Source organism: Polaribacter sp. KT25b, from assembly GCF_900105145.1.
Lineage (GTDB): Bacteria > Bacteroidota > Bacteroidia > Flavobacteriales > Flavobacteriaceae > Polaribacter.
This window is the reverse complement of the sequence record NZ_LT629752.1, coordinates 519,044-749,729: the sequence shown is the minus strand read 5'-3', so window position 1 is coordinate 749,729 and position 230,686 is coordinate 519,044. Positions and strand designations below refer to the sequence as shown.

The following is a 230,686-nucleotide window of genomic DNA, read 5'->3' as shown; positions in this document are numbered from 1 at the left end:
GAATAATTCCTTCAAAATTTCTTTTTGATTTTTCATAGAAAATAAACCCTAAATAATCAGGTTGCAACTCTGCAACTTGCTGAATATTTTCTACATATTTCATTCCACAAACTTTCAGTTTCATAATATAATTTTATTGCTGTCACTTCGAGTGGTTTTTGACTTTAGGAGAAAACTGTATCGAGAAGTTATTTTGTTCTCGATACAAATTTTTCGTTCCTCAAAATTCACTCGAACTGACATAACTATCTAATTTGATTGATAAAGTCTAAACAAGCTTCTCCAGGATTTTCTGTTTTCATAAAGTTTTCTCCAATTAAGAAACCTTGAAAACCAAATTCTTTTAATCCTGTAATAATCTTTGGATCAGAAATTCCACTTTCTGAAACTTTTAAACAAGTATCAGGAATTTGACCCGCTAATTTAATTGAATGCTCTAAATCAACTTCAAAAGTCTTTAAATTACGATTATTAATTCCGATAATTTTATTATCTAAATCATTAATTTTATCTAAATCTTCTTGCGTATGTACTTCGTATAAAACCTCTAAACCTAAATCTGTTGCTAAGTTTCCGTAGTTTTTTAATTCTGTTGATGTTAAACAAGAAGCTATTAATAAAATTACATCTGCTCCAATTGCTTTTGCTTCTACAATCTGAAAACCATCAACAATAAAATCTTTTCTTAAGATTGGTTTTTGTTGATTGATGATTCTTGCTTCCATTAGATCTGCCATGGTTCCTCCAAAGAAAGAAGTATCTGTTAAAATAGATTGAGCAGCAACATTTGCATCTAAATATCCATTCGTAACATCAGCAATAGTTGCTGTATCGTTGATAATTCCTTTTGAAGGTGATTGACGCTTATATTCTGCAATAATTCCTGTAGAACCAACTTCTAACAAAGATTTTTTTAATGAAAAAGTTTCTCTTCCAAAACTTGGACTTTTAACTAAATTTTGAACAGGAACTTCTGCTTTTATCTTTGCAATTTCCTTCTTTTTAAATGCGATTATTTTATCTAAAATTGTCATATAAATAATTATGAATTCGAAATTATTAATTACGAATTAGTGCTTCTTACTGTTTTTTGAATACTTCCGATAATTTTTAAAATTTCTTCAATATCTGTAATTAAAGATTCTGATTCTTTCTCTGATAAATAATCAGTATCTTTTAATAAACGAATCCAATAATGAGATTCTCTTGCTTCCTTATAAGCGATTGTTAATTTAGCAAAGAAGTCTTTTCTACTTTGTCCTCCAATTGCTTCTTCAACATTTGCCCCAATTGATGTTCCTGAGCGCAACAATTGTTTACTCAATACAAACTCTTTCTTTTCTTGAGATAAATGTTTGTATAGTTTAACAACTCGAACTGCGAAATTATAGCTTTTGATTTGAATTATATTATCCTTTTTCATAAGTCGTAATTTCTAATTCGTAATTGTTAATTATTTAACTTTTTGTTCCTATACTTAAGAAAAAAATAAATTATAACTCCTACAACCAAACCAATTAAAGTCTGTTTAATAACACCTTTTGTTTGCAAACCTATAGCTGCTCCCATTATTAGAAAAGCAGGAATAATCAAAATTATATTCTTTTTCTTTTTTGTCATTATTACTATTTATTAAAACATCTCGATACAAATTTGTTCATTCTTCTCAAATTCACTCGATGTGACAATAAGTATGTCAGTTCGAGTGATTTTCGATTTTTTTTTGAGAAAATTGTATCGAGAACTTTTTCATTTTATAGACTTACTAATTTATCTAATGTTTGTTTTGCTTTCAATCCAAAAAGTGAATCTTTTGCTTCTGCAAAAGCAGTTTGAAAAGTCTTATTTTCATCAACAATTGTCAATGCAAAAGCAGCATTTGTTAAAACCACATTATTTTGTGCTTCAGTTCCTTTTCCGTCTAAAATAGATTTAAAAATTTTGGCTGCATCAGCAACAGAAGTTCCTCCAAAAATTTCTGATTGTTGAATTCTCTTTTGCCCTAAATCTTCTGGGTTTATAATTTGTTCACCGTTTTTTGTAAACAACTTAAATCCGCTTGTTAGCGAAATTTCATCATAACCATCTAAAGCATGAATAATTCCGTAATTAATATTTTCTTCTTGTAATATGTAATTGTACAAACGTGCAATTTCCATATTAAAAGTCCCTAACATGTGGTTTTTTGGTGAACTTGGGTTTACCAAAGGGCCTAACATATTAAAGAATGTTTTTAACGCCAACGCTTTTCTCGTTGGTCCAACAGCTTTCATAGCTGGATGAAATTTTGGCGCATGTAAAAAGCAAATATTTGCTTTTTCTAAATGCTCTTTTAAAACATTTTCATCATTAGTAAAATTGTAGCCAAAACTCTCTAACATATCTGAAGAACCAGATTGAGAAGACACAGAATAATTACCGTGTTTTGCTACTTTTTGTCCTGTTCCTGCAACAATAAATGATGTTAAGGTTGATATATTGAATGTATCTTTTCCATCACCACCAGTTCCAACAATATCAATGGTATTATAATCTGATAAATCTACTTTTATTGATAATTCTTTTAATGCATTTCTAAAACCAGAAAGTTCATCTGCCGTAATTGGGCGCATCATAAAAACAGTCATAAAAGAAGCTAAATGTGCATCATTATATTTTTCTGCAGCAATATCTTTTAAGATTTGTGTAGCCTCTGATTTAGACAATCTTTCGTGATTATAAAGTCTATTTAAAATTTGTTTCATTAAAGCCCCTTTTAATTTCCCCCAAGGGGAAAAATACTCTTGTGTTAATTTTACTCTTTATTTTTTCTTTTGCACAAACTTGCTAGTTCCTTCCCTTTGGGAAGGTTAGGATGGGCAACTATTTATAAAATTAGTAACCAATTGCTCACCAACATCTGTTAAAATAGATTCTGGATGAAACTGAACTGCAGAAATTGGAAATTCTTTATGCTCAATTGCCTGAATTAATCCATCTTTATCTCTTGCTGTTACCTGAATTGATTCTGGAAAACCTTCATCTGTTGCTGCCCAAGAATGATAACGTGCTGCTAAAAATGTTTCTGAAACATCTTTAAAAATAGTCGCATTTTTATCTGTTACTTTCATTTCTGTAGCAACTCCGTGAAAAACCTCATCTAAATTGATAATTGTTCCTCCAAAAACTTCTGTAATTGCTTGTAAACCTAAACAAACTCCAAAAATTGGTTTTATTCCTGCGTAGGTTTTAATTACCTCTTTTAAGATTCCTGCTTCATCTGGAATTCCTGGTCCTGGAGATAACATTATTATATCGTAGTTGCCTACATCTGCAATACTGATTTCATCGTTTCTAAAAACTGCAGGAAAATTTCCTGTAATTTTTTCTACCATATGAACTAAGTTATAGGTAAACGAATCGTAATTATCTAATATTAATATTTTCATTTTTCTATCTAATTGTCATTGCGAAACAAATTTTTAATTTGCTGTGGCAATCTGTTTATTAATTAAGAGATTACTTCGTTGGAAAAACTCCTCGTAATGACTTAAAACTCAATTTGCGTTAGGGATTGAAACGGCATCCTTTTTATTTTCTTTTTAAAATAAAAAGATATAGTGGAAAGCCTGTTAAAACGCCCTAAATATTTTCTGCCAAAATCAACGCTTTTTTTAACGCTGCTAATTTATTATTTACTTCTTGTAATTCTTTTTCTTCATCGGAATGAATTACGATTCCTGCTCCTGCTTGGTAATATAAAACGTTGTTTTTACTTACAAAAGAACGAATTGCAATTGCCAAATTTACAGAACCGTCTAAACCAATAATACCTACTGCTCCTCCATAAAACCCACGAGATTGGTTCTCATAAGTATCTATTAATTGCATTGCCTTGTATTTTGGTGCTCCACTTAAAGTTCCTGCAGGAAAAGTGTCTCCAACAATTTCTATTGGGTTTCCTTTTAACTGACCAGAAACTGTAGAAACCAAGTGAATTACGTGACTAAAATATTGCACTTCTTTAAATACCTCAACTTCTACATTATCTGCATGTTTACTTAAATCATTACGAGCTAAATCTACCAACATTACATGTTCTGCAGTTTCTTTTTTATCTGCAGATAATTTTTTTCCTAACAAAATATCTTTTGCCATATCACCAGTTCTTCTAAAAGTACCTGCAATTGGATTAATAGTTGCTTTACCCGCAGAAATTTTAATTTGTGCTTCTGGTGAAGATCCCATTAATTTAAAAGAACCATAATCGAAATAAAATAAATATGGTGATGGATTTATAGAACGTAATGCTCTATACACATTAAATTCATCTCCTTTAAATTTTTGTTGAAATTGGCGTGATAAAACAAGTTGAAAAACGTCTCCTCTTTTACAATGAGATTTTGCTTTCTTTACATATTCTATAAATTCTTCTCCTTTTATATTTGAAGTTTCTTCTCCATCAATTTCGAAATTCTGCGTATTAAATGTCTGAGCATCTATAATTGATTGAATTTCTTTTATGCGCGATTCAGTTCCTTCTTCAATATTTTCTATCAATGTCATTTCATCATTAAAATGATTGATAGCAATAATAAATCTGTAAAAACTGTACTGCATTAAAGGAATTGCAGATGGAGCTTCTTTTACATTTAAATCAATATTTTCGAAATACTGAACAGAATCATAGGTTGTATAACCATACAAACCGTTAAATGATTTTAATTCTGCAGGACAATCTAAATCTATTGTTTGACTGTAACTTTCGAAAATTGCGTTAAAATCTCTTCCTATTTCTTTATTTTCTAACTCAACTCCTTTATGAGAAAAACTTAAATGATGATTTTCTGCTTTTATAGAAACCACAGGATCTATTGCTATAAAAGAAAAACTTTCGTCTTTACTATGATAGTCTGAGCTTTCTAACAACAAAGTGTTAGCGTATTTATCTCTAAAACGTAAATACAAACCTACAGGTGTAACTGTGTCTGCCATTTTTGTTTTAGAAATTGTTTTAAATTGTATTTTTTTCATTCTTCTATTATGTGTCATTGCGAAGCAAAAATTTAATTTGCTGTGGCAATCTGTTTATTTATAAAGAGATTACTTTGTTGTAAACTCCTCGTAATGACGCTTAATAAAAAGCGAAAAGGCTTATCGTGAGATAAGCCTTTTTATTATATTTTTACATATAGTATACTTCTCACTTATTTAATAAGAGAGTTCCACCACCATGTATTTTTTGTATTGTTTTTCATTGAGGTACAAATGTAGAAAGCAATTTCTATTTGAACAAATTTTATTTTAAGTTTTTTTTCATAATTTATGATTATAAATTAAAATATAAAAAAAAATTAATTTTCATTACAAATAACAACAAATAATACAGATAAAGTATCAATTTAAAACCATATACAAATATTAACTTTTCAAGTAGAATGAAAAAAGATATATTTGTACCTCCAAACATATGTTTGATTTGAATTTACTGAATTAATTAACGCACCAATGATTTACTACTTAAATTGTTGGTGTGTTTTATTTATATAATACTTTAATCAGAGTTAAAACTTTTGTAGTTTTGCCGCCTTAAGTTTATATATAAACTAAAACAAAAAAAGAAATGAGTAAAATTATGACTGTAGACATTTTGTCTAGTATTAAAGGAGCGCAGCCATCTGAGTCTGTGAATAAATTATTCGAATCCATAAAAAATGCCAATTCAATAAATAATAATTCTTTTAATAATAATCATAATAATGCCGTTTCTTTAGATGATTTAAGAAGTGATGTTGTTATTGATAGTCCTAATGCCGAAAAGCAAATCATTATTGAAAACTTTCCGAAAGAAAAAAATGGCTATTTAGTAGTTGCAAAAGTGATAGAAGAATAGTTATGAAATCGCAAATACACGAGATTCATCAGCAATTGATGAACAAAGAAATAACTTGTACAAAATTAGTGCAAGACAGATTAGATTTATTAAAATCGAACACTCACAATACCGTAAATGCTCTTTTAGATACATTAGCTTTAGAATTAGCGACTAAAGTAGATGCTAAAATTGAAAACGGACAAGAAATTGGTTTACTAGAAGGAATTCCTTTTGGAATTAAAGATGTTTATATGTTGCAAGGCACTTTAGCTACTGCAAGTTCAGATTTATTAAAAAACTACAAATCTTCATATACAGCAACTGCAATTCAAAAATTGTTAGACGCTGGAGCAATACCTTTAGTAAAAGAAAATTGCGATAGTTTTGGTCATGGTTCTTCATCAGAAAACACCATTTTCGGAGCTGTAAAAAATGCTCTAAACACCAATTTAGTTTCTGGTGGTTCTAGTGGTGGTTCTGCCGTAAATGTTGCAAAAGACTTTACTGTTTTTTCAATTGGTGGAGATACTGGTGGTTCAATTCGTCAACCAGCAGGTTATAATAAAATCTTCGGATTAAAACCTTCTTATGGAAGAATTTCAAGGTTTGGATTAATGGCATATGCATCGTCAACAGATTGTGTGGGGCCAATTGCAAAATCTATAGAAGATATTAGAATTGTTTTAAATGTGATGAGTGGAAAGGATATAAAAGATCAGACAACTTATCAATCAGAAACAATTTTAGAAGACAATATTTTAAATGCTGATGAAATAAAAACAGTTGGCTATTTTAAGAATTTTATAGAAAGCGATGCAATTGATGCGCAAGTAAAAGCTGATTTTTTAGCATCCATAGAAAAAATAAAAGCAAAAGGAATTGAAGTTAAAGAACTAGATTTCTTTGAAGCTGACACTTTAGTTTCTACCTATTATACGTTAGCAATGGCAGAAACGGCTTCTAATTTATCAAGATTAGATGGCACAAATTACGGCGCAAGAATTGAAGGTGATAATTTAAAAGACACGTATTCTATAACACGTTCAGAAAACTTTTCTGAAGAAACAAAACGTAGAATTGTTGGTGGAAATCAAGTGTTGTCTCAAGGTTTTTCTGATGAAATCTATTTAAAAGGATTGAATTTAAGAGATCAAATTGCTGATAATTTTGAAAAAGATTTTAAAGAAGTTGATATTATTTTATCGCCAGTAACACCAAATTCGCCACCAAAAATTGGCGATAGTTTAAAAGATCCTTTAGCAATGTATTTATCGGATGCTTACACAGTTGGCTTTAGTTTAGGACAATTACCAACTTTAACAATACCTCAAGGAACAGCAACTGGCTTACAGATTACTGCTGCAAAAAATAATGACGAACTCGTTTTGAAGTTTGCTAACTTCTTAAAAGATACGATATAATGGAACTGGAACAATTAAATAAGCTATTAAAAAAGCACGATTTAGAGTTAGTAATCGGTCTTGAAACACACGTTCGTTTAAACACAAAATCGAAGTTATTCTGTTCTTGCGCAAATCAAGAAATAGAACAACCAAACACCAATATATGTTCTGTTTGCACAGGACAAATGGGCGTTTTACCATCCATCAATAAAGAAGCAATTAAAAAAGCTATTTATTTTGGAAAAGCAGTAAAATCTACTTTTAGAAATGAAGTTATTTCTTGGGATAGAAAGCACTATGAGTATCCAGATAATCCAAAGAACATTCAAATTACGCAGTTTCATAATCCTGTAATTCCAGACGGTCAAGTTTCTTGTTATAGAAATGATGGATCTCAATTTACAGTGACTTTAACCCAAGTTCATATTGAGGAAGATGCTGCAAAATTGATGCATGAAAAGAAAGTTTCTTTAGTCGATTTTAATAAAGCTGGAGTTCCTTTAATAGAAATTGTAACCGATCCTTGTATTCGCCATATCGAAGATGCATCGACCTACGCACAATATATTCAGAGAATTGTTCAGAATTTAAAAATATCAGAAGCAAATCTTGAAAAAGGTGAGTTTAAATCTGATGTTTCTGTATCACTTAGAAAAAAACATACGTATCATTTAAATCCAAGAACAGAAATTAAAAACTTGAATTCGTTTAAGTTTATGGTGGATGCTTTGAAGGAAGAAATTGAGAAACAACTTAACTATTTTATAGAACATAAAGAGTTTAGACCAGAACAAACTACAGTTTTATGGGATGCCGATTTAAAGCAAACCAAAACAATGCGTACAAAGGAATTTGAAGCAGATTATCGTTTTATTTCTGAACCAGATTTACCTTTTGTAAATATTAAGCAAGTTGTAGAGAGTATAGATGTAGATGTAAGTTCTTTACCTTTTGCTGTAGAATCTATTCTGATAAAAGGTGGCGTTTTACCGCAAGATGCTAAGTTTTTTACTGCGGATTCTTTACGTTCAGAAACTTTTATTGCGATTAATAATGTAATTAAAGATCCATCTTTTGTTGCAAAAACATTGGTAAATAATATTGGCGCAGATGAATATGCAAATATTCATAGTATTGCACACTTAACTGAAATTTTCCAATTATTTAAAGAAGATAAAATTACTTCTGTTTTAGTTCAAAACGGAATAACTTCATACTTAAAAGACAGAACTTTTGATTATAAAAAGTATTTTGATGACAATACGATATCAGAAGACAAAATAAAAGATGCCGTTATAAAAGTAATTGCAGACAATGAAGCAATCGCCAACGATATTAAAGCAGGAAACCAAGGTAAAGCAGGAATTCTTGTTGGTAAAGTAATTGCAATTATCGGTAAAGGAGCATCAGGTAAAGTTATTAGAACTGAAATTCTAAAAGCACTTAGCCATTCGCCTTTAGCTACTGGTTCTCATCCAACAGCTAAAACCCAACAATTAAAAGCGGATAAAGAAGGTCAAAAAGGAAACTTAGAAGAAATTTTACCTCAAATTCCTCTAATAATAAAAGAAGAGTATAGAACTCATAAAATTTCTCAATTATCAGAAACTTCTATTAATGAAGAAGTTACTTTAGCTGGTTGGGTTGCAAGTGTTCGAGATCATGGTGAATTAATTTTTATTGATTTACGCGATTCAAGCAATCAAATTTTTCAAGTACGTTTAAGTAGAGAAACGTTTCCTAATTTAGATGAACTTGTAAAATTAAAACCAGAAACAGTAATTATGGTTACTGGTGTTGTAGTTCAAAGAAAAGAAGATGATTACAATGCAGGTTTAAGAACAGGTAAAATTGAGCTTGAAACAGCTGTTTTAGAAATCTTAAACTTATCTAAAACGCTTCCTTTTGAAATTAAGAAAGCTACAAAATCGAATGAAAATGTTCGTTTTCAATACAAGTTTTTAGATCATAGAAATGATGATGTTCGTAAAGCAATTGTAAATCGCCATAAAGTAATTAAGTTATTACGTGATGTTTTAGACGAAGAAGAATTCTTAGAAATTGAAACACCAATTTTAACTGCAGGAACAGATGAAGGTGCAAGAGAATTTATTGTTCCAACAAGAAAACAAGCAGGTTCTTTCTATACTTTACCACAAGCGCCACAGCAGTTTAAACAAATGTTAATGGTTGGTGGATTTGAAAAATATTTTCAAATTGCACGTTGTTTTAGAGATGAAGATTCTCGTGGAGATCGTCAACCTGAATTTACACAACTAGATATTGAGATGGCATACGCAAGTATGCAACAGATTATCGATTTAAACACCAAAATGTTTAACGAAGTTGTTAAAAAAATCTATGGTAAAAAATGGATTTTACATCCATTTGAAATAATTACCTACAAAGATGCGATGGATAAATATGGTTGTGATAGACCAGATTTACGTTATGGTTTGCAAATGCAAGACATTACAGACATTGTAAAAGACACCACATTTCAAGTTTTTAGCAAACCTATTGATGATGGCGGAATTGTAAAATGTATTAAGGTTTCTGCAGAAGAGCAAGGAAACAAACGTATGTCTAAAGGTCAAATTGAAAACTTAACAGCCATTGCACAACAAAATGGTTTAGGTGGTTTAGCGTATATTATTGTAAATGAAAATGATTTACAATCGCCAATTATTAAGTTTTTAGGCGAAGAAATTGCAGCTAATATTATAAAAGCTACAGATGCTCAAGTAGGAGATATCGTATTTTTCTCTGCAGCAGATTATGCAACAGCAAATAAAGCATTAGATGCTGTTCGTCAAGAAATGGGAAGAATCTTAAAATTGATAAACCCTAAAGAATTAAGACCAGCTTGGGTGGTAGATTTCCCGATGTTTGAGAAAACAGACGAAGGACGTTGGACGTTTACACACAATCCGTTTTCTATGCCAGCCATCTACGATTTAGAAAAACACATGAACAATACTGATGATGAAATTGGAACCATTATCGCGCAACAATACGATTTAATCTTAAACGGTTATGAAATTGGTGGAGGTTCTGTTCGTGCACATAAAGCAGAAATTTTAGAAGCAACCTATAAAAATATGGGTTACAATAAAGAGGAAATGATGAAAAGCGTTGGCACGATGTACAAAGCGTTTCAATATGGAGCGCCACCACACGGAGGAATTGCTTGGGGAATTGATCGTTTAATGATGATTTTAGAAAAGAAAGCTTCTATTAGAGAAGTCATGGCTTTCCCAAAAACAGGAACTTCAGAAGATTTATTATTTAATGCTCCTTCTCCTTTATCTGATAAAAAAGTAGAAGAAATGAATGTGAGAATTATAAGATAAAATTATTTTACTGAATTATAATTACAAAAAAAATCCTGCTTTATGCAGGATTTTTTTTGTAAATATTTTAATATAATTCTTCATCAATAAAATATAATTGATTTATTTTCTTAACGGAATTGCAATATTTGGGTAATCTGTAATAATTCCGTCAACACCCATTTTAAGTAAATTAATCATGTCGTCCTTTTTATTAACGGTCCAAGGAATAACTTTCATGTTTTTATTTTGAATCGTTTTTACTTCCTCTTTATTCAGTAAAATAAAATAAGGACTATAAATTTCTGGCACAAAACTTAACATTTTTAAATTCGTTTCAAAATCATTTTGATAGGTTAAAAACGCCAAAGTAAATGCTGGATACGTTTTATGAATGTACTCTAAAACTCTAGGATCAAAACTTTGTACCGTTATTTTTTCTAATGGTAATTTTGCGTTTTTTAATTGAGCTATAACAAGATCAGAAAATTCAGCAACAGAAGGTTGGAATCCGTTTTTTTCATCTGTTGGCGTACTTTTAATCTCAACATTATAACGAATTTGATCATTTTTAGCCTCAGAAAAAGTAATCACTTCAGACAATAATGGTTTGTAAGCTTTCTCTTTTTTCTGCTCTAAAAACTTCGGATTTCCAATAGAACCAACATCATAACTCTTTATCTTTTTATATTTATTTTTATAAATATTAAAAGCTTTAGCATCTTCTTTTGTGATGTTTTTTCCTTTTGAATCTAAGGTAACTTCATCATTTAACCAAGGTTCGTGAGAAACAACTACTTTATTGTCTTTACTAATTACCACGTCTAATTCTAATGTATTTACACCCAATTCTAATGCTTTGTCAAAAGCTTGAATTGTATTTTCTGGTGATAAACCTCTTGCTCCTCTATGACCTTGTAAATCGAAACTGTATTGTTTTTCTTTCTCTAGAATTACTTCATCTATAAAAGAAACTGTTTCATTGTATACACTTTTCCAATCTTTAGATCTTAAATCGCAACCGATAACATGATTCCCTGTTTTTGGAAAAGCTTTTTTTACTTTTTTATTTTCAGGAGTCCCTAAACCATCAAACATTTTTAAAATGGCAGGTACAGAAACTACTTGATCTTGTTCTTTTTCATTCTTATAGTAATACCCAACAAATGCAGGGATTTTAACTTTAGAGAAAGTTTCTGGAGTCATGTTCTTTACAATCATTTTAATTAAAGATTCATAACCATCAATATGATAAATTGTAGACCAATATTTTGATTCTTCTTTTGGTCTTTCTTGTTTCATTATTTTACTCCCTTTATTCATTTTTATAAATCCAGCTTTTCCTTCTGGAGTAGTAATCATTTTAAAAGCAGGGTTTTTAAGATCTATAAAAGGCGAGTACATTATTAAACCTGCAATAGAATTATCTTCTGAAGCTAATTTTAAACTTAAAGAACCTCCGGTAGAAGTACTAACTAAAATTATTTTTTTACCAATTAATTTACCAATAGACAAAGCTTCTTTTGCCGTTTCTATATAATTGTCTGGTGTTAATTTACTAAAACTATCCTCTCTACTAATTCCGTGTTCTTTTAAACGAGACATATACACATTGGCATTGTATTTTTTAGAAAGCTGACTCATAATTGGTTCACCTTCTCTACTACTAGCTCCAAAACCATGCAAATACACAAACGCAATTGGAGATTGTTTTTCTTTATAACTTTCTGACCAAATAATTTTTGCTTGATTGTTTGGCTTGATGTTTTTATTGCTAATTTCTTTATCGTGTATAATGCTTTCTATATTTTTTATTGATTGTACTTCTTGTGCTTTAATAGCAAACCCAAAGGCTATTAATATAAAAGTCAAAAATGTTTTTTGCATAATAATTGAATTTAAAAAGCTATCTAATAAGTTTTATTAAATAGCTTTTAATTTTATTAATATAGTTATTAAAACTCCGCTTTCACTTGTACTCCAAAAAATCTAGGAGCTCCTGCAATAAAAGTTGGTATCCCAAATGCACCACCTGTATTACCTGCATCAACAATAAATTCTTTGTCCAAAACATTGGTCATATAAAAATTGATTTCATAATTTTTGTTAACAACAAGCCCAGTTCTAAAGTTTAACAAACCATAACCATCTTGAGAAATTTCTGGTAAGTTTGTTTCTTCAAAAAACACTTTAGATTTATAAGTATAAGTAGGTCTAAAAAAGTAACTTAAATTTTTATTTACATCTAAATTGATATTAAAACCTGCTGAAAATGAATTTTCAGGTGTTAATCTGAATGTATTTCCTGCTAATTCTTGTGCATTTCCATCTGAATCTACATCATCAAAAGAAGCATCTATATAACCATAATTAGCAAAAAAGCTTGACGTTTTAGAAAAAGCGTATTGTAATGCAACTTCAAAACCAAAAGAACTTGCATTACCACTGTCTTCTGTTGTAGCTGTTAAAACTCCGTTTTCTAATTTAGCAACTGATGTTTGAAAGTTAGAATAATTATATACATAAGCATTTACATCAAATTGTAAGCTGTTATTTAAGAATAATGATTTTGCACCTACTTCATAAGACCAAACAATTTCATCTGACAAAATATTTGTTTCGGTTGCTGCTACATTGATAACATTAGGTCTTCTTCCTCTAGAAGTTGTTCCAAATAACGTAACTTCTTCATTTACTGCATAATTTACTGCAAAACGACCTACTGCTGATAAAAAGCTTTCACTCGCTTCTATTTTTTCTCCATTAGTTGATGCAAATAATGTATTTGGATAATTACCTGACAAATACCCTAAAACAGACGGTACTTCGGTATCTGTAACCTCATAAGCTGCATTAATATTTTCTAGAGTTGCTCTTAAACCTAAGGTAAATGATAATTTATCCGTAACATCATAAGAAGCATCCGCAAAAATATCTCCAGAATAATTTTCTCCAAAATTTGTATAGGTTTCTTTATTAAATGAATTTAATGGAGCGCCTGCAATTGCGCCAAATGTACTTGGATCGTTTGGTATAGAAGGTGCTAAAACTGCCACTCCATTAGATACAAGAAAAGTAGGATTTAAAAGTAACATCGCTACACTTCTTTCGTCATATTCCCAAGGCACACTTTGCGAACCATCTTCGTAGAAGAAATTAGCTCCAAAAAAACCTCTAAATTTATCATCATTATCAAAGTTGATTCTAAATTCTTGACTGAATTGTTTACCTATTGATATTTCATTGAAGAATAAAGCTGGAGCAACTGTTCCGTCTGCATCAAAAGCTTCATTAGAATCGAATTCTCTGTATGCAGTTGTTGATGTTAAATCCCATACATCATTAAAGCTATGTTTTAAGATTGCTGTTACACCCCAAACCGTTCTATCTAATCCTAATTCTTCTCCTCTTTCTAAATCTGCAAAAGTATTTGGGTTTGTATCTCCTCCTAAAGGCGCATAAGTTCCACTTTTAAAAGAAGTTCCTGGAGGTGTGTCTTGTTGCCAATTTGCAATAACATCTAAACTTGTATTGTCATTTAATAAGTATTTAAAAGAAGTTCTAAAGGCTACTGTTTCTTTTCCGTTTAAATCTCCACCAGAAATATTTTCAATAAAACCATCTCTTTTATTATAGATTGCAGCAGCTCTAAAAAATAATTTATCATCTACCAAAGGAGCATTATAATGTCCGGTTGCTAAAAACTGATTAAAATTACCGTATCCTAATTTTGCAGAACCAGATGTTTCATTTTTTGCTTTATTTTGAATAATGTGCATTGCTCCTATTTGAGCGCCTCTACCAAACAATGTTCCTTGCGGACCTTTTAAAACTTCTACACGTTCTATATCATATAATTCCACAACAGAACCTCTAGATTTACTAATTGAAACTCCGTCTTGAAAAATAGAAACTCTTGGTTCTACTCTAGAATCTCCACTATCACTTGTAATCCCTCTAATTACAATACCAGGATTATTAACACTTTGAATTTGAACCTGAAGACCTGGCACATAATCTGATAAAGCATCATATTCGAAAGTTCCTTGATTCTCTATAAAATCTGTTCCGTAAGAAGTAATCGCAATTGGTACATCTTTATTTTTTTGCTCTCTTTTTTGAGATGTAACTACAACTCCTTCTAACATATAAGAACTTTCTTTTAAAGTAAAGTTCTGAATAGTTTCTAATTTTGAAATTACTACTTGTTTTGTAATTGTATTGTATCCTATATATGATACTTGAATTACATAAGTATTATTGGGCATTTTTTCAAAGGAAAATGCTCCGTCAATATCAGAAGTTGTTCCCATAGACAAACCTTTTACAAAGATACTAGCGCCCATAATTGGCTCTCCTTGTTCGGTTGTAACTGTACCTTTTAATGCGCCTGTATTTTGGGCATTAATATTGAGTATACTAAAAAGTATAGATAATGTAAATAAAAATTTAAAGTGCATTATTTTTGAATTTAAAGAATTGTTAAAAATTCAAATTTATGCCTGTGACATTATAATCCTGTTACCTTAATGTAATTGTAGCGTTACTTATTTAAGTAAATATTGATGTTATTGATAAAAATTTCACATATTAGTAATAGTTTATTTAACATCACTTAACTAGGAGTTGTTAATTTAAATTCCTTTTTCATTTATCAGATAAAAAATTAAAAATCAGATGACTTAACAGATTTTTCATCAATTATTTTTAAACCTTACGAGAGTGAGTTTTATTTTATTTAAGTTTTAATTTTCTGATGACACTTTTCAATACATCACAACACTATGGAGAATTATTATTTACAGAAATATCTAGCATACATTTTTCTGAATAGAATGATTTTCTATTTTCAAAGGATTATTTCCATCCATCACTAAACTTATTTTTTGTAAAACTTACACTTCCTTTTAATTTAAAACCTTCTTAATTTTAATTTCTAAATCAGCCAAAAAAAGAATAAATTAAGAGTTTTATAAGGAAAACATAATTGCAAAATTTTGAATTAGAGCAATTTTTTTGATTCATCAAACTTCAAGTATACTTAAAATTTTAAAAATCAGAAATAAAACCATTTTTAAGCTATTTAAGACACTTATTTATTTTTAATAAAAATTGAAGATTTTAAAACAAAATCAATAAAAAGCCTTAAAATGAATCTTTAAAATTGTAAATTTGGGTTTAATAAATCATGTTTTTCATGACGGATTTTATCAACCTAAAAATTAATAATTCACTTTTATAATGAGCGAAGAAAAAAAACATAGTTATGATGCCTCGAGTATTCAGGCATTAGAAGGAATGGAGCATGTAAGAATGCGTCCATCCATGTATATTGGAGATGTTGGTGTTAGAGGTTTGCATCACTTAGTTTATGAAGTTGTAGATAACTCTATTGATGAAGCAATGGGTGGTTATTGTGATACTATTAATGTTACAATAAACGAGGATAATTCTATTACGACAAAAGATAATGGACGTGGAATTCCTGTAGGAATTCACCAAAAAGAAGGCGTTTCTGCACTACAAGTTGTAATGACTAAAATTGGTGCTGGAGGTAAATTTGATAAAGATTCATATAAAGTTTCTGGTGGTTTACACGGTGTTGGAGTTTCTTGTGTTAACGCTTTATCAGACCATTTAACCGCAACAGTTCATAAAGAAGGTAAAATTTGGCAGCAAGAATATGCTAAAGGAAAAACTTTATATCCTGTAAAAACTATTGGAGACACAGATTTTACTGGAACTATTGTAACTTTTTTACCAGACAAATCAATTTTTGCACAAACTACTGAGTATAACTACGAAACACTAGCAACTCGTATGCGAGAGCTAGCTTACCTAAATAAAGGAATTACAATTTCTTTAACCGACAGAAGAGAAACTGATGATGAAGGAAACTTTATTTCAGAAACTTTTCATTCTGATGAAGGTTTACCAGAGTTTATTAAGTACTTAGACTCTACAAGAGAGCAATTAACAGCTTCTGTAATTTCTATGGAAGGCGAAAAAAACGGAATTCCTGTTGAAGTTGCCATGGTTTACAACACTTCTTATGCAGAAAATTTACATTCTTATGTAAACAACATTAATACGCATGAAGGAGGAACACATTTATCTGGTTTTAGACGTGGATTAACAAGTACATTAAAAAAATATGCCGATGAATCTGGTTTATTAAAAAATGTAAAATTTGAAATTGCTGGTGATGATTTTCGAGAAGGATTAACAGCAATTGTATCTGTAAAAGTTGCAGAACCTCAATTTGAAGGACAAACAAAAACTAAATTAGGAAACAGAGAAGTTACTTCTGCAGTTTCTCAAGCAGTTTCAGAAATGTTAGCTGATTATTTAGAAGAAAATCCTAATGATGCTAAAATAATAGTTCAAAAAGTAATTTTAGCAGCAACAGCACGTCATGCAGCACGTAAAGCCAGAGAAATGGTACAACGTAAAACTGTAATGAGTATTGGCGGTTTACCTGGTAAATTATCTGACTGCTCAGAAACCGACCCTGAACAATGTGAAATTTTCTTAGTTGAGGGAGATTCTGCAGGTGGAACAGCAAAACAAGGTAGAGATAGAAACTTTCAAGCAATTTTACCACTACGTGGAAAAATCCTGAACGTAGAAAAAGCAATGCAACACAAAGTTTTTGAAAACGAAGAAATCAAGAACATGTTTACAGCTTTAGGTGTTTCTATTGGTACAGAAGAAGACCCTAGAGCTTTAAATTTATCAAAAGTTCGTTATCATAAAGTAGTTATTATGTGTGATGCCGATGTAGATGGATCACATATTGCTACCTTAATATTAACTTTCTTCTTTAGATACATGAGAGAAATGGTTGAACAAGGTTATATTTATATTGCAACACCTCCTTTATATTTAGTTAAAAAAGGACAAAAAAGAGAATACGCTTGGGATGATAATCAACGTGATTTAATTGCTCAAAAATTAGGTGGTAATGTAGCTATTCAAAGATATAAAGGTCTTGGAGAGATGAATGCAGAACAACTTTGGGACACAACAATGAACCCAGAATTTAGAACATTACGTAAAGTTGTAATCGATAGCGGAACTGAAGCTGATAGAGTTTTCTCTATGTTAATGGGAGATGAAGTTCCACCTCGTAGAGATTTTATTGAAAGAAATGCAAAATACGCTAATATAGATGTATAATTCAAAAATTTAAATACTGATAAAAACACATTCTTAAAAAAGAATGTGTTTTTTTTTATATATTAGCTAACAACCCTCATTATTAACAATAACTAAACTCAATAAAAATGAAAAAATCTATTTTAATTTTCATGAGCATTTTTGCTCTATCTTTTAACACAAAAGCTCAAGATGGTTTCGAAGCCATCCTTTTAGCTGATGTTGCAGATTCTCAAAAGCTTTTACAAACCTATTTTGCCCCAGGAATGGAAGGATTTCTAAATAGCATGAATAGTGGATGGTATCACACAGCAAAAGTTCACAAAAAATTTGGTTTCGATTTATCTGTTGGATTAAGCGCTTCTGCAATTCCATCAGAAAAAGAACTCTTTAATATAAGTGCTTTGGCATTAACTTCTGTTACATCTACATCCGCTACAGCTTCTACTTTTGGAGGTCCTAGCAACACAACACCAATGACAGTAAACACCACCATAGATGGAAATAATGTAACAGCTAATTTCGATGCTCCTGGAGGAATAAAAGAAGATTTACCCTTAAACTCTGTACCAGCACCAATTGCCCAACTAAATGTTGGATTACCCTGGAAAATAGACGCCATGATTAGAATGGTACCTGAAGTTAATTTTGGTGAAGATGATGGCTCTGTAAAGATGTTAGGAGTAGGTATTAAAAAAGAAATTACAGATTGGTTTGGTCCAATTGGTAAAACACCTTTACATATTTCGCTACTAGCAGCATATACAACTATGGATGTAGATTATGGAATTCCTGATCAAGATTTCCCATCAAACAACCAAGCTGGTATAGAAATTAAAAATGCCTTAACAGAGTTTAGCTTAGAAGCCTTTACCGTTCAAGCAATTGCTTCATTAAATTTTCCAATTATAAACGTTTATGGAGGTATTGGCTACAACAACGGTTCATCTAATTACAAAATGGAAGGCACATTTAAAGGAAGGTATGAAACTGGCAACCCTATACAACCAACAATAGACAAAACATTATCTGTACCAAGCAATTTAGACTTTGAATCTAATGGCTTTAGAACTACATTAGGTGCTAGATTAAGCTTAGGGTTCTTTAAAATATTTGGAAGTTATACTTTACAAGAATACAACTCTATATCTGCAGGTATAGCATTTAGCATTAGATAAAATAAAAACTAATAAAAAAAGATATTATAATTAATAAGATCTCTTTTTTTATGACATATATCACATTAAAATATTTCTAAAATTAGTATTTTTGTGAAACGAAATTTATCAACATAATTAAAAATTAAATATATGAAAGTTACAGTTGTTGGTGCAGGTGCAGTAGGTGCAAGTTGTGCAGAATACATTGCTATTAAAGATTTTGCTTCAGAAGTAGTAATCCTTGATATAAAAGAAGGTTTTGCTGAAGGTAAAGCTATGGATTTAATGCAAACCGCATCTTTAAATAGTTTTGATACTAAGATTACAGGTAGTACAAACGATTATGCAAAGACTGCAAATTCTGATGTCTGTGTAATTACTTCTGGTATTCCAAGAAAACCAGGTATGACTCGTGAAGAATTAATTGGTATTAATGCAGGAATTGTAAAAACAGTTTCTTCTAGCTTAATTGAACACTCTCCAAACACTATTATCATTGTGGTTTCAAATCCTATGGATACAATGACGTATTTAGTTCATAAAACTACAGGTTTACCAAAAAATAGAATTATTGGAATGGGTGGAGCATTAGATTCTGCACGTTTTAAATACAGATTAGCAGAAGCTTTAGGTGCGCCTATTTCTGATGTTGATGGTATGGTAATTGGTGGTCATTCTGACACAGGAATGGTGCCTTTAACTCGTTTAGCTACAAGAAATTCTGTTCCAGTATCTGAATTTATTTCAGATGAAAGATTAGCGCAAGTTCTACAAGACACTAAAGTTGGTGGAGCAACATTAACTGGATTATTAGGTACTTCTGCTTGGTATGCTCCTGGAGCTGCAGTTAGTGCATTAGTACAAGCAATTGCTTGTGATCAAAAGAAAATTTTCCCTTGTTCTACTTTATTAGAAGGTGAATATGGTTTAAATGATTTATGTATTGGAGTTCCTGTTGTTTTAGGTAAAAACGGAATTGAAAGCATTGTAGAAATCAACTTAAACGATGCAGAGAAAGCGCATATGCAAGAATCTGCTGCAGGTGTTTCTAAAACTAACGGTTTATTAGAACTATAACAAACTACTTTTATTTTATATAAAACACAGTTTTACACTTAAAAGCCTCTTAGATTTTCTTTGAGGCTTTTTTTATTTTCTACACGTACTTTACTTTTAAAGTTACTCAATGTAATTCTAACTATTTTTACTAAAAGTAATTATTCTTTTTTTCGATTTACTTTAAATCTATTTTCTAAACATTAACAATTAAATCTTTATAATACTAATAAAATAAGAGTAACAATCAATTTGTCTTAAAATAGATAAAGTACGTATGTTTGTAACTTAATTGCTAAGAATGAAGAAGCAAACACATACTATTTTAAAAAATGTATTTGGTTATGATAACTTCAGACCATTACAAGAAGAAATTATCAACAGAACTTTAGAAGGAAAAGACAGTTTTGTATTGATGCCAACTGGTGGTGGTAAATCTATCTGTTTTCAAATACCTGCATTGGTTTTTGACGGAATTACAATTGTAATTTCGCCACTTATTTCATTAATGAAAGACCAAGTACAAGCTCTAAAATCAAACGGAATAAAAGCAGATTTTTTTAATAGTTCTATTTCTCCCCAAGAAGAAAACGAGGTTATAAACAAAGCAATGAACGGAGAATTACAATTATTGTATTTATCTCCAGAAAAATTAATATCCGTAAGTAATACTTGGTTAAAAGAGCTAAATATAAAACTTGTTGCTATAGACGAAGCACATTGTGTAAGTATGTGGGGTCATGATTTTAGACCAGAATATACGCAACTAAAAATATTTAGAAACTCAATTCCAGATGTGCCTTTTATGGCATTAACCGCTACTGCGGATAAATCTGCTAGAATAGATATCCAGGAACAATTAGGCTTATCAAATTCTAAACTATTTATTTCTTCTTTTGATAGAAAAAATTTAAGTATAGATGTAAGAGGTCAAGTTCAAAAAAAGAAAAAACTTCAAGAAATTATCAATTTTATAAAACGTAGAAAAAACGAAAGCGGTATTATTTATTGTTTAAGTAGAAAAAACACAGAAGAAGTTGCTAGTTATTTAAAAGAAGAAGGACATTCTGTTGCGTTTTATCATGCAGGAATGAATCATGAAGAAAGAGAAAATACACAAACCGATTTTATAAATGATGACACAAAAATAATTGTTGCCACGATTGCTTTCGGAATGGGAATTGATAAATCGAATGTTCGTTTTGTAATTCATTATAACTTACCCAAAAACCTTGAAGGTTATTACCAAGAAATCGGAAGAGCAGGAAGGGATGGATTACCATCAGAAACTATACTCTATTATAACATGAGGGATTTTGTATTGTATAGTCAATTTGCTAATGATGGTGCAAATAGTGGAATGCAAAAAGAAAAGCTAAATAGAATGCTTCAATTTACAGAAGCAAAATCGTGTAGAAGAAAAATATTATTATCCTATTTTGGAGAACATCTTACAGAAAATTGTGGCAATTGTGATGTTTGCGAAAATCCTCCAAAAGATTTTGAAGGCACTATTTTAACTCAAAAAGCACTTTCTGGAATTGCAAGAATGAAAGAGCAAGACGGAATAACCATGTTAATAAATGTACTAAGAGGAAGTAATAATGCAGATATTCATGAAAAACAGTATTTTAATCTAAAAACATACGGAATAGGAAAAGATGTTTCTTTTTTTGATTGGCGAGATTACATCATTCAAATGGCAAATCAAGGTTTGATAGAAATAATGTATAGCGAAAATTCTGCTTTAAAAATTTCCCCAATTGGATGGCAAGTTTTAAAAGGAGAAAAAAAAATACGATTAACAACACCTATAAGCGCTAAAGATAAAAAGAAAACTCAAAAAGTTGCGAAAACAACAACTATAGACGAAGCTGATAAAGACTTATTTACAGAACTAAAAAAAATAAGATTATCTATAGCAAAAGAAGAAAGCATGCCAGCTTATATCATTTTTAATGACAAAACATTAAAATTAATGGCAAGCGAACTTCCTACAACCGAAAATGAATTTCTAGCTATTTCAGGAGTTGGAATGAACAAAATGGAAAAGTATGGCGAAGAATTTATGAACGTAATTCGTAAATTTAAAAACATAGCAAAACCAAGAAAAATTACTACAACTCAAAAAACTTATAACCTGTATAAGGAAGGATTAAATCCAACAGAAATTGCAGAAGAAAGGAATCTATCAATTACCACTATTTACTCCCATTTATCTCAGCTATACTTGGAAGGAAAAGAAGTTTATTTAGAAAAATTGGTAACTAAAAAAGTTCTAGACAATGTAAGAATTGCTTTTAATGAATTAGAAAGAAAAGTAGAATTGAAACCTATTTACGAAAAACTAAACGAAGAAGTTTCTTATGGAGAAATAAGGCTTAGTGTTACTCTAATTTTAAAAAATGAATAATATTGTTTGATAAAAATTGTTAGAAAAACTTTCTTTAACTCGTTGTGCATTTTGGACTAAAAATATCCAAAACTGTCAGTTCGAATGATTTTGAGGAACGAAAAATTGTATCGAGAACTATTTAAAAGCTAAAACTCTTATTCTCGATACAAACTTTACTCATTTCAATCGTAAAATTCACTCGAACTGACAGAATTTCATCAAAATGCACAACAGGTTTTCTTTAGATTATTTAAACACCTATTTGGCGAAAGCAAGTAATATCTAATTTTATAATTGAACACACAAACTAATGCCTGTGCTATTTTACCCCATAAATTAAACATTTAAAAATAAATAGACCATGGATTTATCCACAGATATTAAAATTATGTATGTTATAAATGGCTTTAGCTAAATGTATATTTTTTTAAGACAATCCAGAAATTACGCTATTATTATCAATGGTCATATTTTCTGATGCAGGATGCTCTGGTAAACCTGGCATTCGCATCATTTTTCCTAAAATTGGAATAATAAATTCTGCGCCTGCTGCAATTTCAATTTCTCTAACGGTTACTGTAAATCCTTCTGGTCTTCCAATTAAGGATTCATCATCCGAAAAAGACTTTTGAGTTTTCGCCATACAAATCGCAAAATCGTTAAACCCTAATCTATTAATTCTTCTTAAATTTAGTTGCGCTAATTTACTATATTCAACATTTTTCGCCCCGTAAATTTCTTTAGCAATAGTTTCTATTTTATCTGTTACAGGAGATTTCCAATTGTACAAAGGTTTATATTGACTTGCTTTGTTTTCAACAACATTTACAACTACTTTTGCCAAATCTATCATTCCTACTCCACCTTTTGCCCAACCTTCAGATAAAACAGCTTCAACACCTAAGTTTGCACATTTTTCTATTACAAAAGCAACTTCTTCATCAGTATCAGAAATAAAAGAATTAATAGCAACAACAGGTTCAACATTAAATTTTCTAATGTTTTCTATATGCCTTTCAAGATTCTTGAATCCGTCTATAACTTTATCTAAATTAGGAATATTATACTCTTCTTTTTTTGCTCCTCCATGATGACGCAAAGCTCTTATTGTCATAACCAAAACAACACATTTAGGATTTAAATTAGCAAACTTAGATTTAATATTTAAGAATTTTTCTGCACCTAAATCAGCACCAAAACCTGCTTCTGTAATCACATAATTAGACAAAGACAAACCCATTTTAGTTGCAATTATAGTATTTGTACCTTGGGCAATATTTGCAAATGGTCCGCCATGAATAATTGCAGGATTTTTTTCTAAAGTTTGCACTAAATTTGGTTTTATGGCATCTTTTAATAAAATTGCCATCGCATTTTCTGCTTTTAAATCTCTTGCAAAAACAGGTTTATTATCAAAAGTAAAACCAATAAAAATATTTCCTAAACGTTTTTTTAAATTCTCTAAATCAGAAGCCATACACAAAATAGCCATCACTTCAGAAGCAGGAGTAATATTAAATCCATCTTGCCTGGGAATTCCATTAAACCTACCTCCTAAGCCAATTGTTACATCACGTAAAGCTCTATCATTCAAATCAATTACACGTTTCCACAGAACTGTTCTTGGATCGATATTTAAATTATTAGTTTTACTTTGAATATTATTATCAATTAAAGCTGATAAAAAATTATTCGCTTTTTCAACAGCATTAAAATCACCTGTAAAATGCAAATTAATATCTTCCATTGGTACAACTTGCGAATATCCACCACCAGCTGCGCCACCTTTCATTCCAAAAACAGGTCCCAAAGAAGGCTCTCTTAAAACAACAATAGCTTGTTTTCCTATTTTATTTAAACCTTCTGTTAAACCAATAGAAACTGTAGTTTTACCTTCGCCTGCTGGTGTTGGTGTTAAAGCTGTTACTAAAACTAAATTATTTTTCTGAACTTTTTTTTCATCAATCAAATACAACGGAAGCTTAGCTTTAAACTTTCCATACATTTCTAAATCATCTTCATCAACTTGTAGTTTTTTAGCAATATTTTTAATATGTTGAAGCTTTTTAGATTGTGCAATTGAAATATCTGATAAATGTGCCATATTTATACTTTATAAGTGATTTTTTCATCGATTTTAATGAATAAATATAGTCAATTTTAAGACTTAATAAAATTTCAAAATTGAGTTCTTAAAAATTCATCAAAAAAACAACAATATAAATGTGTAAAATAATTGCTTCGGGTACTTTGAAATACTATATTTGCACGTTTTAAAAAAAAGAAAGTCGACATAAAATAAATAACATGCAAAACAAAGGACTTATTAAATTATTCGCAATCCTTTTTGGGTTAGTGAGTTTATATCAATTATCATTTACATTTTTGGCTACAAAAGTTGAAGATGATGCAGTTGCTTATGCAGCAACTAAAGGTAATGATAGTGACGCAAGACAAAAAGCTACTTTTGAAAGAAAGTACTTAGACAGTGTTGCAAATGATAACATTATAGATTTAGGCGTTACTAAATTTACCTATAATGATGTAAAAGACAAAGAGATGAATCTTGGTCTTGATTTAAGAGGTGGTGTTAACGCTATTTTACAAGTTTCTGTAAAGGAAGTTTTAAAAAGTTTAGCAAATGATTCTAAAAATGAAGTTTTTAACAAAGCTTTAGATGCTGCAGACGAAAGACAAAAAAGCAGTAACTCTACATATTTAGATCTATTCTTTGAAGAATTTGAAAAAATTGCTGGAACTACAAAATTAAGCGATCCTTCTATTTTTGGAACAAAAGCATTAAGCGAAAAAATTTCTTTTGACGAAGAAAATTCAACTGTAAAAACAACGTTACAAGAAGAAATAAATAGCTCTATTGGTACTGCTTTTGAGGTATTAAGAAGTAGAATAGATAAATTTGGTGTTACGCAACCAAATATTCAAAGAATTGGAAATTCTGGAAGAATTCAAATTGAATTACCAGGAGCAAAAGATATTGAGCGTGTTACAAAACTAATTACAAGTAAAGCTGAATTACAGTTTTGGGAAGTTCAAACAAATGCAGAAGTACAAAACTTTTTCTTTGCAGCAAATGACAAAGTTGCAGAATTATTAAAAGATGATTCTGTTTTAGAGACTGAAAAAGACTCTATTAAAAAAGATGATATTGACGCTTTACTTGGTGAATCTACAGATTCTACTAAAGTTCAAAAAAATCTATTTACCTACTTATTTCCTAACGTAGCACAATCTCAACAACAATTAAGTTCTGTTGTAGCATATGCAAGCGTTTTAGACACTGCAACTGTAAATAATTTATTAGCTAAAAAAGAAATTAGAACTTTATTGCCTACAGAGTTAAGATATACTAAGTTTTTATGGGATTATAAATCTACTAAAGGAACTGATGGTACAGAGTTAATTAATTTATATGCAATTAAAGGAAATAGAAATGACAGACCAACAATTGAAGGTGATGTTATTTTAGATGCTTCTCAAATGTTTGATCAATTGAACAAGCCAGAAGTAAGCATGACAATGAACAGCTCTGGAACTAAACAATGGGCTAAAATGACTGGTGATAATATTGGTAACTTTGTTGCTGTAGTATTAGACGATTATGTATACACTGCACCTTCTGTAAATCAAGCTATTACTGGTGGTAGAACTTCTATTTCTGGTGGAAGCATGACGATTGAAGAAGCAGAAGATATTGCTACAGTTTTAAAAGCTGGTAAATTACCTGCGGCGGCAAGAATAATTCAAATTGAAGTAGTTGGACCATCTTTAGGGCAAGAAGCAATTGATGCAAGTTTTATATCATTTGGTATAGCTATTTTCTTAGTTTTAATTTGGATGATTTTATATTATGGAAAAGCTGGTATTTATGCCGATATAGCTTTAACTGTAAACATCTTATTTATTTTTGGAATTTTAGCATCTTTTAATGCGGTATTAACATTACCAGGAATTGCAGGTATCATTTTAACAATTGGTATGTCTGTAGATGCAAACGTAATTATATTTGAAAGAATCAAGGAAGGCTTATCATCTAAAAAAGGATTAAAACAAGCTGTTGAAGAAGGTTTCTCTATTAAAGGAGCATTATCTGCAATTATTGATGCGAATATTACTACCTTACTAACAGGTATTATATTATATGTTTTTGGTACAGGACCAATAAAAGGTTTTGCTTTAACATTAATGATAGGTATTGCAACCTCTTTATTTACTGCTGTATTTATTACACGTATTTTAATGGACAGAGCAATTGATAAAGGAAACAAATTAACATTAAACACTTCTTTTTCTAAAGGATGGTTTGAAAATATTAATATTCAGTATATCAAAAAACGTAAAATTGCGTACATGATTTCTGGAACTATTATTATTGCTGGCTTAATTTCTATTTTCTCTATCGGATTAAAACAAGGAGTTGACTTTAAAGGAGGTCGTTCTTATGTTGTTCGTTTTGATCAATCTATGAGTGCTACAGAAGTTGCTTCAACTTTAAAAGATGCTTTTGGTACTGCTCCAGAAGTTAAAACTTATGGAAATGATAATCAATTAAAAATAACAACAGTTTATAAAATTGATGAAGAAGGTCAAGAAGTTGATGAACAAGTTCAAAACACTTTATTTACAGGATTAAAACCATATTTAGGAAATACAACCTACGAAAACTTTAAACCAGGTTTTGAAAAAACTGGAAGCGGAGTAATGAGCTACATTAAAGTAGAACCAACTATTGCAGATGATATTAAAACATCAGCTTTATATGCTGTATTAGGTTCTTTATTAGTAGTTTTCTTATACATTTTATTAAGATTTAGAAAAGTATCTTATAGTATTGGTGCAGTTGCAGCAGTATTTCATGATGTATTAATAGTATTAGGTGTATTCTCTATTGCATATAACATTATGCCTTTTGATATGGAAATAGATCAATCTTTTATTGCGGCAATATTAACCGTTGTTGGTTACTCACTAAATGATACAGTTATTATTTTTGATAGAATTAGAGAGTTTACAAACGAACGTAGAGGAAAACATAATGTATTAATTAATGATGCAATTAATAAAACTTTAGGTAGAACAATAAATACTTCTTTAACTACATTATTAGTAATGTTATCAATCTTCTTATTTGGAGGAGATTCTATTAAAGGATTTATGTTTGCATTAATTGTTGGTATTATAGTAGGTACTTATTCTTCAATATTTGTAGCAACTCCAATAATGTACGATACTACTAAAAAAGAAGACAAAGACAACTAATTTAATTATAAAATAAATTATACCGTTTTCTTTTGTGACACAGAAATATGTTCAACAAAAGAAAACGGTTTTTTCATTAAAAAACAGCTATTAACTTTACACACCATGAAAATTATTAAACTTCACGATTTATACTTTAAACCTTTTATAAATAAAGAAGAAATTTCTGAAATAGTAAAAACATTAGCACTACATGTAAAAGCAGATTTACCTAAAGATGAAGTACCAATTTTTGTTGGTATTTTAAATGGGTGTTTCCTTTTTGCAGCAGACTTTATAAGAGAGTTTAAAGGAAATTGCGAAGTTTCTTTTGTAAAACTAGCGTCTTATGAAGGTACTTCTTCTACCGAAAACATTAAACATTTAGTTGGTATTAATGAAGATTTAACAGGTAGAACGGTAATTATTTTAGAAGATATTATAGACACTGGTAATACTTTACAAGAAATATATAATATCTTTAGAAACAAAAATGTAAAACAACTTAAAATTGCTACATTATTCTTTAAACCAGATGTCTTTAAAAAAGAACTACCAATAAATTACATAGGAAAAGAAATTGAAGATAAATTTATTGTAGGTTACGGATTAGATTATAATAATTTAGGAAGAAATTACCCAGAAATATATCAACTAACAACACAACCTAAAATGAAAAACATTGTATTATTTGGTCCTCCAGGAGCAGGAAAAGGAACACAAGCAACCTTACTAAAAAAGAAATATGATTTATTGCATATTTCTACTGGAGACGTTTTTAGATTTAATATTAAAAATGAAACAGAATTAGGAAAACTTGCTAAAAGCTTTATGGATCAAGGAGATTTAGTACCTGATGAAGTAACCATAAATATGCTAAAAGCAGAGGTAGAAAAAAATGCTGATGCAAATGGTTTTATTTTTGATGGTTTTCCAAGAACCGAATCTCAAGCTATTGCATTAGATGAATTTTTAGCCGAAAAAGGTGAACAAATAAACGGAATGGTTGCCTTAGAAGTGCCAGAAGATTTATTAGTTACTCGTTTGTTAGAAAGAGGTAAAACAAGCGGAAGAACAGATGACACAGACGAAAGTAAAATTAGAAACCGTTTTAATGAATACAATACTAAAACAGCTATTTTAAAAGACTTTTATCAAGAACAAGGAAACTACTACGGCATAGACGGCGTTGGTACAATTGATGACATAACTGCTCGTTTATCTGAAGTTTTTGATACCTTATAAGAATATCTAATTGTGTAACTTTACAAATGTTTACTAGTTAATACTAGAAACACAATTACTATATTAAACAATTACACAAATAAACAGAAATAATGACTGAAGGAAATTTTGTTGACTACATAAAAATATACGCTTCTTCTGGAAAAGGCGGGCAAGGTTCTGTGCATCTTCACCGAGAAAAATATATTACTAAAGGTGGTCCAGATGGTGGAGATGGTGGTCGTGGTGGTCATATTATTTTACGTGGAGACAAAAATATGTGGACACTTTTTCACCTAAAATTTAAACGTCATTTTAGAGCTGAAAACGGTGGAGCAGGTAGTAAAAGTAGAAGTAGCGGTCATGATGCAGAAGATATTTATATTGATGTTCCTTTAGGAACCATAATAAAAGATGCAGATACAGATGAAGTTATTGTAGAAATAACAGAAGATAAAAAAGAAGTTGTTTTATTAGAAGGTGGAAAAGGCGGACTTGGAAACTGGAATTTTAGATCATCAACAAATCAAACACCAAGATATGCACAACCTGGTATTGACGGTATTGATGGCTGGTTTAGAATAGAATTAAAATTATTAGCAGATGTTGGTTTAGTTGGTTTTCCTAATGCAGGTAAATCAACTTTATTATCTGTTTTAACATCTGCAAAACCTAAAATTGCAGATTATGCTTTTACAACTTTAAAACCAAATTTAGGTATCGTTGAACACAGAAATCATCAAACATTTGTAATTGCAGATATTCCTGGAATTATAGAAGGTGCTGCAGAAGGAAAAGGTTTAGGGCATCGTTTTTTAAGACACATAGAACGTAATTCGGCTTTATTATTTTTAATTCCTGCGGATAGCGATGACATCAACAAAGAATATGACATCTTGTTGAATGAACTTAAAAAACACAATCCGGAGTTATTAGATAAAGATAGATTATTAGCTATTTCTAAAACGGATATGTTAGACGGTGAATTAAAAGCAGAAATAAAAGCAACATTACCTAAAGGAGTTGATGCAATATTTATTTCATCGGTTGCAGAAACAGGATTACAAGAGTTAAAAGATAAACTTTGGAAAATGTTAAATTAGGCCGGTAGTGTAAAGTAAAAAGTAGTACCTATATTTACTTCGCTTTTTAAATAAATTTCACCTTTATTTCGATTAATTATTTTTTTAACGAGAGATAATCCAATACCTACATTCTCCATAGTCTTGACGTCCAATCTTTGAAATAATTTAAATATTTTTTCATGGTATTTCTCTTCAATTCCTATACCATTATCTTTTACTGAAAAAATATAGAAATTATTTTCTAGTGTGTAATCAATCTCTATTTTACAAATTTCTTTATCGTTATATTTAATTCCGTTTTGAATTAAATTTTGAAAAACTTGAAGAATCTGTGATTTATTTATCTTTATTACGGGCAATTTCTTTTTGATTGTAATTAAACATTTATCAGTCTTATTTACAGCTATTAAATCTTTAACAAGTAAATCTAAATTTATTTTTTCATCATTACTTGAAACCTCGTTCTGTAAAGAATAATTTAATACACCTTGAATAATTAAATCCATTTGAGTTATTTGTTTTTCTATTAACTCTAGGTTCGTATTTATAGCTACTTTATCGTTATTTTCTGCACTTTCTTTTAACCAAGAAGATAAAGCTGTAATGTTTCTTAGTGGAGTTTTTAAATCATGAGAAACTACAAAAGCAAATTCTTCTAAATCTAAATTTTTTTCTTCTAAATCTTTTGCTTTTTTTTCTAAATCTAATGTTTTTGCTTTTGCCTTTTTATGTAAAGCTTTATTAAGTTTTGCTATTCGTGTTCTAAATAAGGTTGAACCACTTAATATAATGAAAGAAAAGACAAAACAGATACTAAAAGAGCTTACAACTGCATTAAACACCATAACTTCAATATTCGAAATCATCAATTTTTGCAAAAGATGAATAAATATGGTAACTAAAAAAATATTTATAAACACTCTATTGTTAAAAAGCAAAACAGCTCCAAAATTAAAAACATAAAATCCTAATAAAAACTGAATGCTAAATTTATTAATGTAGAGTAAAACTATTACGTAATGAGAAAAAAGTAGCATTAATAAAAAGACAATCCATCCAAAGAAAAATTTTATCTTTTTTTTAAAAATAAACGGTAAACAACTTGCTATAAAAAAAAGGAAAGCAAAAAACTCTCTAGCGCCTTCTATTCTTACGTTTTCATCTCCATAATTATTTATAAAGTAAGAATAAATAAAAAGGCTTGGCCCTATTAAAAAAAATATTATGCTACTATTTTTTACTTCAAAATCTTCAACTCTTCCAAGTTTAAGTATTCTTTTTTGTATGTTCTTCATCTGCAATACACCAATATGTATTGATGCTATTTTATTGGGGGTTATAAAAAGACGAATGTAAATATATTCTTTTTTATGCAGATTCTAGATTAATCCATCAACAAAATTCTTATGGGTAATCTATATTTTGTTGTTACAGGAATTCCTCTTTTAATTGCAGGATGTATTGCTGGTAATTTAGAAACAGATAATTTAAGTAAACTATCTAGTTGTGGCAATTGCTTTTTTATATTTTCTGATGTTGAAGTTTCATCAAAAATAATTTCTCCTTTTGAGTTGATTACAACATCAACATAAATAATTTCGTTAATAGAATCTTTTATAGTTAATTGCTGTTTTTGCAACTCCTCTCCTATTTTTTGATGCATTGTATTTCTAAAACAAATAGCAACCTCTTCTTTATCAATAATAGAATCACAAATTTTAAAAGAAGGCGAAAAATCTACCGATGTAAAATCTACGATAGTATCCATAATTTGTAAATCTTTGTTTTTTGAGAAAGAAAATTTATCGCACGAGGTGCAAAAAATAAAAAATATCAAAAAAGTAAAAACACGTGCAAACATAATTCAATTGAAAGTGTGAATTTACTAAATTTTGTTGGTTTTAATCTTCCAAATTTTCGCCTTTCATAAAATATTCTTGTTTAATATCGTTTATTCTACCTTTTACAAAATTTGCCATGCCTTCATCTCTATTATTATGATATTTATAATACTTTAAATATAGTTTATAAGCCATTTTTTTATCTTTATAATAATCATCTGTTAGCTTTGCTAATTGAAATAATGCTCTGTAATTTTTTGTGTTTTCAGAATATGCTTTTTCAAAATTTTTGATTGCTAAAAGTGGCTCTTTTTTTTCATAATAAACAGAAGCTAAACCATAATATTCTTCATCTCTTTTTTGTTTTCCTATAAAAGTTGCCTTCATATAATTAAAAGATGCAGCTCTAAAATCTTTTTCTTTAAACGCAATATGACCTAAATAAGTTATTGCCTTAAAATCTTCTCGATCCATTCTTGCAACTCCTTTAAAATACTCTTTTGCCTTTGCTAAACTGTCTAAATTATAATATGTTCTACCTAACATAGATTTGCTATAAGTATCTTTTTTATCTATAGAATCTAAATTTAATAAAAACGGAATAACTTCATTATATTTCTCTTCTCTGTATAATTGATTAATTTTTAATCGATTTAAATTGATATGATTTTTATCTATAGCCAATCCTTTTTCTACAAATAATTGAGTAGAATCTAAATCATTTAACTTTTTAAAACTTGATGCCAAATTTGCAATTGCTTTTATATGAAGTGTATCTTTTTTAAAAGTATCAATAAAACTATTTATCATTCTATTTCTATCTTTTTTAATTGCATAAGCCAACGCTAAATAATAAGAATAATTTGCGTTTGTTATATCGTTATCTATTAATTCTTTAAAAATTATTACTGCTTTATCTGCTACTTTAGTATTTAAATACAATTTTCCTAATTGGTATTTTAAAACCAGATTTAAAGAATCTTTTACTAAAATTTCTTCATATATTTTTATAGATTTACCTAATATTTGTAATCGCTGATAATTTTTAGCTAATTTTAGTTTTGTATTATCATCATCTTTAAAACCTATAGCTTTTTCTAAAAATTCGGCAGCTTTTTTAAAATTATCTATAGATTCATAAATAACTGCTTTTTTATAGTTTGATAAAAATGACGGGGTATTTTTATCTAATTCTTGTAAAGCCAATTTGTATCTTCCTTTTGCAAACAAACTATCTGAAACAGTAAAAATCGAAGTTTGCGCTTCGACTTTTACAATAGCAAATAATAATAAAATTAAAATTTTATTTTTCATAGACATTTTTTTATTCTATTAAAAGTGTAAAGGGAATAGAATATTTTACTGCAACTGCTTTCCCTTCATGCTCTCCAGCAACAACTTTAGGCAACAAACTCATAACTCTTATAACTTCTTCTTCTATTTTATCATGTGGAGCTCTAGCTTTTATGTCTACAATATTACCTTCTTTATCAATTTTAAAACTGATAAAAACTCTTTTTCTGCCTGACTTTAAATTTAAAGTTTTTAGCAAACCTGAATTAAATTTTCTAGCAAAATGCTTTTGAATATTTTTAGAAAAGCAATCTTTATCTCCAGAATCACAACCAGGAAAAGTGGGTGCTTTTTCTATTTTTAGAAATGAAACTTCTTCGGTTTCTGTTATTGCATTAGGATCTGTAATAACTTCTAATTCTTTGGTTTTCTTTTTATCATAAGTATAACTAAATTCGGTAACCAATTTACCATCCTCAAAATACAAATCTACCACGCTTTCTGGCAACAAACTTAAAATATCAACTTCTTGTCCTTTACTATTTACACCAATAGTTTTGCCTAATTCATTTTGCTTAATAAAATAATATTCATCTTGAATTTTTATTTTACCTTGATATTCGCTAGTGGTAATAATTTCTGATGAATCGATTTCTGATTCTGTACATGCAACATAAAAAAGCATACTTGCTAATACAGGAATCAACACCAAATATTTTAGCTGATTCATTTTTTTTGATTGTGTTTTTGTCATCATAATAATTCTTTTTTTAATTAAACTTTGTTTATAAAATTGATTGATAAATGCGATATTTTCTACCTGAAAGAAGTTGGATAATAAATTGTTTATATAGCTTTCTTTCGTTTCTGATTTTGCTACAATTGCATCAGAAATATATTCGTGCACTAAGGTAATTCGCTGCTGATAGAAATAAATCATAGGATTAAACCACATTACAATTTTTAGAAATTCAAATAGTAATAAATCTAAAGAATGCTTTTGTTTACTGTGAACTAACTCATGCTGTATGATTTTTTCTCTTTTGTTTTCTTCTACATTTTTTCCTAAAAAAACATAATTAAAAAAAGAAAATGCATTAGTTTGATTCGTAATTAATATCAACGTAAAACCTTGCTGTTTTACAACTTCGTATTTTTTAATTAGTTTAATAATCTTCACTAATTTCATCAAAAATAAAACTGAAAAAAATGCAACTCCAATCCAAAATAAAACAGGAATATAATTTACAGAATCATAAAAAGTAGTTTCTAATATTGTTTTCTGAATTACTTTTTCTGGCGATAAAAAAATCTCTGGCAAATTCACAATGAAATCTTGTGGAACCGCTTTTTGAAACCTTGGTATTTTTATAAACGGAATTAAAAAAGACAAAATTGGCGTGCTTAATAAATACCATCTATTCTTGATAAAAAAAGTTTCTTTGCTTAAAAAGAAATCATAAATAGCTAAGAATAATACTTGAAATAAAACGACTTGTAGAATATAATTTATCATAGAATTTTATTTTTAATCAATATTGTTGAAAACAGAAACTGCAACCGAAAACTATTTCACCTTATTCACTTCTTTTAAAATAGACTCAAGTTCTGCTACATCCATTTTATTTTCTTTCACAAAAAAGGAAACCAAACTTTTAAAAGAACCATCAAAATAACCATTCATTAATTTATGTAAACTTTGGTTGCTATACGTTTCTTTATCAATAATTGGGTAATATAAATACCCTCTTCCTACTTGTTTGTGTCCAACAAACTCTTTGGTTTCTAAAATTCTAATAATAGTAGAAACTGTATTATATGCCGGTTTTGGTTCTGGTAATTTATCAATTACATCTTTAACAGATGTTTCTTGCAAATCCCATAAAACTTGCATAATTTGCTCTTCTGCTTTTGTTAATTGTGTTTTCATTTTGTTATGTTTTTTTAATCTTTATGCAACCAGAACAATACATTTCTAATAAATTCTATATTGTTTGGAGCTTGTTCTGAGTGAAACCCGAATTTAAAAGTACCTGAATTATTTGTAATTGTTTGCGCTGTAAACATAGCAGCTTCTCCAAAAACAGCTATTTTACCTTTGCCAAAATTTAAAATTGCACCTTGATAACTGTTCACTAAATCTATACTTGGTGTATCATCATTAAATTGCCAAGCAATTTGTGGAGTTAAGCAATAATCACCTTTCAAGAACTTTAAAATTCCAATAGCTCTTTTGGGAATTGTAAAAGATGAACCAGTAAAAGTGGTCACATTATCAAATTGTGAACCCAAAGTTCCATCAGAAATAACAGAGTTTAAAAGACGTTTATTGTTCATAGAAAAAACATCTGGAGCGTTTCTATTTTCTTTATTTATGTAAGCAAAACCATCACAAAAATCGAATCCAAAAGCATTTGCTAACTCATTTGCAGCTCCAGAAAAAGGCATATGATCTGCAATTAATAATAACTTCCCTCCTTTTTTAACCCATTTTTTTAGGTAAATAATTTCATCCGAAGAAAAGGCATTGTATATAGGTTGGCGCCAATTACCAATATTTTTCTCATTAATAGGATTTGAAATTACTAAAATATCATTTGTCTTTAATTCTTGTAAATTGATAATACTATCAAGTTGATATCCATCAGAAATCATTAAATCAGAAAACGGTTTAAAACGACCACTCATTTGATGGAAATTATGATGACTTTGATCAATTACAATTCTTGATCCTTTAAAATTATCAAACCTTGGATTTACAATTTTTGTTTCTATTTTAGTATCAGCATTTTGTTGAGCATTCAAAGAAAACAGTATAAAAAAGGTCACTAAATTTAGTAGTCTAAAGACAATATTATGCCTTTTTTGCTCTTCTACTTTTGATAATCGTTTGCTCATAACTTCAACTAATTATTTAGTTCAACATGACAAATATAACTATTTTTTTAGTTTAAACTAATTTCTTAGTTAAAAAAATGTAACAAATTCTATTTTAGTTCGTCTAACAGTTAAATTATTCTATGGATATTTTCTTGCTAATTTTGGGTTTTGTCTTTGTTATTCTAGGAATTATTGGTTCTTTTTTACCAATATTACCAGGACCTTTAACAAGTTGGGTAGGTTTATTATTGTTGTATTTTACTAAAATAATTCCTGTAGATTACACCTTTTTAGGAATCACTTTGGCAATTGCTTTACTAATTTTTGTGTTAGATTACTTTATTCCTGCATTTGGCACAAAGCGTTTTGGAGGCACAAAATATGGCGTTTACGGTACCACAATTGGTTTAATTATTGGTTTGCTTTCTCCTATACCTTTTGGCATGTTGCTAGGTGCATTTTTCGGCGCATTTATTGGCGAATTGCTCTACGACAAAAAAGACACCAACAGAGCTTTGAAAGCTTCATTTGGTGCCTTTTTTGGTTTCTTGGCATCTGCAACTATTAAGTTTTCGATAGCTGCAATTTACCTTGTATTATTCTTAATTAAATTCTGGGAATTTAGAAATGACTTCTTTTAAAGTTACTCTTTTTCAGTCATTTTTTTAACGTAATCTGTAATAATTACAATCTGAGTTGGGCCAACTTTACCTTCAATATATTTTGCATTTTCATGATCTAAAGAAATTCTACGAACAGCAGTTCCTTGTTTTGCAACCATGCTAGAACCTTTTACTTTTAAATCTTTTATTAAAACTACAGAATCTCCAGCTTCTAAAACAACACCATTTACATCTCTATGAATAATTTTTTCGCTTTCAGATAAATGATCTCCAGTTTCTTTTGCAAAACGTAATTCTTCGTCTTCCATGTACATCATACCTAATAAATCTACAGGCCAACCTTCTTTTTTTAAACGATGTAACATTCTCCAAGCAACCACTTTTACAGCTCTAAATTCGCTCCACATAGAATCGTTTAAACAACGCCAGTGATTAGCATCAACTTCATCTGGATTATCAATTTGAGTAACGCAAGTTTCACAAGCCAATAAACTACCATCAACGCCACCGCCACCAGTAATACTTGGTTTTACATCATAAACAGACAAATTAGTTGTTGATGCACATAATTCGCATTTATTTCCACTTCTATTTCCTAAATCTTGCTCTAAACTCATAATATATTTTTAACGCTGCAAATGTACATTTTTAAATGAAAAATGCTAATTAATAACTAAAGAAGTATACTATAAAATAAGAATTTGATAAAATTTTAACTAGAAGCTATTTCCTGCTTTCACTACTCGCTTTTTTTGAAAAAACAAAAAAGAGCTCAAACAGACCGTTCAATCAGGGCTAAGTTTATTTATTTGCTTATTGCTTTCTCTAAAGCTAATCTACTTCTAAAGATGTAAATTGAAAACTATTTCCATCAAACAACCCTTTATCAGACAACTTTAAAGACGGAATTACCAATAAAGCCATAAATGACAAACTCATATAAGGAGCTCGTAATTTGCTTCCCATATTTTTAGACATTTTGTCTAATTCTGCATAAGATTTTCCTATTTCTTTTGCAGGTAAATCACTCATAATTCCTGCAACTGGTAAAGAAACTATTTTTTCTTCAGATTCATTTACAGCACAAACTCCTCCTCTATTTTCTATAATTAAATTTACAGCTTTACAAATCATTTCATCAGACACACCAACAGCAATTATGTTATGAGAATCATGCCCTACAGAACTTGCAATTGCGCCTTCTTTTAAACCAAAGTTTTTAATAAATGCAATTGCTGGTTCGTCATTTTTATAACGATTTACAACGGTCATTTTTAAAACATCAGTTGCTGTATTAGAAACTAAATTTCCATCAATAATTAAAGAATTTTCTTCAATTTGATTGGTCACTAACTCACCATCTAGCGCTTCAATCACTCTAATCTTTTCTGAAGACGAATCAAATCTAAAATCAGAAATGTTCTTTTTATCAGTATTAAAATTGTTTAAGATTTCAAAATCTACAGATTTCACAAAACTTTCTCCGTTTTTAGCAACGATTTCACCATTAATATACGTTTCTAAAACGTTGAACTTCTCTAAATTATCAACCACAATAAAATCTGCAAAATCATCTTTTTGCAACAAACCAACCTTTAAATCATAATGTTTTACAGGATTTATACAAGCTGCTTGTAATACTTTAAAGACATCAACTCCCTTAGCAACAGCTCTTTCACAAAGCTGATTTATATGACCTAACAATAAATCATCTGGATGTTTATCATCCGAACAAAACATCATTTTCTCGTAGTTTTCTGGCAACAAATCAATTAAAGCTTCAAAGTTTTTTGCAGCAGAACCTTCTCTAATAATCACTTTCATACCTTTTTCTAGTTTCTCTTTTGCTTCCTCAAAAGAAAAACATTCGTGATCTGTAGAAATTCCTGCAGAAATATATTTAGTAACATCATCGCCTCTTAAACCTGGCGCATGACCATCAATAGGTTTGTTGTTATTTTTTGCATGTTGAATCTTTTTTAAAACTTCATCATCATCAAACAAAACACCTGGATAATTCATCATTTCTGCTAAATATAAAATATCAGGATTTTCCATCATCAATTGTATATCATCAGAATTTATAATTGCTCCCGCACTTTCAAAAGAAGTTGCCGGCACACAACTTGGCGCACCAAAATTAAATTTTAACGGAACTTTTTTTCCGTTTTCAATCATAAAATCAACACCTTTTACACCTAAAACATTTGCAATTTCATGCGGATCAGAAACAGTTGCAACTGTGCCATGAAGTACAGCGATTTTTGCAAATTCAGACGGAACTAACATAGAACTTTCTATATGAATATGCGCATCTACAAAACCAGGTAAAATATAGTTTTCTTGATTGTGATTAGCCTCTCGAATTTCTTTTATTTTTCCGTTTTCAACTTCTACTTCTCCTTTATAAATTCGCTTATCTTGTATATCTACGATATTTCCTTGTACAATCATTTTATAATGTTTTACACAAAACTACAAATAATAAAAAAGGAATTCTAAAATGTAAATAGAAAATTCTATTTTTGATTATGGATGAAAACAAAATGTATTCAAATTTCGAAAATTGGTGTAAGAACAAGCAATTTTCTTTAACCGATTTATTTCCAACAATTCGTAAAAAAAATATTTTTCATATCGATTTAAGTACAAAAAATACCCTTGTAAAAACGGAAGCAGAATTTAATAATCTTCTTTTTTTGATAAAAAATTAGCTAAAATTCAACTCGAAAATCCTACTAAAATAATTGCTGGCGGATATATAGAAAAACGAGCTTTATATACTTCTGATATGTATAACGCAAAAAATTCATCAGAAAAAAGGAATATACATTTAGGAGTTGATTTTTGGTTGCCAGAAAATACTGCTATTCATGCCATTTTTAATAGTGAAGTAGTTTGTGCTATTTATCAGGATTCACACAAAGGCTATGGTGGTTTTATCATTCTAAAACATACTTTTTACGAAACTGAGTTTTACACTTTATACGGACATCTTTCTAAGAAAAGTATTTTAAAATTTTCAGTTCATGATAAAATAAAGAAAGGTGAACAAATTGGAGTTTTAGGAAACATTGAAGAAAATGGAGATTGGGTTCCGCATTTACATTTTCAAATAATGTTATCCTTATTAGACTTTAAAGATGATTTCCCTGGCGTCGCTTTAGAAAGTGAAATTCCCTTTTGGAAATTAATCTGTCCAAATCCCAACTATTTATTTAAACTTGAAGCTTTTCAATAAAATAAATTTACATAATTTCTGTATCAAAAAAACGTAAACTATAAGTTTTATATTTATGTCCTATAAATTTTAATCAACCAAAAAAAGAACAGCGACAACAAATTTTGTAAGCTGCAAGAGAATTAGGTGTAAATGTAGTTCCTGAAGGTGGTTCTAGTTTCTATGCAAATATGAGCATAATTTTTGACGGACATATAGGAATTGAACACAATATACCTGTAAACCCTGTTTATAAAAACGTTTTATAACTTTGGAAAAACAGCGAAAATGGCTACACACCAACTCTTATTGTAAATTATGAAGCTCTTCTTTTAATTTTTTCGTTAATCCACTCACCACCAAACTATAAGAATGATTGATAAGTTCTTTAACTAAATCATCAGAAACATCCGAAGAGTTTATAATTACAGTATTCCAATGTTTTTTACTCATGTGAAAACCAGGAATTATGCCTTCAAATTTATCACGTAATTCCTCTGCTTTTTCAGGATTACATTTTAGGTTTATTTTTTGTTCGCCTTTTTCCCATCTTTCTAAACCGATAAGCGCAAACATTTTATCCATCACTTTAAAAACCAATGTTACATTATCAAAAGGAAAATGTTCTGTTACTCCTTTTTTAGCAATACAAAAATCTCTTAGTTCTTCAATATTCATTACTTTCTTTTTATTAAAATTTAAAAAGTATCTTTATCAATCAAATTTACAATTCTTTTTTAGATGGAAAATACGTTTTTAGACAAAACAACAATCATACAATATTCTGATAAAAATTATAAGAAATCTAATTTTTCATCTCTTTCTGATATAAAATTATCAGATAATGTAAGTGAAACAAAATGGATAAACACGTATGGTTTTGATTTTCATAATGAGTTTAAAACCGTTATTTTAGAAAATAATTTAGATGATTTTTTGATTAAATTATTAATGGAAAACGAACATGACACCAAAGTAATTTTATTAGAGAATCTTCTATTTGTTACCATAAACGTTTTAAAAACAGAAGGAAAACATTTAGATCAAGAAAAAATGATTTTTATTGTTGCTCCTAATTTTTTATGGAGTATTCAAGAAAAACCAGGAGATTATTTTAGTTGGATTCGTAAACGTTTAGAAGAGCAAAAAGGAATTGTTAGAAAGAAAAAAAACGATTATTTATTGTATTTAATAATAGAATCGATTATTGATAATTACCAAGAAACCTATCAAAAACACGCAGAACTTAGATCTTACGAACTAAATTCTACATATATAAAACCTACTCCAGAATTTACATCGTTAGTAGAAAAAAGAAAACAAGAATTGTTTACTTTTAAAAAGGCTGCTATAAGTTTAAAAAACACCATAGTAAAACTAGAAAAAGTAGAAGTTAAAGGTTTAAATAATAAATATTTTAGTGAGGTTAAAGAACAAACCATTAACCTAATTTCTGATATCGATTTTGAACTACAAGAGTTAGAAAGTAAGATTAATTTAATTTTTAGTATACAAGGTCATCGTTTAAATGAAGTAATGAAAACCTTAACTATTTTGTCTGTAATATTTATTCCGTTAACTTTTTTAGCTGGAATTTACGGTATGAATTTCGAGAATATTCCTGAGTTAAAAGCAAAAAATGGATATTATATTTTGCTGGTAGTTATGGTTATTATTACAATAATATCTGTTTGGTATTTTAAACGAAAAAAGTGGTTTTAGTATTTTAAAACAACTGTTTTTATTAATTTAAAATTAAAAAAAGTGCTTAAAAACACCTTTTTCTTTATCAATTAATTCATTATTTTATACAAAATTGGCTTGCTTGGTGTAGCATCATTTTCAAAAGGCGCAATCATTAAATTTAATAAATACTCGCCATCTTCTATAGTATTTGGCACGTAAATAAACTCGGTAATCGTTGCATCCATTCTTACTTTTCCTGCGGTTCCCCAAAATGCATTATGCACTAATAATTTACCATCATCTTTTTCTTTATCAACAGAAGGTAAATCTACCAATAAATGTTTTATCCCTTTTTCTACCAAATAAAAAGCTGCTTCTTCAGATAAATAAGCAGGGTTTGTATTAAAATATCTTGTTTCTTTTTTGTCTGATAAATTTGGTAATGTTCTAATTACAATTGCATCTCTTTTTTTATTTCTTAAAGCAGTTTTTAATTGTTTTTCTGAAATTACAAAATCGCCATCAATTTTTTCTGGTGCTACAGTTACTAACTCTGCTAAAAACAAATAATGTTTTAAATTTTGATTTACAGAATGTACTTTTTCTGTAATATGACCAACACATTCTGTATGAGTAATGTGAGAATGCGGATTAAATTGAATGCTATTAAAATTTACAACCGCTCCATTAGCAACACTTACTTCGTAACCATCAAAACTTTCAACTTCAATTTTAGGATCATCAATTCCCCAAGCATTAATTTTACCTTTACTCATATCAATAGATATGGAAATATCTAAAGGTTCTGAAACGTTTATTACTATTTTTCTGGAGTTGTATTCTATGGTTGCTTTCATGCTGAACTTTTCAGTATCTTTTAAGTTAAACTTGGTTACAATAATATTGTATTGTAAACCCAAATATAAGCCTTTAAAACAAGCCTATCAATAAGAAATTAGAAAACTGATAAATACCTTTAAAACTAATTTAATATAAATAAGTCTGAGGCAATTCCGTCTGATAAAAATTTGCCTTTTTTAGTAGTTCTTAAAATTCGATTTTCAAGAACCAATAATTCTTGTTCAATATATTTTTTAGATTGATTTTCTAAATATTCTATATATTTTTCGCCAAAATCAACTTTAATTTTATCAAAAGAAACTCCCCAAACAGTTCGCAAGCCTGTCATAATATATTCATTATAACAATCTGTTTTTGATAACGTTTCTCTTTCTATCGGTAATTGGTTTTCGGCAATTGAATTTATATATTTCGAGTTATTTCTTACATTCCAACTACGTTGATTTCCGTCAAAAGAATGTGCAGAAGGTCCAATTCCTAAATACGGTTTCCCTAACCAATATGAAGAATTATTTTGACTAAAAAAGCCTTGTTTTCCAAAGTTAGAAGTTTCATAATGCACAAAATTTGAGTTCTCTAATTCCTCAATTAAAATATTGAATTGCTCTTGTGCTTTTTCATCATCAACATTTTTAATTTTTCCTTTTGTAATTAAAGTATGTAAAGCTGTTTTTGGTTCTACAGTTAATGCATAACTAGAAATATGTGGCACGTCGAAACTTAAAGCTGTTTGTATATTTTGTTGCCATTCTTCATTAGTACAATCTGGAATTCCGTAAATTAAATCCACAGAAATATTATCAAAATATTTAGTTGCAACAGAGAGGCAGTTTTTTGCTTCGGATGAATCATGAGCGCGATTCATCAATTTTAAATCCTTCTCAAAGAAAGACTGAATTCCGATACTTAATCTGTTTATGGGTGTTTTAGAAAGTTCAATTATTTTTTCTTCTGATAAATCATCCGGGTTTGCTTCTAAAGTAATTTCTGGATTTTCAATTACTTTATGATTTCTATAAACAGTATCAATTAACAACTTAATTTCATCAACATTTAAAACTGATGGAGTTCCTCCGCCAAAATAAATAGTTTCAATAATGCTGTTATTAATTTCATCTTTTCTGATTTCAATTTCTTTTATAAGTGCAGAAATCATATCTTCTTTCTTTTTTAAAGAAGTAGAGAAATGAAAGTCGCAATAAAAACATGCTTGTTTGCAAAACGGGATATGGATATAGATGCCTGCCAAAATTAATTATCAGTGTTCAATTATCAGTTATTGATAATTATTATTGTTTATTTATTCATGTAGCCTTTAAAATAGAGAATAAAATTCTACCTATTTCATCTACCTTTTCAAAAGAATATTAAAATTTTCTATATCTAAATCTTCACTATCTTTTAACAAGTGTACCAATATTTAGTTTCTAAACATTCTTTATATGCAATAGACATTTTTGCTAAAAAATCTACCTTAGAAATAGGTCCATTAGCCTCAACAATATTAGCTCCTACAGAAGTGTCACTTCTTAAAATTTGTTTTGATAAAATATACTCTTTATTTTCTTTTATTAACTTTTTACTCAACTTTACAATTAATAAAGCCAAATCATACGATTTATTTTGTAACGGATTATTTTTTAACTTCATAATAGCGATAATTGATTTCTGGTAAATGATAGTTCAAAAAAAATTAAATAATTTTTTTTGGGTTCTGTTTCACAAAACTAGCCCAGCCTGTATAGTTCTTTCCTCCAACTACTTTTCCTGAATTGTAAAAATGACAAACTGCAGCAGCTAAACCGTCTGTTGCATCCAAATTTTTTGGTAAGGTTTTTAGATTTAGCAAAGACTTTAACATCAAAGCAACTTGTTCTTTACTGGCATTTCCGTTTCCGGTAATTGCCATTTTAATCTTTTTTGGCAAATATTCTGTAATAGGTATTTCTCTTGACAAACCAGCTGCCATTGCAACTCCTTGTGCTCTACCCAATTTTAACATCGATTGTACATTTTTACCAAAAAAAGGCGCTTCGATAGCAATTTCATCAGGATTATAAGTGTCTATTAATTCTATGGTGCGTTCAAAAATGAGTTTTAGTTTTAGGTAATGATCATCATATTTTTGAAGTAATAATTCATTCATTTGAATAAATTCCATCTTTTTACCAACTACTTTTATCAATCCGAAACCCATAATTGTTGTTCCTGGGTCGATGCCTAAAATAATTTTTTCTATTGCCAAATTTTTAGATTGATTTTATAAATGCTCTTAAAACAAAGAACTTAGTAAAGATTCTGCTTTAAACCAAAGAAATAAAACAATTACTAATAATATGATTAGGAACAATCCTTTTGCTGGCTTTTTCTCTTTTTGTTTCCCAAATTTTCTTTTGAATTCCATTGATTTTATTTGGATTAATATTTTTGTGTAATATTATATTGTGTAAATTTAATAAAAGTTCTTGACACAAATTTGCTAAAAACAAAAATCAGAAGAACTCATAAACTGAAAACTGTAATAGCCAACTGCCTACTTTTTAGTAGCTCTCAACATTTCTCTTTTTCCTGGAGGACCTTCTAATCTTTCAACAGTAAAACCAACGGTTTGCATTGCTCTTCTTACACTTCCTTTTGCTGAGTAAGTTACTAAAACTCCATTTGTTTTTAATGCATTATACATTTTTAAGAAAATAGTTTCAGTCCATAATTCTGGTTGATTTGTTGCGCCAAAAGCATCAAAATAAATTAAATTATGATTGTTTTCGTCTTCTATTTCTTCAAAGAATTGTTTTCTTTTAGTTAGCTTAAAATTATCAGAAATAAGCTGTTTTTCATCCCAAGAAACTGCGTGCATCTTATCAAAAATTAATTGATGCTTTTCGGCATTTAATTCTGAAACATAATTTAGTTTTTGAACTTCACTTTCAATAACAGGATACGCTTCTACACCAACATAATCTATTTTTTTGTGATGTTTTATGCCTTCTAAAAAGGTGATAAATGCATTTAATCCTGTACCGAAACCTATTTCTAAAATAGAAATAGATCCTTGTATTTTTTCATCAGAATTACAAAAAAGTTCAAATCCACTTTTAATAAAAACATGATAAGCCTCTTGTATTGCGCCATGTTTAGAATGATATTGTTCATTCCAATCTGGTAAATGAATGGTTGTAGAACCATCGGAAGTAATCAGGATTTCTCTTTTCACAATTATTGAATCAACAGTTTTTTTATTTTAGGAATTGGGCCAATACAAGTTGTTTTATGACACGCAATACAAGTATAAATTGTATTGTTATGTTTTGCTTTTAAAGAATCTTTTTCAGTTTTAAAATCTTGCTGAAAAGTATTTAAATACATTTCTGAAAACACTTTAAAAGAAGCATTTCTATCCGAAGGATCTGTAAGTTTAGCCGTATGAATATTTATAAATTCTTCTGGAAAAGCATTTGGCGTTTTCCCTTCTAAAATTAGACTTTTATTCTCTAAATTAGCCTGATACATTTTAAGCATTAAAGCAGCCATTTCTGACTGCTTATACACTTTACTTTCTGTAATAATTACTTTTGGTTCTTTTTTTGAGAACAACCAAAAATGAATAAAAGCAAGAATATTTTTAAAAAAAACTTCATTATTTTTTCATTAAAACTCCATTAGCTTCAAAAGCAAATTCCTTTTTAGGAGCTGTAATTTTAGCTATTTCTTCTTTAGATTTTCCTGCATCTTCTGCATAATGTTGTAATTCTGCAACAGATGTTTCTTTTACAAAAGCTTTACCTTCTATAATAACTTCTCTATCTTTAGAATCTAAAGGCATAAAAAAACCATAATCTTTAAAAGTAACCATAGCTTCTTCTGTATCATTTAAAGGTAATTTCATCCAACATCCTTTTTTTGAACAAACTTCTTTTATTGTAGATGCAAATTTTACATTTAGTGTATCTCCAACTTTTAAGTTATTGAATTTTGCCAACATCTCGTTTGATGTTATTGCAGCATCATTTGTTATTTTATCTCCAAAAGAATCAAATGCAATAATTTCTTCTTTAACTGTTTGATCGTTTTCTTTGTTTGCAGTTTCTTTTTTACAACTTGCAAATACTAATAGTGCAATTGCACAAAATTTAATTATATTTTTCATCCTATAAATATTTTTAGCGTTTGCTACAAATGTAATAAAATTGAACTTGCTCGTACCTATCAGATAAATAAATTATGTACATTTGTGTTATAAAACAATCATAAAATAATGAAGTCTCATATAGAAATTCAACGAATAGAAAAATCGAAGATAGACTCTGTAGATTTTAATAATTTGCCTTTTGGAAGTGTGTTTTCTGATCATATGTTAGAATGTGATTATAAAGATGGCGCTTGGCAAACACCAGTTATCAAACCTTATTCTCCAATATCTTTAGATCCTTCTGCTAAGATTTTTCATTACGGACAATCTATTTTTGAAGGGATGAAAGCTTACAAAGACGCTAAAGATAAAACAATGTTGTTTAGACCTTTAGACAACTGTAAACGTTTAAACAAATCTGCAGAACGTTTGGTAATTCCTCAAATTCCTGAGGATATTTTCATGGATGGATTAAAAAAATTATTAGAAGTTGATAATGCTTGGATTCCTACAAACGAAGGTAGTTCTTTATATATAAGACCTTTTATGTTTGCATCTGGTAATGGTTTTCATGCTTCACCTGCAGATGGTTATAAATTTATAATTTGTACTGCTCCGTCTGGGGCTTATTTTGCTGGAAAAGTAAAAGTTTTAATTGAAGAAAAATATGCACGTGCTGCAAATGGTGGTGTTGGTTTTGCTAAAGCTGGTGGTAATTATGCTGCACAATTTTACCCAACTCAATTAGCCATAGAAAAAGGATATAATCAAGTAATTTGGACAGATGACAACTCGCATCAATTTATTGAAGAAGCGGGTGCAATGAATATTTTTGTACGCATTAATGACACTTTAATTACGAGTCCTACAAGTGACAGAATTTTAGACGGAATTACGCGTAAAAGTATTTTACAAATTGCAGAAGACGCAGGTATTAAAACCGAAGTTAGAAAAATTTCTGTTGGCGAAGTTGTAGAAGCTGCTAAAAATGGAGAATTAAAAGAAATGTTTGGTGCAGGAACTGCTGCAGTAATATCGCCAATTGCTGGTTTTGGATATCAAGAAAATGATTACGATTTACCAGAATTAGAGAATCCTTTTGCAGCTCAATTAAAGAAAAAAATTACAGACATTCAAACGAATAAGACTGAAGATCCTTATGGATGGAGAGTAATTTTATAAGTTTATTCTAATTTAGAAACTCACATTAAAATATATTAAAAAATGCATCAATTTAAAAGTTGATGCATTTTTTTTGCGCTTTAGAGTACGCATCAGAATGCAGTAATTTTTTTAAAAAAATATTTTATTACTGATGTAAAACATGACTAAAATTAGTATAATTTTGTTATAATCTAAAACAGTTTTTAATATCAAAAATGAACAAATATGTTGTTGTAAATCAAATAGAAAAATGGAATTTTTCTATAGAAAATATTAATATTATCTCTTCTCAAGAGTATTTAACAGATCCAAAATACTCACTACTTAAAAAGGCAAGAATTTTTAATCTATGTAAAGATTACTCCTACCAATCTAAAGGTTATTACGTTTCTCTTTTAGCAGAAGCAAGAGGTCATTTGGCAATACCAACCATCAAAAATATTGTGGATTTAAAAGCGTTAGAATTAGTGCGAATTGTATCCGAAGAATTTGATGACAGCATACAAAATAGCTTAAAGAATATTAAGTCTAGAGAATTTACTTTAAGTATTTACTTTGGTCAAAATGTAGCCCAAAAATATAAAGAATTAAGTGCTTTGTTTTATAAACATTTTCAGGTTCCTTTTTTACGTGTAAAATTTAATCACACCACAAAATGGGAAATTCAAAGTATTAAAGCAATCGCAGAATCAGAAATTCCTGCAGATCATTTTGATAGTGTTCATGAATTTGCAAATCAGTATTTTTCTAAAAAAAGATACGACACACCAAAACTTACAAAATCAGATTTTGATTTAGCAATTTTAGTAAATCCGAATGACCCTGCGCCACCGAGTAATCCGAAGGCTTTAAAAAAGTTTATTGAGATTGCAGAGAAAATGAATATTTATGCAGAAATTATAGAGCCGCAAGATTTAAGTAGATTAAATTCTTTTGATGCGTTATTTATTAGACAAAGTACCGAAGTTAATAATGAAGCCTATGCTTTTGCTCGTAAAGCGCAGCAAGACGGCATTGCCATTATAGATTACCCAGATGCAATTTTAAAATGCTGCAATAAAGTGTATATGGCAGAGGCTTTAAATAATGCAAATATTGCCACGCCAAAAACCATTATTGTACATAAAGACAATAGAAACGACGTGTTAGCAAACACAGGTTTGCCGTGTGTTTTAAAAGCGCCAGATTCTACGTTTTCATTCGGAGTTAAAAAAGCAAAAACGGTAGAAGAATATGATGAGTTGGTAACAAATATGCTTAAAGAATCTGACTTAATAATTGCTCAAGAATTTTGCCCTTCTGATTATGATTGGAGAATTGGTATTTTAGATGATGTCCCTTTCTTTGCGTGTAAGTATTATATGGCAAAAGGACATTGGCAAATTTACAATTGGAACGCTAAAAAGAAAGATGATCAAGATGGAGATGCAGATTGTTTACCAATTGAAAAAGTATCTAAAAAGGTTTTGAAAATGGCTTTAAAATCAGCAAAACTAATGGGCAAAGGTTTATACGGAATAGATATTAAAGTGGTGAATGAAGTGCCAATGGTTATAGAAATTAACGACAACCCAAATATTGATTTTGGTGTGGAAGATGCTTTTTATGGAGACAGTGTTTATACTCAAATATTAACTGCTTTAAAAAATAGATTAGACTAATTATGGGCAAAAAATATCATTTATTTGAAGTGTTTGGCATTGAGTTAGAATACATGTTAGTTTCTACCGATACTTTTAAAGTAACACCTATTGTTGATCTTTTATTAACCAAAAAAAATGGTTCTTTAACTTCGGATATCGAGAACGGAAAAATTGCTTGGAGCAATGAATTGGTTGCACATGTTTTAGAATTGAAAACAAATGGACCAACGAATGATGTAAATAATTTATCAGCAAATTTTCATGAAAATGTTTTGGAAATCAATGAACTTTTAAAAGAGTTTAAGGTACAATTAATGCCAACTGCTTCACATCCGTTAATGAATCCTGATACAGATACGCAACTTTGGAAACATAGTTATAGCGAAGTCTATGCGTTATATAATCGAATTTTTAATTGCAAAGGTCATGGTTGGAGTAATGTGCAAAGTACGCACATCAATTTGCCTTTTTTTAACGATGAAGAGTTCGAAAAGTTACATGCTGCAGTTCGTGTTATTTTACCATTAATTCCGGGTTTATGCGCAAGTTCGCCAATTTTAGAAGGTAAAAATACAGGCTTTAAAGACACTCGATTAGAGTATTATAAAACCAATCAAAAGGAAATACCAGAAATGACTGGTAAAGTAATTCCGGAAAATGTTTTTACAAAAAAAGACTATCATCATACAATATTTGAACCAATTCAAAAAGCAATAAAACCTTTTGATACAGAAAATATTTTAGATCATCATTTTTTAAATTCTAGAGGGGCAATTTCTCGTTTTGATAGAAATGCGATCGAAATACGATTAGTAGATATTCAAGAATGCCCGAAAGCAGATATTGCTATTTGTGTTTTAATTATTGAAGTTTTAAAATTACTCGTAAGTGAAAGTTTAGTTTCTCTAGAAAATCAGAAAAAACGGGATAAAGAAGCGCTTTTTGATATTTTAAATGATGCTATTAAAAATGGTGAAAACTCGGTAATTACAAATATTGACTATCTTAATTTATTCGGATTGAAGGAAGTTACAACTCAGCAAAATGTTTGGAAACATCTTTATAATTTGGTAAAAGATGCTATTGATGAAAGTCATTTAGAAACTTTGAATACTATTTTAACAAAAGGAACTTTATCAACAAGAATTTTAAAAGCGATTAATTCTGATTTTTCTGAAACTAACATTAAAAAAATATATACTGATTTAGCAATTTGTTTACAAAAAAACGAAGTTTTTAATCCATGAAAATCGTATTAACTTGTGAACATGGAGGGAATGAAATTCCTGAAAATCAGCACTATTTATTTTCAACAGATCAACAAGTTTTACATACACACAAAGGTCTAGACTTAGGTGCTCTAGACCTTTTTAATCAGCTAAAACCATTAGCTGATTTCTCACTTTTTAGCACTAAAAGTCGTTTGTTAATTGAACTAAACAGGTCTTTACATCATAAAAATTTGTATTCAGCATTTTCTAAAACCCTTTCTACATCAGAAAAAAAAGCATTGATTGATTCCTATTATTTAGTGTATCGAAATAAAGTAGAGAATAATATCAGAAATTATATCAAAGAAGGAAACAAAGTGCTACATATTTCTGTGCATTCTTTTACGCCAGTTTTAAATGCTGTTGAACGAAATTGTGATATTGGTTTGTTGTATGATTCATCACATAAAAATGAGAAAAAATTTTCTCATCAATTTAAAAAGGAACTTTTACAACAAAACGGGAATTTAAATGTTCGTTATAATTATCCTTATTTGGGCAAAATGGATGGATTTACAACCTATTTACGTAAACAATTTCCATTAAATTACATAGGAATTGAGATTGAGGTCAATCAAAAATATGCAAAAGAAAACAAGATGAATTCTGCAATTTGTGAAGCAATTTTCAACTCTTTAAAGAAAATTACTTCTCTAAAATCTCTGTAATATTTGGCTTAAAATAGTTTGGTCCTTTTAAAACCTTACCATCTTCTCTGTAAATTGGCTCTCCATTTTCATCCAATTTACTCATATTACTTCTCTGAATTTCATTAAAAACTTCCTCAATTTTATCTTGCATTCCGTGTTCTATAATTGTGCCACATAAAATATACAACATATCTCCTAAAGCATCTGCAACCTCAACCAAATCGTTATTATTAGCTGCTTCTAAATATTCTTCATTTTCTTCTTTCATCAAATTAAAACGAAGTAAATTTCTGTCATCACCAATATTTGCAATTGGTTTGTTGTTCATATTTAATTTAAAAGCGGTGTGAAATTTAGTTACTGCTGCTATTTTGTTTTTCATATTTACTTATTGTTAATTTCCTAATATCAGAAGTTGATCCAAAAAAGATGGTTTTCTTCATTTAATTTGTAATTTTGCAGCAGACAATATATAGAAACTTTATGAAAAATTGAAACTTCATAAAATCTAATAATTCAAAACTTATAAAGATTAAAAACTATGTTTTTAGGCGCTTATTTTACTACTGGTAGAATTATTTTTATTATTTTCTTTGTACTTGCTTTTGGCGCATTAATAATTTGGAGCTATAAAAAAGATGGTAAAAGTCATGAACGTTATTATAAAAACACTGGTAAAAAAGTGGCTATTTATGGTGGATTAATTATTGCTGTTTTTATAGCAATCCGAATTATATTTGGGAATTAAAAATCTAAATCTTTTGTGCTTAATTAGGGTATTTAAAACAATCTGTTGTATGATCATTTACCATTCCTACAGCTTGCATGTACGCATACATTACGGTTGAACCCACAAATTTAAATCCGCGTTTTTTTAAATCTTTCGAAATTTTATCAGAAATACTGGTTGTAGCAGGCACTTCTTCTCTTTTAGCAAAATTATTAATGATGGGTTTATCATCTACATAACTCCAAATAAAATTAGAAAAAGAACCAAATTCTTGTTGAATTTCTATAAATAATTGTGCGTTTGTAATAGCACTTTTTATCTTTAATTTATTTCTGATGATGCCTCTATCTAACAATAAAGATTCATATTTACTTTCTGGATAAGTTGCAATTTTTTTATAATCGAAATTATCAAAAGCCATTCTAAAATTTTCTCTTTTGTTTAAAATAGTTATCCAACTTAAACCTGCCTGAAAAGTTTCTAAAATTAAAAATTCAAACAAAATTGCGTCATCAAAAACGGGTTGTCCCCATTCATTATCATGATAATCTTTATATAATTTACTGTCTGTTACCCAAAAACACCTGTGTTTCATTCTTATTATTTTAAAGTATCAAATTAATGTTAAAAGATTTAAAAAACAATGGATTCTGGAATAATTTTTGCAACTTTACTTTTCATAAAACTACTGATTATGAAACTCTTAAAACAAACACTTTTTCTATTTGTTACTGCAATCTTTTTTTGGGCTTGTGGTTCATCAAATATTAATAACAAAACTAAAGAAAAAGAAAAGCCTGTTGTTATTGCAAATGATAGTTTAGAGTATGAAGTAATAATTATTGATCCAGGATTTACATTTTTTTTAAATTCTAGGGCGCAACCAGAAGGTTTTTATTCTCAAAATTATTTAGAAGCTAGAAATAGAGTTTGGGTTTTAGAATGGAATAACAGAGCCAGAAATCCAAGACTATTTAACCCTAATATTTATGAGAATATTGTTGATTATCAATCTACAATAGATTATGGTTATGAAGTAAATTATAAACTTTTTAATTACTTTTTGTTTGCACAACAAAAATATAAAATGAATTTAGGTGGTAATTTTAGAACCAATAGGATTAATTAATTTTTCTATAACTTACAAAACTATAATCAAAATTATTTTTTTTATCTGCTTTAAAATCTTCCCTAGACACTTCTTTCCAAATTTTGGTATCTATTTCTGGAAAAAAAGCATCCGCTTCAAACTCATGATGCACTAAAGTTATGTCTAAAGCATCTACCAAATTATTTTCGATTGCATATTTATAAATTTCTGCACCACCAATTACATAAATTTCAGCATCATTTTTCGCTAATTCAATTGCATCTTCTAAACTATTAGCTATTAAACATCCATCTTTAAAATAATTTTTATTTCTGGTAACAATAATAGTTGTTCTATTTGGCAAAGGTTTACCAATAGATTCAAAAGTATTTCTACCCATTAAAATATGATGACCTGTAGTAACTTTTTTAAAACGCTTTAAATCTGCAGGTAAATGCCAAATTAAATCATTGTCTTTACCTAAAGCATTATTTTTTGCGATTGCTGCAATTATTGTAATCATTTTTATTAGTTGAATTTATGCAAAATTACAGCAAATGTTTTGAGAATTGACATTTTTAAGCCTTTTTAGTCTAAAAATTGAGTATTACGAATACGTTTGCGATGAAAATATCTGTAAATCAAGCAAGAAGAAACTTATCTGATTTTAGCTATACAATAATTAAAAATCTATTTTTTTTAGAAAATAGAAGATTTGCTCATACAAAATTGATAATGTAATAATTCTTTATCATTAATGCTGAATATTATTTGTCAACTTTAAATTGTTGTATATTTTTACCAATGAATTTATAATTAATAAATTATGGCAATTAAAAAACAATTTTTGAAAAGCAAACCAGTTTGTAAAGTAACATTTTCTTTAGCTCCAGAAGAGGCTAAAAATGTTGCAGTAGTAGGAAGCTTTAATGAATGGAATGAAAAAGCAACACCTCTTAAAAAATTAAAAAATGGAACTTTTAAAGGAACTGTTGATTTAGAATCTGGAAATTCTTATGAATTTAGATATTTAGTTGATGGAGAATATGTAAATGAGCAAGAAGCAGACGGAGTAGTTTGGAGCGATTTTGCCGGTGCAGATAACAGTCTATTAAGTTTATAAAATAATAAAAAAGAGCTTTAAAATTTAAATTTTAAAGCTCTTTTTTATTATACAGCAACTGCTCCTTTTATATGAGGATGCGGATTATAATTTAACAGCTCAAAATCTTCGAATTTAAAATCTTCGATATCTTTTATTGCTGGATTTATTTTCATTTTTGGTAGCGCTCTTAAATCTCTAGACAATTGTAATTCTAATTGTTCTTGATGATTATTATAAATATGCGCATCACCAAAAGTGTGTATAAAATCACCTACTTCATAACCACAAACTTGTGCAATCATCATTGTAAATAAAGCATAAGAAGCAATATTAAAAGGGACTCCTAAAAATATATCTGCACTTCTTTGATACAACTGACAAGATAGCTTTCCATCAGAAACATAAAACTGAAAAAATGCATGACAAGGAGGCAAAGCTGCCTTATTATTTGCTACATTTTCTGAAAAAGAAACACTTGTATCTGGCAAAACTGATGGATTCCATGCAGAGACCAACATTCTTCTAGAATTAGGATTTGTCTTTAAAGTATCAATTACTTCTTTTATTTGATCTACTTCATCACTATTCCAGTTACGCCATTGATGCCCGTAAACTGGTCCTAAATCTCCATTTTCATCAGCCCAAGAATTCCAGATTTTTACACCATTTTCTTGTAAATATTTAATATTTGTATCCCCTTTTATAAACCAAAGCAATTCGTAAATTATTGATTTTAAATGTAACTTTTTAGTAGTTACCATTGGGAAACCTTCACTTAAATCGAAACGCATTTGATATCCAAAAACACTTTTTGTACCTGTTCCTGTTCTATCTCCTTTTACATTTCCGTTTTCTAAAACGTGTTTTACTAAATCGTGATATTGCTTCATTCTGATGTGTAATTGTTAAATTGTTTATTCGTTTAACTATTTTAAACAAAGTGGTGTAAAAATAAAAAAAAGCTTCAACGTTTTTTGTTGAAGCTTTTTAATAATATATAAAAGTTATTAACGATTTAAAATAACTTTTTAGTCATTAAATCTCTAACCAATAATCATCCCAGCAATAGTTGCAGACATTAAAGAAGCTATTGTTCCTCCAATAAGTGCTTTCATTCCAAATTCTGATAATGTTTTTCTTTGCCCAGGAGCTAAAGAACCAATTCCACCAATTTGAATTCCTATAGATGCAAAATTTGCAAATCCGCATAACATATAAGTAGCCATTATAATTGATTTTTCATACGTTAAATGAATTCCGTTTGTTACATCTTTAAGCTCTGCTAATTGTATATAACCTATAAACTCGCTTGCTGCTAATTTAATACCTAATAATTGTCCCATTAAAGCCATATCAACAGCAGGAACACCAATTAACCACATTAAAGGTGCAAAAATATATCCTAAAATTGCTTCTAAAGAAAAACTAGTATACGAAGTATTTGCAGCCATCCAAGTATTTAAAGTAGTAATTTCTCCTACCCAACCTAGAATTCCATTTACCATCGCAATAAAAGCTACAAACACTAATAACATAGCACCAACATTTACTGCCAAACGTAAACCTTCTGTTGTTCCGTTTGCAATTGCATCTAAAATATTTGATCCAATTTTTTCTTGAGAAACACTAACGTCTGTATTTATTTCTTCTGTTTGAGGATATAAAATTTTTGAAATTACAATTGCTCCAGGAGCTGCCATTACAGAAGCTGCTAGCAAATGTTTAGCAAATTGTAACCTTAAAACAGGATCATCACCACCAAGAAAACCAATATATGCTGCTAAAACTGCTCCAGCAACTGTTGCCATTCCACCAATCATCACCAAAAGCATTTCAGATTTATTCATCTTTTCTAAATATGCTTTAATTAATAAAGGCGCTTCTGTTTGTCCTAAGAAAATATTACCTGCAACAGATAAACTTTCCGCTCCAGAAATTTTTAAAACTTTGGTTAATAACAATGCTAATACTTTTACAACTTTTTGAATTAAACCTAAATAAAATAATAAAGACGTTAAAGCTGAGAAGAAAATAATTGTTGGTAAAACTTGAAATGCAAAAATGAATCCAAATTTATCCATATCGACCACTAAGCCTTCAAACAAGAATTTACTTCCTGCCCTCGTATAATCTAAAACACTTACAAACAAACCACCTACCCACTCAAAAGTTTTTTGGATAAAACCAACTTTTAAAACTCCAATAGCTATTAATAGTTGAAATACAATTCCCAAAAGAACAGTTTTCCATTCTATTGCTTTTTTGTTTGAACTAAATAGAAATGCAATTATTATTAAAGAAAGCATTCCTATCATACCACGCCACAAAGTATCAATAGAAAACCCTTTACTTGGTAAAATTATATCCTCTTTTTCTTCGGATGTTGCAATATCATCAGCAATTAAAACTGCATCATCTTGAGTAATTTCTATGTTTGCTTCAGTTTTAGAAGATAAATTATAGATTACATCATTTTCAGAAAGCACTAAACTAGCCTTATCAAAAGAAACAATATTAAAATATCTAACAGTATCTTTAGGTTCTTTAAAGTTAAAAATTAATAAATTATTCTGATGAATATAGTTTCCTGAAGCTTGTAAATTATCATTTCCTTTTAAAGAGTAGATAAATTTTCCATTCTTTAGATTAAAAATATCTGTAGAATCTGTTTTAATTAATTCTTTTCCATCATTTTTTTTGATGGATGAAAAGCTCCAATTTTGTTCAATTTCTTGAGAATATAAAGTCAATGAAACTATTGAAAATAGAAATATAAAAAGTTTTTTCATAAGGGTAAGTAGTTAAGAACGATTGCTAATTTCGTCTCTAATTTTTGCAGCAAGCTCATAATTTTCATCTGTAACTGCATCATTTAATTGATTATTTAATTCTTTTAAAGTTAAGCTAGAAAAACTATTTTTATCCTTTTCTGGCGCTTTCTCAAATTCTATAGAAATTTCTGTGGACTCATCTTTATTTTCAAAATCCATTTCTTCGTCCACTTTTAAATAAATACCCGCTTTATCTAAAATATTTTCATACGTATAAATTGGCGCATTAAAACGAACGGCAATAGCAATAGCATCAGAAGTTCTGGTATCTATTACCTCTTCTTTACCGTCTCTTTCACAAATTAAGCTAGAAAAGAAAACGCCATCTACTAATTTATGAATAATTATTTCTTTAATATGGATATCAAAAGTATCTGCGAATGTTTTAAATAAATCGTGTGTTAATGGTCTAGGAGGTCTAATTTCTGTTTCTAAAGCTATTGCTATAGATTGTGCTTCAAAAGCTCCAATAATGATAGGTAAGGTTCTTGTTCCTTCAATTTCACTCAAAACTAATGCATAAGCACCACTTTGAGTTTGACTGTAAGAAATTCCTTTTATGGTAAGTAGTATTAAACTCATATATCTTTCTGCAAAAAAAAGTATGAATATCTAAAATTTAATAACATCATAATAGCTAAATTGAAGTAATCTTTAAACTAAAAATTTCTTCATTATTAGAAATAACAAAAATTATAAATTTTGATATTCTTAATCAAGGGCACAATTTAATAAAAATAATAGATTGAAAACTGATTTCTACTGTTTTTATTAAAAGTAAAAACCTACAAAGGTTAAACTAAGTAGGTTTTCGAAACATTGTTTGAATATTTGAATTAAGCTTGCTTAAAAGCTTTTAGCTTCTCTATTAATTTTGGAACCACCTCAAAAGCATCACCAACAATACCATAATCTGCAGCTTTAAAGAAAGGCGCTTCTGGATCTGTATTAATAACTACCTTTACTTTTGATGCATTAATTCCTGCTAAATGTTGAATTGCTCCAGAAATTCCGATAGCAATATACAAATTTGAAGCAACTGGTTTTCCTGTTTGCCCAACATGCTCGCCATGAGGACGCCAACCTAAATCTGAAACTGGTTTAGAACAAGCAGTTGCAGCGCCTAAAACATCTGCCAACTCCTCAATAATTCCCCAATTTTCTGGGCCTTTTAAACCTCTACCTGCAGAAACAACAATATCTGCATCTGCAATGGTTACTTTACCAGAAACTTTTTCAATTTTTTCTGATTTCACTTTTAAATCTGCATCAGAAATTGAAGCATCAAAACTTTCTATTGTTCCAGTTACAAGATTTTCGTGAATTCCGTATGCATTTTTAGCAACGCCAATTACTTTTTTATCCGAAGAAATTACAGTATTTGAAAATGCTTTACTAGAAAACGCTTTTCTTTTTACAGTAAAAGGGCTTGTACTACTTGGCAATGCAACAACATTAGAAGCATAACCTGCATTTAAAGTAACTGCTAACATTGGAGCAATAAATAAACCATCAATACTAGAATCTAAAATTACTACGGATGAATTTTGTGCGTCTGCAACTTGTTTTATTATTGATGAATATGCTTTGGCATTAAAAACCGCTAAAGAATCGTTAGAAACTGAAACTACTTTTTCTGCTCCGTAAGCGTATAAATCTTCATTTTTCTGAGCATTAATTGTTAAAACAACTAAATTACTTTCTAATTGTTCAGCAACTTTTTTTCCATAAGAAACTACTTCAAAAGCGCTCTTTTTGAATTTCCCTTCTGCTGAATCTGCAAAGACTAAAACTGACATATTTTTTATTTTGTTTAATTGTTTATTTGTTTAATCGTGTAATTGTTGAAAATAACTTTAACAGTTACACAATTCAACGCTTAAACATTTTCACATTTTTATTTTATTTAGACTGAAACAAGTTCAGCATAATTTAATTTTTGGTAAAAATTAAATTACTTTAGCTTCGTTATGTAATAAGCTAATTAACTCATCTATATTATCTGCATCTACTAATTTTACAGCTCCTTTAGCTGCTGGTTTTTCAAATGATACAATTGATGTTGCACTTTCTGCATCAACAGGTTCTACCACATTTAAAGGTTTTTTACGAGCCATCATAATTCCACGCATATTTGGTATGCGTAAATCTTTTTCTTCTACAATACCTTTTTGTCCAGCAACAACTAATGGCAAAAAAGTACTTAAATCTTCTGTTCCTCCATCAATTTCTCTAGATAATTTAACTGATTCCCCTTCAACTTCAATACCTATACAACCATTTACAAAGTTGTAATCTAATAAAGCTGCTAACATTCCAGGAACCATACCTCCATTATAATCTATAGATTCTCTACCTGCTAAAACTAAATCATAACCTCCGTTTTTTACAACTTCTGCTAATTGTTTAGCAACAGCTAAACCATCTGTAGGCTCTATATTTACACGAATTGCGTCATCTGCTCCTATTGCTAAAGCTTTACGTAAAGTAGGTTCTGTAGTAGAGTTACCAACATTAACAACAGTTACAGTTGCTCCTTGTTTTTCTTTAAACCACATTGCTCTTGTAAGGCTAAATTCGTCATAAGGATTAATTACAAACTGAACTCCATTTGTATCAAACTTAGTATCGTTATCTGTAAAATTAATTTTTGAAGTAGTATCTGGAACGTGACTAATACAAACTAATATTTTCATAAATTGATTATTATAAACTTATTTTCTTGTTACAAAACTACTAATTTTTTTCTAATTTATTATGCATGCATAATAAATTTTTCAAAAAAAATAAAAACCCTACACATTTGCAGAGTTTTTTTTTGATCTTTATTTACTTAATTTCGATGCTAATATTAAATTAATATAGAAATTGAAACTTACTATAACTTACTTTGGTTTTTGGTCCATCAACCTGAGTGTAAGCACCAGCTTTAAAATAGAATTCGCCATCCATTTCTTGCCACAACTTACTTACATTATAAGATTTTTGTTCACTTTTACCAGTTGTATTATTCTTTATAATTACAGTAACATTGTTATCAGCTTCATTAATTTCTATTTTACAATCTAGTTGATCTTTTTCTTTAAAAGAAGTAAAAAAATTATTTTCAGTTTTACCTTCTCCTTTAAGATAGCTGCTAGTAACGATAACTCTAACTTCATTTCCGCCAGCAATTTCTACTCTTAACAAGGGTCTTTTAACTCCTTTTGTATCATTATGAATTTGCCCAATTGTAACTCCTTTTTTTGAGTTTGATGAAGGTACGTTTTCATAAATAGCAGAAAAATCCATAGCACTGTATTGATTTAAGCTTAGGTTTTTATCTTGTCTTATTTCTGTTCTATCATTCTTTTTTCCTGTAGAAATTAATACCAATAAATTATTACAAGTAGTAAAATAGTTAACATCACAAACTTCTTCTGCCTTTTTTAAATCTAATTTTGTTGTTCCTCCATTAGTATAATAATGCACTTTAGAATCTGTTAACGCTGCTTTAAAATTATCTAATTGACCTGGTAATACATCACAGTTTACACATTCATTTTCTTGTGAAATACAAAAAGGTGTAAATAAAATATTTAAGACAAAAAAACAATATAAAAATTTGTTTTTCATTGGTATAAGGTTTTAAAACTTTATTAAATTAAAATAATTTATGATAACTAAACTAATGCAAATATAACCAAAGTTTGTATTTTAAAAGAGTATCAAAATATATACCAAGTTTAATTTATAAATTAATTATACTAATCTAATTTAGAGCTTTTTTTATTTATCTGATTAATAAATCAAAATAATTAGATTTAAGACGTAAAGTTGTGTTTTGTTTACATCAAATTTTATTACTTTTGTTATTTATCATAAACAACTATTTAAAACAAATGAAAACAGTTCAATTCAGAGAGGCTATTTGCGAAGCAATGAGCGAAGAAATGCGTAGAGACGAAAGCATTTATTTAATGGGTGAAGAAGTTGCCGAATACAATGGTGCTTACAAAGCTAGTAAAGGAATGTTAGATGAGTTTGGTGAAAAAAGGGTAATTGACACTCCTATTGCCGAGCTAGGTTTTGCAGGTATTGCAATTGGTTCTGCTATGAATGGTAATAGACCTATTGTAGAATACATGACTTTTAACTTCTCTTTAGTTGGTATTGATCAAATTATAAATAACGCTGCCAAAATTAGACAAATGTCTGGTGGTCAATTTAATTGCCCTATTGTTTTTAGAGGACCAACAGGTTCTGCAGGTCAATTAGGTGCAACTCATTCACAAGCTTTTGAAAACTGGTTTGCAAATACACCAGGTTTAAAAGTTATAGTACCATCTAATCCTTATGATGCAAAAGGTTTATTAAAAGCTGCTATTAGAGATGATGATCCTGTCATTTTTATGGAATCTGAGCAAATGTATGGTGATAAAATGGAAATTCCAGAAGGAGAATATATTATTCCTATTGGAGTTGCAGAAACTAAAAGAGAAGGTACAGATGTTACTTTAGTATCTTTTGGAAAAATTATTAAAGAAGCATATATAGCGGCAGAGGAATTAGCTAAAGAAAATATTTCTGTAGAAGTTATCGATTTAAGAACTGTAAGACCTATGGATCATGCAGCAATTATTAAATCTGTAAAGAAAACAAATAGATTAGTAGTTTTAGAAGAAGCATGGCCTTTTGGAAGTGTTGCTACTGAAATTACTTACAGAATTCAAGAAGAAGCATTCGACTTTTTAGATGCTCCTGTTAAAAGAATTACAACTGCAGATACTCCTGCACCATATTCTCCTGTTTTATTAGAAAACTGGATTCCTAATTCTAAAGATGTAATTAAGGCGGTTAAAGAAGTGATGTATGTAAAGTAGAACACTTGCTTTTATAACAAAAAGAAAAGACTATTAAATTCTATTTATTAGTCTTTTTTTTGCTTAAATCATCTTAAAACTCTTTCTATTTCTCTAAAAATCAAGGATATTATTTTTTGATAATTCTTTTGTAAAATATTATTTGAAAACGTAAGTAAATAAATAATACTCGACAAAAGACTAACTAAATAACTAATGCGTTATTTAAATAAATAAGTATTACAATTAATCATGAAAATCAAATTTCCCCTAATTTTTATATTATTTTTTTCTATCTCTTTGTTTTCTCAAACTAAAGTTAGCGGAATTATAATTGATCAAAACAATGAACCAATTCCTTATTGTAGTATTCAATTTAAAAACTCTACTGAAGGTGTTGTTGCTAATGAAGATGGTAAATTTTATATAGAATCTGATAAAACATGGAATGAAATAGAAATTGCATCTATAGGTTATAAAACCTTACTATTTAAATTAGAAAAAAAGGTTAGTTATAACCTTAAATTTGTTTTAGAAGAACAACAAGAATCTTTAAACTCAATATATATTGTAACGGGTAAACAACCTAAAAAAAACAACCCTGCAATTGATCTTCTTAGAAAAATTTGGGCACAGAAACGTAAAAATGGGCTAAGTCATTTTAAGCAATATAAATATAAAAAGTATCAAAAAATAGAATTTGATTTAAATACAATAGATGAAGAGTTAAAAAGCAAAAAAATATTTAATGGATTAGAATTTATTTTTAAAGATATTGATACTTCTAATTTAACAGGTAAAACATATTTACCTGTTTTCTTAAACGAAACGCTTTCTGAAGTGTATGGAGATAACATCAAACAAAAAAAGAAAGAAATTATAATTGCCAACCAAAATACAGGTTTTAAAAATAATCAAGAATTAACAGATTATATAGAAAACCTTTATCCAGATTATAACATTTACGACAATTACTTAAACTTTTTTAATAAAAGTTTTGTGAGTCCGTTATCAAAAACAGGAATAAATAATTATAATTATGTTTTGGCAGATAGTGCTTTTATTGGTAAAAAATGGTGTTATAACATTATTTACTACCCAAGAAGAAGTAACGAATTAACTTTTAAAGGTAATTTCTGGGTAAATGACAGCACTTTTGCGGTAAAGGAAATAAATATGCAAGTTCCTAAAAACGCAAATATTAACTGGGTAAAAGACATTTATATTGAACAAGAATTTAATTTATTAAACGATTCTATTTTTGTTTTAGAAAGAGATTATTTTTTATCTGATTTTGCTTTAAATAAAAAAGAAAAATCTAAAGGAGTTTATGGTAAAAGAACAACTATTTATAAAAATTATGAATTTAATAAACCTGTAACTCAAGAAAAATTTTACGAGAAAAGAAATTACACGGCTTTTTCTGATACAATTTATAACAGATCTAAAGAATATTGGAACACAAATAGATTAGAAGACTTAAATGAAGATGAAAAAGCTGTCTACAAATTATTAGACACCCTCAAAACCGTTAAAAAATTTAAAAATTTATCTAAAACAGTAGCTACACTTTCTTCTGGTTATTTTGAGATTGATAAATTAAATTTAGATTATGGTCCTATTTTTTCAACTTTTGGTTTTAATGATGTAGAAGGGTTAAGAGTGCGTGTTGGTGGTAGAACATTTAAAACTATTAACGACTTATTTAGATTAGAAGCTTATACAGCTTATGGTTTTAAAGACGAAGAATTTAAATATGGATATCAAGCAAAATGGTTAATCAATAAAAAAAACAGATTCATTTTATCTGGTGGTAACCGAAAGGATATTGAGCAAATAGGAGCTTCGCTTACAGCTTCTACAGATGTTTTAGGTAGAAGCAATGGTTCGTCTTCTTTAATTAGTACTGGCACAAACGATAAACTTACAGACATCAATTTAACAAACTTTACTGCAGAAATAGAACCTTTTTCAAATTTCGAACTAAAACTTGCTGCTAATTATAAAACCTTAAGTTCTGCTTCTGAAACCTTTAGTTTAGATTATAATGATCCAGAATCATCAAACGGAATTTCTTCTAAAATTAACCAGTTTGAATCATTATTTTCTGTTGGATATTATCCTAAAAGAAAATTGACTGGTTTTGGTGTTAAACGAGAAATATCTAATTATTACTACACAAAATATTTTATGCAAGTAACAAAAGGTTTTAAAGGTTTTTTAGATAGTGATTTTGATTATACAAAAGTGCAATTTTCATTTTATAATTTATGGAAAATTGGCGCTTTAGGTAGATTAACAACTTCTTTAGAAACAGGTAAAACTTTTGGCGAAGTCCCGCTAGCATTATTACATATTGCACCAGGAAATCAAACCTATTTTATCTTTGACAACACATTTAATTTATTAGATTTTTATGAGTTTACAACAGACACTTATACTTCTTTGCATTTAGAGCATAATTTTAACGGTAGAATATTTTCTAGAATTCCTCTATTAAGAAAAACTAAATTAAGAACTATTATTGGTTTTAAAGCTTTTTGGGGACAATTATCCGAAGAAAACAGAGAATTAAGTACTACAGGAAATAGTGCAGAAATACCACTTATTGCACCATCGTCTAAACCTTATTACGAGTATAGTGTAGGTGTTGGAAATATCTTTAAAATACTTAGAGTCGATTTAAATTATAGAGGAAACTATTTAGAGAACGCAAATGCACGAAAATTTGGTATAACAGCTGGCTTAAGATTTAGTTTTTAAGTATCAAAATTAAGAATAACATCTTTACTTTTAAAATACAAAAAGTCCTTTTTAATGAATTTTAAAAAGGACTTTTCTTTTCATTTTTTTGATGTAATTACATGCAACCGAAAACCATTGCGTAAATTTAAAACTACAATTTCTTCTTAAAAACTTATGTATTTACTATTTTTGTTTTAATTCAAAAAAAAATTCAAATAATTATGAGCGACAAAAAAAAGCACACTTTTGATGTTTTAATAGAAATACCTAAAGGAAGTAGAAATAAATACGAATACGATTTCGATTTACATAAAATTCGTTTCGACAGAATGTTATTTTCTTCTATGATGTATCCTGGAGATTATGGTTTTGTACCAGAAACACTAGCACAAGATGATGATCCATTAGACGTATTAGTTTTAGGACATGAACCTACTTTCCCGATGTGTGTTTGTGAAGTAAAAGCAATTGGTGTTTTTCATATGACTGATGAAAAAGGACCAGATGAAAAAATTATTTGTGTACCCGTTTCAGATCCTATCTGGAGTAACAATAATGATATTTCTGATCTAAACCCTCATAGATTAAAAGAAATAGAACACTTTTTTAAAGTTTATAAAGATTTAGAAAAGAAAAAAGTTGATGTTGGCGGTTGGGGTAATGCAGAAGAAGCAACTCAAATTTTTCATGAGTCTGTAAAGAGATATAATGAAAGTGACTATAAAAAGACTGATAAATTTAAAATTTAATAATTTATCGCCTTTATTTTATCAACCTCTTAAAATTAAACTTTTAAGAGGTTTTTTATTCCCCCCTAATTCCTTACTTTTACTACCGTTTTAAACTAATCAATTTTAAATATTATTTATGGAATCAATGATGATTTACATGCCAATTGCAATGGCAATTTTAGGCTTAATCTACATGTGGATTAAGAAATCTTGGGTACTAAAACAAGATGCAGGAAATGGTAAAATGAAAGAAATTTCTGACCATATTTATGAAGGAGCTTTAGCGTTTTTAAATGCAGAGTACAAATTATTAGCAATCTTTGTTATTATAGTTAGTATTGCTCTAGCTGCTGTTTCTTTTATTGTACCTACAACTCATATTTTAATAGTTGTAGCTTTTATTTTTGGAGCAGTTTTTTCTGCCTTTGCAGGAAACATAGGAATGAAAATTGCTACCAAAACAAATGTTAGAACCACACAAGCTGCAACAACCAGTTTGCCAAATGCCTTAAAAATATCCTTTGGCGGTGGAACAGTTATGGGACTTGGAGTTGCAGGTTTAGCTGTTTTAGGTTTAACTTTCTTTTTTATTATTTTTTACAACTACTTTATGGATGGTGCTATAGGCACTTTTTCTGTTGATAAAATGACCGTTGTTTTAGAAACTTTAGCTGGTTTTTCTTTAGGAGCAGAATCTATTGCTTTATTTGCTAGAGTTGGTGGAGGAATCTACACAAAAGCTGCAGATGTTGGTGCAGATTTAGTAGGTAAAGTAGAAGCTGGTATCCCAGAAGATGATCCAAGAAATCCTGCTACAATTGCAGATAATGTTGGTGATAACGTTGGTGATGTTGCTGGTATGGGAGCAGACTTATTTGGATCTTATGTTGCAACTGTATTAGCTGCAATGGTTTTAGGAAACTATGTAATTAAAGATATGGGAGGAAGTATTTCTGATGCTTTTGGCGGGATTGGTCCAATATTATTACCAATGTCTATTGCTGGTATCGGAATTATTATATCTATTATAGGTACAATGCTTGTTAAAATAAATAGTAACGACGCAAAAGAATCAAAAGTAATGGGCGCATTAAATCTTGGTAACTGGGTTTCTATTGCGTTAGTAGCAATTGCTTGTTTTATATTATGTAAATGGATGTTACCAGAAACCATGAAAATGGAATTTTTTGGCGAAGGTTTACAAGAAATCTCTTCTATGAGAGTATTTTATGCAACTTTAGTAGGCTTAGTAGTTGGTGCTGTAATTTCATCAGTTACAGAATATTATACAGGACTAGGTAAATCTCCAATCTTAAAAATTGTTCAACAATCTTCTACAGGAGCAGGTACAAATATTATTGCTGGTTTGGCAACAGGTATGATTTCTACGTTTCCATCAGTATTATTATTTGCTGGTGCAATTTGGGCTTCTTACGCTTTTGCTGGTTTTTATGGTGTTGCTTTAGCTGCTTCTGCAATGATGGCAACTACTGCTATGCAATTAGCTATTGATGCTTTTGGACCAATTTCTGATAATGCTGGTGGTATTGCAGAAATGAGCGAACAAGAACCAATTGTTAGAGAAAGAACAGATATTTTAGATTCTGTTGGTAATACTACTGCTGCAACTGGTAAAGGTTTTGCCATAGCTTCTGCAGCTTTAACTTCATTAGCCCTTTTTGCTGCTTATGTAACTTTTACAGGAATTGACGGAATTAATATTTTTAAAGCTCCTGTTTTAGCAATGCTTTTTGTTGGTGGAATGGTACCTGTTGTATTTTCTGCTTTAGCAATGAATGCCGTTGGTAAAGCAGCAATGGAAATGGTACATGAAGTTCGTCGTCAATTTAAAGATATTCCTGGAATTATGGAAGGAACAGGTAAACCAGAATATGATAAATGTGTAGCAATTTCTACTAAAGCTTCTTTAAAAGAAATGATGTTACCTGGTTTGTTAACTATTGGTTTTCCTTTAATTATAGCTTTTGTTCCTTTATTATTTGGAATGGAAAAATTAGCGATAGCAGAAATGTTAGGTGGTTATATGGCGGGTGTAACAGTTTCTGGTGTACTTTGGGCAATATTTCAAAATAATGCTGGTGGAGCTTGGGATAACGCTAAAAAATCTTTTGAAGCCGGTGTTATGATTAATGGAGAAATGACATATAAAGGTTCTGAAGCACATAAAGCTGCTGTAACAGGAGATACTGTTGGAGATCCTTTTAAAGATACTTCTGGCCCATCAATGAATATTTTAATTAAACTTACTTGTTTAATAGGTTTAGTCATTGCACCTATTTTAGGTGGTCATTCTGTTGATTTAAATCATGCAAATAAAGAAGAAATCAAAAAAGAAGTTCGTTTAGAAATTAAAGGAGATAATTCAGAAATGGCTGCAGCAACAATTACAACCACAACAACTGTTAATGGAAAAACAACTACTGATATACAACAAATTGATGGTAGTGTTGAAGAAATAGAAAAGAAAGCGAATGAAGCTGGAAAAATTGTTTCTGTAAATGTTATAAAATCAGAAAAAAAGATTGAAGCTCATATTCAATAATTTTACTCTCAAAAAAAATATAATGTAAAAAAGCATCCAAAATTTGGATGCTTTTTTTATTTGTAAACTTTCTAAAATATTATCTTATTTTTAAAATTAGAAGCTAAATAGTTTATTTATTTTTTGAGTGATTTTATACTTTTTTTCTTCCGGTAATTAGAGATAAAATGAAAAGAATAATAAAAATAACAAAAATTATTTTAGCAATTCCAGCTGCAGCTCCTGAAATTCCTCCAAAGCCTAAAATCCCTGCTATTAATGCAATTATTATAAAAGTGATTGTCCAACGTAACATAGTTATAAGTTTTTAATGGTTAATAATTAAATAGTTATACTAACTATTTCCTACACTACAAATTTAATAGGTTTACAGATATTACATTAACTCTTATAAATTACTTTTTAACTCATACAAAGATTATAAGCTAATAATACACAAAAAAAAAGGCTATCTTTTCAGACAACCTTTAAACTAATCAACCAACAAAAAACCTTTATTTTATATCCTCTAAAGACTTAATATTATATAATCCGTTTTCAATTTTATTTTTTTGTGCTTTTAATAAAAATTTTGTGCTTGAAGGCAAAGTTGTTTCTTGTAATACTTCTTCATATTCTTTTACAGCAGTTTTTTCTCCTCTTATAGCTTCTTCTAACATAGACTCTTCATCATCCAAAGCAAAAAGTGCTTTAATATCCATCCAAGCTCTGTGAGCAGAACCTGCTATACTTCCACCTTTATCAATATCTTGATTAAATAATTTAATTTCTGTTTTTAATTCATTTCCAAAAGCATTTCTTTCTTGAGATTTTGCTCTAAAATAATTTTTAAGTGCTACATTCTCTATATTTTCTGCAGCTTTTGTAAATCCTTTTTCTGCATCAAAAGTTTTTTCCAAAATTCCATTTAGTTTTTCTCCTACTTCTTCTGTGTAAGTCATAATTATAGTGTTTTAAATGAACGTTTGCTTATTTTTAAAGATGTCAAACGCTTTACATCTTTATAATTAATTTGCAATTAAATTTAATTAACCGCTTTCTGTTATACAAAAATAGAGATGTTTTAGGTTACTAATTAATGCATATAATGTAATTCTTGACTCATATAAAATTTGGTTTTATTCAATTTTTAAACAGAATATTTCATCTAACTTTTATTATGATATTCTAATTTTAAAAAAATTAACTTTTGTAAGAATATTTAAGCTACTTTTATTTTTTTTTAGAATATTAATTAATAGTATATTAAATACTTTTCTTCTATGATTGAGATTGAAATAATTGCTGATAGCCCAAAAGATACTATTGAGCAAATTAAGGAAGCTATTGGAGGCAAAATTGAAGAACATTGGAGCGAGTTTACATTAATTATTGATAATGAAAACGCCGTTGGAAAAATAAAATATACTCCTTTTGATTGGGGCGTAAATTTATTAGATTTTGATATTACTTTTCGTAAAAAACTAATTTTAAAAATAAAAGCACACGATCAATTTAATCCTATTCGTTTTATTTACCCTTCAATCGGTTCTTTAAAACATCGATTTGGTTTTCAAAATGAAGAAAAGAATGTTGATCAATTTCAATCATTAATATTTACAAATAAAACTGGCGGATATAATTACATTAATTTTCCTAAAAATGAAGCTCTAGAAATAAATGTTATCCAAATAGTTAGAAAACATTTTTTAAAGAAAAGAACCACAAAAGTATCTACGCTTAATGATAAACTCTATGAAGTTTTTGTAGACACAGATCATAATAATAGGTTTTCTCATTTTGGTACTTTAAACCTTAAAATGGCAGATCATATTAAAAGGTTAAAAAAAATAAGAGGAAAAGGAATGTTACGCGTTCTTAAAATTGAAGCTCTAGTTTATGAAATTTTGTCTTTACACATTCAACAACATAATAGACTTTTAGAAGGTGTGCCTTTACCAACTTCTTTAGCAAAAGAAGAGTTAAAAATAGTACGTAAATTTGCAAGTAGAATTGTAAAAAATCCTGCTAAAAATTATACTTTAGAGGATCTTTCTTTAGATTCTGGATTAACGCAAGCAAAATTACAAGACGGATTTAAGTTTTTATACAACAGAACTGTCACCGAATATATTAGACATATTCGCTTAGAATCTGCAAGAGATATGTTAAAAAATACTGATTTAAATATATCTCAAATAGTTTATAGTATTGGTTTTAGCAGTAGAAGTTATTTCTCTAAAATTTTTAGAGAAAAATATGGAATTACGCCAAACGGATTTAAGAAAAAATTATTAAGTGTTGTTTAAACACCGTAAAAAGTTTAGGTCCCTTATCAACAAATAATTATTTAATAATTTTCTTTATAAACATTAAAGTGCCAAACTTACCTATTGCTGTAAGAACATTTCTTGCAATACTTAAAGGTTTTAAACTTTCTTCAAAATCATTTTTCACCATTTTAAGTTCTTCTAAAGCTATTTGTCTTTCGAGCGACAATTGCTTTAAATCTCTATTTATTTCTTCGAAACTTTTATATGCTTTCATTTTATACTTTTTAAAGTTATTTTTTATTAATCAAAAAATATTTTTGACACATTAGTAATTACTTTTTTATCAAAATACTTTCTAAAAAAATAAAGAAATAAAGAAATAATCAAGAAAAATAACCCTACAAATAAATATCCAAAAGCAATATTATCAAAGTATTCTCCTAATGCTATTGCAGAAGAAACTGCTAGAAATATAAACCCTAAAACTGCCAAACTTCCAATAATAAAAAGTTTGACAATTATACTTAGAGTTAATGCTGTTACTTGAAAAGCCTTAAGCTTTGTATGCTCGAAAGTTTTAGTAACAAATTGCTTACTTGCATCTGTTCCTTTATCCGCAGAATCTTTTAAATTATCAAATATGCTCATATACTATTATGATTTTTGTAATTTTTTATTTTTCTCTTTAAGCTCTTTTAATTTCTTCTCTAAAGTTGAAATAACATCTTCTGCTTTATGACTTACATTAGAAACTACTTCTTCTAATTGATCATCTAATGTTTCTTTTTTATCAGAAACAGTTGAAGAAACTTTCTCTTTTAAATCTGTTGCAGTTTCTACTAACTTATCTTTAACGCTTAAAGCTTCATCAGAAATTTTTTGTCTTGTTTTTACTCCTTTATCTGGTGCAAATAAAATTCCTAAAGTTGCTCCTATTACTGTTCCTGCTAATAATCCTACTACTGTATTGCTACTCTTGCTCATGTTTTATATATTTTAAAGTTAAACTAAATAAGTGTTTTTCACTTACACAAAGTTAGGCTATTAATAACGCTAAGCTTAACTCTATAAATGTTATTATTAACTCAAATACAAAAGAAGATCAAAATTAGAATTTTTACCTAAAAAGAAAATTGCTCTAAAATACAGAAAGATAAAACCCTTCTAATCTTCTTATTTCTTCTGATTAATTTTCTACTAAACTTGATGAAAAAATTATTTAATAACTTCTTTTTCTGATAATATTAAAAGCTCTTTTTTCAACAATATTCTTACTGATTTTTGCGATTCCTACAAAAACTGATTTAAACCTAGCAACCTTTAAAGCAAACTCACTAAATCTTAGTAATTTTCCAAATTCTTTATCTAAATCTTTTTTATAGGATGACATAAACGAATCAGAAAAATTATTTTCTTTTAAGCAAGATGCAATCTTTTTAGCACAAATAATGCCAGACATCATTCCTGTCCCCACTCCTTCTTTATAAAAAGAATTTGCTAAACCAGCTGCATCACCAACCAATAGAAATCTACTCCCACAAACCTTTTGTCTTTCAAAGTGATAAGGAATTCCCCAACCTCGCCAAGAACTTATTTGTTTTCCATCAATAAATTTTGGTGCAACTTTTGAATGATTTTTAATAACTGATTCAATTTCTACTTTCAAATTGATATTATTATCTAAAATTTTTTGTGTATTACCACCTAAAGTTACATTTACTTCATTATTTGGCAACGGAAAAACATAGAAAAACAAAGGCATTTTATTATAATGCAAACGTATTTCAGCTTCATTATTTGATGGCATTTTAACATTACTAAAATAAGCACTAATAAATGTAGACATCTTCTTTTTATCAGAACTAAAACCTGCTAATTTCTTAGAAACTATTGATTGTATTCCATCTGCTCCAACAACAATTTTTGCAATAATTTGTTTTCCGTTTTTAAGTGTTACAATAATTCCTTCGGATGTTTCTTCTAGATTTTTAACGCCACTTCCAAACTCACAAGTTGCATATTCTTTCGATAATTCATTGACTAAAAAACAATCAAAATCAATACGTTTTCCATAAGAAATAACCATATTTCTATCTTCACTTTCTTTAAATTGAAGCTTTAGATTATTTTTTATGTGTAGATTAATCTTTTTACTATGAATAAACTTTGGATGCGCCACAAACTTATCTAACAAACCTAGCGCTAGTAATGATTTATAAGCATACAAAATTAACCCATCTCCACAAGTTTTATCACGCGGAAAAGTTGCTTTATCAACTATATAATGTTTAATTTTAAGTTTAGACAGCATTATAGAAGTACTCGTTCCTGAAGGACCAGCGCCAATAATACAAACATCAGTCTTTATCATAACTTACTTCTTAAATGAATGTAATTTTAAGACTTAATTATAGTAAATTAAAATTTTTATGGATTTATTTTACATTCCTTAATCAGTATAAAACAAAATCATTGAATTTAATATTTAAGTTTAAAAAGTCTTATCAAAATAAATTGTTCTTATTTCATAAAAAAAGCATCCAAATTTGGATGCTTTTCTTCAACTAAATATTTATCTATAATGCATAACGTTGTGGACCTCCTCTACGAATTTCTTCGTTTGCAAATTCTTCAAATTGTTTAAAATTCACTCTAAATGCATTCGATAATTGAAATGCTGTTTTATAATAAGCTTCATCGTTATTCCAAGTAGATCTCGGACTTAATAATTCCGTTGGAACTCCAGGACAAGTTCTTGGTTGCGCAACTCCAAATACAGAGTGAATATGATAATCTTCGTACGTATAATCGCCTAAACTACCATTTAAAACTGCTGTAATCATTGCTCGTGTATATCTTAAAGGCATTCTTCTACCAACGCCATATTTACCACCAGACCAACCTGTATTTACTAGCCAAACATTTACACCAGCATCTTTCATTTTTTTACTTAACATTTCTGCGTATCTCGTTGGATGCAAAGGCATAAAAGGCGCGCCAAAACATGCCGAAAAACTTGGCACAGGTTCTGTAACTCCGGCTTCTGTTCCTGCAACTTTTGCTGTATAACCAGATATAAAATGATAGGCTGCTTGTGCTGGAGTTAACTTAGAAATTGGTGGTAAAACGCCAAATGCATCCGCAGTTAAAAAGAAAATATTTTTTGGATTTTTACCTATTGATGGCACTTGAATATTATCTATATGATAAATTGGATAACTTACTCTTGTGTTTGGCGTAATTGAAGTATCTGCAAAATCTACAACGCCATTTTTATCCATCACAACATTTTCTAAGATGGCTCCTTTTTTAATTGCTGCATAAATTTCTGGTTCTTGTTCTGCTGATAAATTAATCACTTTTGCATAACAACCACCTTCAAAATTAAAAACGGTATTTTCTGCAGTCCAACCATGTTCATCATCGCCAATTAAACTTCTGTTTGGATCTGTAGACAACGTGGTTTTTCCTGTTCCTGATAATCCAAAGAAAATAGCAGTATCGCCTTCTTTACCAACGTTTGCAGAACAATGCATTGGCATTGTATTTTTAAACATTGGAAGTATAAAGTTTAATGCAGAAAAAATTCCTTTTTTGATTTCTCCGGTATAACCTGTTCCGCCAATTAAGGCTATTTTTTTAGTAAAATTTAAGATTGCAAAATTATGCTGGCGTGTTCCATCTATTGCAGCATCCGCCATAAAACCTGGCGCATTAATTACAGTCCATTCAGGCGAAAAATCTTTTAATTCTTCTTCTGTTGGCCTTAAAAACATGTTATAGGCAAACATATTACTCCAAGGAAATTCATTTACAACTCTAATATTTAGTTTGTATTTTTCATCGGCACAAGCATAAGAATCTCTAACAAATATCTCTTTTTCTGATAAATAATTAACTACTTTATCATAGAGTTTATCAAATTTATCTTCTTTAAAAGGTAAATTTATCTTGCTCCACCAAACTTCATCTTTTGTAATTTCATCTTTTACAATAAAACGATCTAAAGGCGAGCGCCCAGTAAACTCACCTGTATTAACAGCAATTGCTCCTAAAGAAGACAAAACTCCTTGTTTCTTTTTAATAGTTTCTTCATGTAATTCGTTTGATGATAACTGATAACGAATTGTTGCATTTTTAATTCCTAGATTATTTAACGAAATCGATTTCGTACTTGTACCTAACATATCAATTTATTTAGTAGTTATTAATCAGACAAAACTAAACAATAATTTAAAATAGACGTATATTTTAGTGAAAATTATTATTATTTTACCTATTCTCTAATTTTATTTACGAATATCACAATCATTGACAGCCATCCTACTATAAAAAATAAACCTCCTAAAGGTGTTATAAACCAAATTGATTTTGCTGTAATAGCAGTAAGTTGAATGAGGTAAATTGATCCGGAGAAAAACAAAATTCCTAAGAAGAAAATATAACTAATTCTATTTTTTTGTTTGATTGAAAACCCGTCAAAAGTATTTACAAATAACAATACAATTACGTGATACATTTGATAACGCACAGCAGTTTCAAAGCTTAATAATTGATCTGAAGTTAGTATTTCTTTTAAGGCATGCGCACCAAAAGCTCCTAAAATTATGGCTAACATTCCTAAAAAACAGGTAACAATTAAATTTTTAAACATTTATATTGATTTTTGTTAAATTTCAAACAATTAAAGTATCTTCGTAATTATACAAAAATACATCTTTATTTTATGAAAAACATATTGATAATTGGCGCAGGAAAATCGAGTTCTTCTTTAATTAAATATTTATTAGACACATCTGATAAAGAAAACTTACAAGTAACAATTGCTGATATTTCTACAGAAAACGCTTTAAAATTAATCAATAATCATAAAAATGGAAAAGCAATTACTTTAGATATTTTTGATGCACAACAACGTGAAAATGAAATTAAAAATTCTGATGTCGTAATTTCTATGTTACCAGCTCGTTTTCATATAGAAGTTGCCAAAGATTGTATCAAATTTGAAAAGCATTTGGTTACAGCTTCCTATATATCCGAAGAAATGAAAAAATTGGATAAAGCTGCCAAAGAAAAAGGATTAATTTTTATGAATGAAATTGGTTTAGATCCTGGTTTAGATCACATGAGTGCCATGCAAATTATTGATAGAATTAGAGAAAAAAAGGCAAAAATGTTATTATTTGAATCGTTTTGTGGTGGTTTAGTTGCGCCAGAAAGTGACACTAATTTATGGAATTATAAATTTACTTGGAACCCAAGAAATGTAGTTTTGGCGGGTCAAGGTGGCGCTGCAATGTTTAAACAAGAAGGCACGTATAAATATATTCCGTATCATAAATTATTTAGAAGAACTGAGTTTTTAAACGTTCATGGAACTGGTAAATTTGAAGCCTATGCAAACAGAGATTCTTTAAAATACAGAAGTGTTTATGGACTAGACAACATACCAACAATGTACAGAGGTACGATTAGAAAAGTTGGTTTTTCTAGAGCTTGGAATATTTTTGTTCAATTAGGAATGACGGACGATTCCTATACAATTGAAGATTCTAAAAACATGAGTTATCGTGATTTTGTGAACTTATTTTTAGCATATTCTCCTTCGGATTCTGTTGAGTTAAAACTTCGTTCTTATTTAAAAATTGATCAAGACGATATTATGTGGGAAAAATTAGTTGAACTCGATATTTTTAATCCGAAGAAAAAAATTGGACTTACAAATGCAACTCCGGCTAAAATGCTTCAAAAGGTTTTAGAAGATTCTTGGACTTTACAAGAAAACGATAAAGACATGATTGTAATGCAACATTTATTTGGCTATGAACTTAATGGAGAAAAATATCAAATTGAGAGTAGTTTGGTCGTTTTAGGCGAAAATCAAACGTATACAGCGATGGCAAAAACAGTGGGTTTACCTGTTGCAATTGCAGCTTTAAAAATCTTAAAAGGAGAAATTAAAAAACCAGGAGTTCAGTTGCCAATATCCAAAGAAGTATATGAACCAATTTTGAAAGAATTAGAAAACCACGGAGTTAAATTTACAGAAAGGAATGTGGAATATTTAGGTTATAATCCTAATAATGTAGTTGGGTAAAGCTTATTTTTAGGCAGATTTGAACAAGAAAATTACATTTTTAAATAAAAATCCTTGGTTAAATTTATATATTCTTTTGTGTATTGATGACGTTCAATTTCAATAATTAAATGTTCTTTTTTTATTTCTGATGGATGAAAAGAAAATTCCATTAAACTTCTTTTTATTTCTGATGTAGGATTGCCTTGAACATGACAAACTCTATTAAAAAATAACCCTTTCGACTTTGCTAAATTTACAAAATTTTCTTCTTCCTTAAAAGGGATGATTACTGCGAATTTACCATCCGAAGAAAGAATTTTCACAACTCCAGCAAGTAATTCTTCAAAAGACAATGCAGAAGTAAACCTGGCCTTATTTCTAGCTCTATTATCAGATTCAAAGTCATCAGTATAAAATGGAGGATTCGAAATAATTAAATCGTATATTTCTTCTTCATCTGCAATTTCATCAGCAAATTCTTGAAAATTAGCATTGTAACAATACAATCGATCTGCCCAGTCAGATTGCTCAAAATTTTCTACCGTTTGTTCATACGCATTTTCATCAACCTCAACAGCATCAATCGTCATAGCATCAGAACGTTGTGCTAACATTAAAGAGATAATTCCTGTACCTGCACCAATATCTAAAATCGTATCTAAATAATCATCAACAGAGCTCCAAGCACCTAATAAAACTCCATCTGTACCAATTTTCATAGCCGTTTTATCTTGATGAACAGAAAACTCTTTAAATTTAAATGGTTTCATAACATGTTTATTTGTAATCGAATGGGTATTTTTGTTAGATAATTCTTTAAGGAATTCTAATTTCACTAACTTTGTATAAATAGTTTTTGACAAATATAATGTTATGAAAAAAATAATAACCATACTTATCATATTAGTTACTATTTCTTGTACTACAACAAGTACAACTGAGACAGAAACTACCCCAATTGTTCCTAAAAATGTAGAAATTATTCTATCTACTGATAGACCCGAATTTGATGAAATAGTAGTTTCATATCACGATTTTGAGACGAATACAGATTTATACGGACCTAGACAATTTACGTATGACAGCAGTGGAAATCAAGAACCAATAATTATTTCACTTCCAGATTACAGTTACTCAGAAATTCAAGGAAATGCATATAGAAATAATGGTTTACCTTATAGTTTAAATGCTCAAATTTATATTAATGATGAATTAAAATTCGAAATAGAAGATATTGGTAGCGCCGAAGCTTATGCTACCATATTTTTTGATTATACTATTATAGAAGATTAAATAGTATTTAATTTAATAGTAAGAGTTTCATTGTTAACATTATTACCCTTTTTGTTTCTTTGATTTCAACAAAAAAACAAAAAAGGTTTTTTTTAAGTGTTAGAACTATAAAGCTTCTTTTCTTCTCACTTTTATTTTCATGGCACCTTCAATAGGTTTATCTGAAACTAAAATTAAGTATCCTGCTCCTCCAGCTCCTGCTAATTTCCAAGCAAGTGCTTTTTCTTTATACTTTTCAATCTCTTTAAGAATTCTATCGTTAACCATTGCTGGAAACATTTTTACTTGCGCATTAAAAGACTTTAAAAATGCTTCAGAAAACTTTTCTAAATCTTTGTTTTGTATTGCTTCCCAAACCTCCTCAGAAGCATTGGCTAAAGATTTTACATTTTCTTCATTAATATAAGTTTCACCTAATAAATCTAAACCTTGTTCTCTAGGCCATAAAAGTACCATTTGAATATGTTCTTCTAACCAACCAAGAATAGATTCATCATGTACAGATTCGAATTTTGTTGGCCAATAACCATCGCTATAATAATGCCTAACAAGCCCAGGCATACAAATACCTATTGCATCTTGAGCGCCAGAAACCATCTCAGAACCTGGAGTGTTTTCAAACTTAAAAAGTATTTCTGCTAATTTTTGTGGTTTATCTAATGGTAAAAAATGAGGCCATATTTTTTTTGCTGCATTTCTTGTTGAAGTAGACATTCCACAACGTTCATTATATTCTACAATTGGTTCTAAAGAAAGTGTTATTGCCCAACCTGGATGATATTTAGAAACGTAAGGTTGATCTACCCAAGTACCACCCAAATCTATTCTGTAAGGCAAACTACAAATTCCACCTGTTCTTAATGATGTTGTTGATCTTTCTGGTAAACCTGCATCTGGAATTCTTTTCAAGTTTTTTAACTCGATATTTAGTTCGTCACATAATTCTACTTTTGCAGGAGAAAAACCATCTTCATTTACAATAAAATAATCTGGTTTTAAGTTTTCTAGATCTTCTTTAAAATCTAACATTCCAGAACCAGAGTTTACAAAAGCATTTTTCACATACTTAATTGCATTAATCATATAAATTCTTTCTTGTTCAGAATTTATAGTATGACGCCCTTTTAATTCGTGCACAGTGGCATCAGAACCTATACCTACATATAAATCTCCATAAGTAGAAGCTTCTTTAAAAAATGCGATATGACCACTATGTAACATATCAAAACAACCAGACACAAATACTTTCTTTTTCATTTATTGTAATTTTTTAACTTTATTTAATAGTTCTAAACAAAAATGAGGTTTTTTTTTTATTGAATCAAATTTTAGAAACATTTAATTTTAAATTTTAATCTGATAACTAAACTATTACTCTCAATTATTAGTAGTATTTTAAATTTTATTTACATTATAAGTGAAACATTTTCTACTTTTTTGAAGCCTGAAAATTTGTTTTTTTAGTCTTAAAATTTTATTTAAAAAATTTTACCTCACATTTAAATAATCAAATTACAAACTAATTTATCAGATATGACAAATATGATACTAAATTTACTTTTGGCATATTTTCAAAAAACAACTGTTGTTTTTTACTATTAATTTTAGAAAATTTCATCAGTAATTATACCTATTTGACTTTATTTAAATGAACTAATATGATAAACCCGTGCAAGTGAAAGGTAATTTCAAGGAAGAATTAACTTGATTATGTGTGTAATTTTATAAAAATAATATAAACTTTAAACTTAACTAATTATGAAAAAAATTTACTTTACATTATTAATATCATTTTTGTTTGTTGCTTCAATAAGCGCACAAACTACAATTTATAATTCAACGTTTGATGAGGCGTCTTATGATGATGCAGGAGTTGTTGCAGATTTAAATGCACATGCAGATTGGTTAGCAGGTCATTTTAATAATGCAAGTACTTGGGTAAGTAATGCTGATGCTGATTTAATTAGTACTGGTGCAAATTTCGCTTACTCATTATTAAGTAGTACTCCTATTACTGGTGCTTCTGGTGATGTAATAACTATTAGAACCGTTTATAGAGTTGGTAATGATGACCAACCTTTTAATACTGATGAAACATTTGGAACTGCTGCCGGTGATGTTAATATGTTTGTATCTGGATTATCTCCTAACAATGCTCCTGCAAGTTCTGATTTAGGACAATTAAGAGATGGTGTTTTATTTAAATCTGTACAAACTGGTTCTGTTGAGTTGACTAGTTCTGGAGGATCTAGTTTTGCAACTAATCCTAGTATATCTACTGCTGATAAAGCAGCTTATGAAATTATTTTTGAATATACTTTAGGCGATGATGCTGCTTCTACTACAAAATCTGCAAGATTAACAAATATAGGTTCTAGTGTTGCTTCTACTACAGAAACAAGTACTGGTATTAAACAAGAAATTTATGATGCTTTAACTGGTAGTGGCGCTTATTTTTTTAATTGGGCATTAGGTTTTTATACAAAAGGAAATAGCACAATTAATGCACTTTATCAAAATAGTTTAACAATAACTAAAAATGGTGCTGTATTATCTACAAAAGGTTTTAATAATTTTCATTTTTCTATGTCTCCAAATCCAGTAAATGATGTTTTAACTATTAATACTAAAGAAACTCTTAAAAAAGTTGAAATATTTAACTTATTAGGTAAAAGAGTTTTATCATCTACTAAAAATTCAGTTGATGTTTCTTCTTTAAGTACATCTGTTTATTTAGTTAAAATATCTTCTGACAAAGGTGTTTCTACTAAAAAATTAATTAAGAATTAAAAAAATAAATATCCCTAAAAAATACTTACTGAAAAAGCTAGCAAATTAAAATTTGTTAGCTTTTTTTTACTTAAAATTTAACGATTACTAATTTTAGCTTAATGCTATTTTTACAGGTTAAATACATTTAGTATTAACCTAATTCTTTGACCTAAATTTATTATCATCCATTAAGATGTATGACAATCAAGAAGATTATCATCTTATTCTTATTAATTCAGGCTAGTTACAGAAAAGGATATTATAAACAATAAAAAAACCTATAAACATGCTGCTTATAGGTTTTTAAAATTAGTTATATAATAGTTAAACTATTTCTTTTAATTGTGTTGTAATTTCTTTAAAAGTATTCATTACTAAACCAACATCTACAGCATAAGAAATATATTGAACTCCAATATCTTTCCACATTTTTGCTTTTTCTGGAGTTTCTGTAAACGTACCTACAAACTTACCATACTTCTTAGCAGTTTCTACAGCACCTTTCATAGCATCAACTACCATAGGATTATTAACATCACCAGGAACTCCACACGATTGAGACAAATCATAAGGACCTAAAAAGATCACATCAATACCATCAACTCGTACAATTTCTTCTAAATTATTAATACCTTCCATACCTTCTATATGAATAATAGTAGTAATATCATTATTGGCTTTACCAAAATGATCCACTGCATTAATATTTGTATATTCTGCAGCTCTTACATAACGACACATTCCTCTTTCTCCTTTCGGATAAAACTTAGTAGATTTTACTAATCTATCTGCATCTGCTTTTGTACATATTTGAGGAACTTGAATGCATTTTGCTCCAACATCTAAAGTTCTAAGAATTAAAGTTTCAGAATTTTCTGTAACTCTAACAACAGGCGTAATTCCTCTAGCTTCTGCAGCTCTAATCATATTTTGCAAAGATTCTATACTATAAGGGCCATGTTCCATATCAATAATAACAAAATCGAAACCACTTAAGGCAGCAATTTCTACAATTGCTGGATCTTGTATTTTACAAAAAGGGCCATATAAAGTTTCACCTTCTTTTAAACTATTTTTTAATAGGTTTTTTGCCATAATTTATAATGCTGAAGTAACACGTTTTTTAACTAAATAATCTTCTAGTGCTAAATGAGAACAATCATGCCCTATTCCACTATTTTTAAATCCACCATGTGGTAAATAAATAGCATATTTTACACCATTTATCTGTATTTCTCCAAATTCTAAATCCTCTGTAAAACGTTCTATTCTCTTATTATTATTTGTAAAAAGATAAGAAGCTAAACCAAACTCTGTATCATTTGCTAATTCTAAAACCTCATCATCAGTATCAAAAGGCATTACAGCTGCAACTGGGCCAAAAGTTTCTTCTCTAAATAATTTCATATCTGTTTTTATCCCAGATACAATTGTTGGTTGAAACCAGTTTCCTCCTTCAGGTAAACCTTCTGGAATTTTGCCTCCATATTCTAATTTTGCTCCTTTACTAACTGCATCTTCAATTAATTCAAACATTCTATCTCTAGCATCTCTAGAAGCCAGAGGCCCCATAAAAACGTCTTGATTTTCTTTTGTTCCAAAACCAATTTTTAATTCTGATGCTCTTTTTACATAAGCTTTTAAGAATTTATCATAAATATTTTTATGAACAAAAATTCTGTTTGCGGCAACACAAATTTGACCTGTATTACCAAATTTTAAACCAATAGCAAGGTCTAAAGCTGTATCAAAATCTGCATCTTCAAAAACAATAAAAGGTGCATTTCCACCTAATTCCATTCCTAATTTTTTGATAGATGTTGTACTATCAGCAATAATTCTTTGACCTGTTTGAGTAGAACCAATCATTGTAATTACAGCCGGTATTTTACTTGTAGTCATTGGTGTTGCCACTTCTCTACTAGAACCCGCTAAAATAGTAACAACTCCTGCAGGAAAATTAATGCTTTCTAAAATTTCGCCAACCATATATGTTGATAAAGGCGACAAAGTTGAAGGCTTAATAATTAAAGAACAACCAGACGCTAATGCTGGACCAATTTTATAACCAACATTTAACAACGGAAAATTCCATGCTAAATAAGCAATTGCAACACCTGCTGGTTTAGAAATCATTTTATGAGTGTGAGTTCCTTCATAATCTGGAATTTGCTCTTCTCTTAAGTTTTTCATTGCATTAGGATACCATTCTAAAGCTTCTGTAAGTCTTAAAATATCTTCCTCAGATCCTGCATAGGTTTTACCCATTTCATGAATCATTGCACTTCTTAACTCATCTTCTTTTTCTAAAATAGCATCACGAAGTTTAAGCATCCATTCTGTTCTTTCTGATAAAGAAAGTTTAGACCAATATTTAAACCCTTTTTGAGAAGAAAGTAATGCTTTTTCTGCATCTGCTTTACCAGCTTTTGCAATTTGAGCAATTACTTCTCCAGTTGCAGGACAAATAATATCTTCTCTTTCTCCACTTTCTGCATCAACCAACTGACCGTCGATGTATAATTTTTTATATCCGAAGTTTTTAGTCTTCATTAGTTTTTATTTTAATATTTTTTCAATTATATCTTGTTTTGTCTGCTCATAAACCACATACTTACGCAACACTTCTTCATCTACATCAATCCCTAAACCAGGTCTGTTTGGCACGTCTAACATTCCATCTTTCATTGCTAATTTAGGAAATGTTAAATTGTCTCTAAGACCATTTTCTGTTTGATCAAATTCCATTAAAAAGTCTGGTTGATACATTCTTCCAGGAACAGATTCTATATTTGATATAAAATGTAAAGCAACATGTAAGCTAATTGATGTGCCCCAAGTATGAGGTATTAAATCTACACCATTTGTACTCGCCAAAGCTGCAATTCTTTTTGCTTCTGTCAAACCACCACATGCGCAAATATCTGGTTGTAAAATATCTACAGATTTATTTTTTATTAATTCATTAAACCCAAATCGTAAATATTCACATTCTCCACCAGCAATAGGGATTGTTGTTTTTGTTCTTAACTCTTTATATTGTTCATAAAACTCTGGTGAGATTGGCTCTTCGAACCAACCAATATCATATTTTTCTATTTTATTAGAAAGTTCTACAGCTTCTCTAAAAGTATAAGCATGATTAGAGTCTACCATTAAAGCTATATCTGGACCAATGGTTTCTCTAATTAATTTTACATTAGCAACATCTGCTTTAATACCTAAACCAACTTTCATTTTCATGGCTTTAAAACCCTGAGAAACATACAACTTAGCTTCTTCTACAAAACCATCAGAAAAATTATCATGATTAGTAAAGTATAAACCTGTTGCATATGGTTTTATTTTTTTTCTATGAGCTCCACCTAATAATGTTGATACTGGTAAACCTAAAATTTTCCCTTTTAAATCCCAAAGCGCAATATCTATTGCACTTACAGAAGCCATATAAACGCCACGTCTAGAAAAATCTAATGTTTTTCTATACATTTTGTTCCAAATTACTTCATTTTCTAAAGGATTTTCTCCAAGAACTGTGGTCTCTAATAATTTAATACCAGCTTGAACCATTGAAGCAGGACCATAAGCTTCTCCCCAACCATGTTGACCATTTGAAGCTGTAACTTTTACAAGACAAATACATCTTTCTGAATATTCCCATTGTGAAAAGAAGAAACTATTAGATAGTTTATCTTTTAATACAAATGCTTCTATTTTATCAATTGTCATAGTACTTTTCTTTAATATTTAATTTTGTAAGTTATCTATTTAATGACACCTATCTATAGTTGATAAAATTACTAATTTAGGGTCCTTTTATTTCGTCTTATATTATCTTAAATACATCAAATATTACCTATATATGGTTTTAAAAACCATTTTTTATTGATAATAAACTACAATAAATGATTATAAGATAACTTTTATAAAAAACTAAAAAGAGATTACATATTCATATAATCCCTTTTAGTTCATCAGAATCTAAGACTAATTATACACTTGGTCTTCAGAAACTTTAATTATATATGAGTTAGTAGATGTTTCAGCATCTTGATAAGTAGACAAAACAACCATAGTTCCATCTCCTGTTATTTTGGAAGCATTTACAGTGTATTTAGCCGTATAAGGTTCTATCGTCTCTTCGTCATCAACAGTAACAGTTCTTTCTTTTATTACTGTAGCTTCTATAATATAATCATCAGAAGTTGAATTATCTACATAGCCAGAAGGTATGTAACTAATTAATTTATCTACAGTAGAGTATTCTGTAAGTAAATCTATTTCTTTGTAAAAATTAATTTTAAAAGCTGCATTTGTTCCTGTTATGTCTGTAATACTATAAACAGGGGTTAAAGCAATTTCTGATTCTTTAAAATTACTTTCTTCTTCGCAAGAAGTCAATGCAAAAATCATTGCGAACACAGCTATAAATTTTATTATTTTTTTCATTGTATGTTTTATTTTTACTGTTAAGGTCTTTCTTCAATTTCTATTAAAGAAAAATCATCTATATACATTTTTTGTGCTCCTGTTACTCCAACATTTAGTTGAGGATGTACTCTAAACGCCCATCTAGAATTGGTTTCTGTAACATCATCTGGTAAAACAAGTGTGTTAGTAATTAACTGCCAGCTACCTCTTGGTGTATTTTCTATATCCCAAACTTGTTGTAAAAAATTAGGTTTATTAATTTCTGTTCTAATAGCTTTAAGTGTATTACCTTCTTCTAACCAAACTCTGTAAGACATTTTGTAAGTTCCTGCTTTTATTGGATCTGGTTTAGAGAAAGCAAATCCCCAAAGATTAATACTTGGTAGTGGATTTGCATCTGTAGATTCAAATTTCATAGATGCATCACCTAAGTAAGATTTACTTGTATCTCTCATATAATAGCCTTCAGTATCACTTCCATCTATTTTATTTACATTTCCAATAAAATAATCTTGTGCAAATGCATTGTTAATAGCTCCATTTGGAGTTTCAAAACTTGCCCAACCGTTTCCTGGTAAAACATTATTTCCAAAATGAGGTACTACCGTTATTGGTGCTGTAAAATCTGCCAAAATTCTTTCATCTGTAGATTGAATAGAACCACCTGAATAATTAACTGTTATTACATCTGAATTATATATTGACTCACTTAGTTTTAGTTCTATATAGGTTCCGTCAGAATCGCTTCTTTTAGCTTGACTTACTGCTATGTTTTGATCAAAACCTTCATTTTTTACATTTACTGTAAAGAAACTTTCTTGACCTGTAAAATCTTCAATTTCTCCTGTAACTTGAAAACTTAAAACCTCATCTTCTGCTTCTTTAATTTGCCCATTAATTTCAAAAGGTAAATCTGATTGTATTACTTTAACTTTTAAAGGAATAATTTTTTCTGCGGATGCAGTAGGAAATGAACCAAATCTATTAGAGGTAATTGTACCTGCATTATAAGTTCCTAATCTAAAGAATTTAATTATAGCAGATTCTCCATTACTAGTTGCTGGAGTTCCGTCTGGAATATTCCATTTTCTTGAATTTGGTCTACCTTCTACCGTTAAATCTTCGTAAGTTAATGAGGTTGCCGCCTTAACTTCTACAACAGGCCATTCTGCTTCATTATCTAAACTAGGCATGTCTTCGGCAGAAACTTCTAACTTAACAACACCGTCTTGTAAAATTCTAAATGCTGGTTCTATGTAACCAAAAACATCAAAAGTAAAAGTAGTATCTACTACATAAAGGTCTCCAACTTTTTTTGATGTATAGGTTCCTAAACTAGTTTCTCTAGTTACTGGACTAGAAAAAGTATTGTAAAGTCTAACTGTGTTTAATCCTTTTTTTCTAAAAAACACATGGGCTTTCTCATCCGAAGTAGTAATTTCATCATTTTTTATAAATAATGGTAAAGAATCATTTTTAGTAAACCCTTCTTCTAAAAACTTATTACCTTCTTCTATTTGCCATTCATGATCTATATAACCTTGAGATAAATCTAAAAAAGAAATATAGGTATCAATATTAATCAAATAGGCATTTTCTGCTGATTTATTTTGATCAAAACCAATAATCCAAGAGGTATCATTAATTTCTCCCGGTGCTGTATAATCTGCATATTTTTCATTACAACCTACTAAAACCAATAAACTTAGTAGAAGCGTTTTTATTATATATTTTTTCATTGTTGTTGTTTTAGAATAATTTTTTGATTTTTTAATCAATTTTATTATTAGATTCTACTTCTCTAGAAGGAATTGGGTAATAACCATGTTTATCTTCACTATAATTACTAGCAGATAAATCATATTCATAATCTACAGTAACCACTGCGTTAGAGCTATCTTCTGATACTGAAGGTGCATTTCCTTTCGTTTTTATTGCTCCGTTCTCATCAATATAATCGTAATTAACTCCGTAAAGTGTTAATGCCTCTAACTCTTTTAAACGGTCACCAAAACCATAATTATCAGATTTTTTCCATCTTTGAAAATCTAACCATCTAGCTGCATGACCTTCTGCTCCCATTTCTAATGGTTTTTCAACTCTCATAAAACGTTGCATCAATTCATCTGCTGTATACTCTGCATCTGTATCCTCTTTATCATACGTATAAGCTGTATCACCATTAGGCTTTCCTAATAAAACTAATCCCCATCTTTTTCTAATACTATTTATTAGTGTTAAAGCCCCATCAACATCACCTGTTTTAATTTTACATTCTGCTAAGTTTAATAGTACTCCTGACAATCTTAGTAAAGTTACATTTTTTGCAGAATATGCAGCACCATTTGGTATATCTGATTCTAAAGCCACAATATCATGATTGGAATATTTTTTCCACCATCCAAAGCCACCCCATTTTACTCCATTAAATGGAGGTGCAGTAACTAGGTGAGTTGGAACTTGATAATATGTAGTTTGCACATCTTCAACTACAGCTAACATAGAAGAAGCTCTTAGAGATACATTTCTTATTTTTTTAGTATTATCAAGTGGATCTATATAATAGTTTCTTTGATCTAAAGGATCTTTTTCTTCTGTTTTGTATGCATAAGCAACCCAAACTGGACTAGATGCGGTTTTTTGAGTATTACCTCTAGTATATAATGCATACGTATTTGTACCAGTTTCTCCATCCCAAGGACCATAACTTAAATCTACATTATCTGCTGTAAAATTAATCTCAAAAATAGATTCACTATTAAACTCACCAGCAGTAGTAAACATTTTCTCTAAATCTGTTTCTAATTGATAACCATGATTGTTTACTACATCATTATAATAAGTCATTGCACTAGTGTAATCTAGTTCGTTTAAATAAGAATCGCCTAATAATGCTCCTGCTGCACCAGCTGTTACTTTAGAGATATCACCATCTGGATATTCTCCATTTTTATATAAATTTTGATAAGCAAACTCTAAGTCTTCTCTAATAAACTTTAAAACATCTTCTGCATTTGATAAAGGCATACTGTATTCATCAAGACTTGTTGGCACTTTATCTCTTATAATAATGGCTCCTTTATTGTAAGTTGTGTATAAATTATAATGAAAAAGCCCTCTAAAAAACCTTGCCTGTGCCATTTGTGATGTCCAATCAGCTACATCTTCTTCTGTAATCTCTCCTTCAGATTCTAGACTCTCTAATGCTTCAATAACCTGGTTTGCTCTAAATATACCTGTATAATTAGTTTGCCACTTATCGTTTACTTCATCTGTTGTAGATGTATAAGTATGAATATAAAAGGTATTTGGTGATGCTGGTAAAGGTCTATCTAAACTAGGATACCCAAGATCTGACCTTAGCATTTCTTCTATAATATTAAATGTACTAGGGTTATATAACATTTTATAGGTTGCATGAAGCCCTGCCTGAGTTTCTTCTAAATTTCTCCAATAATTAGTTACATCAACTTCATTAGGATTGCTTTGATCTAAAAACTCATCACTACAAGAGGTTATAACACCTACTGTAAGAATTACTATTACTATTTTTAAAAATATATTTTTCATAATTATTTTGATATTAAAAATTGAAATTAATTCCTGCTAAATACTGAACAGAAACTGGCCCAGTTCCTTTATCTAAACCTCTTGAAGACACATTTCCACCAACTTCTGGGTTATATCCAGAGTAGTTAGTAAATGTTAATGGGTTTTGACTACTAAGGTAAATCCTCAATTTATCGATACCCAATTTTTTGGTTACCTCATCTGGTAAACTATATCCTAAAGTTACTTGCTTTAATCTTAAGTAAGACCCATTTTCTAACCATAAATCACTATATCCAATAAAGTTTCGATGATTTCTAATATCATCTCTATAAGCTGGTATGTTTGTTTCTGGGTTTGCTTCAGACCATTGGTAAATTAAATCTTTATGCCTTCCAAAGCCGTAAGCCCATGCATTAAACCCATTCATAATTTCGTGTCCAATAGCTGCGTACCAGTTCATTGAAAAATCAAAATTTTTGTATGTTGAAGCAAAATTATATCCTATTTCGAATTTAGGTAAACCACTTCCACTATATACTCTATCATCATCATCTAATTCATTATCACCATTTTGATCTATAAAAATAACATCTCCCATTTTAGCATTACTATCTATTTTTTGATATTCTGCTAATTTTTCTTCAGTATTTACTATACCGTTTGTTCTCCATAAATAAAATGCACCAGCTTCTCTTCCTACTTTATGGTAGGTTACTCTAGATTGATTTTGAGCTCTACCTACTAAACCTATATCATTTGTAGGATAAGAATCTGTATCTCCATTAATTTTTGTAATTTCATTTCTATTAGTAGCAAATGTACTTGACATTTGAAACCAAAGTTTACCTATTCGATGTCTATACCTTGCTGCCAATTCAACTCCATCATTTGTCATATTTCCAACATTTGCATAAATTCGAGCATTGTTACCTCCTCCAACAGAAGTAGGTAAAAAGATAGGAAATATCATATCTTCTTTATTTGTTGTATAGTACTCTGCACTTAAGGTAAGTTTGTTTTTAAAGAAACCTGCGTCTACACCTAAATTAAATTGTTTACTTGTTTCCCATTTAAGTAATGGATTTACAAAAGAGGTTTGTGTAGCACCATTTAAAAGTACTTCGCTACCTGTATCACCTACATAGTTAATATTAGATGTTACTGTACCAAGATAAGAATAAGGAGTAGCACGGTCATTACCAACAGTACCACGAGAAAGTCTTAATTTTAAACTATTAACAGTTCTTTTTAGTGGTTTCCAAAAGTTTTCATCAGAAATATTCCATGCAAAAGCAATTGAAGGAAAAACACCTAAGTTTAAATCTTCATCAAAAATAGAACTTTGATCTACACGAATACTAGTACTTAAATTATACTTACCTTTATAGCTATACTGTAAACGACCAATTTGACTTAACCTTGTTGTAGTATAATCAAAACCAGAACTTACCAACTGTTCACCAGTAGCACTATCTAAAACATTAAAATCAGGATTTGTATTTTCTGTTCTTCTAGCAGAAAATTGTTCAAAAGTTGTTTTTTCAGCAGTTAAAAACACCCCAAGATTTAAAGAATGATCTTGAATTTCTTTTTTAAAGTTTGCACCAACTTCACTATAAATATTAACTCTTTCATTACTACTATCTTCAATATAACTATTTGTAGGTTGAGTAAGAGCGTTTCCTGTTGAAGAATTTATAACTTCTTGATAAGGCACATCTATTTTACCTCTTGCAGTTGTATACGTTATTCCGACATTACCACTTAAACTAAAATTTTTATTTATATCATAATTAAGATTAAGAGAAGCGTTACCTCTTAAGGTTTTTAAATATTCTTTTGTCTTTAAACTCTCTACGACCCAAGTTAATCTCGTAGCATCATCACCATCATCTCCTAAGGTTGATGAATCGTCTAAGTCTAAACCATTTTGTAATGGACTATAAACAATAGCTTGAGATAACAGATTTGATCTTGGAATATCTCTTCTATCTAAAGACAAACCTACACTTGTTTGAGCTCTAAACTTCTCTTTATTATAAGTTGTATTAGATCTTACATTAAAGCGCTCATAAGCAGAATTCAACTGTAAACCATCTTGCTTAAACATTCCCATAGTAACATTATATGCAACTTCTTCTGTTCCTCCAGAAATACTTGTATTATAGTTATGTGTTTGTGCAAAATCATTAAAAATAATATCATTTAAATCTGTGTTATTTTGCAATAAATATGGGTTTCGCAATGTAGACGAACTATAATCTTCATCTAAAGTAGTTGTAGTATTTCTTTGAGTTACTATTTCTCTATATAATTGCTCTGTAGAATTCATTAATGGAACCGCAGCATTTCTTACTTGCACAGCAGAAGTACCATTAATTCTAATTTTAAGTGTACCAGCTTTACCTTTTTTTGTTGTAATTAAAATTACACCTGTAGCACCACGTGCACCATAAATAGCTGCAGAAGCTGCATCTTTTAAAACATTTATAGTTTCTATTTCACTTGGTGGTATTCCAGGATCTCCATCTTGTATAATTCCATCAACTACATATAGAGGTGTATTATCGTCTCCTACAGAAGTAATACCACGTATTAATATTTCTGCACTTCCACCTGGTGTAGATGAAGAAACAATATTTACTCCAGATATTTGCCCTTGTAAAGCAGCTCCTAAATCTGAGGTAACAATTTTTTCTAGCGCCTCGGCATCAACTCTTGCTACAGCACCAGTTAACTCTTTCTTTTTAACAGTTCCATAACCAATTACTACAATTTCTTCTAAACTTTGTACATCTGCTACCATAGACACATTTAAAGTAGGTCCTTTAATTTTAATAGCTTTCTCCTTCATACCTAAATAACTAAAAATAAGTATATCTCCAGATTTAGCTTTGATCGAATAGTTTCCATCAAAATCTGTAGAAACACCATTTTGTGTTCCCTTTACAACCACAGAAACACCAGGAATCGGCATTTTATCTTCAATATCGCTAACTGTACCTTTTACTGTTATCGTCTGTGCAAATGTTGTGAAACTGAGCATTAATAGAAGTAACAACAACAAGCCATTAACCTTCTGTTTTTTTAATAATAAATTTAAAATTTTCATTTAATTACCTTTAATTTTTAAATTAATATTTTCTAGATCTTAATAGTTTAATAGTTTTTTAACAGATTTTGAACCATTAAAATCGATATGTAAATTAACAAAATCTTAAGATTTCAATTTTTGTTATAATTATCTCATACTTGCAGTATTTTATCTTAATTATTTAGCCTATTGATATTTTTAAGCTAAAAATCGCTTATTTTTACTTTAAAGCATTTGCAAGACACTTTTTTAAATTTATATTTGTATTTATTAACCTATTATTTTTAATCACTTTTTAGCACTGGTTATATGTAAACTCATTACTATTTATTTCTTTTTTTTTTCTGATTTTTTTTTAATAAAAACAAAATCTAAAATGCTTTTTTAAAAATTATCACATTAGTACAACTACTTATTTATTAATACAAACTGTAGTATATTAGTCCAATTATAAGTCTTAAAAAAACCTAATGATAAGAAAGTTTAATATATTGTTTCTGCTTTTACACCTAAGCATACACACTATTTATGCTCAAGAATCTAAACTAACATTTGCAAAAAAAATAACAATATCAAATGGTTTAGCTCATAATGGTGTTTCTTCTGTTTTTGAAGATTCTAACGGGTTTTTATGGATTGGAACATATGAAGGTCTTAACAAATATGACGGCATAAAACTAACTACTTATAAAAATGCTATTGACTTAGACATTTTAACAAGCAATAGAGTAAGATCTATTTCTGAAGATAAAAACAAAAACCTACTAATTGGCACAGACGAAGGTTTAACAATTTATAACACCGAACGAGAAACTTTTTTTAAAGCATACACTAATAAGGACTCAAATGACGAAGAAAATGGCCCAATTATTAGAAAAATCCTTATTAGTAAAAAAAACAGTTTAATTTATTGTCTTACAGAAGGAAATGGTGTTTTAGTTTTTGATGCAACTTATAAATTAGTAAAAAAAATATTTACTTCAACCAAGTATTCTAGCAATCTAATGTTTTACAAAGCATTAGAATTAGAAAATGGAAACATTATTTTTTCAAGCTCAGAAGGTCTTTTTCTTTACAAAGTTTCTTCGGATAATAAAATTGAAAAAATTCTCTCGTCAGAAATCACAGCTTCTAATTTTATTGTAAAAATCGATGCTACAAATTTTCTATCAACTCTTAATAATGGTCTTGCTGTTTTTTCTTTAAATAAAAACAATGAGTTTATATTAAAGAAAAAAATCTTTATCAATGATAATTTTAATAGCATAAAATTAGATTCTAAAGGAAATTTATGGCTAGGAACATTAAATGATGGAATTCTTCAAATAGAAAACTTTACATCTGCTTTAAAGAATGATTTTAAAGAACCTTTTAAAGAGAAAAGATTTACCGATAATTTAAATAGATTAAGAATTAGCCGCATTATTTCTTCATCTAATAATAATATTTGGGTGGGTACTTTTGATGAAGGTCTATATCAATTCAACATCAAAGAAAACCCTTTTAAAACATATAAAAACAATGAAAAAAACATAAATAAAGTTTTAACCACTGGAGTTAATTTTATGTCTAAATATGATAAAAACAGAGTTTTTATCGTTACTATATCTGGAAATCTAAATTTATTTAATACAAAAACAAATACATTTGATACTTTACCTTTTAAACTACCAAAAAACTTTAAAATTGGAGGAGTTTTTGTTGATAGTAAAAAAAATATATGGTTAAAAGTTAATGAAATTGATGGCTTATATATTGTTAGAAATAAAAATAACACCCTCGAAAAAATAACACATAAAAGTTTAGAAAATTCTGACGGATTCTTATTTAGATCTTTTTCTGAAGACAAAGAAGGAAATATTTGGATAGGTACAAGTAATAATGTCTATAAAATTACAGTTGATAAAAACACTATTATTAAAAATATTGAGTCTTTAAATTCTAATCCTTTTTTTAAAAAAAATAAATTAAAAACTATTAGATATATTTATGCAGATCATCTAAAAGAGTATATTTGGATTGGTTCTGGTCATGGTTTTTTTAGATTAGAAAACAAAAAAAATGTTGCTTTAAAAAATCAAATTGCAGAAAAATACACTACTAATAAAGAAAAGAAAAACTCGATTTCTAGCAATTTTGTAACATCAATAATTCGTTTACCAAATGAAGAACTTTGGATTTCTACCGAAAACGGCGGAATTTGTAGAGTTCTAGAAAACGGAACTTCCTTAGAATTTATTCCTTATACAGAAAAAGAAGGTTTATCTAATAACGCAGCAAAAAATATTTTATACGATAATGAACATGGCCTTTGGATTCCTACCAACATCGGACTTAATAAATTTGATTTAAAAAGTAAGCAATTTAGAAAATTTAATTTAGCAGATGGTTTACCTTTTGAAGACTTTTGGTTTACATCAGAAAAATTAGAAAATGGGGTTTTATTATTTTCTGGCCTAAATACATTTAGCTATTTTAATCCGCAAGAAATTAGTAAAAGTGAAGAATTGCCAAATACCTATTTAAGCAATTTTAAAGTTTTTAATAAACTTATAAAATCTGGTGACACTTTAAACAATAGAGTGTTACTTAATGAAAACATTTCTAAACAAGAAAGAATAGTTTTAAATTATGATGAAAATGTTTTTTCTTTTGAGCTGATTAGTCTTCATTTTTCAAACCCCAAAAACCATACAATTAAATACAAATTATCTAAAGTAAATAAAGATTGGATTATATTACCATCTAACGAAAACATTATTAGATATAGTGGTTTACAACCAGATAAATATGAGTTTACGTATATGGCTTCTAACTCTTTAAATGAATGGTCTGCGCCTAAAAAGTTATTTATTACAATTACGCCTCCTTTCTGGAAAACCTATTGGGCATATTTTGGGTATTTTGTTTTACTTGTTTTATTTATTTATGCTATTGTGTTTTCAATTACTAAAATTCAATCTTTACATCATAAAGTAACTATAGAAAAGCTAGAATTAGATAGTATAAAAGAATTAAATGAGTCTAAACTACGCTATTTTTCTAATATTTCGCATGAAATAAAAACTCCAATAACACTCATAACTAATCCAATTGAGACGCTTACCGAAAGATATAAAAATAATTTAGATGTTTCTGAAAAACTTGGATTAGTAAAAAGACAATTAAAAAAAATTAAGCAATTAGTAGATCAAGTTCAAGATTTTAGAAGAGCAGATGCTAATATGCTTAAAATGCATTATTCTAGATTTAACTTTAATAAATTTATAGATCAACTCGTTAAAGATTTTGACTTTTTAGCTAAAAAAGATCAAAAAACATTTAGTTATTCATCAAAAGAGAAAAACATAATTGTATCTGCTGATAAAGATAAAATTGAGAAAATTATAAACAACTTAATTAGTAATGCTTTTAAATACACCAGAGCAAACGATACAATAAACATTGATTTTAGAAGCAATGAAAAAGATTTAACGATTACTGTTTCAGATTCTGGAATGGGAATTGACGAAGAAGATTTAGAACATGTTTTCGAACGCTTTTATCAATCGCAATCTATACAAAAAGAACATATTTCTGGTTCAGGAATTGGTTTGGCTTTTACTAAAAAGTTAGTAGAAATGCATTATGGCTACATAAAAGCAGAAAGTAAAATTAATAAAGGTACAACCATTACAATTCAATTACCAATTGTAAAAATACAAATTGAAGAAGATGAAATTATCGATGAAGTAATTGAACTTCCAGAAGAAAAAGAGATTAAAATTGATAAACAATTTATTAAACAAGAAATATTATCAGACATAAAAGTAAGTGGTGATTTTTCTGATACACTAATTTTTTATGCAGAAGATAATCTAGAAATGAGAAATTACGTCTCAGATATTTTATCAAAATACTTTAAAATTAAAGTTTTTAGAAATGGCCAAGAATGTTTAGATGCACTTGAAGATGAGTGGCCAGATATTGTTATTAGTGATGTTCAAATGCCAGTTTTAAACGGTTTAGATTTATGCATTAGTATTAAATCTAACTTAAAAACTAGCCATATTCCTGTTATTCTTTTAACCGCTTTATCTAATATAGAAGATCATGTTAGAGGTATAAGAGACGGTGCAGATGCTTACATTAAAAAGCCTTTTAATGTGCAACGTTTAGTAACAAATGTCGAAGCTTTGTTAATTAATAGAAAACAATTAAGAGAACGGTTTCAAGTTGGTATTCCTTTAACAAAAGAGAATAATAAAAATAACAGAAACGATAATGCTTTCTTAGAAAAGTTATACAGTATTATAGAAGAAAACTTAGACAATCAAGATTTTGATATCAATAGCCTTTCAAGAGAATTGTATTTAAACAGAACACATTTTTATCAAAAAGTAAAAGAATTAACCAATCAAACACCTTTTGAAATTTTAAAAACTTATCGTTTAAAAAAAGCTGCACAATTATTAGCACAAGAAAAATTACCTGTAAATGAAGTTTTTTTAATGACAGGGTTTAAAAACAGACATCATTTTTCTAAAACTTTTAAAAAAATGTATAATGTTTCGCCAAGTAAATTTGCAGAAGAAAAAAGTGAAGAACATACTTCTTAATTTACTGTTATAAACAATATTTACAGATAGACACACCAAATTTACCCTAAGTACCTTCTTTTAGTGCATATAATTTTTACTTTGAATATAAATAAATTTATAAACTTTTAAAGATGAGAAAAGAAATACTTAAAAAAGGATTGCTACTAACCATTGCTTTATTTGCTTTTCAAATAAATGCTCAAAAATTTACGTTTAGTACTGGATTAGAAGGTTGGAGTACAAATTATGGAAATAACGGAACCGTAGAACATGCACCTACAGAAGGTACGGCAAATGATGGTGCATTAAAATTAATAAGAGCTACAGATAATGCCAACTTTGGTATAAAACCAACACCTGGTGTAGATGCTTCTGTTAAAAAATATATTAAAATAAAATATAAAAACTCTACTACTGCTACAGTCTTAAGAATTGGTGGTAAAAATGATGAAACTACTCCAATAAAAACAAACTCTGGTGGTACAATAGACATTAATATTTCTCCTAGTTTAGATGAATATGTTATTACTTATATTGATATGAGTATTTACGATCTTTGGAAAGGAGAATTAACAGATTTTAGTATAGCTGTTAGAAAAAATGTTGCTAATGAAGCGTCTGGATCTGCTTTTTACTTAGATGAAATAGAGTTTCTAGAAACTGCACCTGCAGTAACTTATTCAGAGTTTATACAAAACCCTAGTTTTGATGGACCTTCTGGAATTACTCATATAAGTGGAGTAAAAGATTTTGCATCAAGAGTAATTACATCAACAGAAAAACACGATGGAGACCAAAGTTTGAAAACAACATTCTCTACGGATGCAAGTGCTCCTTACTGGGCTTTTAGCGACTATGTAAAAACATACACAACAAAGTATCCTGTAGATTCTGATATTCAAATAAAAATGTGGGCAAAAACGAATAGAACTAATCCTATTACGATATCTGCTAGAGTAAAACTTTTTGATGGTGGTGAAGAAACTGCAACCAAACCAATTGCAAATGTAACTACAACTAATACTAATGGAGAATGGGAAGAATTAACTTTTGATATTAAAAACGTTGAAGAGTTTGATGGAATTGTATTTTGGTTTGGAATAAATTATGTAGAAGGTGAAGCTACAAATTTATTAGCAGGAGACATTGTTTATTTAGACCAAATGACTGCAAATATAACAGAAGCTACACTAAAATTAGATAACAATATTTTAGATAGAGTTAGCATTTATCCAAACCCTGTTGTTTATGGGAAACTAAATATTAATACTGTAAATGGTGGTGAAATTTCTTTATTTAATATTTTAGGAGCAAAAGTATTAACAAGTAAAGCAGTTACTAAAAATCATTCTTTAGATACTTCAAATTTAAAATCTGGCGTTTATTTATTAAACGTTGTTTCGAATGGAAAGTCTTACACACAAAAAATAATTATCAAGTAATATATTTTTAACCAAATCACTAAAAAACTCTTAAAGCTAATGTTTTAAGAGTTTTTTTTGTTGAAAGTTTCTCTTTTTATACACAAAATTACTAAAAAGCACATTATATGTATCTCTAAGCACTTACATTTATTAGAATGTAGATATTTTCGATTTAAATTAATACAACTCAAAAAAAACTTTTTATTTAATGAAAACTACTAAAATGTGTTTTACGTTTCTTTTGATCATGAATTCATTGCAATTGTTTTCTCAAATAGATAATGAATCTAATTTTTACACTTCAATTAGTAACGCTAACTACAATAAAGATTTAGTAGAAGACTTTGCGGTAGATAATAGTTTTTCTACAGATGATAGTTCAATTTTACAAAATGCCATAGATGTTATAGCTGCAAACGGTGGTGGAATTTTAACTATTCCGGCTGGAAATTATTCATTTGGCAATATTAATTTAAAATCTAATGTTCATTTAGATATTCATAAAAATGTTTTTATTAGGTCTTTTTATGAAATTCCTTTTGATGAAAAACTTAAAAACTATGCAATTTTTAAACTAGGAGACTCAACAAATCCTATCCAAAACGTAACAATTTCAAGCTCTTCTGGAGGTAACTTTACAGTCGATTTAACACATAATAACAACCCAAATGTTGCAGTAGTAAATTGCGGTAAAGTTTCAAATTTTATTATAGCTAATTTTAATATTTTAGATACATACACTAAATTTTCGGCAGTAATTTTTGGTGGAGATGAGTATAATGGAGAATATATATTTCCAAAAAATGGAATCGTTAAAAACATCGACATAAAAAATGCTCATTATGGTTATGGAACTGTACAAACCCAATCTGCAGAAAATATTTTATTCAAAAATTTATCAGGAACTGGTGGCGCAACTTTAAGGTTAGAAACAGGTTTTACTGGTTTAAACAATCTACAAGGATCAAATTTACCTACAGGTGTAAAACGAATTGGCGGAATTGATAAAATAGTTGCTAGAAATATTTATAACACTAATGGCAATTCTGCATTAATGATTTCTCCACATGCATTACATAATGGTACAGTAGATGCAGAAGAAATTCATAGTGTTAGTTCTGGTTTTGCAGTTAGAATAGAAGCTGGTTTTGTTTCGGACAAATACGATCAAGATATTAGTTTATCAGATGGTACTTTTGAACATGTAAAGGTAAAAAGCGTTACTGCCACTTATGGAGAAAATGCAGAAATAAAAGCAAAACATTTTAATCATTATCCATCAGAAATTACTCCTCCAACAAAATTAGCTAATTATCTTATTGAAGATGAAACTAAGATTTATGTTGGTGCTTCTATAGCAACTGTGTTAGCAGAAACAAATTATAATTGTAAAAATAATGTAAAAATAGTTCTTGTAGAAGCACCTATTGAAGGAACTGGTTTTTTATATCAAGAAAACATAATTCCTGCAGAATTTTTAACTACAGATTGCACTGCTTTATCTACTGATGAACAACATTTAAATGAAAATTTAGTTGAAATTTCCCCAAATCCTGCTTCAAATTCAATTTTTATAAATCACCTTAAAAAAAATAAAAACATAAATATTTACTCACTTTCTGGACAACTTATTAAATCGATAAAAACAAGCTACAATTCATCTTTAAAACTAGATGTTTCAAATTTAATATCAGGAATATACTTTATAAAAATCGTATCAGAAAATAATTCTATAACAAAGAAAATAATAATTAAATGAGAAAAATCAAACTACTTATTTTAGTTACTTTAATAGCAATTTCCTTTGCTAATTGCTCTAAAAAGCAAGAAGAAACAGCTAAAAAAATAAACAATACAAACAAACCCAACATTATTTTATTTGTTGCTGATGATCATGGTTTAGACGCCATTGGTGCTTACGGAAACCCGATTATTAAAACACCGAATTTAGACCAATTAGCATCCGAAGGTGTAAAGTTTACAAATGCTTATTGTACAAGCGCAAGTTGTGCCGCAAGTAGATCTGTAATTCTTTCCGGTAAATTCGGACACGCAACAGGTTCTTATGGTCACGTTCATGATTATCATCATTTTAGTACGTATGAAACAGAAACTTCATTGCCAATAATTATGGCAGAATCTGGGTATGAAACGGCACGAATTGGTAAATATCATGTAGCTCCAGAAAAAGTCTATCATTTTAATCAGGTATTAGAAGCAGACCCAAGAAACACCGTAGAAATGGCAGAAAATTGTGCAGATATTTTAAAGTCTGACAAACCATTTTTCTTATATTTCTGTACAGATGACCCACATAGAGGACATCCTTTTGAACCAGAAGAATGGGATATTCCAAACAATTTTGGAAATAAAAAAGAAGGCTATAAAGGTGTAGAAACAATAACATATAATCCAGAAGATGTTTTGGTTCCGTCGTTTTTACCAGACACAAAACAAACAAGAGAAGAAATTGCAGAATACTACCAAAGTGTTTCTAGAATTGATCAAGGTTTTGGAAAATTAATGAAAATGCTTAATGATACTGGTAAAGACAAAAACACAATTGTTATTTATATCTCTGATAACGGAATGGCTTTTCCTGGCGCAAAAACTACGGTTCATGAACCAGGCATTAAATTACCTTGTATTATAAAAGACCCTACAAAAAATATAAAAAATGCTACTAATACAGCAATGATTTCTTGGGTAGATTTAACACCTACAATTTTAGATATGGCAAAAATTGAGTATCAAAAAGAAAACTTTCATGGTACATCTTTTAATTCTATTTTAGATAAAAGCAAAGTTACTGGTTGGGATGAAATTTATGCTTCTCATACTTTTCACGAAATTACAATGTATTACCCAATGCGAGTTGTAAGAAGTAAAAACTATAAACTTATTTGGAATATTGCTTGGCGATTAGAATACCCTTTTGCATCAGATTTATGGGCTTCTTCTACGTGGCAAAGTATTTACAAAAACGATATTGAATATTTTGGTCCTAAAAAAGTACAAAATTTTCTTTTTAGACCAGAATTTGAATTATATGATTTAGAACAAGATAAAAATGAATTAAATAATCTCGCATATAAATCAGAATTTCACAAGGTTTTAGAAGATATGAAAACCAAAATGAAAGATTTTCAAACAAAAACTCAAGATCCTTGGAAAATAATGTGGAATCATGATGCAACTTTACAAGGAAGTGGTGTTCATTTATAAAAAAAACAAATTATGATTTTAAAAAATAAACTACAGTTTTTAGTATTCGCTTTTTTGCTGCAAATACTGCATATAAATGCAATAGAAGTAATTAACATAAAGCATACTAATAAAGATATTACACCAATAATTAGAGAAGCCATTAGTTGTGCAAAAGAAAAGGAAATTAAAATAATTTTCGAGAAAGGAATCTATACTTTTTTACCAGAATATGCACATACGCAGTTTTCATTTATAACTAACCATGGAAATGGATACAAAAGTATTGCGTTTCGTTTTCAAGATTTTAATGAGATAGAAATTGAAGGAAATGGTTCTGAATTTATTTTTAACGGAAGAATGGCGCCTTTTCAATTCGAAAACTGTAATAATATTAAAGTACAAAATATTACTATAGATTGAAAAATTCCTTTCATTTTTGAAGCAGAAGTACTATCAACAAACAGAAAGGAAAATTATATAGACTTAAAACCTTTAGTTGATGGCTATTCGTGGAAGTTTAAGAATAATCAAATAACTTTCCCAAATATAGATGAATTTAAATTTCACGAATTAGGTCATACTCATTGTTTTGACCCTATAACAAAATCTACTTTCTACGGATCTTTTGGTTTGCACTTAAATCCAGATAAAGTAGAAAAATTAAAAAATGGTGTTTTTAGATTTTATCAAAAAATGAAAGAGTTCCCTCCTATTGGCGCTATAATTGCAGCTAAAGGAGACAAAGACTTAAATAGATATGCACCTGGTTTTCAGACTCAAAATTGTAAAAACGTAGTGTACGACAATATAATTATTCACCACGCATTAGGAATGGGATTTCTTTTTGAAAGAACAGAAAATATTAAAATTTTAAACTCGGGGGTTTACACAAGAGATGGATCTGATAGATATATTTCTAGCACTGCAGACGCTACACATTTTGCAAATTGTAAAGGTGATATTTTAATTGAAAACTGCAGAATTGAGAGTATGTTAGATGATGGCACAAACGTACACGGAACCTATGTAAAAATTGATGATATTGTTAATGAATATACTGTAAGAATTGCTTTACATCATTTTGAGCAAATGGGTTTTCAGTTTGCAGATAAAGGAGATGAAGTTTGGTTTATACAAAAACCAAGTCCTAAAAGAGGAGTTGTAAATGAAGTTGTAAAAGTAAAATTTATAAACGAAAAATACTCTGAATTAACTTTCAAAAATAAGATTCCTACAACGCTATCCAAAGAAGATATTTTAGAAAACAAAACTTGGAATCCTACTTTTACAATGCGAGGTTGTCAAGTTACCAAACACAGAGCTAGAAATGCTATGATTAAAACACCTTTAAAAATTGTAATAGAAGATAATTATTTTTCTTCGGATATGTCTTCGATTGGTTTGCGTGGAGAAACTTTTAAATGGTATGAATCTGGAGCAGTTGGCGAAGTTATTATCAAAAATAATCATTTTGTAGATTGTGCACATGGCGGCACAGATGATGCTGTTTTATGGGTTTCACCTAAACTAAATAAAGATTTTAATCAATCAGAAATTTACGATAGCAATATCATTTTTGAAAACAATGTAATTGAAAGTTTTAATAGTAGAATTGTTTGGATAGACCGTTTAGATGGTTTAATTTTTAGAAATAACACCATTAAACAAACAAAAACATCAAAAAGTCTATTTCCTAATGCACCTTTATTCGATATTTTTAATAGCAAAAATATTTCTATCAGTAACAACAAAGTAGAAGGTTTTGTAGAAAACACTAAAATTAATGCTGATAATGCTTCTAAAAAAACATTAAACACAAAAAATAATAAAGGTATTAACTAAAGATAAAAAGCATCTAAAAATGAAATTAATAAGTAGTCAAAATACTCTAAAATATTGTTTTTTATTAATTCTAGTAGTATTTTTTAGTTGTAAAACACAACAGAAAAACACATTAAAAAAAACAAAAACTAGACCAAACATTCTATTTTTTATTGCTGATGATGCTTCTATGAAAAGCTTTGGTGCTTATGGAGACACTTTTATAAATACACCAGCAATAGATAACCTTGCAAAAGAAGGATTGGTTTTTAACAACGCCTATAATTGTAACCCTAAATGTGCGCCCGCAAGAGCTTCTTTAGTAACAGGTATGTATAGTTGGCAATTAAAAGAAGCTGCAAATCACTGGCCAAACTTTCCGGCCGAATTTAAGTTTTACCCACATTTATTAATGGAAAAAGGCTACGATGTTGGTTTTACAGGCAAAGGTTGGGGACCAGGAGATTATGCTACAAAATACAATCCGGCAGGTCCAGAATTTAATCAAATTAAATTAACACCACCACATAAAGGAATTAGCAATGTAGATTACGCAGCAAATTTTGAAAAATTTTTAGCTGATAAAACTGATAAAACTGGTACTCCTTTTTGCTTTTGGTTTGGCACAAAAGAACCTCACAGAGTTTACGAATTAGATTCTTGGAAAAAAGAAGGAAAAAATTTAGACAAGGCAGAAATTCCGCCTTTTTACCCAGATAACAAAACCATAAGAGGCGATGTTTTAGATTATGCGGTTGAAGTAGAATGGTTTGACACCCATGTTGGAAAAGCAATAAAATCCTTAGAAAAAAGAGGATTATTAGAAAATACTTTGGTATTTATTAGTTCAGATCACGGAATGCCTTTTCCTAGAGTAAAAGGACAATTGTACGAAGAAGGTTTTCATGTACCACTTATTGCTTATTGGAAAGGAAAAATATTAGCAGGCAGAACTGTAGATGATTTTGTAAACTTCCCAGATTTTGCGCCAACTTTTATGGAAATTGCTGGCGAAAAACCAGACAAGCAAATGACTGGTAAAAGTTTTATAGATATTATTTTTTCTGATAAATCTGGCCAAATTGATTCAAAAAGAGACCATGCATTATTAGGTAAAGAAAGACATGATCTTGGTCGAGCAAACGAAGATGGTGTAAACTTAGCATATCCTGTTCGTGCCATCAGAAATAGCAAATATTTATATGCTCATAATATTAAACCAGAACGTTGGCCTGTTGGAAATCCAGAATACGGATTTAGAAACGTAGACCCATCTCCTACTAAAGATTACTTGGTAAATTTAAAACCAGAAAATAATTTTTACGAAATGAGTTTTGGTAAAAGACCAGAAGAAGAGTTATACAATATTCTTACAGATCCGCATTGTTTAAAAAACTTAGCATTGTTACCAGAGTACAAGGATACTTGTAAAAAATTACGTACTCAAATGGAAGCTGAATTAATTAGTCAAGGCGACCCAAGAACTCTTGGCAATGGAGATGTTTTTGACAACTATCCTTATACTGGGAAAGCGTATGATTATATAAATAAAAGAGTCATTCAAAAACAGAAAAAATAAAATCAAAAATGATTAAAAAGAATATAATATTAATCTTTTGTCTGTTCTTATCTGGGTTTATATTTTCTCAAAATCCAATTGATAGAGTGCTACCTGCGGATAGTTATTTTTACAACCCAACAATTAACACAGCAAATCAATTATCTTTTCCTAATGGAGATAACTCAACATCAGCATTACAAAATATGATAAATAGTTTATCTGCTTCGGGTGGAGGAATTTTAACCATAAATGCAGGTACTTATACTTTGGGACAATTAGATATGAGAACAGGTGTTCATATTCGTGTAAACCCAAACGTAGTCTTTAAAACTACACCTCAAGGTGCTTTATTTCAAGCAGGTTTTGATAATAATTTTGCCAATGCAAACAATTGGAGCTTTCAGAGTACAAATGGAGAAAAATTTACTTTTGATTTCTCTGATTTTGAACCTAATACTAATATTAGAGCTTTTCAATTAGGAAATACGAACAATTTTAAATTAGCAGATTTTATTATTTTAGACAATTACACAAAATTTAATGCAATTTCGGCTGGTGCAGTTGGTGATGCTAGCGAACCTGCATTATTTACTAAATTCGGAATAATAGAAAACCTAGATACTAAAAATGCACATTACGGATATGGATTAATTCAATTTCAAGTAGGACAAGATATTTTGTTTAGAAATTTATCTGGCGAAGGTGGCGTAACCTTAAGATTAGAATCTGGATATAGTGGTTTAGCAGATTTATATGTAACCGATAAAACACCAATTATAAATAATGTTTACGGTCGTAATATTTCATGTACAAACGGTGCACATGCGGTTATGTTATCTCCACATACCATAACACAAGGAATCGTAGATGTTAGAGATATTACAGGTATAAGTTGTGAGGCCGCGGTTTCTATAAACTTTGGTTTTTTATCTGCTGATAAAGGTCAAACAACACCAGACCATAGCGAAGGAACTTTTTCTGAAGATTCTGTTATAGCAAATGTTTTTGCTACTTATGGCACAGATGCCCAAGTTAGATCTGCTCGTTTAAGACATATTCCTTGCGCACTTAGAAATTATATTAGTGCAGAAAAAAATTTAGATGATGAATCTTACAAAGCACCATCTTTAGCACCTGTCTATTATTTGGCACTTGAAGATTATGTAAGCAAAAATAGTCCTGCTGGAAGTTATAAAATTGTTTTAGAAAATGTAACTCATTCAGGTTTTTCAGATGAAGTTAGAGCAGATGGATTAATTACAGATGGAGGAGAAAATGATTTTGAAGGTTGTGATATTAATGAATCTCCAATTTGGATAAAAGGAGATGATAAAAACACACCCAATCCTTTGCAAACAACTTATACAGCATTGTCATTAAGTGTAACTAATTTTATTGACACAAATGATATTGTTATTTATCAAGAGGAAAACACTAAAGAATTAATTATAAAAAGTAATTTAAAAGCAAACATTAAAATCTATAATTTAATAGGACAATTACTTAAAAATGTATCAAAATTAGAAACTAAAATAAGTATAAATCTTTCTGACATCCCTAAAAACATCTATATAATTCACCTAGAGTCTGATAAAAAAATAATCACAAAAAAAATAATTATTAACTAATTTACATCATGAATTACTTCGTAAAAAATAGCATTATAGTTGTTTCAATTCTTTGTATTTGCACTTTATTTTCGTGCAAAATCAAAGATCAAAAAGAAAATAATCAAAAAACTAATAACAAAAAACCAAACATTGTATTATTATTTGTTGATGATTATGGTTGGGCAGATATTGGTTACAGAAACGCAACTTTTACAACACCAAACTTAGATCAATTTAAAAAAGAAAGTTTAGATTTTACAAGAGCCTACATTCCTACTCCTACTTGTAGCCCAAGCAGATTATCTATTTTAACAGGTAAAGAAGCAGTACGATTAGAAATGTCTAGACACATACCAGAAGAAAAAGATTTTATTAATGAAGATTATAATGTTTGGCCAACAGATCCTGTAAAAAGACCTTCTATAAATTATTTACCTTTAGAAGAAATTACATATGCAGAAACCTTAAAAGATCTTGGTTATTACAATATGTTTATTGGTAAATGGCATTTAGGAGAAGGCAAACACTATCCAGAATATCAAGGTTTCGATAAAACTTTTGGAACTACAGATAACGGACATCCAAAGAGTTATTATTATCCATTTTTTAAAGATGGAGATCCAAAAGAGTTTCAAAAAAATTATAAAACAGGCGATTATTTAACGAATGTTTTAACAGATAGCGCAGTAAATTTTATCAAAAACTATGATAAAGCACAACCATTTATGTTGTCTTTTTGGTATTATTCTGTTCACGGACCATCCGTTGGTAGAAAAGATCTACTTAAAAAACATCAAGATGCAGGTTTAGAAGGAAAATATGCACATCATGCAGCAATGGTAGAAGCTATGGATGAATCTGTAGGTCGTGTTAGAAATGCTTTAAAAGAAAAAGGAATTGATGATAATACCGTAATTATTGTTTTTTCTGATCAAGGTGGCGCGTATACAAATGCTCCTTTATCTGGAGGAAAAAAAGGAGGAAACACCTTAGGTGAAGGTGGCGCTAGAGTACCCCTTTTAATTTCGTATCCTGGAGTTACAAAGCCAAATACAGAAACTGCAATACCTGTGCAATCTATAGATATTTATCCAACTTTAGTAGAAATTGCTTCGGGTAAAAAGTACGAAAACAAAGAAATTCAAGGTGTTAGTTTATTACCAATTTTAAAAGGTAAAACCATTAAAAAAAGAAATTTATATTTTTTTAGAAGTTATGAAGACCAATATGCTGCAGTAATTTCTAATGATTGGAAACTAGTAAAATATCATTCAGGAAAATTCGAATTATTTAATGTTACAAAAGATATTAGTGAACAAAATAATTTAATTGGTAAAGGTTTAGATGTAGAAAATATCTTAAAAAAAGATATAGAAAATTGGGAAAAGGAAGCAGTACCAGCTTATTAAAAATAAAATTTTTTAGTTGAAATTAATAGGATCTAGGTAAATTGTTTTTGACATTTAATTAGATCCTATTTATATTTATAAAATTATTTCTTATGAACAAACTACATGCAATCATTGTCTTTTTATTTGTGATATTTTCCCAGATTTCTTTTTCTCAAAACGATTGGGAAAACGAATTGATGTTTGAGCAAAACAAATTAAGATCAAGAGTACCAAGTTATTCTTTTATCAATCATTCAGATGCTTTAGAAAGAAATAGAGACAAAGCCAGAATGCAATCTTTAAACGGAACATGGAAATTCAATTTTGTAGAAAAATCACAAAACAGACCAACAGATTTTATCAAAAAAGATTTTAATGATGCAAATTGGAATGATATTCTAGTTCCTTCAAACTGGGAATTGCAAGGTTTTGGACAACCGATTTACACAAACATAATTTATCCTTTTACTCCAAATATTAAAAACGGAGGAAAAAGGAACTTTAATTATATGGGACCAAATCCTCCTCAGTTTCCGTTTATAGAAAAATATAGAGACAATCCTGTTGGTAGTTATTATAGAGATTTTACAATTCCTACAGAATGGAAAAATCTATCTGTAATTTTACATTTTGGTGGTATTTCTTCGGCGTTTTATGTTTGGGTAAATGGCAAAAAAGTTGGCTACAGCCAAGGAAGTAGATTGGCAGCAGAATTTGATATTACAGAGTTTTTATCTAAAGGAAAAAATAGAATTGCAGTTCAGGTTTTTAGATGGAGTGATGGTAGCTATCTAGAAGACCAAGACATGTGGCGTTTAAGCGGTATTCATAGAGAAGTACTGCTTTTAGCACAACCAAAAATTGCCTTAAACGACTTTTTTGTGAGAACAAAATTCGATGATAAATTAGAAAATGCAAAAATAGAAGTTCGTCCGCATTTATGGATAAAAGCAAATGAAGATAACTTAAAAGGATATACTATTTCTGCAGATTTATATGATGCTGAAAATAAAAAAGTAGTAGATAAATCAATGTCTTGTGCTATTGAAGATGTATTTTTTGAAAGATGGCCACAAAGAGATATTACGAAATTTGCATTTTTAGAAACAATAATTAAAAATCCAATAAAATGGTCATCAGAAAACCCATATTTGTACACATTGGTTTTTGATGTAAAAGATCCTTCAGGAAAAATCTTGGAATCTAGAAGTCAGAAAGTTGGTTTTAGACAAGTTCGTTTTAGTAAAGAAAATGAGTTGCTTATTAATGGAAAAGTAACAAAAATAAAAGGGGTAAACAGACACGATCATCATCCAATTAGAGGAAAAGCCTTGACTAGAAAAGATTTAGAAGATGATGTAAAATTGTTAAAGAAATTTAATTTTAATGCAGTAAGAACATCACATTATCCTAATGATCCTTATTTCTATGATTTATGTGATACATACGGAATTTATGTAATGGATGAAGCTAATGTAGAAACACATCATTTAGGAAGTTACGCACCACAACAACCAAGTTTGGCAATTCCTATTTTAAGTAGAGTAATGAGAATGATTGATAGAGATAAAAACCACGCATCTATAATTTCTTGGTCTATGGGTAATGAAGCAGGAACAGGACCTGCTTTTGCAGCAGCAGCAAGTTGGGCAAAAGATTATGATTCATCAAGATTTATACATTATGAAGGAGCGCAAGGAGACCCAACTCATCCAGCATATAAAGAAGGTGATGAAGGACAAAAAATGTTTAGAGGACCAGCTCATGCAAACCCAACAGACCCAAAGTATGTAGATGTATTAAGTAGAATGTATCCAGAGATTTATCAGCTAAAAGCAATGTCTGAAAGCAAATATATAAACAGACCAATAATTATGTGTGAATATGCACATGCCATGGGAAATTCTATTGGAGGATTAGGCGAATATTGGGATTTAATCAATTCTAAAAAGAATTTAATTGGTGGTTTTATTTGGGATATTAAAGATCAAGGTTTGGTTAAAAAAGATAAAAACGGGAAAGACTTTTTTGCTTATGGAGGCGATTTTGGTGATTATCCGAATGCAGGAAATTTCTGTATAAATGGTGTTTTTTCTGCAGATGGAAAGCCAAACCCACATGCTTGGGAAGTAAAATATATTCATCAACCTTTTAATTTTAAAGCTGTTGATATTAAAAACGGAGAAGTTTTAGCTATCAATCATTTAAATAAAACCAATTTAAATGAATACGATGTAAGATGGACATTGTCTGAAAATGGAAAGGAAATTCAATCTGGATTTTTACAAAATATTGATGTAAGGGCAAGTTCATCATCAGCATTAAATATTCCGTTTAAAAAAGTGCGTTTTAAAGATGAAAACGAATATTGGTTAAAAATATCTGTGCAAGAAAAACAAGCTACTTTTTGGGCGGCAAAAGGATATGAAGTAGCTAAAGAACAGTTGTTAGTTAGAGAAAAATTATCTGAGAACAACTATAGTTCGACATCTAAATCTAAACTTCAAGTAATTGAAAACACTGCTGATGTAGTTATTAAAACTAGAAAATACAGAGCTAAAGTTTCTAAAAAATCAGGAGAATTAACTTCATTTATTAAAAACGGAAAAGAACAAATTTTATCTCCATTAAAGCCTAACTTTTTTAGACCACCAATAGATAATGATTTGCGTGGCGCAAGTAGTAAAGATTTTAAAAAGTCTAGAGGCTATTGGGAGTTTTTAAATGAACAGTTAGAAATAAAATCGGTAAAAGTAATTACAGACAAAACCAACGAGACCAGAGTTATTGTTAAGAAAAATTATAAAGATGAGGTAAAACTTAATTTGGTTTATACTTTTTTAAGCGATGGTAGAATTGTTGTAAAAATGGATTTAGATGCAGAAGAAAGTTTACCAGGTTTGGTAAAATTTGGAGTTACTTTAGGAGTTTCTAAAGACTATAATACAACTACTTTCTATGGCAAAGGACCTAATGAAAATTACATTGACAGAAAAAGAGGTACAGAGGTAGATGAATTTACTTTTAAAACGGATGACTTATTTACAAACTATGTTTTTCCGCAAGAAAACGGAAATAGGTCTGATGTACGTTGGTTGCAATTATCAGAGAATAGAAATAATAATTTAAGAATTGAAGGAGCTTCTACTTTTGGGTTTTCTATTTGGCCATATTCGGCAGAAAACATTCAAAAAGCAAAACATCCCTTCGATTTAAAAAAGCAAGATTTTTATACACTGAATTTACATTTAATTCAAATGAGTGTAAATGGAACTTTATCAGAAACATTACCTCAATTTGTAATTCCTTCTGGCAAATATGAGTTTGAATTTATTTTGAACTAATAAAAAAAAATAACCCCGATAAAAATAATCTAATAAAAAACAGAAACTGTACTTTTTTCATTTAGAATAAATAAAAAGAATACGCCATAGAAAAAATTTTAATGAAACATCCTTTTGCATATAACATTATTAAAAATAGATTGCCGAAAAATTTAAAATCTCTGTATATCCAACAAATATTATTATTGACAAAAACGGAATTTATCAATTTGTAAAAACAGGATATAAACCTGACACAATAGAAGCTATGACATTTAAAAATTAATCAATCTTTATACTTTATTTTTTACTGAATTTATTAAAAGACACATTAAAATTACTTAAAAAACCTTTTTAATTAGAAATAACGCGCAATTTTATAATCATAAACTCACTTTGATAAAACAAGCATATTTTATGAAATTATTTAAAACATTATTTATTGCATTATTTTTAATGAGCTTTTGTACAATCGCTCAAAAAAACAAACAAAAAAATAGTATCCAAAAAAGACCAAATATCGTTTTTTTATTAGCTGATGATATGGGCTATGGAGAATTAGGTACTTACGGGCAAAAAGAAATTAAAACGCCGTTTTTAGATTCTTTAGCTACAGTTGGTATTCGTTTTAAAGATTTTTATTCTGGTACATCTGTTTGCTCTCCTTCAAGAGCAGTTTTAATGACAGGTTTACACACGGGTCATGTAAATATTCGTGGAAATAAAGGTGAAATAAATGGTAAATGGGATAGAGTTCCTTTAAAAAAATCTGAAAAAACATTGGGAGAAATGTTACAAAATGCAGGTTACCAAACCGCAATGATTGGTAAATGGCATTTAGGTTTGCCAGAAGACACTTCTACTTGGGCTAAAGGGCGTGGTTTTGATTATGCTGTACAAGAACAATGGGGAAAAGATGTAAATGGTAAAGAAATAGACGAACGCGTACATTGGGTTAACAATAATCAAGATTCTATTTTTTACAATTATAATAAACACAAATGTTTAGACGAATTTAGAACTAATTTTGCTTTAGATTATTTAGATAAAAAAGCGGATGATAAACCGTTCTTTTTATACATGTCTTACAGAACACCTCATGCACATGAATATTTTTTAAGTAAAACAGATTTATATATTGATAAATTGCAAGAATGGCCAGAAATAGAAAGACGCCATGCAGCAAGAATTACTATGTTAGATGCTCAAATTAAAAGATTATTTAAAAAATTAAAAAAATCGGGAGAGTTAGAAAATACTTTAATTATTTTTACTAGTGATAATGGCCCAACAAACGAAAATTATCATAGTTATAAGTTTTTTAATAGCTCTGGAGATTTAAAAGGTTTTAAAAGAGATGTTTATGAAGGTGGAGTTAGAGTACCAATGTTTGCATATTGGAAAGGTAAAATTAAAGAAGGTAGAACTACAAATCATCAGGCTGCTTTTTATGACATAATGCCAACTTTAGCCGAAGTTGCTACAACAAATTCACCAAATAAAACAGATGGAATTTCTATTCTACCAGAATTATTAGGAAAAGAAAATCAGCAAAAACATAAATTTCTATATTTCGAAATTCAAGAAGGAAAAGGTGTAAAAGGCTTTAAACAAGCAATACGCTTTGGAAACTGGAAAGCTGTAAGAATGTATGATAATTATCACACAGAATTATATGATTTATCTACAGATCTATATGAAAAAAATGATATTTCTAACCAACATCCAGAATTGGTAAAAAAAGCAAATAAAATATTAAAAAGAGAGAGTGTAAAAAACCCACATTTCCCATATTCTGGAGGAGTTTTTAAATAAAATAATTTATCTCTAACAGTTTTATTATACCAAATAATTAAATAAAATATTAACATATGAAATCAATAAAAAAGGTAGTTTTTAGTTTGTGCATTATTTTTACAATAACATCATGTAAAAAATCATCAGAAGCAGCTGCTCAAAAACAAGTAAAAAATGAGCGTCCGAATATTATTTGGATTATGGCAGAAGATATGAGTACTGATTTAGAAACCTATGGAATGCCAGATGTTAAAACTCCTTTTCTAAATAAAATGGCAGATGAAGGAATTCGTTTTGACAATACGTTTGTTACAAACCCAATTTGCTCACCAAGTAGATCTGCAATGATGGTTGGTACTCATCAAATTAAAACAAATTCTCACAACCATAGAAGCAACAGAGATGTGCCTTTAGACCCTCAATTTAAACCGTTTACAAAATTATTAAGAGATGCAGGTTACACTACTATTTTAGGAAACCATAGTGTAATGAAAAAAGGTAGAAAAACAGATGTTAATTTTAAAAGTAAACCTATTGGTAATTGGGATGGAAAAACAGAATTTGGTTTGTTTGATAAGTATGATACTTTTGAAAAAGAAGATCAACCATTTTTTGCACAAATCCAGTTAGTTGTTACTCATAGAGGCGATTGGTGGAACGAAGTAAGAGAAAAATCGAAACATCCAGTAAATCCTAAAACTGTAACGTTACCACCTTATTTAGCAGATAATCCTGCAATTCGTTTAGATTGGGCTAAATATTTAGATCAAATTGAATATATGGATAATGAAATAGGAATGATTTTTAAAGAATTAGAAGACAAAGGAATGGCAGATAATACAATCGTTATTTTTATTGGTGATAATGGTCGTAGTAATATTCGTGGAAAAGGTTATTTACAAGATACAGGATTAAGAATTCCGTTTATTATTTATTATCCTAAACAATTTAAAGGAGGTCAAGTTAGAAAAGACGTTGTAAGCTCAACAGATATTACAGCTTCTATTATAGATTTTGCCGGAATTGAAGTTCCTGACTACATGACAGGAAAACCAATTTTTAACAAAAATTTTAATAGAGAATTTGTGTATGGAGCAAGAGATTTATGGGATGAAATTACAGAAAAATCAAGAGCAATAACTTCTCGAGAATGGTCTTATATTAGAAATGACATGCCACAAGTTCCTTATGATGCACAACAAGCTTATTTAGAATTTTACAGACCTGCTGTACATATAATGAGACAATTATACAAAGAAGGAAAATTAAATGAAAATCAAAAACCATTTTTTGAGCCAACAAAACCTAAAGAAGAATTGTACAATTTAGCAGAAGATCCTAATCAACTACATAATTTAGCTTACAACTCTAACTACACGGACGTCTTAGAAAACTTACGTGCTAAAACGTTAGCTTTTGATAAAGAAATGGCACCTGTTAGCAACATTTATCACCCAACAAAAGTTCCTGGTCAACCATTTGTAAAATGGTTTAGAAACACACAACCAAAAGCTTATCAACAAATGAAAGAAGGTGTTGAGGTTGGTTATAAAAAATATTCTGTAATGTATAAAAAACAGTTAAAAAAATAATTCGAGAAAATTAACTTTATTAGTAATATTTTAATCTAACGCTGCATTCTTTACTCTTATTTTTTTTGATAAAGAATCTATTTAATATAAAAACCAAACCAATGAAAATAAAATTTAAAAATATAATTAAGTACACGTTTTTACTTTTAATTTCTTTTAATTTAATTTCTTGTTCAGTTACAAATTATGAGAAAAAAATAAATTTTAATCAAGATTGGAAGTTTACAAAACTAAATGAAACAACAATTTCTGATGAAACTTTTAGTAAACCAAATTTCGACATAACTTCTTGGGAATCTGTAAACTTACCTCACACAACGAACATAGAACCACAAATTGTTAACGACCAATGGCAAGGAGTTGCTTGGTACAGAAAAAATTTTGATGTTCCCGTAAATCCTGTAACAAAAAAAGTTTTTTTAGAACTAGAAGCTGCCATGAATTTTTCTAAAATTTGGATTAACGGAATGTTGGTTTCTGAGCATAACGGAGGTTATTTACCTATAAAAGTAGACATTACAAAATATGTTCATAAAGGAAACGATAATTTAATTGCTATTAGATTAGACAATACCGATAATAAGATTACGGGGCCAAAACCATTAAAAAGATTAGATTTTAATATGTATGGTGGTTTATACAGAAATGCTTGGTTAAGTTTTTCTGATAAAGTTTATATTTCTGATGCGGTATTAGCAAAAAAAGTTGCTGGAGGAGGAATTTTTATAACTTTTCCTAAAGTTTCTAAAGCTATTTCTAAAGTTGCTATAAAAACTCACATAATTAATGAAGAAAAAGAAGCTAAAGAAATTAAAGTAGTTTCTAGTATTTTTTATGATGGAAAATTGATACAAGAAAAAACATCAAACAAAAAAATAATAGCAGCATCTGATGTTGAAATTAACGAATTATTTACTATAAGTAATGCAAACCTATGGTCGCCAAAAAACCCTAATTTATATCATTTAGAAACAAAGGTTTTTATTAATGATACAGAAATTGATGCAAAAACTACAAGGTTCGGAATTAGAGAATTCACTTTTGATGCACAAAATCAATTATATATCAACGGAAAAAAAACATTTTTACGTGGTGTAAATCGTCATCAAGATTATCCTTTTATTGGTTACGCTTTATCTGATAATGCACAATATAGAGATGCCAAAAAAATTAAAGATGGTGGTTTTAATTATATCAGATTATCTCATTACCCACAATCTCCAGCTTTTTTAGATGCCTGTGACGAGTTAGGAATTGTAGTTATTGATGCAATTATGGGGTGGCAATTTTATAATGATACAGATGCATTTAGAGAATATTGTTACCGTTCTGCATCAGAATTAATTAGAAGAGATAGAAATAGACCTTCTGTTTTAGCTTGGGAAGTTTCTTTAAATGAGACCAAAATGCCAATCTTTTTTATGGAAGAATTAAACAAAATTGTACATGCAGAATATCCTGGAAAAAACGTTTATTCTTGTGGTTGGATGGATGATGTGTACGACATTTATCTACAAGCTCGTCAGCATAGAATTTTACATCCGCATGAATTAAAAGATAAACCATATTCAGTTTCAGAATATGGAGATTGGGAATATTATTCTAAAAACGCTGGTTTAAATCAAGATAATTTACCAAACGGATTAAGAGACGAACTAAGCAGTCGTCAATTAAGAGCTTTTGGAGAAAAAAGATTATTACAACAAGCTTTTAATTTACAAGAATCTCATAACGACAATTTAAATACAGTTGCTTATTCTGATAGTTATTGGGTAATGTACGATTACAACAGAGGTTATCACCCAGATATTGAATCTTCTGGTGTGATGGATATTTTTAGATTGCCAAAATTTGGATATTATTTTTACCAAAGTCAGAAAGATGTTAATGAAGAAAATGTTTTAAAAATTGCTACCTATTGGGATAAAAATTCGCCTTTAAATGTAAAAGTCTTCTCTAATGCAGAAGAAGTTAAATTGTTTTTAAATGATAAATTAATTGCCTCTCAAAAACCAGATGTAGGTAAGAATACTAACAAATTAAACCATCCGCCATTTACATTTAATATTTCTTCTTTTGAAGCCGGATCTTTAAAAGCTGTTGGTTTTATTAACGGAAAACAAGTTTCTGAAGAAGTTGTTAAAACACCAAAAACTGTAACAAAACTTAAAATTTGGATTGATGAAAGCGGTAAAAAACCACAAGCAGGAGTTAATGATGTACTTTTTTGTTATATAGCAGCTGTTGATGAAAATGGTACAGTAAATCCATATTTTACTGATGAAATAATAGTTACCATAAATGGTGATGCAAAAATTATGAATCCAGAAATTATAAAAGCAGAAGCTGGTATTGCAACTGCACTTATTAAGGTTGGTAAATCTACAGATATTTCTATTTCAGCGAAATCAGAAATGTTAAAATCTGATAATTTTAACATTAAATAAAAAATAAATTACATTTTTTTTCCCTTTAAATACCCAGTAATTACTGGGTATTTACTAATTGACACCTAAAATTTACCAATGCTATCTTAATATTAAGATAAAATAACAACATTTACAAAGCATAAATTAATATTGTAGAATACATGGAAAATTTTAGAACTAATTTCATTAAAACCTTAAGCTTAACACTCTTATTGTTATTTACTATTTCTTGTAAATCTCAAATAAAAAAAGGAGAAGTTGTTACTTTTAAAACTAACATAAAAGACGATGCTACTGCAACTGTTTTAAAAAGAATATTAGATGCTAATAAAAACCCAATATCAGAAATAAAATTTGAAAAAGGAACTTATCATTTTTATCCAGATAAAGGTCTTGAAAAATTTGCATATATCTCTAATCATTGCGATTTAATGGTAAATACGCCTTTCCCTTTAGAAAATTTTAAAAATTTAACGATTAATGGGCAAGGTTCTAACTTTATTTTTCACGGAGTTATGATTCCTTTTTTTATTGAAAATAGCGAAAATATTACTGTAAAAAATCTTTCTATAGATTGGAGTGAAACTTTTCATAGCGAAGGTTTAATCGTTGCAAATGATGAAAAAAACAAAACTTTCGATATGCAAATTTCTAATGAATATCCTTATGAAATTAGAGACGAGCAAATTTATTTTATCAAAGAATATTATGAGCATTCTTTAGGTCAATCCATTTTATATGATCCAATAAGAAAAGCTATTGCTTTTAACACAGAAAAATATACAAATATTACAAATGTTAAAAAAAACAAAGTAAGTAATGGCGTTAAAAAAATTAACTATAAATATACTTATGATGAAAGAGCGCCAGAATATAAAAACATTGGTAGAGAATCTAAAACTAGAGTTGAAGAATTAAAACCAGGTTTGGTAAGAATTAATGGTCACTCAAAAAAACTGCCTCCTATAGGAATGATTCTTACCATGAAAGGAGAACAAGGTTTTAACAGAGTTTCGCCAGCTTTTAGAGTTAATCACACAAAAGGATTTAATGGTACCAATGTTACTATTTTTCATGCTGGTGGAATGGGAATTATTGCTGAAAACTCTTCGGATTTAGTTTTAGATAATTTTAATATTACGCCATCAAAAGGCAGAATGGTTTCTACAACTGCAGATGCTACTCACTTTGTTGGTTGCAGCGGAAAAGTAATTTTAAAGAATTCTACTTTCGAAAACCAATTAGACGATGCTTTAAATGTACACGGAACTTATCAAAAAATTGAAGATATTTTAGGCAATGATAAAATTGGTGTTAGAATGATGCATCATCAGCAAAAAGGATTTGTAATTGGGCAGCCAAATGAAACTCTTGGTTTGGTAAGATTAGAAGATTCTTTTTTCTCGTATGCAAATTTAACAATCAAAAATATTGAGTATATAAATAGTAGATATCAAATAATTACTTTTAATGAAAAATTACCTTCTGCTTTAAAAATTGGCGATTTAATTGAAAACTTAGATGGTTATCCAGAATTGTTAGTTCAGAATTGTAAAATTCAAAATAACAGAGCTAGAGGTTTATTAATTTCTAATCCTAAAACTACTTTAATAGAAAACAACTTTTTTAGTACAGAAATGGAAGCAATTTTAATTCCTGTAGAAAGTGGTCATTGGTTTGAGTCTGGTAATGCAGCAAATGTAATTATTAGAAATAATGTTTTTCAAGACAATCAACATAGTGGTTTTAATAGAGGTGTAATTCGTTTTGCAACAGACGATGATAATAAAAATATTGCATTTAAAAATATAGAAATAAGCAATAATACTTTTAATCAGTTTGATAATTTAATTCTTCAAATAACAAATACAAATGGATTAAAATTTACTGGTAATACAATTACAAATTCAGGAACTTTTCCTCAATTATATCCAGAAAATTCAGCTATAACTATAAAAGCATCAAAAAACATCATTTTTAAAAATAATATTTATAAAGGAAAATCAACCAAAATAATAGAAACAGATAATGAAAAACAATCCACATTTAATTAAATAAGGAAAAAGAATAATCAATAAAAACGAATAAAAATTAACCCATGAAATTAAAAAAAAGAATTCTACATTATAGCATTTTAAGTTTCTTTGCTATTTTGTTTTGTAGTTTTAATGCACAAGCACAAAGAACTACAATAACAGGTATTGTTGTAGATAGTGCAGACAATACACCATTACCAGGCGTGTCTGTGCTTATAAAAGGAACAACAAGAGGATCTAGTACAGATTTTGATGGTAATTTTAGCATTAAGGCAAAAATTGGCGAAACTTTAGTTTTTGCATATTTAGGTATGCAAAACAAAGAGGTGAAAATTTCTAAAACACAATTAAATGTATCACTAGATTCGGACACAGAATCTTTAGAAGAAATAATTGTAGTAGGTTATGGAACCGTTAAGAAAAAAGAACTTACAGGAGCTGTAAATAGAGTTGTAACAGATGAAATTGAACAGTTTATAACACCAGATATTGGATCAGCTCTACAAGGACAGGTTGCAGGTGTAAATGTTACAGCTAGTTCTGGAGAACCTGGTGAAGCAGCAAGTATACAAATTAGAGGGGTTACTTCTTTAATAGGTTCTAATACTCCACTTTTTGTAGTAAATGGTATTCCTCAAATTGGAGATCCTGGTTTAAGCCCTAATGAAATTGAAAGTATAGATATTCTAAAAGATGCTGCTTCTACTGCTGTATATGGGGCAAGAGGTGCTGCAGGTGTTGTTTTAATAACCACAAAACAAGGTAAATCTGGGCAAATGAGTATAGATTTTAATTATACCTTTGGTTTGCAGGCTCTTGGAGACGAAGCAACTCCTTTAATGAATACAGAAAGTCAATTGTTTTATGAGGTAAATAGAAATGCATATACAAGTATTAATTTTGAACCATTAGTTGTACGTTTTCCAGAATGGATTAATAATGACAATAAATTTGATGACTATGTATTAAATAAATATGCAGAGGTAAAAAATTACAATTTTAGTGTTTCTGGTGGAGCAGAAAAAATAACCTATAATCTTGTAGGTAGTTTATATGATCAAGATGGTTCCATTATAAATTCAAATTTTAAAAGATATAATGGTAGAGCAACTACAAGTTATAATACAGAAAACTGGAAAATAGATGGTAGTTTAGCTTTTACTATAGAAAAAAGAGAAAGATCTAGTGATGGTTTAATTGTGCAAGCTGGTAGATATAGACCTTACTTCCCTGCAATAGATCCTAATGATGAATATGTAGATGGTAGTACTAATGGAGGTGTTAGGACTCCTTCTGAAGCTTTAAATCAGGCTCTTAGAAGACAAGATAAAGGAAATAAAGATCGTATAAACGCTAGTTTAAGTGTAAATAGAAAACTATCGGAGTCTTTTAATTTTGTTACAAGAATAGGAGTTTCTGTTACAAATGAAATAAGAAATATTTTTAAACCAAGTTTTACTTTATATGATCTAGAAAATGATGAAGATATAACAGATGAAACTAAAAGTGGTGTAATTGCTATTTCTTCTAGAACTAATAAATTTAGTTGGGATGGAAGTTTAAATTATAAAAAGAAATTTGGCAAACATACTGTTTCTGCAACCGCCGCATTAGCTTTAGAAGAAGATAGTTTCCAATCATTTGATGCTTCTATTCAAGGAATTTCTAATAATAACTTACTTGTTTTAGATGGTGGTACAGTTAATCAATTAGTAAATAGTGGCTATAATCCAGATATTAATGGAACTAGCGATAATTACAATAAAAAAACAGTTGGTACAATAGCTAGAGTACAATACAACTATAAAGGAAAATACTTATTATCAGCATTAGCAAGATACGATGGTTCTTCTAGATTTGGTTCTGAATATAGATGGGGTGTTTTTCCTTCTTTATCTGCTGCTTGGAATATTTCTGATGAGAATTTTTGGAAACCAATGAAAGCTACAATCAATAACTTTAAGTTAAGACTAAGTCACGGTACAGTTGGTAACGATAGTTTTGCTGATTATGAATATGCAAGTACTATTGCTCCTTTTGGAGATTATGTTTTTGATGAAAATGATAGTGGAGAATTATTTGGAACTTCAATATTATCTTATGCAAATGCAGATGTAAAATGGGAAACATCAATATCTAACAATATTGGGATAGATCTATCATTTTTAAGAAATAAAATTACAGTTACAGCAGATTATTATAATACTCAAAAAAGAGACATGTTATTTCCTGTAACACTACCTGGTTCTGCAGGTGCTTATTATGACAATCTTTTAACCTTAAATATTGGAGATATGGTTAATAAAGGGTTTGAGTTTGCTACTAACTATAGAGGTAATTTTGGTAAAAGTAAACTTAAATTAGGAGCTACATTTACTACAAATAGCAACGAAATTACAAAAATGCAAGATGGTGTAACCATTACACCAAATAATAATGTAAGGTTGGTAAATGAAACAACACAAGCAACAGTTTCATTTATAGCTGTAGGTCATGAAGCTGGGGCTTTCTTTTTGTATGAAACCAATGGCGTTGTACAAACTGATGAGCAACTTGATGCCTATAAATTACTTGAAGGACGAGAAGATGCAGAAAAAGGAGATTTAATTTATGTAGATACAAATAATGACGGAAAAATTAACAACGAAGACAGAGTTTATAAAGGTAGTGGTTTACCAGACTTTGAATATGGTTTTAATTTAAACTGGAGTCTTGCAGATTTTGATTTATCTATGAATTGGTACGGTACTGTGGGGGCAGAGGTTTTAAATGGTAATAAAGCTGCTTCTTATAATTATGAGCGTCATCAAGATTTAACGAATATGTGGACACCAAATAACCCAACCTCTCAAATACCAATTTTTAGAGGTGATGCAGGAGATCATTATAATTACTCTGGACTTACAGATTATTGGTTAGAAAACGGAGATTATTTAAGATTAAAACAAGTTTCTCTAGGGTATTCTTTACCAAAAGAAACTGCTACTAAACTAGGTTTAGATAAGTTTAGACTGTTTTTAACGGCACAAAATGCACTTACGTTTACAAAATATTCAGGATATGACCCAGAAGTGGGGTCAAACAATGTTGCCAGAAGAGGTATTGATAATTCAAGATATCCACTTGCAGCAATATATAGTTTCGGTTTAAATATTAATTTTTAAAAACACACAAAATGAAAACATATATAGCTAAAAAAATATTTTTGATGGTAATGTTTTTAACATTATTTTCATGCGACTCTTATTTAGAAGAAGTGAATCCTAATGAAATATCTACAGATATTTATTGGTCAACTTTAGATGAATCTGATACAAATTTAATATCGGTGTATGGTGCCATGTTAAACGAGTATATTGTAAATGCACGTGTAGAATCTTGGAGGTCAGATGAAGGTTTTCCAGGAAGTCGTTTTAATGACAGACTACCTAATGGACATGACGTATCTCTATTTGCGAAAAATTGGTACGAACAAAACATAGACGAAGATACCAATGAAGTACAATTAAGATGGGATGCTTTATATCAAGTAATATTTAGAGCTAATCAAGTAATTGAAGGACTAAACAGAATGACAGACGATTTAAAAAGTCAAGAAGCTTGGACATTACAAATGGGACAAGCACGTTTTTTTAGAGGTTTAGCACATTTTTATTTACACTCCACCTATAAACAAGGAAAAATTATTATTAGAGATGTAAATCCATTAAAGCCTTCAGACTTTTCTAAAGCGGCATCAGAATCATCAGAAGTTATAGCATTTTTTAGAGAAGATTTAGAATATGCTTACAACAATTTACCTGGTCAAATGGAACCTAAAACTAGAGTAGATGCAGGTGCTGCTGGTACTATTTTAGGAATGAGTTATTTGTATGAAGGAGATTATTTATTAGCCAAAGATTATTTTGATGATATTATTAATAATAAAAAGAAAGATTATGGGTATGCTTTAGTTCAAGATGCTAGTATTATGTTTACAAAAGCAGGTGATTTTAATTCAGAATCCATTTTAGAAATTAATTATAGTTTACATAAAGCAGAAGAAACTGCTTTTAATGAAGATGATTTTATTACAAGAAGTGCTAGATATTCAGCTCCAAGATCTGGTGGAGGTTCTAGTGTTTTAGAAACTTTTACAGCTTCGGCTTGGTTAATTCATGCTTTTTCTAGTGATGAAATGGATCCTAATGACTCAAGAAACACGGTAACAGACAGAGCAGGTACCGTTAGATTAAGAAAAGTTTCTTTAAGAAACTCTGCTATGCTTGCCGTTGTTAATGATGAAGACACTGAGTACTATGAGTCAGTTTCTGCTCCCGTTTTACATAATTTTAATTCTTTAGGTAAATATGGCTACTTTAAAAAGTATACCAATCATGATATCACAAACGATGAACAGACACTGGGTCTTAACAGTTGGCAATCTGGTAAAAATGTAATTTTAAATCGTTTGTCTGGCGTTTATTTAATGATGGCAGAATGTTTAAATGAAACAGATGATATAAATGGTGCATTATTTTATATAAATGCAATTCGTAAACGTTGGGGACTTAAAGTATTAGAAGGCGCAGATTACGATTCTAAAGAAGAAGTAAGAACTCGATTACAATTATTTGAATATCCGATGGAGTTATGTGTAGAAGGGTATTCTACACGAAATATAGATTTAAGAAGATGGGGAATTGCGAAAGCACGTTATACAGAATTAAGTCAAAGAAATTTTTATGCTACTGATTATGTGTATCTAAATGAAGATGCTACAGGTACAGCTACTAGAACAGCTAGTTTAGTTAGAGAAGGTATAAGTACAAATGCTACTGATTTTCAAATAGAGCCAGAATTTTTAAAGGCATCAGAAAATTACACCGATGGTTACTTGCCTTACCCTGCAAGCGAAACTATAAATAACCCAAAGATTTCTAACTAAAGATGAAAAAAATGAAAAAAATAGGAATTATATTAGTTTTAATAATCGCAGCGTTTGGTTGTAGCGAAAATGAATATGAAGCACCTTATGGAGACTTTAACAGTTTTTCTTGGTTAACAACTAAAAGTACTACAGATACTGATTATGTAGTTGCACTAAATGAATTTATTGGTTTGTATGATGTGTCTAATAATTCAATAAGTCACAATTGGTACTTACCAGAAGGTACAAGTTTATTAAATAAGGAATTTTCTTCGGATAATTTGGTGTATACAGAATTTATAGAAGCTGTGGGTCCAGTTAATTCTGATGAAAAACAAATAAACGTTCTTTTTAACACACCTGGTATTAAAGAAATTCAACTTAAAAATATTTTTAAAGACTCGGTAACAGAAGGAGTTAAGCAAGAAGACGGAAATTGGTTGGTAGAAAAAGTATTTACCGTAACCGTTTTTGATGATTTAAAACCAGTTTTTCAAGTACTTAAAGGTACAGAAGTTGTATTAAATATTACAGAAACAGATTTACCAAACATAGCAAATAGTGCATCTTGGAAAACAGTTAGTGTAGAAGCAGGGGAAAAGCTTACTTATGTTGATATGACAACTTCTGGAGAACCAGATTCTAGAAGTTGGACTTTTAGTGGGGGAGACAAAGAGACGAGTAGTGCAGAATCTGTAGATGTTTTATACAATAGTTTAGGGGATTTTGTTGCAGGAAGTATGAACTCTATCAGAAAAGATCCGAAGCCAAAAGCAGAAGTTTTAAAATTAATTCCTTTAAAAATTAAAGTTATTCCATCAACTCAACCTTTTGTAATTAATGGTGGTATAAAAGAAGATGCAACAGAAGTTATCTCATTTAATGTTACAGGAGAAATAGGTGTTTTAACGGCATCAGAAAAAGATAACTTTACTGTTCATGTAGAAAATACTTTAGCGGGTTTTAATCAAAATATTGTTGTAAAATCAGTTGCTATTAATAGTAGTGATGCTACTCAAATAGATATCACATTAGTTGCTCCAATTTATAATAGTGATATTGTTAAAATATCGTATACATCAGGAAACATACAATCTGTAGACACTAGAGTTTTAGAAAGCTTTGGTCCTAAAACGGTAGCAATGGATTTTCAAGGAGCAATGAATGTGGCTGGTTATACAGGATATGAAGACGAATGGGGAGGTTCTGGTAATCAATTTAAAAAAGCAAATACAGAAGGTTATTTTGCACAACATAATAGTAATAACGAAGGTGGTCCTTTATATTACTGGAGAGACGATTCTAAAGCATATCAAGGTAAAAGTTCTATGAAATTTGAAACTACAGCAGATGGTATTCCTGCTCTTGCAAGATTACAAGGTGGTAGCTTTAGTACTTTAAGTCCTGTTACAGCTGGTACTTATGTGCCTAGTGTATGGGTTTATCTTGATGGTTCAAACACAATGAATACTATTCAGTTTAATTTTAATGCAGACCCTACGGCAACTTTTAATTTTGATTTATCTACTACAGAAAAAGGTAAATGGGTAAGATTAACATTACCAGAAATTACTTTAGGCGATATTTCATCAGGAAGATTTGACTTAAATATTTCTAATACAGGTCAAGATGATGCTATAGTACAAAAATTATGGTTAGATAGTTTTGATTTGTTAATTGTTGAAGCTAGATAATAAAGTTTGGAGATTAAAATCATATTAGATTTTAATCTCCTTAAATTTATACATAAATTATAATTGATATACAATATGAGAATTTTTAAAATATTTTTTTTAGTTACTACAATAGCACTTTTCAATTGTAAGTCTGAAACTAAAAAAGAAGAAGTAAAAGTAGAAGAAGCAAAAAAACCAAACATCGTTGTTATTTATTTAGACGATTTAGGCTATGGAGATATCAGTTCTTACGGAGCTACAGAATTACAAACGCCAAATATAGATGCTTTGGCTTCTGGAGGAGTTAAATTTACAAATGGTTATGCTTCTTCCGCAACGTGTACACCAAGTAGATATGCTTTATTAACCGGTGTGTATCCTTGGCGAAATAAAGACGCTAAAATTTTACCAGGTACCGCTCCTTTGTTAATTAGTACAGAGCAACAAACCTTACCAAAAATGTTAAAAAAACAAGGCTACCAAACAGCTGTTGTGGGTAAATGGCATTTAGGTTTAGGAACCGGAATTGTAAACTGGAACGAACGAGTTTCACCGGGACCAAATGAAGTTGGTTTTGATGATGCTTATATTATGGCTGCTACACAAGATAGAGTTCCAACCGTATATATAAAAGATGGTAATGTTGTTGGTTTAGATAAAAATGATCCGATTGAAGTAAGTTATAAAGAAAATTTTAAAGGAGAACCAACCGCAATTACAAATCCAGAAATGACTACTATGAAATGGCATCATGGTCATAACAATAGTATCGTTAACGGAATTCCAAGAATTGGATTTATGAAAGGTGGGGATGCTGCAAAATGGACAGACACAGAAATGGCAGATCATTTTTTAGCAAAAGCACAGAATTATGTAAAAACACATAAAGAAAACCCTTTCTTTTTATACTATGCCATGCAACAACCACATGTGCCAAGAACTCCACATCCAAGATTTGTAGGTAAATCTGGTATGGGGCCAAGAGGAGATGTTATTTTAGAAGCAGATTATATGATTGGTGAGTTTATGAAAACACTAAAAGAAGAAGGAATTTTAGAAAACACCTTAATTGTTTTTTCTAGTGATAATGGTCCTGTATTAAATGATGGTTATTATGATGATGCTGTAGAAAAATTAGGGAAACACGACCCGAAAGGAGGATTAAGAGGAGGGAAATACAGTATTTTTGAAGCGGGTACAAGAGTCCCTTTTATTACGTATTGGAAAGGTAAAATACAACCAGCAGTTTCAGATGCTATTGTTTCTCAAATAGATTTATTAGCCTCTTTTGCTAATTTAACAGGTACTGCAGAAACAGCTACAGACAGTAAAGATATTTTAAAAACTTTTTTAGGTAAAAGTGATATTGGAAGAGATAATTTGGTGATTGAAGCTACAGGAAAAACAGCTCTAAGAAGTGGAGATTGGATATATATCCCGGCTTATAAAGGTAAAAACTTTAGAGAAAAAGTAGGAATTGAAGTAGGTAATTTTCCTCATGAACAATTATATAACGTAAAAGAAGATAAAAGTCAACAGAATAACTTAGCAGTTTCTAACCCTGAAAAACTTTCAGAAATGAAACAGATTTTTGGAAAACTAAGAGGAATAGATTATACAAGAGGTGTTAAAGAAGTTCAATTTAGATAAGCATTTAAAATGACTACAAAATATTTATTTATAATTTCATTATTTTCAACATTTATAATTTCTTGTACTCAAGAAAAAAAGGAAACTGTTTCTGTAAAAAAACAACCAAATATCATTTATATTTTAGCTGATGATATGGGAATTGGAGATTTAGGCGTTTATGGTCAAACAAAAATACATACACCTAATTTAGATCTCTTAGCTTCTAGAGGAATGAAATTTACGCAGCATTATAGTGGCGCAGCAGTTTGTGCTCCTTCTCGATCAACGTTAATGACTGGGCAACATACAGGTCATACTCCAATTAGAGGAAACAAACAATTAGTTGAAGATAAAGAAGGTCAAGTACCTTTACCTAAAAACTCGGTAACTATTGCAGAAATTTTAAAAGATGCAGGTTATACAACAGGAATGTTTGGTAAATGGGGATTAGGTTTTGGAGAAGGCGATCCAAACAATCAAGGTTTCGATGAGTTTTATGGTTATAATGATCAAAAATTAGCGCATCGTTATTATCCTCCATATTTAAATCATAATCAAAAATTAGATTCTTTAAAAGGAAATGATTGGACTCATAAAGTTACCTATTCTCCAGATAAAATTAGAGATCATAGACTTCAGTTTTTAGAAGATAATAAAGATAAACCTTTTTTTGCATACATCCCGTTAGTATTGCCACATGCAGAAATTATTTCTCCGAACGATTCTATTTTTAAAATGTATGATGGTAAATTTAAAGAAACACCGTTTACTGCAGATAATAAATATACCTCAGATTACGGACCAAATATTGTGCCTCATGAATATGCACCTTGTGATAAACCATTAGCAACGTATGCTTCTATGATTACAAGAATTGATGCATATGTTGGTGAGGTTATCGCTAAAATAGAAGAGTTAGGTCTTACTGAGAATACCATTATTATGTTTGCAAGTGATAATGGTCCTTCTCCTGAAGGAGGAACAAATCCAGATTTTTTTGACAGTAATAGTGAATTTAGAGGCTACAAAAGAGATTTATATGAAGGCGGAATTAGAGCACCATTTATAGCAGTTTGGCCAAATAAAATAAAAGAAGGAAGTGTTACCGATCACGTTTCTACTTTTTGGGATGTTTTACCAACTTTAACAGAAATAACAAATACAAAAAATCCCGATAATATTGATGGTATTTCTTTTTTACCAACATTATTAAACAAAGATACTCAAAAAACTCATGATCATTTATATTGGGAATTTAATATTAGAGGCGGAAGAAAAGCAATAAGAAAAGGAAACTGGAAAGGTGTCTGGAATAATATTAATTCTAAAGGTAATAAAAAAGGTTCTTTTGAATTATATGATTTGTCAAAAGATGTTGGAGAAACAAATAACATCGCTAAATCTAATCCATCTAAAGTAAAAGAATTAAAACAAATAATGACGGAAGCAAGAATTGATTCCAATGTATTTCCTTTTAAATAAAACTAATTAAAAAAACAGAATAGAGTAAATCATACAGTTTTATTGATTCACTCTATTTAAAAACAAGTTAACTAAACAAAAAAAACAATAATGAAAGCAGGATTTGAAATGTGGGACTATGTCGTCTTCGTTGGATATGCCATTTTAATTTTAGGTGTAGGACTTTGGGTTTCCAGAGATAAAAAGGGACATCAAAAAAATGCAGAAGATTATTTTTTAGCAAGTAAATCTTTGCCTTGGTGGGCTATTGGTACATCACTAATTGCAGCTAATATTTCTGCAGAACAATTTATTGGAATGTCTGGTTCTGGTTTTGCTCTTGGTATTGCAATTGCTTCTTATGAATGGATGGCTGCTTTAACTTTAATAATTGTTGGTAAATATTTCTTACCTATTTTTATTGAAAAAGGATTATACACAATTCCTGAATTTGTTGAAAAACGTTTTTCTACAAACCTTAAAACCATTTTAGCTGTTTTCTGGTTATCTCTTTATGTTTTTGTAAACCTTACTTCTGTACTGTTTTTAGGCGGATTAGCGATAGAAACTATTATGGGTGTAGATATGTTATATGCAATTATTGGCCTTGCTCTTTTTGCTGCTGCCTACTCTTTATATGGAGGTTTATCTGCAGTTGCTTGGACAGATGTTATACAAGTAGTATTCTTAGTTTTAGGTGGCTTAATAACTACTTATTTAGCTTTAAATACAGTTTCTGGCGGAGAAGGAATGTTAGCTGGGTTTTCTAAAATTTGGGAAGCTGCTCCAGAAAAATTCCATATGATTCTTGAAAAATCTAATGACAATTATATAAACTTACCTGGAATCTGGGTTTTAGTTGGTGGTTTATGGGTGGCCAACTTATATTATTGGGGTTTCAACCAATATATTATACAAAGAACTTTAGCGGCTAAATCTTTAAAAGAATCTCAAAAAGGTATTTTATTAGCGGCTTTTTTAAAGTTAATTATTCCTTTAATTGTAGTTGTGCCAGGTATTGCAGCATATGTAATGGTAAATGACCCATCAATTATGGCTAATTTAGGAGAAGCGGGAATGTTAAATGTTCCTTCTACTGAACAGGCGGATAAAGCCTATCCTTGGTTATTACAATTTTTACCTACTGGTCTTAAAGGTGTTGCTTTTGCTGCTTTAGCAGCTGCAATTGTTTCTTCTTTAGCTTCGATGTTAAACTCTACTTCTACTATTTTTACGATGGATATTTACAAACAATACATCAACAAAAATGCTACTGATAAAACAACTGTAAATGTGGGTAGAATTTCTGGTGCAATTGCTTTGATAATTGCAGTTATTATCGCGCCAATGTTAAATGGATTGGATCAAGTTTTTCAATACATACAAGAGTTTACAGGAATGTTAAGTCCGGGTATTTTAGCTATATTTTTACTAGGTTTATTCTGGAAAAAAACTACAAATAACGCTGCAATTTGGGGGGCTATTTTATCTTTCCCTATTGCATTGGCTTTAAAATTTATTCCGATTGCTGGTTTAGAACCTTGGATGCATCAAATGGGAATAACAACTCTTTTAACAATGCTTATAATCATGGTATTAAGTCATTTACAAAATAATGGTAAAGACGATCCGAAGGGAATTGAAATTACAAAAGATTTGTTTAAAACAACGCCTTTATTTAATATTGGTTCTATTGTAATTTGTATTTTACTTATTGTGCTTTATTGCTTATTCTGGTAAAAATAAAAAGGTTAATAGTTGAAATTATTTATGAAAGTAAAACTTCATAAGTAATTTAAGATTAGTATTTTATGTGTAAAAAACTCAAGTAAAAACTGCTAACTACAAAATTTAAAGGCTATTAGAATTTCGAATTTTGTAATTCTGATAAGCTTTTACTTTACTTACTAATAAAAAATTATTTAAAATTTAAAAAATGAAACACTATTTTCTAAGAGTTCATGTGTTACTTGTTACGTTATTCTTTTTTACAATTAGTTGTTCATCTGCTAAAACAGATCCTAAAAAATCAGATGAAGCAATTGTTAGTATTGAAACCGGATTTACAATTTTAAAAGTAAAAACTGCTCAAAAAAAGAAACAGTCATTTATTGTTGCAAGTAGCTATGAAGGTACTTTACTCGGTATTTCTTATGAAGGAAAAATTCTTTGGAAAAATACATTGTCTGGTTTTATGAATCATGATGTATACACTCGAGATTTGGATAATGATGGTAAAGATGAAATTATTGCAGCAAATGCCAATGGCACAGTATATTGTTTAAATTCTGATGGAAAATTATTATGGAAATTCAATAAAAATGAGGTTCCGATGTATGCTGTATCTGTTATAGAAAAAGACAACAAATCGTACATTGTTGCAGGTGGTTTTGATAAAAACATCTATTATATTTCATCTAAAGGCAAACTTATTAAAGAAATAAATACTGCTAAATTTTCTGTTGAAAAATCTGGAGGAAAAAGTGGAAAAAAATTGCCACCTAGCAAAGTAAGCACTGCTAATTTTATACGCACAATTACAAAGAAAAATGGACAAGAAATATTGGTTTTATTAGCAACTAATAATCAAATGAATATTCCTGGAAGTTTGTATTTTTTTAATCCATTAGAAGAAATTCCTTTTAAAATAAAAACAATTTCTGCGGATAAAAAGGCTAAAAAGAAATTAAGAATTAGACCTTTAGGATATATTAAAATTGAAGATGTAAATAATGATGGTGAATCAGAAATTATTTTAGGTTCATCTGCTCATGCAAATGATTTATTGGTAACAACTTACTTTTTAAATGAAGATAAATTTTCATTTCACAAAATTAATAAAGTAAAATTTGGATACGATATTGCGCATTCTACAATTATCAAAGAAAACGGTATTAATACATATTTAACAAGAGTTGGTAGCCAAATTCATTTATATAAACCAAATGCATCAGAAAAAGAGGTTGAAAAAATAGTTAGTACATACGCATATAATGATTTATGGAAAGATCCAACAAGTAACAAAATAATTTTAGCAAGTGCACAAAGTGGCGGAAGTCAAATTCATATTATTGACACTAATAATTCTAAATGGAAAAAAGAATTTGAAAACTTAGAACCTCAAGGAAAAATTGCTGAAATCATAAAAAACACTAAAACAATTAGAAAAAATTTAGAGAATTATACTAAATCCGAAGAAGAAAAAAAATCACAATCTGTATATTTTATGACAGAGATTGTACCGAATAACTTAGAGAGTTTAAAAAATAATTTAGAAGAAAAATATCAAAATCCTATTTTCTTAAATTCTTTACATATGAAAGAAGTAGAAAAATGGGACAGATCTAAAGTTACAAATGCCAAGTATAAATCTTCTAAAGATAGAAGAAAAAAATATACTCTTACAAGTAATGAAGCTGTAAATCAAATTACTAAAGAATTTAATAATGCACCAGGAATTGCATATTGGGCAGGTCATGGTAATGATCCTTACATGTTTAATATAAACACAACCAAAAAAGTTATTGAAAATGCAAAAGGTAAAAAAACAGTTTTAATTTATCCAGAATTAGAAGATCATTCAGAAAATTTACAATATTTAGTAGATGATTTAATTTATCCTTTAGCAGAATTTTCTAAAGATAAAAATGCAAATATTTTTTTACGCTCTAAACATATTTTTTGGTTAGGTACTAATTATATGAAGCCCTGGTCTCGTTTAATGTCTGGTGATTTTGCTGATGTTTTTGTTCCATCTGCAGAAGAAACTACAGATAAATCAATGGAGTTGAGTTTGGCAGGTAGAACAGGAATGTGGGCAAGTGGCGCTGTAAATTCTTGGGGAACAAGAGCCGTTCCAGACAATACTTCTTTTGATAGATCTCGACAATTAGGATATCAACGATTACCAAATCACTTTTTAAGAATGTTAATTTTTCATACTTCGTATGGTTCTCAATTCATAAATAATTTTGCTGTAGATCAAGATTATCTAAGTATTTATTGGGAGTTGATTGCAAAAGGTGCTTTATATGTACCAAAAAGAAACGAAATTTTAAGTTTTTCACCAATTCATATCAGTATGACATCACCAGATGAACATTTTATAAATGAAGGTTCTAACGTAAAATGGACTACTTTTTATGATGAAGAATTTGAAAAAAATAATCCTTTTGTAATGAGTAGATTAAACGGTTCTTGGCCAGGTGCAAAACTAACCAAATGGGATTTTTCTAGATATGCTGCTGGTGTAAAAGAAAGAAGATTAAACTTTTTAGCGCCTTATAAAAACGGATTGGTTTTAATAACGCCACCCCAAAACGGAGTTTTTGCACAAAAAAATGTGTCAAGAAAAAGATTAGAAGACAACCTCCACCCTATTTATAAAAACATCTTAAAAGAATACATAACAGATGGTCATAATTATTATTCTGCTGATGGAAAACAAACTTTTAAAGCTGATGAACATTACAAAGAAATAGAAAAAGAAATTATTGATAACGCAAAAAAATTACCAATAACCGTTTCTGGTGATGTTGCTTGGGTTGTTGCACAAGTTTCACCAAAGCATTTAAGGTTAACAATTATTGATAACGGATACATAAATCCGGAAGAAAGTACTGCAGTAGTTACTTTTAACACCAAAAAAGTAAAGAAAATTACAGACATTTTAAATAAAGAAGAGTTTAAAGAAACAAATGCATCAACAAAAATAAAAATACCTTTAGGTGGTTTTCGATTTATTGATATTGAATTAGAAGAAAAACTATAATTTTACTATTTAAAATAAATATATGCGAGCTAAAAATATTCTAATTTCTTTATTTTTTACATGCTTTCTAATAAATGGCCAAGTTTGTTTTGGGCAATTAGAACAAACTGCATTAAATAAAATATCAGAATTAAATACGCTTATAACTCAAGCAGAAAACAGCAATATAGATGTTTTAAAGGAAAAAATGACTGTAAGAACTGCAGAAGTTTTTTTAGAATATGCAAATTGGGATGAAAATAATATCGCAGAAAATACTGACTATTTTTTACTAGTAAATATTTACAAAGATACCGCAGCTCAAATGGCAACAGATTTACCAAACTATGAACGCAGTGAAATCAATTTAATGCTAGATGAAGCCATTGTAACTTTAAATAAATTATTAAAAGGCGAAATTTCACGTAAACCATCACCTAAAATAGATTGGACAAATATTACAATTGATGGAAATCAAGTAATACATAACGGTAAACCTGTTTTTTTATCAGATTATACTTGGAAACCTGCAATGTCTGAGTTAACTGAATATTTTGGTAATAAAGATGGTTTTTTTATCTCTCCAAGCCATGTTTTAGATGCAAGCGGTTCTTTAAATTCAAATATTATTAATGAATTGAAAAGTAAAGAAACAGGTAGTTTTGGAAGCATTTTTCTGAATCATAAAAATGTTAAAGATTGGGCAGAAACTACTTATGGACCTGATTTTATAATGCGAGAAGATACTTTTACTGGATATGATATTGATAATCCTGGCGCAAAAATTATGCAAGATTTTTTGTTGGGAGGAACAATTCCGTTTATGAAAAATAAAAAATATGCAGATTTAGGTTATATGCTTTGTAACGAACCTCATTTTTTTACCACAAAAGATGTTTGGGCAACTGGTCCGGTTTCTAATTATACAATTGATAAATTTAAAATTTGGCTATCAGAAAAACATCAAACTATAGCAAACTTAAATACAATTTGGAACACAAATTTTAGTAATTTTAATGATGTAACGATTAATATGCCTATTGAAGGTAATTTATTAGGAACTGCAATTTGGTATGATTGGAATCGTTTTAATATGCAAAGAGTAACAGATTGGTTTACTTTTTTACATGATAAAGTTCAAGAATATGACGCTGATGCAAAATCACACATTAAAATAATTCCGCATTTTTGGTCTAATAATGAAATAGATAGCGGCATCGATTTAGAAGAACTTACTGCTCTTACAGAAATTATTGGAAATGATGCTAAAAGCTACAATTCGCACATGTGGGGAGCTACAGAACCTTGGGAATCTCGTTATTCTTTTTATTGGAGAGACCTAAGTATGCCTTATGATTTTATGCGCTCTGTGAGTCCAAATAAAATAATTTACAATTCTGAAACTCATTTTTTATCCACCACAAAATTTAGAGATTTATACTTAAAACCTTCGTATGCAAGAGCAGTTTATTGGTTAGCAAATTTACAAGGCATGAATGTTTCTCAATCTTGGTTTTGGTCTAGAAGAGAAGATGGTTCTATTAGAAATGGTTCTGGTAAAGGTTATGCAGGCTCTAATAATCAGCAACCAAGAATTATAAATGAAGTAGAATCAACTTATATAGATTTAAATGCTTTTTCAGAAGATATTGCAGCAATGCAAGTTTTAAGAAAGCCTTTAAGAATTTATTATTCAAAAAATTCTGCTATTAATAAGTTGAACCACATGGATGCTGTTTTTGAATTGTATGAATCGCTTTATTTTGAAGGAATTCCTATAGGATTTGCTACTCAGAAAATTATTACAGAACAAGATAATAGTAATTGGGATGCAATATTGATATATAAAACAGAATTTACAACTACAAGCGAATTAGAAGTTTTACAAACTTATTTAGATAATGGTGGTACAATTATAAAAGATGCTATCAGTTTAACTAAAAATGAATATGGTGTTGCACATTCTTTTACTTTAAATGCTAGTAATGGTAAACTTTTAAATGGTACAACTTATCAAAATATAGCCAATCAAGGTTTGAGTATTGTTTCTGATAACAACGAACTACCTGTTGTTTCTTTATTCGAAGAAAATTCTTTAAATAAAAAAGGAGCTTATTACAGAGCCTATAAAAATAACGAAGACGAAAACATTATTTCTATTATTAATCTTGGTAAAGAAAACACAACTATAACGTTAAATTTAACTAGAAATAATAATCCTGTAAATATTACAAATTTACTTACAGGAGAAAGCCTTTCATCAACATTTTTAATGAAACCAGATGCTGTTTATTTATTAAAAGTGGAAGACGCTGTTCTTGCTACAGAAAATTTAAACAAGAGTAAACTTAAGTTTTACCCTAATCCAACTTCTAATATTGTGAATTTTAGTTCAGAAACAACTATTAAAAAAGCAACTATTTACAATACTTTAGGACAAGAAATTAAATCAATAAAAGGAATCTCAAATCAATTATATGTTGATTTAACTGAATTAAAAAAAGGAGTTTATTTTATTAAAATTGATAGTTTAATCGGCTCTAAAACCATATCAATCATCAAAAAATAAATATTTTTACAAGTCCTTTTTCAATTTAAAATTATTTAAAAGCACCTTTTTTGTACTGTGAACAACAAAAAACCTTACATATAACTCGATATTTATGGTAATAATTAACTTAAATTTTAAAAATGAAAATTTTAAAGGTAGTAGTAATCGTTTTCACAATGTTTATTGCAAATCAAGTTTCTAGTCAAGAAGTAAGCGCAAAAACTGTTAAGAAATTTGGTAGAATAGATTCTAATAAAGATGGTGCAATTGATAAAGAAGAAATGAAAGCTTTTTATTCTGAAAAGAAAAATAAAAAAGGCAGTCCTGTAGAATACGAACTGATGTTTTTAGGACTAGACTCTAATGATGATAACAAAATTTCTTTACAAGAATTAAATGCTAAAATAGACTGGAAAAGAGCTAAGCAAAAAATGAAGAAAACAAATAAATAATTTATAAATACCGAAATTAATTTTTCGGCATTTTTATATAGTAATTATTAAAAATAAAATATCTCTTAAATTTAATTATTTACATAAAATGAAAAAGCATTATTTCTTTAAATACAACTTTATTTTAGCTTTATGCATGTTGTTATCTGGTGTAATTTTTTCTCAAGATTTAGAAAAAGAAGCACATCAAAAAATTAAAACTTTAGAAAAATTAATAACTCAAGTCAATAAAAAAAATATTGATGTTTTAAAAGAAAAAACAACAATTAGAACAGCAGAAATCTTTTTAAGATTTGCCAATTGGGATGAAAAAAATGTAGATAAAAACACTAAATCTTTTAGCTTGGTTAATTCTTATAAAAAAGAAGCTATAAAAATGGCAGAAGATTTAGCAAATTTTGAAAGAAATGATGTAAATCTAATGTTAGATAAAGCGATTCTAGAATTACAAGCTATTGTAGATAAAAAAGCTTTTAGAAAAAACTCTCCAAATGTAGATTGGAGCAAAGTTACAGTAGATAATGATCAATTAACGTTTAATAATCGTCCCGTTTTTTTAGCTGATTATACTTGGAAACCAAATACAAAAGAATTAAACGAATTTCATGGAAATCAAGATGGATTTTTTTTAACACCTTCGTATGTGATAAAAGAAAACGGAACAATAAATCCCAGAAAACTAGATGAATTACAATCTAAACCAGATGGTTCTTTAGGTTTTATTTTTATGAATCATAAAGGTGTACCAAAATGGGCGAAAGAAAAATATGGACCTAATTTTAGCATGAGAGAGGATACGTATACTGCGTATGATATAGATAATCCTGGAGCAAGAGAAATTCAAACAAAATTGTTAGAAAAAGTGGTTCCAATAATGGCTGGAAAAAAATATAGCAAATTAGGTTATATGCTCGTAAACGAACCTCACTTTTATACATATACAGATGCTAAAAAGAAAAAATTACCTTGGGCTTCTGGTGGAGCATCTCAATTTACAATCGAAAAATTTAAAATTTGGTTATCAAAAAAACATCAAAATATTGCAACATTAAATAGTATTTGGAATTCAAATTTCAAAGATTTTAATGACGTAAAAATAGAGATTCCTATTGATATTAGTTTGCAAGGAACTCCTATTTGGTTTGATTGGAATTCTTTTAATATGGATAGAGTTACAGATTGGTATGGTTTCTTAAAATCAGAAATTACAAAGCATGATGCAACCGCAAAAGTACATTTAAAAATTATGCCAAACCTTTGGACTGATAACCAAAGAGCACACGGAATAGATTTAGAAGCGTTAACAGATTTAAGCGGAATTATTGGTAATGATTCTGGAGCAGATCACACATATACTTGGGGAAAACCTCATGAATGGCAGAAAAATTATGCTTTTGAATGGAGAGAATTATGTATGGGTTTCGATTTTATGAAATCTGTAAGTCCTAATAAAATCAACTTTAATTCTGAGTTACATTATTTATCAACAGTAAGATCTCGTAATTTATATTTAGATCCAAATTATGCAAGAGCATCTTTTTGGTTGGCACATTCTTATGGTATGACAGCAAGTCAAATTTGGTATTGGCCAAGAGAAGAAAATGGCGCTATTTCTAAAAAAGCTTTAAATGATAAAGGTTACGCAGGTTCTAATATTCAGCAACCAAGAGTTACAAATGAAGTTGCAATGACATTAATTGATTTAAATGCAAATGCAGAAGAAATTATGTCTATGCAAAGACAACGCAAACCGCTGCGTATTTTCTATTCAAAAACAACAGCAATCAATAAAGATGATCACATGGATCAACTATTTAAATTGTATGAAGTACTTAATTTTGAAGGAACTCCTTTAGGTTTTGTTACCAAAGATATTATCAAGAAACAAGACTCTAAAAACTGGGATGTTGTTTTAATTTACAACACTCCTTTTGTTACAAATGATGAAATAATAGAGCTTCAGAATTATTTAAATTCAGGTGGAAAAATCATTATTGATACTAAAAGTTTATTAAAAAACGAATACGGAAAAAGTATAGCGAATCTTACATCAGGAAAAGGAGAAATCATTAAATTGAACTCTACTGATGAGATTAAAAGCAAAGCAATTTCAATTTTAAAGGATAAAAAATTGTATCCAGAAATAGCAGTTTCAGAAACAAATTCTGTGGATAAAAAAGGATGTATTTGGCGAGTAGTAAAAAATGATGCAGGTAATAGTGTGTTATCAATTGTTAATGTTGGTAAAACGGATGCTACACTAAAAATCACTCTAAAAGGCAGCGAAAACATTACTTGTAAAGATATTATTAAAGGAATTAATGTTTCTACAACACCAACTTTAAAACCAAATGAGGTTTATTTCGTTGAAGTGATTTCTAAAAAATAATTCAAAACGGCTATATTATATAAGGTTTTTAGCTAAAAATTATTTAAACGCCCTATTTATGTACGTACAGAATCAAAAAAACAGCATTTGTGCTTTAATTTTGAAAGACTAATATTTAAATCCTAAATTATGGAAATTTTCAAAGTAGCCATTATCGTTTTGTCAATGTTTCTAGTTGGCCAAGTATCCGCTCAAGATGATGCAAAAAAAGAGAAGACAGCAAAAAATAAATTCAAAAAAATAAATACTGACAATAATGATTTTCTTTCTGAAACAGAATTCGAAGCATTTTACAAGGATAAAACCAATAAAAAAGGAAAGGCAATTAATAGTCAGTTTATATTTTTTGGTTTAGATCAAGATGGTGACAAAAAAATCACTTTAGACGAAATGTTAAAAGGAATTGATAAAGAATTAGCAAAATCTAAAATGAAAGCATTTAGAAAAGCGAATAAAAACTAAATTTATATTTAAAAATTATAATTTTAAATAAGCTGTCTAAAAGTATAGTTATCACAAAAATAGTAACAAATAAAATTACTTTTAAAGAGCTTTTTATACCAAAATACTTTTATGAAAAAGAACATCTTCTTGCTTTTTCTCTTGATGTTAGCATCTTGTAAATCATCAGAAATTACAGCTCAAAATGATGTAGATATTCAAGTAGTTTTATTAGCAGGTCAATCTAATATGGCTGGTGCTGGTAATTTTGATGAACTCGAAAGCAATATTATTAATCGAATTCAAAAGATTTCTGATAGAGTTTCTTTAGTTTTTAATGGTAAATTAATTAAGCCGTTATCATACTATGATAATAAACCATCAGAAAAATACAATTTTACAAAACGATTTGGTCCAGAGTTATTAATGGGTTTAACACTTGCAGAAAATAATCCTACAAAAAAATATTTGCTTATAAAAAGATCTCAAGGTGGCACAGCTTTATATGGCGCTTGGAACCCAAATTGGTCATCAGAAAAAGCACAAGCTATAGAAAAAGACAAAAAGCAAAAACTACAATTATTTTCTATGCATATAGAAGATATTCAGAAAAGTTTAGCGATTCTAAAATCCGAAGAAAAAACTTATAAAATTATTGGTTTAGCTTGGATGCAAGGAGAAAATGATGCCACTTTAATAGAAGCTGCAAGAAGTTATGCTTCTAATTTAAAAGCATTAATTTTAAAATACAGAACTATTTTTAAGGAAGAAAAAATGCCATTTGTTATAGGTGAAATAAACTCAAGATATGGTGTAAAAGATGGAGCAAAAATTGTTAGAAATCAAATGGAATCTTTTGTAAACAAAACCCATTTTACTGCTTTAATTAAAACATCTACAAACCAAAATTGGTTAGATTACCCTAAGCACAAAGATAATGTTCATTACAACACAGAAGGTCAGGTTAAATTAGGCACAGCTTTTGCCTTTGAATTAATGAAAATGATAAAATAGACTCATGAAAAAAGAAATACTCATTTTTTTGATTTGTACTTTAAGCTGTTTTAAATTATTTGCTCAAGAAGAAATACATATTGTTTTATTTGCTGGGCAATCTAATATGGCAGGACAAGGAATTGTTAGTAATTTATCTAAACAAGATATAAAAAGAATTGACAACATTTCTGATCGAGTTTTAATAAGTACTTCAACTAATTCAATAAAAAATGTAAAACCTTTATCTTTCTATGTTTCAAAAGGTGAAAATAAATTTGGCCCAGAACTTTTTGTAGGACTTACTTTAGCTGAAAAAAATCCAAATCAAAAATATTTATTTATAAAAAAAGCGGTAGGTGGCACATCATTATATGGTGCTTGGAATTCTAATTGGTCTAAAGAAAAAGCAGATTTAGCTGAAAAAAATCCAGAAAAAAAGAAAATGAAATTGTTTTCTGAACACATTAAAATTATCAATTCTAATTTAGAAGAACTAAAAGGAACAAACTATAAAATTCTCGGCTTACTCTGGATGCAAGGTGAAAGTGATACTAATAAAGAAATTACCGCAAGCAGTTATCAACAAAACTTAGAAGATTTAATTGCAGCGTATAGAAAAGAATTAGATTTAAAAAAATTGCCTTTTATAATTGGTCAAATAAATGTTTTACCTAGAAAATATAAAAAAGGGCCAGAACAAGTTAGAAATGCGATGGATTCTATAACGAGAGTAGATAAATTTGTAGAAATTGTTAAGACTTCTTTAGATCCTAAATGGTTAGATTACCCAAAACATTCAGATAATTTACACTACAATACAGAGGGGCAAAAAAAATTAGGAATCGAGTTTACAAAAAAACTAACAAGCCTTTTAAACTAAAAAACACAAATATTTACTAAGAGTTACATTATTGAAACTTAGAACTCCTTCAATTTAAATAATATTCAAGTATTTAGTACAAACAAACAGAACAATACAATCATTATGAAATTAAATATTAAAAGTATCATATTTCTTTTAAGCATTTTATGTACCCTAACTATTACATCTCAAAATAATACTGATAAACCTAATGTATTATTTATTATGGTTGATGATTTAAATGATTGGGTTGGTGCTTTTGGCGGAAATAAACAAGCCATAACACCAAATATTGATGCACTTGCAGCAAACAGTACTATTTTTAAAAATGCATATTGCGCTGCGCCATTGTGTAACCCATCTAGAACTAGTATATTAACTGGTTATAGACCTTCAACAACTGGAGTTTATGGAAATTCAGAAGTTTTTAGAGAAGAAAAAGGTTTTGAAAACACAATTACACTTCCACAATATTTTGAAAAAAATGGTTACAAAACTGCTGCTGCAGGAAAAATTTTTCATAGCCCAATGGGAAAAGCTTCTGCGCCAAAAGAAGGTAGCGATCCTGGATCTTTTCAACAAGAAAAAGAAGGCGGTTTAGGCGGAACTTTTCCTGACAAAAAAAACAAACTTAAACACGGTTTAGATTTAAAAAAATACGGAGTTAAAGGATCTTTTTTACGATCTTTTGACTGGTTTCCGGTTGATGTAACTTTAGAAAACAATAATGATTATAAATCTGCAGATTATGGAGTAAATTTTCTACAAGAAAGTCATGATAAACCTTTCTTTTTAGCTTGTGGAATTTTTAGACCCCATTTACCTTGGTACGCGCCAAAACAATTCTTTGACATGTATAAATTAGAAGATATTGAGCTACCTAAAACCATAAAATATGATTTAGATGATGTTGGTAAAATGGGTAATAATATGGCAAAAAAATCGGTTCATCAATCTATCGTAGATCATGGAAAATGGAAAGAAGCTGTTAGGGCATATTTGGCAAATGTATCTTTTGCTGATGCATGTGTTGGTCATTTATTAAACGGATTAAAAAACAGCAAATATGCTAATAATACTATTATTGTTTTAATGGGAGATCATGGTTGGCATTTGGGAGAAAAAGAACATTGGTCTAAAAATGTTTTGTGGGAACGCTCAGCAAAAACTCCTTTATTAATTTTTGACCCAAGAGATGGCAACGGAAAAGTAAGTTCATCAATTGTTTCTTTATTAGACGTCTACCCTACTCTTGTTGAAATGGCTAATCTACCTCAAAAAAATGATTTAGAAGGTAAAAGTATTTCTAGTATCGTAAAAAAACCTTCGAAAGAAATTCATGAATTTGTGCTTACCTCAAAAGATAAAGGCATTCATTCTTTAAGAAGTAAAAACTATAGATATACAATTTATAGTAACGGTTTTGAAGAATTATACGACCATAGAAACGACCCAAACGAATGGGCAAATATTGCTAGTAATTCTTCTAATAAAGAAATTATAGAAAAATTTAGAAAAGAACTTAAGAACACACTTAAATAAGAAACAATGAAAAGAAGAGATTTTTTTAAAAAAGGAACTCAAGGAGTTGTAGCAGCAAGTATATTTCCAATCATAGGAGACATTTCTGCTCAAACATCTAATAGCACAAATGTTTTATTTAAGGAAGAAAAAGCATTAAGAGAGACTTTAAAAAAAGATCCAATTCGTAGAAAAACTTTAGTTGTTGATGTTGCAGTAATTGGTGGAGGAATGTCTGGAATTTCTGCTGCAGTTTCAGCCGCTAGAAATGGCGCAAAAGTTGTTTTAGTACAAGACAGACCCGTTTTAGGTGGAAATGCATCTAGCGAAATGAGAGTAACCGTAAACGGTGTAAAAAATTTAGAAAACAAACATAAAGTAGAAAGAGAAACAGGAATTGTAGAAGAATTATTGATTGAAAACTGGCATTACAATCCGCAAGAATCATATCATGTTTGGGATCATGTTTTATACAATTATGTAATTCGTGAAAAGAATTTAACGCTACTATTAAATACAACTGCGTTGGATGTAAATATTGATGAAAATAAAATTAAATCGGTTGTTTGTCGACAATTAACCACTGAAACAGATTTTACCATAAATGCACCTGTTTTTGTAGATTGCTCTGGAGATGGTTTTGTGGCTGCAACAGCAGGAGCAGAATTTAAACAAGGACGAGAAGGCAAAGCAGAATTTAATGAAAAATATGCGCCAGATAAACCAGATGGTTGGGTTATGGGAGATTGTTTTATGATGATAACAAAAGACATGGGAAGACCAGTGCCTTTTTATGCGCCAGAATACGCTGTTCCTTTTGATGCTGAAAAAGCATTTAAAGATAAACATAGAAAAATAAAACATTTAAAAGAAGGGTTTTGGTGGGTAGAATTAGGAAGTGATGTAGATATTATTGGAGAAAGAGATGAAATCCGTCATAAATTAATGGCTAACTTCTATGGAGTTTGGAATCATATAAAAAATTCTGGAGATTTCCCTGAAGCAGCTAATATTGTTTTAGATTGGGTAGGCTCAATTCCTGGTAGAAGAGAATCTAGAAGATTTGTAGGAGATTATATTCTTTCTGAACCAGATATGTTGGGATTACGTCATTTTGATGATGCAATTGCTTTTGGCGGTTGGTCTTTAGATGAACATTGCCCTGGCGGAATTGAAAACCTTAACGAACCTGCAAGTTATTTTCATTCTAGGTTTAAAGAAGTGTATCAAATCCCTTTTAGATGCTTGTATTCTAAAAATATTGACAACTTATTATTTGCCGGCAGAAACGTGAGTGTTACACATATTGCACTTTCATCAACAAGAATTATTGGTACTTGTTCTATGATGGGGCAAGCAGCAGGAACAGCGGCAGCAATGTGTGCGAATAAAGGAGTTTCGCCAAGAAAATTATATCAAAATAATATAAATGATTTGCAAGAGCAATTGTTAAGAGACGATTCGTATTTTCCACATAGACCAGCAAAAGATCCTAAAGATAAAGCAAGAACAGCAGATTTAATTTTTGCTTCTTCAACTAGTTCTGGTGATGTAAAAAATCTATTAGATGGTGTAAGTAGAGATGAAATTAATAAAATTCATCACTGGCAATCAGAAGGATTAAATGCTGAATTACAATTAGAATGGAACAAACCTCAAAAATTTACAAGTGTAGAAATGAAGTTTGATACCAACTTGCAACGTTTAATGATGATGCATAAAGATCCTGCTAAAAATAAAGGGCAAGTTACTGCTGTTCCTCCAGAATTGATAAAAGATTTTACGGTAGAAGCACGTGTACAAGGAAACTGGAAAGAAGTTGGTAAAAAAGAGTACAATATTACACGTTTAGTAAAAATAAATTTTGATGAAGTTAAAGCAACTGCCATTCGTTTAAAATTGAAAAACACGCACGGAAAAGAAAATATTAGAATGTTTGAAGTTCGTTGTTATTAAATAATTATTTTCAATAATAAATAAAAATAATAAGTATGATTTACCCTGAAACACCTAGTCGTTTATTAATCCTATTTATTTTATGCTTTTCAATAAAGTTATCCGCACAAAAGAAAAAGACCCTAGTAGACTTTTTTCTACCAATGGAACCTCAAAAAGCTTTAATTTCAGAAGGAATTTGGGGAGATTCAAACGTAATTCCTAGAGATACCACAAATGGATTAGAAGATGCTACATTAAAAAAATGGTGTTATTGGGATGGGAAAATAATAAAAGATGATGAAGGCAAATATCATATGTATGCAAGTCGTTGGGATGAAAAATATTCTCATAGTAAAGGTTGGCATATAGGTTCTAAAGGAATGCATGCTGTGAGTAATAATATTATGGGACCTTATGTTGATAAAGGTTTATTATGGCCACAATGGAAAGAAGGAATAGGTCATAATGTTATTGGTTTAAGAATGCATGATGGACGCTTTGCAGCCGTTACTAGCGAACTTACTGATGGTGAAATATTTGTTTCTGAAAATCCAAATGGACCTTTTAAATTGTTAGGGAAAATTAAAGTTGACCCTAATGGATTTAGTATGGGATTGGCAAGATACCAGAATAAAACAAAACCACATTATGGGCATATGTCTAATGTAAAAATTTTATTGAGACCTGATGGAAGGTATATGTTAATTGGTAGGTCTACAGCGGTAATGATTAGTGATAATGGCATTTTAGGTCCTTATAAAATCATGAGCGATCGCATTTATAAAAAATACCCAGAGTTACCACAAACTAGAAACGAGGATCCTACCATTTGGTATAGCGGCGGAATGTATCACATTGTTTACAATCATTGGCCAACAAAAACATCACATCATTTTACTTCTGAAGATGGAATTGCAGACTGGAAATATAGAGGGATTGCCTTTAAAAAAGAAGAATTTAAAATATTTAAATATACAGACGGAACAATAAATGATTGGCAATTTGTAGAAAGACCAACAGCGTACGTTGAAAATGGTCATGTTACTCATTTTATGTTTTCTGTCATTGATGTAAAAAAAGGTCAAGATAGAGGAAGCGATAACCATGCAAGTAAAATTGTAGTGGTTCCTTTTGATGGAGTTGCTTTTGATAAGTATATGCAAAAATTAGTCAAAGAAGAAAAAAAATGAAACAGTTTAAAATTTTAGTTTTAATAGCAATCATGCTACAGGCTTGTGCTTCAAAAATAGAAGAGCCAAAGACTTTAATAGATTTTTTTAAACCAATGCCAATTCAAAAACCATTAGTTTCTGATGAAATTTGGGGTGCAAATAATGTTTTACCTAGAGATATAAGCAATGGATTGGAAGATCCTACAATGATAAACAGTTGTTATTGGGACGGGAAAATTGTAAAAAGTGATGATGGAAAATACCACATGTATGTTTGTCGCTGGAATCAATCTTTATCCCATACTGACGGTTGGCATTTGGGGTCAAAAGGAATTCATGCAGTAAGTGATAATATTATGGGGCCTTATATAGATAAAGGTTTACTATGGCCACAATGGAGAGAAGGTACAGGAGGTAATGTTATAGGTCTGCGTATGAAAGATGGACGTTATGCAGCAGTAACGAGCGAAATTACCGAAGGAGAGGTGTTTGTATCGAATTCGCCAGAAGGGCCTTTTAAACTTCTTGGTAAAATTCAAATAGATTCTAATGGTTTTAATATAGGATTGGCAAAATATCAAAATAAAAAGCAGCTTTTCTTCGGACATATGTCTAATGTAAAAATTTTATTGAGACCTGATGGAAGATATATGTTAATTGGTAGGTCTACAGCGGTAATGATTAGTGATAATGGCATTTTAGGTCCTTATAAAATTATGAGCGATCGCATTTATAAAAAATACCCAGAGTTACCACAAACTAGAAACGAGGATCCTACCATTTGGTATAGCGGCGGAATGTATCACATTGTTTACAATCATTGGCCAACAAAAACATCACATCATTTTACATCAACAGATGGAATTGCAGATTGGAAATATAGAGGGATTGCCTTTAAAAAAGAAGAATTTAAAATATTTAAATATACAGACGGAACAATAAATAATTGGCAATTTGTAGAAAGACCAACAGCGTATGTTGAAAATGGTCATGTAACTCATTTTATGTTTTCTGTTATTGATGTAAAAAAAGGTCAAGATAGAGGAAGCGATAACCATGCAAGTAAAATTGTAGTGGTTCCTTTTGATGGAGTTGCTTTTGATAAGTATATGCAAAAATTAGTCAAAGAAGAAAAAAAATGAAACAGTTTAAAATTTTAGTTTTAATAGCAATCATACTACAGGCTTGTGCTTCAAAAATAGAAGAGTCAAAGACTTTAATAGATTTTTTTAAACCAATGCCAATTCAAAAACCATTAGTTTCTGATGGAATTTGGGGAGCAAATAATGTATTGCCCAGAGATATTACCAACGGATTGGAAGATTCTAAAATGAAGAATTGGTGCTATTGGGATGGAAGTATTGTAAAAGATGATGAAGGAAAATATCATATATATGCAAGTCGATGGACGCAGGAAATGTCTCACGGAGAGGGTTGGCATATTGGAACAAAAGCCATGCATGGTGTTAGTGAAAATGTGATGGGACCTTATGTAGATAAAGGGTTAGTTTATCCTGATTGGAAAGAAGGTTTAGGACATAATATTGTGGCTTTAAAAACGCATGATGGAAAATATGCTGTCATATCAAGTGAAACAACTCGTGGTGAAATTTTTATTTCTGATAAGCCAGAAGGTCCGTTCAAATTATTAGGCGAAATTAAGGTAGAAGCGAATGGTTTTAATCATGGATTGGCACGTTATGATAGTAATAATAAAGGAGCAGTAAAAAATGATAAAGTTGGTTATATGTCTAATGTTCAAATTTTGTTAAAACCCAACGGAGACTATTTATTAATTCCTCGTTCTACAGCTCCTATGCTTAGTAAAAAAGGAATTTTAGGTCCTTATAAAATTATGGGAGATAAAATTTATAAAGGAATGGAAGGAATTCCTCAAGAAAAAATGGAAGACCCAACGGTTTGGTTTAGTGGAGGGATGTATCATATGATTGTAAATCAGCATGGAGTTGATACTTCTTATCACTTTACATCATCAGATGGAATTCATAATTGGAAAAGTAGAGGAATCGCTTTTAAAAAAGATGCAGATATTTTTAAATACACAAACGGAACTGTAAATGATTGGGCAATAGTTCAGCGAATGACAGTTTATGTTGAAAATGGGCATCCAACGCATTTTTTATTTTCAGTAATTGATGTGAATAAAGGAAAAGACAGACCAAATGATAACCATGGAAGTAAAATTGTAATTGTTCCTTTTGATGGAAAAGCTTTTGATAAGTATATGTTGCATAAAATAAAAGACGAATAAAAAAAAATAATACAGAAATAATTATGAACTCAAATTTTTTAAGAAGCATTCTATTAATCGTTTTAATAGGGTTTTCAAATTTAAAATTGAACGCTCAAAACACTAAAAAACCCAATGTTATTTGGATTATTACAGACGAACATAACTTTAGAACTTTAGGTTGTTATAGAGATCAATTAGAAAAAGATCAGGCTTTTGCTTGGGGGCCAGAAGCATTTGCAGAAACGCCAAATATTGATTCTTTGGCTAAAAACGGAACTATTTTTAATCGCATGTATGCAAGTGCACCTGTTTGTACACCATCAAGAGCTTCTATGTTTACAGGTATTTATCCTGTAACTCTAGGAATTCCTAATAATTCTAATAAAATAGGTGATGGAAAATATTTAAAACCAGATGTAACAACAATTGCAGATGTATTAAGTGCTGCTGGTTATTATACTGGGTATTCTGGGAAATGGCATTTATCTGAAAGTAGAGACAAATCTGGAAGCAAAGATAAAGACGAATGGTGGTCTCCATATCCCGTTGGTCATCCAGAAGATCATTATGGTTTTCAAGATACCAAGTTTATGTTTTTAGGAGGTCATGATAAATTTAAAGGAATTGATGCCAATGGAAATCCTTATAGAGCAGCCAAAAGACCTAAGAAAATAGGGATAGATAAATACGGACAACCACTTTATGAAGATGAAAAATCAAAAAATGTAAAACATACTACAGATTGGTTAGCAGATAGAACCATTGATTTTATTGATGAGCATAAAAATGAACCTTTTTATTATGTGGTAAGTATTCCAGACCCACATACACCAGATACGGTTAGAGAACCTTATGACACCATGTTTACTGATGTTGAAATACAATTGCCATTCACCTATGATATTGCTTACAAAAACAAAACAAATGCAGCAATGCCTAAGTGGCAAAAACCAGATCAAAAAACGAAAAATCCTGAGAAACTAAAAAAGGAAATTCAACAATATTTTGGAATGGTAAAATTGATTGATGATAACGTGGGGCGTATCATTCAAAAGTTAAAAGACGATGGAATTTTTGAGAACACCATTGTTGTTTTTTCATCAGATCACGGAGATTTGTTAGGAGAACACGGTAGAGTTAATAAAGGAACCATCCATGAAGGATCTGCAAAAATACCATTTATTATGGCACAAGGAAGTAAAGGGAATTCTCCTTTAATTCCAAGAGGACTTGTTGTAAATAAAGCGGCAAATAACACAGATTGGATGCCTACTTTTTTAAGCTTATTAAATGTTGAATCGCCAAAAGTTGCTGGTAGAGATATTACGCCACTTTTAGCAAAAAAAGCACCAAGTAATTGGAACGATGTTACGTTTTCTAAACTGGGTTTTTACGCTGCAATTACAGAACAATACAAACTGGTTTTAGCCAACAAAGATGAGTCTTGGTTTATGGATATTAAAGCAGACCCAAATGAAACGGTAAACCTAATCAACGATGCTAAGTACAAGCAAATCATAAAAAAATTAGCCAAAGATTTAAAAGGTTATATGAAGGATAATAAAGACAATAATAAATTTATTAAAGAAAAACTAGATAAATTAATTGCTAGTTAATGAGTTGCTGTTTTATAAATGTAAAAGGTATAAAGATGAATAAATACTGTTTAATGATTTTGATAGTTTTTGCGGTAAGCAAGACTAAAATGGTAGCTCAAGCTAATTCTCAAAAACCAAATATTTTATTCATCATGTCTGATGACCATACGTCACAAGCAGTTGGAGTTTATGGCAGTCGATTGGCAAAGTTAAACCCAACACCAACCATAGATAAATTGGCAAATGAAGGAATTGTAATGACCAATGCTTTTTCTACAAATTCTATTTGTACGCCTAGTCGTGCTAATATTATGACAGGTCAATATAGTGCCGTTAATGGCGTAACCACTTTACATGGTCGGTTGAAAAAGGAAAACCAGTATTTGGCAATAGAAATGAAAAAAGCTGGATATGAAACTGCAGTAATTGGTAAATGGCATTTAAAAGAAAAACCAGAAGCTTTTGATTACTACAAAGTGCTTTATAAGCAAGGAGAATATTTTAATCCTCATTTTGTATCTAGAGAAGGTACAGCGTCTTTTGTTAGAAAAGCAGGAGGAATGACAATGCTTGTAGAGGGAACAGAAGAAATGCAAGGACATTCTACGGATTGTATTGCAACCTCTACCTTAGAATGGTTAGAAAACAAGAGAGATGTAAGCAAGCCCTTTTTTATGAAAATGCATTTTAAAGCACCTCATGATAACTTCGAATATGCGCCAAGATACGAATCTTATTTAGCAGATGTAGAAATTCCAGAACCAGAAAACCTTTTTGAACAAGGAAACCATGGTTCTATTGCAACAAGAGGATATAATGACGAATTACTACCTTACCTAGGAACTTCGGTAAGTGCTCGTAATCCACGTCGTAATTTTTCAAAAAAATGGGGAAGTAAAACAAATCCTAATTCTGTTGAAGCTACTAAAATGGCTTATCAAACGTATTTAAAAAAATATTTACGATGTGTAAAAGGAGTGGATGACAATGTAAAACGTGTTGTTGATTATTTAAAAGAGAATCATTTACTAGAGAATACCATCATTATTTATACGGGAGATCAAGGTTTTTATTTAGGAGAACATGATTATATCGATAAAAGATGGGGTTATGAAGAAGGAATGAGAATGCCATTTATTGTTCGTTATCCAAAAGCAATTAAAGCAGGTACACGTTCTGATGCCATTATCGAAAATGTAGATTATCCTGTTATGATGTTAGATTATGCAGGTGTTGAAAAACCAACCTATATGCAAGGAAAAAGTTTTAGAACTGAAATGGAAACAGGTAAAGAAGCAAAAGATACTAAACAAGCAGCCTATTATCATTATTGGATGCACATGTCTAGTCATGACAATCCTGCACATATCGGAATTCGAACTAAAAAATACAAGTTGTTATTCTTTTATGGCGCTTTAGAAAAAAGTGATACCCCACAAACGCCTCCGGGTTGGGAATTATACGATTTAGAAAAGGATCCTTCAGAAATGAATAATTTGTTCAATAACGCTAAATACGCAAAAGTAGTTACCGAATTAAAATCACAATTAAAGGCATTAAGAAAAGAATATAAAGAAGACGATCCAAAGTTTGAATGTAATAAGGTAATTGATGAATATTGGGATTACGGACCAAATGAATTGGCAAAAGCGATACAAATATCTCATCAGTATAGAAAGTATAGAGAAAAAAACAACAGTTATAGATAGGATAAAGAGCTATAAATTATGAGAAAAGCAATTGTTTTTTTATTGGGTTTTGTGTTTGTAATTCAAGTATTTCAAGCTCAAGAACGTCCAAATATTATTTACATTTTAGCAGATGATATGGGGCCAGGCGATGTACAAGCATACAATAAACAGGGTGAAATTTTAACTGCAAAATAAATATGCTATTTTAGGAGTATAAAAAGTAATTGTCAATTCAATATTTAATTATTATTTAAATGAAAAAACATATAATATTCTCAATTTTATTTTTGTGTACAATAATTGGCTTTAGTCAAGAAAAGCCCAACATTGTTTTTCTATTGGTTGATGATTTAGGTTTTGGAGATTTTGGCTGTTATGGTGCTGAATTTAATGAAACGCCAAACATTGATAAATTAGCAAGTCAGGGTATGTTATTTAACAATGCGTATGCAGCTGCCACGGTTTGTTCTCCTTCTAGAGGCGCTATTTTAACAGGACAATATCCTGCAAGAACCCATCTTACAGATTGGATTTCGGGACACAAGTTTCCAAATGCAAAGTTGTCGGTTCCTGATTGGAATACACGAATTGAACATCAATTAACTACTCTTCCAGAAGCTTTAAAAGAAGGAGGTTATACAACCGCTTTTTTTGGAAAATGGCACTTAATGCCTTCTAATCAGCCTGATTTTGAGGAACATTACCCAACCAATCACGGATTTGATATTAATGTTGGCGGAAAAGAATGGGGACAACCCAAAGGAAAAGGGAAATACTTTTCTCCTTTTGAAATGCCTAATTTAGATGATGGAAAACCGGGAGATTTTTTAACGGATAAGTTAACAGATGCTGCACTTCAGTTTATCGATACTACAAATAAAAAGAACCCTTTTCTATTGTATTTTTCTTATTACACAGTGCACGGGCCTATTATGTGTCCGCCTAATTTAGAAGAAAAATATAAAGAAAAAGCTATAAATTTCACCAATTCAAAAAATGAATACATCAATCCTAAAAGAGCAGGAATGGTGGAAGCATTAGACAATAGTGTGGGGAGACTTGTAAAAAAGTTAGAGGAGTTAGGGATTTCAGAAAACACAATTATTGTGCTAACTGGAGACAATGGAGGTAATTTTGATGAGACAACTGGAGGTTTAAAAGGTTATAAAGGTTTTTCACATGAAGGTGGTGTCAGAGAACCTTTACTTATAAAATGGCCTGGAAAAACAGAAGCAGGTACCGTAAGTAATGAGGTTATTATTGGCACAGATTTTTACCCTACATTTTTAGAATTTGCCAATTTACCATTACGCCCAAATGACCATAAAGATGGAATTAGCATGCTTCCGTTGCTCAATGGAACTTCAAAAAAATTAGATAGAGACACTTTTTATTGGCATTATCCTCATTATCATAGAACCAAACCTTATGGAGCCATTCGAAAAGAAAATTATAAATTAATTGAGTTTTTTGAAGATGGAAAATTAGAATTGTATGATTTATCTATAGATCCATACGAAACGAATAATCTGGCTATAAATCAACCTGAAAAAGCAATAGAGTTACTTCAAAATTTAAAAGAATGGCAAATTTCTGTTGGTGCACAAATGATGAATGAAAACCCAAATTATAATGTTAAAAAAAATGCAACTAAAAGAAAAAAGAAAAGAATGTAAATGCAATTTTTAAAGAATTAGAGATTTCATAGACGCTAGGCATCATAATATTTTTATTCTAATAAATGCTTAATTTTTTAAATAAACATTAAGACTTTCCTTTTTTTTGCAGTCTAAATTTCATATATAAATTCACAAACACATTTCTTTTACGCAATCACACTTATTTAGTAAATATGTGTTTGATCTTTGAAGAAATCAAAAGAAAAAAAATGAATATTAAAAAAGGTTCTTATTATTGTTTTTCAAAATGGATACAATCGACACTAACGATAGTAATTTTATTTACAGGAAATATTTTTTTAGCTCAGAATTTTCATACAGAAGGTAATGGTATCAGAAATGCTGTTATTGCCAATGTAAACAAGAATAAAGTACTTTATTTTTCTGAATTATCAAGCAATGTTTCTGCCTATACTTTAAAAGGAAAAGAACTTTGGAATTATAAAATTAACAAACCATCTGTTATTTTTGAAATTTTAGCGGAAGATATTAATAAGGATGGTTCTGATGATTTATTAGCGGTTGCTGGTAATGGAATTGTATACTGTATTAATAGTGATGGTAATTTACTTTGGCAATATACACCAGATCATAAAGTACGTTTATCAGAAATTGCAGTTGTAAAAAATGATGGTAAAATTCAGATTTTTACAGGAGGTAATGATGGTCAATTATATGAATTAAATGCAAAAGGAGAACAAGTTTCATCAATCAAAATAGAAGGAGTTATAAGAAAAATTGAAAGTGGAAAATTTATATCAAAAAATAAAGAATCACTTTTTCTGATGACGTATAATCATGATAAATTTCGTTGGGAATTTATGGGGATTTTAGATGCAGAAACAAAACAAGTGCTAATAGAAACCACTATAAAAAAGAAAGAATTAAAAGACTTAACAAAAATAATGGTTACAGATATTTCTGTATCAGATATTAATAAAAACGGTAAAGACGAAATCTTGTTTTTTGGTGATCTTTCTTGGACGCCAATGTTTTTTGGATTAGATGGGGATTTTAATATTGTTTCTCGTTTTAAAGGAGATAGAAAAAGAGATATCCAAAGATATGCTCATTTAAAAGGGATTAGTTTACAGCCTTTAAAAGATGAAATTATCATGCAATATGGTGGTATTTTGTATAGAATAGACTTAAAAGGAAATCTAATAGAAACAAAAGGTAAAAAGTATGATCAATTAGTTTTTAGTGATTTTGTATTGGATCAAAAAAGCAAACAATTAATTGCTACAGGAGAAGTTGATGGAGGAAATGGTGTTTACTTTTTTAATTTAGAGAAGAAAAATTGGCTTCAAACATCGCAAAAACTACAAGGTACAATGGCTCGTGTAAAAGATAATTTAGACAAATTATACAAACAAACACTGAATTTTGAGTTGCCTAGTTATCAAAAAAAATCTGACAAAAGTTGGGTGATGATTACAAAAGACGCAGAAGATGCAAAGATTAAAAAACTACATGGTAATGATATCAAATTTGTCATTCAAAAATCTCCAAAAGAAGCTACAGACAGAACGTATTTGGTAAATAAGATAGGAAAGTCGGCATTAAAAAAAGATAAGAGAGGAAAATACGAAGACACAAGAGCGCAAATTATACAAATGGCGAAAGATTATGAAGCAGAAAATCAACCTTTTACTTTTTGGGCAGGTCATGGTAATGACCCTTTTTATATACAAATAGAAACTTTAGAAGAAATTTTAAGAGTAGCTCCAAATACCTGTTATGGTTTTGTTTACGCAGAAATGGACAATGTAAAAGACCCAAGAGTTATCCATTTTGTAAATGAATATTTACCAAGATTAGCAAAAGCAATTAGAAAGAATAACAGAGCAAAGTTATACTTTAGATATAAGAATATGTTTTGGGCAGCAACATCACATTTACCTTTATGGAAAGAGATGTTTTTTTCTGGAAAATATGGCGATATTTTAGTGCCGGCTTCTGAAGATACAAGCAATAGAATTCAAGATTTAAATTTAGCAGGCAGAATAGGAATGAGAAATGGTGGTTATGTTAATGATTTTGCGATGCGCTTAATTGATGATAACCCAACAAGTTGGAGACCATTGACTCCTGGAGGACAAAATTCTGTTTCTCCATATTTAAGGCAAGGTGTTATGATGGCTGCTTATGGAGCTCGTTATGGGGTCGTTTCAACTTCTGGTTTTGTAGAAGATCCAGGTCTTAATATTTTATTTGCGTTAATGAAATCTGGAGTTTTACCAATTGTAGAAAAAGAGAATATAACATCTATTGGTTCTTGGCATTTAATAAAAGATATTGACCCAAAACTGGTACATTCTGTAGATACACATCACGAATTAAAACAATATAAAAAGGATGATGAAAATGCTATTTTTTCTGTAGGACAAATGCATTGGGCAGGAACCGATATTCCTAGTCATGATTATTCTAAAATTGCTTTGGGTGTAGATTACCGATGGTTAAATTATATGCCAGAAATACCAAACGGAATGGTACCAATAGCGCCTGTTGAATCTCAAAAGGAATTATTAAAATCGAATATTCCCTTTAGTATAAGTAACGGAAAACAAGGTTTTTTAAATAGCGAATTTATTACTGCTAAGAAATATAAATCAACCTTTAAAAATATTGTAGAAAGTGGTGCAAAACAATTACCAATTTTGGTAAAAGGAGCTGCATGGTCTGCTATTAAAATTGATGAAAATCACACAAGAATTATTTTAATGGATCCAGGTTATATTGAACCAGAAGAAAGAAATGTAATCATCACTTTTCAACATAGAAAACCGAAATCTGTAAGTGATATTTTAAGTAAAGAAGATTTAAAAGTAACTAAAAGTAAGATGAATTTAACTGTTCCTGCTGGTTCTCTACGATTTATTGATGTAAGTTATTAATGATGAAAAAAACACCATTATTTTTATTATACGTATTAATTTGTTTTTCATTTTTTGCACAAAAACAGAAACAACCAAACATTCTATTCATTGCAATAGACGATTTAAATGATTGGGTAAGTCCATTAGAAGGAAATAAGCAAGCCATCACTCCAAATATGGATAAATTAACAAAAAGTGGATCAATGGTTTTTAAAAACGCCATAACTCCAGCACCTATTTGTGGCCCTTCTCGTTCTGCAATTTTATCTGGATTTTTACCAAGTACTTCTGGTGTTTATGGGAATTCAGATAATATGTTGTATTCAGATATTGTAAAAGAGAATCCAACTTTACCAGAATATTTTTCTTTAAACGGATATCATACACTTTCTAACGGAAAAATGTTTCATAAACACGGAACCAAAAACGGAAAAACAGATTTTGGCGAATGGGCTTTTGATGAATTTGCTAGAGCAAGAAGGTATAATAATGATGCAGCAGATAAAAAATTTGTTACCTCTTCTAAAGCGGGATCAATAAATGGCGTTGTAAAACCAGAATATAAACAGAAAAAAGCAAAATTAAGTTGGGGGCCAACTAAAGATAAATTTGAAAAAACTGTAGATTTTGGAGTTGCAGATTGGGCAAGAAAACAATTGCAAAGAGATTTTGACAAACCATTTTTTATGTCTGTAGGTTTTATAAAACCACATTTACCTTGGTTTGTGCCTAAAGAGTTTTTTGATCTATATGATATCAATAAAATAGAAGATATATTGATAAAAGAAGACGATTTAGTAGATATTACAGATGCCAACGGAAAGCAAAAATTTAAACCAACAGCAGAATACAAATGGATTAAAAAACACAATCTTAATAAAGAAGCAACAAGAGCTTATTTGGCAAATGTAAGTTTTGTAGATAAGTGTTTAGGCATTGTTATGGATGCTTTAGAAAAAAGTAATCATGCAGATAATACAATTGTTGTTATTTGGGGAGATCATGGCTGGCATTTGGGTGAAAAGCAACGTTATTTAAAGAACACTCTATGGTCTGAAGCTGTTAAACCACCGTTTTTTGTAAAATTACCAGGTATGAAAGAGACCGTTATTTTAAAAAGAACAGTTAGTTTATTAGACTTATATCCAACGCTAATCAACTTAGCAAAACTACCTAAAAAAGAAAATTTAGATGGTCATGATTTTTCTAACCTATTAAAAAACCCTACATCAGAATGGGAATATCCAGGAGTTACCGTTTCATCAGAAGGAACCTCCGTTTTATCAGAGCAATATCATTATATACAGTATTTGTCAGGAGAAGAAGAGCTATATGATGTTATTAAAGACCCAAATGAATGGAATAATTTAATTTCTAATTCTAAGTATCAAAAAGAAGTATCAGCATTAAAAAAATGGATTCCAATTAAAAGAAAAAAGGCGAGTAAAGAAAGATACGGAAAGCCCAAGAATTATGTAGATGCAGATCAAGATGAAACCATAAAATCAACACGTAAATTTAAATAGAAGTAAGATGAAGAAATTTAAAAATATATTACTGATCGCTATAATTGCTGCAATCTCTTTTTGGAGTTGTAAAGGTCAAAAAACAGTTTCTAACACCACAAAAACAGTGGTAGAAACCTATGAAAAACCTAACTTAATTATCATTCATACAGATGAACATAATTTTAGAACATTAAGCGCATATCAAAAATTATTACCAGAAGAACAGGCGTTTGTTTGGGGAAAAGGAAATAATTCTAAAACACCAAATATTGATAAAATTGCAGATGAAGGTGCTATTGCAACAAGTTATTATTGTGCTTCGCCAGTTTGTACTCCATCTAGAGCATCTTTGGTTACAGGTTTGTATCCACAGGCAACTGGAGCTCCTAAAAACGGCATGCATATTCGTGAAGATATACCAACTTTTGCAACCATTTTAAGAGATCAGGGCTATGCAACTTCTTATGTTGGGAAATGGCATTTGGCAGGTCATGAAAAATATACTTTTGATATTAAATATAAAGCAGGTTTTGAAGACAATCGTTATATGATGAAAGGCGGTCATGCTCCTTATTTCCACATAAAAGATGGTAAATTTAAAGGGATAAATGAAAAAGTCGCTGCTAAATTACCAAAGGAAGAAGTGATTCATTTAACCGATTTTTTTACGGATAAAACATTAGAAATATTAGAAAGAGATAAAGGTAAACCATTTGCGTTGATGTTGTCAATTCCTGATCCACATACACCAGATTATGCAAAACCACCATACAATACAATGTATAAGGATTTACAAATTGAAGCGCCTAAAACAATGGCTGCAGAATATACAGCAATAAAGCCATATTGGGCTGGAGGGAATAAACCAGACAATAATGAAGCTTTTGGTAAAAAAGCATTTAAAAATGAAAAAAATGCATTAAAACAATATTTTGGAATGGTAAGTCATATTGATGATTCTGTCGGTAGAATTCTTCAGTTTTTAGATGATAATAATCTTACAGAAAACACTATTATAGTATTTACATCCGATCATGGAGATATGTTTTTTGAGCACAACAGACGTAACAAAGGAGTGCCTTATGAAGGTTCTGCAAGAATTCCGTTTGTAATTCGTTATCCAAACAAAATTCCTGCAGGGAAAGTATTAAATACCGCCTATACAAATGTAGATTTTGCGCCTACTATTTTAAGTTTAATGAATGTTAAAACTGATGCAAAATTTCACGGTCTAGATACTTCGGATGATTTTACAAATAATAAAAAAGAAATTACAAGTGACAGAATTACCTACTTTGCCAAGTCTGGCGGATGGTGGGTTTCTGCAGTAAATGATAGATATAAATTGGTCATAGACAAAAAAGAAAAACCTTATTTATTCGATTTACAAAAAGATCCAGATGAATTAATTAATTTTTATTACGATAAAGAGTATGCAACAATTGCTAAAAAAATGCAAACAGAATTGTTTAAGCAATTAAATAAATATGATGAATCTGGTTTAAAAATGAGACAGAAATATATTACAGAGTAAAGACTATAAAACTATTTTAAAATAATATTTTAGAAAAAAAAGCTTCATTAAACTATGAAGCTTTTTTTAGCTATTTATAATAAAATTATTTTAAAACTTTAAACTTAATTAGATTAAAGTTTTTCCTTATTTTTATTGTAAAAATCTCTTACAAGTAACTCTTGACTTGGTAATAATTTCTTATTTTTCAAAAACCAATATGCTCTTCTAGCTATTAAAAAATCCCTATTTAAAAGAGGCACAACATTTTCTATTACTTTTACAGATTTTAAATTTTTATCTTGTATTAACTCTAATAAAGCTGTTACTTCTTGAAAAGATTTTAAGCTTGTAAGTTCCTGACTAAAATTATCTAAAAAAGTTTTTGATATTTTAAAACTACTATACTTTAAAGATTTTATTGCTGCCAATTTCTGCTCTTTTTTTCCTTTAAAAAAAACTTCTTTTATAATAAAAAAATAAATTTCTGATGGAGCTAAATTTATATATTCAAAAGTGCTTTTTAACAAAGAATCATCTTGTAAAACCCTATCTATTGTTGCATTTATTATAGATTTCTTGTACTCTCTTCTAACCTTTAATTCATAAATCGCTAAAGAATAATAAGCATTATTTTTATCAACCAAAAAATCTTGTAATTGTTTTGTAGAAGCCGATTTTGCCGTGATACTTTTAATCACAGAAACTAAGTTTCCATTTGCCCAATGCCAAAGTGTATAACATGTTAAAGCTGCACCCGGTACTGTATCTTTTTCATCTAATTCTAGAGCAGTTGCTCCAGAAATAGCATCTACTTCTTCGTAATCATTTTCGTTTGGCACCGTTAAAACATCCTCAATAAAAACCTCTTTAAAAGGTGATGCTTGATTAGATAAAATAGATTGTAATTTTATATAATCTTTAGACTCAAAAAAATCATCTTCATACTTTTCTAAAATTTCACCTTCTTTTAATTTATATTCTTGATATTCTCCTAAATTATTCCAAATTATTCTTACAGGAATTACTTTACAAACTTTTTCTAAACAAATTACAGATTCTACATCTGTATAATATTTTATCGGCAATCCGTTTTCATTTTGAACCTCTACAAGTGTTGTTGAAATCTTTGTTTTTTCTCCCGGATGACTTACCAAAATTGTATGTCTTATTTCTTTTTGTGGACTTTCTAAAAATAGAGAACCACTTAAAAAAATAAACGGAAATAAAATCCAAACATAGGTTTTTATAAAATTCATCATTCTTTTAATATATAATGACTAAAGTATCTGCTTATTTTATATTTGATGTAATTCTACGTAAAAAAAAAGCATGTATTCGTAAAACTCTATGCATAACAACGCACTTCAAAAAGTTTTACATTTTGTGCGCCATAGGTTTCTGTCATAATTACTTTTATTGCAGTAACTTTTACTTCATTAAATTTAAATTTAATTAAACGAGTTTTATTATTCTCTATGTTTCCTAATTCTATCCATTGACCATTAACACGTCCTTGTAAACTTAAAGATTTTAGCATTTCTGTAGGAATTCCATTTCTATATAAATCATCATTTCTGCTGTCTTTACGCATCATAATATTTCTATTTACATTGGTATCACACTTAATTTCTACTGCTGATAAGTTAACAGAATTACTCCATTCTAATTGAATTTCTGCAGATAACCCTTCAGATTGCCAATGATTTATTTCTCCGTAAATATCTCTAGAAATTCCGTTTAAAAGATTTTTTGCATCACCAGAAAAAGTAGTAGAACCAAAAATTAAACTTGCTTTTTTAGCTAAATCTTTTGGATCATTTGCATTTCTTTTCGGAATAAAAACATCATCTCGTAACAATTGTTCTTGCAATTCGTTTATGTATTTCTGCGCCACTACTCTTGGCGAAACATCATATTTATTACAAATTGTAGCAGCTGTACCAACTGCTTGACCTTGTAATGCACAAGTTGCCATAATTCTGCTTGAAGATAACGCTATATGTGTCTGACTAACATTTCTACCTGCAAATAGTAGGTTAGATACATTTTTAGAATACAAACTTCTAAAAGGAAACTGATACACTTCTTTAAAATGATAATGAAAAAAACTTGGACGCTCTTTAATGTCTAAAATTCCTCCAGGATTATGTTCATCTAAAGACCAACCTCCAAAAGCAACAGCATCATTAAAATGTTTATGCTCAGTTAAATCTTTTTCAGATAAAAAATAATCTCCTATAAAACGTCTAGATTCTCTTCTTGCTGGTAACGAGCCAACCCAATCTAAAGCTAAATTTTCTGCTTCAGGAAATTTACCTGAATTTTTTATATAATCCCAAACACCATGTAGATAAGCCATTAAAGTATGTCTATTCTTTTCTGCATCAGCAATAATATCATCATCACTTCCAATTTCTATCCACCAAATTCCATCTTGAAAACCTGCAAATTTCCTTCTTTTATGTCCACCTTCATGTGTATATTTAATTGCATAAGATGGAGGAGAATATTTCATTGGTTTTCCCATGTCTTTAGAAGACATTAATAAAGTTGCGCCCATTTGCCATCCATCTGGTTTATCTGGTGCATATTTTTCGTTGAATTCAGCTTTTCCCTCTCTACCAGTTCTATATTCTGCTCCAGAAGTTGCAGCCAACAAACCATCACCAGAACAATCAATAAAAATTGGTGCATTTATAGTAAACATTGTTTCTGTTGTTGCTTGCCAACACATTGCAGATTTAATTTTATCTCCATTCATAACTGCCTCAACAGCTTGGGTATTTAACATTAATGTTAAGTTAGATTCTCTTACCACAAAATCATACAAAACATGGTCAAAAACAGGGAAAGATTCTTGTTCGTTTTCAAAACGATTGTGTAATAAAATTTCTTCTATAATTCCTGTTTCTCTTTCTGCTTTTCCTTTGATGTTGTTCACTCCATTTAAATGAACACGCATTTCACTAGAAGCATTTCCTCCTAAAACAGGTCTGTCTTGAATTAAAACAGTTTTAGAACCATTTCTTGCAGCTGCAACTGCAGCACAAATTCCTGCTGCTCCACCACCAATTACCGCAACATCATATGCATCTGTTTTTTTTCTTGAATTTGTTCCAGTTTTTCCATTTCCTAAATGATACCATTTATCATTTTTTCGATCGTAAACAATATCGTTTGTGCTAGCACACGAACTTGCAATCATTGGTATAGCTCCTACTGCAACTGCTGCTGTTGCTCCTTTTCTAAAAAAATCTCTTCTCTTCATTTTGATGTGTTTTTATATTGATGGATTAGGGATATTTCCTTGCCAACCTTTATTAAATTGTTTCATTAATTTACCAACTAAATCAGGATTTTCTTTAGCTATATTTTTAGTTTCTTTTGGATCTATTTTATGATTATACAATTCTATAAAAACGGGTTCTTTTTCTTTATTTAACCTGTCTTTCCAAACAATAAATCTGTATTGTTCTGTTCTCATTGCATAACCCATTAAGTTGTTTTCAAACAAATTTCTATCCCAATTATCTTCTTGTTGTTTTTTTATTTTTCCTTCAACTTCTTTTAACAATGGTCCAAAATAGGTTTCTCTCATTGCTGGTCGTATTGGAAATCCACCCCATTCTCTTAATGCTGGAGAAGGAAACTGACTAAAAGCAGCTGTTTTCCATTTCTTCTCAGGATTTGAAATCAAGGGTTTAAAACTTGTTCCTTCAACATGTTTTGGAATTTCTAATCCAGCTAATTCTGCTAAAGTTGGATACATATCTACCAATTCTACCAAAGCATCTGTAGTTTTACCTTTGCTTCCTTTTGGCATGTCTGGAGTCCAAATAAGTAAAGGAACTCTTGTCGCAATTTCATAATTCGTTGCTTTTCCCCAAATACCCATGTCACCTAAATGCCATCCATGATCTGACCAAACTATAATGATTGTATTTTGTCTTAAACCTTCTTTTTCAAGAGCTGTAATCATTTTACCAATTTGCGCATCCACATAACTTACACAAGCTAAATACGCGTGTTTTAAAGTGATGGCTAATTCCTTATCTATTTCACCTTTTTTAGGTATATTACTTCTTACTCGTAACTCAAAGGATGGATGTAACCCCATTGTTGCTCCATTTTCTGGGCTTTCAGTTTGAGTTGACAGTTTTATTTTATCTCTGTCATATAAATCCCAATATTTTTTAGGAGCTACCCAGTTTAAATGTGGTTTATTAAAACCTAATCCTAAAAAGAAAGGTTTATCACTTTTCGCATTCATCTCTTTCATTGTAGCAATAGCTAATTCTGTATGATAACCATCTCTATAAGTATTATCTGCAACATCTGCAGATTCATAGGCAACACCAGAAGCTAAACCATATTTGGCTACAGCACCATATTTAGCAACCATTTCATTTCTGATTTTTTTACGATCTTCATTGTTCTTTTTTAATGCAAAACCTACTGGTTTTTTAACCTCTTTCATACTATCTAAAGCAGGTTTTCTACTCCAGGATTTTTCATCATCTAAATCTCCATGATGAAAAATTTTACCTGTATATACAGCTTCATATCCATTATTTTTGAAGTGTTCTGATAAGGTGACAACATTTGGATTTACTTCTCTAAATTTGATATAATTATGAAAAACACCACTTGTTTCTGGACGAATTCCTGTCATTAAACTGGCTCTTGAAGGCCCACAAATTGCTTGTTGACAATAAGCGTTTTCAAACAACAAACCTTGACTTGCTAATTTGTCTAAATTAGGACTTACAGCAATGTCAGAACCATAACACCCTAATTCTGGGCGTAAATCATCAATGCCAATAAAAAGAATGTTTGGTTTTTTTGAGACTTTTTTTTCCTGTTGCTGACAACTAATTATCAGCAAAAATAAAAGTGAATAAAAAGTTGGTTTTAAATACTTCATACTTATTCTGTAATTTTTAATAACAATACTCCATTTGATTTTAAATCAAAATCAGCTTTTAGCTTTTCTTGGGTTAACATGTTGGTAATTATTGGTTTTTTACCATCTTTAAAACTTAGTTTTAACTTTGCATCGTTTTTACCAATATTTAAAATATTTACCCAATAACCTCCTTTTTTATTTTTTACAACTCTCCATGTACAACCTTTAAACGCTGTTCCATTAGATTCTGTTAATTTAATTTTTGATAAATTTTTAGGAATACTTTCTATTGATGCTTTTTTCATCCCTTCTAATGAATTGCTCTTTACAAAAATTAATTTCCCTTTTCCTTTTTGTAATTTCTTTTTTCTTAATTTTCCATATTCATTTTTAGATAAACTTTCTTTGTTATCTAAAATAATGGTTCCACCATAGTTTAAGTAATCTTGCAAAGCATCAAATTCTGAATCGGTTACAAACTGTGTTTTATACACAACAATGGCATCCCAATTATTATGATTTTGTTTTTTAATGATTTTTTCAGTTGCATATCCTAAAGGAATTCCTTCGAAATAAAGTGATTCATACAACTCAAAAAGTTCAGTCATATGTTGTTTTTTATTGATTGCACTCGTTTCTGAATAAAATACTCGTAAAGATTTACGTTGTTCCCTTAAGGCCATGATTTCTTCAGAAAAACTATTCATATCCATAAAGACCTGAGCAATTTCATTAACCATTTGAGGTTGCATATTTGCAGATCCTGCATAAGCGCCTCCTAATCCTGGATCCCAAAAATCTAAATCTCCTTCTAATCTATTTTCAGGAGAACCATCTGGATCTCTTGCCCAAAACCAAGAAGTACTTGCATCCATTCCATGTAATGTTGCTAACCAAAATACATTTCTTACATAATCTGTTGGTGTATTTAAGTCTTTCCAATTAGATAAAGACAAAAAGTGTGTTTCTGAATTAAAGTGTATTTTATTTGGCGAAACCGATTCCATAAAATCATAAGAAAACGAAATTTCTTCCCAAGAATACGCGTATCTATTTTCCCAAGATTCTGGATTTTTAGCTCCAAAAGAACGACTTGACTGCGCTTTTGCATCATCACCAATAACAGATGTTAATTCTGTAAGTGACTCAAAATCTAAACCATGAGATCTATAATTTCCGGCAAAATAACGCGGTTGCATTTTAATACTTGTAGGTGCTTCTGGATATAAAACTCGTAATTCCTTTTGTATATAAGTAAACCAATCTAAACTTCTTGCCATTCCAAAACGACACCAATCGTACCAAATAGGTTTTCCTTGATTTTTTTTAGAAATAGGGATTTCAATTTCTACAGCATTAAAATCTTCAAATGAACTTTTCCAATTCTTATTTAGAGCTTTTATATCGTTGTTATATGCATTAGATAAAAATTTTCTAAATTTATTTAAAGTATGGATAGAGATACTATTCATTTCTCCAAACTTTTGGGTCCAGTATTCTTTTTCTGCAAACCAATGAGGTTCATTTGCCAATACAAAACCAAGTTGCGTAACTTTTTTTCCATTAGTTAATTCACCTACTTTATTTGCTATTTTTCCCCAATGATTTCTAACTAAAGGATTGTCAATATCTAATCCCATAAACAGAGAACGACCAACTTGCACTGTAGAATCTTTCGTTTTTAACCAATCTGGAAGTCCAGAATTCCATAGATATAAAAATCCGATATTGGTATCAGGAATATTTGTTAGTAGTTTTAATCTATCAGCATCAAAAGAGCCATCTTCATTTAATAACCAAGGATTGATTGCTCTATCTTGATGTTCTTCATAAAGGTTTTCTCCTCCATGAAACATATTTCCTAAATGGTCATTATATACGTCTTTGTTTGTTAATGGAATACCAACCGTTTTAGAAAAGTAATCGTGAAGAAATACAGGTTTTTCTTTGTTGATTAAAGCCCTGTCTGTTACTTTAATTCCTCCCCAATCTACTTTAGGTGTTGGTCTTCTAACAATAGAACCATCCAATACTTTTTGTAATTGAAGAATTCCTTTACCTAACATTTCTATAACTTTCTTTCTTTCTAAATTAGGTAGTTCAATTGCCCATTTTACTGGATCTTTTTTATAAAAGCGATCATAACTAAATGATTTCTCTACTTGGTCTTTATTAGCTTCATCCCAATTAGCAAACTTTATAAACTCTTTAGAAAACCAAAGCAATGTTTCTTCTCTTTTTACATCAATAGTATTCTTTTTTGCTTTTGCCATTAAAATTTCTAATTGTTCAATTTTTTGCAAAGCTTCAGTTTCATATTTATTTTTCTCTTTCGCATATGAAAAGAAAATTAATACCAAAACAAAGATTAAGATTGTTTTAATTAGTTGTTTCATTTTTAAGATAGATTAACTAGGTAACACTTATTTTTCGTCAAAAATTAATGGCAACCAAACACTCATTTCAGATTCCCCTCTATTTGACCAAGTAAAGTACGGGATAAATTGTGCTTCATAGCTTCTCCATTTTATTCCAGAAAGCACTCTATACATTCCAGTTTTATCATCTTGTCTTAGTTTTACATTTCCAGAAATGGTAGTTACACCACCCAAAAGCTTTGGTTTGTAAATTGATTTTAAATTAGAATTTACTGGTAAATAAACGTCTAATATATCTGCACTTTTAGGCAAATCTGGCGACTCTACACAATATACAATTGGACCTCTTTTTATAGCAGCCTGATTTCTAACCTCTTCAATTAAAGGATTTCCTTCTAGTAATTTAATATCCATTGGAAGATTTAAAGTAATCACATCACCTTTTTTCCAATTTCTATTTATTGTTGCAAAAGTTCCAACTTCTGTTTTGATGTTTACTTTTTTACCATTAATGGATATTTTAGCAGTTTCCGACCAATCTGGAATTCTTAACATTACATCAAAAGCATCACTTTTACATTCATCAATAGTTATTACTATTTTTCCATTCCAAGGATAATTTGTTTCTTGTTTTAGTTTGATTGTAGAATTGTCTAATAATTTTGTGTCTAATTTATTTCCTCCATATAAATTAACTGCAATTCCATTATCAGATAAACTATAAGCCCAAGAAGAAGATTTAGCAATAGTTCTTACTAAGTTAGGCGGACAACAAAAACATGGAATATACCCCACTCTATTGGGATAATCTGTCCCTCCCATTTTATGATTTTTTGTTCTTCTTAATGGGTTTGTATAAAAATAAGAATTCCCTTCTAAACTTATCCCAGAAAGTGCGCTATTGTATAAAACCAACTCCATAATATCTGCATGCTTAGACTCTCCTTTTATGTTTAACATTCTGTAATTAAACATAGCATTACATAAGTTTGCACAAGTTTCATTGTATGCATTTGCATTATGCATTTCATAATCTATAGTAAAGGCTTCATGCACAAAATCTCTGTTAGATGAACCTCCATCATGTTTTTGTCCACAAGCACCAGTAACAAACATTTTTTTCTCAACAATATTACCCCAAATTCTATCTAAAGCATCAATTAAAGCTTTTTCGCCAGTTTCTGCATATACATCTGCAGCACCAGCATAATAATACAACGCTAAAACAGCATGACCAACAGCTTCATCTTCCTTTCTTAACGGGGTTCTCTCTTGTGTCATATCACCAATATTATTATTTCTAACTGATGGATGAGGTTTTACTTTAGATTTACCTCTCATATTGATGAAAATTTCTGCCAACTCTAAATATCTTTTATCCTTAGTGGTTCTATACAATTCTACCAAACCCATAATTTGAACCTGATTAAATCCCATACGTGCTAATTCTGCGGGTTGAGGCTGAAAAACATTATATAAATTATTTGCGTGTCTAATAGCGATATCAAGAAAATTTGTTTTACCTGTAACTCTATAATAAATACAAGCTGCAATATATAAATGCCCACTATTGTACATTTCATGATATTTTCTTTCAGAAAATGGCTTTACATTTTTTAGTTGCGTTTGCGTTTGTAAATACCCATTTTCTTGTTGGGCTTTTCCTATAATTTCTATTAAACCATCTAACTCGTCTATAATTTTTTTGTCTTTGTTAATTGCATAAACATAAGTTGCGGCTTCCATCCATTTATAGAAATCTCCATCATGCCAATAAAAACCTTTATGTTTACCTTCTTTTAGCCCTGCTGCTATTTTAAAATTATTTAAAGCATGGCCAACATCTCCTTTTAAAACTTCGCCCATATATGGCACCATAACATCTTGAGCTACTTTAAATTTATCTGCCCAAAAACCATCCGTCCATTCACAATCTCCAATATTTAAACTCTTTAATTTTACATGAGGGCTATTAGAATAATTAATAATTCCCTTGTTTGCATCTAAATTTAAGTCTACATTTTTCCTAGTATTTAATGCTAATTTTTGATTAGCATTTTCTTTACAAGAAATTATCAGTAAAAAACTGAAAAAAGTAATTATAATAGAATTTTTTAATTTTTGATTCATCTTTATTTGTCTTTATTTAATAAATGGTATAGCTGATTTTTTAATTCTAACTTTATTTTAGCATACTTTTTAATTGATTCTAAATTTTTCCATTCATAAGGATCTTCATTATGATTATATAATTCTTCTTTTCCGTTGAAATATAAAATATATCTATAATTTTCTGATCTTACAGAATAGCTTTGTTCTTCTGGAAGAATACTTTTTTCTTTCCTCTAACAACTGTTAGTGCTACATTTGGTCCTTTCCAATTAGGGTTTTCTGGATTTAATAAAAAAGGCTTTAAACTAAATCCTCTTAAAGGTTTCCCTTTTTCATTTTTAGTATTGCTTCATGTAATTTTAGCAAAATCTGCAATTGTTGGATATATATCTATTAAAGAAACTGGATTACTAATAGTTTTTCCTTTACTATTTTTAATACTTAAATTTCTAACGATCAATGGTATTCTTATACTTTCTTCCCAAAAATTATTTTTATATAGAAACTCTTTTTCTCCGTGATTATAGCCATGATCGCTAACTAAAATAACCACAGTATTTTTATTAAAACTACTTTGCTTTAACGCATTCATAACTTTTCCTATTTGATCATCTACAAAACTTACACAAGCTAAATACGCTTGAAGATAGGCTCGTAAACCATTATTTACATTTTTATAAGAAACTTCTAATTCTTGGTAATGCTTTGTCCAGGGCATTGGCCAAGAAAAAGTTGTTCTATAGTATGTATCTTCATTGTCACTCTTTTTTATTACAGGAATTTTTAAAGTTTCTAAAGGATACATATCAAAATACTTTTGAGGAGCAACCAAAGGAGTGTGAGATTTTACAAAGCCAACTGCCATAAAAAATGGTTTATCTGTGTTAGATTTTTCTAAACTTTTAATTTTTTCTACTACCCAATTAGCACTTAATTCGTCATTCATTAAATCGCGATTATCATCACTTATATATATAAAAGGTTTTCTGTTTTTTACATCATACCAACCTTTATATCCTGGTGAATTTTTTGTAGCTTTAACATTTGGCACATTAGCTAGAGACATAAACAATCCGTCATTTTTATCCTTAGAATATTCTTTTGGCATTAATGGATGTTGTACAACTTTTTTACCATTAAAAGCATAAAGACCAAAATCATTTTCTACTCCATATTCATTCCATTCAAGTTTTACTCTGTGGTGCATTAATTTACCTGTTGCATATGTTTTGTATCCGTTATCTCCCATAAATTTCGCTAGAGATTTACTGTTTTTCAAAACCTCATTATCTGTCCATTTATCAAACCAAAAATTTTTAGATTCATGTGGATAAATACCTGTTAGCATACTTGCTCTAGATGGAGCACAAATTGGTGCATTTGTGTGTGCATTTGTAAAAACTGTTCCTTCTTTTGCTAGTGCATTCATATTTGGAGTTTTCACTTGATCATTTCCTCCTAAAAAACCTATATAATCATTTAAATCGTCTACTATAATTAAAATAATATTTGGCTTTTTATTTTGCGTAAAAACATTAAAAAAAACACATAATAGAAAAACTGTAAACAGTGTTTTTAAAGACATTGAATTTATCATGTATTAATTTTTACTCAAAACTAACAAATCAATTTAAAAACACATAAAAAATACGTTTACATAAACTTAACATTTATAATTATTAATAATTTATTAACTTAATATAAAAAATAATTATATTTGAACAAAACAACATATAATGCTATCTATAAGCTATTTAAAACAAAAAAGAACATTATACATATCTTTATTTATACTTAACATTTTATTTTTACAATGTTTACAAAGTCAACAATTAAAAACTCACTTTGAAGAGAGTTTAATTCCAATAGATACACCTTCTGATTCTATTTCTTTTGTTTTAAATAAAACAAAAAAACAAGCACTAATAAAAAAAGATAGCACTTTATTAATTAATACACTTATTACTCAAAGCAGATTTAACAGATTCAAACTAAATTACTTAGAAGCCTTTAGCGTTGCTGGTGCAGCTCTTTTTATATCAGAAGAATATAAAGACGCACTTTTAATAGCAAAAGCAAATGAAGAATTAGGTGTTTTAACCTATTTATATAAACAAAGCGAAGAGTCTGAAAGCTATTTAAAAAAAGCCCATCAATTATATAAGAATTTATATAAAAACAAAAAAATTGAAGTTTCAGAAATCTATAAATCGTATTACAATTTAGTTTTACATTATCAACGTATTGCAGATAAAGAGAACTTACAATCTTATATTGATAGTTGCGTAGTTTTATTAAAAAAGATGAAACCATCTCCCATTAATTCTATTTTTTTGGATGAAAAAAAAGCTAGTATTAGTGAATGGAACGAAAAACATAATGAAGCTTTAACTTATTTAAAAAATGCAGTAAATAGATTAGAAAATAGCACACAAAAATCTGTTTTCAATTATAAAGACAAACAATTTCTACTAATTCTTTATGGTAGAATTGCTAATATTTATTTAAAAAATAAAAATTTTAACGAGGCAAAAGTCTATTTTGAAAAATTTTCTAAAATTGATGGTATTTTAGGAGAAACAACATTTTATAGATCCTTTTTATACTCGCGCTATGCAGCTGTTTTAAAAGAGCTTAATCAGTTTAAACTAGCTTACGAATATGAAAAAAAATCTAATACTATTGGAATAACTTTTTTAAATCCTAGAAACGAAAAAAATAAAGGGTTTTTAACCATTAAAAACTATTATAAAGAAGAACTTACTAAAAAAGAGAACAATTAAACATTAAAAATTTAGAACTTGCTAAAAAGAAAGAGGCCATCTTAAACTTTAGAATTACACTTTTTATTATTGTTTTTTTTGTAATTATTTTTAGCCTAATGGTTAGACAACGAATTAAAAACTTAAAGTTCGAAAAAAAACAACAAAACTCTAAAGAATTATTAGATGTAAAGAATAAAGAGCTAACTACAAACACACTACAATTAATAGAAAAAGAACAAGTAATTAAAAAATTAAGCGATTACATAAAGGAAATTTCTCCTGACAATAAAACTAAAATGATTTTAAAATCATTAGAAAAAAATTCTACTAGTTTATGGGACTCCTTTAACAGAAGGTTTAATCAATTAAATAAAGGATTTTATGAACGCTTGCAAAAAAAAGTACCCGATTTAAGTAGAGGAGATAGAAAATTTTGTGCCTTGATAAAACTTAATTTTTCAGGAAAAGAAATGGCTTATTTATTAGGTATTTCGTTAGGAAGTGTACACGTAGCAAGACATCGTTTACGTAAAAAAATGAATCTAGAAAGAAATCAAAATCTTACAAAATTTATAAACTCTATTTGATTTATAATATAACCTAATAAGATAAAATTTACTCTTTTTAATGATAAATTATACCTAAAAATAAGTTTACTTATATCATAAATTTTAACGTAAAATACCCCATACTTAAATTTATCTTTAAATTAAAAAATAGCACTTTATTACTTTTTATATCAATGCTTATTTCATGTAAAATTCCATATCAAGACAATAAAAAAGCACAAAAACTTTTACCTTTTTCTGACAAAGAAAATTTTGGAAGCTGGATTATTAATAATAGAGTGAGTGATGAATTCGATACTGAAATAATAGACGAAGAAAAATAGTACATTGTTGGTAAATTTAAAGATGGAAAACCATTTTATAAATATCCAGATAAATCTAATAAAAAAGTATGGAAATGAAAAGCTCCTTCTCAATTTTCTGGCAAAAACTATAAATAAAAAAACGGTAAACTAATTTTAGAAAACCGCTGGGAACCAGATTTCCCTTTTAGTAGCGAAATTAGAAAACCTGTATTATTTAGGAATCTTTCCTTGGCACGATATACAAAAAAACAAACAACAACTAGAAACACATAGTCCCGAAGGTAAAAAGAAGATGTTGTTGTAGAATATAAATAGAGTACATTCGTGTTTGAAAAAAAATTATTATAATTAACTTAGTAGTTTAACAAATTATATCTATTAAAAATTCTTGACTAAAAAATTAGGTTTTATACTATATGAAATCTAATCTTTTAGTCAAGAATGTTAGTGAATATTATTTTTTTGACGCTGGTTGAGCAACTTTATCCACCTCAAAGGTTTCATTATATTGTGGCATTCTCCCATCGTTCCATAATTCTTCATCTTTAGCTGAATAAAACCATAATGGAAACACAAAACTTTCTGTCCATTTTTGAGTTTCTGCAACCATTTTTTTTAGACGCTCAGGATATCTACCTGCCATATTTTTCTTTTCTCCAATATCTTGGGTAATATTTGTTAACCTCCAAGGCTCGTTACCAACTCTGGTTATTTTCCAATCTCCCAATCTTGCACCAACATCACTAAAGCCATGACGATATCTTAAACAGTAAATCATATCTTCTTTATGAGGTTCTGTATTATTCAACACAGATTCCATAATATCTTTACCGCCTAATTTTTTATTTTTTGGAATTTTCGCATTCACTAATTTAGCAAACGTAGGATATAAATCTAAAGCAGAAACCGGGAAATCAAATTTCTTTCCTTTAGCTACTTTATTTGGATAATGGAAAAACATTGGCACTCTATAACCGCCTTCCCATGCATCTCCTTTTGTACCTTTAAGCGGATAATTATTGGCTCCGTGATCAAAATTACCGCCATTATCACTCAAAAATACAATTAAAGTATTATCATATTGATTTGTTTCTTTCAAAGTTTGTACAATTTTCCCCACTCCTCTATCTACAGCATACACCATAGCAGCATAGGTTCTTCTATCTTTGTCTTTAATGTTAGCAAAAACCTTTAAATCTTCTTCTTTAGCCTCTAACGGAACATGTGGCGCATTATAGGCTAAATAGATAAAGAAAGGATCTTTGTTAGTCGAAGCTAATTTAATATCTTTAATAGCTTCTCTAGACAAAGCATCTGTTATATACTCGGTTTCTTTAACATTTTTGCCGTTATTCTCCAAGGGAAGAATATAATCGCGAATTTCTTTTCTTCCTTCTTTTAACTGCTTTTGATATTCCTTTTGATATTTTTCTGGAAAATAATTATGTCCTCCACCAAGAAATCCATAATAATTATCGAATCCTCTTTTATTCGGATGAAATTTTGGAGCACTTCCTAAATGCCATTTCCCAAAAGCACTTGTATAATAACCTGCATCTTGCAATACTTTAGATATATAAGTTTCTTCTGTCGGAATCCCCATATTATCGGCATCATTCATACTAGAATTGCTATGAAGATTAAATGCTGTACCTATTTCTTGCGAATATCTACCTGTTAATATAGAGGCTCTACTAGGGCCGCAAAAAGGATGTGCTACATAAGCAGACGTAAAGATGGTTCCGTTTTTGGCTAACTTATCTAACTCTGGCGTAATTATATCTTTAGATCCATTAAAACCAACATCATTATACCCTAGGTCATCACACAATACAAATAAAATATTAGGCCTTTCTTGTTGTGCCGTACAGCCCATAATACTTATAAAAATTCCTAAGAATAATAACTTTAATTGTTTTGAAATCTGTCTCATAATACTCTAATTTTAAAATGATATTTAACGAATTCTTATTTTAAATGTTCTTTATTTTTAGTTTTTGATAAAATGTCAAAATATTTTTTTGATGTATTTCCAACACCAATTTCGATTGCATTAAAACTTAATTCTAATACTTTTGGCTAATGTTCTTTGTCTTTTAATTCTAACCAAAGAAAGTATTTTTATAGAAGCAATTTTTATAATAGTTACCTCTTTTATCTTTAGAGAAATAATAAAATTGCTGCTATTAAAAGCAATACTTAAAAGTAGCTATTTATCATTTTGAGGTAAAAATTAACATAAAAAAACAGCAAGATTATTAAGTTTGTTAACATTTTCTTACTGCTTTTTTATATTTAATATTTTTTAAAATTTGTAATTAATTAGCTTTTAACTTTGCTTGAATTTCTTCTAAAGAAAGCCCCTTAGTCTCTAGAAGATATTTATATAAAATAATTAAACCTACAAGCACTATACCTGCATAAATTATGAAAGTAGTTGCCGCTCCAAACATTTCCATTTCTAAAGGAAATAAATATTGTACTAACGCACTAACGGTACTAGAAATTAAAGCAAATAAAGGTATTGCAACACCTCGATTAGAAATTGGAAAAATCTCTGAAAGCAACACCCACATAATTGGTCCTATAGAAAAATTAAAGGCAGCAATAAAAGTTAAAATACTTAGTAATATTAAAATAGCATTCATATGTGCAGTTTCTTTAAAAATTACACCTGAGTTATCACGAGCAGATTCTACTCCAAGAATTTCTGTTAAAGAATTTTTAAATTCAATATCACTATTAAATTCTTTTCCAACAATTGCATTTAACTTTTTTATGTTTGGTATATCTTTCATTTTAACAATAGCACTTTCAGTGACCTGATATGTTGCTTGTTTAAATCCGTAAGAAACAGTAGATATACTTATAATAATCAATATTAAGCCACCAATAACTATGGGTCTACGTCCAAATTTATCAATTAGAGATAATGATATTAAAGTAGCTACTAAACCAATAACACCAATCCAAATGGTACTAGAAAATGCAGCATCTGTACCTAAACCTAACTGCTCAAACATGGTTGGAGCATAGATCATAACTGCATTCATCCCTGTAAATTGCTGTACTACCGCTAATGTGAAAGCTATAATTAAAACAACTCTCATCTTACTGCTAAAAATCTCTTTTAATTGACTTATTGTAGAAGAATTCTTACCTACTGAATTTTCTACACTTACAAGCATTTGTTGCACTTGTTCTTCAATTTTATCTTCTGGATATACTTTTGATAAGGATTTTTTTGCATCATCAACTCTACCTTTATAGATTAACCAAGCTGGACTTTTTGGAATTAAAAACAACAATAAAAACCATAAAACTGCAGGAATTATTTCTATACCTAACATCCAACGCCAACCAGTTTCAGCTAAATTTAAGTCTTTCACCCATTGTAAATCAGATCCCATTTTTTGTAAAATCCAATAATTGATTAAATAGGCAGCTGTAAAACCAATACCCATATTTATTTGTAATGTAGAAACCAATTTACCTCTTTGTTCTGCAGGTGCTACTTCGCCTATATACATAGAAGCTAACGTAACAGAGCTAAAGGCTAATCCACCTAAAAATCGAAACCAAAATAATGATAAAAATGAGGGTGCAAAAGCAGAACCAACCGCAGAAACAATATAAAATATTGCAATAATTTGTAGTGTTACTTTTCTTCCAAGCTTATTTGCTGCAAATGCAGTTAATGGCAATGCAATTAAAACACCAATACCGGGTGCAGAACCAATTAAACCAACTTGAGAAGCCGTTAAATTAAATTCTTGAGTAATAAATTTAAATCCTCCAGAAATTAATACTGCATCTAAACCAAAGACAAAAGATCCTATTGCAACTATAATAGCGTATAAGAATGCATTTTTTGTGTGTTTATTCATTTTTATTATTATTTAATTAATTTCTAATCAAATAGAAATTTTACTTTCCAATTTTTAAAATTTTACTAGAAGCTGCAATTGTTTTTGTTACTGTTTCTCCATTAGAATACTTTACTGTAACTTTTACATTTTTACCACAAGTACCTAATCCGAAGTGAACAAAAGTATTATGACTTAATGAGTATTGTGATGCAGATGTACCCACTCTTTGTATTTGGGTATTTCTGCAAGACGAAATAGTAACTAAAGCTCCTAATGGAGAAACATTTTCTTTTGGTGATTTTTTTACCTCTACTGTTAACGCTAAATTATTTGTTTCTGTTTGATTTTTAAATAAACTCCATTTTGCTCTTTCATCACCTATAACTACATCAACTTTACCATCTTTATTATAATCTAAACTTTCTACTGCCATACCAATTCCTCCTAAATCTCTGGTAATAATAGCATGATTTGTTGCTGTTTTAAAAGTAGAGTTTCCGTTATTTAGATATAAGATTGATTCATTATCATACACTAATTCACCTCTTTTAATGACTAACAAATCTTTAAATCCGTTGTTATCATAATCTGCAATAGTAACAGCCATTGTGTGTTCTTCTAAAAACAAATTTGCTTGTTTAGTAACATCTACAAATTTTGAACCTTTGTTTTCTAACAAAATATCATTTTTGCCTTTTGATTGTTGAGATTCTGTAAAGTTTTTTACATTGTGAATAACACCTGTTGCAGGAGCCCAAAGAAACCCAGAAATACGCCATTTTTGGTTGCCTACATAACCAATATACCAACCTTTTTTCGCTTTATAATCTGGATTTTCAGGAAAACCTAAAGCATCACTCATTACTAAACTAATATCTTTACCAGAATGTGTTTCTCCTTTAAACTCATAATCATAAGAAGCTTCTCCAATAAAATAAGTATCGTTATTGGGCCATTGAGATTGAAAATTTTCTAACTCTAAAACTTCACCCGAAACAAAGTCATCTAAATTTAAAATCCCTCTTTTAGTATAAAACCCTAAATCTTTAGTTTCTTTATTGTAGAAAGTTTCTCCTGTTTTAAACTCTAATCCTCTTGTAAAAAACAAGTCCATATCACCATCATTATCATAATCTATTTCTCCAATAGTAGTAACCTCATCAATCTCGAATGGAAATATTTTTTTGGTAACCTCTGTAAAAGTTAAATCGCCTTTTCCTTGATAAGCAATTACATTTTTATATCCGTATAAAATGATATCCATAATGTTATCATTATTAAAATCGGTTATCAATGCTTTTTGACCATTGGCTTTACTTGCAGGAATTGTACCCTGTAAAATTAATTCTCCTAAGCCGTTATTTTTATAGATATAATTTTCACTTGCTCCTTTTTTTGCTCCATCAGGAAATGCAAAATTTAGTAAATCTAAATCGCCATCATTATCTAAATCTACAAATTTTACTGTTCTACCTCTCATTAAAGCCAAAGGTTCTTTAAAGTCTTTCATTACAGAAAACTCTCGCCCTTTTACTTTAAAGATGAGAGAATTTCTTGCATTGCTTCCAGAGCCACCTCCTCTAGACATAATTACCTCTATATGGCCATCATTATCAAAATCTCCAGCAGAAACACCGTGTAAATCTCCCATAATAATATCAAAAGGTTTTGCAAACTTACCTTTGTTATTCCATTGAACTTGAATACCAAATCCGTGATCATTAATCAATAAATCTAAGTATCCATCTTTGTCTAAATCTACCACCACAGGAGCATCCCATTTTCTTAAATTCTTCTCTTGTCTTGGAAAATCTTTTTTAGTTTCTTTGAATTTTACTGATTGTGCAAAAACTGAATTCCCAACTAAAGTGAATACAATAATTGCAGTAAGAAATAATTTACTATTGCTATATTTTTTAAAATCCATAATTAAATTTTTACGACTAATTTTGATTTGTTTTTCTTTTTAGACAACACCCCATAATATTTTTTTACTGATGTACCTTCTCCTACTTCAATTAAATAAGAACCTAGTTCTAGTACTTTTGGTTGATAAGAAACACCCTTAATTCTAACTGAAGAAACTACTTCTTGAGTCTCGCTTTTTCTGATAGTAACTACTTGATTTTCTTTTGATATTTCTAATTTTGGTAATGCATAAGAAATCTTTGGATTAAAATTATCAAACTGAGAAATAGTAACAGGCCAACCTGCATATTGCTTACTATTTGGATCTGTAATATCTATATTTCTACCCCAACATTCAAAAGTGATAGTTCTATTTGGTTTGTTATATTTTATTACTCCAAAACCAGCAACTCTTGTAGATAATTTACCCCCTTCTTCTATTTCTGGCAACGTTGGGTTTGCAACTGCGTGCATTGTAATTTTATTTTGAAATCCATCTAAAAATTCACCTGTATAATTTGGTGCATTTTTAGCTTTGTTTTTTCCTGTTTTTTTAGGATCCCACCAACGCATCCAGTAATTTGCAATTGCAGGTGTACAAAAAGAATAACCTGCATCATCCCAATCATCTACACCATGTTTAATTAATGAGCCTAAATGTTGGTCACCTGCAATCATTGGAGAAAAACTTTTTCTAATTACAGATAAAGCTTTATTTCTTCCAGATTGTGGCCATCCGTTAGAATCAAAATCTGCAAAAATTTCTCTATCATGTTTACCTGTATAATTATTAGCCATTGCAAAAATGGTTTGAGAAAGAACTGTTTTCATTTCTACATTGTCCCAATCTGTAGTCCAATCTTCTAAAAAATCTAGCTGTCTTTTCCCTAATAAAGCTGCTTTTGGACTATCAAAATCTTTTGTGTTTACTGTAGGATCAAAAATAGCATCTACAACCTTTCCTTTGTGTTTAAATATTTTACCTGGACCCGATTTAAATTTTCTATCTTCTAAAATGGCAAAACTTAAACCTCCCCATTTTAAATCTGTATAATAAACTCCAATTCCTTGCTCAATAGGAGTTGGATCGTAAGCATCTGGTAAGTGGCTTGTTTGTGCTCTTTCTACTTCTTTTATATATTCTACTGGCATATAATATCCACCATCAATACCTCTTCTATCTTTACTTTTTATACCACCATTTCCCCATATATTTCCTTGTCCTACATCATGATCATCTACAATACAAATAGTGGGTGTATTTCTAATAATTTCACCAAAATCTTGTCCAAATTTTAGCCAATACAAATAATGCTCACTATGGTCATAAACTTGGTCTCCAGAGAAAAACAATAAATCTGGTTGTATTTTTTTAATATTTTCTACAAGATCTGTTTTTGGAATGTCTCCACCATGACTAGGGTAAATAGAATTACAAGTTAATGCTGCTAATACAAAATTGTCTTTATGAATTGGGTTTTTACGAATAATACCTTCATAAAAGGCTTTGTTATTATGCGCAACTCTGTATTTTCTTTCTTTGGTATCATCCCAATTTTCTATTCTAAAAAGAGCTGTATATCCTGGATAATGGATTGAAGCTTCTGCTTTTTGAATCCATTTTCCGTTTTCATTAATTTCTAATGTTGCTTCAAATGGTTCGTAATTTTTTATAGGATAAAACTGAGCTGTTAACTTTACAATATTCTCGTGCACAGTATACATTGCAAAAGCAATTCTATCTTCTGGCTTTATGTTTTTTGGTAATTCAAGAAAATTTTGTCCTTTAATACTAAATGACAAAAACAATAAGATAATTAATAATTGGGTTTTCATTTTATCCTTTTATTATTTATTCCAAACTACTGGTATAAAAACTGTCATTTCTGCTTGACCTCTATTACTCCAAGCATAATATGGTACTAATTGAGTTTTAAAAGTTGTAAATGAAGGTTTTGTAATAGTTTGATACATATCATCATTTTTACCAGATCTAATTAAAAGCTCTGTTTCAACCACAGTTACGCCACCAAGAAAATCATCTTTATAAACCGCTTCTAAAGTAGTATCACCATTTAAATACACATCTAAAATAGACGTGTTTTTTGGTAAATCTGGTGTTTCAATAACATATACAATTGGACCTCTTTTTACAGCAACCTGGTTTCTTACTTCTTCAATTCTATTATGACCTTCTACCATTGTAACTTCCATCGGCATATCTAAAACAATAGTATCTCCTGCCTTCCAAGTTCTTTTGATAACTGCAAAACTCCCTCTATTTACGGCTACATTTGCATTTTCTCCATTTACTTTTATAGCACTTCCAACTGCCCATTTAGGAATTCTAACTTTAATCTCAAAAGCTGTATCTTTACATTCATCCACAGTTATTTTCACAATTCCTTTCCACGGATATTCTGTGTCTTGAGATAATTTTATAGGAGAACCATCTAACATTCTAGTGTCTAATTTATTTCCACCAAATAAAACTACTGCTACTCCATTTTCTGATAAATTATATGCCCAACCAGAACTTTTACAAATAGTTCTAACTAAGTTTGGCGGACAACAAAAACATTCTAAATAAGGTTGCCTTACCGGACTTTCTGTAACATCTGCATGTGAATCATAGTCTCTAGAATTGTTAACCATTCTTAAAGGATTCGAATAAAAATAATCTTTACCTTCAATACTTATTCCAGATAAACCACTATTATATAAAACTAATTCAATAATATCTGCATATCTAGACTCATCTTTTATTGCCATCATTCTGCTACTAAACATGGCATTACATAAGTTTGCACATGTTTCATTATAGGCTGTCATATTTGGCATCATATAAGCATCAATAAAGCCTTCTTCAATCATATCTAAACTTGTAGAAGCACCATAATGTGCTTGACCAACTGCACCTGTAACATACATTTTTTTGCCTGTAACATTTTCCCATAAAGCATCTAAAGCATCAATTAATGCTTTTTCGCCAGTTTCTGCGTACACATCTGCAGCACCTGCATAATAATACAGTGCTAAAACTGCGTGTCCAACCGCTTCTTTAGATTCTCTAAAAGGTGTTCTTTCTTGAACCATATCTCCAATCGGATATCCAATTGTAGTATCATCGTGTTTAATTTCGTAAGTTCCTCTTCTGTTGATAAACTTTTCTGCCAATTTTAAATATTTAGCATCTCTAGTAGTTCTGTACAATTCAACTAACCCCATAATTTGAGTTTGATTAAATCCAAAACGCTGATAATGCTTAGTATCTGGCATAAAATACGTGTATAATAAATCTGCCATTTTAACAGCAATATCTAAAAAATTACGTTGCCCAGTAATTCTAAAATGCACAGAACCTGCAATAAATAAATGTCCGAAATTGTACATTTCATGGTACTTTCTGTTTTCAAAACGATCTACACCATCTGTAATTTGAACATGCGTATGAATGTACCCATCATCTTCTTGCGCTCTACCAATAACGGCTATATATTCATCTAATTCTTTTAAAACAGACTCATTTTTTGTAAGTCCGTAAATGTACATTTTGGCTTCCATAAACTTATAAAAATCGCCATCATGCCAATAAAAACCTTTATGAGCACCCTCTTTTTCTCCTGCAGCAATTTTAAAATTATTTAACCCATGACCAATATCACCACATAAAAGGTTACCCATATAAGGCAACATTTTGTCTTCTGCAGATTTTACTTTTTGCGACCAGAAACCTGAATCCCATTTACAATCACCAAAATTAATACTCTTTAATTTTACAAACGGACTTTCTGCATTGTTTGTAATTGCATTATTATGAAGATTTAATGTAGTACTCATTTGTATTTTTTTTATGTTTTATATTGAGACTTAACAAGCTTAAACAATTTGTTAAACTCACCAATTTTTATTAATTTATTTTTTCTTGATAACAATATTATCTATATAAAGTTTTGCCGCTCGTGTTTTAGGCAAATCTTCTTTTCTAACTTCAATAGCAATGGCATCTTTTTCTCCGGATGCAACAGTTCTAGAAAAGGTACTTTCTAAAGTAATCCACTCTCGTCTTTTAAGTTTTCTAAGATCTAAAAAAGTTACTTCTAATGCTGGATCTTGTAAAACCAAGTGAATTTTATCAGCAATAACACCTTGGTCTAACCAAACTTTTGCAGATATTGTAAATTCTCCAGCTTCAAGTTTTAATGAACCTTCAGGTGCCATAGCAACTGCTTTTTCTACCTTTAAACTATCCGTTTTACTAAATCCAGAAAATTCTAAACTATTTACACCTTGGTAATAATCGCCATAAGCAATTGATAAATATTTTGCTGAACCTTCATTTATATTCCAAAATTTCTGATAATCGTCTGGCACAGAACTTTCTGGTAATAATGTTAAAGGTCTAGGGTTTTCTTCAAATAAAATTGGCCCTTCGAAACCGTAAAAAGCAGCATCCTTTGCTAGCAAATTATCAGAAGGTTTTTGCCAAACTCTCATATATTCAATTTCGAAATCTACTGGTAATTCTTCTTTATGAGGCAAACCTAACCAGAAGAAAATCTCTGAATCTAACCATACTTCCATTGGATTATTTAACACAAAAGAAGTACCTAATTGATCTTGTGTAAAATGACGAATTAATTTACCATCAATAAATAGTTTTAAATAATCTACACCCCATTCTGCTCCATATACATGAAAATCATCAGCAGTTCTAAAATCTAAATTTTCATCATGATTAAATATTTTAGTAGGTCTTTGTGCTGGCGGGCTCCAATCATGAGCCGTGGCTAAATAAGAATCTGCTCTAATGTTTCCTTTATTTTTAGGATTTCCCATCAACTCGAAAACATCTAATTCTTGTTCGTGACCAATTGCCCAAAAAGCGCCGGTAATAGCAGCATTTCCAACTTTAGATTTCACTTCCATATAACCATACAAAAAACGTTTATTTGTTAAAACACCTGCAGTAGTAACTGGCATTGGTGTTCCGTCTTTGTAAACTCCATATTGAGACGATCCCATATTACCATCAGCATAACTTTCTTTGATAAAAGGATACTCTGGTTCCCAAGCTGTTCTTAGTTTTAATTTATCATCTTCTACAATTACATTTTTAGCTACAAATTGAGATGGAGCGCGTCCTTTCCAAATATAATACCTATCATTTAAGCCTTCCACAAACCACTTAACTGTGTCTATTTCTGTTCCCTTAAACTCATCACTTAAATCTTCATTTAACACCCAACCACCTTTATTCTGTTGATCAGAAAAAGGCATTGGAGTCTTGACTTCAATTTTCACATTATTTACAGTAGATTTTTGTGCATCACAACTCAAACTCGTTAAAGTTAGCATTGCAAACAAAGAAATAAACAAGTAATTTTTAAATATCTTCATTTTAATAATTGTTGGTTCTTATTTTATATTTTTTATTTCAATATCATCAATATATAGCTTTGCAGCTTTTGTTTCTGGTAAATCTTCTTTTCTAATTTCTATAATCATTCCATCACCTTTTGTAGATGCTGTAGCTCTAGAAATCTTATGTTCAATAGTTACCCACTCTTTTCTCGGAATCTTCTTTAAGCCAGAGAAAACCAAATAGGCTTTAGGATCCATTAAGGATACATGAATAGAATCTGTAATTCTACCTTGATCTAACCAAACCTTCATTGATATAGTATAATCTCCTGCTGGTAAATTTAAAGCACCTTTAGGTGTTTTTATAAGTACTTTATCTACGTTCAATGAATCGTTTTTTCCATATCCAAAAAACTGTAAAGATTCTACACCACTATTGTAATGTCCTTCTGTAATTTTTAAATATTTTTCTGAACCCTCACTAAATAACCAAAATTTTTGATAATCGTTTGCTTCTGAATTTTCTGGAACCATTGTTAATGGTTTAGGGCTTTCTTCAAATAAAATTGGACCTTCAAAACCATAAAAAGCCCTGGCTTTTGCTAAAACATTATCTGATTCTTTTTGCCAAACTCTTACATATTCTGCTTCAAAAGTTGCTGGTAATTCTTCTTTATGAGGAACACCTAACCATTTAAAAATCTCAGAATCCACCCATATTTCCATCGGATTATTCAATACCCAATCTGTACCTAATTCATCTTGAGTAAAGCTATGAATAAATTTACCATCTCTATATATTTTCAAATAATCTTGTCCCCATTCCACTCCATACACATGAAAATCATCCGAAGTTATGTAAGGTAAAGTTTCATCATAACCAAAAGCCTTTGTTGGTCTTGTTGATGGTGGACTCCAATCATGAATTGCTGTTCTGTTTGTTTTATTTGAAATAGAACCTTCTTTAGCAATTTTTGGCACCGCTAACTGCTCATACATATCTAACTCTTGCTCAAAACCAATTGCCCAAAATGCTGCTGTCATTGCTGCATGAGGTGCTTTTGATTTTATTTCCATATAACCATTTAAAAACCTTTTTTTACTTACAATTGCTGCAGTAGTAACTGGCATTGGTTTACCTTCATGAACTCCATAAGTGTCTTTATGAGCACCATCTGCATAACTTTCTTTTGCGAAATTATAATCTGGTTCCCATTGCGTTTTTAAAATTAATTTTCCGTTTTCTACAATTACATTATGTGGTGCATATTGAGAAGGAGCTCGTCCTTTCCAAATATAATAATCTCCATTCTGACCTTCAACAAACCATTTTGAAGTGTCTATTTCTGTCCCTTCAAATTCATCAGAAATTTCTTCATTTAAAACCCAACCTTCTTCGTTTTCTGAATCTGAAGCAGGATAAATTTTTGAAGTAAAAACGTCTCCTTTTTCTGATGTTGATTTTGCACAACTAAATCCGAAAAACAAAAATGATATAACTAATATTTTGTAAAATATTTTCAATGAATTGGTTTTAACTTTTATTGTATACTTACTAATTTACTTACTTTTATCGTATTGTTCCATTTCTTTTTTTACCAATTCTGGAGTTCTATAACGATCCATTCTATCAATATCATATTTTTCGAAACGCTGTTGTAACATCCATAATGGGCGCTCTTGAGTTAACTCCCAAGCAAATAATTTTTTGAACATCATTTTTACACGCTCTGGTTCTTGTGAAGCTAAATTATTTTGCTCTGTAATATCTTTAGTTAAGTCATATAATTCTGCAGGTCTATCAGCAAAACGGATTAGTTTCCAGTCATTTTCTCTATAAACTGCTCTTGCTTCTTTCTTCCAATATAATTCTTTATGAGGTCTTGCTTTGTTAGCTCCATTTACAAAAGGCACAATATTTACACCGTCAATTTCTTCTAAATCTTTAACATCACCTCCACCTGCAGCAAAAAAAGTTGGTAATAAATCCATAGTACTTACTGGATAATCATATACTTTACCAGCTTTTAATTTTTTAGGCCATTTCATTAAGAAAGGAACTCTTAAACCTCCTTCTAAATGGTTAGATTTTGTTCCACTTAAAGGTAAATTTAAAGATGCATTTTTATCAGTTGGACCTCCATTATCATTAGAGAAAACAATAATTGTATTCTCATCTAAACCTAGTTCTTTTAACTTATCTAAAACTTTACCACAAGCCCTATCTAAAGCGAATGTCATAGCAGCTACTTGCTGACGTTTTCCTTTTAAATTAGGAAATTTTGCCAAATCTTCTTTTGTAGCATGCATAGGCGTATGAACCGCATTAAATGCTAAGTAAATAAAGAAAGGATTATTTTTATTTTTCTCTATAAAAGAGATTGCTTCATCTGCAAAAGCATCTGTTGCATATTTTTTAGGTTCTTCAAAAATCTCAAAGTTTCTTTCCATTTTATTGTCATGATGAACTCCATTAAAGTTACTGTAAGGAAAATAACTTCTTGCCCCTCCTCTAAAACCATAAAACTCATCAAAACCTCTTTTTAAAGGATGAAAACGATCTGCATTTCCTAAATGCCATTTACCATAAACAGCACTTTTATATCCAATTGTTTTTAAATAATCTGCTATTGTTTTTTGATCTACAGGTAAGCCCATATCATCACCTAAAAACTTCGAGTTTGGACTCATATAATTAGGAACATTGATTTCTTGGTACCCAAATTTCTGTTGATATTTTCCAGTGATTAATCCAGCTCTAGAAGGGCCACAAGTAGCATCTGTTACATAACCTTGTGTAAATTTTACACCTTCTTTTGCTAATTTATCTAAATTAGGAGTAATCATCACTTTGCTTCCTTGAAAGCCAAAGTCTTGATAACCTGCATCATCAGAAAACAAGAAAATAATATTTGGTTTCTTTTGTGCGCAACTAGTTACTGTAATTGCTAAGCAAATAATTGTAATAATTTTTTTCATATTTTTCAAATAGGATGAGTATTTAAAACAAAGATATCTTACAAAGTAAGTTTAAAAAACCCCTTAATATATCGTATAATTTATCTTTTTATAACACTATTTTACCATGGTTTTTAAAGTAAAAAACACTTATTAAATATAATTGATTTATAAACTCTTTTAAAACAAAAAATCTGCTAGCAAAAATGCTAACAGATTTAATGTACTAAAATTAATTTTGATCATTAAAACCCTGTACCAGGTGCTTCTGGTGTTGGCGAAGCAGCTTGTGCCTTTTGTGGACTTAAAATCATATATGTACCAAGAGCTGTTAAAGCTGCGTATTTACCGTAATTTCCAATCTTTTTAATAGCTTCTTTACGTGAAATATCTTGAGTTGTATCTTGTGTGTTTTCTACTTGTTTTTTCATGATATATGTCTTTTTAAACTTTCGTTAATTATTCTAAAATGATTTTCTTGTTTAATTTGCCTTCAACAGTTGTTAACTGAACTACATAAACTCCTGCTGCTAATTTTGGTAAAGAGATTTCTTTAACTCCATTTGCCTCAAAAGAAGAACTTAATACATTTTTACCAAGAATATTAAATACTGAAATAGATGCTTTACCATTTTTTAAACCTGCAACTTTTAATGTTGAATTATCAGATTTATAAATACTAACGCTGTTTAAAAATAAATTATCTGTAGATAAAGCTGATGCTTTTGTATGTAAGTAAAAACGACCTATACCATTAGAAACTTCTGTTAAACTCACTTTATATTCTGAATTTAAAACATCTAATTGAGTAAACGTATTTTCTTGTCTGTCTTCTAAAAATACTTTTAAACCAGAAGGGATGTTTTTTGCTTCTAAAGTAAATGTAATTTCAGAAGATTCAGCAACATCAATACCTACAGGTATTACCATAGACTCTATATTTGAACTAGGTAAAGATTGTATTTGGTATTTTTTCGATTCATTGTTTTCTAATAAATGCGTATAAACTGAAAAACTATTTGGAATTCCTTCAAAAACTTTACCTTCATAACCATTATCATAACCTAAAGTTGAATTATTTAAATAATTAACTTTTGCATATCTATGAGTTTTACCATTATTTACTTTAAGAATAATTTCTGCTTTTGAAGATTTCTGAAAAGTATCTCCACCAATAGATTGATTACTCTGTTTAAAGTTTAAAGTTCCCCCAGCATTAACTTGTACGAAAAATGCTTGTCCTGGTGCTAACATAAAATTATCTCCTGATGGTTTTGATTCATAAGTATTTCCATCATCATTCCACACCCATATTTCTGATGATTCAAATAAACCAGAATTGTCTGTATCTGTTAAAAATGTTCCACTATTTACTAAAGCTGAATAAGGACTACCTAATAGATTAAATCCATTACCTGCTTTAGTTACAGTAACATCAACACCATCTTCACTAGAATTTATTGTTCCTGTAAAAGAAATATCACCTGCTGAACTTTGCTTTACAATATATCCCTTACCAGCTTCAAAAGTTGTAGCGTTAGAATTATTTGCTAATAAATAAGTAAATTCATCTGAGCTTTCTGTATACCAAGCTACACCTCTTTTATTTGTATCTGCACTTATAGCAATATTGTTAGTTCCAGCATCTGCCCAAGTAGTGTTTAATGCAGCTCCTGAAAAAGGTGCTGTCATAGAAAACCAACCTTCTAACCCTGTAGCTGCTCCATCACTAGTGGCAGCTGGTAAAGTACGAACAAAACTTGCATTACCAGTTGAATTTCCTTTAACAATTAATTGAGCGCCAGCTTCTAAATTTAAACTCCCAACAATATCTAAATCTGAATTTAAAGTAAGAGAATGACCAGCTTTTATTGTTAATGTATTTCCAGTAGTAATATCAATTGGACCATCTGAAACCACTGCAGAGTTTATGGATAAATCTGCATCAACTGTTTTAGAGTCTCCTTGATCTGGAAGAGTACCACCCCAAGAACCTGAAGCCTCCCATGTACCAGGAGTTGCTGCTGTTGTTACTGGAAAAACACCTGAGCTTAATTTATCTAAATATAAAATATCTCCAGAATTAAAATCGGTTGCTGCACCAGAGTTATATTCTATTGCAAACCAAAACCTCATTTGATTAAACTCTGCTGTTGCTGTGATATCAAAAGTTAATTCTTCCCAACTACCGTCTGTTTTTGTTGTTGTTAAAGTTTCAGTAATATTAGTGTTAGCACCATTTAACCTTGTGTTAAACCTTACTGATAATTCTGTAACCTCAGACCTATTCGTTTTAACCCACATTTTAACTTGTAATTTTGTTCCAATAGGAAAACTACTAGGGGAATATTCTTTTTGAAAAGCATTAAATGTATACTGAGTTCTTGTTTGGTCTTGAGAATATTCATATTTTAAAACCCCAACACCGTCTTTTGCATCCGCTAAATTCACAAAACTTCTAGTACCATCATCTAAATTTCCTGTATAGTTTGAATCTTCTGTTGTGTCTTCAAAGCTTGGATTTGGAATAAACTCTGAAAACTCATCTGCTGGCATTGCATTTAAAAAAGTAATCTCATCTAAAAAGAATGCAGAACCCACAGCATCTCCTGAAGCTGGGACTGAAACTGACCCTTTAACCAAAATATCTAGATTGTTTACACTATTAGTCCATGCAGCTACACCAGACATATCAATATATAAAGTTTTCCAATCACTAGAATTAGAATCAATACTAGCAATAGTAGTGCCCAAATCTGTTTCTGTAGTACCATCAGTACTTTTACCTTTAATTTGAATATTTGGAGCAGTTGTTTCGTTTTTGTATCTTATTTTTATTACTTTTTTTGTTGAAGCATCAATACCATCATTAAAGCCAAAGTTAGAGTTATTATTATTATCTCTAACAAGTTTAAAAGCTCCATCTCCAGTAAGACCTCCAGTTGGATCGTGACTTCTAGTACCATTACCATAACCAATATTATAGTATTGAAAACTGGCATTATCACTAAATGTTTGATCATGTGTCTGTGCATTCATATTTACACTTAATAACCCCAAAAAGGCAAGTATAAACAAGTAATTTTTTTGTAATTTTTTGTTCATGATTAATTTTTTTGTTAATAAATAATTATCTGTAAAACTAATATTAGAATTGATTAAATTTTAAGCAAATATTAACATTAAGTAGTGTAATATTACCTTTTTTATATACCAAATTGATATCTTTACTTAAAACTTAAAAACTCTTTCAATTAATTATCTATCCAAAACTATAGTGATAGCTGCTTTTTTAGGTGTCTTTCCGTACTATTTATGTAATTCTTAGTAATTTTTTACCAATTTTATAGGAATTATACTATTTTCTATAAAAAAAGTCTAAAACAATTGTTTTAGACTTTTATAGTTTAATTCCTTGTCTATAAATTGATTGATTCTCAATATAAACTATACAAATTTACAATCGTAAACTCACTTGGACTGACAAGCTTCTTGTAATTATCACATAGAAACCTATGTTTAAAAAATACTATGTTTCTATGTGATGAAAACTTGACTTTTAGATTTAAATACTAGAAATGTAAAAAATGAGTTCTCAACTGCGCTCTAACTGACAAATCGTATGCGTTCTCGTTACTATTACGAAAAAAAACAATCGAAACGACTAACAGTTAACAACCTTATAATTTAATAATCTTTTCAATTGATAAATTAGCATCTGCTTTTACCCTTAAAACATACATTCCAGAACTTAAGTTAGATATATCGACATTTTTCTTTATCATATTTTTTACATTTATTTTTTTTATCAGTTTGCCTGTAATTGACAACACTTCTATATCAACATTTTTATACGTATTATTTAATTGTATTGTAACATTTTTAGACACAGGATTCGGATAAATATTTAATTGATAAGCATTTTGAGTTGATAAACTTAACGTACCTGCAGTACCAATGTTTCCTGACACATCTCCAGAAGTTGTATCAAAACTCCATAAATTGTATTCTGCATCTTCAGAAAAAGACCAATTACTTACATCATTAATACTTGCTCTTAATTGAGCAGGTGTTCCAGATAATTTGCCTGTATACACTCCAAAATCATGTTTTTCTCCAACAATATTTGCATTTACTCCATTGGTTAACGCCGTTGGTAAATCACTTCTAGAGTTTCCACCACCATTACCCCAACCAAGTGCAGTATTGATTCCTGTTATCCATGCTGTTGAATTTGCATCTGTTGGTAGTACAAAAGGATCTGCTTGAAAAATTAAGATACCTTCTCCATTTACAGAAAAATCAAAATCTCCATCACTAGATTCTGCCGTTTTACCTGTATAATCGTGAGAAGTTGACCCCACAACTACTTCTGCATTATCTAGAACTTGTTTAACACTGCCATTATCATCAAGAATAAAAATATCGCCAGTAGTATAAGCTGCTCCTGGAGACCAAGTCCAAATATCATCTACACTATAATCTCCTGTAAATGCATTTGAAGAATTACTCCATGTTCTATTAGAAATTGACAATTTAGTAGTTGCGCTAATATCTTTTAACAGCATAAAAGCTAGTTTCCCTTTTCCAGCTTTCCAACCCACTATTGCAATATCTCCTGCTGTTAATACTGTTGGTTCAATTACATCAAAAATATTTATTTCTGCTGGTGTACTTTCTACAGATCCAAAAGTTGTTGTTGCTAATGTAATAATTACTGATTCACTTATTTCATCTAATCCATCTTCTGTTGCAACAATATTAATTTCTGATGCATTTGTGCCATTCATAATTGTAACTGTACCAGATAATGTAGTATAATCTGTACCATCTGTAGCATCGCCACTTATTGTATATGTTACATCTATATCTTCGGTTGCCATTACTCCTTCTGGTAAACTTACTGTAAAAACACCATTAACAATTCCTTCAGTAGCATCCGTAGTTTTAGCTATTGAAATTTTACTAAGTTCACCTTCTAATTTTAACAACGGAGTTTCAAAAAGTCGGTCATAACCAGGTAAAGTACCATCTTCCCAAAGAAAACTATGAACATGACCATCACCAATACCATCACCATCAACATCTTCATTATCATTGTCATACCAAGCTGGTTTCACATCTTTAAAGTCAACTACTAATGCAATTGCTCTGTCTAAAATATCTTGAACAATTTCCTCGCCATTTGGATCGCTATTTCTAACGTCTGTTTCTTCTCCTGGATCTGTAGCAATATCATATAAACTCCATTTACCACCATTTGCTGTTTTTACAATTTTCCAATGATCATAAGCAATTCCACCATTATGAAAACCATTTTGAGGTCTCATAATTAAAATCTGATCATCTGGTCTTGCATCTTCTCCAGCTATTAATTTGTCCATAAAATTAACCCCGTCTATTGTTTTCCCAGCAGGCACAGTTTCACCAGCTAACGCTACTAAAGTAGGATAGATATCTAAAGAACTAATTTGATGATTATAAGTAGCACTACTTGTAATTTTATTTGGCCAACTTACAAACATTGGCACTTTATGTCCACCTTCTTTTACACTTCCTTTTAAAGCATCTAAAGGCCAATTTACTGCTCCTTTACTATAGGTATACCCACCATTGTCACTTAAAAAGATAATAACAGTGTTGTTAAATTTTGTCATGTCTTTTTTTAACTCTGTAACCAATCTACCAATATTTTTATCCATATTTGTTACCATCGTAGCATAGGTAATACGTGCTTGCACAAATTTTTCAATTAATTCTGCTTTCTTAGCAGGATCTGCTTCTTTAGTAACAGGCGTCGATTCCGTAATGTATGTGCTATTTCTTATTAAGTTTTCAAAATTAGGATTATCTAATTTAAACTGTGCCACTTCTGCTTCAGGCGCTTGTAAAGGTGTATGTGGTGCATTATAAGACAAATACATAAAATAAGGATCAGAAGAACCTGCAACACTATTTGCATACCCAATTGCTTCATCCGTAAGTAAATCTGTTAAATAGTCTTCATTTTCTGCATTGCTATATTCGTCTCTAGCAACATAACCTCTATCTCTCCAAATAGGATCTTGATATTCGTTTGTTACAGGATTTGCACCACCTAATCTATTATAAAAACCATCTTCATATTCACTTTCAAAGTAGTTTTTTCCACCTCCTAAAAATCCATAAAAATAATCAAAACCTCTATCAAGTGGCTGGTAAGAACCTTCTTTAAAACCCAAATGCCATTTACCAAACGCAGCTGTATTATAGCTAGAATTTTGTAATACTGATGAAAAATAAGTTTCATTTTCTGGCACACCTAATGTTGATGTAATATCATTTGGTAAATTATATTGAGCACCAATTCTATGAGGCATCATACCAGTTAATAACGCAACTCTACTTGGTCCACAAAAAGGATGCGCTACGTGTGCATTTTTTACAACAATTCCTGTACTTGCTAAAGCATCTATATTTGGAGTAGGAATTACACCTCTATCAACCGGAAAAGTTGCATCTCTATTAAAACCAACATCTGCATACCCTAAATCGTCGGCTAAAATGACAATGATATTTGGCCTTGTTCCGCTTGTTGTTTGTGCTATAGTATTAAAAGCTATTAACGCGAAACAACAAACGCTAATTCTAGTTAAGATATTTTTCATGTTCATGTAATTAAATTTATTTATTTGATAATTATTTTTTTAATTTGTTTTGTGTTTTCTGACATAATTGAAAGAAAATAAACACCAGATGATAAGTTAGAAACATCTATTTTAGAAGTACTCACATTATTTTCTTTCACTTTTTTTACTGATTTACCAAAAGTTGTAAAAATCTCTATTTCAAATCTAGGCTGACTTTCTCCAAAATTTAGATACAAATAATCATTTACAGGATTAGGGAAAACTGTTAATTTAAAAGTAGAATTCTCTGACAAACTCAAAGTACCTGCAACACCAATATCACCAGAAATATTATTAGAATTGTCGTTAAAACTCCACAATTTGTAAACTGTGTCTTCAGAAAAAGCCCAATTATTAGCATTATTAATACTAGCTCTTAATTCAGCCGATGTTCCAGATAACTTACCTTTATAAACTCCAAAATCATGTTTTTCTCCTACACTAGTTGCATTTATTCCATTTGTTAATGCTGTTGGTAATTCGCAAGCAGAGTTTCCTCCTCCAAGCCCCCAACCTTGTGCTGTATTTAAACCAGTTACCCAAGCAGTAGAATTTGCATTTGTTGGCAATAAAAAAGGATCTGTTTGAAAAATCAAAATACCTTCTCCGTTTGCTGACAAATCAAAATCTCCATCACTATTTTGAGAAACTTTTCCTGTATAATCATGAGTAGTTGTACCAACAATTATTTCTTCATTACCTACAACTTGTTTAATTTGTCCATCGGCATCTAACATCAATATAGTACCAGTTTTAAATGCTGCACCTGAAGTCCATGTCCAAATATCATCAACTGAATAATCGCCTGTAAATTCACTTTGAGAATTATTCCAAGTTCTATTAGATATTGACAATTTGGTTGCTGATGTAATCTCTTTTAAAAGCATAAATGCCAATTTACCGTTTCCGGCTTGCCAACCAAGAATAGCAATATCTCCTGCTGTTAATTTTGTAGATTCAATAACATCAGAAATCTGAATACTTGTTTCGGTTGTATTTACAGTTTTTGTACTCGAAAACAACAACGTTATAGTAACGGTTTCTTGATCTTCATCAATATGATCTTCAATTGCATTAATATTTATTTGAGCAGAATTCTTTCCGTTTGCTATCGTTACAGTTCTTGGTATTGATGTATAGTCTGTTCCTTCAATTGCATTACCGCCAACTGAAAATGTTATATTAATATCTTCAGTTGCAATTTCTCCGTTTGATAAAGCAACAGTAAAAACACCATCTGTAACACCTTCAATAGCATTTGTGCTTCCCGTTACATTTATTTGACCAGATTGTTTTTGCCAAACTCTAATATATTCAATTTGATATTCTGCAGGTTGCTCTAAGTCTGATGCTTCTGGCAAACCTAACCAAGGAAACGTTTCTGAATCGAACCAAACCCAATAAGGCACATCTGTTACCCATCTATCTGGTTCTGCTCCGTTGTTTGTTATTTCAGACTTTAATATCGTTCCGTTTGGATGCAAAACGCCATCAATATAAACTTTTATATATTCTGATGTCCATTCAAAACCATACACATGAAAATCGTCTGCGGTATTATTTTCTGCTTGTATAAATCTAGAATGTGTTGTTCCTACAGATTGTCCTGCAGCAGTTGCAGCTTGTTTGATGGAGTTATTAGGATCCCAACTTATGATATTCAATTTTAGCCTTTTTTTCCAGGCATCATTTGTTTTATGACCTCCAAACATTTCGAACATATCTAATTCTGATGCTCCAGTTGCCCCACCAGGACCTGTAGTCCAAAAAGAACTTGTTATTTCTGCATTTGCTGCCTTAGATTTAATTTCCATATATCCGTATAGAAATTGTTTTTTACTAATTACAGCTGCTGTAGTTATGTTTTCGTAAGAATCTCCGTTTGCATCAACGGTTGGATTAAAATTATAATTAGGCTCCCATTTTGTAAGAATTTTTAATTTACCGTCTTCTAAAATTGCATTTTCTGTTGAAAATTGAGAAGGAGCTCGCCCTTTAAAATTAGATTGATATTCGTCATTTCTACCTTGAATTAACCATTGTGTTTCATCAAGTGAAACAGCTTCAAATTCATCAGAAATATCGGTATTTAGAACCCAATTACCAGTATTTTCTTGATCTGATAAGGGTAACTTTTGAGCACTTAAATTATAGTAAAATAATACAAATGCAAAAATCAGAAAAAAAAGAAAATTGTTACTATTCCTATTAAAATGTAATTTTATTTTCAAGGCAGATAATTTTAAGAAACTAAATAAAATAGTTTCTCAAAAATAAAACAGATGTAAAGTTTACAATAAGCCTAAATTAACCCTAATCAATACAAAATTATCAATTTAAAAAAAATACGTTAAATTGCTTCTCTAAATTTTTTGGGTGTAGCACCCATTATTTGTTTAAATTGCTTATTAAAATTGGTGATAGAATTAAAACCAACAATGTAACATACTTCTGAAACAGGAATGTTTTCTTGAACTAAAATTCTTGAAGCATTTCTTATTCTAATTTCGTTTAAAAATTGTGTGAAAGATTTATTAGTCATCTTTTTAAAGAATCTACAAAAAGAGTTTGTAGTCATACAAGCAACATTAGAAATATCGTCTAAAGCTATACTTTTAGAATAATTATCAGAAATATATTTTAACACAGTATCTATTCGTTCTGAACTTTCTGTAGTTGTTTGTCTCATATCAGAAGAAGATAAAATTACTCTATCTTTTTCTTCTACTAAAGATAATTTATGCAAAATACTTAACAACTTAATGTGCTGTTCTGTACTAGATATTTTTGGTAAATCTATAATATCTTTATGTAATGTTTTACTAATTTCTTTACCAAAAGAAAGCCCAAATTTACATGCATCTAGTAATTTGCTAATTTCATAAAACTCTGTTTTATTAAAAAAACCATCTCCTAAAAAATCTTTGGTAAATTTTGTTACAATAGTTTTTACTTCCTTTTTACTACTTTTTTCGTAATAAGATGGATCATTTCTCCATAAGTGCGGTATATAAGAGCCTACTAAAACTAAATCTCCAGGAAAAAAAGGGGCAACACTATCTCCTACAAAACGAATACCATTACTTTTAGAAATGTAAAGTAGTTCAAATTCTGGATGATAATGCCATACTGCGTCTAAACAAGGAACATCTCTTGTATAAATATCAAGTTTTTTTACAACAACCGAATCTGAATTTTTTAATACTAACTTCATCATAACAAATATAAGATATTTTTAATATTCACAAAATTTAGACTAAATTTTAACACATAATTGTATTTGTGAACACAAAGATTATCAAAACACCAATTTAACTAGTAAAACTATACTATTACATCTCTAAATTCTTTTGGAGTAGCGCCTTTAATTTGTTTTAAATTGTATCCCATAAATGAGGTAAAAGACTACCTACTAAAACTAAATCTCTAGGATGAAATTGAGATACAATATTACCAACAAAACGAATACCACTACTTTTAGATACATATACTATTTTAAATTCTGGATGAAAATGCCAAGCAATTTTTAATGAAGGCACAACCCATTTTTCGACACTTAGCCTTTTTAACAACTCCTGCATTTACCCAATTTAAATCAACATCCATTATTAGTACTGATTTAGTTAAAAAATGAAATTTCTTTTTCTGATGTTTTTAAAATTAAATTTTTAACATCAAAAAAAGAAATTTCAATTTAAAAAATATTGTTTTTTAAACAAAAAGCTTTTCTAATTCTAGTTTAGTTTAAATGTTTTATCAAATCTTGGCATTTTATCTGCTTTCCATTGAATACCCGTTTTTTCATCATGCCACCATAATGGCTGAATGTGAGATTTACTCCAAATCTCTGCTTGAGTTACTAAATTTTTTAAAATTGCAGGATATTTATCACTTAAATCAAACTTTTCAGAAATATCATCATTTACATTAAAAAGTTTCCATTTTTGTCTATATGCTTTTACTGCTTTCCATTCGTTATTTCTAATACCAACATCACTAAAACCATTTCTGTGACGCAAAACATAAATACTTTCATCTTTATGAGAATCTCTATTTAGCATAAAATTATCCCACATATTTTTACCGTCTAATCTCTTTCCTTCAGGAATTTTTGCTCCTGACAATCTTGCAAAAGTTGGATAAACATCTATTGCAGAAACATTAAAATCATATTTTTTTCCTGCAGGTACAACATTGGGCCAGTGAAAAAACATTGGTACTCTAAAACCACCTTCATACACACTTCCTTTACCTTCTTTTAAAGGATAATTTGTTGCTCCAGAAGTTGTTTTCCCTCCATTATCACTCATAAAAACAATTAAAGTATTATCAAACTGACCAGATTCTTTTAAAGAAGCCACAATTTTTTTAACACCTCTGTCTACAGCATAAACCATTGCCGCATATGTTCTTCTTTTTTTATCTTTTATATGAGTAAATAATGCTTCATCTTCTGGTTTTGCTTCTAAAGGAGTATGTGGTGCATTATAGGCAAGATACAAGAAAAATGGATCTTTAGTTTTAGACGCATCATCTATAAAACGAACAGCTTCTCTTGAAAAAGCATCAGTTAAATATTCTGTTTCATCAACATTTTTTCCATTATGTTCTATTGGATGTAAATAATCCCAAATCAATTTCTTACCACTTTCTTTTTGCTTTTTATAAGCAGCATTATATTGTTCTGGAAAATAATTATGACCACCTCCTAAAAATCCGAAGAAATCATCAAAACCTCTAACATTAGGATGAAATTCTGGGTTAGAACCTAAATGCCACTTACCAATAATACCAGTGCGATAACCTGTTTCATTTAAAACTTTACTTATAAAAGGTTCATCTACAGAGATTCCTTTTTTAATAGTTTCTCCGCTATTTGGCGGTAAATTAAATTGAGCTCCAATTTTATGAGGATACAAACCTGTCATTAATGATGCCCTACTTGGCCCACAAAAAGGATGAGTAACATAAGCAGATGTAAAAATTGTACCATTATCTGCCAATTGATCTAAAGCTGGTGTAATTATATCTTTAGCGCCATTAAAACCAACATCCGAATATCCTAAATCATCACAAAGAATTACCAAAATATTTGGTTTCTCTATCGTTTGGTTTTTTACAACCTTTTCTTTACTTGCTACTTTTTCTTTTGAAGAATTACAACTCATTAAAAACAATGCAGATACACAAGTAAAAAACTTTATACTATTTGATAATTTCATTTTTTATAAAATTTAAAATATTCAGATTTTAGTTTACTTTAGTTATTTAACGCCTTTTAATTCGTCTCTCATTCTTTGAAAAAACGGAGCTAATTCTTTGTAATTTTTACCCGTTAATTTTATTACAGCATTGTTAAATGCTTTACTAGCTTCTCTGTTTTTAGCTTTTTTTTCTTCTTTTGTAATATCTCCTGCAGTAAAAGCTTTTTGAGATTCTCCATAAGCAAGTACCATTGTAGTTCTTATTTCTGTTAAATCTTTTTGTTGTTGTTCATCTAAATTAAACTCTTTTGCAGCAGCTTCTACAAAGTATTTATTTTGTCTTTCTTGATACTTGTTTTGCCCGTAAGCTGTTGTAAATGCTACTACTAATAATAATGTTAAAACGATTTTTTTCATGATACTTAAATTTTAATTAATTATTGATTTATTATTTTCTTTCTTTTTTATCTCAACTTTTTTGCCAAACTCTTATATATTCTATTTGATATTCTGCAGGAACTTGTAATTCTGATTGATTAGGAATACCTAGCCATGGAAAAGTTTCTGAATCAAACCAAATCCAATAAGGAACATTTGTAACCCATTTTTCTGGATTTGCACCTTTATTTGTTAATTCTGATTTTAAAATAGTTTCATTGGCTTGCAAAACACCATCAACATAAATTTTGATATATTCTGATGTCCAATCAAAACCATAAACATGAAAATCATCTGCAGTATTCTCGGCTACTTGAATATTACTTGTATAAACTGGTCCTTTATTATTTGGCTGATAATAATAGTTATTTGGATCCCAACTTATAATATTTAATTTTAATCTTTTTTTCCAAGAATCGCTAGTTTTATGCCCGCCAAACATTTCAAACATATCTAATTCTGATGTATTCTTTCCCGTTGTCCAAAAAGAACTTGTTACTTGTGCATTTGCAGATTTACACTTAATTTCCATATAACCATACATAAACTGTTTTTTACTGATTACAGCTGCAGTAGTAATATTTTCGTATTTGTAAACTACACCATTTACAGTTTGAGAATTAGAGCTAAAGTCAAAATCTGGTTCCCATTTTGTTACAATCTTCAATTTTTCATCTTCAACGATAGCGTTATCCATAGAAAATTGTGATGGAGCTCTACCTATAAAATTAGATTTATAAACATTATCTTTTCCTTGAATCTGCCATTTTTCTTCGTCTAATATATTTGCATCAAATTCATCACTTATGTCTGTATTTAAAATCCAATTACCTTCATTTTTTTGATCCGATAAAGGAAAATCTGAATTTGGTGCAACCACAACATCTTCTTCTTCCTGATCATCATTTGTATCATCAACAATTATAATTTCATCGATAATTTCTTCATCAATAGTTGTATTATTTCCGCAAGAAAAACAAATCAAAAAAATAAATATGATTTTAAATATTTTCATTGAGCTTATTTTTTCTGCCAAACTCTAACATATTCAATTTCGAAATCTACAACTCCATCATCTTTTTTACCCTCCGGACTGTTTAATTCTAAATCTTTTTTACTATCTGGAACTCCATGCCAAGGAAAAGTTTCTTGATCTAGCCAAATAGATAATGGCTTGGTCATTATCCAACCATCTGGTAAATTGTGTTTTTTTAAAGCATAGGCTTCTACCTGTTCTTTAGTTGCTCCGGTTTTATATTTTCCATCTACATATAATTTAAGTCCTTTTTCATTCCATTCAATACCATACACATGAAAGTTATCTGCTACTCTAAAACCATAATCTAAATGTTCTGTGTATACCACTTTATTTTTTCTAGCCCAATCATGTATAGACCACCAAAGTTCTCTATCTTTTCCGTTTGCCTCTTTATTAGGTTGTCTATGATCTCCAAATTGTTCAAAAACATCTAGTTCTACACCATTTCCAATAGCCCAAAAAGCACTAGTAATTTCTGCATCTGCAGCTTTACTTTTAATTTCCATATAACCGTACTTAAAAAATTTACGTCCAACGAAACATGCGGTTGTTAAGTTTTCGAATTTTTCTACTTGTCCTTCTTTTTTACCCCAAGGTTTTTGAACATCATCCGAAAAGGGAAAATCTGGTTCCCAACGTGTTTCTAAAATTAATTTTCCATTTTCTAAACGGTAATTTCTTCCAGAAAATTGAGAAGGTGCGCGTCCTTTCCAAACTTTCTTATTTGGTTTGTCTGGGTGCTTATAAAAAGGTTTTCCGTCTTTAAACTTCCCTACAATATACCATTTGTCTTCATCTATTTTATCATCTTCAAATTCATCGGATACATCAGCATTTAAAACCCAATTGCCTGAGTTTTCTGGATCAGAAAAAGGATATACAGTCGTTTCCTTTTTATTACTATTTGTTACATTTTTTTGATGACCACATGATAGTATTAAAAGAAATACATTCAGTAAAATTATAATTCTTATGTTTTTAAATCTCATTTTTATTGTTTTGAAAATTAAGCATTGAAACTTAGTTCCTACAAAGAAAAAAGAAATTAACGTAAGTAATTTATTTAAAATTACCCCTTTCTAATTAGAATTTATCTTTAAAATGATTTACTACTTGAATCTTTAAGTAGTTCAATTCTTTTTTGTAATTCGAAAAATAGAATAGGTTAATTGTAGAGTGTAAAATTTATTATGTATAAATAATCAATGTTAAATAATTAAACTTTTATTAAGGTAAGTAATATTAAAGCTAAAGTCTATATTCAATAACTTAACAGGATTGTTTAAAAAGAAAAAAAGCTCATAAACAAGATGTTTATGAGCTTTTTTAACATATAATTTTCTTTGCAGAAAGGAAGGGATTCGAACCCTCGATACGTTGCCGTATACACACTTTCCAGGCGTGCGCCTTCGACCACTCGGCCACCTTTCTTTTTACAAATAAAGTTCTATTAATCCATCAGGAGCAGTAACGAGTATTGTTTTGTTTTCTCTATCTACTTTTTTGATAAAATCATCAATCATAGGGATAAAAACTTCTTTACCATCACTATCAATTTCAAAAAGTGGTTGTGCAGCCTTGTCATTAATATGAACTAAAGTACCAACTTCTCCAAAATTGGAATCTACAACAGTAAAACCTATTACTTCATGAAAATAAAATTTATCTCCAGTAAGTTTTGGTAATAAATCTAAAGGTAAATAAACGCCACATTTTAATATAGAATCTGCTTCTTCTTCAGAATATACATCTTCAAACTGAACACGTAATTGATTTCCTTTATGAAGAGAACTTTTATCAATAAAAAATGGAACCAAGTTTGCGCCAAATTCGACGTAAACTGATTCCATTTCTGTATACAACTCAGGTTCGTCTGTATCTAATTTGATAACAACTTCACCTTTAAAACTATATTTTGTAACGATTTTGCCTAAATAAAAACAATCTTCTTTACGCATTATCGTATCAATTTATAATTTATTCTGCTGCTTTTGCTGCTGCGTCATCAATTGTTTCAGGCGCTGCTTCTTCTGCAACTACTTCTTCTGCAACCTCTTCAACAACTGGCTTAGCTGCTTCAATTCTTGCTTCGTTTACTGCTTTTTCAGCTGCTAATGCTTTCGCTTTTGCATCTGCTTGAGATTTTGTTAAACCTTCTTCTTTAGCAGCAACTTTACCACTTTTTTCTTCTAACCAAGCAGCAAATTTAGCTTCTGCTTGCTCTTCTGTTAAGGCTCCTTTTCTTACACCACCAGCTAAATGATTCTTTAATAAAGCACCTTTATAAGATAAAATTGCTTTAGCAGTATCTGTTGGTTGTGCACCATTTTGTAACCAAGTTACAGCTTTATCAACATCTAAGTCAATTACTGCAGGGTTGATATTTGGATTATAAGTACCTATTTTTTCTAAGTATTTACCGTCTCTTTTTGCACGTGAATCTGCGGCAACTATCCAATAGAATGGTTTTCCTTTTTTACCGTGTCTTTGTAATCTAATTTTTACTGGCATTTTGTGTTAATTTTTTAAGGTTCGCGACCTTGATTATTAAAAATTTTACCATCTCGTGGTAAGTGGGGGCAAAAGTACAAAACCTTTTTAAAACTAAAACTTTAATTATCAATATTTTTTAGGGCGTTTTAACAGGCTTTCACTACTCGCTTTTTTTCGTACCTCAAAAAGAGCTCAAACACACCATTCAATCCTTAACGCATTTATATAGAAACCACTAACAATATTCAAATCAACACAATTCTTAAAACTTTATTTAAATAGCATATGAGCTAAGAATCAAATCTTTTGCATCAATCATAAGTCTAAATATCTTCTACATTTGTAACATAAACCAACAGATGTGAAACAATACGCATCTTAAAACAATCTATTGAAATTTAAAATGAAAATGATATTATGAAGTACACAGAAAAAATTTCGAACAAATTAAATGAACTATTAGAAAAAAATTATGATGCAGAAAAAGGGTACTTAAATTCTGCTGAAAATGTAGATAGTCCAAAATTAAAAATTTTCTTTAAAAATAGAGCTTCAGAAAGAAGCTTATTTGCAAAAGAATTGAGAACAGAAATATTATCTTATGGGCAAATCCCAGAAAATGATGGATCTGTAAAAGGATCTATGCATAGAAATTGGATGTCTTTAAAAGCTCTATTTAGCGCTAATAATGAAGAAGCAATTTTAGAAGAAGCTATGAGAGGAGAAAAAGCCAGTTATCAAGAATATGAAAACATTTTACAAGAAGATGCTTTTGCTCCATCAACAAGAAAAATGTTAGAACATCAAAAACAAAAAATACAAGCTGCAATTAATATTATAATGGTAGAAGAAGAGTTAGCATAATTAAATAATTGTAATAGTTAATTTACTCAAAGTCAACCTAATTATAGGTTGACTTTTTTTATGTTAATAAAACAAAACGATTTAACAACTCTACAATCGCTTGTTTTTGTACTTTTAACTTTCCAAATTCATTACCCAAAAACTCATTTATGTACTTAATTTTTGATACAGAAACTACCGGTTTACCTAAAAGTTGGAATGCACCAATTACAGATACAGACAACTGGCCTAGATGTATACAGATTGCATGGCAATTGCATGATGAAATGGGAAATATGTTAGAACACAACGATTTTCTAATACAACCGGACAATTTTAATATTCCTTACGATGCTGAAAGAATTCACGGAATTTCTACAGAATTAGCAGCAGAACAAGGAATTGAGTTAGATAAAGGTTTACAACTTTTTAACGAAGCTTTAAAAAAAACTAAGTTTATTGTTGGGCAAAATGTTGAGTTTGATATTAATATTATGGGGTGCGAATTCCATAGATTAGGTGTAGAAAATAATCTAACTTCTCTCCCTCTTTTAGATACGTGTACTGAAAAAACGGCTATCATGTGTCAGATTCCTGGTGGACGTGGTGGTAAATTTAAACTACCAACATTAACAGAATTACACAGTCATTTATTTGGTGTTGGTTTTGGTGAAGCCCACAACGCAACCGCCGATGTTGAGGCTACAACTCGTTGTTTTTTAGAGTTAATTCGTTTAAGAGAATTTACGCAAGAACAATTAGATGTTGATGATGATTATTTCAAGAATTTCTCTGAAGCAAACCCAAAACCAATACAAGTAATTGGTTTAAAGCACATTAACCTAAAACAAGAAAGCGATAAAATTCGAAAGCGTTTAGAAAAATTAAAAGGTACTGTAGAAACCAAATCAACATCAGAAGGTTTAGCAGAATTAAAAGACGTACAATTTTCGCATTTACACAATCATACACAATATTCTGTTTTACAATCTACAATGCAAATTGCAAACATTGTAAGTGCTGCTGCAAAGGATAATATGCCAGCAGTTGCTATGACAGATACTGCAAACATGATGGGCGCTTTTCATTTTGTAAATGCTGTTTTAAGTCATAATAAAACTGCAGAAACTCCTATGAAACCAATTATTGGTTGTGAGTTTAACATCTGTGAAGATCATAAAAATAAATCGCAAAAGGATAATGGGTATCAAGTTGTTTTGTTGGCAAAAAATAAAAATGGATATCACAATTTAGCAAAAATGTCTTCTGCGGCTTTTGTAGATGGATTTTATTATGTACCCAGAATTGATAAAGCATTAGTAGAAAAATACAAAGAAGATATTATTGTTTTAACAGGGAATTTGTACGGAGAAGTTCCTAGTAAAATTTTAAATTTAGGAGAAAAACAAGCGGAAGAAGCCTTAATTTGGTGGAAAGAACAATTTAAAGACGACTTCTATATTGAGTTGATGCGTCACGACCAACAAGACGAAAATATTGTTAATGAAACTTTATTAAAGTTTTCTAAAAAGCATGATGTAAAAATTATTGCCACTAACAATACGTTTTATTTAGAAAAAGAAGACGCTAACGCACATGATATTTTATTATGTGTAAAAGACGGAGAAAAACAATCTACTCCTATAGGTAAAGGACGTGGTTACAGATATGGTTTGCCCAACCAAGAGTATTATTTTAAGTCTACAGACGAAATGAAAACACTCTTTGCAGACTTACCAGAAGCCATTAGTAATATACAAGAAATTGTAGATAAAATAGAAATTTTTACACTTGCAAGAGACGTTTTATTACCTGCTTTTAATATTGGTGACGAATTTAAAGATCCGGAAGATGAAAAAGATAATGGAAAACGTGGAGAGAATAACTTTCTAAAACACTTAACTTTTGAAGGTGCTAAAAAACGTTACGGAGAAATTACAGAATCCATAAAAGAACGATTAGATTTTGAATTAGAAGTTATTGAAAAAACTGGATATCCTGGTTACTTCTTAATTGTAGAAGATTTTATTAGGGCTGCAAGAAGAATGGATGTTGCTGTGGGTCCTGGTCGTGGTTCTGCAGCAGGTTCTGTAGTTGCTTATTGTCTTTGGATTACAAATATAGATCCTATTAAATACGATTTACTTTTTGAGCGTTTCTTAAATCCAGAACGTGTATCAATGCCCGATATTGATATTGATTTTGATGATGAAGGACGTGGACGTGTAATGGATTATGTAATTGATAAATATGGTGCAAACCAAGTAGCACAAATTATTACTTACGGAACAATGGCGGCAAAATCTTCTATTAGAGATACTGCCAGAGTTTTAGATTTACCACTTTTTGAAGCCGATAGAATTGCCAAATTAATTCCGGGAATTAAACTAAAAAATATTTTTGGAGATGATGCAAAAAGTAAAGGTAAAGTTGATGGCTTACGTGCAGAAGAAAAAGTACTTGTAGAAGAATTAAAAAACATGTCTTTCGGTACAGATTTAGTTTCCGAAACCATTAATAAAGCTACAATATTAGAAGGTTCTGTTAGAAATACCGGAATTCATGCTTGTGGAGTAATTATTACGCCTGGTGATATTACAAATTATGTTCCGGTTTCTTTAGCAAAAGATTCCGACATGTATGTTACCCAATTTGATAACTCTGTGGTAGAAACTGCTGGTTTATTAAAAATGGATTTCTTGGGATTAAAAACGTTGACTTTAATTAAAGACACCGTTAAAATTGTAAAAGCAAAACATGATGTAGATTTAGATCCAGAGAATTTTCCTTTGGATGATATAAAAACTTATGAATTATTCCAGAGAGGGGAAACCGTTGGTGTTTTTCAATATGAATCTCCAGGAATGCAAAAACACATGCGTTCTTTAAAACCAACCGTTTTTGCCGATTTAATTGCAATGAATGCATTGTATCGTCCTGGACCTATGGAATATATTCCGAGTTTTATCAACAGAAAACACGGAACAGAAGATATTGAGTACGATTTACCTGCCATGGAAGAGTATTTGGCAGAAACATACGGAATTACAGTTTACCAAGAGCAAGTAATGCTTTTATCGCAAAAATTGGCAGATTTCACAAAAGGTGAAGCCGATGTTTTACGTAAAGCAATGGGTAAAAAACAAATTGCGGTTCTAGATAAAATGAAACCAAAATTTGTAGAACAAGCTTCTGCAAATGGTCATGATGAAGAAAAATTAGAAAAAATCTGGAAAGATTGGGAAGCCTTTGCAAGTTATGCCTTTAACAAATCTCATTCTACTTGTTATGCTTGGATTGCGTATCAAACTGCATATTTAAAAGCTCATTATCCAGCAGAATATATGGCTTCTGTGTTATCTAATAACATGAACGACATTAAATCTGTTTCATTTTTTATGGAAGAATGTAAACGAATGGGACTAAAAGTTTTAGGACCAGATTTAAATGAATCTTATTTAAAATTTTCTGTAAATAAAGAAGGTGCTGTTCGTTTTGGAATGGCTGCCGTAAAAGGTGTTGGAGCTGGAGCCGTTAGAGCTATTATTGAAGAAAGAAAAAATAATGGTAATTATACATCAATTTTTGATTTAGCAAAACGGGTTGATTTACGTGCTGCTAATAAAAAATCTTTTGATAGTTTGATAAAAGCAGGTGCTTTCGATTCTTTTACTGATACACATAGAGCGCAATATTTTGCTACAGATGAAAAGGGTTTAACCTTTTTAGAACGCGCCATGAAATTTGGAAGTAAGTTTCAAGAAAATGAAAACTCTGCTCAAGTTTCTATGTTTGGAGAAGCTTCTACGGTACAGTTTCCAGAACCTGAGATTCCAGAATGTGAAACTTGGGGAACTATGGAACTTTTATCACAAGAGAAAGAAGTTATCGGAATTTATATTTCTGCACATCCTTTAGACGATTTTAAAAATGAAATGATTTTTTGCAACGCAACACTAAAAGACTTTAAAGGAGATTTACAAAAACTTGTAGGTAATAATTTGTCTTTTGCAGGTATTGTTACTGATGTACAACATAGAGTTTCTAAAGCAGGAAAAGGCTGGGCTTTATTTACCATAGAAGATTATGGAGATAGTTATGAGTTTCGTGTTTTTGGTGAAGAATATTTAAGGTTTAAACACTTTTTTGTTCCTAATTCATTTTTATTTGTGAGAACAACCGTTCAAGCTGGTTGGACAAATAAAGATGGAGTTACCGGTGAACCAAGGTTAAAATTTATAGATTTTAAATTGCTGCACGATATTATGGATGAACTCTGTAAAAAAGTAACAATTAAAATTTCGTTACAAGAAATTACTACTGATGCAATTTCTAATTTAGAAAACATTCTAAAAAAGAGTCCGGGTAAACAAAATCTACACTTTACTATCTGGGATGCGAAAGAAAAAATTGAAATAAGTTTACCTAGTAGAAATACAAAGGTGAATGTTTCTAATGAATTATTAGCAACTTTAGACAAAGATCAAATAGCCTATAAATTAAATTAATTTCTACTTATTTCTAATAATATATCTTTGCCAAAGAAAATTTATATCAGAAAATTGATGTTAAATTAAATTTAAAGAGAATAAACTATATAGTGGAAACTTAAAAAAATATTTTAAAGAAAGAAGTTGAAATAAAATAAAGCCTCAAGCTTTTATAATTTAATCTAAAAAAATAAACAAAATTAATGAGAAAAATTTATTCCCGATTATTATTACTTGCTTCAATTCTTCTTTTTTCTACTTGTGATTATAATTTTTCTGAAGACTATTTTAACGAAATTGAAATAACTGACCCTTCTATTTCTTTTGTTTTACCAAATTTTTCTAAAGATGAAACAATAACAAAACCAAAATATATTGAATATAATTACAGCTCTGATAAAAACCCATTATACTATATTAATTTTTATATAGATGCTGAATTCGTTTCTCAAAATCAAAACGAAAAAGATACTTTTTTTTTAGATATTGAAAATTTATCAGAAGGAAACCACACATTAAAAATAGAATTAACCATAAAATCTAATACGGGTAGTTTAGCAGAATTATCTGGTGGAGAGTATTATGTTGCTGAACAAGACTTTGATTTTACTGTAAACAAAGACGCCGAACCTTTAATCATTAACTCTGTAGAACTTATTAATGGTTCTATAAAAGTTAATTTTGATTCTTATGAATTAGTAAATGAAATAGAAAGTTCTATTTCTCCTTATTTAAATATAGAAGCCGATGGCGCATACAATAGTATAATATTATCTAAAAAAGATATTAAAAACGGATATTATTTAGACACAAACACAATTGGAACTTATATTGAATACAAAACGCTTATTGAAAATTATTACAACAATGTTTATGGAGAAGTAAATTCAATTACAATACCAGATACTTTTAATTTACAATTTGATTTTATCACTGAATATTCCACAAAAATAACTTGGTCTAAACATGCATTATATAACAATATTAGTAGTATAGATTTTTATTTAGGTATTAATAACCTCTATTTTCCTCTTGATATTAATGGAGGTGAAAAATTATTATCTACTTCTTTTGTTTTTGGTGTAGAAGAAAGTTATTCTTTAAATTTTAACTCCCAAAACGGGTATTCTTCCAAAACTTTATACTTAAAAACACACAGAGGAGAAAAATTTGAAACTCCTGAATCTTATTCTTATAGAAAATTTGTTTACTTGCCACAATCAAATAAAACGTATGCATTATTAATTGAAAATAATCAAGGTTATCTTGGTAATAATCCTGTAAAAATTATAGAATTTAATTCAGATACTTTTGAAGTTATTAATTCAACAACAATTACAACCACAACAAATTATTTTGGAGATTTAACAGTAGATAAAAGCCAAAACTTAATACTCGATCTAAATTCTAAATCTATGGTTTTAGATGGTAATTCATTATCTAAAATATCAGAACATAACATTAATAATTACTCTACTAGAGAATATGGAAGTTTAGTAAGGTTTAGAGAAAACACAATTATTATAGACAATATAAACAATTACAATACAGTAAAAATATACGATGTATCTTCTAAAAAATTACTTTTATCAAAAAAGAAAGATGAATATTTTGGTATAACTTTAAATGGACAGTTTTTTAGTTTACTAGATAAAATTTACAAAATAGAAGGAGAAATAGTAACTGAAATTTATGAAACGTCAGATAATTCTTCTATCATTGGCTTTCAAGAAAACTCTCTAAAAAACACAATTTATTTCAACACGAATAACAATGAGTTTTACGAATATAAAACACAATCTAATACAGCTACAAAACAATCTATTTTTGATAATTTAAATCCAAGATATTTTAATTACTTAGAAGATCAAAACAAGTTTTTAGTATTTACCAAAGATTATAGCATAAATACAGAACTACATATTATTGATGAAGCAACACAAGAAATTAAATCGATAAACTTATATAATTCTACTGCAAACATACAAGACTATTTTTATTTTAACAATACTCTTATTTCTACAAGAGGTTTTTACTTAAAAAACTATTTCTAATATGAAAAATTCAATTACAATAATTGCACTTATTTTAACGGTAAATATATACTCGCAACAAGGAAAATTATTTTTTGAAACTAACTATAACACCTTTTCTCACTCTAACTTGTCAGATTTTCAAGAAGAATTTAAAGGCGATTTATCATCAATTCCTTTAAAAACTGTTGATAATTTTCCTGCAAATATTGGTTTTACACTAGGTTACGAAATTATTCCATCTAACATTAGTCTATTTTTAGCCTACAATGCTACTGGAGGTAAATTATCCTATTCAGATTATTCTGGAATTGTTAAAATAGAAGAAGCTTTAAACGCAATTTCTTTTGGCGCAATTTATTATATAGATCTTTCTGATAAAAAAGATTTTAGAATTGGTCTTAAAGCTTTTTCAATGTATTCTTCATTAAGTTTAGATAGTTATTCTGAAATACAAAACTACATAGAAGAAGATTTAGTTAAATTAAATTCTATAGATTTAGGTGTTGGTGCTCAATTAAATTACGAGTATCCATTATCATTTTTAATCTTAAAAGCTAATTTTGGTTTTGATCTAGTTTTAGGCGGAAAACTAATATTTAAAGAAAACACAGAAACACACCTTATTGATAACTCTAATAATAGCGTAAAAACTGGTTGGTCTGGCTTAAGAACTGGTATTGGTATTATAATTCCTATAAATTAATTATAACTAATTAAAAGTTGAATTAAATTTCTAAAATAAAGTTAAAGCATACACGCTAAAAAAAGATTATTGATTACTTTTGTTTAATATTTTTTAAAATAAATGAAACAAAACAACAACGGAGTTTGGGTAAGTTGGAACGAGAACGTAACTTATAACTACAAATCTCTTTATACTATTTCTACCGAGCAAGAATTACAAGAAGTTGTAAAAAATTCACAAAAAATAAGGATTTTTGGAAACAAGCAATCCTCTGCAGATATTGCGTCTGGTACTGAAAATTTGGTAGATATAAAAGACTACAACAAAATTTTATCTTATAATAATACAGAACAAACAATAACCGTTCAATCTGGTATTATTTTAGGAGATTTAATAGAAGCTGTAGAAGCAAAAGGTTGGTGTATTCCTTGTTTACCAGATATAAATACGATTACAATTGGTGGCGCTTTAGCAACAGGAACTCATGGAACAAGCGGAAAATTGTTATCAGAATATATTACAGAATGTAATATTATTTTAGCTGATGGTTCTTTAAAAAAAATAACTGATAAAGACGACTTAATTAATGCCGTTAGAGTTTCTTTAGGGGTTTTAGGAGTTTTATCTACCATTACTTTTAAATGCGAACCAATTTACACTTTACACATAAAAGAAGGCCCAGAAAGTGATGCTATTTGGTTACCAAAAATTAAAGAACGTTTAAAAAAGCATGATTTTCTAAGAATTTTATGGATTCCACATACAGATAAAGGATATGTAATTACTGGCGATAAAATTGATCCAAATACAGAAATTAAGGAAGATTTAGGCCCTAAATATTTAAAACACAGAAGAACAGCTTCTAAAATATTGTATAAATATTCGCATGTTTTCCCTTGGATTACCGCGATTGCTAACAAACTTTTATACCGAGGTTTTTTTAGTTCTACAAAAGAACACAAAGGTTCTTTATACCAAGCAACCGTTACAAAATCTAGAGGTTCTACTTTAGAGTTAGCAGAATGGACTATTGGTTTAGATATTTTTCCTACGGTTTTTGAAGAACTAAAATCAGAAATTAATAAATGGAGCAACAAATCGTTTATTCATATTCCTATGGATGTTCGTTTTGTGCATAAAGACAAATCTTGGTTAAGTTATGCTTATAAAAAAGATACCGTTACAATGGGTTGTGTTTCTAGAAATGCAGCAACTGCAGATACGTATGAAGCTTTTAAAAGTATTGAGAATATCTTTTTAAAACACGGAGGTAAACCTCATTGGGCCAAACGTTTTAAAGCTAAAGATGCAGAACTCTCTAAAGTTTATGAAAAATGGGATGATTTTAAATTATTAAGAAGAAAATTAGACCCAACTAATAAATTCTTAAACCCATATTTAACTGAATTATTCAACGAGAAAAAAACAACTAATGATTTTACCTAAAGGATTTTTATTCGATTTTGACGGAGTTATAGTCGATAGTTTTGAAAGTCATTATTCGGCTTGGACTTCTGCTTTTAAAGAATTATTTGATGCAGAAATTGCTCCGTTCCCTAAATTTAATGCAGGAAAATCGCCTATGATAATTGCGGAGTATTTTTGTAGCGTTATTGGTAAAGAAGCACAAACAGAAGAACTCTATTTTTTAAAGGATAAACACATAGAAACTCGTTTTAAAGTTCCTAAATTATTACCTGGAGTTATAGAGTTTACTTCTTTTTTATCCGAAGAAAAAATACCTTACGGAATTGCAAGTAACGCAACTAGACAATTTTTAAAAAATAGTATTCAGCATTTAAACTTAAACTTTACAACAGTTTTTGGAGTAGAAGATTACGAAAAACCAAAACCTTCTCCAGAAGCCTACATTACTTTAGCAAAAGCTTTAGGTTTTAAAAATGATGATTTTAAAAATATTTGGATTTTTGAAGACAGCTTAACTGGTACAAAAGCCGCAAAATTAGCAGGCATGATTCCTATCGGTATTACAACACAATATTCTGATAAAGAATTAAAAGATGCAGGAAGTATTTTGGTATTTCCAACTTTGTTAGAAGCTTACGAACATTTGACTAAATAATTTATAAAAGGTAAAAATTACAGTATTACTCTTACTATATTATTTATTTTCAATTATTTAAAAATAATAAAAACCTAAACTGTAACTTCTCTAAAAAGCGTTTCTAGATTTTTATTTTGAGTATTTAAACTCAATATTTTTAAACCGTTTTCTTGTGCAAAATCAAATATTTTAGGTCGCATATCTTCATCACTTTCAAAAGTGATATACCAAGTATTATCATAATTATTTTTAAAAGAAACTACATTTGGCAATCTCTTTATAAACTGCTCTTCAATTTTATAATCAAACGTAACTTCTATAATTTGTTTATTATCATCTTTTAGTTCAGATAATTTTTTATCAATCAAAACTTCACCTTTTTTAATAATGATAACTCTATCGCAAACCGCTTCTACTTCTTGCATAATATGTGTAGAAAAAAGCACTGTTTTCTCTTTTCCTAACTCTTTTATTAACTCTCTAATTTCAACTAATTGATTAGGATCTAAACCCGTTGTTGGTTCATCTAAAATTAACACTTTTGGATTATGTAAAATAGTTGCTGCCAAACCTACTCTTTGCTGATATCCTTTAGATAATTGATTAATTTTTTTATGAGCTTCAGAGGTTAAACCTACTTTTTCTATACAAGTTTCTATCTGCTCTTTTTCAGTCAAATCTATCGCAGACGAAATTTTAAATATTGATGCTTGAAACTGTAAATATTCTCGCACATACATATCTGTATATAACGGATTATGTTCTGGTAAATACCCAATTACTTTTTGTGCTTCTAACGGTTTTTTTAAAACATCTATATCATCAATAAAAACTTCACCAGAACTAGGTTTTATAAAACCCGTTAAGATTTTCATCATGGTTGATTTCCCTGCTCCATTTGGTCCTAAAAAACCAATAATACTACCTTTATCCGCAGAAAAAGAAACCTCATTTAATGCTTTTTGAATTTTATAAATCTTAGAAACAGCTATTACTTTTATTGACATTTTTTAAATGTAGTTAGGTTTAATTTTATAACGAAGTTATTACTTTTTTAGTTTAGAGAAGTATTGGTTTCTAAACGAATTTTCCTGATATTTTTCATTCTTGACCAAGCTATTTTATGACGCTTTTTGTACAACCACAAACAACCTAAATCTAATAAGAAATAAAAAAAACTAATACCGCTTGGCGGATTATAACTTGGTAAAAAATCGAATATACCCCAAGCTGTACTTGGCCATTTCCAGCATAAAAAATTGGTTCCTATAATTTCTAAATATGCAACAGAAATATACATTGTTAAATAAAAAAGACGTTCTCTAGGTTTGGTTCTAAGAATTAGAAGCGTGGCAACTGTCATAACAAAACCAAACACATCATTTTTAAATATTAAAAAAAAAGTAGCATATATAATTATAAAAACGGTAAAAACTTTTTCTAATTTTACTTTGTGTAATATAATAGATTTTGCTTTAGAAAAACACAAAACAGCAGCATAGACTAAAGCATGACCTGGAGGCACATAATGTGGTACATTTTCTAACCTATATGTGTACATTCCTAATAATATTGAAAAAAAATATTCACCAATAACTGCAAGAATTACAGCTGTTAACATTTGTTCTTTTACACGTTTGTTTACCTTAAAAAAAACGATAGTAAAACCAATAAACATACTAATAATTGCATAAAACTGAGCATCATCAGTTATTTTTACCATGTAAAAGCTATCTAAAAATAAGCCAAAATAGATAAATAAGTAAAGCGCACCTAAACTTTTAAAAGTTGCAATAAATGGAGATTTTGTAGCTAATAAACTCATGTTGTAAAAATAAGTAAACAAAATAAAAAATGGCTCTAAAAAGAGCCATTTAATTATATGTGATACTAAAATTACAATTGATAACGAACTCTTAAACTTACAAATCTAGGTAAAATAAAAGTTTCATTAACAGTAAAAGCAATGTTACTAGTACTAACAGTTGATCGAGAACCAGTTGCTAAAAGGTTACTACCAACTAGTTCATACTCCCATTTTGCGTCTTTATCTTTTCTATAAGCTAAAGTTGCATCCCAAATTTTAAAAGAATTTGCTACTACTCCATCTTGTTTTACTTCATTGTAAGAAAAATCTGAACGCACTGTTAAAGAGTTCCAAATATAAGCATCAAAACCAATAGAAGGTGCATTTGTAACTCCTTTTACAGTTGCTGGTCTTGAACTATTATTTTGATCTGACAAACTTAAACTATACCCTAAACTAACATTTGGCGCCTTTGTAAAATTAGTACTAAGACTTGCTGTATAACTTTGAGAAAATAATTCGTTTGTATTTTCTAAGGAGTTTATAAATTGGTATGTTTTACTTAAATTATAATTAGCTCCTAAAGATGTTTTAAATTTACCAAATGTTTTACCTAATCTACCTGATGCAGTAAGACTTTCGTTATCAAAAGGTGAATTTAATGATGTACTACTAGACACAACAGAACCTGGTTCAAAAATTACATTCGAATTAATTTGATCTATTGTTTTCTTATAGTTAATTCTTGCAAATACATTTGTGTAATTGAATAGATTAAAACTAGAATAATTTAAATTCACATTATGTATATGAGCATTCATTAAATCTTGATTACCATAATAATAAGAACCATAACTATTTGCTACAATACCTCTTGCTAGTTGATTAACATCTGTAAAGTTAACTTCTTGTTTATAAGAAAATCTTAAAGATTCGCTTTGCTTAAATTGTGCAATTATAGAAAGTTCTGGAAATATTTTTTGAAATTTATCTTCAACAATTTCTGTTTGATATTGTGTATTTTTTACATTATAAGCATGTAAAGTTACACCCGGTGTAAAAGTAAAAATACCAGATTTTAAACGATATCTTAATCCTGTATAAATATCAGAAAAAGTATATTCTGTATCATTTGTTGTTTGTGGATCTGTGTTTCCTACAATTGTTGGAGTTGGAGTATATATGCTTTCATTATCTAAAATTTGAAAGAATTTAGAATCAAAATTTTGCACACTTTGTATAGTTCCAAAAACAAAGTTTAAATTACTCTTATCATTTAAAATATTGTAATAATCTAATTTAGCATCTAATTGATTAGATTTTACACGTCTATCTTGTTCTAATTTATAAAAGAAGTTAGTTTGGTCTAAACCTAACGTTTCTGCAGAATCATCAAAACCATCATTGTTTGCATCATCATTATTTGATGGGTCATTTTCTAAAGAAGCTACATAAAATGGATCTTCATCTTGCAATAAGTGTTGTACTTCTAAAGCAAAAATATTTTTTTCGTTTGCTGTATAAAAATAGCTAAAATTTTGATTAATTTTATATGGTGTTGCTCTTTCGTTTTCACTAATATCACTTAAAACTTTAGAGTCTACATCATCTTTTCTATATTCATTTGAGAAACGACCAATAAGATCGTAGCTAAATTGTTTGCTTACATTTTGTTTATAATTTGCACTAAACTTAAATAAACCTGTATTACTTGTTTGATCTGTAGTGCTATCAACAATATCATCTGGTATTACAGAGCTTTCATCTTCTACAGTATTTGGATCATCAACAATATCAATATAATCGATATTATTAATATTTCTTTGTCCGTTACTATTACTAGAAAAGATTAAAAATCCGCTTAAATCTAATTTAGGGTTTGGCGAATAACTAAAATTTAATGCAGTTAGCTTTGTTTCTATTCTATTTGCATTTCTAGCATTTGCGTTTAAAAAACCAATACCAGCACTTGCCAAACTTATATTTGTTCCGTTTGATGGACTTTGACTTCTAAAACCACCACTAAAGTTTCTAATATCACTTCTATCTAAAACAACTTCTCCCATATTATTAACATCACCAATAACATTAATGGTATATTTTGGTGAATAGTAGAATAATTTAGGTTGTAAAAGATACAAATTATCATCTGGTGAATCTCCTGCACCAGCAGTAATATCTCCAAACCAAAAGTTCTTTTTACCTTCTTTTAATCTAATATTTATGGCAACTCTATCTTGGTTATTTTGCACACTACTAAGTTGACTTACATCTGCAAAATTTCTTAAAACTTCAATTTTATCAACAGCATTAGAAGGAATATTCTTAGTTGCTAATTTTGTATCTCCATCAAAAAAGTCTTTACCATCAACCATTATTTTTTCAACGGTTTTTCCTTCTACTTCAATTTCACCTGAGTCATTAACTTCTACACCTGGTAATTTTTTTAGAACATCTTCTAATTTTCGTTCTGTACCATTTTGAAAAGAGTCTGCATTATAAACAATCGTATCTCCTTTTATAGTAACCGGCATTTTAGAAACAATATTAATTCCGTTTAGAGCATTATCATATTCTAAAGTTACATTTCTAATAACATTATCAGATTTTGTTTCAACTACAAAATCTGTAGTTTTCATACCAACATAACTTATTTTTACATCAAAAGTACCATTTGCTCCTAATTCTAATTTATAATTTCCTTTAACATCTGTAAAACCATAAGAAGCCATTTTTTTGGTAACTTTATTTATAGCTAAAACATTTGCCATTTCTAAAGGATCACCAATACTGTCTTTTACAACACCAGTTAATTTAATTTGAGCACTAGAAACCAATGTAACCATGAAAATGGTTAAGAATAATAATTTTTTCATAAATATTGTTTGTTCTTTATTTGTAATTAATTACGTCCTCTTCCTCCACCACGATTACCTCTTCCTTGAAAATTTTGTCTCAACTCTTCCATTTTCTTAGTTACAGTTTCGCTATATTTTTCTCTAGTAATCTTTTTACCTTTTTTTGGTGCTTCTATTGCAGCTTTTTCTGATGGATTCATTACTATTTCTGTACATAAAATAGTTGTTGTACCTTCATTAATTTCTAAAATTAAACCTGGTAAACCCCAATATTCTCCAGGACCATTACTAACAGGTATCTGTGGTGTATACCATGCTGTTACCAATATTTGTTTTACTTCTTCCTTTTCTGCATCTTCTTTTTTATCATCTTTATCATCATTTCTTGGTCTTCTAAAATTAGAAAAGTCTAACGGATTTGGGTCTTTAAGTAATGTTGCTTTATAACATGTATAGTTTCCTATTTGTTTAGTTTCTGCGCCAAGTTCCCATTCTGGTTGAACCATTTCATCAGAAATTAAAAACTTTTTACCAAAAAATTCTGTAGCTTCTAAAGCTACTTTATCTTTTGTGTTTTTATATTTTGTTCCTTGGCTAGAAAAACCACCAAATCTTGGACCTCTACCACCACCTGTTGTTGGTGCTTCTAATTTAGCATCTTCTTTATAAAGAGATGAAGATTTATCAAAATCTAGAATAAAAGTTTTCTCTAATTGAGATTTCATTCTTTCTAAAAACTGTTTTTTCTGAGCCTCAGACACTTGCCTTCCATCTCTGCCTCCAAAATTATCTAAATCAATAGAAGTTTTAGACATGTAAATTGCTTTTCCTTGAAAATCTTTCTGAGCAAAAGTTGTTATTGTTACTAGTGCAAAAAGGATTGTAAATAATGATTTCATATAATTCTGTTTATTTTTTAATCAAAAGTAATTCTAAAAATTTCTTGTTAGACTTAAAATAAACTTAAAGGTTTAATTCTAATTAAAAAAAATTAAATTTTTAATTACCAATCATTCTAATATTTACACCATTTCCAATATCAACACCTTCTCTACCGCTAAAACGTTCCATCATTTCTTTCGATTTTTTTTCACTAATTTCATCAAAATCTGCCTGATTTACGATTTTTCCTTTCTCTGGTTCTTCAATTTTAATTTTTTCTGATGGATTCATAATAATTTCTGTACAAACAATCATTTTAGTTCCATCATTAATTTCTAAAATTAAACCTGGCAAACCATAAAAAGTACTTGGTCCGTTACTAATTGGCACTTGCATTGTGTACCAAGCTGTTGTTACAATTGTTTCGATTTTCTTAACTTCTTCTAACTTCCCGTTTACTAAAGTAGTAGTTATATTTTCTACATCTTTAGAAAAACTAGCTTTAAAACAAGTATACAAACCAATATTTTTTGTTTCTGATGATAATTGCCATTCATAAATTGGTAAAGAATCTTTTACTAAAAAAGGTTTACCCATTATTGCGGTTTTATTAGCAAATCTTTTTTCTTTTAAATTTTTGTAATAAACAGATTCTGTATCATCTCCAGAAAAAAACGACACTACTTTTACACCTTTTGCGCTAGGTTTTGGAACACTTAAAGTTACTTCTTCTTTATAAATAGAAGTGCTTTTATCAAACTGAAGAATAAATGTTTTCTGATTCATTTTTTGCAATCTAGCTTCAATTTCTTTTGTCTGTTTCTCTGACATTGTTGAATTTTCTCCGCCAAATTTAACATTCGATTTTCTACTGGTTTTATAAATTGCTTTTCCAATAAATTCTTGTGCCGAAATAGTTGTTACTATAAAAATAGCAAGTGTTGTAATTATTGTTTTCATAATTTATTTATTCTGATAGTTTTTTGAAATTTTAATTATAGACAAAACTCCTTTTTTTGCTCTTATAATTAAAGAGTCAATATTTTTTGTTTCGCCAGATATTGTAATAGCGCTTTTTATATTGTTTTTAGACTCCTGTAAATCAAGTTCAAAACTTAATGCTATTTTATCTGTTGGTTTATTGGTATCAAAAAAAGCTTTCAACTCTTTCCAATCGATATCTTCTAATTCTTTTATAGAATTTAAAGAATATTTTATCTCAGTAATTTTTGATTCTGCCTTAGTAAATGTATTTTTTTCTTCTTGCCCATAAATAATTGTTGAAGCAATTAATAATAACACTGTTAGTATTTTTTTCATAATAATTAGTTTTTAAATTCCTTGTTACAAAGATGCGCATGCAAAAGTATTTTTATAGTTAATGAGTGTTAACGAGTGTTAACCAACAATTTTTATCATTTTTACTGATTATCTTTGAAATATGAACATCAAAAAATACAAACTGCTTTTTTACTTTATTACTGCAACAATTGTAGCTACAATTACAGTTCAGTTCTATTGGAATTATAAAAATTACGAAGAAAATAAACAAAGAGTTACCAATGAAATTCAGTTAAGTTTAGATAATGCCATAGAAGAATATTACTCGTCAATTGCAAAAAATAGTTTTATTACAATTATTGAGGCTATAAATAATGATGAAGTTAAAAAATCTATAAGTATTAATTCTTTAGATAAAAGCTTATATAAAAACACTACAACAGATGAAAAACCTAAAATAACAATTAACAATATTAAAATTACTTCTGACGAAAATACATCAAAAGAAAAAATTGATTCTCTAATGAATTCTGCAAAGGAATTTGTTTCAACTTTTAACACAAATCTAGATGATGTAAAGAATGACTCTGTAAAATTTATCACGCAATTTACTAACCATAAAAACGGATACACGCTAAATAAAGATGGCTCTAAAAAAAACATAACCTTTTTTAAAGGCAAAAAAGCAGCAGACAGTTTAAAGGTTGTTTCTAATTTAAAACCCATTTTTATTTCTTTTTTAGATCAATCTGTAGCCTACCAAAAAATAGATTCGCTTATAGAAAATCAATTAAAAAATAAAGGAATTAATTTAAAAACTAGTTTTCATCATTTAAAAAACGATACTTTATTTTATCAAACTAAAGATTCTATTTTAGATCCTAAAACATTTTCTGTTAGTTCTAAATCTACGTATGCAAAAGAAAATGAAAAATTTGAACTTATCTATAACAATACTACTTTCGAAACTTTAAAAAGAAGTTCTTTAGGTATTTTATTATCACTTTTATTATCGCTTTTAATAATTTCTTGTCTTTTTTATTTACTCAAAATCATCAATCAACAAAAAGATTTAGCAGTTATAAAAAACGACTTAATTAGTAATATTACACACGAATTTAAAACACCAATTGCAACTGTTTCTGCTGCTATTGAAGCTATTGAGAATTTTAATGTTTTAGCTGATACAGAAAAAACAAAGAAATATCTTTCGATGTCATCTATTCAGTTAAAAAAATTGCATCAAATGGTAGAGAAATTATTAGAAACTGCTACTTTAGATAGTGAGCAGTTACTATTAAAAAAGGAAACTATTGATATTGTTGAAATTACAGAAAAGTTAGTAAAAAAACATAAGTTATTAAATAATAACAAAGAGTTAATTTTCTCTACAAACTTGCAACCTATTTATGTTTTAGTTGATGTTTTTCATTTTGAAAATGCAATTTCTAACCTAATTGATAACGCAGTAAAATATGGTGGAAATCATATTGAAATAAATATTAATTCTGTTTTAAAATCTACAGAAATTACTATTGCTGATGACGGAAACGGAATTGAAAAAAATCAGCAAGAAAAAATATTTGATAAATTTTATAGAGTTTCTAAAGGAAATACACATGATGTTAAAGGTTTCGGTATTGGTTTGTATTACTGCAAAAAAATTATCGAAAAACACAACGGAACAATCTCGCTTTCATCAGAAAAGAAGAAAACAATTTTTAAAATAACCATTCCTAATGAATAAGATAAAAGTATTGTTAGCAGAAGACGAAGCAAGTTTAGCAATGATTGTAAAAGAGAGTTTAGAATCTAGAGATTTTATAGTTTTTGATGCAGAAAATGGCGAAGAAGCTTTTGAAATTTATCAAAAAAAAGATCCTGATATTTTGGTTTTAGATGTAATGATGCCAAAAAAAGACGGCTTTACACTTGCCAAAGAAATACGTTTAGAAAATAAAAATATTCCTATTCTATTTTTAACTGCAAAATCGCAAACTGCAGATGTTTTAGAAGGTTTTAATAATGGTGGAAATGATTATTTAAAAAAGCCTTTTTCTATGGAAGAACTGATTATAAGAATTAAATCTTTAATGAATAGAATAGCATTAAAAACAAATTTTGATGCTATTAAAATAGGTAAATATTCTTTTAATTTTACAAAGCAAACGCTAGAATATACATCAGAAATTGAACAACTTACACATAGAGAAGCACAATTACTTTTTCATTTATTTGAAAAGAAAAACGAAGTTTTAGACAGAACTTTTATTCTAAATAAATTGTGGGGAAATGATGATTTCTTTAACGCTAGAAGTATGGATGTTTTTATTAGTAAACTTAGAAAAAAATTAAAAAAAGATAGCAATATTCAAATTATTAATATTAGAGGTTTCGGATATAAATTAATCTGTTAACCTGTTGTGCATTATGATTTAAAATAAAAAAGTTTTTCATTTAACTGAACAATAGCAAATTGACTTAAACGACAAATCACTTACAATGAACAACTTAATAGCAATTAAAAAAGAATATTGGAAATTTTAAGAAAAAATATCAAAAGAACAGCTTTTGATTTATCAAAGAAGAAAACCAAAAATGAGTGATTTAGAACAGACAAGTTTGGTTTTAACATCAGAATTCATGAGTATTGATAGTGAAACAGATTTATTTAGAAAACTTCCAACAGCTATTTTACTAAAATAGAATGAAGTGTTTACAATTCAAGAAAAAGAAATTTAGCAAATTATATGGATGTTATTCACTTAAAATTAGCTTCTTATTTTAATGAATTTGAAAATTATTCTATAGTAGATAGCATGCCTTTAGAAGTTTGTAAATTATCGAGGAATTCACGTTCAAAAATATGTAAAAAAGCAACTTATTGATACGCAGATAAAGATTTTTGCACTTCACAAAACACACGATATTATGAATATAAATTGCATGGTATATATTCTGTAAGTGGTGTTTTTCAAAGCATTAATTTAATACATGACATTCATTATCTTAAAGGTGTTACAACTCAAATTCAACTTAAATTATTCGAAACCTGTAATATAACATTGAATACACCTATGAGAAAAAATCAGAAGAACTATAAAAATCAACCTTATATATTTAGAAAAAAAAAGGAAGAGAATTGAAACACTATTTGCTAAACTTTGTGATCAATTTATGATTAAAAGAAATTACACTAAATATTTTAAATAACTCAATACTACATCATTAACTAAAACAACTACACTAATTATAATTCAATACATCAAAAAGTTTATTTTTAACAGAAATATCAACAATCTTAAAATTAGCATTATTTAAAATATACAACAGGTAAGTTTTATTTTCTTTCAAATACAATTTGCAAAGTTAAGGTACGAAATCTAGCGTTTTTATCCGCGAAAATCTGTGTCAAAAATAATTAAATCATAAACAAACTTTTTCTATTTTTACCGTCCAAAATTACAAATGATGATTAAAAAAACGAAAGCAGAAATTACCAAATGCATTCTGCATAAAGTTGCTAATAAATTTAATAGCGGACACAATGTTTTTTCTGAAGATTTAATACGTTTCGATCAAGAAAGTTACGATCTAATGAAAAACTTCTTATTAAAACCCTTTGGTAGTTTAACCCAAAGTTATCGTTTTTCTCATCATGCAGATGTGCGTTTAAACGAGTTAAATAATTACGCTTCAGAAGTTTTTAAAGAAGAAAGTAGTTTTATAGAATACTCTAAAAATATTGTAAATCATTTATATGAACAATCTAATTCTGCACAAATAAAAACGGGCGATGTTATTGTTGTTTTTATAGAAGGTATAGAGTATAAAGATGTTTTAACAGAAGCAGTTGGTGTTTTTAAAATTGAAAATAAAGTAGATTTTTTTCAAACCTATTTAGATGATAATGAGAGTTTTGATGTAGTTGTTCAAAAAGGAATATCAACAAAAAAAATAGATAAAGGATGTTTAATTCTTAATTCTTCTGATGTTGAAGGTACTGTTGTTTTTTCTGTAGACAACAACAATTACGATGCACAATATTGGATTAAAAATTTCTTAAGCGTTAAACTTGCAGATGACTATAACTCGCATACTCACAACTACTTAGAGCTATGTAAAGAGTTTTCTGAAGAAGTTATAAAACCAGAATTAGGAAAACATAAACAAGGCGATTTTTTAGCAAATACGGTAGATTATTTTAAAGAGCATGAAGCTGTAGATTATCATGACTTTAAAGATGAAATTTTTGAAGATGAAAAGCAGAAAGATTTGTTTGAAGACTACAAAAAACATTATGAAACATTAAATGATGTATTAATTAGAAATAATTTTGATGTTTCTGGCGTGGTTTTAAAGAAAGAAAAAAGTAAGCTTAAAACAGAAATTAAGTTAGATACAAACATCAGTATAAAACTAGATGTTGATGCGCCAGATGCTGCATCAGAATACTTAGAAAGAGGTTATGATGAAGAGAAAAAAATGAAGTATTATAAAGTGTATTTTAACGAAGAAAAATAATTATTTAAACTTTAGTGAAGCAATCTGTTATTTTAATTATATAGATTGCTTCGTAAACTCGTAATGATTCTTATAACGCTTCAAACGCTTCAACTTCAAAAAGCGATTTAAAATGCTTTAAGATCTTTTGTTTTACTTCTTCTAAATCTACTTTTCTGTTCAATTCAGCTTCCATAGAAGTAACCGCCTTTCCTTTAATTCCACAAGGAATAATATTATCAAAATAACCTAAGTTTACATTTGCATTCAATGCAAAACCATGCATAGTTACCCAACGTGAAGAACGAATACCCATAGCACAAATTTTACGAGCAAAAGGTGTTCCAACATCTAGCCAAACACCAGTTTCACCTTCGCTTCTTGTACCTTTTATTCCGTATTCTGCTATAGTTAAAATAATAACTTCCTCTAAAAAACGAAGGTATTTATGAATATCTGTAAAAAAATTTTCTAAATCTAAAATTGGATAACCAACAATTTGTCCTGGTCCATGATAAGTAATGTCGCCACCTCTATTTATTTTATAAAAAGTAGCACCTTTTTCTTTTAACTGATTTTCTGTAAGCAATAAATTACTGAAATCTCCACTTTTTCCAAGCGTATACACATGTGGATGTTCTACAAATAAGAAATAATTTTTTGTAGTTTCTTGTAAATTATTTCTTCTATTATGTATCTTAACATCAACAATTTCTTGCAATAACTCAGATTGATAATCCCAAGTTTCTTTGTAATCTTTGTTTGCTAAATCTAAAAGTAATATTTTTCTATTCATAATTTCTACTACAAAGATAAATAATTCGCTATATTTGGGGTCATTCATTTGTATTTTAAATATATTTTATGAAAAATAAATTACTATTTTTATTTATAGTGTCCATTATTGTTTTTAATGTTGATGCTCTTTATTCTCAAAAAATTTGGACAAAAGTTCAGCAATCGAGCTATTTAGTTCAAAAAAAGGAAATCTATCAAAAGAAAAATTTTCCATCAGATTATGAAATTATTTCTTTGGATTTAAACGCTTTTTCATCACAATTAAAAAGTAATTCTTTAAATCAAAAGGAAATAATAGAACTTCCAAATTCAGAAGGTGGTTTTTCTAGGTTTTCCTTAAAAGAAACGTCTAATTTCGAAGAAAAATTACAAGCAAAATTCCCCAATATAAAATCATATTCTGCACAAGGAATAGATGACCCTACAGCTATTGCAAAAATAAGTGTAGGTACAGATGGGTTTCATGCAGTAATTTTTTCTGGTAAAAAAGAAACTATTTATATAGACACTTATTCTAAAGATAATAAAGACTACATAGTTTACAAAAGAAGTAGCCTAAAGAAAGAAGAAAATGACTTAAATTGTTTAGTAGATGAAACAGGTAAACAAGAAGTTTTTTCCCAAGATTTTGCTCGTAATGCTAATGACGGTAAACTAAGAACCTTTAGATTAGCTTTGACTTGTAGTGGCGAATATGCACAATTTCATTTAGGTGCTACTCAACAAAATATAGCTGTTACAGCAACAGATGAAGTTAAAAAAGCAGCAGTTTTATCTGCAATGAATACTTCAATGACAAGAATTAATGGGGTTTTTGAAAAAGATTTATCAATAAAACTTGTTCTTGTAGCAGATAATGATGAAATTATTTTTTTAGATGCTGATACAGATAATATTACAGATGGCTCTCCTGATACAATGATTAATGAAGTGCAAACTATTTGTGATACAGCTATCGGAAATGCTAATTATGATATTGGCCATATTTTTAGTATAGGAGGAGATGGCTTAGCTGGTTTAGGAGTTGTTTGTGTTTCTGGTCAAAAAGCAAGAGGTGTTACAGGAAGGTCTCAACCAGTTGGTGATGCTTATGATATAGATTTTGTTATACACGAATTAGGGCATCAATTTGGTGCAACTCATACACAAAATAACGATTGCAATAGAACAAATTCAACAGCTGTAGAGCCAGGAAGTGGATCAACAATTATGGGATATGCAGGTATTTGTTCGCCAAATGTACAAGAAGGAAATGCAAATGGAAATAGTGATGCTTATTTTCATGCAGTTAGTATTGCACAAATGTGGAATGTTATTCAATCTTCTGGAAGTTGTGGTGTAGTTACAAATACTGATAATAACGCCCCCGTTGCAGATGCTGGTTTAGATTATAGCATTCCAAAATCTACTCCTTTTAAGTTAAAAGGAACAGCAACAGATGTAGATGGTTTGTCTAGTTTAACCTATAATTGGGAGCAATTAGATAATGAAACGGCAACAATGCCGCCGGTTAGTTCTAGTGACGAAGGTCCAATGTTTAGATCTTTACCTTCTAAAGATTCTCCTGAAAGATATATGCCAGCTTTAGCAACAGTTATTTCTGGAAATACATCATCAACTTGGGAAGTTTTACCTTCTGTAGCAAGAGAATTTAATTTCTCATTTTTTGTAAGAGATAATAATGCTGGTGGTGGAAGTTCTGATAGAGATGATCTTAAACTAACAGTTACAGACGACGAAGCTTTTACAGTTACCTCTCAAAACACAGCAGAAACTTTAAATTCTGGACAAACAATATCGGTAACTTGGAATAAAGGAACAACAGATATTGCACCAATAGAATGTAAAAATGTAAATATTAAATTATCTATTGATGGTGGAATCACTTTTCCTATTACTTTAAAAACGAACACTCCAAATGATGGTTCAGAAAGTATTATTGTACCAGATAATGCAACAGCATCTGCAAGAATTATGGTAGAAGCAGCTGATAATATTTTTTATAATGTCAATACGTCTCCGTTTGTTATTGTTTCATCTACACCAACTTTTTTAATTTCTGATAATAGCGGAGAACAATCTGTATGTAATACAGGTACAGAAAGTATCAGTTATAATTTAGATTTCGATTTTATTAATGGTTTTACAGAAGTAGCTACTTTAAGTGCAACAGGTAATCCATCAGGTTCTACAATTGCATTTAGTTCATCAACTATTGATGCTGACGGAACAGTAACATTAACAATTTCTAATTTAGAAGGTAAAGAAGCAAAAAGTTACGATATAAATGTTGTTGGTACTTCTGCAACGGTAACTCAAAATATAGACTTAGTTTTAAATGTAAGAAGTTCAACTTTTAATTCATTAACCTTATTAACACCAGTTAATGATGCCACAGGAGTTTCAATAACAGAAACCTTAACTTGGGAGCAAGACTCAAATGCATCTTCTTATGATATAGAAGTTGCATTAGATGCAGGTTTTTCTAACATAATTTCAAGTAAAAATGTTGCAGAAAATTCATTTAAAGCAACAGATTTAAATGGAGAAACTCAATATTTTTGGAGAGTAAAACCTAAAAACGATTGTGGAGAAGGAAATTTTTCCGCTATCTTTAGTTTTACTACAGAAACCCCTATGTATTGTACATCTACCTTTACAGACGAAGCAGGAGGTACAGAATATATTTCTAATGTAACTTTTGGTGGAATTAATAATGATTCTGATAATGATACAACAGATGGTTATCAAGATTTTACAAATATAAATGCAAATGTTTTAAGAGAGCAAACTAAACAAATTAGTGTAACTTTTGATACTGGTGGTTATCAAGATCATTGTTTTGTTTTTATTGATTGGAATAAAGATTATATTTTTGATGCTGATACAGAAAAATATGATTTAGGATCAATTACAGATAATGTTGGTACAGCTACTTTTAATATAACTGTACCTACGGATGCTAAATTTGGAAAAACAACAATGAGAGTTCTTATAGAATATGATGACCCAACAGATGGTTATGGATCAGGAGCTTGTGATGCAGATCATTTAACAGAATGGGGAGAAACGGAAGATTATTCTATTACTATTGTTGAACCAGTTTTAAACGATGACAATTATACTATAGAAACGATACATGAAACTATTTATGGAGCAGAAGATGGAATAATTAATGTTACCATGAATCAAGATGAATTTACTTACCAACTGTCTTTAACGGGTGTTGGTGTAGATAATAATGAAACTCTTTCAAGTCCAAATTATTCTGTTGATAATTTATCTCCAGGTGATTATGAAATTTGTATAACAGCAATAGAACCAGATGTAACAAGTTGTTTCACTGTTACAATAAACAAAGCAGAAGCTGTAGTAGATTTTGATAATATTACTGTTGAAACAACATCAGAATCTTGTGTTGATGAAAATGATGGAATTATAGATGTAGCCATTAAACAAAGTGAATTTGAATATCAAATTACTATTGTTGGGCCATCAACAAACATTGATAAAAATTTAACAGCTTTAAACTACTCTTTATCAAATTTAGTTCCAGGAGATTATGAAGTCTGTATACTTGTAAGTGAAATAAACTTTAAGCAATGCTTTGAAGTTTCTATAGAAGAATCTCAACCTGTATCTTTAAAAGTTGCTAGTAAAACAGCAAACAATAACTATTCTTTTTCTATTAATAGTGGTACAGCTCCTTATGAAGTATATTTGAATGAAGAATTGATAAGTGTTTCTAATGACAAAGAATTTGATGTCGAGATAAAAGAAAGTGGAAAACTAGAAGTTAAAACAGCAAAAGAATGTGAAGGTTTATTTAAAACCAGTATTGGTGATGTTGTATTAAGACAAAATCCTATTATAGATTCTATAGATTTGTTATTGCCAATTGATGTAAATCAAACATATGTTGATATAATTATTTTTGATGTAAACGGAAATCAAATTTTAAAACAATCTATAAAAAAAGAAGATAATAATTTAATTATTCCCTTTAGAAACTATGCAAAAGGGATTTATATCTTAAAGTTATCAATTGAAAATTCTAAACCTATTAAAATTTTAAAGTAATGAAAAGAGTATTCATAATAACGACTATAGTTTCCTTTTGTTTGCTAAATGTACAGTGCGCAAAAGATGAGAAAAATAAGGTTCCAAATGCTGTTAGTTTAATTTATCCAACAGAAAATTTGTTATGTATAGATAATTCAATTAATTTTAATTGGAGTGAAGCTACAGATCCAGAAGATGACGAATTAGAGTATAATTTAATAATTGCAACAGACAGAGCGATGACTAATATTGTACATAATAGTACAGTTACTTCTTTGCAGGCACTAGTTTCTTTAGAGAAACAAACGGCTTATTATTGGAGAGTTGATGCAGTTGATATTGACAATGATCAAGGTACATCATCAGAAATTTATGCTTTTTATACAAAAGGAGATGCAGTTTTAAACTATGCGCCTTTTACAGCAGAATTAGTTTCACCTGAAAATGATAGTAAACAAAGTGCAACAACTTCTATCAGTTTAGAATGGAATGCTGCTGATGCAAATGCAGGTGACACTTTAACTTACGAACTCTATTTTGGAGAAAATTCTACATTAACTTTAATTGATGATTCTTTATCAGATAAAACGCATGTAGTTTCTGTAGAATCTGGAAAAACATATTCTTGGAAAGTAAATGTAAAAGATCAAAATGGAGCTAAATCAATTGGTCAAACTTGGGGTTTTACTGTGAATTAAACCTTAAGAAAAATATAAAATTTAAAAAAAACACATCAAATTTGATGTGTTTTTTTATGACTAATTCCCAAAAAATAAATTGTGTAAAAATCTACCTGGTGTAAAAGTAAATCCACCAGCAATTATGATTGCTCCAACATATAAAAAAATCATTTTTAGTTTATGTTTTTTTACGTGTCCTTTTTTTATGGCAATAATTGCAGTTGGAACGCTGTATAAAGTAAGGAAGCTAAAAAGATGAATGTAGCCAAAATGATTTAAAAATTGTGGGCCAACATCCGCAGGCATAAATAAGGTAATAATTGCGGTAATAATCATTAAAGACATGTAGATTTTACCTAATGATTTATGAAACGGAGTACCTTTTTTTACTGATAAAAGATAAGCGCCTATAAAAACACAAGGAACTACAGTTACTAAGTGAGCATACATTAAATATTTATATTCCATATTTTTTTGTCTAAAATAGGAAAATAAAAAAACCGCATCAAATTAGATACGGTTTTATATAAAAATTGTTGTTTTTATTTATCCTAAGAAAGGATACTTATAATCTGTAGGTGTTACAAAAGTTTCTTTTATCAATCTAACAGATGTCCAACGTAATAAGTTTTGTGCAGAACCAGCCTTATCATTTGTTCCAGAAGCTCTTGCTCCTCCAAATGGTTGCTGACCAACAACTGCTCCTGTTGGCTTGTCATTAATGTAGAAGTTTCCTGCGGCATTTTCTAATGCTTTAGAAGCTTTTTCTACAATATATCTATCTTTAGAAAAAATTGCTCCGGTTAAAGCGTATTCTGTAGATTCATCTACTAGTTTTAATGAAGCTTCCCACTCTGCATCTTCGTATACAAAAACAGTCATTACTGGGCCAAATAACTCAGTTGTCATTGTTGCATATGTTGGCGATTTTGCTAAAATTACTGTTGGTTCAATAAAATAACCTACAGATTTATCATGGTTTCCACCAACAATAATTTCTGCATCTTTATCAGCTTTAGCAGCATCAATAAAACTAGCAATTTTATCAAAAGAACCTTCGTGAATTACTGCATTTACAAAGTTTGATGGATCTTCTGGAGAACCCATTGTAATTTCGTTTGTTTGTGCAATTACATGTTTTTTAACTTCTTCCCATAGTGATGCAGGAATATAAGCTCTTGATGCAGCAGAACATTTTTGACCTTGATATTCGAAAGAACCTCTTACAATTGCAGTTGCAATCTGTAAAGGATTTGATGAATTATGCGCCCAAATAAAATCTTTACCACCAGTTTCTCCAACAATTCTTGGGTATGTTTTATAGATATGGATATTGTTTCCAATTTGTTTCCATAATTCTTTAAATACAAAAGTAGAACCTGTAAAGTGTAATCCAGAGAAATCTGGAGAACTTAAAACAGTATCAGAAATCATAACAGGATCTCCGTAAACCACATTTATAACTCCGTCAGGTAAACCAGCTTCCTTAAATAAATCTACAATTACTTGAGCAGAATATGCTTGATGATCAGAAGGTTTCCAAACAACAACATTACCCATTAATGCTGCAGCTGCGGGTAAGTTTGCAGCAATAGACGTAAAGTTAAAAGGAGAAATTGCATACACAAATCCTTCTAAAGGTCTGTACTCAACTCTGTTCCAGATTCCTGGTGCAGATGCTGGCTGATCTTTAAAAATATCAGTCATATATTGTACATTAAATTTAAAGAAATCTATCATTTCACAAGCTGCATCAATTTCTGCTTGATGAACATTTTTAGATTGTGCAATCATTGTTGCCGCATTCATTTTTGCTCTATAAGGCCCTGCTAATAATTCTGCTGCCTTTAAGAAAATAGATGCTCTTTCCATCCAAGAAACAGAAGACCAAGCTTGTCTTGCGGCTAATGCTGTAGAAATTGCAGCATCTACGTGATTTTTTTCTGCTATATGATATTGACCAACAACATGTTTATGATCATGAGGAGGTGTAATATTTCTGGTATTTCCAGTTCTAACTTCTTCGCCATTAATATGCATTGGCACATCAATATTGCTGTTAAACATTGCTTTGTATGTTGCTAATAATTCTTCTCTTTCTGGAGAACCAGGAGCATAACCTTTAACAGGCTCATTTACTGCTGTTGGAACATTAAAAAATCCTCTTGCCATTTTGTATGTTTTTTAAATTTTAATCGACTAATTTTGAGCTTCAAAGTTACAATTTTTGTTTCAATAAATTTAACCGATTTTTGATGTCTTTTGTTAAGGAAAACTCAAAAATTATAAGAAAATGTAAAGTTTATCATAATAGTTAAAAGATTTATATGTGCACAGTAACCTATCTTCCTTTAGGGAAAAAGGATTTTATTTTAACATCTAATAGAGATGAAACTCCGTTAAGAAAAACAATTTCTCCAAAAACTTATTTTGAAAATGAAATGAAATTAACCTACCCAAAAGATGAATTAGCAGGTGGAACTTGGATTGGTACAAGCAATAAAAACAGGTTGGTTTGTTTATTAAATGGTGGCTTTATAAATCATACAAGAAATAAATATTATAAAATGAGTAGAGGAATTATTGTAAAAAGTATTTTATCTGCGGATGATGGAATTACTTATATTAATAATTTCGATTTTACAGATATAGAACCTTTTACTTTAATTTTGGTTGATTGGAACGATGAATTAGAAACCTATGAATTAGTTTGGGATGGAAAAACAAAACACTTTAAAAAACTAGCTCAAGAACCAAAAATTTGGTCTTCATCAACTT

General features: G+C 29.5%; 170 protein-coding genes, 1 tRNA gene and 2 pseudogenes (2 of these 173 cut by a window edge). 84 read left to right on the top strand and 89 right to left on the bottom strand.

Going from position 1 to position 230,686, the window contains the following annotated elements; all coding sequences use genetic code 11:
• From BLT70_RS02990 to BLT70_RS02965, 7 genes are all read right to left on the bottom strand, one after another.
• On the bottom strand, window positions 1-124 hold the start of the coding sequence (locus BLT70_RS02990) for a phosphoribosylanthranilate isomerase (RefSeq protein ID WP_091891363.1). 584 nt of this gene lie to the left of the window's left edge; 124 of the gene's 708 nt are visible here — the first part of the coding sequence; the start codon lies at window positions 122-124; its stop codon lies beyond the left edge, outside the window.
• 121 nt (window positions 125-245) lie between these two features.
• Window positions 246-1,034 (bottom strand): indole-3-glycerol phosphate synthase TrpC, encoded by a 789-nt coding sequence (trpC, locus tag BLT70_RS02985; protein WP_091891360.1) that lies wholly within the window; start codon window positions 1,032-1,034, stop codon window positions 246-248.
• Window positions 1,035-1,063: 29 nt separating this feature from the next.
• Window positions 1,064-1,423, bottom strand: coding sequence for a four helix bundle protein (locus BLT70_RS02980; protein WP_091891358.1), 360 nt, complete (start codon window positions 1,421-1,423; stop codon window positions 1,064-1,066).
• 26 nt (window positions 1,424-1,449) lie between these two features.
• Window positions 1,450-1,620 carry a hypothetical protein gene (locus BLT70_RS17210; RefSeq protein WP_172824376.1) on the bottom strand — a complete coding sequence of 57 codons (171 nt, stop codon included), beginning with the start codon at window positions 1,618-1,620 and terminating at the stop codon, window positions 1,450-1,452.
• A gap of 134 nt (window positions 1,621-1,754) precedes the next feature.
• Window positions 1,755-2,744 carry an anthranilate phosphoribosyltransferase gene (trpD, locus tag BLT70_RS02975; protein ID WP_091891356.1) on the bottom strand — a complete coding sequence of 330 codons (990 nt, stop codon included), beginning with the start codon at window positions 2,742-2,744 and terminating at the stop codon, window positions 1,755-1,757.
• A gap of 105 nt (window positions 2,745-2,849) precedes the next feature.
• The gene (locus BLT70_RS02970) at window positions 2,850-3,428 is read right to left on the bottom strand and encodes an aminodeoxychorismate/anthranilate synthase component II (RefSeq protein WP_091891353.1); all 579 of its coding nucleotides are present in this window, start codon (window positions 3,426-3,428) and stop codon (window positions 2,850-2,852) included.
• 193 nt (window positions 3,429-3,621) lie between these two features.
• On the bottom strand, window positions 3,622-5,013 hold the full coding sequence (locus tag BLT70_RS02965; RefSeq protein WP_036825522.1) for an anthranilate synthase component I family protein: 1,392 nt from the start codon (window positions 5,011-5,013) through the stop codon (window positions 3,622-3,624).
• Window positions 5,014-5,602: 589 nt separating this feature from the next.
• On the opposite strand from BLT70_RS02965, the gene BLT70_RS02960 reads away from it, so the two are divergent.
• From BLT70_RS02960 to gatB/aspS, 3 genes are read left to right on the top strand one after another with little or no spacing between them, the layout of a single operon-like run.
• On the top strand, window positions 5,603-5,872 hold the full coding sequence (locus BLT70_RS02960; RefSeq protein ID WP_172824375.1) for a hypothetical protein: 270 nt from the start codon (window positions 5,603-5,605) through the stop codon (window positions 5,870-5,872).
• A gap of 2 nt (window positions 5,873-5,874) precedes the next feature.
• Window positions 5,875-7,275 (top strand): amidase family protein, encoded by a 1,401-nt coding sequence (locus tag BLT70_RS02955; protein WP_091891350.1) that lies wholly within the window; start codon window positions 5,875-5,877, stop codon window positions 7,273-7,275.
• A complete protein-coding gene (gene gatB/aspS / locus BLT70_RS02950) occupies window positions 7,275-10,610 on the top strand; it encodes a bifunctional amidotransferase subunit GatB/aspartate--tRNA ligase AspS (RefSeq protein WP_091891346.1) in 3,336 nt (1,111 codons plus the stop codon). Before BLT70_RS02955 ends, gatB/aspS begins: the two co-directional genes overlap by 1 nt.
• Window positions 10,611-10,712: 102 nt before the next feature.
• Here the strand turns inward: gatB/aspS and BLT70_RS17370 are convergent, their stop codons facing one another.
• The gene (locus BLT70_RS17370) at window positions 10,713-12,476 is read right to left on the bottom strand and encodes a glycerophosphodiester phosphodiesterase family protein (protein ID WP_231962804.1); all 1,764 of its coding nucleotides are present in this window, start codon (window positions 12,474-12,476) and stop codon (window positions 10,713-10,715) included.
• Between the two features lie 68 nt (window positions 12,477-12,544).
• Window positions 12,545-15,049, bottom strand: a complete 2,505-nt coding sequence (locus BLT70_RS02940; protein ID WP_091891343.1) for a carboxypeptidase-like regulatory domain-containing protein — start codon at window positions 15,047-15,049, stop codon at window positions 12,545-12,547.
• A gap of 781 nt (window positions 15,050-15,830) precedes the next feature.
• Between BLT70_RS02940 and gyrB the strand changes: the two genes are divergently transcribed.
• From gyrB to recQ, 4 genes are all read left to right on the top strand, one after another.
• Window positions 15,831-17,768: a DNA topoisomerase (ATP-hydrolyzing) subunit B gene (gene gyrB, locus BLT70_RS02935; protein WP_091891340.1), complete on the top strand. Its 1,938-nt coding sequence runs from the start codon at window positions 15,831-15,833 to the stop codon at window positions 17,766-17,768.
• A 107-nt stretch (window positions 17,769-17,875) separates the two neighbouring features.
• Window positions 17,876-18,925 (top strand): DUF6588 family protein, encoded by a 1,050-nt coding sequence (locus tag BLT70_RS02930; RefSeq protein WP_091891337.1) that lies wholly within the window; start codon window positions 17,876-17,878, stop codon window positions 18,923-18,925.
• 132 nt (window positions 18,926-19,057) lie between these two features.
• Window positions 19,058-19,984: a malate dehydrogenase gene (gene mdh / locus BLT70_RS02925; protein ID WP_091891334.1), complete on the top strand. Its 927-nt coding sequence runs from the start codon at window positions 19,058-19,060 to the stop codon at window positions 19,982-19,984.
• Window positions 19,985-20,264: 280 nt separating this feature from the next.
• Entirely contained in the window at window positions 20,265-22,376 is a 2,112-nt protein-coding gene (gene recQ, locus BLT70_RS02920) for a DNA helicase RecQ (protein ID WP_091891331.1), read from the top strand.
• Window positions 22,377-22,785: 409 nt separating this feature from the next.
• Here the strand turns inward: recQ and BLT70_RS02915 are convergent, their stop codons facing one another.
• Window positions 22,786-24,462 carry a formate--tetrahydrofolate ligase gene (locus tag BLT70_RS02915; protein ID WP_091891328.1) on the bottom strand — a complete coding sequence of 559 codons (1,677 nt, stop codon included), beginning with the start codon at window positions 24,460-24,462 and terminating at the stop codon, window positions 22,786-22,788.
• Window positions 24,463-24,665: 203 nt separating this feature from the next.
• Between BLT70_RS02915 and secDF the strand changes: the two genes are divergently transcribed.
• The 3 genes from secDF to obgE all read left to right on the top strand — a co-directional run bounded on the left by secDF (window position 24,666) and on the right by obgE (window position 29,941).
• Window positions 24,666-27,635 (top strand): protein translocase subunit SecDF, encoded by a 2,970-nt coding sequence (gene secDF, locus BLT70_RS02910; RefSeq protein WP_091891325.1) that lies wholly within the window; start codon window positions 24,666-24,668, stop codon window positions 27,633-27,635.
• Between the two features lie 105 nt (window positions 27,636-27,740).
• A complete protein-coding gene (locus tag BLT70_RS02905) occupies window positions 27,741-28,859 on the top strand; it encodes an adenylate kinase (RefSeq protein WP_091891322.1) in 1,119 nt (372 codons plus the stop codon).
• 92 nt (window positions 28,860-28,951) lie between these two features.
• Entirely contained in the window at window positions 28,952-29,941 is a 990-nt protein-coding gene (obgE, locus tag BLT70_RS02900) for a GTPase ObgE (protein ID WP_091891319.1), read from the top strand.
• Here the strand turns inward: obgE and BLT70_RS02895 are convergent.
• The 6 genes from BLT70_RS02895 to BLT70_RS02870 form a co-directional block, all read right to left on the bottom strand.
• Window positions 29,938-31,218, bottom strand: a complete 1,281-nt coding sequence (locus BLT70_RS02895; RefSeq protein ID WP_091891316.1) for an ATP-binding protein — start codon at window positions 31,216-31,218, stop codon at window positions 29,938-29,940. The two genes, obgE and BLT70_RS02895, sit on opposite strands and share 4 nt — an antisense overlap.
• A gap of 89 nt (window positions 31,219-31,307) precedes the next feature.
• Window positions 31,308-31,691 (bottom strand): hypothetical protein, encoded by a 384-nt coding sequence (locus tag BLT70_RS02890; protein ID WP_231962802.1) that lies wholly within the window; start codon window positions 31,689-31,691, stop codon window positions 31,308-31,310.
• A 133-nt stretch (window positions 31,692-31,824) separates the two neighbouring features.
• Window positions 31,825-33,078 carry a hypothetical protein gene (locus BLT70_RS02885; protein ID WP_091897348.1) on the bottom strand — a complete coding sequence of 418 codons (1,254 nt, stop codon included), beginning with the start codon at window positions 33,076-33,078 and terminating at the stop codon, window positions 31,825-31,827.
• Window positions 33,079-33,088: 10 nt separating this feature from the next.
• Window positions 33,089-34,573: a M56 family metallopeptidase gene (locus tag BLT70_RS02880; RefSeq protein ID WP_091891310.1), complete on the bottom strand. Its 1,485-nt coding sequence runs from the start codon at window positions 34,571-34,573 to the stop codon at window positions 33,089-33,091.
• 51 nt (window positions 34,574-34,624) lie between these two features.
• Window positions 34,625-34,987, bottom strand: coding sequence for a BlaI/MecI/CopY family transcriptional regulator (locus tag BLT70_RS02875; RefSeq protein ID WP_091891307.1), 363 nt, complete (start codon window positions 34,985-34,987; stop codon window positions 34,625-34,627).
• A gap of 14 nt (window positions 34,988-35,001) precedes the next feature.
• The gene (locus BLT70_RS02870) at window positions 35,002-35,955 is read right to left on the bottom strand and encodes a hypothetical protein (protein WP_157691829.1); all 954 of its coding nucleotides are present in this window, start codon (window positions 35,953-35,955) and stop codon (window positions 35,002-35,004) included.
• 122 nt (window positions 35,956-36,077) lie between these two features.
• Here BLT70_RS02870 and BLT70_RS02865 point away from each other — a divergent pair, with 122 nt between their 5' ends.
• Entirely contained in the window at window positions 36,078-36,578 is a 501-nt protein-coding gene (locus BLT70_RS02865) for a DUF456 domain-containing protein (protein WP_091891301.1), read from the top strand.
• Between the two features lie 2 nt (window positions 36,579-36,580).
• Here BLT70_RS02865 and BLT70_RS02860 read toward each other — a convergent pair whose 3' ends face one another.
• Window positions 36,581-37,177 (bottom strand): alkylphosphonate utilization protein, encoded by a 597-nt coding sequence (locus BLT70_RS02860; protein WP_091891298.1) that lies wholly within the window; start codon window positions 37,175-37,177, stop codon window positions 36,581-36,583.
• Between the two features lie 214 nt (window positions 37,178-37,391).
• Complete coding sequence (gene ade, locus BLT70_RS02855; RefSeq protein ID WP_091891295.1) at window positions 37,392-39,014, bottom strand: adenine deaminase; 1,623 nt, start codon at window positions 39,012-39,014, stop codon at window positions 37,392-37,394.
• Window positions 39,015-39,351: 337 nt separating this feature from the next.
• On the opposite strand from ade, the gene BLT70_RS02845 reads away from it, so the two are divergent.
• Together BLT70_RS02845 and BLT70_RS17365 are read left to right on the top strand one after the other, a co-directional pair.
• Window positions 39,352-39,801: a peptidoglycan DD-metalloendopeptidase family protein gene (locus tag BLT70_RS02845; protein WP_091891291.1), complete on the top strand. Its 450-nt coding sequence runs from the start codon at window positions 39,352-39,354 to the stop codon at window positions 39,799-39,801.
• A gap of 65 nt (window positions 39,802-39,866) precedes the next feature.
• Window positions 39,867-40,046, top strand: a pseudogene (locus BLT70_RS17365) (hypothetical protein); the annotation flags it as partial.
• 40 nt (window positions 40,047-40,086) lie between these two features.
• Here the strand turns inward: BLT70_RS17365 and BLT70_RS02835 are convergent.
• Window positions 40,087-40,458, bottom strand: coding sequence for an MmcQ/YjbR family DNA-binding protein (locus BLT70_RS02835; RefSeq protein ID WP_091891288.1), 372 nt, complete (start codon window positions 40,456-40,458; stop codon window positions 40,087-40,089).
• Window positions 40,459-40,521: 63 nt separating this feature from the next.
• On the opposite strand from BLT70_RS02835, the gene BLT70_RS02830 reads away from it, so the two are divergent.
• Entirely contained in the window at window positions 40,522-41,502 is a 981-nt protein-coding gene (locus BLT70_RS02830; protein WP_091891285.1) for a CorA family divalent cation transporter, read from the top strand.
• A gap of 71 nt (window positions 41,503-41,573) precedes the next feature.
• Here the strand turns inward: BLT70_RS02830 and BLT70_RS02825 are convergent, their stop codons facing one another.
• From BLT70_RS02825 to BLT70_RS02795, 7 genes are all read right to left on the bottom strand, one after another.
• Complete coding sequence (locus tag BLT70_RS02825; protein ID WP_091897345.1) at window positions 41,574-42,323, bottom strand: cyclase family protein; 750 nt, start codon at window positions 42,321-42,323, stop codon at window positions 41,574-41,576.
• A gap of 125 nt (window positions 42,324-42,448) precedes the next feature.
• Entirely contained in the window at window positions 42,449-43,576 is a 1,128-nt protein-coding gene (hemW, locus tag BLT70_RS02820) for a radical SAM family heme chaperone HemW (RefSeq protein WP_091891282.1), read from the bottom strand.
• 152 nt (window positions 43,577-43,728) lie between these two features.
• Window positions 43,729-43,977, bottom strand: coding sequence for a four helix bundle protein (locus BLT70_RS02815; protein WP_231962801.1), 249 nt, complete (start codon window positions 43,975-43,977; stop codon window positions 43,729-43,731).
• 43 nt (window positions 43,978-44,020) lie between these two features.
• Complete coding sequence (gene ruvC, locus BLT70_RS02810; RefSeq protein ID WP_091891279.1) at window positions 44,021-44,572, bottom strand: crossover junction endodeoxyribonuclease RuvC; 552 nt, start codon at window positions 44,570-44,572, stop codon at window positions 44,021-44,023.
• 288 nt (window positions 44,573-44,860) lie between these two features.
• Window positions 44,861-45,541: a tRNA (5-methylaminomethyl-2-thiouridine)(34)-methyltransferase MnmD gene (gene mnmD / locus BLT70_RS02805; RefSeq protein ID WP_091891276.1), complete on the bottom strand. Its 681-nt coding sequence runs from the start codon at window positions 45,539-45,541 to the stop codon at window positions 44,861-44,863.
• Between the two features lie 2 nt (window positions 45,542-45,543).
• On the bottom strand, window positions 45,544-45,921 hold the full coding sequence (locus BLT70_RS02800; RefSeq protein ID WP_091891273.1) for a hypothetical protein: 378 nt from the start codon (window positions 45,919-45,921) through the stop codon (window positions 45,544-45,546).
• A gap of 43 nt (window positions 45,922-45,964) precedes the next feature.
• Window positions 45,965-46,474 (bottom strand): DUF4920 domain-containing protein, encoded by a 510-nt coding sequence (locus BLT70_RS02795; protein WP_091891270.1) that lies wholly within the window; start codon window positions 46,472-46,474, stop codon window positions 45,965-45,967.
• 108 nt (window positions 46,475-46,582) lie between these two features.
• On the opposite strand from BLT70_RS02795, the gene BLT70_RS02790 reads away from it, so the two are divergent.
• The 4 genes from BLT70_RS02790 to BLT70_RS02775 all read left to right on the top strand — a co-directional run bounded on the left by BLT70_RS02790 (window position 46,583) and on the right by BLT70_RS02775 (window position 51,202).
• Entirely contained in the window at window positions 46,583-47,638 is a 1,056-nt protein-coding gene (locus BLT70_RS02790; RefSeq protein ID WP_091891267.1) for a branched-chain amino acid aminotransferase, read from the top strand.
• 197 nt (window positions 47,639-47,835) lie between these two features.
• Window positions 47,836-49,281 (top strand): RimK family protein, encoded by a 1,446-nt coding sequence (locus BLT70_RS02785; protein WP_091891265.1) that lies wholly within the window; start codon window positions 47,836-47,838, stop codon window positions 49,279-49,281.
• A gap of 2 nt (window positions 49,282-49,283) precedes the next feature.
• Window positions 49,284-50,510, top strand: a complete 1,227-nt coding sequence (locus BLT70_RS02780; protein WP_091891262.1) for a glutamate-cysteine ligase family protein — start codon at window positions 49,284-49,286, stop codon at window positions 50,508-50,510.
• On the top strand, window positions 50,507-51,202 hold the full coding sequence (locus BLT70_RS02775; RefSeq protein WP_091891259.1) for an N-formylglutamate amidohydrolase: 696 nt from the start codon (window positions 50,507-50,509) through the stop codon (window positions 51,200-51,202). Before BLT70_RS02780 ends, BLT70_RS02775 begins: the two co-directional genes overlap by 4 nt.
• Here the strand turns inward: BLT70_RS02775 and BLT70_RS02770 are convergent.
• Window positions 51,180-51,566, bottom strand: coding sequence for a nucleoside triphosphate pyrophosphohydrolase family protein (locus BLT70_RS02770; RefSeq protein WP_091891256.1), 387 nt, complete (start codon window positions 51,564-51,566; stop codon window positions 51,180-51,182). The two genes, BLT70_RS02775 and BLT70_RS02770, sit on opposite strands and share 23 nt — an antisense overlap.
• A 159-nt stretch (window positions 51,567-51,725) precedes the next feature.
• On the opposite strand from BLT70_RS02770, the gene BLT70_RS02765 reads away from it, so the two are divergent.
• Complete coding sequence (locus BLT70_RS02765) at window positions 51,726-51,932, top strand: hypothetical protein (RefSeq protein ID WP_091891253.1); 207 nt, start codon at window positions 51,726-51,728, stop codon at window positions 51,930-51,932.
• A gap of 19 nt (window positions 51,933-51,951) precedes the next feature.
• Here the strand turns inward: BLT70_RS02765 and BLT70_RS02760 are convergent, their stop codons facing one another.
• On the bottom strand, window positions 51,952-52,509 hold the full coding sequence (locus BLT70_RS02760; protein ID WP_091891250.1) for a DNA-3-methyladenine glycosylase I: 558 nt from the start codon (window positions 52,507-52,509) through the stop codon (window positions 51,952-51,954).
• A 99-nt stretch (window positions 52,510-52,608) separates the two neighbouring features.
• On the opposite strand from BLT70_RS02760, the gene BLT70_RS02755 reads away from it, so the two are divergent.
• Window positions 52,609-53,043, top strand: coding sequence for a DUF6146 family protein (locus tag BLT70_RS02755; RefSeq protein WP_091891247.1), 435 nt, complete (start codon window positions 52,609-52,611; stop codon window positions 53,041-53,043).
• Here the strand turns inward: BLT70_RS02755 and BLT70_RS02750 are convergent.
• Window positions 53,036-53,527 (bottom strand): dihydrofolate reductase, encoded by a 492-nt coding sequence (locus tag BLT70_RS02750; RefSeq protein ID WP_091891245.1) that lies wholly within the window; start codon window positions 53,525-53,527, stop codon window positions 53,036-53,038. The two genes, BLT70_RS02755 and BLT70_RS02750, sit on opposite strands and share 8 nt — an antisense overlap.
• Before the next feature lie 303 nt (window positions 53,528-53,830).
• Here BLT70_RS02750 and BLT70_RS02745 point away from each other — a divergent pair, with 303 nt between their 5' ends.
• Window positions 53,831-54,127 (top strand): isoamylase early set domain-containing protein, encoded by a 297-nt coding sequence (locus BLT70_RS02745; protein WP_091891242.1) that lies wholly within the window; start codon window positions 53,831-53,833, stop codon window positions 54,125-54,127.
• A 47-nt stretch (window positions 54,128-54,174) separates the two neighbouring features.
• Here BLT70_RS02745 and BLT70_RS02740 read toward each other — a convergent pair whose 3' ends face one another.
• The 6 genes from BLT70_RS02740 to BLT70_RS02715 form a co-directional block, all read right to left on the bottom strand.
• Window positions 54,175-54,999, bottom strand: a complete 825-nt coding sequence (locus tag BLT70_RS02740; protein WP_091891239.1) for a thymidylate synthase — start codon at window positions 54,997-54,999, stop codon at window positions 54,175-54,177.
• Window positions 55,000-55,152: 153 nt separating this feature from the next.
• Window positions 55,153-56,898: a NupC/NupG family nucleoside CNT transporter gene (locus BLT70_RS02735; RefSeq protein ID WP_091891236.1), complete on the bottom strand. Its 1,746-nt coding sequence runs from the start codon at window positions 56,896-56,898 to the stop codon at window positions 55,153-55,155.
• Window positions 56,899-56,910: 12 nt separating this feature from the next.
• Complete coding sequence (locus tag BLT70_RS02730) at window positions 56,911-57,522, bottom strand: bifunctional nuclease family protein (RefSeq protein WP_091891233.1); 612 nt, start codon at window positions 57,520-57,522, stop codon at window positions 56,911-56,913.
• 254 nt (window positions 57,523-57,776) lie between these two features.
• Complete coding sequence (locus BLT70_RS02725; RefSeq protein WP_091891230.1) at window positions 57,777-58,739, bottom strand: electron transfer flavoprotein subunit alpha/FixB family protein; 963 nt, start codon at window positions 58,737-58,739, stop codon at window positions 57,777-57,779.
• A 150-nt stretch (window positions 58,740-58,889) separates the two neighbouring features.
• Entirely contained in the window at window positions 58,890-59,636 is a 747-nt protein-coding gene (locus tag BLT70_RS02720; protein ID WP_091891227.1) for an electron transfer flavoprotein subunit beta/FixA family protein, read from the bottom strand.
• A gap of 160 nt (window positions 59,637-59,796) precedes the next feature.
• A complete protein-coding gene (locus BLT70_RS02715) occupies window positions 59,797-60,555 on the bottom strand; it encodes a polysaccharide lyase family 7 protein (protein ID WP_091891224.1) in 759 nt (252 codons plus the stop codon).
• Between the two features lie 266 nt (window positions 60,556-60,821).
• Here BLT70_RS02715 and BLT70_RS02710 point away from each other — a divergent pair, with 266 nt between their 5' ends.
• The 4 genes from BLT70_RS02710 to BLT70_RS02695 all read left to right on the top strand — a co-directional run bounded on the left by BLT70_RS02710 (window position 60,822) and on the right by BLT70_RS02695 (window position 67,820).
• The gene (locus BLT70_RS02710) at window positions 60,822-61,802 is read left to right on the top strand and encodes a pyruvate dehydrogenase complex E1 component subunit beta (RefSeq protein ID WP_091891221.1); all 981 of its coding nucleotides are present in this window, start codon (window positions 60,822-60,824) and stop codon (window positions 61,800-61,802) included.
• A 231-nt stretch (window positions 61,803-62,033) separates the two neighbouring features.
• A complete protein-coding gene (locus tag BLT70_RS02705) occupies window positions 62,034-64,544 on the top strand; it encodes a DUF5686 family protein (protein WP_091891218.1) in 2,511 nt (836 codons plus the stop codon).
• Between the two features lie 203 nt (window positions 64,545-64,747).
• A complete protein-coding gene (locus BLT70_RS02700; RefSeq protein WP_091891215.1) occupies window positions 64,748-65,275 on the top strand; it encodes an inorganic diphosphatase in 528 nt (175 codons plus the stop codon).
• 118 nt (window positions 65,276-65,393) lie between these two features.
• A complete protein-coding gene (locus BLT70_RS02695) occupies window positions 65,394-67,820 on the top strand; it encodes a sodium-translocating pyrophosphatase (RefSeq protein ID WP_091891211.1) in 2,427 nt (808 codons plus the stop codon).
• 133 nt (window positions 67,821-67,953) lie between these two features.
• On the opposite strand, the gene BLT70_RS02690 is transcribed toward BLT70_RS02695, so the two are convergent.
• Both BLT70_RS02690 and BLT70_RS02685 read right to left on the bottom strand, forming a co-directional pair.
• Window positions 67,954-68,115: a DUF1328 family protein gene (locus BLT70_RS02690; protein WP_091891208.1), complete on the bottom strand. Its 162-nt coding sequence runs from the start codon at window positions 68,113-68,115 to the stop codon at window positions 67,954-67,956.
• A 199-nt stretch (window positions 68,116-68,314) separates the two neighbouring features.
• Complete coding sequence (locus BLT70_RS02685) at window positions 68,315-68,761, bottom strand: PA2169 family four-helix-bundle protein (protein WP_368086343.1); 447 nt, start codon at window positions 68,759-68,761, stop codon at window positions 68,315-68,317.
• Between the two features lie 321 nt (window positions 68,762-69,082).
• Between BLT70_RS02685 and BLT70_RS02680 the strand changes: the two genes are divergently transcribed.
• Window positions 69,083-70,108, top strand: a complete 1,026-nt coding sequence (locus BLT70_RS02680; protein ID WP_091891200.1) for an AraC family transcriptional regulator — start codon at window positions 69,083-69,085, stop codon at window positions 70,106-70,108.
• 37 nt (window positions 70,109-70,145) lie between these two features.
• Here BLT70_RS02680 and BLT70_RS02675 read toward each other — a convergent pair whose 3' ends face one another.
• The 6 genes from BLT70_RS02675 to BLT70_RS02650 form a co-directional block, all read right to left on the bottom strand.
• Window positions 70,146-70,346: a DUF6327 family protein gene (locus tag BLT70_RS02675; RefSeq protein WP_091891197.1), complete on the bottom strand. Its 201-nt coding sequence runs from the start codon at window positions 70,344-70,346 to the stop codon at window positions 70,146-70,148.
• A 26-nt stretch (window positions 70,347-70,372) separates the two neighbouring features.
• Complete coding sequence (locus tag BLT70_RS02670; RefSeq protein ID WP_091891194.1) at window positions 70,373-70,720, bottom strand: hypothetical protein; 348 nt, start codon at window positions 70,718-70,720, stop codon at window positions 70,373-70,375.
• Window positions 70,721-70,726: 6 nt separating this feature from the next.
• Entirely contained in the window at window positions 70,727-71,056 is a 330-nt protein-coding gene (locus tag BLT70_RS02665; protein WP_091891191.1) for a YtxH domain-containing protein, read from the bottom strand.
• A 235-nt stretch (window positions 71,057-71,291) separates the two neighbouring features.
• The gene (locus BLT70_RS02660; protein WP_091891188.1) at window positions 71,292-72,443 is read right to left on the bottom strand and encodes an NAD(P)/FAD-dependent oxidoreductase; all 1,152 of its coding nucleotides are present in this window, start codon (window positions 72,441-72,443) and stop codon (window positions 71,292-71,294) included.
• A gap of 205 nt (window positions 72,444-72,648) precedes the next feature.
• The gene (gene pckA, locus BLT70_RS02655; RefSeq protein WP_091891185.1) at window positions 72,649-74,259 is read right to left on the bottom strand and encodes a phosphoenolpyruvate carboxykinase (ATP); all 1,611 of its coding nucleotides are present in this window, start codon (window positions 74,257-74,259) and stop codon (window positions 72,649-72,651) included.
• A gap of 89 nt (window positions 74,260-74,348) precedes the next feature.
• Window positions 74,349-74,726: a DUF423 domain-containing protein gene (locus BLT70_RS02650; protein WP_091891182.1), complete on the bottom strand. Its 378-nt coding sequence runs from the start codon at window positions 74,724-74,726 to the stop codon at window positions 74,349-74,351.
• Between the two features lie 72 nt (window positions 74,727-74,798).
• Here BLT70_RS02650 and BLT70_RS02645 point away from each other — a divergent pair, with 72 nt between their 5' ends.
• A complete protein-coding gene (locus tag BLT70_RS02645; protein WP_091891179.1) occupies window positions 74,799-76,169 on the top strand; it encodes a saccharopine dehydrogenase family protein in 1,371 nt (456 codons plus the stop codon).
• Between the two features lie 32 nt (window positions 76,170-76,201).
• Here BLT70_RS02645 and BLT70_RS02640 read toward each other — a convergent pair whose 3' ends face one another.
• Entirely contained in the window at window positions 76,202-76,921 is a 720-nt protein-coding gene (locus tag BLT70_RS02640; RefSeq protein WP_091897342.1) for a tRNA1(Val) (adenine(37)-N6)-methyltransferase, read from the bottom strand.
• A gap of 103 nt (window positions 76,922-77,024) precedes the next feature.
• Here BLT70_RS02640 and BLT70_RS02635 point away from each other — a divergent pair, with 103 nt between their 5' ends.
• Window positions 77,025-77,444 (top strand): hypothetical protein, encoded by a 420-nt coding sequence (locus BLT70_RS02635; protein ID WP_091891176.1) that lies wholly within the window; start codon window positions 77,025-77,027, stop codon window positions 77,442-77,444.
• 105 nt (window positions 77,445-77,549) lie between these two features.
• Here the strand turns inward: BLT70_RS02635 and BLT70_RS02630 are convergent, their stop codons facing one another.
• Window positions 77,550-78,701, bottom strand: coding sequence for an adenylyltransferase/cytidyltransferase family protein (locus BLT70_RS02630; protein ID WP_091891173.1), 1,152 nt, complete (start codon window positions 78,699-78,701; stop codon window positions 77,550-77,552).
• A 501-nt stretch (window positions 78,702-79,202) separates the two neighbouring features.
• Between BLT70_RS02630 and BLT70_RS02625 the strand changes: the two genes are divergently transcribed.
• Window positions 79,203-80,234 (top strand): T9SS type A sorting domain-containing protein, encoded by a 1,032-nt coding sequence (locus BLT70_RS02625; protein WP_091891171.1) that lies wholly within the window; start codon window positions 79,203-79,205, stop codon window positions 80,232-80,234.
• A 306-nt stretch (window positions 80,235-80,540) separates the two neighbouring features.
• Here the strand turns inward: BLT70_RS02625 and BLT70_RS02620 are convergent, their stop codons facing one another.
• The 7 genes from BLT70_RS02620 to BLT70_RS02590 form a co-directional block, all read right to left on the bottom strand.
• Window positions 80,541-81,311 carry an HpcH/HpaI aldolase/citrate lyase family protein gene (locus tag BLT70_RS02620; protein WP_091891168.1) on the bottom strand — a complete coding sequence of 257 codons (771 nt, stop codon included), beginning with the start codon at window positions 81,309-81,311 and terminating at the stop codon, window positions 80,541-80,543.
• Between the two features lie 3 nt (window positions 81,312-81,314).
• Window positions 81,315-82,769, bottom strand: coding sequence for an NAD-dependent succinate-semialdehyde dehydrogenase (locus BLT70_RS02615; RefSeq protein ID WP_091891165.1), 1,455 nt, complete (start codon window positions 82,767-82,769; stop codon window positions 81,315-81,317).
• 6 nt (window positions 82,770-82,775) lie between these two features.
• Window positions 82,776-83,945: a mandelate racemase/muconate lactonizing enzyme family protein gene (locus BLT70_RS02610; RefSeq protein WP_091891161.1), complete on the bottom strand. Its 1,170-nt coding sequence runs from the start codon at window positions 83,943-83,945 to the stop codon at window positions 82,776-82,778.
• 258 nt (window positions 83,946-84,203) lie between these two features.
• Window positions 84,204-84,665, bottom strand: coding sequence for a hypothetical protein (locus BLT70_RS02605; protein WP_091891158.1), 462 nt, complete (start codon window positions 84,663-84,665; stop codon window positions 84,204-84,206).
• Window positions 84,666-84,685: 20 nt separating this feature from the next.
• Complete coding sequence (locus BLT70_RS02600; protein WP_157691828.1) at window positions 84,686-86,386, bottom strand: hypothetical protein; 1,701 nt, start codon at window positions 86,384-86,386, stop codon at window positions 84,686-84,688.
• A gap of 31 nt (window positions 86,387-86,417) precedes the next feature.
• Entirely contained in the window at window positions 86,418-88,217 is a 1,800-nt protein-coding gene (locus BLT70_RS02595; protein WP_091891152.1) for a RagB/SusD family nutrient uptake outer membrane protein, read from the bottom strand.
• Between the two features lie 13 nt (window positions 88,218-88,230).
• Window positions 88,231-91,311, bottom strand: a complete 3,081-nt coding sequence (locus tag BLT70_RS02590; RefSeq protein WP_231962799.1) for a TonB-dependent receptor — start codon at window positions 91,309-91,311, stop codon at window positions 88,231-88,233.
• A 452-nt stretch (window positions 91,312-91,763) separates the two neighbouring features.
• Between BLT70_RS02590 and BLT70_RS02585 the strand changes: the two genes are divergently transcribed.
• The 39 genes from BLT70_RS02585 (at window position 91,764) to BLT70_RS02400 (ending at window position 157,960) form a co-directional block, all read left to right on the top strand.
• Entirely contained in the window at window positions 91,764-95,891 is a 4,128-nt protein-coding gene (locus BLT70_RS02585; protein ID WP_091891149.1) for a hybrid sensor histidine kinase/response regulator transcription factor, read from the top strand.
• Window positions 95,892-96,004: 113 nt separating this feature from the next.
• Window positions 96,005-97,315, top strand: coding sequence for a T9SS type A sorting domain-containing protein (locus BLT70_RS02580; RefSeq protein ID WP_091891146.1), 1,311 nt, complete (start codon window positions 96,005-96,007; stop codon window positions 97,313-97,315).
• Window positions 97,316-97,505: 190 nt separating this feature from the next.
• A complete protein-coding gene (locus tag BLT70_RS02575; protein ID WP_091891143.1) occupies window positions 97,506-99,056 on the top strand; it encodes a T9SS type A sorting domain-containing protein in 1,551 nt (516 codons plus the stop codon).
• On the top strand, window positions 99,053-100,522 hold the full coding sequence (locus BLT70_RS02570; protein ID WP_091891140.1) for a sulfatase: 1,470 nt from the start codon (window positions 99,053-99,055) through the stop codon (window positions 100,520-100,522). The genes BLT70_RS02575 and BLT70_RS02570 overlap by 4 nt, the downstream gene beginning before the upstream one ends.
• A 12-nt stretch (window positions 100,523-100,534) precedes the next feature.
• A complete protein-coding gene (locus BLT70_RS02565; protein ID WP_091891137.1) occupies window positions 100,535-100,924 on the top strand; it encodes a hypothetical protein in 390 nt (129 codons plus the stop codon).
• 273 nt (window positions 100,925-101,197) lie between these two features.
• A complete protein-coding gene (locus tag BLT70_RS02560; RefSeq protein WP_157691827.1) occupies window positions 101,198-102,346 on the top strand; it encodes a hypothetical protein in 1,149 nt (382 codons plus the stop codon).
• A gap of 19 nt (window positions 102,347-102,365) precedes the next feature.
• A complete protein-coding gene (locus BLT70_RS02555; RefSeq protein WP_091891131.1) occupies window positions 102,366-103,904 on the top strand; it encodes a sulfatase in 1,539 nt (512 codons plus the stop codon).
• 8 nt (window positions 103,905-103,912) lie between these two features.
• Window positions 103,913-105,514: a T9SS type A sorting domain-containing protein gene (locus BLT70_RS02550; RefSeq protein WP_091891128.1), complete on the top strand. Its 1,602-nt coding sequence runs from the start codon at window positions 103,913-103,915 to the stop codon at window positions 105,512-105,514.
• A gap of 8 nt (window positions 105,515-105,522) precedes the next feature.
• Window positions 105,523-106,905 carry a sulfatase gene (locus tag BLT70_RS02545; RefSeq protein WP_091891125.1) on the top strand — a complete coding sequence of 461 codons (1,383 nt, stop codon included), beginning with the start codon at window positions 105,523-105,525 and terminating at the stop codon, window positions 106,903-106,905.
• Window positions 106,906-106,997: 92 nt separating this feature from the next.
• Complete coding sequence (locus BLT70_RS02540) at window positions 106,998-110,231, top strand: glycoside hydrolase family 2 TIM barrel-domain containing protein (protein WP_091891122.1); 3,234 nt, start codon at window positions 106,998-107,000, stop codon at window positions 110,229-110,231.
• A 396-nt stretch (window positions 110,232-110,627) separates the two neighbouring features.
• Window positions 110,628-112,025: an arylsulfatase gene (locus BLT70_RS02535; protein ID WP_091891119.1), complete on the top strand. Its 1,398-nt coding sequence runs from the start codon at window positions 110,628-110,630 to the stop codon at window positions 112,023-112,025.
• 56 nt (window positions 112,026-112,081) lie between these two features.
• Window positions 112,082-113,599 (top strand): sulfatase, encoded by a 1,518-nt coding sequence (locus BLT70_RS02530; RefSeq protein ID WP_091891116.1) that lies wholly within the window; start codon window positions 112,082-112,084, stop codon window positions 113,597-113,599.
• Window positions 113,600-113,700: 101 nt separating this feature from the next.
• Window positions 113,701-116,046: a glycoside hydrolase family 2 TIM barrel-domain containing protein gene (locus tag BLT70_RS02525; protein ID WP_091891113.1), complete on the top strand. Its 2,346-nt coding sequence runs from the start codon at window positions 113,701-113,703 to the stop codon at window positions 116,044-116,046.
• A 143-nt stretch (window positions 116,047-116,189) separates the two neighbouring features.
• Window positions 116,190-118,082: a right-handed parallel beta-helix repeat-containing protein gene (locus tag BLT70_RS02520; protein WP_091891110.1), complete on the top strand. Its 1,893-nt coding sequence runs from the start codon at window positions 116,190-116,192 to the stop codon at window positions 118,080-118,082.
• A gap of 44 nt (window positions 118,083-118,126) precedes the next feature.
• Complete coding sequence (locus BLT70_RS02515; RefSeq protein WP_091891107.1) at window positions 118,127-121,228, top strand: TonB-dependent receptor; 3,102 nt, start codon at window positions 118,127-118,129, stop codon at window positions 121,226-121,228.
• A gap of 11 nt (window positions 121,229-121,239) precedes the next feature.
• Window positions 121,240-122,991, top strand: a complete 1,752-nt coding sequence (locus tag BLT70_RS02510) for a RagB/SusD family nutrient uptake outer membrane protein (protein WP_091891104.1) — start codon at window positions 121,240-121,242, stop codon at window positions 122,989-122,991.
• Window positions 122,992-123,002: 11 nt separating this feature from the next.
• Window positions 123,003-124,667 carry a hypothetical protein gene (locus BLT70_RS02505; protein WP_157691826.1) on the top strand — a complete coding sequence of 555 codons (1,665 nt, stop codon included), beginning with the start codon at window positions 123,003-123,005 and terminating at the stop codon, window positions 124,665-124,667.
• A 75-nt stretch (window positions 124,668-124,742) separates the two neighbouring features.
• Window positions 124,743-126,299 carry an arylsulfatase gene (locus BLT70_RS02500; protein ID WP_091891098.1) on the top strand — a complete coding sequence of 519 codons (1,557 nt, stop codon included), beginning with the start codon at window positions 124,743-124,745 and terminating at the stop codon, window positions 126,297-126,299.
• A gap of 9 nt (window positions 126,300-126,308) precedes the next feature.
• Window positions 126,309-127,763 (top strand): arylsulfatase, encoded by a 1,455-nt coding sequence (locus BLT70_RS02495; RefSeq protein ID WP_091891095.1) that lies wholly within the window; start codon window positions 126,309-126,311, stop codon window positions 127,761-127,763.
• 90 nt (window positions 127,764-127,853) lie between these two features.
• A complete protein-coding gene (locus BLT70_RS02490) occupies window positions 127,854-129,482 on the top strand; it encodes a sodium/sugar symporter (protein ID WP_091891092.1) in 1,629 nt (542 codons plus the stop codon).
• Window positions 129,483-129,678: 196 nt separating this feature from the next.
• Window positions 129,679-132,513 (top strand): PQQ-binding-like beta-propeller repeat protein, encoded by a 2,835-nt coding sequence (locus tag BLT70_RS02485; protein ID WP_091891089.1) that lies wholly within the window; start codon window positions 129,679-129,681, stop codon window positions 132,511-132,513.
• A 22-nt stretch (window positions 132,514-132,535) separates the two neighbouring features.
• Window positions 132,536-135,061 (top strand): T9SS type A sorting domain-containing protein, encoded by a 2,526-nt coding sequence (locus tag BLT70_RS02480; protein ID WP_091891087.1) that lies wholly within the window; start codon window positions 132,536-132,538, stop codon window positions 135,059-135,061.
• Window positions 135,062-135,183: 122 nt separating this feature from the next.
• Window positions 135,184-135,495: an EF-hand domain-containing protein gene (locus tag BLT70_RS02475; protein WP_091891084.1), complete on the top strand. Its 312-nt coding sequence runs from the start codon at window positions 135,184-135,186 to the stop codon at window positions 135,493-135,495.
• Between the two features lie 88 nt (window positions 135,496-135,583).
• Window positions 135,584-137,884 (top strand): beta-galactosidase, encoded by a 2,301-nt coding sequence (locus tag BLT70_RS02470; protein WP_157691825.1) that lies wholly within the window; start codon window positions 135,584-135,586, stop codon window positions 137,882-137,884.
• 129 nt (window positions 137,885-138,013) lie between these two features.
• Entirely contained in the window at window positions 138,014-138,346 is a 333-nt protein-coding gene (locus BLT70_RS02465) for a hypothetical protein (RefSeq protein WP_091891078.1), read from the top strand.
• Window positions 138,347-138,457: 111 nt separating this feature from the next.
• Window positions 138,458-139,339 carry a sialate O-acetylesterase gene (locus BLT70_RS02460; protein WP_091891075.1) on the top strand — a complete coding sequence of 294 codons (882 nt, stop codon included), beginning with the start codon at window positions 138,458-138,460 and terminating at the stop codon, window positions 139,337-139,339.
• Window positions 139,340-139,343: 4 nt separating this feature from the next.
• Window positions 139,344-140,201, top strand: coding sequence for a sialate O-acetylesterase (locus BLT70_RS02455; protein ID WP_091891072.1), 858 nt, complete (start codon window positions 139,344-139,346; stop codon window positions 140,199-140,201).
• A 105-nt stretch (window positions 140,202-140,306) separates the two neighbouring features.
• A complete protein-coding gene (locus BLT70_RS02450; RefSeq protein ID WP_091891069.1) occupies window positions 140,307-141,725 on the top strand; it encodes a sulfatase in 1,419 nt (472 codons plus the stop codon).
• A 6-nt stretch (window positions 141,726-141,731) separates the two neighbouring features.
• Complete coding sequence (locus tag BLT70_RS02445; RefSeq protein ID WP_091891066.1) at window positions 141,732-143,660, top strand: FAD-dependent oxidoreductase; 1,929 nt, start codon at window positions 141,732-141,734, stop codon at window positions 143,658-143,660.
• Window positions 143,661-143,803: 143 nt separating this feature from the next.
• A complete protein-coding gene (locus BLT70_RS02440; protein WP_091891063.1) occupies window positions 143,804-144,832 on the top strand; it encodes a glycoside hydrolase family protein in 1,029 nt (342 codons plus the stop codon).
• Window positions 144,829-145,956 carry a glycoside hydrolase family protein gene (locus tag BLT70_RS02435; protein WP_091891060.1) on the top strand — a complete coding sequence of 376 codons (1,128 nt, stop codon included), beginning with the start codon at window positions 144,829-144,831 and terminating at the stop codon, window positions 145,954-145,956. Before BLT70_RS02440 ends, BLT70_RS02435 begins: the two co-directional genes overlap by 4 nt.
• Entirely contained in the window at window positions 145,953-147,086 is a 1,134-nt protein-coding gene (locus tag BLT70_RS02430; protein WP_091891057.1) for a hypothetical protein, read from the top strand. The genes BLT70_RS02435 and BLT70_RS02430 overlap by 4 nt, the downstream gene beginning before the upstream one ends.
• An 86-nt stretch (window positions 147,087-147,172) precedes the next feature.
• The gene (locus BLT70_RS02425; protein WP_231962798.1) at window positions 147,173-148,684 is read left to right on the top strand and encodes a sulfatase-like hydrolase/transferase; all 1,512 of its coding nucleotides are present in this window, start codon (window positions 147,173-147,175) and stop codon (window positions 148,682-148,684) included.
• A gap of 35 nt (window positions 148,685-148,719) precedes the next feature.
• Entirely contained in the window at window positions 148,720-150,375 is a 1,656-nt protein-coding gene (locus BLT70_RS02420) for a sulfatase (RefSeq protein WP_091891052.1), read from the top strand.
• 18 nt (window positions 150,376-150,393) lie between these two features.
• On the top strand, window positions 150,394-150,552 hold the full coding sequence (locus tag BLT70_RS17095; protein ID WP_157691824.1) for a hypothetical protein: 159 nt from the start codon (window positions 150,394-150,396) through the stop codon (window positions 150,550-150,552).
• Window positions 150,553-150,611: 59 nt separating this feature from the next.
• Window positions 150,612-152,033 carry a sulfatase gene (locus tag BLT70_RS02415; RefSeq protein ID WP_091891049.1) on the top strand — a complete coding sequence of 474 codons (1,422 nt, stop codon included), beginning with the start codon at window positions 150,612-150,614 and terminating at the stop codon, window positions 152,031-152,033.
• A 212-nt stretch (window positions 152,034-152,245) separates the two neighbouring features.
• On the top strand, window positions 152,246-154,936 hold the full coding sequence (locus tag BLT70_RS02410; protein ID WP_157691823.1) for a hypothetical protein: 2,691 nt from the start codon (window positions 152,246-152,248) through the stop codon (window positions 154,934-154,936).
• 2 nt (window positions 154,937-154,938) lie between these two features.
• Entirely contained in the window at window positions 154,939-156,444 is a 1,506-nt protein-coding gene (locus BLT70_RS02405) for a sulfatase (RefSeq protein WP_172824374.1), read from the top strand.
• Between the two features lie 7 nt (window positions 156,445-156,451).
• Window positions 156,452-157,960: a sulfatase gene (locus tag BLT70_RS02400; protein WP_091891041.1), complete on the top strand. Its 1,509-nt coding sequence runs from the start codon at window positions 156,452-156,454 to the stop codon at window positions 157,958-157,960.
• A gap of 113 nt (window positions 157,961-158,073) precedes the next feature.
• Here BLT70_RS02400 and BLT70_RS02395 read toward each other — a convergent pair whose 3' ends face one another.
• The 7 genes from BLT70_RS02395 to BLT70_RS02370 all read right to left on the bottom strand — a co-directional run bounded on the left by BLT70_RS02395 (window position 158,074) and on the right by BLT70_RS02370 (window position 168,935).
• The gene (locus tag BLT70_RS02395) at window positions 158,074-159,201 is read right to left on the bottom strand and encodes a hypothetical protein (RefSeq protein WP_157691822.1); all 1,128 of its coding nucleotides are present in this window, start codon (window positions 159,199-159,201) and stop codon (window positions 158,074-158,076) included.
• Between the two features lie 86 nt (window positions 159,202-159,287).
• Entirely contained in the window at window positions 159,288-161,210 is a 1,923-nt protein-coding gene (locus tag BLT70_RS02390; protein ID WP_091891036.1) for an FAD-dependent oxidoreductase, read from the bottom strand.
• Window positions 161,211-161,222: 12 nt separating this feature from the next.
• Window positions 161,223-162,866: a sulfatase gene (locus tag BLT70_RS02385; RefSeq protein WP_091891033.1), complete on the bottom strand. Its 1,644-nt coding sequence runs from the start codon at window positions 162,864-162,866 to the stop codon at window positions 161,223-161,225.
• 2 nt (window positions 162,867-162,868) lie between these two features.
• Window positions 162,869-165,244 carry a glycoside hydrolase family 42 gene (locus BLT70_RS02380; RefSeq protein WP_091891030.1) on the bottom strand — a complete coding sequence of 792 codons (2,376 nt, stop codon included), beginning with the start codon at window positions 165,242-165,244 and terminating at the stop codon, window positions 162,869-162,871.
• Window positions 165,245-165,271: 27 nt separating this feature from the next.
• Entirely contained in the window at window positions 165,272-167,356 is a 2,085-nt protein-coding gene (locus BLT70_RS02375) for a glycoside hydrolase family 127 protein (RefSeq protein ID WP_091891027.1), read from the bottom strand.
• Window positions 167,357-167,358: 2 nt separating this feature from the next.
• A complete protein-coding gene (locus BLT70_RS17545) occupies window positions 167,359-167,556 on the bottom strand; it encodes a sulfatase/phosphatase domain-containing protein (protein WP_157691936.1) in 198 nt (65 codons plus the stop codon).
• A 131-nt stretch (window positions 167,557-167,687) separates the two neighbouring features.
• Window positions 167,688-168,935: a sulfatase-like hydrolase/transferase gene (locus tag BLT70_RS02370; protein WP_091891024.1), complete on the bottom strand. Its 1,248-nt coding sequence runs from the start codon at window positions 168,933-168,935 to the stop codon at window positions 167,688-167,690.
• 139 nt (window positions 168,936-169,074) lie between these two features.
• On the opposite strand from BLT70_RS02370, the gene BLT70_RS02365 reads away from it, so the two are divergent.
• The 3 genes from BLT70_RS02365 (at window position 169,075) to BLT70_RS17295 (ending at window position 170,995) form a co-directional block, all read left to right on the top strand.
• Window positions 169,075-170,121 carry a hypothetical protein gene (locus tag BLT70_RS02365; RefSeq protein ID WP_091891021.1) on the top strand — a complete coding sequence of 349 codons (1,047 nt, stop codon included), beginning with the start codon at window positions 169,075-169,077 and terminating at the stop codon, window positions 170,119-170,121.
• A 98-nt stretch (window positions 170,122-170,219) separates the two neighbouring features.
• Window positions 170,220-170,690: a hypothetical protein gene (locus BLT70_RS02360; protein WP_091891018.1), complete on the top strand. Its 471-nt coding sequence runs from the start codon at window positions 170,220-170,222 to the stop codon at window positions 170,688-170,690.
• Window positions 170,691-170,845: 155 nt separating this feature from the next.
• Window positions 170,846-170,995 carry a hypothetical protein gene (locus BLT70_RS17295; protein ID WP_197678380.1) on the top strand — a complete coding sequence of 50 codons (150 nt, stop codon included), beginning with the start codon at window positions 170,846-170,848 and terminating at the stop codon, window positions 170,993-170,995.
• Between the two features lie 436 nt (window positions 170,996-171,431).
• On the opposite strand, the gene BLT70_RS02350 is transcribed toward BLT70_RS17295, so the two are convergent.
• The 21 genes from BLT70_RS02350 to BLT70_RS02250 form a co-directional block, all read right to left on the bottom strand.
• Window positions 171,432-172,910 carry a sulfatase-like hydrolase/transferase gene (locus tag BLT70_RS02350; protein ID WP_091891015.1) on the bottom strand — a complete coding sequence of 493 codons (1,479 nt, stop codon included), beginning with the start codon at window positions 172,908-172,910 and terminating at the stop codon, window positions 171,432-171,434.
• Window positions 172,911-173,295: 385 nt separating this feature from the next.
• On the bottom strand, window positions 173,296-174,864 hold the full coding sequence (locus tag BLT70_RS02345) for an MFS transporter (protein WP_091891012.1): 1,569 nt from the start codon (window positions 174,862-174,864) through the stop codon (window positions 173,296-173,298).
• A gap of 40 nt (window positions 174,865-174,904) precedes the next feature.
• Window positions 174,905-176,773, bottom strand: coding sequence for a CRTAC1 family protein (locus BLT70_RS02340; RefSeq protein ID WP_091891009.1), 1,869 nt, complete (start codon window positions 176,771-176,773; stop codon window positions 174,905-174,907).
• 2 nt (window positions 176,774-176,775) lie between these two features.
• A complete protein-coding gene (locus BLT70_RS02335; RefSeq protein ID WP_091891007.1) occupies window positions 176,776-178,590 on the bottom strand; it encodes an alkaline phosphatase D family protein in 1,815 nt (604 codons plus the stop codon).
• Between the two features lie 12 nt (window positions 178,591-178,602).
• On the bottom strand, window positions 178,603-180,594 hold the full coding sequence (locus BLT70_RS02330; RefSeq protein WP_091891005.1) for a glycoside hydrolase family 127 protein: 1,992 nt from the start codon (window positions 180,592-180,594) through the stop codon (window positions 178,603-178,605).
• Between the two features lie 75 nt (window positions 180,595-180,669).
• Entirely contained in the window at window positions 180,670-182,154 is a 1,485-nt protein-coding gene (locus BLT70_RS02325; protein WP_091891002.1) for a family 16 glycosylhydrolase, read from the bottom strand.
• Between the two features lie 18 nt (window positions 182,155-182,172).
• The gene (locus tag BLT70_RS02320) at window positions 182,173-183,642 is read right to left on the bottom strand and encodes a family 16 glycosylhydrolase (RefSeq protein WP_231962797.1); all 1,470 of its coding nucleotides are present in this window, start codon (window positions 183,640-183,642) and stop codon (window positions 182,173-182,175) included.
• Window positions 183,643-183,678: 36 nt separating this feature from the next.
• Window positions 183,679-185,097 carry a sulfatase-like hydrolase/transferase gene (locus BLT70_RS02315; protein WP_091891000.1) on the bottom strand — a complete coding sequence of 473 codons (1,419 nt, stop codon included), beginning with the start codon at window positions 185,095-185,097 and terminating at the stop codon, window positions 183,679-183,681.
• A gap of 224 nt (window positions 185,098-185,321) precedes the next feature.
• Window positions 185,322-185,507, bottom strand: coding sequence for a hypothetical protein (locus BLT70_RS02310; RefSeq protein ID WP_091890998.1), 186 nt, complete (start codon window positions 185,505-185,507; stop codon window positions 185,322-185,324).
• Window positions 185,508-185,535: 28 nt separating this feature from the next.
• Window positions 185,536-188,181, bottom strand: coding sequence for a T9SS type A sorting domain-containing protein (locus BLT70_RS02305; protein WP_091890995.1), 2,646 nt, complete (start codon window positions 188,179-188,181; stop codon window positions 185,536-185,538).
• Window positions 188,182-188,756: 575 nt separating this feature from the next.
• Complete coding sequence (locus BLT70_RS02300) at window positions 188,757-191,723, bottom strand: sulfatase-like hydrolase/transferase (protein ID WP_172824373.1); 2,967 nt, start codon at window positions 191,721-191,723, stop codon at window positions 188,757-188,759.
• Between the two features lie 20 nt (window positions 191,724-191,743).
• Complete coding sequence (locus tag BLT70_RS02295) at window positions 191,744-193,975, bottom strand: T9SS type A sorting domain-containing protein (RefSeq protein WP_091890989.1); 2,232 nt, start codon at window positions 193,973-193,975, stop codon at window positions 191,744-191,746.
• A gap of 119 nt (window positions 193,976-194,094) precedes the next feature.
• Window positions 194,095-194,958, bottom strand: coding sequence for an AraC family transcriptional regulator (locus tag BLT70_RS02290; protein ID WP_091890986.1), 864 nt, complete (start codon window positions 194,956-194,958; stop codon window positions 194,095-194,097).
• A 160-nt stretch (window positions 194,959-195,118) separates the two neighbouring features.
• The gene (locus tag BLT70_RS02285) at window positions 195,119-195,325 is read right to left on the bottom strand and encodes a hypothetical protein (RefSeq protein ID WP_091890983.1); all 207 of its coding nucleotides are present in this window, start codon (window positions 195,323-195,325) and stop codon (window positions 195,119-195,121) included.
• Window positions 195,326-195,478: 153 nt separating this feature from the next.
• A complete protein-coding gene (locus tag BLT70_RS02280) occupies window positions 195,479-196,966 on the bottom strand; it encodes a sulfatase (protein WP_231962795.1) in 1,488 nt (495 codons plus the stop codon).
• A 42-nt stretch (window positions 196,967-197,008) separates the two neighbouring features.
• The gene (locus tag BLT70_RS02275; RefSeq protein WP_091890977.1) at window positions 197,009-197,365 is read right to left on the bottom strand and encodes a hypothetical protein; all 357 of its coding nucleotides are present in this window, start codon (window positions 197,363-197,365) and stop codon (window positions 197,009-197,011) included.
• A 52-nt stretch (window positions 197,366-197,417) separates the two neighbouring features.
• Entirely contained in the window at window positions 197,418-198,401 is a 984-nt protein-coding gene (locus BLT70_RS02270) for a family 16 glycosylhydrolase (RefSeq protein WP_157691821.1), read from the bottom strand.
• A 5-nt stretch (window positions 198,402-198,406) separates the two neighbouring features.
• The gene (locus BLT70_RS02265; RefSeq protein ID WP_091890972.1) at window positions 198,407-199,414 is read right to left on the bottom strand and encodes a family 16 glycosylhydrolase; all 1,008 of its coding nucleotides are present in this window, start codon (window positions 199,412-199,414) and stop codon (window positions 198,407-198,409) included.
• A gap of 357 nt (window positions 199,415-199,771) precedes the next feature.
• Window positions 199,772-199,856 (bottom strand) — tRNA-Ser (locus BLT70_RS02260).
• A gap of 2 nt (window positions 199,857-199,858) precedes the next feature.
• Window positions 199,859-200,383, bottom strand: coding sequence for a ribosome maturation factor RimM (gene rimM / locus BLT70_RS02255; RefSeq protein WP_091890969.1), 525 nt, complete (start codon window positions 200,381-200,383; stop codon window positions 199,859-199,861).
• 19 nt (window positions 200,384-200,402) lie between these two features.
• Window positions 200,403-200,936: a 30S ribosomal protein S16 gene (locus tag BLT70_RS02250; RefSeq protein WP_091890966.1), complete on the bottom strand. Its 534-nt coding sequence runs from the start codon at window positions 200,934-200,936 to the stop codon at window positions 200,403-200,405.
• 399 nt (window positions 200,937-201,335) lie between these two features.
• On the opposite strand from BLT70_RS02250, the gene BLT70_RS02245 reads away from it, so the two are divergent.
• The 6 genes from BLT70_RS02245 to BLT70_RS02220 all read left to right on the top strand — a co-directional run bounded on the left by BLT70_RS02245 (window position 201,336) and on the right by BLT70_RS02220 (window position 211,055).
• On the top strand, window positions 201,336-201,782 hold the full coding sequence (locus tag BLT70_RS02245; RefSeq protein ID WP_091890964.1) for a PA2169 family four-helix-bundle protein: 447 nt from the start codon (window positions 201,336-201,338) through the stop codon (window positions 201,780-201,782).
• 149 nt (window positions 201,783-201,931) lie between these two features.
• A complete protein-coding gene (dnaE, locus tag BLT70_RS02240; RefSeq protein WP_091890961.1) occupies window positions 201,932-206,269 on the top strand; it encodes a DNA polymerase III subunit alpha in 4,338 nt (1,445 codons plus the stop codon).
• Window positions 206,270-206,454: 185 nt separating this feature from the next.
• Window positions 206,455-208,305 (top strand): hypothetical protein, encoded by a 1,851-nt coding sequence (locus BLT70_RS02235; RefSeq protein ID WP_091890959.1) that lies wholly within the window; start codon window positions 206,455-206,457, stop codon window positions 208,303-208,305.
• 1 nt (window position 208,306) lies between these two features.
• A complete protein-coding gene (locus BLT70_RS02230; protein WP_091890956.1) occupies window positions 208,307-208,990 on the top strand; it encodes a hypothetical protein in 684 nt (227 codons plus the stop codon).
• A gap of 102 nt (window positions 208,991-209,092) precedes the next feature.
• Window positions 209,093-210,418, top strand: coding sequence for a D-arabinono-1,4-lactone oxidase (locus BLT70_RS02225; RefSeq protein WP_091890953.1), 1,326 nt, complete (start codon window positions 209,093-209,095; stop codon window positions 210,416-210,418).
• Complete coding sequence (locus tag BLT70_RS02220) at window positions 210,405-211,055, top strand: HAD family phosphatase (protein WP_231962793.1); 651 nt, start codon at window positions 210,405-210,407, stop codon at window positions 211,053-211,055. The genes BLT70_RS02225 and BLT70_RS02220 overlap by 14 nt, the downstream gene beginning before the upstream one ends.
• A 74-nt stretch (window positions 211,056-211,129) precedes the next feature.
• On the opposite strand, the gene gldA is transcribed toward BLT70_RS02220, so the two are convergent.
• The 6 genes from gldA to BLT70_RS02190 form a co-directional block, all read right to left on the bottom strand.
• Window positions 211,130-212,044: a gliding motility-associated ABC transporter ATP-binding subunit GldA gene (gene gldA, locus BLT70_RS02215; protein ID WP_091890950.1), complete on the bottom strand. Its 915-nt coding sequence runs from the start codon at window positions 212,042-212,044 to the stop codon at window positions 211,130-211,132.
• Window positions 212,045-212,091: 47 nt separating this feature from the next.
• Window positions 212,092-212,862 (bottom strand): hypothetical protein, encoded by a 771-nt coding sequence (locus BLT70_RS02210; RefSeq protein ID WP_091890947.1) that lies wholly within the window; start codon window positions 212,860-212,862, stop codon window positions 212,092-212,094.
• Window positions 212,863-212,933: 71 nt separating this feature from the next.
• On the bottom strand, window positions 212,934-215,720 hold the full coding sequence (locus BLT70_RS02205; protein WP_091890944.1) for a carboxypeptidase regulatory-like domain-containing protein: 2,787 nt from the start codon (window positions 215,718-215,720) through the stop codon (window positions 212,934-212,936).
• Between the two features lie 26 nt (window positions 215,721-215,746).
• On the bottom strand, window positions 215,747-216,601 hold the full coding sequence (locus BLT70_RS02200) for a GLPGLI family protein (RefSeq protein WP_091890942.1): 855 nt from the start codon (window positions 216,599-216,601) through the stop codon (window positions 215,747-215,749).
• A gap of 100 nt (window positions 216,602-216,701) precedes the next feature.
• Window positions 216,702-217,544 (bottom strand): GLPGLI family protein, encoded by an 843-nt coding sequence (locus tag BLT70_RS02195; protein ID WP_091890936.1) that lies wholly within the window; start codon window positions 217,542-217,544, stop codon window positions 216,702-216,704.
• Between the two features lie 3 nt (window positions 217,545-217,547).
• Window positions 217,548-217,904 carry a hypothetical protein gene (locus BLT70_RS02190; protein WP_091890934.1) on the bottom strand — a complete coding sequence of 119 codons (357 nt, stop codon included), beginning with the start codon at window positions 217,902-217,904 and terminating at the stop codon, window positions 217,548-217,550.
• 121 nt (window positions 217,905-218,025) lie between these two features.
• Between BLT70_RS02190 and BLT70_RS02185 the strand changes: the two genes are divergently transcribed.
• The 4 genes and pseudogenes from BLT70_RS02185 (at window position 218,026) to BLT70_RS02170 (ending at window position 222,389) form a co-directional block, all read left to right on the top strand.
• Window positions 218,026-219,612: a sensor histidine kinase KdpD gene (locus BLT70_RS02185; RefSeq protein ID WP_091890932.1), complete on the top strand. Its 1,587-nt coding sequence runs from the start codon at window positions 218,026-218,028 to the stop codon at window positions 219,610-219,612.
• Window positions 219,605-220,282 carry a response regulator transcription factor gene (locus BLT70_RS02180; RefSeq protein WP_091890930.1) on the top strand — a complete coding sequence of 226 codons (678 nt, stop codon included), beginning with the start codon at window positions 219,605-219,607 and terminating at the stop codon, window positions 220,280-220,282. Before BLT70_RS02185 ends, BLT70_RS02180 begins: the two co-directional genes overlap by 8 nt.
• Window positions 220,283-220,463: 181 nt before the next feature.
• Window positions 220,464-221,186, top strand: a pseudogene (locus BLT70_RS02175) (IS982 family transposase).
• Window positions 221,187-221,336: 150 nt separating this feature from the next.
• Window positions 221,337-222,389, top strand: a complete 1,053-nt coding sequence (locus BLT70_RS02170; protein WP_091890929.1) for a nucleoid-associated protein — start codon at window positions 221,337-221,339, stop codon at window positions 222,387-222,389.
• Window positions 222,390-222,459: 70 nt separating this feature from the next.
• On the opposite strand, the gene lipB is transcribed toward BLT70_RS02170, so the two are convergent.
• Window positions 222,460-223,164 (bottom strand): lipoyl(octanoyl) transferase LipB, encoded by a 705-nt coding sequence (lipB, locus tag BLT70_RS02165; protein WP_091890928.1) that lies wholly within the window; start codon window positions 223,162-223,164, stop codon window positions 222,460-222,462.
• Between the two features lie 68 nt (window positions 223,165-223,232).
• On the opposite strand from lipB, the gene BLT70_RS02160 reads away from it, so the two are divergent.
• Together BLT70_RS02160 and BLT70_RS02155 are read left to right on the top strand one after the other, a co-directional pair.
• Window positions 223,233-227,246, top strand: coding sequence for a reprolysin-like metallopeptidase (locus tag BLT70_RS02160; RefSeq protein WP_091890926.1), 4,014 nt, complete (start codon window positions 223,233-223,235; stop codon window positions 227,244-227,246).
• Window positions 227,246-227,926: a hypothetical protein gene (locus BLT70_RS02155; protein ID WP_091890924.1), complete on the top strand. Its 681-nt coding sequence runs from the start codon at window positions 227,246-227,248 to the stop codon at window positions 227,924-227,926. The genes BLT70_RS02160 and BLT70_RS02155 overlap by 1 nt, the downstream gene beginning before the upstream one ends.
• 60 nt (window positions 227,927-227,986) lie before the next feature.
• On the opposite strand, the gene BLT70_RS02150 is transcribed toward BLT70_RS02155, so the two are convergent.
• Both BLT70_RS02150 and pruA read right to left on the bottom strand, forming a co-directional pair.
• Window positions 227,987-228,376: a DUF2306 domain-containing protein gene (locus BLT70_RS02150; RefSeq protein WP_091890922.1), complete on the bottom strand. Its 390-nt coding sequence runs from the start codon at window positions 228,374-228,376 to the stop codon at window positions 227,987-227,989.
• A gap of 78 nt (window positions 228,377-228,454) precedes the next feature.
• Window positions 228,455-230,080 (bottom strand): L-glutamate gamma-semialdehyde dehydrogenase, encoded by a 1,626-nt coding sequence (gene pruA / locus BLT70_RS02145; RefSeq protein ID WP_091890921.1) that lies wholly within the window; start codon window positions 230,078-230,080, stop codon window positions 228,455-228,457.
• A 155-nt stretch (window positions 230,081-230,235) separates the two neighbouring features.
• Between pruA and BLT70_RS02140 the strand changes: the two genes are divergently transcribed.
• On the top strand, window positions 230,236-230,686 hold the 5' portion of the coding sequence (locus tag BLT70_RS02140) for an NRDE family protein (protein WP_091890920.1). Its footprint extends 248 nt past the window's final position; the window shows 451 of its 699 coding nt (coding positions 1-451); the start codon lies at window positions 230,236-230,238; its stop codon lies off the right edge, out of view.

Bases quoted from the DNA above. Each gene is read 5' to 3' on its own strand.
- BLT70_RS02750 (WP_091891245.1), bottom strand. From the start codon at position 53,527: ATGATTACAATAATTGCAGCAATCGCAAAAAATAATGCTTTAGGTAAA.
- BLT70_RS02885 (WP_091897348.1), bottom strand. From the start codon at position 33,078: ATGAAAAATAAAATTTTAATTTTATTATTATTTGCTATTGTAAAAGTC.
- BLT70_RS02450 (WP_091891069.1), top strand. From the start codon at position 140,307: ATGAAATTAAATATTAAAAGTATCATATTTCTTTTAAGCATTTTATGT.
- BLT70_RS02515 (WP_091891107.1), top strand. From the start codon at position 118,127: ATGAAATTAAAAAAAAGAATTCTACATTATAGCATTTTAAGTTTCTTT.
- BLT70_RS02375 (WP_091891027.1), bottom strand. From the start codon at position 167,356: ATGAATCAAAAATTAAAAAATTCTATTATAATTACTTTTTTCAGTTTT.
- BLT70_RS02565 (WP_091891137.1), top strand. From the start codon at position 100,535: ATGATTTTAAAAAATAAACTACAGTTTTTAGTATTCGCTTTTTTGCTG.
- BLT70_RS02190 (WP_091890934.1), bottom strand. From the start codon at position 217,904: ATGAAAAAAATACTAACAGTGTTATTATTAATTGCTTCAACAATTATT.
- BLT70_RS02790 (WP_091891267.1), top strand. From the start codon at position 46,583: ATGAAGTCTCATATAGAAATTCAACGAATAGAAAAATCGAAGATAGAC.
- BLT70_RS02510 (WP_091891104.1), top strand. From the start codon at position 121,240: ATGAAAACATATATAGCTAAAAAAATATTTTTGATGGTAATGTTTTTA.
- BLT70_RS02300 (WP_172824373.1), bottom strand. From the start codon at position 191,723: ATGAAAAATATCTTAACTAGAATTAGCGTTTGTTGTTTCGCGTTAATA.
- BLT70_RS02595 (WP_091891152.1), bottom strand. From the start codon at position 88,217: ATGAAAAATATATTTTTAAAAATAGTAATAGTAATTCTTACAGTAGGT.
- BLT70_RS02835 (WP_091891288.1), bottom strand. From the start codon at position 40,458: ATGAATATTGAAGAACTAAGAGATTTTTGTATTGCTAAAAAAGGAGTA.
- BLT70_RS02630 (WP_091891173.1), bottom strand. From the start codon at position 78,701: ATGAAAAAGAAAGTATTTGTGTCTGGTTGTTTTGATATGTTACATAGT.
- BLT70_RS02520 (WP_091891110.1), top strand. From the start codon at position 116,190: ATGGAAAATTTTAGAACTAATTTCATTAAAACCTTAAGCTTAACACTC.
- BLT70_RS02780 (WP_091891262.1), top strand. From the start codon at position 49,284: ATGGGCAAAAAATATCATTTATTTGAAGTGTTTGGCATTGAGTTAGAA.
- BLT70_RS02530 (WP_091891116.1), top strand. From the start codon at position 112,082: ATGAAATCAATAAAAAAGGTAGTTTTTAGTTTGTGCATTATTTTTACA.
- BLT70_RS02765 (WP_091891253.1), top strand. From the start codon at position 51,726: ATGTTTTTAGGCGCTTATTTTACTACTGGTAGAATTATTTTTATTATT.
- BLT70_RS02915 (WP_091891328.1), bottom strand. From the start codon at position 24,462: ATGGCACATTTATCAGATATTTCAATTGCACAATCTAAAAAGCTTCAA.
- BLT70_RS02365 (WP_091891021.1), top strand. From the start codon at position 169,075: ATGCTATCTATAAGCTATTTAAAACAAAAAAGAACATTATACATATCT.
- BLT70_RS02290 (WP_091890986.1), bottom strand. From the start codon at position 194,958: ATGAAGTTAGTATTAAAAAATTCAGATTCGGTTGTTGTAAAAAAACTT.
- obgE (WP_091891319.1), top strand. From the start codon at position 28,952: ATGACTGAAGGAAATTTTGTTGACTACATAAAAATATACGCTTCTTCT.
- BLT70_RS02360 (WP_091891018.1), top strand. From the start codon at position 170,220: ATGGTTAGACAACGAATTAAAAACTTAAAGTTCGAAAAAAAACAACAA.
- BLT70_RS02720 (WP_091891227.1), bottom strand. From the start codon at position 59,636: ATGAAAATATTAGTTTGTATTAGTCACGTTCCAGATACTACTTCAAAA.
- BLT70_RS02760 (WP_091891250.1), bottom strand. From the start codon at position 52,509: ATGAAACACAGGTGTTTTTGGGTAACAGACAGTAAATTATATAAAGAT.
- BLT70_RS02795 (WP_091891270.1), bottom strand. From the start codon at position 46,474: ATGAAAAATATAATTAAATTTTGTGCAATTGCACTATTAGTATTTGCA.
- BLT70_RS02455 (WP_091891072.1), top strand. From the start codon at position 139,344: ATGAAAAAAGAAATACTCATTTTTTTGATTTGTACTTTAAGCTGTTTT.
- BLT70_RS02185 (WP_091890932.1), top strand. From the start codon at position 218,026: ATGAACATCAAAAAATACAAACTGCTTTTTTACTTTATTACTGCAACA.
- BLT70_RS02315 (WP_091891000.1), bottom strand. From the start codon at position 185,097: ATGAAAAAAATTATTACAATTATTTGCTTAGCAATTACAGTAACTAGT.
- BLT70_RS02580 (WP_091891146.1), top strand. From the start codon at position 96,005: ATGAGAAAAGAAATACTTAAAAAAGGATTGCTACTAACCATTGCTTTA.
- BLT70_RS02415 (WP_091891049.1), top strand. From the start codon at position 150,612: ATGAAAAAACATATAATATTCTCAATTTTATTTTTGTGTACAATAATT.
- trpD (WP_091891356.1), bottom strand. From the start codon at position 2,744: ATGAAACAAATTTTAAATAGACTTTATAATCACGAAAGATTGTCTAAA.
- BLT70_RS02940 (WP_091891343.1), bottom strand. From the start codon at position 15,049: ATGCACTTTAAATTTTTATTTACATTATCTATACTTTTTAGTATACTC.
- trpC (WP_091891360.1), bottom strand. From the start codon at position 1,034: ATGACAATTTTAGATAAAATAATCGCATTTAAAAAGAAGGAAATTGCA.
- BLT70_RS02200 (WP_091890942.1), bottom strand. From the start codon at position 216,601: ATGAAATCATTATTTACAATCCTTTTTGCACTAGTAACAATAACAACT.
- BLT70_RS02440 (WP_091891063.1), top strand. From the start codon at position 143,804: ATGGAACCTCAAAAAGCTTTAATTTCAGAAGGAATTTGGGGAGATTCA.
- BLT70_RS02180 (WP_091890930.1), top strand. From the start codon at position 219,605: ATGAATAAGATAAAAGTATTGTTAGCAGAAGACGAAGCAAGTTTAGCA.
- BLT70_RS02345 (WP_091891012.1), bottom strand. From the start codon at position 174,864: ATGAATAAACACACAAAAAATGCATTCTTATACGCTATTATAGTTGCA.
- BLT70_RS02815 (WP_231962801.1), bottom strand. From the start codon at position 43,977: ATGAAGTTAAAAAATAATCCGTTACAAAATAAATCGTATGATTTGGCT.
- BLT70_RS02265 (WP_091890972.1), bottom strand. From the start codon at position 199,414: ATGAGATTTAAAAACATAAGAATTATAATTTTACTGAATGTATTTCTT.
- BLT70_RS02285 (WP_091890983.1), bottom strand. From the start codon at position 195,325: ATGCAGGAGTTGTTAAAAAGGCTAAGTGTCGAAAAATGGGTTGTGCCT.
- BLT70_RS02960 (WP_172824375.1), top strand. From the start codon at position 5,603: ATGAGTAAAATTATGACTGTAGACATTTTGTCTAGTATTAAAGGAGCG.
- BLT70_RS02725 (WP_091891230.1), bottom strand. From the start codon at position 58,739: ATGTCAGTTTTAGTCTTTGCAGATTCAGCAGAAGGGAAATTCAAAAAG.
- BLT70_RS02470 (WP_157691825.1), top strand. From the start codon at position 135,584: ATGAAAAAGCATTATTTCTTTAAATACAACTTTATTTTAGCTTTATGC.
- lipB (WP_091890928.1), bottom strand. From the start codon at position 223,164: ATGAATAGAAAAATATTACTTTTAGATTTAGCAAACAAAGATTACAAA.
- BLT70_RS02310 (WP_091890998.1), bottom strand. From the start codon at position 185,507: ATGAAAAAACAAGTAGAAAACACACAAGATACAACTCAAGATATTTCA.
- BLT70_RS02785 (WP_091891265.1), top strand. From the start codon at position 47,836: ATGAACAAATATGTTGTTGTAAATCAAATAGAAAAATGGAATTTTTCT.
- BLT70_RS02600 (WP_157691828.1), bottom strand. From the start codon at position 86,386: ATGAAAAAATATATAATAAAAACGCTTCTACTAAGTTTATTGGTTTTA.
- BLT70_RS02410 (WP_157691823.1), top strand. From the start codon at position 152,246: ATGAATATTAAAAAAGGTTCTTATTATTGTTTTTCAAAATGGATACAA.
- BLT70_RS02560 (WP_157691827.1), top strand. From the start codon at position 101,198: ATGAAAGAGTTCCCTCCTATTGGCGCTATAATTGCAGCTAAAGGAGAC.
- BLT70_RS02370 (WP_091891024.1), bottom strand. From the start codon at position 168,935: ATGATAAATTCAATGTCTTTAAAAACACTGTTTACAGTTTTTCTATTA.
- BLT70_RS02890 (WP_231962802.1), bottom strand. From the start codon at position 31,691: ATGGATACTATCGTAGATTTTACATCGGTAGATTTTTCGCCTTCTTTT.
- pckA (WP_091891185.1), bottom strand. From the start codon at position 74,259: ATGTTAGGTACAAGTACGAAATCGATTTCGTTAAATAATCTAGGAATT.
- BLT70_RS02970 (WP_091891353.1), bottom strand. From the start codon at position 3,428: ATGAAAATATTAATATTAGATAATTACGATTCGTTTACCTATAACTTA.
- BLT70_RS02420 (WP_091891052.1), top strand. From the start codon at position 148,720: ATGAATAAATACTGTTTAATGATTTTGATAGTTTTTGCGGTAAGCAAG.
- BLT70_RS02545 (WP_091891125.1), top strand. From the start codon at position 105,523: ATGAATTACTTCGTAAAAAATAGCATTATAGTTGTTTCAATTCTTTGT.
- BLT70_RS02460 (WP_091891075.1), top strand. From the start codon at position 138,458: ATGAAAAAGAACATCTTCTTGCTTTTTCTCTTGATGTTAGCATCTTGT.
- BLT70_RS02540 (WP_091891122.1), top strand. From the start codon at position 106,998: ATGAACAAACTACATGCAATCATTGTCTTTTTATTTGTGATATTTTCC.
- BLT70_RS02880 (WP_091891310.1), bottom strand. From the start codon at position 34,573: ATGATAAATTATATTCTACAAGTCGTTTTATTTCAAGTATTATTCTTA.
- BLT70_RS02230 (WP_091890956.1), top strand. From the start codon at position 208,307: ATGAAAAATTCAATTACAATAATTGCACTTATTTTAACGGTAAATATA.
- BLT70_RS02705 (WP_091891218.1), top strand. From the start codon at position 62,034: ATGAAAATCAAATTTCCCCTAATTTTTATATTATTTTTTTCTATCTCT.
- BLT70_RS02980 (WP_091891358.1), bottom strand. From the start codon at position 1,423: ATGAAAAAGGATAATATAATTCAAATCAAAAGCTATAATTTCGCAGTT.
- BLT70_RS02715 (WP_091891224.1), bottom strand. From the start codon at position 60,555: ATGAAAAACAAATTTTTATATTGTTTTTTTGTCTTAAATATTTTATTT.
- BLT70_RS02335 (WP_091891007.1), bottom strand. From the start codon at position 178,590: ATGAAAACCCAATTATTAATTATCTTATTGTTTTTGTCATTTAGTATT.
- BLT70_RS02150 (WP_091890922.1), bottom strand. From the start codon at position 228,376: ATGGAATATAAATATTTAATGTATGCTCACTTAGTAACTGTAGTTCCT.
- BLT70_RS02570 (WP_091891140.1), top strand. From the start codon at position 99,053: ATGAGAAAAATCAAACTACTTATTTTAGTTACTTTAATAGCAATTTCC.
- BLT70_RS02505 (WP_157691826.1), top strand. From the start codon at position 123,003: ATGAAAAAAATAGGAATTATATTAGTTTTAATAATCGCAGCGTTTGGT.
- BLT70_RS02755 (WP_091891247.1), top strand. From the start codon at position 52,609: ATGAAACTCTTAAAACAAACACTTTTTCTATTTGTTACTGCAATCTTT.
- BLT70_RS02585 (WP_091891149.1), top strand. From the start codon at position 91,764: ATGATAAGAAAGTTTAATATATTGTTTCTGCTTTTACACCTAAGCATA.
- BLT70_RS02220 (WP_231962793.1), top strand. From the start codon at position 210,405: ATGATTTTACCTAAAGGATTTTTATTCGATTTTGACGGAGTTATAGTC.
- BLT70_RS02550 (WP_091891128.1), top strand. From the start codon at position 103,913: ATGATTAAAAAGAATATAATATTAATCTTTTGTCTGTTCTTATCTGGG.
- rimM (WP_091890969.1), bottom strand. From the start codon at position 200,383: ATGCGTAAAGAAGATTGTTTTTATTTAGGCAAAATCGTTACAAAATAT.
- BLT70_RS02605 (WP_091891158.1), bottom strand. From the start codon at position 84,665: ATGAAAAAAATAATAAAATTTATAGCTGTGTTCGCAATGATTTTTGCA.
- BLT70_RS02430 (WP_091891057.1), top strand. From the start codon at position 145,953: ATGAAACAGTTTAAAATTTTAGTTTTAATAGCAATCATACTACAGGCT.
- BLT70_RS17095 (WP_157691824.1), top strand. From the start codon at position 150,394: ATGAGAAAAGCAATTGTTTTTTTATTGGGTTTTGTGTTTGTAATTCAA.
- BLT70_RS02525 (WP_091891113.1), top strand. From the start codon at position 113,701: ATGAAAATAAAATTTAAAAATATAATTAAGTACACGTTTTTACTTTTA.
- BLT70_RS02490 (WP_091891092.1), top strand. From the start codon at position 127,854: ATGAAAGCAGGATTTGAAATGTGGGACTATGTCGTCTTCGTTGGATAT.
- secDF (WP_091891325.1), top strand. From the start codon at position 24,666: ATGCAAAACAAAGGACTTATTAAATTATTCGCAATCCTTTTTGGGTTA.
- BLT70_RS02735 (WP_091891236.1), bottom strand. From the start codon at position 56,898: ATGAAAAAACTTTTTATATTTCTATTTTCAATAGTTTCATTGACTTTA.
- BLT70_RS02895 (WP_091891316.1), bottom strand. From the start codon at position 31,218: ATGAAGAACATACAAAAAAGAATACTTAAACTTGGAAGAGTTGAAGAT.
- BLT70_RS02830 (WP_091891285.1), top strand. From the start codon at position 40,522: ATGGAAAATACGTTTTTAGACAAAACAACAATCATACAATATTCTGAT.
- BLT70_RS02155 (WP_091890924.1), top strand. From the start codon at position 227,246: ATGAAAAGAGTATTCATAATAACGACTATAGTTTCCTTTTGTTTGCTA.
- BLT70_RS02825 (WP_091897345.1), bottom strand. From the start codon at position 42,323: ATGAAAGCAACCATAGAATACAACTCCAGAAAAATAGTAATAAACGTT.
- BLT70_RS02690 (WP_091891208.1), bottom strand. From the start codon at position 68,115: ATGTTACGTTGGACAATCACTTTTATAATAATTGCATTAATAGCAGGG.
- BLT70_RS02740 (WP_091891239.1), bottom strand. From the start codon at position 54,999: ATGAAGCAATATCACGATTTAGTAAAACACGTTTTAGAAAACGGAAAT.
- BLT70_RS02480 (WP_091891087.1), top strand. From the start codon at position 132,536: ATGCGAGCTAAAAATATTCTAATTTCTTTATTTTTTACATGCTTTCTA.
- BLT70_RS02195 (WP_091890936.1), bottom strand. From the start codon at position 217,544: ATGAAAACAATAATTACAACACTTGCTATTTTTATAGTAACAACTATT.
- BLT70_RS02385 (WP_091891033.1), bottom strand. From the start codon at position 162,866: ATGAAGTATTTAAAACCAACTTTTTATTCACTTTTATTTTTGCTGATA.
- BLT70_RS02395 (WP_157691822.1), bottom strand. From the start codon at position 159,201: ATGATGAATTTTATAAAAACCTATGTTTGGATTTTATTTCCGTTTATT.
- BLT70_RS02670 (WP_091891194.1), bottom strand. From the start codon at position 70,720: ATGAGCATATTTGATAATTTAAAAGATTCTGCGGATAAAGGAACAGAT.
- BLT70_RS02905 (WP_091891322.1), top strand. From the start codon at position 27,741: ATGAAAATTATTAAACTTCACGATTTATACTTTAAACCTTTTATAAAT.
- BLT70_RS02445 (WP_091891066.1), top strand. From the start codon at position 141,732: ATGAAAAGAAGAGATTTTTTTAAAAAAGGAACTCAAGGAGTTGTAGCA.
- BLT70_RS02380 (WP_091891030.1), bottom strand. From the start codon at position 165,244: ATGAAACAACTAATTAAAACAATCTTAATCTTTGTTTTGGTATTAATT.
- gatB/aspS (WP_091891346.1), top strand. From the start codon at position 7,275: ATGGAACTGGAACAATTAAATAAGCTATTAAAAAAGCACGATTTAGAG.
- BLT70_RS02250 (WP_091890966.1), bottom strand. From the start codon at position 200,936: ATGCCAGTAAAAATTAGATTACAAAGACACGGTAAAAAAGGAAAACCA.
- BLT70_RS02235 (WP_091890959.1), top strand. From the start codon at position 206,455: ATGAGAAAAATTTATTCCCGATTATTATTACTTGCTTCAATTCTTCTT.
- BLT70_RS02625 (WP_091891171.1), top strand. From the start codon at position 79,203: ATGAAAAAAATTTACTTTACATTATTAATATCATTTTTGTTTGTTGCT.
- BLT70_RS02280 (WP_231962795.1), bottom strand. From the start codon at position 196,966: ATGAAATTATCAAATAGTATAAAGTTTTTTACTTGTGTATCTGCATTG.
- BLT70_RS02485 (WP_091891089.1), top strand. From the start codon at position 129,679: ATGAAACACTATTTTCTAAGAGTTCATGTGTTACTTGTTACGTTATTC.
- BLT70_RS17370 (WP_231962804.1), bottom strand. From the start codon at position 12,476: ATGCAAAAAACATTTTTGACTTTTATATTAATAGCCTTTGGGTTTGCT.
- BLT70_RS02225 (WP_091890953.1), top strand. From the start codon at position 209,093: ATGAAACAAAACAACAACGGAGTTTGGGTAAGTTGGAACGAGAACGTA.
- dnaE (WP_091890961.1), top strand. From the start codon at position 201,932: ATGTACTTAATTTTTGATACAGAAACTACCGGTTTACCTAAAAGTTGG.
- mdh (WP_091891334.1), top strand. From the start codon at position 19,058: ATGAAAGTTACAGTTGTTGGTGCAGGTGCAGTAGGTGCAAGTTGTGCA.
- BLT70_RS17295 (WP_197678380.1), top strand. From the start codon at position 170,846: ATGCTTATTTCATGTAAAATTCCATATCAAGACAATAAAAAAGCACAA.
- BLT70_RS02275 (WP_091890977.1), bottom strand. From the start codon at position 197,365: ATGAAAAAAATCGTTTTAACATTATTATTAGTAGTAGCATTTACAACA.
- BLT70_RS02965 (WP_036825522.1), bottom strand. From the start codon at position 5,013: ATGAAAAAAATACAATTTAAAACAATTTCTAAAACAAAAATGGCAGAC.
- BLT70_RS02435 (WP_091891060.1), top strand. From the start codon at position 144,829: ATGAAACAGTTTAAAATTTTAGTTTTAATAGCAATCATGCTACAGGCT.
- gyrB (WP_091891340.1), top strand. From the start codon at position 15,831: ATGAGCGAAGAAAAAAAACATAGTTATGATGCCTCGAGTATTCAGGCA.
- BLT70_RS02205 (WP_091890944.1), bottom strand. From the start codon at position 215,720: ATGAAAAAATTATTATTCTTAACCATTTTCATGGTTACATTGGTTTCT.
- BLT70_RS02930 (WP_091891337.1), top strand. From the start codon at position 17,876: ATGAAAAAATCTATTTTAATTTTCATGAGCATTTTTGCTCTATCTTTT.
- BLT70_RS02955 (WP_091891350.1), top strand. From the start codon at position 5,875: ATGAAATCGCAAATACACGAGATTCATCAGCAATTGATGAACAAAGAA.
- BLT70_RS02660 (WP_091891188.1), bottom strand. From the start codon at position 72,443: ATGATAAAGACTGATGTTTGTATTATTGGCGCTGGTCCTTCAGGAACG.
- BLT70_RS02210 (WP_091890947.1), bottom strand. From the start codon at position 212,862: ATGAGTTTATTAGCTACAAAATCTCCATTTATTGCAACTTTTAAAAGT.
- ade (WP_091891295.1), bottom strand. From the start codon at position 39,014: ATGATTGTACAAGGAAATATCGTAGATATACAAGATAAGCGAATTTAT.
- BLT70_RS02695 (WP_091891211.1), top strand. From the start codon at position 65,394: ATGGAATCAATGATGATTTACATGCCAATTGCAATGGCAATTTTAGGC.
- BLT70_RS02665 (WP_091891191.1), bottom strand. From the start codon at position 71,056: ATGAGCAAGAGTAGCAATACAGTAGTAGGATTATTAGCAGGAACAGTA.
- BLT70_RS02610 (WP_091891161.1), bottom strand. From the start codon at position 83,945: ATGACAATTGATAAAATAGAAGCATTTGTATTAAAAGATAAACTATCT.
- BLT70_RS02325 (WP_091891002.1), bottom strand. From the start codon at position 182,154: ATGAAGATATTTAAAAATTACTTGTTTATTTCTTTGTTTGCAATGCTA.
- BLT70_RS02160 (WP_091890926.1), top strand. From the start codon at position 223,233: ATGAAAAATAAATTACTATTTTTATTTATAGTGTCCATTATTGTTTTT.
- BLT70_RS02680 (WP_091891200.1), top strand. From the start codon at position 69,083: ATGATTGAGATTGAAATAATTGCTGATAGCCCAAAAGATACTATTGAG.
- BLT70_RS02710 (WP_091891221.1), top strand. From the start codon at position 60,822: ATGAAAACAGTTCAATTCAGAGAGGCTATTTGCGAAGCAATGAGCGAA.
- recQ (WP_091891331.1), top strand. From the start codon at position 20,265: ATGAAGAAGCAAACACATACTATTTTAAAAAATGTATTTGGTTATGAT.
- gldA (WP_091890950.1), bottom strand. From the start codon at position 212,044: ATGTCAATAAAAGTAATAGCTGTTTCTAAGATTTATAAAATTCAAAAA.
- BLT70_RS17210 (WP_172824376.1), bottom strand. From the start codon at position 1,620: ATGACAAAAAAGAAAAAGAATATAATTTTGATTATTCCTGCTTTTCTA.
- BLT70_RS02555 (WP_091891131.1), top strand. From the start codon at position 102,366: ATGAAATTAATAAGTAGTCAAAATACTCTAAAATATTGTTTTTTATTA.
- BLT70_RS02775 (WP_091891259.1), top strand. From the start codon at position 50,507: ATGAAAATCGTATTAACTTGTGAACATGGAGGGAATGAAATTCCTGAA.
- BLT70_RS02640 (WP_091897342.1), bottom strand. From the start codon at position 76,921: ATGAAACCATTTAAATTTAAAGAGTTTTCTGTTCATCAAGATAAAACG.
- BLT70_RS02575 (WP_091891143.1), top strand. From the start codon at position 97,506: ATGAAAACTACTAAAATGTGTTTTACGTTTCTTTTGATCATGAATTCA.
- BLT70_RS02350 (WP_091891015.1), bottom strand. From the start codon at position 172,910: ATGAGACAGATTTCAAAACAATTAAAGTTATTATTCTTAGGAATTTTT.
- BLT70_RS02685 (WP_368086343.1), bottom strand. From the start codon at position 68,761: ATGACTTACACAGAAGAAGTAGGAGAAAAACTAAATGGAATTTTGGAA.
- BLT70_RS02645 (WP_091891179.1), top strand. From the start codon at position 74,799: ATGAAAAACATATTGATAATTGGCGCAGGAAAATCGAGTTCTTCTTTA.
- BLT70_RS02860 (WP_091891298.1), bottom strand. From the start codon at position 37,177: ATGAGTTTAGAGCAAGATTTAGGAAATAGAAGTGGAAATAAATGCGAA.
- BLT70_RS02475 (WP_091891084.1), top strand. From the start codon at position 135,184: ATGAAAATTTTAAAGGTAGTAGTAATCGTTTTCACAATGTTTATTGCA.
- BLT70_RS02465 (WP_091891078.1), top strand. From the start codon at position 138,014: ATGGAAATTTTCAAAGTAGCCATTATCGTTTTGTCAATGTTTCTAGTT.
- BLT70_RS02675 (WP_091891197.1), bottom strand. From the start codon at position 70,346: ATGAAAGCATATAAAAGTTTCGAAGAAATAAATAGAGATTTAAAGCAA.
- BLT70_RS02845 (WP_091891291.1), top strand. From the start codon at position 39,352: ATGTATAACGCAAAAAATTCATCAGAAAAAAGGAATATACATTTAGGA.
- BLT70_RS02875 (WP_091891307.1), bottom strand. From the start codon at position 34,987: ATGAAAACACAATTAACAAAAGCAGAAGAGCAAATTATGCAAGTTTTA.
- BLT70_RS02730 (WP_091891233.1), bottom strand. From the start codon at position 57,522: ATGAGTTTAATACTACTTACCATAAAAGGAATTTCTTACAGTCAAACT.
- BLT70_RS02495 (WP_091891095.1), top strand. From the start codon at position 126,309: ATGACTACAAAATATTTATTTATAATTTCATTATTTTCAACATTTATA.
- BLT70_RS02390 (WP_091891036.1), bottom strand. From the start codon at position 161,210: ATGAAGAGAAGAGATTTTTTTAGAAAAGGAGCAACAGCAGCAGTTGCA.
- BLT70_RS02270 (WP_157691821.1), bottom strand. From the start codon at position 198,401: ATGAAAATATTTAAAATCATATTTATTTTTTTGATTTGTTTTTCTTGC.
- BLT70_RS02340 (WP_091891009.1), bottom strand. From the start codon at position 176,773: ATGGATTTTAAAAAATATAGCAATAGTAAATTATTTCTTACTGCAATT.
- BLT70_RS02500 (WP_091891098.1), top strand. From the start codon at position 124,743: ATGAGAATTTTTAAAATATTTTTTTTAGTTACTACAATAGCACTTTTC.
- BLT70_RS02620 (WP_091891168.1), bottom strand. From the start codon at position 81,311: ATGGCAAAAAACCTATTAAAAAATAGTTTAAAAGAAGGTGAAACTTTA.
- pruA (WP_091890921.1), bottom strand. From the start codon at position 230,080: ATGGCAAGAGGATTTTTTAATGTTCCAACAGCAGTAAATGAGCCTGTT.
- BLT70_RS02650 (WP_091891182.1), bottom strand. From the start codon at position 74,726: ATGTTTAAAAATTTAATTGTTACCTGTTTTTTAGGAATGTTAGCCATA.
- BLT70_RS02770 (WP_091891256.1), bottom strand. From the start codon at position 51,566: ATGAAAAACAAAATAGCAGCAGTAACTAAATTTCACACCGCTTTTAAA.
- BLT70_RS02535 (WP_091891119.1), top strand. From the start codon at position 110,628: ATGAAATTATTTAAAACATTATTTATTGCATTATTTTTAATGAGCTTT.
- BLT70_RS02590 (WP_231962799.1), bottom strand. From the start codon at position 91,311: ATGAAAATTTTAAATTTATTATTAAAAAAACAGAAGGTTAATGGCTTG.
- BLT70_RS02745 (WP_091891242.1), top strand. From the start codon at position 53,831: ATGGCAATTAAAAAACAATTTTTGAAAAGCAAACCAGTTTGTAAAGTA.
- BLT70_RS02245 (WP_091890964.1), top strand. From the start codon at position 201,336: ATGAAGTACACAGAAAAAATTTCGAACAAATTAAATGAACTATTAGAA.
- BLT70_RS02330 (WP_091891005.1), bottom strand. From the start codon at position 180,594: ATGAGTACTACATTAAATCTTCATAATAATGCAATTACAAACAATGCA.
- BLT70_RS02865 (WP_091891301.1), top strand. From the start codon at position 36,078: ATGGATATTTTCTTGCTAATTTTGGGTTTTGTCTTTGTTATTCTAGGA.
- BLT70_RS02870 (WP_157691829.1), bottom strand. From the start codon at position 35,955: ATGAGCAAACGATTATCAAAAGTAGAAGAGCAAAAAAGGCATAATATT.
- BLT70_RS02700 (WP_091891215.1), top strand. From the start codon at position 64,748: ATGAGCGACAAAAAAAAGCACACTTTTGATGTTTTAATAGAAATACCT.
- BLT70_RS02170 (WP_091890929.1), top strand. From the start codon at position 221,337: ATGATTAAAAAAACGAAAGCAGAAATTACCAAATGCATTCTGCATAAA.
- BLT70_RS02405 (WP_172824374.1), top strand. From the start codon at position 154,939: ATGAAAAAAACACCATTATTTTTATTATACGTATTAATTTGTTTTTCA.
- BLT70_RS02635 (WP_091891176.1), top strand. From the start codon at position 77,025: ATGAAAAAAATAATAACCATACTTATCATATTAGTTACTATTTCTTGT.
- BLT70_RS02400 (WP_091891041.1), top strand. From the start codon at position 156,452: ATGAAGAAATTTAAAAATATATTACTGATCGCTATAATTGCTGCAATC.
- BLT70_RS02305 (WP_091890995.1), bottom strand. From the start codon at position 188,181: ATGAACAAAAAATTACAAAAAAATTACTTGTTTATACTTGCCTTTTTG.
- BLT70_RS02615 (WP_091891165.1), bottom strand. From the start codon at position 82,769: ATGAAGACTAAAAACTTCGGATATAAAAAATTATACATCGACGGTCAG.